At 44.5% G+C, this 230,686-nt stretch carries 225 protein-coding genes, 3 riboswitches and 1 other annotated feature (2 of these 229 only partly in view); of the genes, 38 read left to right on the forward strand and 187 right to left on the reverse strand.

Annotated elements, in window-relative coordinates:
- The 10 genes from MHI15_RS03780 to MHI15_RS03825 form a co-directional block, all read right to left on the reverse strand.
- Positions 1-149: the beginning of a menaquinol-cytochrome c reductase cytochrome b/c subunit gene (locus MHI15_RS03780; RefSeq protein ID WP_076134674.1), read on the reverse strand. It extends 724 nt beyond the left edge of the window; only the first 149 of its 873 coding nucleotides appear in the window; it begins with the start codon at positions 147-149; its stop codon lies off the left edge, out of view.
- A gap of 26 nt (positions 150-175) precedes the next feature.
- The gene (gene qcrB, locus MHI15_RS03785) at positions 176-847 is read right to left on the reverse strand and encodes a menaquinol-cytochrome c reductase cytochrome b subunit (protein ID WP_036676266.1); all 672 of its coding nucleotides are present in this window, start codon (positions 845-847) and stop codon (positions 176-178) included.
- 5 nt (positions 848-852) lie between these two features.
- A complete protein-coding gene (locus MHI15_RS03790) occupies positions 853-1,407 on the reverse strand; it encodes a QcrA and Rieske domain-containing protein (RefSeq protein WP_076127525.1) in 555 nt (184 codons plus the stop codon).
- Between the two features lie 239 nt (positions 1,408-1,646).
- On the reverse strand, positions 1,647-2,066 hold the full coding sequence (locus MHI15_RS03795) for a DUF2487 family protein (RefSeq protein WP_076192197.1): 420 nt from the start codon (positions 2,064-2,066) through the stop codon (positions 1,647-1,649).
- A 184-nt stretch (positions 2,067-2,250) separates the two neighbouring features.
- Positions 2,251-2,430 (reverse strand): IDEAL domain-containing protein, encoded by a 180-nt coding sequence (locus MHI15_RS03800; RefSeq protein ID WP_036676261.1) that lies wholly within the window; start codon positions 2,428-2,430, stop codon positions 2,251-2,253.
- A 245-nt stretch (positions 2,431-2,675) separates the two neighbouring features.
- A complete protein-coding gene (locus tag MHI15_RS03805; RefSeq protein ID WP_076101463.1) occupies positions 2,676-3,761 on the reverse strand; it encodes a hypothetical protein in 1,086 nt (361 codons plus the stop codon).
- Between the two features lie 89 nt (positions 3,762-3,850).
- On the reverse strand, positions 3,851-4,438 hold the full coding sequence (locus MHI15_RS03810; RefSeq protein ID WP_036676257.1) for a histidine phosphatase family protein: 588 nt from the start codon (positions 4,436-4,438) through the stop codon (positions 3,851-3,853).
- 178 nt (positions 4,439-4,616) lie between these two features.
- The gene (locus MHI15_RS03815) at positions 4,617-5,063 is read right to left on the reverse strand and encodes a hypothetical protein (protein WP_081386259.1); all 447 of its coding nucleotides are present in this window, start codon (positions 5,061-5,063) and stop codon (positions 4,617-4,619) included.
- A 152-nt stretch (positions 5,064-5,215) separates the two neighbouring features.
- Complete coding sequence (locus MHI15_RS03820) at positions 5,216-5,803, reverse strand: RNA polymerase sigma factor (RefSeq protein WP_036676255.1); 588 nt, start codon at positions 5,801-5,803, stop codon at positions 5,216-5,218.
- A gap of 553 nt (positions 5,804-6,356) precedes the next feature.
- On the reverse strand, positions 6,357-6,494 hold the full coding sequence (locus MHI15_RS03825; RefSeq protein WP_341164138.1) for a hypothetical protein: 138 nt from the start codon (positions 6,492-6,494) through the stop codon (positions 6,357-6,359).
- Positions 6,495-6,723: 229 nt separating this feature from the next.
- On the opposite strand from MHI15_RS03825, the gene MHI15_RS03830 reads away from it, so the two are divergent.
- Positions 6,724-7,290 carry a helix-turn-helix domain-containing protein gene (locus MHI15_RS03830; protein WP_076134680.1) on the forward strand — a complete coding sequence of 189 codons (567 nt, stop codon included), beginning with the start codon at positions 6,724-6,726 and terminating at the stop codon, positions 7,288-7,290.
- A gap of 217 nt (positions 7,291-7,507) precedes the next feature.
- Positions 7,508-8,812, forward strand: coding sequence for a CynX/NimT family MFS transporter (locus tag MHI15_RS03835; protein WP_341164139.1), 1,305 nt, complete (start codon positions 7,508-7,510; stop codon positions 8,810-8,812).
- 466 nt (positions 8,813-9,278) lie between these two features.
- Here MHI15_RS03835 and MHI15_RS03840 read toward each other — a convergent pair whose 3' ends face one another.
- The 39 genes from MHI15_RS03840 to MHI15_RS04030 all read right to left on the reverse strand — a co-directional run bounded on the left by MHI15_RS03840 (position 9,279) and on the right by MHI15_RS04030 (position 43,844).
- Positions 9,279-10,373, reverse strand: a complete 1,095-nt coding sequence (locus tag MHI15_RS03840; protein ID WP_076302757.1) for a prephenate dehydrogenase — start codon at positions 10,371-10,373, stop codon at positions 9,279-9,281.
- A gap of 46 nt (positions 10,374-10,419) precedes the next feature.
- On the reverse strand, positions 10,420-11,517 hold the full coding sequence (hisC, locus tag MHI15_RS03845) for a histidinol-phosphate transaminase (protein WP_076192316.1): 1,098 nt from the start codon (positions 11,515-11,517) through the stop codon (positions 10,420-10,422).
- A 60-nt stretch (positions 11,518-11,577) separates the two neighbouring features.
- Positions 11,578-12,402 carry a tryptophan synthase subunit alpha gene (gene trpA / locus MHI15_RS03850; protein ID WP_076127517.1) on the reverse strand — a complete coding sequence of 275 codons (825 nt, stop codon included), beginning with the start codon at positions 12,400-12,402 and terminating at the stop codon, positions 11,578-11,580.
- On the reverse strand, positions 12,399-13,598 hold the full coding sequence (gene trpB, locus MHI15_RS03855) for a tryptophan synthase subunit beta (protein ID WP_341164140.1): 1,200 nt from the start codon (positions 13,596-13,598) through the stop codon (positions 12,399-12,401). The genes trpA and trpB overlap by 4 nt, the downstream gene beginning before the upstream one ends.
- Positions 13,595-14,272 carry a phosphoribosylanthranilate isomerase gene (locus tag MHI15_RS03860; protein WP_312148587.1) on the reverse strand — a complete coding sequence of 226 codons (678 nt, stop codon included), beginning with the start codon at positions 14,270-14,272 and terminating at the stop codon, positions 13,595-13,597. Before MHI15_RS03860 ends, trpB begins: the two co-directional genes overlap by 4 nt.
- Positions 14,265-15,095: an indole-3-glycerol phosphate synthase TrpC gene (gene trpC, locus MHI15_RS03865; RefSeq protein ID WP_036676246.1), complete on the reverse strand. Its 831-nt coding sequence runs from the start codon at positions 15,093-15,095 to the stop codon at positions 14,265-14,267. The genes MHI15_RS03860 and trpC overlap by 8 nt, the downstream gene beginning before the upstream one ends.
- A complete protein-coding gene (gene trpD, locus MHI15_RS03870; RefSeq protein WP_312148588.1) occupies positions 15,085-16,125 on the reverse strand; it encodes an anthranilate phosphoribosyltransferase in 1,041 nt (346 codons plus the stop codon). The genes trpC and trpD overlap by 11 nt, the downstream gene beginning before the upstream one ends.
- 40 nt (positions 16,126-16,165) lie before the next feature.
- Positions 16,166-17,731 (reverse strand): anthranilate synthase component I, encoded by a 1,566-nt coding sequence (gene trpE / locus MHI15_RS03875; protein WP_076192203.1) that lies wholly within the window; start codon positions 17,729-17,731, stop codon positions 16,166-16,168.
- Positions 17,732-18,162: 431 nt separating this feature from the next.
- Positions 18,163-18,537, reverse strand: a complete 375-nt coding sequence (gene aroH, locus MHI15_RS03880; RefSeq protein ID WP_076127508.1) for a chorismate mutase — start codon at positions 18,535-18,537, stop codon at positions 18,163-18,165.
- Positions 18,531-19,634 carry a 3-dehydroquinate synthase gene (gene aroB, locus MHI15_RS03885; RefSeq protein ID WP_076302761.1) on the reverse strand — a complete coding sequence of 368 codons (1,104 nt, stop codon included), beginning with the start codon at positions 19,632-19,634 and terminating at the stop codon, positions 18,531-18,533. Before aroB ends, aroH begins: the two co-directional genes overlap by 7 nt.
- A 2-nt stretch (positions 19,635-19,636) precedes the next feature.
- Positions 19,637-20,806: a chorismate synthase gene (gene aroC / locus MHI15_RS03890; protein WP_076302762.1), complete on the reverse strand. Its 1,170-nt coding sequence runs from the start codon at positions 20,804-20,806 to the stop codon at positions 19,637-19,639.
- Positions 20,807-20,998: 192 nt separating this feature from the next.
- Entirely contained in the window at positions 20,999-21,160 is a 162-nt protein-coding gene (locus MHI15_RS03895) for a hypothetical protein (RefSeq protein WP_179088774.1), read from the reverse strand.
- A gap of 105 nt (positions 21,161-21,265) precedes the next feature.
- Complete coding sequence (locus MHI15_RS03900) at positions 21,266-22,069, reverse strand: CheR family methyltransferase (protein ID WP_036676236.1); 804 nt, start codon at positions 22,067-22,069, stop codon at positions 21,266-21,268.
- Between the two features lie 27 nt (positions 22,070-22,096).
- A complete protein-coding gene (gene ndk, locus MHI15_RS03905; RefSeq protein WP_076127503.1) occupies positions 22,097-22,540 on the reverse strand; it encodes a nucleoside-diphosphate kinase in 444 nt (147 codons plus the stop codon).
- A gap of 99 nt (positions 22,541-22,639) precedes the next feature.
- Positions 22,640-23,608 (reverse strand): polyprenyl synthetase family protein, encoded by a 969-nt coding sequence (locus MHI15_RS03910; protein WP_341164141.1) that lies wholly within the window; start codon positions 23,606-23,608, stop codon positions 22,640-22,642.
- Positions 23,605-24,465: a menaquinone biosynthetic enzyme MqnA/MqnD family protein gene (locus MHI15_RS03915; RefSeq protein WP_076127500.1), complete on the reverse strand. Its 861-nt coding sequence runs from the start codon at positions 24,463-24,465 to the stop codon at positions 23,605-23,607. The genes MHI15_RS03910 and MHI15_RS03915 overlap by 4 nt, the downstream gene beginning before the upstream one ends.
- 4 nt (positions 24,466-24,469) lie before the next feature.
- Complete coding sequence (locus tag MHI15_RS03920) at positions 24,470-25,072, reverse strand: UbiX family flavin prenyltransferase (RefSeq protein WP_036676229.1); 603 nt, start codon at positions 25,070-25,072, stop codon at positions 24,470-24,472.
- Positions 25,072-25,944 carry a UbiA-like polyprenyltransferase gene (locus tag MHI15_RS03925; RefSeq protein ID WP_076127498.1) on the reverse strand — a complete coding sequence of 291 codons (873 nt, stop codon included), beginning with the start codon at positions 25,942-25,944 and terminating at the stop codon, positions 25,072-25,074. The genes MHI15_RS03920 and MHI15_RS03925 overlap by 1 nt, the downstream gene beginning before the upstream one ends.
- The gene (locus MHI15_RS03930; protein WP_076304053.1) at positions 25,937-26,683 is read right to left on the reverse strand and encodes a demethylmenaquinone methyltransferase; all 747 of its coding nucleotides are present in this window, start codon (positions 26,681-26,683) and stop codon (positions 25,937-25,939) included. Before MHI15_RS03930 ends, MHI15_RS03925 begins: the two co-directional genes overlap by 8 nt.
- 9 nt (positions 26,684-26,692) lie before the next feature.
- Positions 26,693-27,562 (reverse strand): heptaprenyl diphosphate synthase component 1, encoded by an 870-nt coding sequence (locus tag MHI15_RS03935; RefSeq protein WP_076127631.1) that lies wholly within the window; start codon positions 27,560-27,562, stop codon positions 26,693-26,695.
- A gap of 115 nt (positions 27,563-27,677) precedes the next feature.
- On the reverse strand, positions 27,678-28,220 hold the full coding sequence (locus MHI15_RS03940; protein WP_280753030.1) for a hypothetical protein: 543 nt from the start codon (positions 28,218-28,220) through the stop codon (positions 27,678-27,680).
- 94 nt (positions 28,221-28,314) lie between these two features.
- Positions 28,315-28,563, reverse strand: a complete 249-nt coding sequence (gene mtrB / locus MHI15_RS03945) for a trp RNA-binding attenuation protein MtrB (protein ID WP_051490908.1) — start codon at positions 28,561-28,563, stop codon at positions 28,315-28,317.
- Positions 28,564-28,679: 116 nt separating this feature from the next.
- A complete protein-coding gene (locus tag MHI15_RS03950) occupies positions 28,680-28,952 on the reverse strand; it encodes an HU family DNA-binding protein (RefSeq protein WP_036676223.1) in 273 nt (90 codons plus the stop codon).
- Between the two features lie 377 nt (positions 28,953-29,329).
- The gene (gene spoIVA, locus MHI15_RS03955) at positions 29,330-30,808 is read right to left on the reverse strand and encodes a stage IV sporulation protein A (RefSeq protein ID WP_036676222.1); all 1,479 of its coding nucleotides are present in this window, start codon (positions 30,806-30,808) and stop codon (positions 29,330-29,332) included.
- Positions 30,809-31,245: 437 nt separating this feature from the next.
- Positions 31,246-31,992, reverse strand: a complete 747-nt coding sequence (locus MHI15_RS03960) for a DUF3939 domain-containing protein (protein WP_256717199.1) — start codon at positions 31,990-31,992, stop codon at positions 31,246-31,248.
- Between the two features lie 30 nt (positions 31,993-32,022).
- A complete protein-coding gene (locus tag MHI15_RS03965; protein ID WP_076192211.1) occupies positions 32,023-32,391 on the reverse strand; it encodes a 2Fe-2S iron-sulfur cluster-binding protein in 369 nt (122 codons plus the stop codon).
- A 34-nt stretch (positions 32,392-32,425) separates the two neighbouring features.
- Positions 32,426-32,605, reverse strand: coding sequence for a DUF2768 family protein (locus MHI15_RS03970; RefSeq protein ID WP_036676218.1), 180 nt, complete (start codon positions 32,603-32,605; stop codon positions 32,426-32,428).
- Positions 32,606-32,802: 197 nt separating this feature from the next.
- Positions 32,803-33,078: a stage VI sporulation protein F gene (locus MHI15_RS03975; RefSeq protein ID WP_038572437.1), complete on the reverse strand. Its 276-nt coding sequence runs from the start codon at positions 33,076-33,078 to the stop codon at positions 32,803-32,805.
- Between the two features lie 66 nt (positions 33,079-33,144).
- Entirely contained in the window at positions 33,145-34,185 is a 1,041-nt protein-coding gene (locus MHI15_RS03980; protein ID WP_076127494.1) for an NAD(P)H-dependent glycerol-3-phosphate dehydrogenase, read from the reverse strand.
- Positions 34,178-34,795, reverse strand: coding sequence for a glycerol-3-phosphate 1-O-acyltransferase PlsY (gene plsY, locus MHI15_RS03985; RefSeq protein WP_036676213.1), 618 nt, complete (start codon positions 34,793-34,795; stop codon positions 34,178-34,180). The genes MHI15_RS03980 and plsY overlap by 8 nt, the downstream gene beginning before the upstream one ends.
- 12 nt (positions 34,796-34,807) lie before the next feature.
- Entirely contained in the window at positions 34,808-36,133 is a 1,326-nt protein-coding gene (gene der, locus MHI15_RS03990) for a ribosome biogenesis GTPase Der (RefSeq protein WP_036676212.1), read from the reverse strand.
- 176 nt (positions 36,134-36,309) lie between these two features.
- Positions 36,310-37,632: a 30S ribosomal protein S1 gene (gene rpsA, locus MHI15_RS03995; RefSeq protein WP_170914203.1), complete on the reverse strand. Its 1,323-nt coding sequence runs from the start codon at positions 37,630-37,632 to the stop codon at positions 36,310-36,312.
- A 174-nt stretch (positions 37,633-37,806) separates the two neighbouring features.
- Positions 37,807-38,394, reverse strand: coding sequence for a lysophospholipid acyltransferase family protein (locus tag MHI15_RS04000; RefSeq protein ID WP_036676211.1), 588 nt, complete (start codon positions 38,392-38,394; stop codon positions 37,807-37,809).
- Positions 38,391-39,101, reverse strand: a complete 711-nt coding sequence (gene cmk / locus MHI15_RS04005) for a (d)CMP kinase (RefSeq protein ID WP_254848699.1) — start codon at positions 39,099-39,101, stop codon at positions 38,391-38,393. Before cmk ends, MHI15_RS04000 begins: the two co-directional genes overlap by 4 nt.
- Positions 39,102-39,308: 207 nt before the next feature.
- A complete protein-coding gene (locus MHI15_RS04010) occupies positions 39,309-39,962 on the reverse strand; it encodes a flagellar brake protein (protein ID WP_036676209.1) in 654 nt (217 codons plus the stop codon).
- A gap of 132 nt (positions 39,963-40,094) precedes the next feature.
- On the reverse strand, positions 40,095-41,453 hold the full coding sequence (ypeB, locus tag MHI15_RS04015) for a germination protein YpeB (protein WP_076127490.1): 1,359 nt from the start codon (positions 41,451-41,453) through the stop codon (positions 40,095-40,097).
- Positions 41,454-41,775: 322 nt separating this feature from the next.
- Entirely contained in the window at positions 41,776-42,471 is a 696-nt protein-coding gene (prsW, locus tag MHI15_RS04020) for a glutamic-type intramembrane protease PrsW (RefSeq protein WP_076134692.1), read from the reverse strand.
- A gap of 152 nt (positions 42,472-42,623) precedes the next feature.
- Positions 42,624-43,238 (reverse strand): genetic competence negative regulator, encoded by a 615-nt coding sequence (locus MHI15_RS04025; RefSeq protein ID WP_036676203.1) that lies wholly within the window; start codon positions 43,236-43,238, stop codon positions 42,624-42,626.
- Between the two features lie 234 nt (positions 43,239-43,472).
- A complete protein-coding gene (locus tag MHI15_RS04030) occupies positions 43,473-43,844 on the reverse strand; it encodes a hypothetical protein (protein WP_076141316.1) in 372 nt (123 codons plus the stop codon).
- A 103-nt stretch (positions 43,845-43,947) separates the two neighbouring features.
- On the opposite strand from MHI15_RS04030, the gene MHI15_RS04035 reads away from it, so the two are divergent.
- Positions 43,948-44,835 carry a polysaccharide deacetylase family protein gene (locus MHI15_RS04035; protein ID WP_282579788.1) on the forward strand — a complete coding sequence of 296 codons (888 nt, stop codon included), beginning with the start codon at positions 43,948-43,950 and terminating at the stop codon, positions 44,833-44,835.
- A gap of 149 nt (positions 44,836-44,984) precedes the next feature.
- Here the strand turns inward: MHI15_RS04035 and MHI15_RS04040 are convergent, their stop codons facing one another.
- The 3 genes from MHI15_RS04040 to MHI15_RS04050 are packed head-to-tail and all read right to left on the reverse strand — an operon-like array spanning position 44,985 to position 46,829.
- The gene (locus MHI15_RS04040) at positions 44,985-45,827 is read right to left on the reverse strand and encodes a metallophosphoesterase (RefSeq protein WP_081387079.1); all 843 of its coding nucleotides are present in this window, start codon (positions 45,825-45,827) and stop codon (positions 44,985-44,987) included.
- Positions 45,828-45,834: 7 nt separating this feature from the next.
- Complete coding sequence (locus MHI15_RS04045; protein ID WP_076184021.1) at positions 45,835-46,239, reverse strand: hypothetical protein; 405 nt, start codon at positions 46,237-46,239, stop codon at positions 45,835-45,837.
- Positions 46,236-46,829, reverse strand: a complete 594-nt coding sequence (locus MHI15_RS04050) for a CPBP family intramembrane glutamic endopeptidase (RefSeq protein WP_036676197.1) — start codon at positions 46,827-46,829, stop codon at positions 46,236-46,238. Before MHI15_RS04050 ends, MHI15_RS04045 begins: the two co-directional genes overlap by 4 nt.
- A 115-nt stretch (positions 46,830-46,944) precedes the next feature.
- On the opposite strand from MHI15_RS04050, the gene MHI15_RS04055 reads away from it, so the two are divergent.
- Positions 46,945-47,850 (forward strand): hypothetical protein, encoded by a 906-nt coding sequence (locus tag MHI15_RS04055; RefSeq protein ID WP_076127483.1) that lies wholly within the window; start codon positions 46,945-46,947, stop codon positions 47,848-47,850.
- 110 nt (positions 47,851-47,960) lie between these two features.
- Positions 47,961-48,191, forward strand: a binding site (T-box leader).
- Between the two features lie 243 nt (positions 48,192-48,434).
- Entirely contained in the window at positions 48,435-50,027 is a 1,593-nt protein-coding gene (serA, locus tag MHI15_RS04060; RefSeq protein ID WP_076281428.1) for a phosphoglycerate dehydrogenase, read from the forward strand.
- A 374-nt stretch (positions 50,028-50,401) separates the two neighbouring features.
- On the opposite strand, the gene MHI15_RS04065 is transcribed toward serA, so the two are convergent.
- Positions 50,402-51,235 (reverse strand): SDR family NAD(P)-dependent oxidoreductase, encoded by an 834-nt coding sequence (locus MHI15_RS04065; RefSeq protein WP_076127482.1) that lies wholly within the window; start codon positions 51,233-51,235, stop codon positions 50,402-50,404.
- Between the two features lie 157 nt (positions 51,236-51,392).
- Between MHI15_RS04065 and MHI15_RS04070 the strand changes: the two genes are divergently transcribed.
- From MHI15_RS04070 to MHI15_RS04095, 6 genes are all read left to right on the forward strand, one after another.
- Entirely contained in the window at positions 51,393-52,349 is a 957-nt protein-coding gene (locus MHI15_RS04070) for a helix-turn-helix transcriptional regulator (protein WP_076278349.1), read from the forward strand.
- Between the two features lie 121 nt (positions 52,350-52,470).
- Positions 52,471-53,721: a methyl-accepting chemotaxis protein gene (locus tag MHI15_RS04075; RefSeq protein ID WP_036676188.1), complete on the forward strand. Its 1,251-nt coding sequence runs from the start codon at positions 52,471-52,473 to the stop codon at positions 53,719-53,721.
- A 174-nt stretch (positions 53,722-53,895) separates the two neighbouring features.
- Positions 53,896-53,992, forward strand: a riboswitch (cyclic di-GMP riboswitch).
- Positions 53,993-54,147: 155 nt separating this feature from the next.
- The gene (locus MHI15_RS04080) at positions 54,148-55,788 is read left to right on the forward strand and encodes a thiamine pyrophosphate-binding protein (RefSeq protein ID WP_139329858.1); all 1,641 of its coding nucleotides are present in this window, start codon (positions 54,148-54,150) and stop codon (positions 55,786-55,788) included.
- Positions 55,789-55,798: 10 nt separating this feature from the next.
- Positions 55,799-56,167 (forward strand): carboxymuconolactone decarboxylase family protein, encoded by a 369-nt coding sequence (locus MHI15_RS04085; protein ID WP_036676184.1) that lies wholly within the window; start codon positions 55,799-55,801, stop codon positions 56,165-56,167.
- A gap of 112 nt (positions 56,168-56,279) precedes the next feature.
- The gene (locus MHI15_RS04090) at positions 56,280-56,723 is read left to right on the forward strand and encodes a hypothetical protein (protein ID WP_248548483.1); all 444 of its coding nucleotides are present in this window, start codon (positions 56,280-56,282) and stop codon (positions 56,721-56,723) included.
- A gap of 54 nt (positions 56,724-56,777) precedes the next feature.
- Positions 56,778-57,770, forward strand: a complete 993-nt coding sequence (locus MHI15_RS04095) for a ketoacyl-ACP synthase III (RefSeq protein WP_341164142.1) — start codon at positions 56,778-56,780, stop codon at positions 57,768-57,770.
- A 76-nt stretch (positions 57,771-57,846) separates the two neighbouring features.
- Here the strand turns inward: MHI15_RS04095 and MHI15_RS04100 are convergent, their stop codons facing one another.
- The 21 genes from MHI15_RS04100 to mscL form a co-directional block, all read right to left on the reverse strand.
- On the reverse strand, positions 57,847-58,062 hold the full coding sequence (locus MHI15_RS04100) for a DNA-binding protein (RefSeq protein WP_076184031.1): 216 nt from the start codon (positions 58,060-58,062) through the stop codon (positions 57,847-57,849).
- Positions 58,063-58,076: 14 nt separating this feature from the next.
- On the reverse strand, positions 58,077-59,570 hold the full coding sequence (gene glpK / locus MHI15_RS04105; RefSeq protein ID WP_076213562.1) for a glycerol kinase GlpK: 1,494 nt from the start codon (positions 59,568-59,570) through the stop codon (positions 58,077-58,079).
- A gap of 118 nt (positions 59,571-59,688) precedes the next feature.
- The gene (locus MHI15_RS04110) at positions 59,689-61,125 is read right to left on the reverse strand and encodes an ATP-binding protein (RefSeq protein WP_076127471.1); all 1,437 of its coding nucleotides are present in this window, start codon (positions 61,123-61,125) and stop codon (positions 59,689-59,691) included.
- Positions 61,126-61,842 carry a response regulator transcription factor gene (locus tag MHI15_RS04115; protein WP_036676174.1) on the reverse strand — a complete coding sequence of 239 codons (717 nt, stop codon included), beginning with the start codon at positions 61,840-61,842 and terminating at the stop codon, positions 61,126-61,128. It lies immediately after the preceding gene.
- A gap of 76 nt (positions 61,843-61,918) precedes the next feature.
- Positions 61,919-63,181: a cytochrome c biogenesis protein CcsA gene (gene ccsA / locus MHI15_RS04120; RefSeq protein WP_076127469.1), complete on the reverse strand. Its 1,263-nt coding sequence runs from the start codon at positions 63,179-63,181 to the stop codon at positions 61,919-61,921.
- On the reverse strand, positions 63,178-64,863 hold the full coding sequence (gene resB / locus MHI15_RS04125; RefSeq protein ID WP_076127467.1) for a cytochrome c biogenesis protein ResB: 1,686 nt from the start codon (positions 64,861-64,863) through the stop codon (positions 63,178-63,180). Before resB ends, ccsA begins: the two co-directional genes overlap by 4 nt.
- The gene (locus MHI15_RS04130; RefSeq protein ID WP_038572444.1) at positions 64,863-65,384 is read right to left on the reverse strand and encodes a redoxin domain-containing protein; all 522 of its coding nucleotides are present in this window, start codon (positions 65,382-65,384) and stop codon (positions 64,863-64,865) included. Before MHI15_RS04130 ends, resB begins: the two co-directional genes overlap by 1 nt.
- Before the next feature lie 120 nt (positions 65,385-65,504).
- A complete protein-coding gene (locus MHI15_RS04135) occupies positions 65,505-66,263 on the reverse strand; it encodes a pseudouridine synthase (protein ID WP_036676166.1) in 759 nt (252 codons plus the stop codon).
- 20 nt (positions 66,264-66,283) lie between these two features.
- Entirely contained in the window at positions 66,284-66,628 is a 345-nt protein-coding gene (locus tag MHI15_RS04140) for an N-acetylmuramoyl-L-alanine amidase (RefSeq protein WP_076127466.1), read from the reverse strand.
- A 60-nt stretch (positions 66,629-66,688) separates the two neighbouring features.
- Positions 66,689-67,222: a spore maturation protein gene (locus MHI15_RS04145; protein ID WP_036676158.1), complete on the reverse strand. Its 534-nt coding sequence runs from the start codon at positions 67,220-67,222 to the stop codon at positions 66,689-66,691.
- Positions 67,223-67,229: 7 nt separating this feature from the next.
- On the reverse strand, positions 67,230-67,895 hold the full coding sequence (locus MHI15_RS04150) for a nucleoside recognition domain-containing protein (RefSeq protein ID WP_076127464.1): 666 nt from the start codon (positions 67,893-67,895) through the stop codon (positions 67,230-67,232).
- 36 nt (positions 67,896-67,931) lie between these two features.
- Complete coding sequence (locus tag MHI15_RS04155) at positions 67,932-69,137, reverse strand: D-alanyl-D-alanine carboxypeptidase family protein (protein ID WP_076192224.1); 1,206 nt, start codon at positions 69,135-69,137, stop codon at positions 67,932-67,934.
- A 243-nt stretch (positions 69,138-69,380) separates the two neighbouring features.
- Positions 69,381-69,869 (reverse strand): GerW family sporulation protein, encoded by a 489-nt coding sequence (gene ytfJ / locus MHI15_RS04160; RefSeq protein ID WP_076127461.1) that lies wholly within the window; start codon positions 69,867-69,869, stop codon positions 69,381-69,383.
- Between the two features lie 89 nt (positions 69,870-69,958).
- A complete protein-coding gene (locus MHI15_RS04165) occupies positions 69,959-70,666 on the reverse strand; it encodes a DUF2953 domain-containing protein (RefSeq protein ID WP_076127459.1) in 708 nt (235 codons plus the stop codon).
- Positions 70,667-70,846: 180 nt separating this feature from the next.
- Positions 70,847-71,449, reverse strand: coding sequence for an SMC-Scp complex subunit ScpB (gene scpB / locus MHI15_RS04170; RefSeq protein ID WP_076310293.1), 603 nt, complete (start codon positions 71,447-71,449; stop codon positions 70,847-70,849).
- Positions 71,418-72,209: a segregation and condensation protein A gene (locus tag MHI15_RS04175; protein ID WP_036676147.1), complete on the reverse strand. Its 792-nt coding sequence runs from the start codon at positions 72,207-72,209 to the stop codon at positions 71,418-71,420. Before MHI15_RS04175 ends, scpB begins: the two co-directional genes overlap by 32 nt.
- A 136-nt stretch (positions 72,210-72,345) precedes the next feature.
- Complete coding sequence (ribH, locus tag MHI15_RS04180) at positions 72,346-72,813, reverse strand: 6,7-dimethyl-8-ribityllumazine synthase (protein WP_036676377.1); 468 nt, start codon at positions 72,811-72,813, stop codon at positions 72,346-72,348.
- A gap of 36 nt (positions 72,814-72,849) precedes the next feature.
- Entirely contained in the window at positions 72,850-74,103 is a 1,254-nt protein-coding gene (locus tag MHI15_RS04185; protein ID WP_076127453.1) for a bifunctional 3,4-dihydroxy-2-butanone-4-phosphate synthase/GTP cyclohydrolase II, read from the reverse strand.
- A 62-nt stretch (positions 74,104-74,165) separates the two neighbouring features.
- Positions 74,166-74,834, reverse strand: coding sequence for a riboflavin synthase (gene ribE, locus MHI15_RS04190; RefSeq protein WP_076127451.1), 669 nt, complete (start codon positions 74,832-74,834; stop codon positions 74,166-74,168).
- Between the two features lie 54 nt (positions 74,835-74,888).
- Positions 74,889-75,989: a bifunctional diaminohydroxyphosphoribosylaminopyrimidine deaminase/5-amino-6-(5-phosphoribosylamino)uracil reductase RibD gene (gene ribD / locus MHI15_RS04195; RefSeq protein ID WP_076281426.1), complete on the reverse strand. Its 1,101-nt coding sequence runs from the start codon at positions 75,987-75,989 to the stop codon at positions 74,889-74,891.
- Between the two features lie 219 nt (positions 75,990-76,208).
- Positions 76,209-76,382: riboswitch (FMN riboswitch) on the reverse strand.
- A gap of 188 nt (positions 76,383-76,570) precedes the next feature.
- Complete coding sequence (mscL, locus tag MHI15_RS04200; RefSeq protein ID WP_076127447.1) at positions 76,571-76,966, reverse strand: large-conductance mechanosensitive channel protein MscL; 396 nt, start codon at positions 76,964-76,966, stop codon at positions 76,571-76,573.
- Positions 76,967-77,384: 418 nt separating this feature from the next.
- Here mscL and MHI15_RS04205 point away from each other — a divergent pair, with 418 nt between their 5' ends.
- From MHI15_RS04205 to MHI15_RS04220, 4 genes are all read left to right on the forward strand, one after another.
- The gene (locus tag MHI15_RS04205; RefSeq protein ID WP_076219853.1) at positions 77,385-78,095 is read left to right on the forward strand and encodes a response regulator transcription factor; all 711 of its coding nucleotides are present in this window, start codon (positions 77,385-77,387) and stop codon (positions 78,093-78,095) included.
- Positions 78,092-79,195, forward strand: a complete 1,104-nt coding sequence (locus MHI15_RS04210; protein ID WP_076184051.1) for a sensor histidine kinase — start codon at positions 78,092-78,094, stop codon at positions 79,193-79,195. The genes MHI15_RS04205 and MHI15_RS04210 overlap by 4 nt, the downstream gene beginning before the upstream one ends.
- Before the next feature lie 151 nt (positions 79,196-79,346).
- Positions 79,347-80,702: an MBOAT family O-acyltransferase gene (locus MHI15_RS04215; RefSeq protein ID WP_341164143.1), complete on the forward strand. Its 1,356-nt coding sequence runs from the start codon at positions 79,347-79,349 to the stop codon at positions 80,700-80,702.
- 20 nt (positions 80,703-80,722) lie between these two features.
- Positions 80,723-82,189 carry a stalk domain-containing protein gene (locus MHI15_RS04220; RefSeq protein ID WP_341164144.1) on the forward strand — a complete coding sequence of 489 codons (1,467 nt, stop codon included), beginning with the start codon at positions 80,723-80,725 and terminating at the stop codon, positions 82,187-82,189.
- A gap of 114 nt (positions 82,190-82,303) precedes the next feature.
- Here the strand turns inward: MHI15_RS04220 and MHI15_RS04225 are convergent, their stop codons facing one another.
- A complete protein-coding gene (locus tag MHI15_RS04225) occupies positions 82,304-85,771 on the reverse strand; it encodes a collagen binding domain-containing protein (RefSeq protein ID WP_341164145.1) in 3,468 nt (1,155 codons plus the stop codon).
- Positions 85,772-86,014: 243 nt separating this feature from the next.
- Between MHI15_RS04225 and MHI15_RS04230 the strand changes: the two genes are divergently transcribed.
- A complete protein-coding gene (locus MHI15_RS04230; RefSeq protein WP_076127434.1) occupies positions 86,015-86,770 on the forward strand; it encodes a YwaF family protein in 756 nt (251 codons plus the stop codon).
- 54 nt (positions 86,771-86,824) lie between these two features.
- Here MHI15_RS04230 and MHI15_RS04235 read toward each other — a convergent pair whose 3' ends face one another.
- From MHI15_RS04235 to MHI15_RS04295, 13 genes are all read right to left on the reverse strand, one after another.
- Entirely contained in the window at positions 86,825-87,256 is a 432-nt protein-coding gene (locus MHI15_RS04235; RefSeq protein ID WP_036676135.1) for a peptidylprolyl isomerase, read from the reverse strand.
- Between the two features lie 145 nt (positions 87,257-87,401).
- The gene (gene lysA, locus MHI15_RS04240; protein ID WP_036676133.1) at positions 87,402-88,736 is read right to left on the reverse strand and encodes a diaminopimelate decarboxylase; all 1,335 of its coding nucleotides are present in this window, start codon (positions 88,734-88,736) and stop codon (positions 87,402-87,404) included.
- A 126-nt stretch (positions 88,737-88,862) separates the two neighbouring features.
- Positions 88,863-90,563 (reverse strand): spore germination protein, encoded by a 1,701-nt coding sequence (locus MHI15_RS04245; protein ID WP_076302799.1) that lies wholly within the window; start codon positions 90,561-90,563, stop codon positions 88,863-88,865.
- Positions 90,564-91,091: 528 nt separating this feature from the next.
- Positions 91,092-91,517: a stage V sporulation protein AB gene (locus MHI15_RS04250; protein ID WP_036676132.1), complete on the reverse strand. Its 426-nt coding sequence runs from the start codon at positions 91,515-91,517 to the stop codon at positions 91,092-91,094.
- Positions 91,518-91,519: 2 nt separating this feature from the next.
- Positions 91,520-92,176, reverse strand: coding sequence for a stage V sporulation protein AA (locus MHI15_RS04255; RefSeq protein ID WP_076127430.1), 657 nt, complete (start codon positions 92,174-92,176; stop codon positions 91,520-91,522).
- A 225-nt stretch (positions 92,177-92,401) separates the two neighbouring features.
- The gene (locus MHI15_RS04260; protein WP_076127428.1) at positions 92,402-93,445 is read right to left on the reverse strand and encodes a glycoside hydrolase family 53 protein; all 1,044 of its coding nucleotides are present in this window, start codon (positions 93,443-93,445) and stop codon (positions 92,402-92,404) included.
- A gap of 5 nt (positions 93,446-93,450) precedes the next feature.
- Positions 93,451-94,329: a carbohydrate ABC transporter permease gene (locus MHI15_RS04265; RefSeq protein ID WP_036676128.1), complete on the reverse strand. Its 879-nt coding sequence runs from the start codon at positions 94,327-94,329 to the stop codon at positions 93,451-93,453.
- A 27-nt stretch (positions 94,330-94,356) separates the two neighbouring features.
- Complete coding sequence (locus MHI15_RS04270; protein WP_036676126.1) at positions 94,357-95,247, reverse strand: ABC transporter permease; 891 nt, start codon at positions 95,245-95,247, stop codon at positions 94,357-94,359.
- Between the two features lie 234 nt (positions 95,248-95,481).
- Positions 95,482-97,200, reverse strand: a complete 1,719-nt coding sequence (locus tag MHI15_RS04275) for an extracellular solute-binding protein (RefSeq protein ID WP_038572454.1) — start codon at positions 97,198-97,200, stop codon at positions 95,482-95,484.
- Between the two features lie 107 nt (positions 97,201-97,307).
- On the reverse strand, positions 97,308-98,948 hold the full coding sequence (locus tag MHI15_RS04280; protein ID WP_076127424.1) for a response regulator: 1,641 nt from the start codon (positions 98,946-98,948) through the stop codon (positions 97,308-97,310).
- An 18-nt stretch (positions 98,949-98,966) separates the two neighbouring features.
- A complete protein-coding gene (locus tag MHI15_RS04285) occupies positions 98,967-100,712 on the reverse strand; it encodes a sensor histidine kinase (RefSeq protein ID WP_340010764.1) in 1,746 nt (581 codons plus the stop codon).
- A 139-nt stretch (positions 100,713-100,851) separates the two neighbouring features.
- Entirely contained in the window at positions 100,852-104,373 is a 3,522-nt protein-coding gene (locus MHI15_RS04290) for a glycosyl hydrolase 53 family protein (protein WP_341164146.1), read from the reverse strand.
- A 244-nt stretch (positions 104,374-104,617) separates the two neighbouring features.
- Positions 104,618-105,574, reverse strand: coding sequence for a DMT family transporter (locus tag MHI15_RS04295; RefSeq protein WP_076104422.1), 957 nt, complete (start codon positions 105,572-105,574; stop codon positions 104,618-104,620).
- Between the two features lie 126 nt (positions 105,575-105,700).
- A riboswitch (FMN riboswitch) is annotated at positions 105,701-105,849 on the reverse strand.
- 209 nt (positions 105,850-106,058) lie between these two features.
- Here MHI15_RS04295 and MHI15_RS04300 point away from each other — a divergent pair.
- On the forward strand, positions 106,059-107,231 hold the full coding sequence (locus MHI15_RS04300; RefSeq protein WP_341164147.1) for a PstS family phosphate ABC transporter substrate-binding protein: 1,173 nt from the start codon (positions 106,059-106,061) through the stop codon (positions 107,229-107,231).
- 206 nt (positions 107,232-107,437) lie between these two features.
- A complete protein-coding gene (locus tag MHI15_RS04305; RefSeq protein ID WP_341164509.1) occupies positions 107,438-108,940 on the forward strand; it encodes an N-acetylmuramoyl-L-alanine amidase family protein in 1,503 nt (500 codons plus the stop codon).
- Between the two features lie 48 nt (positions 108,941-108,988).
- Here the strand turns inward: MHI15_RS04305 and MHI15_RS04310 are convergent, their stop codons facing one another.
- From MHI15_RS04310 to MHI15_RS04325, 4 genes are all read right to left on the reverse strand, one after another.
- Positions 108,989-109,393, reverse strand: a complete 405-nt coding sequence (locus MHI15_RS04310) for a VOC family protein (RefSeq protein ID WP_076192264.1) — start codon at positions 109,391-109,393, stop codon at positions 108,989-108,991.
- Positions 109,394-109,416: 23 nt separating this feature from the next.
- A complete protein-coding gene (locus MHI15_RS04315) occupies positions 109,417-110,889 on the reverse strand; it encodes a carboxylesterase/lipase family protein (RefSeq protein ID WP_341164148.1) in 1,473 nt (490 codons plus the stop codon).
- A 19-nt stretch (positions 110,890-110,908) separates the two neighbouring features.
- On the reverse strand, positions 110,909-112,063 hold the full coding sequence (locus MHI15_RS04320; RefSeq protein WP_076127413.1) for an AI-2E family transporter: 1,155 nt from the start codon (positions 112,061-112,063) through the stop codon (positions 110,909-110,911).
- A gap of 243 nt (positions 112,064-112,306) precedes the next feature.
- Entirely contained in the window at positions 112,307-112,666 is a 360-nt protein-coding gene (locus tag MHI15_RS04325; RefSeq protein WP_076127411.1) for a (2Fe-2S) ferredoxin domain-containing protein, read from the reverse strand.
- Between the two features lie 149 nt (positions 112,667-112,815).
- On the opposite strand from MHI15_RS04325, the gene MHI15_RS04330 reads away from it, so the two are divergent.
- The 3 genes from MHI15_RS04330 (at position 112,816) to MHI15_RS04340 (ending at position 115,895) form a co-directional block, all read left to right on the forward strand.
- On the forward strand, positions 112,816-114,402 hold the full coding sequence (locus tag MHI15_RS04330; RefSeq protein ID WP_341164149.1) for an AraC family transcriptional regulator: 1,587 nt from the start codon (positions 112,816-112,818) through the stop codon (positions 114,400-114,402).
- 160 nt (positions 114,403-114,562) lie between these two features.
- Positions 114,563-115,522, forward strand: a complete 960-nt coding sequence (locus MHI15_RS04335) for an ABC transporter substrate-binding protein (protein WP_256717201.1) — start codon at positions 114,563-114,565, stop codon at positions 115,520-115,522.
- A gap of 142 nt (positions 115,523-115,664) precedes the next feature.
- The gene (locus tag MHI15_RS04340; RefSeq protein WP_076127617.1) at positions 115,665-115,895 is read left to right on the forward strand and encodes a hypothetical protein; all 231 of its coding nucleotides are present in this window, start codon (positions 115,665-115,667) and stop codon (positions 115,893-115,895) included.
- Positions 115,896-115,901: 6 nt separating this feature from the next.
- Here MHI15_RS04340 and MHI15_RS04345 read toward each other — a convergent pair whose 3' ends face one another.
- The 9 genes from MHI15_RS04345 to MHI15_RS04385 all read right to left on the reverse strand — a co-directional run bounded on the left by MHI15_RS04345 (position 115,902) and on the right by MHI15_RS04385 (position 127,773).
- Positions 115,902-116,999 (reverse strand): GerAB/ArcD/ProY family transporter, encoded by a 1,098-nt coding sequence (locus MHI15_RS04345; protein WP_076127405.1) that lies wholly within the window; start codon positions 116,997-116,999, stop codon positions 115,902-115,904.
- Positions 117,000-117,035: 36 nt separating this feature from the next.
- On the reverse strand, positions 117,036-118,193 hold the full coding sequence (locus MHI15_RS04350) for a Ger(x)C family spore germination protein (protein ID WP_256716083.1): 1,158 nt from the start codon (positions 118,191-118,193) through the stop codon (positions 117,036-117,038).
- Positions 118,194-118,237: 44 nt separating this feature from the next.
- Complete coding sequence (locus MHI15_RS04355; protein WP_312150556.1) at positions 118,238-119,749, reverse strand: spore germination protein; 1,512 nt, start codon at positions 119,747-119,749, stop codon at positions 118,238-118,240.
- Positions 119,750-119,908: 159 nt separating this feature from the next.
- Positions 119,909-120,934, reverse strand: coding sequence for an iron-hydroxamate ABC transporter substrate-binding protein (locus MHI15_RS04360; protein ID WP_341164150.1), 1,026 nt, complete (start codon positions 120,932-120,934; stop codon positions 119,909-119,911).
- A gap of 132 nt (positions 120,935-121,066) precedes the next feature.
- Positions 121,067-122,692: an AraC family transcriptional regulator gene (locus MHI15_RS04365; RefSeq protein ID WP_341164151.1), complete on the reverse strand. Its 1,626-nt coding sequence runs from the start codon at positions 122,690-122,692 to the stop codon at positions 121,067-121,069.
- Positions 122,693-122,836: 144 nt separating this feature from the next.
- Entirely contained in the window at positions 122,837-123,877 is a 1,041-nt protein-coding gene (locus MHI15_RS04370) for an NAD(P)/FAD-dependent oxidoreductase (protein WP_076129508.1), read from the reverse strand.
- Between the two features lie 42 nt (positions 123,878-123,919).
- Positions 123,920-125,635 (reverse strand): ABC transporter ATP-binding protein, encoded by a 1,716-nt coding sequence (locus MHI15_RS04375; protein ID WP_076278368.1) that lies wholly within the window; start codon positions 125,633-125,635, stop codon positions 123,920-123,922.
- A gap of 42 nt (positions 125,636-125,677) precedes the next feature.
- Positions 125,678-126,652 carry a FecCD family ABC transporter permease gene (locus tag MHI15_RS04380; RefSeq protein WP_370510750.1) on the reverse strand — a complete coding sequence of 325 codons (975 nt, stop codon included), beginning with the start codon at positions 126,650-126,652 and terminating at the stop codon, positions 125,678-125,680.
- A gap of 62 nt (positions 126,653-126,714) precedes the next feature.
- A complete protein-coding gene (locus tag MHI15_RS04385; RefSeq protein ID WP_076129506.1) occupies positions 126,715-127,773 on the reverse strand; it encodes a FecCD family ABC transporter permease in 1,059 nt (352 codons plus the stop codon).
- Between the two features lie 213 nt (positions 127,774-127,986).
- Between MHI15_RS04385 and MHI15_RS04390 the strand changes: the two genes are divergently transcribed.
- Positions 127,987-128,994, forward strand: a complete 1,008-nt coding sequence (locus MHI15_RS04390) for an ABC transporter substrate-binding protein (RefSeq protein ID WP_076129505.1) — start codon at positions 127,987-127,989, stop codon at positions 128,992-128,994.
- Between the two features lie 88 nt (positions 128,995-129,082).
- Here MHI15_RS04390 and MHI15_RS04395 read toward each other — a convergent pair whose 3' ends face one another.
- The 13 genes from MHI15_RS04395 to MHI15_RS04455 all read right to left on the reverse strand — a co-directional run bounded on the left by MHI15_RS04395 (position 129,083) and on the right by MHI15_RS04455 (position 144,566).
- Entirely contained in the window at positions 129,083-129,304 is a 222-nt protein-coding gene (locus MHI15_RS04395) for a hypothetical protein (protein WP_076129504.1), read from the reverse strand.
- A 46-nt stretch (positions 129,305-129,350) separates the two neighbouring features.
- Complete coding sequence (locus MHI15_RS04400) at positions 129,351-131,312, reverse strand: ABC transporter permease (protein ID WP_341164152.1); 1,962 nt, start codon at positions 131,310-131,312, stop codon at positions 129,351-129,353.
- 4 nt (positions 131,313-131,316) lie between these two features.
- Positions 131,317-132,084: an ABC transporter ATP-binding protein gene (locus MHI15_RS04405; RefSeq protein WP_341164153.1), complete on the reverse strand. Its 768-nt coding sequence runs from the start codon at positions 132,082-132,084 to the stop codon at positions 131,317-131,319.
- Positions 132,085-132,217: 133 nt separating this feature from the next.
- On the reverse strand, positions 132,218-133,633 hold the full coding sequence (locus MHI15_RS04410; protein WP_076278371.1) for an MFS transporter: 1,416 nt from the start codon (positions 133,631-133,633) through the stop codon (positions 132,218-132,220).
- A 199-nt stretch (positions 133,634-133,832) separates the two neighbouring features.
- Positions 133,833-134,837 carry an AraC family transcriptional regulator gene (locus tag MHI15_RS04415; RefSeq protein ID WP_076129500.1) on the reverse strand — a complete coding sequence of 335 codons (1,005 nt, stop codon included), beginning with the start codon at positions 134,835-134,837 and terminating at the stop codon, positions 133,833-133,835.
- A 165-nt stretch (positions 134,838-135,002) separates the two neighbouring features.
- Positions 135,003-136,106: a chemotaxis-specific protein-glutamate methyltransferase CheB gene (cheB, locus tag MHI15_RS04420; RefSeq protein WP_340396993.1), complete on the reverse strand. Its 1,104-nt coding sequence runs from the start codon at positions 136,104-136,106 to the stop codon at positions 135,003-135,005.
- 41 nt (positions 136,107-136,147) lie between these two features.
- The gene (locus tag MHI15_RS04425) at positions 136,148-137,746 is read right to left on the reverse strand and encodes a methyl-accepting chemotaxis protein (protein ID WP_076129498.1); all 1,599 of its coding nucleotides are present in this window, start codon (positions 137,744-137,746) and stop codon (positions 136,148-136,150) included.
- 208 nt (positions 137,747-137,954) lie between these two features.
- On the reverse strand, positions 137,955-138,617 hold the full coding sequence (locus tag MHI15_RS04430; protein ID WP_076219667.1) for a response regulator transcription factor: 663 nt from the start codon (positions 138,615-138,617) through the stop codon (positions 137,955-137,957).
- 37 nt (positions 138,618-138,654) lie between these two features.
- Positions 138,655-141,585 (reverse strand): sensor histidine kinase, encoded by a 2,931-nt coding sequence (locus MHI15_RS04435; protein ID WP_341164154.1) that lies wholly within the window; start codon positions 141,583-141,585, stop codon positions 138,655-138,657.
- Positions 141,586-141,681: 96 nt separating this feature from the next.
- Positions 141,682-142,437: an RNA polymerase sporulation sigma factor SigF gene (gene sigF, locus MHI15_RS04440; protein WP_036676059.1), complete on the reverse strand. Its 756-nt coding sequence runs from the start codon at positions 142,435-142,437 to the stop codon at positions 141,682-141,684.
- Between the two features lie 11 nt (positions 142,438-142,448).
- On the reverse strand, positions 142,449-142,904 hold the full coding sequence (gene spoIIAB / locus MHI15_RS04445; RefSeq protein WP_036676058.1) for an anti-sigma F factor: 456 nt from the start codon (positions 142,902-142,904) through the stop codon (positions 142,449-142,451).
- A complete protein-coding gene (gene spoIIAA / locus MHI15_RS04450) occupies positions 142,901-143,254 on the reverse strand; it encodes an anti-sigma F factor antagonist (RefSeq protein WP_036676057.1) in 354 nt (117 codons plus the stop codon). The genes spoIIAB and spoIIAA overlap by 4 nt, the downstream gene beginning before the upstream one ends.
- Positions 143,255-143,429: 175 nt before the next feature.
- Positions 143,430-144,566: a D-alanyl-D-alanine carboxypeptidase family protein gene (locus MHI15_RS04455; RefSeq protein WP_256715834.1), complete on the reverse strand. Its 1,137-nt coding sequence runs from the start codon at positions 144,564-144,566 to the stop codon at positions 143,430-143,432.
- 374 nt (positions 144,567-144,940) lie between these two features.
- On the opposite strand from MHI15_RS04455, the gene MHI15_RS04460 reads away from it, so the two are divergent.
- On the forward strand, positions 144,941-145,954 hold the full coding sequence (locus MHI15_RS04460) for a serine hydrolase domain-containing protein (RefSeq protein WP_341164155.1): 1,014 nt from the start codon (positions 144,941-144,943) through the stop codon (positions 145,952-145,954).
- Between the two features lie 110 nt (positions 145,955-146,064).
- On the opposite strand, the gene MHI15_RS04465 is transcribed toward MHI15_RS04460, so the two are convergent.
- The 9 genes from MHI15_RS04465 to MHI15_RS04505 all read right to left on the reverse strand — a co-directional run bounded on the left by MHI15_RS04465 (position 146,065) and on the right by MHI15_RS04505 (position 154,347).
- Entirely contained in the window at positions 146,065-147,396 is a 1,332-nt protein-coding gene (locus MHI15_RS04465) for a pyrimidine-nucleoside phosphorylase (RefSeq protein ID WP_341164156.1), read from the reverse strand.
- A 161-nt stretch (positions 147,397-147,557) separates the two neighbouring features.
- Complete coding sequence (locus MHI15_RS04470) at positions 147,558-148,376, reverse strand: purine-nucleoside phosphorylase (protein ID WP_036676055.1); 819 nt, start codon at positions 148,374-148,376, stop codon at positions 147,558-147,560.
- A 49-nt stretch (positions 148,377-148,425) separates the two neighbouring features.
- Positions 148,426-149,604 carry a phosphopentomutase gene (gene deoB, locus MHI15_RS04475; RefSeq protein WP_340394271.1) on the reverse strand — a complete coding sequence of 393 codons (1,179 nt, stop codon included), beginning with the start codon at positions 149,602-149,604 and terminating at the stop codon, positions 148,426-148,428.
- Positions 149,605-149,846: 242 nt separating this feature from the next.
- On the reverse strand, positions 149,847-150,740 hold the full coding sequence (xerD, locus tag MHI15_RS04480; RefSeq protein ID WP_076184121.1) for a site-specific tyrosine recombinase XerD: 894 nt from the start codon (positions 150,738-150,740) through the stop codon (positions 149,847-149,849).
- A gap of 159 nt (positions 150,741-150,899) precedes the next feature.
- Positions 150,900-151,133 (reverse strand): DUF4227 family protein, encoded by a 234-nt coding sequence (locus MHI15_RS04485; protein ID WP_036676052.1) that lies wholly within the window; start codon positions 151,131-151,133, stop codon positions 150,900-150,902.
- A 163-nt stretch (positions 151,134-151,296) separates the two neighbouring features.
- Positions 151,297-151,761, reverse strand: coding sequence for a ferric iron uptake transcriptional regulator (fur, locus tag MHI15_RS04490; protein ID WP_036676051.1), 465 nt, complete (start codon positions 151,759-151,761; stop codon positions 151,297-151,299).
- A 90-nt stretch (positions 151,762-151,851) separates the two neighbouring features.
- Positions 151,852-152,502, reverse strand: coding sequence for a stage II sporulation protein M (gene spoIIM, locus MHI15_RS04495; RefSeq protein WP_036676050.1), 651 nt, complete (start codon positions 152,500-152,502; stop codon positions 151,852-151,854).
- 82 nt (positions 152,503-152,584) lie between these two features.
- Complete coding sequence (locus MHI15_RS04500; protein WP_341164157.1) at positions 152,585-153,784, reverse strand: endonuclease Q family protein; 1,200 nt, start codon at positions 153,782-153,784, stop codon at positions 152,585-152,587.
- Positions 153,775-154,347: an NUDIX hydrolase gene (locus MHI15_RS04505; RefSeq protein WP_036676048.1), complete on the reverse strand. Its 573-nt coding sequence runs from the start codon at positions 154,345-154,347 to the stop codon at positions 153,775-153,777. The genes MHI15_RS04500 and MHI15_RS04505 overlap by 10 nt, the downstream gene beginning before the upstream one ends.
- 77 nt (positions 154,348-154,424) lie before the next feature.
- Between MHI15_RS04505 and MHI15_RS04510 the strand changes: the two genes are divergently transcribed.
- Complete coding sequence (locus tag MHI15_RS04510) at positions 154,425-154,598, forward strand: hypothetical protein (RefSeq protein ID WP_162636775.1); 174 nt, start codon at positions 154,425-154,427, stop codon at positions 154,596-154,598.
- Positions 154,599-155,741: 1,143 nt separating this feature from the next.
- On the opposite strand, the gene MHI15_RS04515 is transcribed toward MHI15_RS04510, so the two are convergent.
- Positions 155,742-156,869: a tripeptidase T gene (locus tag MHI15_RS04515; protein WP_076129490.1), complete on the reverse strand. Its 1,128-nt coding sequence runs from the start codon at positions 156,867-156,869 to the stop codon at positions 155,742-155,744.
- A gap of 94 nt (positions 156,870-156,963) precedes the next feature.
- Between MHI15_RS04515 and prli42 the strand changes: the two genes are divergently transcribed.
- The gene (gene prli42 / locus MHI15_RS04520; protein WP_094872112.1) at positions 156,964-157,065 is read left to right on the forward strand and encodes a stressosome-associated protein Prli42; all 102 of its coding nucleotides are present in this window, start codon (positions 156,964-156,966) and stop codon (positions 157,063-157,065) included.
- A gap of 70 nt (positions 157,066-157,135) precedes the next feature.
- Here the strand turns inward: prli42 and lipB are convergent, their stop codons facing one another.
- From lipB to lpdA, 5 genes are all read right to left on the reverse strand, one after another.
- A complete protein-coding gene (gene lipB / locus MHI15_RS04525) occupies positions 157,136-157,855 on the reverse strand; it encodes a lipoyl(octanoyl) transferase LipB (RefSeq protein WP_076308879.1) in 720 nt (239 codons plus the stop codon).
- A gap of 55 nt (positions 157,856-157,910) precedes the next feature.
- A complete protein-coding gene (locus MHI15_RS04530; RefSeq protein ID WP_076281403.1) occupies positions 157,911-159,281 on the reverse strand; it encodes a dihydrolipoamide acetyltransferase family protein in 1,371 nt (456 codons plus the stop codon).
- A 145-nt stretch (positions 159,282-159,426) separates the two neighbouring features.
- Positions 159,427-160,413, reverse strand: a complete 987-nt coding sequence (locus MHI15_RS04535; RefSeq protein WP_036676034.1) for an alpha-ketoacid dehydrogenase subunit beta — start codon at positions 160,411-160,413, stop codon at positions 159,427-159,429.
- Between the two features lie 3 nt (positions 160,414-160,416).
- On the reverse strand, positions 160,417-161,448 hold the full coding sequence (locus MHI15_RS04540) for a thiamine pyrophosphate-dependent dehydrogenase E1 component subunit alpha (RefSeq protein ID WP_076184133.1): 1,032 nt from the start codon (positions 161,446-161,448) through the stop codon (positions 160,417-160,419).
- A gap of 141 nt (positions 161,449-161,589) precedes the next feature.
- Complete coding sequence (gene lpdA, locus MHI15_RS04545) at positions 161,590-163,011, reverse strand: dihydrolipoyl dehydrogenase (protein WP_076184136.1); 1,422 nt, start codon at positions 163,009-163,011, stop codon at positions 161,590-161,592.
- 167 nt (positions 163,012-163,178) lie between these two features.
- Between lpdA and MHI15_RS04550 the strand changes: the two genes are divergently transcribed.
- Positions 163,179-163,484, forward strand: coding sequence for a DUF2627 domain-containing protein (locus MHI15_RS04550; RefSeq protein ID WP_076129486.1), 306 nt, complete (start codon positions 163,179-163,181; stop codon positions 163,482-163,484).
- Positions 163,485-163,726: 242 nt separating this feature from the next.
- On the opposite strand, the gene MHI15_RS04555 is transcribed toward MHI15_RS04550, so the two are convergent.
- The 3 genes from MHI15_RS04555 to MHI15_RS04565 are packed head-to-tail and all read right to left on the reverse strand — an operon-like array spanning position 163,727 to position 167,548.
- Positions 163,727-165,586, reverse strand: a complete 1,860-nt coding sequence (locus tag MHI15_RS04555) for an ABC transporter ATP-binding protein (RefSeq protein WP_341164158.1) — start codon at positions 165,584-165,586, stop codon at positions 163,727-163,729.
- On the reverse strand, positions 165,567-167,300 hold the full coding sequence (locus tag MHI15_RS04560) for an ABC transporter ATP-binding protein (RefSeq protein ID WP_341164159.1): 1,734 nt from the start codon (positions 167,298-167,300) through the stop codon (positions 165,567-165,569). The genes MHI15_RS04555 and MHI15_RS04560 overlap by 20 nt, the downstream gene beginning before the upstream one ends.
- 17 nt (positions 167,301-167,317) lie before the next feature.
- Positions 167,318-167,548, reverse strand: coding sequence for a hypothetical protein (locus tag MHI15_RS04565; RefSeq protein WP_036676022.1), 231 nt, complete (start codon positions 167,546-167,548; stop codon positions 167,318-167,320).
- A 136-nt stretch (positions 167,549-167,684) separates the two neighbouring features.
- On the opposite strand from MHI15_RS04565, the gene MHI15_RS04570 reads away from it, so the two are divergent.
- The gene (locus MHI15_RS04570; protein WP_036676019.1) at positions 167,685-168,254 is read left to right on the forward strand and encodes a thymidine kinase; all 570 of its coding nucleotides are present in this window, start codon (positions 167,685-167,687) and stop codon (positions 168,252-168,254) included.
- Between the two features lie 64 nt (positions 168,255-168,318).
- Here MHI15_RS04570 and MHI15_RS04575 read toward each other — a convergent pair whose 3' ends face one another.
- On the reverse strand, positions 168,319-168,837 hold the full coding sequence (locus tag MHI15_RS04575; protein WP_076129483.1) for a DinB family protein: 519 nt from the start codon (positions 168,835-168,837) through the stop codon (positions 168,319-168,321).
- A gap of 398 nt (positions 168,838-169,235) precedes the next feature.
- On the opposite strand from MHI15_RS04575, the gene MHI15_RS04580 reads away from it, so the two are divergent.
- From MHI15_RS04580 to sda, 5 genes are all read left to right on the forward strand, one after another.
- On the forward strand, positions 169,236-169,640 hold the full coding sequence (locus tag MHI15_RS04580) for a hypothetical protein (RefSeq protein WP_217696525.1): 405 nt from the start codon (positions 169,236-169,238) through the stop codon (positions 169,638-169,640).
- Positions 169,621-170,148, forward strand: a complete 528-nt coding sequence (locus MHI15_RS30750; RefSeq protein WP_076129481.1) for an accessory gene regulator ArgB-like protein — start codon at positions 169,621-169,623, stop codon at positions 170,146-170,148. Before MHI15_RS04580 ends, MHI15_RS30750 begins: the two co-directional genes overlap by 20 nt.
- On the forward strand, positions 170,145-170,264 hold the full coding sequence (locus MHI15_RS04585) for a cyclic lactone autoinducer peptide (RefSeq protein ID WP_139330034.1): 120 nt from the start codon (positions 170,145-170,147) through the stop codon (positions 170,262-170,264). The genes MHI15_RS30750 and MHI15_RS04585 overlap by 4 nt, the downstream gene beginning before the upstream one ends.
- 21 nt (positions 170,265-170,285) lie before the next feature.
- Positions 170,286-170,621 (forward strand): LytTR family DNA-binding domain-containing protein, encoded by a 336-nt coding sequence (locus tag MHI15_RS04590; protein ID WP_036676016.1) that lies wholly within the window; start codon positions 170,286-170,288, stop codon positions 170,619-170,621.
- A gap of 220 nt (positions 170,622-170,841) precedes the next feature.
- Positions 170,842-171,015 carry a sporulation histidine kinase inhibitor Sda gene (gene sda, locus MHI15_RS30755; protein WP_081383395.1) on the forward strand — a complete coding sequence of 58 codons (174 nt, stop codon included), beginning with the start codon at positions 170,842-170,844 and terminating at the stop codon, positions 171,013-171,015.
- Between the two features lie 181 nt (positions 171,016-171,196).
- Here sda and MHI15_RS04595 read toward each other — a convergent pair whose 3' ends face one another.
- The 4 genes from MHI15_RS04595 to MHI15_RS04610 all read right to left on the reverse strand — a co-directional run bounded on the left by MHI15_RS04595 (position 171,197) and on the right by MHI15_RS04610 (position 180,821).
- On the reverse strand, positions 171,197-171,505 hold the full coding sequence (locus MHI15_RS04595; RefSeq protein WP_036676014.1) for a hypothetical protein: 309 nt from the start codon (positions 171,503-171,505) through the stop codon (positions 171,197-171,199).
- Between the two features lie 122 nt (positions 171,506-171,627).
- Entirely contained in the window at positions 171,628-172,287 is a 660-nt protein-coding gene (locus MHI15_RS04600; protein ID WP_036676012.1) for a helix-turn-helix domain-containing protein, read from the reverse strand.
- 989 nt (positions 172,288-173,276) lie between these two features.
- Positions 173,277-179,786, reverse strand: a complete 6,510-nt coding sequence (locus tag MHI15_RS04605; RefSeq protein WP_341164160.1) for a phosphodiester glycosidase family protein — start codon at positions 179,784-179,786, stop codon at positions 173,277-173,279.
- 117 nt (positions 179,787-179,903) lie between these two features.
- Positions 179,904-180,821 (reverse strand): LysR family transcriptional regulator, encoded by a 918-nt coding sequence (locus MHI15_RS04610; protein WP_341122059.1) that lies wholly within the window; start codon positions 180,819-180,821, stop codon positions 179,904-179,906.
- 164 nt (positions 180,822-180,985) lie between these two features.
- Between MHI15_RS04610 and MHI15_RS04615 the strand changes: the two genes are divergently transcribed.
- A complete protein-coding gene (locus MHI15_RS04615) occupies positions 180,986-181,735 on the forward strand; it encodes an SDR family NAD(P)-dependent oxidoreductase (RefSeq protein ID WP_076129478.1) in 750 nt (249 codons plus the stop codon).
- Positions 181,736-181,813: 78 nt separating this feature from the next.
- Here the strand turns inward: MHI15_RS04615 and MHI15_RS04620 are convergent, their stop codons facing one another.
- The 11 genes from MHI15_RS04620 to MHI15_RS04670 form a co-directional block, all read right to left on the reverse strand.
- The gene (locus MHI15_RS04620; RefSeq protein ID WP_036676004.1) at positions 181,814-182,104 is read right to left on the reverse strand and encodes a MazG nucleotide pyrophosphohydrolase domain-containing protein; all 291 of its coding nucleotides are present in this window, start codon (positions 182,102-182,104) and stop codon (positions 181,814-181,816) included.
- 61 nt (positions 182,105-182,165) lie between these two features.
- The gene (locus MHI15_RS04625; protein ID WP_175618934.1) at positions 182,166-182,519 is read right to left on the reverse strand and encodes a cyclic-phosphate processing receiver domain-containing protein; all 354 of its coding nucleotides are present in this window, start codon (positions 182,517-182,519) and stop codon (positions 182,166-182,168) included.
- A 111-nt stretch (positions 182,520-182,630) separates the two neighbouring features.
- Complete coding sequence (locus MHI15_RS04630; RefSeq protein ID WP_076129476.1) at positions 182,631-182,999, reverse strand: type II toxin-antitoxin system PemK/MazF family toxin; 369 nt, start codon at positions 182,997-182,999, stop codon at positions 182,631-182,633.
- Between the two features lie 3 nt (positions 183,000-183,002).
- Positions 183,003-183,161: a hypothetical protein gene (locus MHI15_RS04635; protein WP_175618933.1), complete on the reverse strand. Its 159-nt coding sequence runs from the start codon at positions 183,159-183,161 to the stop codon at positions 183,003-183,005.
- Between the two features lie 308 nt (positions 183,162-183,469).
- Positions 183,470-184,828: an LLM class flavin-dependent oxidoreductase gene (locus tag MHI15_RS04640; protein WP_076098651.1), complete on the reverse strand. Its 1,359-nt coding sequence runs from the start codon at positions 184,826-184,828 to the stop codon at positions 183,470-183,472.
- A 31-nt stretch (positions 184,829-184,859) separates the two neighbouring features.
- Positions 184,860-185,672: an ABC transporter permease gene (locus MHI15_RS04645; protein WP_076129474.1), complete on the reverse strand. Its 813-nt coding sequence runs from the start codon at positions 185,670-185,672 to the stop codon at positions 184,860-184,862.
- Positions 185,669-186,520 carry an ABC transporter permease gene (locus MHI15_RS04650; protein WP_076129473.1) on the reverse strand — a complete coding sequence of 284 codons (852 nt, stop codon included), beginning with the start codon at positions 186,518-186,520 and terminating at the stop codon, positions 185,669-185,671. Before MHI15_RS04650 ends, MHI15_RS04645 begins: the two co-directional genes overlap by 4 nt.
- A gap of 37 nt (positions 186,521-186,557) precedes the next feature.
- Positions 186,558-187,568: an aliphatic sulfonate ABC transporter substrate-binding protein gene (locus MHI15_RS04655; RefSeq protein ID WP_076129472.1), complete on the reverse strand. Its 1,011-nt coding sequence runs from the start codon at positions 187,566-187,568 to the stop codon at positions 186,558-186,560.
- 42 nt (positions 187,569-187,610) lie between these two features.
- Entirely contained in the window at positions 187,611-188,387 is a 777-nt protein-coding gene (locus MHI15_RS04660; RefSeq protein ID WP_076129471.1) for an ABC transporter ATP-binding protein, read from the reverse strand.
- Between the two features lie 405 nt (positions 188,388-188,792).
- Entirely contained in the window at positions 188,793-189,569 is a 777-nt protein-coding gene (locus tag MHI15_RS04665; protein WP_076129470.1) for an RNA ligase family protein, read from the reverse strand.
- A 322-nt stretch (positions 189,570-189,891) separates the two neighbouring features.
- Complete coding sequence (locus tag MHI15_RS04670; protein WP_341164161.1) at positions 189,892-190,140, reverse strand: hypothetical protein; 249 nt, start codon at positions 190,138-190,140, stop codon at positions 189,892-189,894.
- Positions 190,141-190,520: 380 nt separating this feature from the next.
- Here MHI15_RS04670 and MHI15_RS04675 point away from each other — a divergent pair, with 380 nt between their 5' ends.
- Entirely contained in the window at positions 190,521-192,263 is a 1,743-nt protein-coding gene (locus tag MHI15_RS04675; RefSeq protein WP_341164162.1) for an ABC-F family ATP-binding cassette domain-containing protein, read from the forward strand.
- Positions 192,264-192,492: 229 nt separating this feature from the next.
- Here the strand turns inward: MHI15_RS04675 and MHI15_RS04680 are convergent, their stop codons facing one another.
- The 27 genes from MHI15_RS04680 to MHI15_RS04810 form a co-directional block, all read right to left on the reverse strand.
- Positions 192,493-193,212 (reverse strand): hypothetical protein, encoded by a 720-nt coding sequence (locus MHI15_RS04680; RefSeq protein ID WP_076129467.1) that lies wholly within the window; start codon positions 193,210-193,212, stop codon positions 192,493-192,495.
- Between the two features lie 251 nt (positions 193,213-193,463).
- Positions 193,464-194,279, reverse strand: coding sequence for a sporulation transcription factor Spo0A (gene spo0A / locus MHI15_RS04685; RefSeq protein WP_341164163.1), 816 nt, complete (start codon positions 194,277-194,279; stop codon positions 193,464-193,466).
- A gap of 197 nt (positions 194,280-194,476) precedes the next feature.
- Positions 194,477-195,589 carry a SpoIVB peptidase gene (gene spoIVB, locus MHI15_RS04690; protein ID WP_081383394.1) on the reverse strand — a complete coding sequence of 371 codons (1,113 nt, stop codon included), beginning with the start codon at positions 195,587-195,589 and terminating at the stop codon, positions 194,477-194,479.
- A gap of 138 nt (positions 195,590-195,727) precedes the next feature.
- The gene (gene recN / locus MHI15_RS04695; RefSeq protein WP_076129654.1) at positions 195,728-197,455 is read right to left on the reverse strand and encodes a DNA repair protein RecN; all 1,728 of its coding nucleotides are present in this window, start codon (positions 197,453-197,455) and stop codon (positions 195,728-195,730) included.
- A gap of 46 nt (positions 197,456-197,501) precedes the next feature.
- A complete protein-coding gene (gene ahrC, locus MHI15_RS04700) occupies positions 197,502-197,951 on the reverse strand; it encodes a transcriptional regulator AhrC/ArgR (protein WP_036682813.1) in 450 nt (149 codons plus the stop codon).
- A 31-nt stretch (positions 197,952-197,982) separates the two neighbouring features.
- Entirely contained in the window at positions 197,983-198,456 is a 474-nt protein-coding gene (locus MHI15_RS04705) for a hypothetical protein (RefSeq protein WP_232061423.1), read from the reverse strand.
- A 331-nt stretch (positions 198,457-198,787) separates the two neighbouring features.
- On the reverse strand, positions 198,788-199,690 hold the full coding sequence (locus MHI15_RS04710) for a TlyA family RNA methyltransferase (RefSeq protein ID WP_341164164.1): 903 nt from the start codon (positions 199,688-199,690) through the stop codon (positions 198,788-198,790).
- Positions 199,691-199,735: 45 nt separating this feature from the next.
- Positions 199,736-201,640 (reverse strand): 1-deoxy-D-xylulose-5-phosphate synthase, encoded by a 1,905-nt coding sequence (gene dxs, locus MHI15_RS04715; protein ID WP_341164165.1) that lies wholly within the window; start codon positions 201,638-201,640, stop codon positions 199,736-199,738.
- Positions 201,641-201,739: 99 nt separating this feature from the next.
- The gene (locus MHI15_RS04720; protein ID WP_076129651.1) at positions 201,740-202,687 is read right to left on the reverse strand and encodes a polyprenyl synthetase family protein; all 948 of its coding nucleotides are present in this window, start codon (positions 202,685-202,687) and stop codon (positions 201,740-201,742) included.
- A complete protein-coding gene (xseB, locus tag MHI15_RS04725) occupies positions 202,674-202,931 on the reverse strand; it encodes an exodeoxyribonuclease VII small subunit (protein ID WP_036682818.1) in 258 nt (85 codons plus the stop codon). Before xseB ends, MHI15_RS04720 begins: the two co-directional genes overlap by 14 nt.
- Positions 202,909-204,288 (reverse strand): exodeoxyribonuclease VII large subunit, encoded by a 1,380-nt coding sequence (xseA, locus tag MHI15_RS04730; RefSeq protein ID WP_076179045.1) that lies wholly within the window; start codon positions 204,286-204,288, stop codon positions 202,909-202,911. The genes xseB and xseA overlap by 23 nt, the downstream gene beginning before the upstream one ends.
- An 11-nt stretch (positions 204,289-204,299) precedes the next feature.
- Positions 204,300-205,157: a bifunctional methylenetetrahydrofolate dehydrogenase/methenyltetrahydrofolate cyclohydrolase FolD gene (folD, locus tag MHI15_RS04735; RefSeq protein WP_341164166.1), complete on the reverse strand. Its 858-nt coding sequence runs from the start codon at positions 205,155-205,157 to the stop codon at positions 204,300-204,302.
- Positions 205,158-205,199: 42 nt separating this feature from the next.
- Positions 205,200-205,652, reverse strand: a complete 453-nt coding sequence (gene nusB / locus MHI15_RS04740) for a transcription antitermination factor NusB (protein ID WP_036682824.1) — start codon at positions 205,650-205,652, stop codon at positions 205,200-205,202.
- 257 nt (positions 205,653-205,909) lie between these two features.
- Complete coding sequence (locus MHI15_RS04745) at positions 205,910-206,143, reverse strand: DUF2273 domain-containing protein (protein WP_036682825.1); 234 nt, start codon at positions 206,141-206,143, stop codon at positions 205,910-205,912.
- A gap of 15 nt (positions 206,144-206,158) precedes the next feature.
- Positions 206,159-206,698, reverse strand: a complete 540-nt coding sequence (gene amaP, locus MHI15_RS04750) for an alkaline shock response membrane anchor protein AmaP (RefSeq protein ID WP_036682827.1) — start codon at positions 206,696-206,698, stop codon at positions 206,159-206,161.
- A gap of 74 nt (positions 206,699-206,772) precedes the next feature.
- Complete coding sequence (locus MHI15_RS04755; protein ID WP_076129649.1) at positions 206,773-207,189, reverse strand: Asp23/Gls24 family envelope stress response protein; 417 nt, start codon at positions 207,187-207,189, stop codon at positions 206,773-206,775.
- A 115-nt stretch (positions 207,190-207,304) separates the two neighbouring features.
- The gene (gene accC / locus MHI15_RS04760) at positions 207,305-208,648 is read right to left on the reverse strand and encodes an acetyl-CoA carboxylase biotin carboxylase subunit (RefSeq protein WP_076129648.1); all 1,344 of its coding nucleotides are present in this window, start codon (positions 208,646-208,648) and stop codon (positions 207,305-207,307) included.
- A gap of 54 nt (positions 208,649-208,702) precedes the next feature.
- Entirely contained in the window at positions 208,703-209,212 is a 510-nt protein-coding gene (gene accB, locus MHI15_RS04765) for an acetyl-CoA carboxylase biotin carboxyl carrier protein (RefSeq protein WP_076098642.1), read from the reverse strand.
- A gap of 147 nt (positions 209,213-209,359) precedes the next feature.
- On the reverse strand, positions 209,360-210,277 hold the full coding sequence (locus MHI15_RS04770) for a SpoIIIAH-like family protein (protein WP_036682837.1): 918 nt from the start codon (positions 210,275-210,277) through the stop codon (positions 209,360-209,362).
- A 67-nt stretch (positions 210,278-210,344) separates the two neighbouring features.
- Positions 210,345-210,989, reverse strand: a complete 645-nt coding sequence (gene spoIIIAG, locus MHI15_RS04775; protein ID WP_076134498.1) for a stage III sporulation protein AG — start codon at positions 210,987-210,989, stop codon at positions 210,345-210,347.
- A gap of 43 nt (positions 210,990-211,032) precedes the next feature.
- On the reverse strand, positions 211,033-211,809 hold the full coding sequence (gene spoIIIAF / locus MHI15_RS04780) for a stage III sporulation protein AF (RefSeq protein WP_076278400.1): 777 nt from the start codon (positions 211,807-211,809) through the stop codon (positions 211,033-211,035).
- 27 nt (positions 211,810-211,836) lie between these two features.
- The gene (gene spoIIIAE / locus MHI15_RS04785) at positions 211,837-213,069 is read right to left on the reverse strand and encodes a stage III sporulation protein AE (protein ID WP_341164167.1); all 1,233 of its coding nucleotides are present in this window, start codon (positions 213,067-213,069) and stop codon (positions 211,837-211,839) included.
- A gap of 44 nt (positions 213,070-213,113) precedes the next feature.
- Positions 213,114-213,503 (reverse strand): stage III sporulation protein AD, encoded by a 390-nt coding sequence (gene spoIIIAD / locus MHI15_RS04790; RefSeq protein WP_036682847.1) that lies wholly within the window; start codon positions 213,501-213,503, stop codon positions 213,114-213,116.
- A 7-nt stretch (positions 213,504-213,510) separates the two neighbouring features.
- Positions 213,511-213,714 carry a stage III sporulation protein AC gene (gene spoIIIAC / locus MHI15_RS04795; RefSeq protein WP_036682849.1) on the reverse strand — a complete coding sequence of 68 codons (204 nt, stop codon included), beginning with the start codon at positions 213,712-213,714 and terminating at the stop codon, positions 213,511-213,513.
- A gap of 13 nt (positions 213,715-213,727) precedes the next feature.
- On the reverse strand, positions 213,728-214,246 hold the full coding sequence (gene spoIIIAB / locus MHI15_RS04800) for a stage III sporulation protein SpoIIIAB (RefSeq protein WP_076104383.1): 519 nt from the start codon (positions 214,244-214,246) through the stop codon (positions 213,728-213,730).
- Positions 214,239-215,240 (reverse strand): stage III sporulation protein AA, encoded by a 1,002-nt coding sequence (gene spoIIIAA, locus MHI15_RS04805; protein ID WP_076129644.1) that lies wholly within the window; start codon positions 215,238-215,240, stop codon positions 214,239-214,241. The genes spoIIIAB and spoIIIAA overlap by 8 nt, the downstream gene beginning before the upstream one ends.
- A gap of 82 nt (positions 215,241-215,322) precedes the next feature.
- Positions 215,323-215,586: a YqhV family protein gene (locus MHI15_RS04810; protein ID WP_371915730.1), complete on the reverse strand. Its 264-nt coding sequence runs from the start codon at positions 215,584-215,586 to the stop codon at positions 215,323-215,325.
- Positions 215,587-215,888: 302 nt separating this feature from the next.
- Here MHI15_RS04810 and MHI15_RS04815 point away from each other — a divergent pair, with 302 nt between their 5' ends.
- Positions 215,889-216,755 (forward strand): YitT family protein, encoded by an 867-nt coding sequence (locus MHI15_RS04815; RefSeq protein WP_081382367.1) that lies wholly within the window; start codon positions 215,889-215,891, stop codon positions 216,753-216,755.
- 134 nt (positions 216,756-216,889) lie between these two features.
- Here the strand turns inward: MHI15_RS04815 and MHI15_RS04820 are convergent, their stop codons facing one another.
- The 5 genes from MHI15_RS04820 to MHI15_RS04840 form a co-directional block, all read right to left on the reverse strand.
- Positions 216,890-218,143 carry an aspartate kinase gene (locus tag MHI15_RS04820; RefSeq protein ID WP_036682855.1) on the reverse strand — a complete coding sequence of 418 codons (1,254 nt, stop codon included), beginning with the start codon at positions 218,141-218,143 and terminating at the stop codon, positions 216,890-216,892.
- A 193-nt stretch (positions 218,144-218,336) separates the two neighbouring features.
- Positions 218,337-218,885 carry a dihydrofolate reductase family protein gene (locus MHI15_RS04825; protein ID WP_076193103.1) on the reverse strand — a complete coding sequence of 183 codons (549 nt, stop codon included), beginning with the start codon at positions 218,883-218,885 and terminating at the stop codon, positions 218,337-218,339.
- Between the two features lie 145 nt (positions 218,886-219,030).
- Positions 219,031-219,588, reverse strand: a complete 558-nt coding sequence (gene efp, locus MHI15_RS04830; protein ID WP_038572538.1) for an elongation factor P — start codon at positions 219,586-219,588, stop codon at positions 219,031-219,033.
- Positions 219,589-219,634: 46 nt separating this feature from the next.
- A complete protein-coding gene (locus MHI15_RS04835; protein ID WP_036682862.1) occupies positions 219,635-220,705 on the reverse strand; it encodes a M24 family metallopeptidase in 1,071 nt (356 codons plus the stop codon).
- A 74-nt stretch (positions 220,706-220,779) separates the two neighbouring features.
- A complete protein-coding gene (locus MHI15_RS04840; protein WP_341164168.1) occupies positions 220,780-221,271 on the reverse strand; it encodes a YqhR family membrane protein in 492 nt (163 codons plus the stop codon).
- 114 nt (positions 221,272-221,385) lie between these two features.
- Between MHI15_RS04840 and MHI15_RS04845 the strand changes: the two genes are divergently transcribed.
- Both MHI15_RS04845 and MHI15_RS04850 read left to right on the forward strand, forming a co-directional pair.
- Positions 221,386-222,426, forward strand: a complete 1,041-nt coding sequence (locus MHI15_RS04845; protein ID WP_370510857.1) for a DUF1385 domain-containing protein — start codon at positions 221,386-221,388, stop codon at positions 222,424-222,426.
- Between the two features lie 7 nt (positions 222,427-222,433).
- The gene (locus MHI15_RS04850; RefSeq protein WP_076129641.1) at positions 222,434-222,772 is read left to right on the forward strand and encodes a hypothetical protein; all 339 of its coding nucleotides are present in this window, start codon (positions 222,434-222,436) and stop codon (positions 222,770-222,772) included.
- Between the two features lie 87 nt (positions 222,773-222,859).
- Here MHI15_RS04850 and MHI15_RS04855 read toward each other — a convergent pair whose 3' ends face one another.
- From MHI15_RS04855 to mntR, 3 genes are all read right to left on the reverse strand, one after another.
- Complete coding sequence (locus MHI15_RS04855) at positions 222,860-223,789, reverse strand: patatin-like phospholipase family protein (protein ID WP_076129640.1); 930 nt, start codon at positions 223,787-223,789, stop codon at positions 222,860-222,862.
- 88 nt (positions 223,790-223,877) lie between these two features.
- Entirely contained in the window at positions 223,878-225,566 is a 1,689-nt protein-coding gene (locus tag MHI15_RS04860) for a family 10 glycosylhydrolase (protein ID WP_341164169.1), read from the reverse strand.
- Positions 225,567-225,829: 263 nt separating this feature from the next.
- On the reverse strand, positions 225,830-226,255 hold the full coding sequence (gene mntR / locus MHI15_RS04865; RefSeq protein WP_036682880.1) for a transcriptional regulator MntR: 426 nt from the start codon (positions 226,253-226,255) through the stop codon (positions 225,830-225,832).
- A 193-nt stretch (positions 226,256-226,448) separates the two neighbouring features.
- Here mntR and splB point away from each other — a divergent pair, with 193 nt between their 5' ends.
- Positions 226,449-227,525 carry a spore photoproduct lyase gene (gene splB, locus MHI15_RS04870; protein WP_076184169.1) on the forward strand — a complete coding sequence of 359 codons (1,077 nt, stop codon included), beginning with the start codon at positions 226,449-226,451 and terminating at the stop codon, positions 227,523-227,525.
- Here splB and MHI15_RS04875 read toward each other — a convergent pair.
- From MHI15_RS04875 to MHI15_RS04890, 4 genes are all read right to left on the reverse strand, one after another.
- Positions 227,522-228,235: a cytochrome c biogenesis CcdA family protein gene (locus MHI15_RS04875; protein WP_076129637.1), complete on the reverse strand. Its 714-nt coding sequence runs from the start codon at positions 228,233-228,235 to the stop codon at positions 227,522-227,524. The genes splB and MHI15_RS04875 overlap by 4 nt on opposite strands.
- A gap of 136 nt (positions 228,236-228,371) precedes the next feature.
- Positions 228,372-229,175, reverse strand: coding sequence for a metal ABC transporter permease (locus tag MHI15_RS04880; protein WP_036682884.1), 804 nt, complete (start codon positions 229,173-229,175; stop codon positions 228,372-228,374).
- 334 nt (positions 229,176-229,509) lie between these two features.
- On the reverse strand, positions 229,510-230,259 hold the full coding sequence (locus MHI15_RS04885) for a metal ABC transporter ATP-binding protein (RefSeq protein WP_036682888.1): 750 nt from the start codon (positions 230,257-230,259) through the stop codon (positions 229,510-229,512).
- 34 nt (positions 230,260-230,293) lie between these two features.
- Positions 230,294-230,686, reverse strand: the final stretch of a protein-coding gene (locus MHI15_RS04890) for a metal ABC transporter substrate-binding protein (RefSeq protein WP_341164170.1). 606 nt of this gene lie beyond the right edge of the window; only the last 393 of its 999 coding nucleotides appear in the window; its start codon lies off the right edge, out of view — the gene reads right to left on this strand; its stop codon occupies positions 230,294-230,296.

The following is a 230,686-nucleotide window of genomic DNA, read 5'->3' on the forward strand; positions in this document are numbered from 1 at the left end:
CATTCCTTCAGTAGAAAGTTAGGGATAAAGGCTTCCGATTTGCCGGGGTAAGCCGTGTAGTCCGGAGGTGTGATAAATCCGTTCCCTCTGCGAACTCTGGAATCACCGACATATACAACCTTTTCCTTAGAATTGTTTCCATGCGCCATCCGTATTCCTCCTCTCTCAGATTAACTTACAACGGTCCGGAAATCCCTTGTCTGCGGATCATAATAAAGTGTCCTACGAGCAGACTAAGAAGCACCGCTGGGAGGAAGAATACATGTAGTGCGAAAAAACGAGTTAAGGTTTCGGCACCAACAATCGTTCCACCTTGCATCAGTTCCTTCAGCACCGGCCCCATCACTGGAACAGAATTGGCTATTTCAAGAGTTACCTTTGTTGCGAAATAAGCTTTATTATCCCAAGGCAACAAGTAACCTGTTAAACCAAGTCCCAACATTACGAAGAAAATCAGCATTCCAACTACCCAGTTCATCTCGCGCGGCGCTTTGTAAGAGCCTGTAAAGAAGACGCGCATTGTATGAAGGAACATCATAACAATTACTAGACTTGCGCCCCAGTGATGCATCCCGCGGACAATCTGTCCAAATGCAACACTTGTCTGCAAATACTCAACACTAGCATAAGCATTAATAATGTCCGGAACATAATACATCGTTAAGAACATACCTGATAAAATCTGAATGACAGTGATAAAAAAGGTCAGTCCGCCAAAGCAATACACGAACGCAGAGAAATGATGGGCCGGATTAACATGCTCAGGAACCTCGTGATCGGCCACGTCTCTCCAAATCGGCGTAACATCCAGACGTTCGTCAATCCAGTTATAGACATTTTTAAACATCAGAACTACGCCTCCTCACGAGCTACTGTATTTGGCACAATGTCTCCCAAAAGCACCCACCCGTTATCGAATTTCGTTTTATACTGGTCAAGCGGCTTAGGAGCAACTTCGAGATTTTTGCCAAGCTTTGTATAACGTGCACCATGGCATGGGCAGTGATATTCGTCCGGATGAGCTTTATCGTTGTTCCACCCGACCGTACATCCCAAATGTTTACAGATCGGTGAAAGCGCATAAATATCACCCTTCGCGTCTTTCCGGATCCACGCAGTGAGTGTCGCTGTACTGTCGTACCATCCGTCCTTCTGTTTCAATTCAAAAGTAAATTCCTGGGGCTCTTCGGTGATTTTGCTTATCTCAGCAACCTTGATAAAATCTCCAGCACCCTTCTTATGTAATATCGGATCCACGACAAAACGGACCATGGGGAGAATTGTACCCGCCCCCATAAAAGCAGTGGCGCCACCAAGCGTGTAGGTCAAAAATTGCCTGCGCGACATCTCTTTACGGCTGGGTGGTTGTTCAGGCCATGTCTCCTGTTGTTCATTATGGCTGCTCATACTGTTATATAACCCCCTTCTCAAGATATAAGAAAGTATCTGTGGTGTCCGATCAGAGATGTCTCAATATAAATAATCCGTTTTCAAATCTTTTCAATGAAATACATCACATACCATTTGGATTCAACCTAATAATAGCTTAGGCTCCAAAACCCGTCAAGAATATTGTCTAATTTGTGACAGGCTAAAAAGCGATTTCAACCTATAATTGTTGATTTTCTGTCACATTTATAAGGAGTTCATCTCCGCCACATGTCTTGAATTTTCATCCTAATTTCACTGTCATTCTTCCCTTCATGAGAAGCCTCAATGATAGGCAGAGAGAGAACTAAATCGCTTTCATAGATTTGGCCTTCTTGGAGAGGTACATCCGCTGTCAACACCACTACATGCTGGAAACCACTGGATTTGACTTTTTGGCAAATCTCATTAATTAAATTCACATAGCCCTCTCCAGCGTACTGAATGGCTGGGTAAGTCACGATCCGCCCCTTGAACGGTATTTCCACCATATCCATGAAATTACGTAATCTTTCGAGTGCCTGAACGGTCTCAGGAGGACTCTCCAGTCCACTTAATCCTGTAAAAGGTATGAGACATGTATCATAGAATTTTCGATTCTCTTCCCAAGTGTCCACTTCAAAATCGCTGAATTTCATTCCCATTCATCTCCCTATGTATAATTGTTAATTTTTCCGGTCTTTCGCAGATCTTCCTGAAGTTATAGAACCCATTATATTGAAGGAGGAGGAGGAACGTCCAGATTTAGATTTTTTATTTTCGTCCGATTAAGCAAATTGAGTAGATTATAAGCAAAAAAAGAAATGCGCTTAGCGCATTTCTTTATGCCAAACTTTTAAGTTCCTCAGTAAGATTTCGGAAAGCCATCTCATCTCCGGTAGCCAGCGCCGTGTCAATCTCACGGTGCAAGATGTCGGAGCGACGCTTTCGCAGCGCTTCATCCCACACCATTTCTGCCGCAAGTCCTAGCATCACTTCATACGTAGCCTTCATTTTGTCCATTCGATACACCTCCGCTGTTTAAGAGATCCTTTTTTTCTTGTTATTTGATATTTTGATATTCATCAAGATGATTATGTTTTCGGTTTCAAGAGAATCGGCACCTACTAAAGCATATTCATCAATCCTGTCTTCGTTCTACATATTCGCCCATTCCGCTCAACACTTCCTCTATTGTACCCATCAGCAACAATAACGGATTCCTACTTCTGCATATGTAATCCCCATAAGCATTCGCACGCGCACCTCTACCGAAGATATTTAGGCACGGCTGTCTCTATCCCCCATGGTGTCATCATCACAGCGAGTCCACCAGAAGTCTCGCCCAGTTTAAGCATGCCTAGGTGCACCATCATCCGTATTATACGTTGCTCTAGAATAGAAGCAGCACTGTCATAATAAAACGGTTTAATTAGCCACCCCACACCATCCACTAAAGAAGGTACTGTCACCCAATTGCCGGCGCTGATACTTATCCAATACACAAGTGAAGGTAGATTTGGCACAGCCCCTTTATATAGTCTTAACCAAAAAGAGAATATCTGCATCAACGAATCACATTTTCCATCGTTTAACACAGCCTCACCGGTCGCAGTAAGCCTTAGCCGGAAGCCTTCCTCAGAGATCCAGCGGCGGTGACGAATATAGTCATACAAAAGCGCAAATCTTGGAGGATAATGCTCACAAGCTCTCCCATAACCAAACCTCCAACCGCCTTTGCTAAGAAGCTCCTCCGGAATATGAAGCGCGTTCATCACACCTTGCTGATAACGCCTATACATTGCCCCTTCCTGATTCAGTTCTGGCTCATTGTCCTTAATATATCTCAGCAGCATTACCAGATCACTGATCATTAATTCTCCTTCACTGCGATACATAACAGGTTCAGGGCTAGTTGCGATGCTCTCTTTGATATGCGCACTCATCGTCTCCCGAAAACGCTCTTTTAAATCTTTGGGTACCTGGTACAAATATCTGGTCTGCTGTGAGGAACCACTAAAGAGCCAGCCTCCACTCTTGAAGCGAGAGACCATCTCCCGGAAACCTCCAGTTTTTCCTTCAGGTGCATCAAAAGACGCTTGCCTTGCCACAGCCAACAAATCCTCAAGACTAAAGTAGGTGCGTTCATCAAAAAGCAATGTATTCAAAAACCGTAAATCCTCCGGAGCGCATTCCCGGATATGAGACTCCATAAAACTTCTGCTTCCAAGCATAATCAAAATACTTTGGATCAAGTCGTGTTTGGAATTCTGTTTGCATTCACACCGGTAGCGGCCCGCTATGGCGGTCAGCTGTCCAATATCTGCATAAGTAAGCATATCCGCCAGATTCATGTTTTATCGCCTCACCGTTTTACTACCATTATGGGGAATACTGCCTATTTTATTCCCTTTATTGCAAAAAAAATAACCCGAAGCCCGGGTTAATGCTGATTTTGCAGGATATGGCGAGTACAATTATATAAAATAGGGTTCCATTCCCGCTCTTTCTTCTCCAGAATCGTCAAGGATAGATTGCCAATTCGTTCAGAATACTTATCCTTGTAAAGAGCAGTATACAGCTGAGCAAGAAATCCTCCATGCGATATGACGAGTATATTCCGATTGGGATGCAGTGCAGAAATATCTTCCATAAAAGCAAGAGCCCGAGCCTGAAGCTGTTCGTCGGTTTCTTGACCGAGGGAGAGCTGGCTCCATTCCTTCCCCCACTTCTCTTCACGTTCTGCGGCAGTAAGCCCTTCTACCTGCCCATAAGCACGTTCCCGGATACGCTGATCAGGTTCTAATAGCGGAATCCCTAACTTGTCAGCAATAATCTTACCGGTCTCAGCAGCGCGGGAAAGATTACTAGTAACGCAGTAGTCCCAGCTGTACGGTTCCTGTAATAAGCGGTCAGCAAGCATTGCAGCTTGCATCCGTCCTTCATCATTAAGTGGAATATCACTTTGTCCCTGTATTTTCCCTATCGCGTTCCAATCCGTCAATCCATGGCGTATCAAGCCGATTAGCATGTTGCCTCCCCCTTTTCAGCAAAGTATTTGTCTCTTAATGTAACATGGATGAAATAAAAAGTCTTCTTTTTATGAGTTTTACAATGCAAAAAGCCCCTCATTACATTAAGTAAAGGGACTCATTCAATGTTCTGAATATTATAAACAACGGAAGCAAAGACATACGTCTAATACCCCTCTATGATCGGCGATAACGATTCAGCCTAGTTAATGAAAATACTGCAAAGCCTACACCTAACATTGATAACATCATCCAGTATTGAGGATGAGTGGGTCCCATACTTACTACAAGGGGTTCAATGATCCCACCTTCAGAGCCCAAAATTGGATACGTTGATTGCCATTCCATCGAGGATCCAGCGACACCTGTCTCCACAATTCCACTCTGAGCAACAACTGAATCACCTGGAGTTCTGAACATCGTAAAATAAAGAACGCTGGACAGAAATATTGCCAGAAAGCATGCGATCCATAAGCTAAGCCGATGGCGAACAATAGCAGAGGTTCCAGCAGATTTCCCGTCACCGGGCATCAACCATGGACTCTCTAAATAAATCCGCTCCATGACCTTAACATTTATGGCTTCAGCACGCTCTTCACTGATCTCTTCCCTCAAATCTTGCATAAGCAGGCTGCTCTCTTGCCATAGAGCCCATTCTGCAGCGCAGTAAGGACAAGTTTCAATATGTCTTTCAAGTAAAATCCGCCTAGGATGTGTGGGGGGAGCGTCCCACAAGAGCGGAATACATTCTTGCGCTTCCCTGCAATTCATTCGCCTTACACCCTCTCAACCTGCTCTTCAACTTCAGGCTCATTGAAATAGGATTCGAGTTGAAGCTTCACACTACTCCTGGCACGAAACAATAATGATTTCACTGAGCTTACACTCTGATCTAAAATTTCTGCGATTTCTTGATAGTCCATTTGATCATATTCACGTAGGATAAGTGCAGAGCGTTGTTTTTCGGGAAGATTATTTATCGCCTCACGGACCAAATTCATCCGTTCATTGCGCAATGCAGCCTGCTCGGGTGCAACTTCAAACGGTGCTACTGGTGTATATCCACTCTCTTCCAGAGATACATTACCGGCACGGTTCTTGCGAAGCTCACTTAGAACAGTGTTGCGGGCGATAGTGTACAGCCATGTTGAGAATGAAGCATCTACCTCTCGAAAGGAATGCAAGCTACGAAATGCCTTGTAGAAGGTCTCCGAACAAAGGTCCTCTGCGATAAGCTCCATATGTGAATTTCTAAGCATATGATATACAAATGCTAGTATTTTACGTTGATAACGACGCATTAATTCTGAATATAATTCCGTGTTTCCTTGTTTGATTTGCTGGATCAACTGGGAATCCGTCATGGTGAGATTGGCCCTCCTCGCCCTTGCACGTCTTTTCCCATCCGGTCCGTACTTATTATACCGGTTTGGGCTTTAAAAGTTGCGGTGTTACTGCAAATTTTTAGTTTTTTTATGAAATACACCTATGTATATTCAACTACCCGATAATTAAGGCATGATGTATATGAAGAAGACAAAAAGAAATAAGGCATACTTCTAATTTTACATAAATATAGAAACGAATCTAGAAACATACCTGCTCTATTGTACCACATATTCTCATAGGATGACATTAATAGACTTTAGATAGGTCGACTCGCCAGCAAGACCCGACATTGGATTTCTGACTTAGAATCCGGCTTTAAAAATAACACATTTATCAATTTTTAAAAACTGTTGACAAAATGTAAACGTATACATATAATAAAAGTACAGTATGGTTTCTCTCCACTCCTATCCAATACTTAACGGTTCCAATTTATTGTGAACTGTAGCCGCTTACTTTGTAAGCGGTCTTTTTTTGTCCTGAAAGCGCTCTACCTTTTTTTTAGATGATCTATATTAGATTATTTTACTATAGCGAGCGAATTAGCTTCCACAAATCCCCACAATTATCTATTACCCCGTCTACGTCCACTTGAAGAGGGATATGCTCATTACGTTTCCCAATGCCTTGCAGCCCTGCGTTACGGCTCTCTTGTACGTCATTCATTGGATGATCACTACAAATATAGCCTCCTCTGCGCTCACCCCATTGGTATCCTTCCTTTTGCAAAAATAAAGGATTAAACCGGGGACGGTGATAAACCTACGGGTCGTTACATAGACGTCAGATTTTGTTTAGCTGCGTGTGTAATCCACCCTCTAATTCTAATCGTATGGAAAAGAGTCAGGATAAACAATATACTAGCTATAAAGTTATTTGTTGAGGTGAATTTGAAATGGATGAAATCGATGACTCAAAACAACTGGTACTACAAATAGGCGGTGCCTTGAAAAAGTACAGAAAAGAAAAAAACATGAGCTTAGATGACTTAGCGGAATTAACAGGCGTAAGCAAACTTACTCTGGGGAATATCGAACGTGGCGAGACAAATCCAACTTTGGCGATAATATGGAAAATTTCAAAAGGCATATCTTTGCCCCTATTAGCTTTGTTCAAATCTGAAGACCCTGTTAGTTTGTATCGAGCAGGCGAAGGTCTCCGGTTTTCTAATGATCAAAAGAATTGGATCATAGAACCCGTCTTTAAAAACGTAAGCAACGATATTGAAATGTGTCGGGCTTACTTACAGCCAAATAGTTCGTATCACCCTGAAGGTCATCATGTGAATACAACTGAAATTGCGACAGTAATGACTGGTTCCATTGAAATACGAGTCGATGGAGAAATGTACACATTGAATCAATATGATACGATCAGTTTTCGTGCAGATCGCCCTCACTCTTATACCAATCATACGAATAGCGAAACAGTGCTCCATATCTCCTTAAAATATGGTTTCTAAAAGTCGAAAATTTCACCTATTACATGCAACTCAGTATTCCATTCTAAATGGAAACTCTGAGTTGTATTTTTTTATCTAATATAAGCATTTCAATTTATAGAACCATCTCAATAAAGTAAACTTTAAAATACTTATTGTTAAATTTAATATATTATACTATACTTTCATTGTCCGCGCGGATATTAGTACGCATTAATTCTGGGAGGGAAAATGAAGAATGCCGAATAAAAAATTCGTACCATCATCTTTAGGGCTGCTACTACTTGGCATTATTATTATTGCCGCAAATTTACGTGCTCCCTTAACCTCGGTCGGTCCATTAGTGGGTCTCATTAGGGGTGACGTTCATATTTCCAATACTTTAGCAGGCTTGATCACAACGGTACCTTTACTTACCTTTGCTTTATTATCGCCTCTAGTACCAAAACTAGGACGTAGGTATGGAGTAGAACTTTTAATTTTGTTTGCTCTGATCTTTTTGACTGTTGGTATTGTAATACGTTCTTTATCTGGGGCTGCAAATCTGTATATTGGAACTGCAATTCTTGGATTTGCAATTGCCGTTTGTAATGTATTAATGCCAAGTTTAATCAAACGTGATTTCCCTAATAAAATCGGTGCCATGACTGGTGTATTTGCAATTTCAATGAGTTTATCTGGAGCGATCGCCTCGGGAATCAGTGTACCGCTAGCTGCAAACGCAGGTTTAAAATGGCAGGGTGCATTGGGAATTTGGGGGATCCTAAGCTTTGTATCGATCCTCTGCTGGTTGCCTCAATTAAGGAAGCATACGAAGCAAACAGCCTCGACGGGTCAACAGATGGCCGGCAATGATGTGAATGTTTGGCGTTCCCCTCTTGCCTGGCAAGTAACCTTGTTTATGGGGATGCAGTCCATGATTTTCTATGTGCTAATCGCATGGTTGCCTGAAATTTTAAAACAGCAAGGCATTGACTCAAGCCAATCAGGATGGTACCTCTCAATAATGCAGTTAGCGCTGCTTCCATTTACCTTTATTGTCCCCGTTATTGCAGGGCGAATGTCAAATCAACGATCGTTAGTGTTCATCACAACCATTTTACTTTTGACGGGAACGCTCGGACTGCTTTACGGAAGCTCCAATATCATTCTGTTGTGGATCATCATACTCGGAATTGGTGGAGGCTGCGCCTTTAGCTTGTCCATGATGTTTTTCGGTTTACGTACTAAAAATGCGCATCAAGCAGCGGAACTGTCTGGTATGGCGCAATCGATCGGATATCTGCTTGCCGCAATTGGTCCTGCCCTTATAGGATATTTGCATGACACGACAAATAGTTGGAACGTGCCACTTTTCATACTGCTTGGAGCTTCGGTCTTACTCTTTATTGTCGGTCTAGGAGCAGCAAGAAATCGTTTTGTAGGTAGCCAAGCTAGTTACGAAGAAACAAACTCAAGTACCAGAGAATTTCTTGGAAGAAATACTGATCGAAATGAAGAAAGCGAGTTGGGGAACAGTTGCAACAAACCAAACCTAAATTAGAGTCTTCGGGTATTAATCCGGAAGCATTTTGCGGCACTCCTTTCTTTGCTTCGTTGATCAAAAAACATTTAGCTTGTACGAAGACGCTATCGGACACAGTTGACCTTAAATGCAGCATTAATCCGCATTTGGGATGCTAACGGACCGCATAGCAGCTATTGGCACGAAAAACACCCAATATAAGCCTCTTTATGTGAAATAACGTCTGTGGAGTCCGAAAGACAGCTTCAAAGGCAAAAAACGTGCAAATACGTCATTAGGGTCCGTAAGTACTAGGTGGTAGTTATGGTGGTACTTATGGTGGTACTTATGGTGGTACCGATGCCGATGACGATACTAACGAAGGCACGTTGAAGTAAGCAACCAACAAACCAACAAACAAAAAAATAGCGATTCTCTATTCACATGAGAATCGCTATTTTACTGTTTTTTATGATTTGAAAATGAACCCGAGCGAACCTTAATACTACACGTATACCGTATAATCATGATGCTGCAACAGGATCTTCGCCCGCTCCATATCGTTCTCCTGACGGAAAGAGAGACGCATAATCCCCGGAACATCTTCACGGCTTTCGATAATTTGTACGTTGCTAAGGTTAATTCCTTGATCCCCCAGCTCTGTAGCAATACGACCGATAATCCCCGGATGATCCGGTACATCAATATGTAGGTCAAATAAAGGTGCTATCATACCTTTACGCCGTTCAGGCAACTGACTACGGAAGCCATTGGCTTCATGAAATGCCTCTTCAATCCCTACACCATCTTCACTTTCCAGCAAACGAACAAAAGAAGAAACTTCCTCGTTCCAATCCTTCAACAAACGAAGCATCACTGAACGATTGTTTAACAAGATATCACGCCAAATAATTGGATCACTGGACGCAATTCTTGTAATATCCCGAAAGCCCCCTGCAGCTAACGTACTAAACAAGGAGTCAGTATCATCATAAGCTTTAATCTGATTTACCAGCGCAACGGCAATAATATGTGGCAAATGACTAATGGCGCCTACAATCTCATCATGACGTTCTGGATTAAGGCGTACAATCTGCGCTCTAGTAAGGTGGAGTAAGGACTCCAACGCATGATAAGCCTCGTCTGGCACTCCCGGTGGAGGCGTTAATACGTAATAGGCATTCTCAAACAACAGCGATGAAGCTGCCTCAACACCTGAACGCTCTGATCCTGCCATAGGGTGACCGCCGATAAAATGTACTCCAGGAATATCCAAAGAGACCGCGCATGCGGCAATACTAGCTTTCGTACTTCCAACATCTGTAATGATGCAGCCGGGCTTGAGCGGCAATTTGCTTAACTGCTGCAAATAATCCTCTAGCATACCCACCGGCACACATAAAAAAATGAAATCGGCATCGATTGCCGCTTCCTCCACAGACAATGTGGCACTATCGACCACACCTCTGCTAATATACTTACTCGCGGATTCAGGACGGTGGGCATGGCCAACGACGGTCAGGCCCTCCTTGCCTTTAAAGCAAAGGGCCAGTGAGCCTCCGATCAGACCGACACCGAATATTGCTATTTTTGTCGTCATGTTCTTTGAACTACCTGCCTTCTTTAGTCTTGACTTGCTGTTATTACTAAGCGCGTACTCCACTCTCTAAAAGAGTTTGTTCCAGCGCGGTGATAAAAGCTGTATTCTGCTCAGCCGAGCCCACAGTAACCCGAATATAAGTCGGATAAACCTGATGACCCGCTCTTACGATGATTCCTTTACGCATCAAAGCATCAAAGACCTCTGTAGCAGGCTTACGAACATCTACCATGATGAAGTTCCCGTGTGCCGGGAAGGATTCTAGACCCAGACGTTTGAATTCACCTTGCAATTGGACAATACCCGCGCTATTAAGACGACGGCATTCCTGTACGTAATCTTGATCATTCAAAGCAGCAAGAGCTGCAGCTTGAGCAAGTCGTGAGGTATTAAAAGGCTCACGTACCTTGTTGATCAACGAAATGATCTCAGGACTCGCAACACCGTATCCAATACGCAATGCAGCTAAGCCATAAATTTTGGAGAATGTGCGAAGCACAACCAGATTCTTGTAACGAGTCAGTAACTGGATACCATTGGAGTATGAAAGATCTGTTACATATTCACAGTATGCCTCATCAAGGACAACCATTACATTGGAAGGCACAGCATCCAGGAAAGAAACCAAAGCTTCCTCTGGAACAATCGTACCTGTTGGGTTATTCGGATTACAGATCCAGATAACCTTAGTGCGGTCCGTTATACGAGCCAGCATCCCATCCAGATCATGTGTACCTTTTACAAGCGGCACCTCAATAGATACCGCACTTTCAATGTCTGCGTTACTCTTATACACGGAGAAGGTTTGGTCCGCCATGATTGTCTCATCACCCGGTAAGAAAAAGGCACGAGCAATAAGTGCAATAATCTCATCTGAGCCACAGCCAAAAATAATATTGTCGTTATTCACGCCAAGACGGCTGGAAAGTGCTGAAGTCAATTCAACGGCTGAGCCGTCCGGATAAAGATAAAGATTCTCAAGTTCTGCTAGAATTGCTTCTTTTGCACTCGGTGAAGCTCCATACGGGTTCTCATTGGATGCAAGCTTAATAACCTCACTTAAGCCAAGCTCCTTCTTGACTTCGTCTATAGGTTTCCCTGGTTTGTAGACAGGGAGATTAACTATATTCGGTTTTGGATTCATACAATAGTCCTCGCTCTCCATAGTTGATTACTCCACTATACACAGGTCAGAATGACACTGTTATGGTCTTTTTAATTGTGCCACAAATTCTCGAATTTGCAACAGTCCCTCATTCCGCGTAGCAGGATGATCGAGCAACGGAATTACCTCTTCTATTTTGCGGACAATGGCACTCCCTACTACAACACCATCGCAAATCTGAGCAAAACGGGCAACCTGTTCGCCAGTAGAGATCCCAAATCCTACAGCCACTGGCAGATCCGTAGCTTGACGAACGGAATCAATAAAGGCTTCTACATCCGCATGGAAAGAGGATCTTTCTCCAGTCACCCCTAATGAAGATACACAATAGATAAAACCGCTCGCACCGGATACAATCTTTGCAATACGTTCGCTTGAGGTTGGTGCAACTAAAGGAATGAGGTTGACTCCAACTTCATCACTACGGCGCCGCATCTCCGCTGATTCCTCAACGGGAAGATCCGGGATAATAAGTCCGCTAATTTCATGTTTGTTCAGATCAGCAAAAAACGTATCTAGACCCATTTGCAGAATAGGATTGTAATAAGAAAACAAGATAAATGGCAAACTGCTGCCGGCTTCACGAGCCTTTAACGCGGTCTCCATGCAAGTGCGCAGGTGAACTTCACCCCGCAGTGCCCGGGCAGATGCTCGCTGAATTACAGGGCCATCTGCAAGCGGATCAGAGTATGGTACTCCAAGCTCCAGAATATCTGCCCCTGCTGTCTCCAGTTCAGTGATGATGGCAAGAGTAGTCTCCAAATCCGGATCTCCAACAGTCAGAAAAGGAATCAATGCGGTCCGGTTCTCAGCTTTTAGCTTTCGGAATACCAAATCCATCCGGTTTGTAGTTTGGGTTGTCATTCAGTTCCCTTCCCTTCTGTATACGCCATAATGGATTCTACGTCTTTGTCTCCCCGGCCTGACAGGCAGATGACAACAATGTCATCCTTAGTAAGGGTTGGACCCATTTTTACAACATGTGCTATCGCATGCGCCGATTCTAACGCTGGAATAATGCCTTCCGTTACACATAGCAGCTTCAGTGCATCTAGCGCCTCTGCATCTGTAATCGGGACATATTTTGCGCGTTCGATATCTTTTAGATAGGAGTGTTCAGGACCTACACCAGGATAATCCAGGCCTGCGGAGATGGAATGTGCTTCTGTTACTTGTCCATGCTCATCCTGCAGGAGATAACTCATCGATCCCTGGAATACGCCATGAGTTCCTTTACTCATTGTTGCCGCATGAAAAGGGGTATCAATGCCTTTACCAGCCGCCTCTACACCAATCATACCGACATTTTCATCCTCAACAAATGGATAGAACATACCGATGGCATTACTGCCACCGCCTACAGCAGCTACGAGCACATCCGGCAGCCTTCCTTCAGCCTCCAGAATCTGGCGCCGTGTTTCATCCCCAATAACCCGCTGAAAGTTACGAACCATCATCGGATAAGGATGCGGTCCTACAGCTGAACCCAATATATAGAAGGTATCATCTACATTGCTAACCCAGTAGCGAAGCGCTTCGTTGCCGGCATCTTTTAAAGTACGCGATCCGGAAGTAACGGGAATCACTTCTGCACCAAGCAGCTTCATCCGGAATACGTTAAGGGCCTGGCGACGTGTATCCTCTTCCCCCATAAACACCTTACATTCCATACCTAGCAAAGCTGCAACTGTAGCTGTGGCTACACCATGTTGACCCGCACCCGTCTCAGCGATTACCTTCGTTTTTCCCATCATTTTGGCCAAGATCCCTTGACCAATCGCATTGTTAATCTTATGGGCACCTGTATGATTCAAATCTTCACGCTTCAGATATATTTTAGCTTCTCCCAGATGTTTGCTCAGACGCTCCGCATAATACAGCGGGGTCTCCCGTCCGGAATACTGCTTTAATAGATAATCTATTTCTTCCTGAAAAGCTAGATCTGCCGAAAACTTACGGTAAGCCTCCTCCAACTCAATCAATGCATTCATCAAAGTCTCGGGCACGAAGCGGCCTCCGAATGAACCGAAACGTCCATGCTGGTCCGGTACTTGTATCATGATTGCTTCACCCTTTCCACAAAAGCTGTCATTTTTTGAATATCCTTAATGCCGTCAGTCTCTACTCCACTCGACACGTCTACCCCATACGGGGCATAGGTATCAAGCAATTCACCAACATTATCTGAATGAAGCCCTCCAGCCACAAACAAGGGCAAGTCATGTTGTACTGCAATTTCTTGGTAAGCAGGTAATTTATTCCAAGCGAACGTTCGGCCGGAGCCGCCACTCTGCAATGGATCATAAGTATCTAATAAAACCGCATCTACTGCAGCTGCGTAATCTTCCAAGCTATATTCATTTTCAGCTTTATCCCGCTCTTGATCCGCAACGGACAGTGCCTTCCATACCTGAACCTGTGGATAAGCTCGGCGAACCTGCTGGCAAAAAGCTGGATTCTCCTGTCCATGAAGCTGAATTACATCTAAATGCACCACAGACAGCAATTCGTTCAACTCATCCAGCTCCGGATTAACAAAAACCCCGGCAGCCTTAGGAATTTCACCAGTCTTCCAATTTGGAAGCTCTGCAATCAGTTCGGCAGCACGCTCTATGGATACCTTCCGGCGGCTAGGTGCAAAAACAAATCCGATATAATCTAGTGGTAAGTGTAACATAGATTTTAGCACTTCAACGTCCTGAAGTCCACAGATTTTTACTAATGTCTCAGCCATGCCGGACACGGTCCTTTCCATTAGGAAGCTCACCGAGCAGACCGTTAACCGCATCCTCTACGTTAGCTTGACGCATTAGATACTCCCCAACGAGCACTCCGTGAGCACCAGTAGTTCTTAGGTAGCCGATGTCTTTTGACCCGGAAATTCCACTTTCGCTGATCACTGGAACACCTTGCGGCACAAGAGCTGCCAGCTCGGCTGTTGTCTCCAAAGAGGTCTCAAAGGTACGTAGATTACGGTTATTAATTCCTAGCAGGACGTTAGGTTGGGTTATCTTTTCTGTGCTCAGTACAACCGCCAGTTCATTCCGGTCATGCACCTCAATCAAGATATCCAATCCAAGCCCTGAAGCTATATCTATAAAATGAGACAGTTGTGCCGGTGTCAAAATAGCGACGATTAACAACACGGCATCCGCTCCGAGAAGACGTGCTTCGTAGATCTGCTTCTCATCGATAATAAAATCTTTGCGAAGCAGCGGCAGATTTACAGCTTCCTTCACTTGCTGCAGATAAGCTGCGCTGCCCTGGAAATATTCTGTGTCCGTCAGAACAGATAAGCAATCTGCACCTCCAGCTTCATACCCTTTTGCAATGGAAACAGGATCAAAATCCTCACGGATCAACCCTTTGGAAGGAGAAGCCTTCTTCACCTCAGCGATCAAGCCCATATCTCTGTTCTTCCCTTGGGTCAGAGCCTTACGAAAGCCTCTTGTTGCCGGAAGAAGCGCAATATCACGCTCTGCTTGTGCCAGCGAAAAGTTTTTACTGAGCAGTTCAACCTCTTTAATCTTAGTCGCGACAATTTTATCAAGATACATAATTAAGTTCCTCCGTCATAGCTACAAGCTGATTAAGCTTGGATAGTGCCTTGCCTGAATCCACTACTTCTTTTGCTCTCTCTACGCCTCCGGCCATGGTGTCTGCCAGACCAGCAACATATATACAGGCTCCGGCGTTAGCAAGAACGATATCGCGATAAGGATTCATCTGCCCTTGAAGGACCGAGGTAATAATCGCCGCATTTTCAGCTGCATCTCCACCCAGCACAGCTTCCAGTGGATATCTGTTAAGACCTAATGCCTCTGGCGTTACCTCATACGTGGTTACGATGCCCTCTTTTAGCTCTGACACTAATGTAGGGGCCGAGATGCTGATTTCATCCAGACCATCCAAGCTGCTAACAACCATCGCACGCTTGGACCCCAGCTCCTTCAGTACATTAGCCACCGTCTCTGTCTTATTCCGATCATAAATCCCCAGCAGCTGACGGTCAGCACCAGCGGGATTCGTAAGCGGACCAAGCATATTAAAAATCGTCCGCACTCCAAGCTCTTTACGCGGTGCTGCCGCATGCCGCATCGAAGGATGATAGATTTGTGCGAATAAAAAACAAATGCCGATTCGATCCAAGCATTCCCGAGCCTGATCCGCATTCAGATGAATGTTGACGCCCAAAGCTTCAAGTACATCTGCACTTCCTGCTCTACCGGAAGCTGAGCGGTTGCCATGTTTGGCAACTCGTACCGAAGCCGCTGATGAAATAATCGCTGAGGCGGTAGAAATATTAAACTTATGGATGCCGGAACCGCCCGTACCACATGTATCTAGCAGACGCGCTTTTTCAGTAAGGACAGGTGTGCCGAAACCTCTCATGGCTTCCGCAAACCCCGTAATCTCCTCCACGGTCTCTCCCTTAATCCGTAAAGCGGTCAGCAGTGATCCGATTTGCGCCTGTGAAGCCTCTCCCAGCATGATTGCACCCATTATATCCCGTGCTTCTACACGTGTCAGACTTTTGCCTTCGATTAGTCCAGCGATTCCTGATTGTATCAATTTTGTTGCATCCATAATGTTCATCCTCCAGCCTTAATGTAATCTTTTTTATTAATCAAACCACCTGTTCAGGGGTATATGCGTACATGTAATCTTGATTGATGACTTGTTTCTCTTTTATCTCGGGTGGGAACATAGCCTCTGCCATACGAATAGCTTTTAGCATGCCCTTCGCTTTATTCACCGTCTCTTCATACTCTTTCTCCGGAACCGAGTCCCAAACGATACCCGCCCCAGCCTGCACATATGCTCTGCCCTTACGGAAGATGATTGTACGGATGGTGATACATGAATCCATATTTCCCGAGAATCCCAAATATCCAATCGCCCCCGCATAAGCACCACGGGCTTCTCGCTCCAATTCAGCAATAATCTCCATTGCCCGTAGCTTAGGTGCTCCTGAGACAGTACCGGCTGGCAGACAGGAGAGAAAGGCATCAAAGAAATCTTTATCCTCGCTAAGCGTGCCTGACACATTCGATACCATATGCATGACATGAGAGTATCTTTCAATTTCCATAAAGGAATCACATTTTACAGAACCGAATTTGGACACTCTTCCTAAATCATTACGACCTAGATCAACTAGCATCAAATGCTCTGCACGTTCTTTTTCATCCTCCAGCAGCTCCGCGGCGTAAGCACGATCCGAAGCTTCACTTTCACCTCTTGGTCTTGTTCCGGCAATCGGCCGTGTCTCCACACGATTTCCATCTACCTTTACGAGCGCTTCCGGTGAGGTTCCAACAATAATCTCTTCATCCATTTTCAAATAATACATATATGGAGATGGGTTAAGCGTCCTGAGCATCCGGTATACATGCAGTGGAGAAACTTCCGTTTCAATATGCAGGCGCTGCGACAACACCACTTGAAAAATATCGCCAGCCCGAATGTATTCCTTCGCTTGTTCTACGTTGTTGATATATTGATCTTTAGTCAGGTTGGAATGAATCTCACCCAGCTCAATATCCTGCGGAATACTGCGGCGGTTCACATTTTCCTTAGGCCCTTCCTTCTGCAGCTCTTCGGCCATATCCTCAAGCTTACGACTTAAGCTTTCGTAATTGGATTTGATATCTGAGTCCGTATCACCGTCTTTAACATGCAGGTTACCAACTAGGAGAATTTGTTGTTTCACATGATCAAAAACAATGATGCGATCACAGAACATAAACCGGATATCATCCATTTGGAGATCATCTACTGGATGCTCAGGCAGCTTCTCATAATATTGCAGCAGATCATATCCAAAAAATCCGATCGCTCCTCCAGTAAATGGCGGCATCTCATCCAGCTTAGGGCTACGGTATGAACGAAGCAGCGCCTTAAGCTCCTCAATCGGCTTTCCATGCAGCTGTTTTTTCTTACCGTCGATCTCTACGTTAATCGCACCCTTTTTTCCCGATATCATTAAAAAGGGATCGCTGCCGATGAACGAATACCGGGCCCATTGTTTGCCACCCTCTACACTTTCTAGTAAGAACGCGCGGTCACGTTCAGCAAAACGTTGGAATAACCGGATAGGTGTTTCCATATCAGCCAGCAGCCGCTTCACAACAGGAATCAGATTATAATCCTGCGACAGCTTTACCACCTCTTGAACACTCGGATTCGTCATTTTTAGATGCCCCCTTAGTTATATAAATCTTTCCGAAACACAGAAAAACCCTCTACCAAAGTAGAGGGTTTGTGTAAGTAAGTATATGTTTTTGAGCAATGATCAGCATCGTTATGTTGTGCCTACAGACTTATCTCTAAATAAGATACATCACGGATGTGAAATAACACTCCAGTACATATCAAAATAAAGACTCTGCGTACACAAAAACTGCTAATCAGGCATAACGTCTTCAGCGTCCTTATAAGGACGGTAAGCGTATATGCGTGAAATATAAGAATGTATAGAACAAAGCTTATACTTTCTTATATTCGCAAAAATTTCTTGCACTCTGCTCAACTATACTCATCTCAACTCAACTAAACTCTTCTATACTCGGCTAATTACACTATACATGATGACAAGGGTCATTGACAACCCACAACTCAAATTTAAGACTTACTCTGCGACAAATCCGGACGAAGCTTCTGAGCTTCATTCAGATACACATGGCGGATCTCACGCTGTGATTTATCCGTATTAAACTGCACCATTAACCGGATACACATCGGCAGGCTGCCTTTGACCGGGATCTCCGTAGAACACATAAGCGGCACCATTTCCCAGCCCTCAATCTCACGTATGGCTCTTGCCGGAAAAGTAGCATCCAGATCATTGGTCATCGTAATCCATACATTGCTAATATCCTCAGCTATAACATTATTGCGTTCAACGATCTCCCGCAGCAGCACAACGGTTTCACGCAAAATCTCTGTTTCTTCGTTATTAATCACGGTAGTTGCTCCGCGAATCCCTCGATTTACCACGGTTTCCCCTCCTTTTTAAGCTCTGCGAGAACCTCTCGCACAAGCGATTCCTGTACATCGTTTACAATACTAACGGCTCCTATGGCATCAGGCACAATAAAAGTCATTCTGCCTTCTTTGAATTTCTTATCATGCATCATCGCTTCCATTAGCTCCTCTTCATCATATTCAGAAGGAAGCTGTATAGGCAGTGAAAGGGCAGATAACATAGATACTGTATCCTCATAAATGGATCGGTCACGTCCAAGCTTTACAGCCAGCAGCGCCGAACCCGCCATACCAATCGCAATCGCTTCACCGTGCAAAAACACACCATATCCGCCAACCGCTTCAATAGCATGGCCGATCGTATGGCCTAAATTCAGGATCGCCCGAAGTCCATGCTCACGTTCATCGTTCGCCACGACATGAGCTTTGATCGCACAACCGCGCTCAAGGGCATAACCGAGGGCTTCAGCATTCAGAGCAAGCAGCTCATCAGCATGTTCACGGCACCAATATGCAAATTCTTTGTCCATAATCAGACCATGCTTCACTACTTCAGCTAAGCCAGAAGAGACTTGGCGTGGCGGAAGCGTGCGAAGGGTATCCAAATCGTAAAGCACCAGCGAAGGTTGATAGAACGCACCAACCATATTTTTGGCTAGTGGATGATTGACAGCCACTTTGCCGCCTACGCTGCTGTCATGGGCCAGAATCGTCGTTGGAATTTGTAGAAATCCTATTCCGCGCATGTAGGTAGCTGCTACAAAACCAGCTAAATCACCAACAACTCCGCCACCTAAAGCCAACACCGCTGAGTTGCGATCCAGTCCCGCTTGAATCGCGGTCGTCATAACCTCTTCATACACGGTTAATGATTTGGATGCTTCCCCTGCCGGCATAATATGGCTTACTACGGTATAACCTTGCTGACGTAGAGCTTCTTCAAGCGCCGGTAAATACCGTGGAGCTACTTCACTATCACTCACAACCAGTAGCGGGCTACGAGTGGACAGTCCAGCCTCAGCACAGTACTGGCCAATGTTCTGCAGCAGACCACTACCGATGTGGATTGGATAAGAACGATCTCCCAAATCTACATTGATTGTACGCATGATTAATAACTCTCCAATTGTGCAAGATAGTTTTCATAGTTCGCTTTAATTTCTTCGAGAGAATCCCCGCCGAATTTATCAAGAAATGCTTTGGCAACTTCCCATGCCACTACGCTTTCCAAAACCACACATGCCGCTGGAACCGCACATGCATCCGAACGTTCTACTTGAGCTGTAAAAGGTTCTTTCGTATCGATATCTACACTTTGAAGTGGCTTATACAAGGTAGGAATAGGCTTCATAACACCACGAACCACTACCGGCATGCCATTCGTCATCCCGCCTTCAAAACCGCCTAAACGATTGCTTGCGCGATAGTATCCTTTAGAAGCTTCATACATAATTTCATCATGGACTTGCGATCCACGCAATTTTCCTGCTTCAAATCCAATGCCGATTTCAACGCCTTTGAAGGCATTAATCGACATCACTGCCCCAGCGATCGCCCCGTCCAGCTTCCGGTCTGACTGTACATAGCTGCCAAGTCCAATGGGCAGTCCTTCGACGATACATTCAACGATTCCACCGATGGAGTCTCCCTCTTCCTTGATCTGATCTATGTAAGCCTCCATTTTCTGTTCTGTTTCTTTGTCGACAACTCTGACAGAAGACTGTTCTGTCCGTTCAATCAGTTCATCGATAGGCAGATCATTTACAGGTGCCTCAATTTCACCAATGCGAATGACTTGACCTGCTACTTTCACACCAAAAGCTGCCAGCAGCTGTCTGGCTACAGCGCCACATGCGACTCTGGCTGCGGTTTCGCGGGCACTGGAGCGCTCCAGAACGTTGCGAAGATCCGTATGATTGTACTTCAATCCACCATTCAAATCTGCATGTCCAGGACGCGGCCGATTTACCCGGCGTTTTTCTTCATCACTGCCTGGAATAGGTTCAATATTCATAATGTTCTTCCAGTGAGTCCAATCCTTGTTCTCTACTACCAAGGCTACCGGAGCACCCGTAGTATAGCCGTGACGTACTCCACCTACAATTTGTGCCGTATCTTTTTCAATCTGCATGCGGCGTCCACGTCCGTATCCCTTTTGTCGACGATGCAATTGAAAGTTAAGCTCTTCAAAATCCAAAGTTAAATTACTTGGCAATCCCTCAATAATAGCCGTTAGCTGGGGGCCGTGCGTTTCCCCCGCTGTTAAATAGCGTAAACTCATGATGTCTTCCCCCTTTTATACTTTTAAACTGTAAACCGCTAAAATCCTATGATCTTTGCTCATTATAGTATAGGGAATCCGCTTTGACAAGAAAGGGATCTCCCTAGAAACACTGTATGTATACCGAAATAAAAAGCGCCATCCATACCCTTAAGAGTATGAATGGCGCTCCTCGGCTCGGTCCTCAGCTTGTTAGCTGCCGAGCCGCTGGCTTGGTGAAGGGAATGTAGACTTACGCTCTTCCAGCTGCAGAAGGCGCTCCAATTGCATTTCTTCCACACCGAGAATTTGCCCGCACTCACGAACGGTGATAAAGCCTCGTTTGTACGCGGCAATGACCTTGCTTTTGTCCATCGGTTTAACTTTCCTTTCACTTAGCGTACAGATTCTACTATCCAGTATCACTGAACTTTTGCGAAAGTATACCTTTGAAGTTAATGGCGAAGGAGCAAAAAGTATTTATTTTTTACGATAGAAAAAAGTTTCCGTCGATTCAAAGCCATATTGAGCCGGTGTAAAGATTTGCTCTGTGCTGCCCACAAACAAATAACCACCCGGACGTAAGCTAGCCGAAAACTTATGATAGAGCTTGTTCTTCGCTTCTTCAGTAAAATAGATCATAACATTGCGACAAATAATAAGATCGAAACCTTCGTCGAACTTGTCCAAGAGCAAATTTTGTTTGCGGAAATCTATGTTTTTCTTAAGTGAATCGCTGACCTTGAAGACAGGGCCTTCCGGCGTAAAATAACGTGCTGCCACGTCTTTCGGCACATCCTTTAAAGAACGTTCCAAATAAAGACCCTGCTTTGCTTTGGATAAAGCGCCATCATCAATGTCAGTGGCAAGAATACCTGTCTGCGCCAATATATTCTTGTCCGACAAAATCATAGCCAGCGTGTAAGGCTCTTCGCCTGTGGAACATGCCGCGCTCCACAGCTTTAATTTGCGGCCCGACTGCTGGAGGTCAGGGAGGATAATATCCCGCAAAACTTCCCAGCGATTCGGATTCCGCCAGAACTCAGAGACATTGATCGTCATTCGATCTAAAAATTCATAAAATAAGTCCTTATTTTTCATCATCGCCGCAAAAAAATCACTGAAGGTATGATACCCATTCTTCATCCGAAGAGTCGTCAAACGCCGCTTCATCTGTGCTTCTTTATATTGAGCCAGATCAATTCCGGTGCTTTGTTTAACGTTGTGAATAAATCCGCTATAATCTGGATCTGTTGTTAATGCTGCAACATTACGATCAGACATGTTAATCCCCTGCCTCCCACCTGGACCTTACATCCAGACTGCGATGTCTTTGTTATACTGATTCAGTTCATCTGGAGCAAAGAAATTAGCAATTTCCCGTTCTGCACTTTCAGGCGAGTCTGATCCATGAATTAAATTAAGTGGTGTATGGCTGGCAAAGTCGCCACGAATCGTGCCTGGCAGAGCTTCTCCAACTTTTGTTTTGCCTATGAGTGTCCGGGATAAAGTTACGACATCATCGCCTTCCCATACCATTGCAAACACTGGACCTGAAGTGATGAAAGAGACCAGCTCTGAAAAAAAGTCTTTGCCTGCATGCTCAGCATAATGTCTTTTCGCTTGATCCTCACTCACTGTAATCAGTTTAGCAGCGACCAATTTAAACCCCTTATCCTCAAAGCGGGCAACAATACGCCCTATTAATCCACGTTGAACTCCATCAGGCTTGACCATCAGATACGTCTTTTCCATAGAAGCACTCTCCATTTTCCCATTTGAAGGGTTGTTTTGACGCTATCTTAACAGAAACATTGCTTTCTGGAAACGTTTAATTTCAATCTCACCAGAAGATCAATAACTTCTACCTGTTATAAAATACGCAATATCGCGCAGATTGCGCTTAGTCTTATTGTTAGGCAATTGTTCCAGCGCCGCCAGCGCCTTGTCGATATAACGTGAAGCGAGCTCCTCAGAACGGGCGATTCCGTCTCCGGAAAGAATGAGATCAATCGCATGTCCTACCGTGCTATGTCCCTCACGTATAGACTTCAGTTCCTCAAGCAATGACTCGCGCAGTCGCTCATCCTCAAGACTATAAATCACTGGAAGTGTAATGTTTCCTTGCCGCATATCACTGCCCGGAGGTTTACCGATCTGTTTCTCTGTGCCTGAGAGATCCAGTAAATCATCACGAATCTGGAACGCCATACCCACGTTATATCCATAATTATAAAGCAGACGAGCTACTTCTGGATCTGCCTCAGCAGCAAGAGCGCCGAGTTGGCAGCTAACTGCAATCAGCAGGGCTGTTTTGCGGCGGATACGCCGTAGATAATGACGTACACTTTGCTGACTGTTGAAAAAGTCACGAATCTGCTCCATCTCTCCGATCGACATTTCGATCATCGCCTTAGACAGAATTTGATGAATTCGTGGATTCTTCAGCTCCGTAGTCATAACCAGCGCTTTTGCATATATGTAGTCACCAGTGTACATGGCAATTTTATCGCCCCATTTTGCTTTCACGGTGAGTTCACCACGGCGCAATTCTGCATCGTCGATCACATCATCATGGACCAGTGAAGCGCTATGGATCAACTCTAACGGTATCGCCACCCGTTTCAGTTTTTCCAGATCATACTTACCGAATTTCCCGCCCATTAGGACAAATACGGGACGTAATCTTTTGCCGCCTGCCTTTAATAAATGCAGGGAGGTTTCTGTAAGCAGATCGTCATCCCCCTGTACACTGCGGTACAGCTCTTTTTCAATCTGATCCATATCTCTGTTCAGTAATCCGAATATTTGCAGTCGTTTCATTCTTTCACCCGTGTCAACAGTTTATGGCTCCAAATCTCCATCTTCACTTCCTGCGGCAGCAGGCCCATCTCATAGGCATAGCGGAAATAGAGGTTCAAACCTTGCTGCTGCCTTTCTCCAAAATCATAACATAAATTGCGGAAGTACCCTTCCCAATAAGACTTTGTTCCTCCAATGTTAGAACAAGCTGCTTGTACAATAGGATCTAAATCTCTCAATCCCCGCATTTTACTCTCGGCAAAAGCCTCTGCAATCTCAGAAATAGCTTCCGGTTTGTCCTCCGCAGCCTTTCGATTCACTGCCCAGACCGCAAAGGTCATCCCTAAGCCCGTCCATTCCTTCCAAACCTCAGCTAGATCAGTAACGATATAACCTTGATCCTGCCATGAGGCCTTAATAGCATTATCACCAATTAATAAACAGGCATCCGCTTCATGCATCATGTCATCCAAATCAGGATTAGCGCTAATATACTCCGGTTTATTGCCAAAAGCTTTTTCCATTAAAATTTTCAGCAAATTTACTGAGGTTGCAGAAGTATTCGTAACAGCGATCTTACCGCTGCCAATCTGAGCAAATGGCACCCTGGAAAAAAGGAATATTGATCTCACAGGACCGTCCGCGCTAACCGATAAATCAGGTAGAAGTAATAATTTGTCACTGGCCTCAGCATAAGCAAAAGAGGATAAAGCACCTACATGAATAGTTCCACGGCTCATCCCCTGATTAAGAATGGCAGGTACCTCACTCACCATCTCTGCAGGATATTTCAGTGCAGAGGGATGAAAATTGTGAAATACCGGCCATGAGTTGGTATAGCTGATTTTGCCGATGATGGTGTGGCTGTTATTGTCCATCCTTTCAATCCCCCCATCTTCGAAATAAATTGTGTTCAATATTAAAGCTGTCAAGCACTTTGCCCACCATGAAATTAATCAGATCATCCATACTTTGCGGCCCAAAATAAAAAGCCGGCATTGCGGGAATCATCCGAACTCCCAGACGGGACAGCTTCAACATATTCTCTAGATGAATAGCATGCAGTGGAGTCTCACGAGGTACAAGCACCAGTGGGCGGCCTTCCTTGAGCATAACGTCAGCAGCACGTGTCATCAGATTATCAGAGGTCCCATTCGCTACCGCGGATAATGTTCCCATAGAGCAAGGCATAATAATCATCCCTTCCACACGAAACGAACCACTTGCAATGGATGCGCCGATATCTGCAACAGGATGATAAAGCAGAGAACCGGGATAGCCTTTGAACCTTTCGTTCAAAAAGCCCTCCCGGTCTGATGCGATATAGCCAAGTTCTTCTTTAAATACGCGCCAGCCCGCATTACTAACTACCAAATGCACGGAGTAGCCTAGTGACAGCAAGGTTTCAGTTAGACGAACACCATATATCGCACCGCTTGCTCCTGTAATTCCAACCACGATGTTTTTCGGTTTAGTAAGCGTCATTAGTAGAACTGCACCACCAAGTCAATCAAAGTGAAAGAGAACACCACGATGCTCAATACGCCGTTCATAGTGAAAAAAGCAGTCTGCAGACGGCTCAGGTCACTCGGAGATACAATGTAGTGCTCATAAAAGAGAATGATATATGCGATGATCATGCCTGCTACATACCACCAGCTTAAATCCGTCATAAACAGCAACGATACGAATCCAATCGCCGTGAGAATGTGAAATACGCGGGCAATAAAGAGTGCACCTTGAACCCCGAACCGAACCGGAATGGACTTCAAGCCCTCTTTTAGATCAAACTCAACATCCTGACAAGAATAAATTACATCAAAACCTGCAGTCCAAAACACAATAGTGAAATAAAATACCATTGAAGTCCAATTCACACTACCAGTTACAGCTACCCAACCGCCTAAAGGTGCAAGCGCAATGGTCAGACCGAGGATAAGATGGCAGGCCCATGTAAAGCGCTTAGTAAATGAATAAATGACAAGAAGGAAAACTGCGATTGGCAAGAGCTTGGCCGACAAAGGATTCAGCTTAAAGGCTGCCCAAAAGAGTAAGAAAAACGAAATGCCGATAAAAATGACGACTTCACCGATCTTCAATAATCCTGCAGGAATAGCTCTTCCCGCTGTGCGTGGATTCTTAGCATCACTTATCCGGTCAATCAGTCGATTCAGACCCATAGCAGCGCTCCGTGCCCCAAACATAGCCACTACGATCCAACCAATCTGGCTCCAGGTAGGTAGCGTGCCAAACATGACAACGGAACCAAGTAAAGCGCCCATAAAAGCAAAAGGTAAAGCAAATACCGTATGTTCAAACTTGATCATTTGTAAAAAGATACCGATTTTCTTAAACATTCCCGTTCTCCTTGAGCCCAATATGTAATGCCGCGATGCCTCCGGTCAAGGGGAAGGATTCCACTTTTTGCAGTCCGGTTTCACGGAAAATAGCAGCTAATTGCTCCCGGTCAGGGAACAGCGCCAGCGATTCTGGCAGCCATTTGTATTGCTCATACCTTTTAGCGAATAACTTGCCCAGCAATGGAAGAACACGCTGAAAATAAAAGAAATAGATACCTTTAAACGGTTGTTTCATCGGCTTGGAAAGCTCCAGGCAGACCACCATTCCTCCGGGCTTCACCACTCGTTTCATCTCGTTCAGCACTTGAACAAGATCCGGTACGTTGCGGAGTCCAAAACCAATCGTTGCATAATCAAATGCGTTGTCTTCAAAAGGCAACTCCATAGCGTTGCCCTGTACGAGAGAGATCCGGTTCTGAAGCTTGCGCTCCTCCACCTTACGGCGCCCCACTTCAAGCATGCCTGCACTGAAGTCGAGCCCTATCACATTCCCTGTCTGTGAGGCTTCGGCCAAGGCAATGCTCCAATCGCAAGTGCCGCAGCATAAGTCTACAGCTGAATCCCCGCGCTTCATACCCATCTTCTTCATCGTGAACTTACGCCAAGCCTTATGGCGGCGAAAGCTTAAGATGTCATTCATCAAATCATATTTACCTGCAATACTCTCAAACACCGAGTGCACAAACTGTTCCTTCGGCTTGCTGTTATCACCCACAGCAGTTGTAGTTTTGTCCATAGTCATCCACTAACCCTCCACGGCTGCTTGTCCTGAGACTTTCATCTGCAGGAGAATACGATCCAGCGCTATCTCAAGCTCTCTAAGCAGGCTTTCGTCTTTAACGCTTTGTAATAGTCCCTGAATCGACTGAATCGACTGATGGAGCTTGTCCGTCAGCAGAGAATCACATTTATATTTCATCTTCAGCATCTTCCAGTCCTTCTGATCAAGGTTCTGGTCTTGAAGCTGTTTGCGTTCTTCCTCTGTCGCTGACTCCAGCATCTTCCAGTAGCAATAACCATTGCTTGCATTCTCAAGGTTATCACAACGCTGAAGCTCTATGGCAACCGTTTCGCACTGACTGAACTCTGTCAATAACTTCTCCCACAATTCCACTAAGGAATTCTCGATCATGGGCGTAAAAGAAAGGAACAGCCGCATATTGAGCTGTACCATGTGCCGCAAGTATTGTTCAGCCGAAAGACGGATTCCTCTCATCTTCACATAGAGGTTCGCTTTCAAGACATTGAAATCAGCAATCGCCTTACTCAAGATTCCAACCATCTCAATCTGATCACTCTTTGCAAGCAGATGGTAAAACCAGCTACTAAAATAATCACCAGCCAATACCTTTAATTGACGGGAACGCATAGGATCTCCACCGCGTCTATCATTCGAGCGGTCAATTACCTCATGTGTATCTAGTCCAAGTTGAATAAGTGCGGTTACGAGCGTATACAACTCACCAGTACTTCCTTTTACAGAAGATCCATGGTTTAGAAAAATATATAACAAATGACCCCGGCCATCAGAAAACGGCGGCAAATCCGTATGCTTCTGAATCATGTCGTAGTCGGTGTAGGGTTTTGCCAGTTGCGGTATGCAGTACGGTTTCATTTCAGCCTCCGAAGCCATTGACATTTATATTAATTCCTTTGTTCACAATCTTGTCTATTATATCACATGTTTTTTTGTCACGCACTGTGATACAACTGAGTTTCTTTTATTCTTCTCAAGGATAAATGAACTGCTTCTTCCAGAGCTCAGTCTCACTAATACGGAAGCCTGTCTTGAGACGCTCGGATATGGGGAGATTACCCGCAGACTGAAGTTCATTCTGGAGTTCAACGGACCACTCCGCGCGTCTGATATCCCCTGCTAGCAGCAGCCGGCGGCTATCCAGCCATTTATCCATGACCACGATGCGCAGCAGAAGCTGATCCACATTCAAGGTTTCTTGAAAAGCAAAAGAAATAGTCTGTGCCATATTTCGATAAAGCTCCTGGGGTTCATGATCATTTCCGCTCACTTTTAAATCCAGAGACAGAACGTGATCCTCCCAGCCTACGCTATCAATGGATAAGGTCAATGGAAGTGCGCCAAGAACATCAACAAGATTATCGTTGTCTAGCACCGTGTTATGGCCGCCAGTAAAAGTCTCCACTGCACCATTTCTCTGCTGTAAGGTTGAATCCATATCTGCCACTTTGGGCAATATTACAGCAGAGGTTGCAGTCAAGAGTAATACGGCTCCAACCCACCAGGCCTTGTTCATGAACACGCCCCCCTTATCCATAATTCCCACTCTTAGCGGAATACGATCATTTCTCTTTACTATATTTTGAAAAAAAGCAGGCTATGCCTGCTTTTCAGCTTTCACTTTCCAATTGTCCGTGCTTTGTCCATATTTCAGCCTTACCGCGGATCTTCATCGCTGAGGTATGATCAGTAAACTGGGCAATCAATACCTCACCCTTATCCAGCTTCTCTGTATGATGAAAACGTGTATCTGTACCTCTGGTTAACCCAATGACCTGAACGCCATTATCTTTAGCCTTAACCACAATATAGTCGCTGCCCGTTGGAAGCGGAGTAGTACCCGTATTTTTATCCATCATCACTCATCCTCCTCTAAACCTATTATACAGTTCATAGTATTTCAAAAAACAAATGCCGCCTTGGAGGGCGGCATAGTTGTTCTTAAAAAGACTATGGGATAGGTATGTAGAAATCTTTATTTGATTCCGTCTTTCAGCGCCTTACCGGGTTTGAATGCCGGTACCTTGCTTGCAGGAATTTCGATTTCTTCACCAGTTTGCGGGTTACGGCCTTTACGTGCTGAACGCTCACGCACTTCAAAGTTTCCGAATCCAACCAGTTGTACTTTATCACCGCTTTGCAGTGCTTCTGTAATTGCTTCGAAAACCGCATCTACAGCTTTAGTAGCATCCTTCTTGGGAAGTTCAGTTGCTTCTGTAACTACATTGATCAAATCTGATTTATTCATGTTTTCTCACCTCCCTGAGTAAATTCTCCGGTATCATACACTGTTTCCGTTTCAACGTAAAATATACGTGATAATCCCGTTTAAAACTTAACTTTGGCGCCCTTAGACCTTGAAGCGCAACAAACTTATAGTAATACAGCCCATCCATAAATTCAAGCTGTTACTCAAAAAAGGAGCAGAAATTATCATCTATCCTTGCATATTTATCTAAATTCAATCTAATTTGTTAGACCTATAGGAGCATTTAAGGTCTTTATTTCATCAGAATAATTGAGTCAGATTCACCGTTATTATAGGAACTAGGAATCAAGTTTTAGGATAGATACAAATAAAAAGAGCAGGATTTCTCCCACTCTTTGAATTTATTTATATTCAGCTTAGAGAATAATTGCAATAAGTCCGCCGGAACCCTCATTTATAATGCGACCAAGCGTTTCTTGCAGTTTGTAGCGCGCATTATCCGGCATCATAGCTATCTTGCCTTGAATTCCTTCTCTTACAATGGAGTGCAGGGAGCGGCCAAAAATATCGGATTCCCAAATCTTAATAGGATCATTCTCAAAGTCCTGCATCAGATAACGAACCAGCTCTTCGCTTTGCTTTTCCGTTCCGATGATTGGCGAGAATTCAGACTCCACATCCACCCGAATCATATGAATGGATGGTGCCGTAGCCTTTAAGCGAACCCCGAAGCGAGAGCCCTGACGAATCAGTTCTGGCTCGTCGAGTGCCATTTCGGCTAAAGATGGAGCCGCGATACCATAGCCAGTAGTCTTGACCATTTCCAAAGCTTCTGAGAATCGGTCGTATTCTCGTTTCGCATGTGAGAACTCCTGCATAAGCTGGAGCAAATGATCCTTACCGCGGATCTCAACCCCAACCACTTCCATCAGAACTTGATCGTACAGCTCTTCTGGAGCATACAGGTCGATCTCTGCTACACCCTGACCCATGTTCATACCACTTAGGCCAGCTTTATCAATAAAGTCATATTCGGTGAACTGAGATACAAGGCGGTCAACATCCCTCAGGCGGCGAATGTCTTTTACCGTATCGCGAACGGAGTTCTCATAACTACTACGTAGCCAGTGGTTTTCTCCAAGCACCATAACCCAGCTTGGCAGATTTACATTTACTTCATGCACTGGGAATTCATAAAGCACTTCCCGCAGCACACCAGTTACGTCATCTTCGCTCATGTTTGCGGCGCTTAGCGTCATAACTGGGATATCGTATTTGATGGCTAGCTCGTTACGGAGCTGCTGCGCTTCCTCACTGCGTGGCCGGGTGGAGTTAATGACAAGCACAAACGGCTTACCCACTTCCTTCAGCTCTGCAATGACGCGCTCTTCAGAGTCCACGTACGAGTTCCGCGGAATTTCTGCAATCGTACCATCTGTTGTTACCACTACACCTAGCGTTGAATGCTCCTGAATAACCTTACGTGTCCCGATTTCTGCCGCTTCCTGAAAAGGAATAGGCTCTTCAAACCAAGGTGTAGAGATCATTCGTGGTCCATTTTCATCCTCGTAACCTTTTGCACCCTCTACAGCGTAACCCACACAGTCTACCAGACGAACATTAACCTCAAGCCCTTCCGCAACCTTGATTTGGACTGCGTTGTTTGGCACAAACTTCGGTTCTGTCGTCATAATCGTTTTGCCTGCTGCGCTTTGCGGAAGCTCATCCACAGCTCTTACTCGATCAGCCTCATTCGTGATGTTTGGCAGGACAATGGTTTCCATGAAGCGCTTGATAAATGTCGATTTCCCCGTGCGAACCGCGCCGACGACGCCAAGATAAATGTCTCCGCCGGTACGCTCGGCAATGTCCTTGAAAATATCCACTTTTTCCAAAAGAGATCCCCTCCTCATATTACTCCGAAGAAAAAATGCCTGAAGAGCATCGACTTCGCGTTCCGCCGGTAATCTGACCCTTGCAGGACATCAACCGGACTTATCGTATGCCCGCCCGAAGCCTAGCTGCTTTCGACCGGGACGTACTTGCCCCGCGCTAAACTCCGAATGCTCGGACATGCATTTGGACTAGTATCATCATATGTATCCGGAACGAATTTATGACCCATATTCGCGCATTTCACAATGTAATTTCAAAAAAAGTTAAGTCTGCGCGCCGCAAGGCGTCTGACGCCCGGAAGCTTACTCATCCATCTTATGAGGTAGGATTCGTTGATAGAACTATTTTTAGTGGATGCTGAGATTAAAAGGTTATAAACAAAAAACGCCTAATGCCCCGGATAAAACCGAAGCTTAGACGCTTTTAAACTATAACTCTAACTTGGAGGCTGTGGGATCGGCTGATCATTAATCCATAGATACGGCAAAGACTTTACGGGAACGTAATATGAAGCTTCCTCCAGATCCAGTCGCAAGTCCTGATTCTTGTCGTGCTCTCCACCCTTCTTATCGACGGCAGCCATGATATCAAAAACATAATCTACGTAGACAGTTCCATCCTTATCCATGATAAAGTCAAGAACTTGACCGGAATAGACGCTAGTTAAGGTTATAGAGCTTGTACCCGCCTGCTTATGATCAATGGTATACAATCCGGGGTATAGCTCATCAAGCACAGGCAGGTTGCCGCCATGAGCTGATTTATAACGGTTAACCTGTCGTTGCACGTCATTCACCTTTTGAACCGTAACAAGGTCCATCACCTTCACCACAGGATCAATTTCCTCATTCAAAATAAGAAAATAAGCACTTCCACCCTGCTCAAAAGCGGTAGCCGGTATATCATCCAAATATCCCTTATTATTCAACTTCCCCAGGTCAATACGAAACTTCTCATACCTTGGAGTAGTTTCATCCGCATTAAGAATGGGCAGTACCCCTTCCTCCTGTTGATAATCATCAACGGCTGCTTGTATCCGTTTAACACTTTCCCGATAATTAACACTAGCCCGCTTCTCTTCACCTGGGTATAGACAGCCCGAAAGCGTAAGCGCGAGCGATACCATCCCTAGCAAAAGCTTGGCCCCTGCCTTCAGTTTCATTTTATATCCTATAAACTCCAACCGAGTCCCTCCCACGGTGACATTCTTACGCTACCACAGTTCATCTTCTTCCCCACGCCGCGCTGCTTCAAGCTTACGGCGCACCGCAGCCTTCAGTGGATCTTCCGGCACCTGAACGGTTACGTCGCTCCATACGGCAGCCTGACAGGCCAGACGTGTTCCTTCTTCTAAGGCCGATCCAAGCTTACGCCGCTCAATCTCTCCGGGAGGCCTTACTGCAGAAGCCTCTTCCTTCGCGACTGTAACCTTGCACATCAGGCAGCCTGCTTTGCCTCCGCATCTAGTTGTAATTGGCACTCCTGCTTTACGAGCGGCCTCTAATAACGAAATGCCACGGTTCACAACAGCTTTACGACCTTCTGGTTGAAATACAACGGTAACTCCTTTTTGTGATTTCATGATGTTACTTCCTTCCTCAACACTATGTAACTGCTTACATAATTGAAACAACTCCGCCCAATAGGCCCACTAACATGATGACAAAAGCAAGTATAGACAGTACAGCCTTAAGCAATCCCTTGGTTTTGCTCCGAGCAAAAGTTATAAGAAATACTGATAATCCCATAATCAGCATCGCAATCAGGGATAACCACATTTTCGTCATCGGATCCATGGTCAAAGCCCCCATTCGCCTGTAATTTATTAGGGACTATTATATCATGACCTTATCCTTTTCTGTAAAAAAACATCATTTTTTATGTATTATTTTAAATAAATTACGCTTCGTGAAAATTATCAGGAATATAAAAAAAAGCAAAAGACGACGGAATCGTTCATTGATCCGTTTTCTTTTGCTCACCCAACTTAAAGCTATTTTTTAAGCATCATTTTCATTAAAGACTCCATTGTGCTGGAACCTGCGCCGCCTTTTTTAACGGCATTGATAATCTCCTGCACAGTAGCTTCACTGACCGGCACTTTCGCCATTGATGACACCTGCTTAATTAACTGGCGGAGCTGGGCTTCATTCTGCGTAGTTCCTGGCTTTACCGTACTGGCTAGCTTTTTGACGGCACTTTCCGTAATGTTCTTGCCCGCCTTTTTGTTAATGGCGTTCAATGCATCCTTGGAAAAATCTCTGCTCACTTTTCATCCCTCCTCCGTCAATCCCCATTACAACATATGAGAATTTGCGGAAAAAGGTGAACAGGATCAGGAATGCCACTGCTCCCAAGTTTCCTGGGAGATCGACTCAAGCTCAGGCTTACGATCACGACCCATCAAGGCTTCAACCGCACTGCGTGGGCTTCTTCCTTGAAAGAGCACATGATAAATCTGATCCGTAATCGGCATCTGCACACCCAGCTTGAGCGAAATTGCATAAGCTGCTTCGGTAGTACGTATACCTTCGACTACCATCCCCATGGATTCCAGCACCTCAGCCAGCGGCTTGCCTTGACCAAGCATGGACCCAGCGCGCCAGTTACGGCTGTGCTGACTAGTAGCCGTCACAACAAGGTCGCCAATTCCGGCAAGGCCGGCAAAGGTCAAAGGATTGGCTCCAAGCTCAACTCCCACCCGAGATATCTCGGCGAGTCCACGGGTCAAAAGCGCTGCTTTAGCATTGTCCCCATATCCAAGGCCATCGGATAGACCTGCACCAAGGGCAATAATATTCTTAAGAGCTCCGGCAAGCTCTACCCCTACCTGATCACGATTCGTATATACACGGAAATCGTTGTTGATGAACAATTCCTGCGCTTCGGCGCTACGTTTGTCATCAGGTGAAGCAACTACAACGGTTGTAGGACACCGGCGTACAACTTCCTCTGCATGACTTGGACCGGAGAGGACGACGATCTGCCCTTCGTCACAGCCTAGTTCCTCTGCAATTACGATGGACATCCGCTTATTGCTCTCCGACTCAAAGCCCTTCGTAGCATGAACACATAACATGTCATCCTTCCAGAATGGCTTCAGACTGCGAGCAACCTGCCGCATTCCTGAAGACGGAGCTACAATTACAACCGCCTTAGAACCGGACACTGCCGTTTCCATATCCGTAGTTGCAATAATGTTAGCTGGCAATGCGATGCCAGGCAGATACTTATTATTCGTATGAGAGCCATTGATCTCGGCAGCTTGATCAGAGTTGCGTGTCCACAGATAAACTTCCGAGTGGTTTGCAGCCAGCACACTAGCCAGCGCAGTTCCCCAGCTCCCCGCTACAAGTACGGTAACTTTATCAGACAACACGATTCCCTCCTTTAACTTTTGAGCCTATCTTGTTCTCACGGCCTTCTACGATCTTTACAATATTCGTCCGGTGCCGCCAGAAGGCGAAGACCGCAATAATAATACTGGTCCAGAGCACAGGTTGTGTAAATCCTGTCAACAATAAAGCCACTGGTGTCAGTGCTACAAAAATTAATGAGCCAAGGGACACGTAACGTGTGATAAAGATAGACAGGATGGCGATGATACCGGCGAGCAGCGCTGGCCATAAACAAAGCGTAGCCATAACACCGATCGTAGTAGCAATGCCTTTCCCCCCACGAAAACGAAAATAGAGCGGCCAATTATGTCCGATGATGGCAGCGATTCCGCAAAGAGCCGGAACCCAGGTTCCCCAACCGCCGACCCAGGTTCCTAACCATACAGCGGCCACCCCTTTCAGCACATCCAGCAACAGCACTAGTATTGCAGGACCTTTACCCAATACACGCAGTGTATTGGTAGCCCCCGCATTTCCGCTTCCGTATTGACGGATATCAATTCCCTTTAGCAACTTTGCAAGCAGTACACTAAAGCTGACAGAACCAAGCAAATAGCTTACAACGATAACCAGAAGTTCAAGCGCCACACTTCTTCTCCCCTAACCTTCGTTTTCGGATTTGCGCCGTGTAAAGAGACGGATTGGTGTTCCTTCGAAATTAAATGCTGCGCGAATTTTATTCTCCAGATAACGTTCATAGGAGAAATGCATCAGCGACGGATCATTCACGAACACCACAATCGTAGGCGGCTTAACCGCAACCTGCGTTACATAGTTAATACGCAAGCGACGGCCTTTGTCAGTTGGTGGAGGGTTAATCGCGATTGCATCAGATACAACGTCGTTCACCAAATGTGTAGTAATGCGCAGTGCGTGCTGTTGAGATACATGCTGTACAACAGGCAGCAGTTTTTGCAAACGCTGTTTGGTTAAAGCCGACAAAAAGACAACCGGTGCGTAACTCATAAACAAGAAATGGTCACGAATCTTCGTCTCGAAGTTCTGCATAGTCTTATCGTCTTTCACAATGGCATCCCATTTGTTGACAACAAAAATAGATGCTTTACCAGCTTCATGTGCATAACCAGCAATATGCTTGTCCTGATCGATGATGCCCTCTTCGCCGTTAATTACAACGAGGACCACATCAGCCCGTTCGATCGCACGCATAGCACGCATAACACTGTATTTTTCAATGTTCTCGTATACCTTGCCTTTTTTACGCATACCTGCCGTATCGATAAGCACATAACGTTGCCCATCACGTTCAAAAGGAGTATCGATAGCATCTCTTGTTGTCCCTGCAATATCGCTGACGATAACACGTTCTTCGCCCAAAATCGCGTTAACCAGAGAGGATTTACCTACATTCGGACGGCCAATCAAAGCTACACGAATGACATCCTCATCGTATTCATCATCTATTTTCTCAGGTAGGCGCTCAACTACAGCATCTAGCAAGTCGCCGAGTCCGGTTCCGTGACTACCAGAAATTCCGATTGGATCGCCAAAACCAAGGCTATAGAACTCATAAATATCATCCGCACGCTTCATATTATCCACTTTGTTGATGGCAAGAACGACTGGTTTACCTGAACGGAACAGAATCTGAGCTACCTCTTCATCTGAATTCGTCACACCACTCTTCGCCTCACACATAAATACAATAACATCCGCTTCTTCAATCGCCAGCTCCGCTTGAACACGGATTGATTTCAGAATTGTATCTTCTCCATCAATTTCAATACCTCCGGTATCAATCACACTGAACGACTTACCGTTCCAATCTGAAATACCATAAATCCGGTCACGTGTAATCCCCGGCTTATCTTCTACAATGGCTAATCTATCGCCAATCAGCCGATTAAATATCGTCGATTTTCCGACGTTAGGCCTCCCAACAATTGCCACAACGGGTCTTGCCATATTCATTCCTCCTGTCATCCTTACGTTACTCATCATAGCAAAAAACATTTAAATTGGCTAACAATCATGTTAACTCTCAATAATCCGACCAGTTCCGAAAAAAAGACAATCGGCGAACCCCCGTATCGAGGGCTCGCCGATTACTTTACCCGTATATTCAAAAGCTCGTTTAGGGATTAGTTATTACCCTTAAATTTGTCCAGCTTGTCACCAAAACGTTCAGCAAGCGTAAAGCTAAGGCCTTCGTTGCTAAGGGAAACGTTAGGGTTGTTCAGAACTTCTTTAGGAGCTCTGTCTCTGCTATTGCTGCGTTCAGGTCTAGCAGATGGAGCTGGAGCTTCTTCAGTTTCTTTGATGCTCAGGCTAACACGTTTCTCGGATGGATTGAAGTCCAGAACTTTCACTTGAACTTCTTGTCCTTCTTTCAATACTTCGTGTGGAGTAGCGATGTGTTTGTGGGAGATTTGTGAGATATGCACAAGACCTTCCACACCCGGAAGCAATTCTACGAATGCTCCGAAGTTCACAAGACGTTTTACAACGCCTGTTACAACATCACCGATGTTGATTTCGCCAGCAGCAGAGTCCCAAGGACCTGGAGCAGCAGCTTTGATGCTCAGGCTGATTTTTCCTTTTTCAGGATCAACCTTCAATACTTTAACACGTACTTTATCACCTTCAGATACTACATCAGAAGGTTTCTCTACGTGACTCCAAGCGATTTCAGATACGTGTACAAGACCGTCAACTCCGCCCACATCAACAAATGCGCCGAATTGAGTCAGACGTTGTACTGTACCTTCGATGATTTGGCCTTCAGATAGTTCAGCCATAATTTTCAGCTTGTTAGCTTCGAATTCTTCTTCAAGAACTTCTTTAGCAGACAAGATTACTTTGCTGTTCTCACGGTCAAGTTCTTTCACTTTAACGCGCAAGGTACGGCCTTTGTAATCGCTGAAATCTTCAACGAAGTGACGCTCTACCATGGAAGCTGGGATAAATCCGCGAGCTCCAACATCAGCTACGAGGCCGCCTTTAACAACGTCAGCCACAGTAACTTCGAAAGCTTCTTGGGAAGCGAAGTATTTCTCAAGATCTTCCCATGATTTTTCACTATCAACAGCACGTTTGGAAAGAACAAGGCTTTCCTTGTTGTCGTTGATGCTGACAACTTTACATTCTACTTCCTGTCCAACCTCTACTGCTGCAGCAGCGTTGTCCAGTTGTACTGCGGACAATTCGCGAATTGGAATCACACCGTCGTATTTATATCCAATGCTTACATAAGCTTGGTTATCTTCGATTTTGACGATTGTTCCTTTCACGGTATCGCCTTTTTTCAGAGAAATGATTTCCAAGTCAGCTTGGTTAGTCACTTCTTCTTCGTTAACGGCAGCAACTTCTTCTACAGCTCCGTTATTTTCTGTCACAGCGGAATCCACCGCTTCTACGGATTCATTCTTTTCCGCAGCTTCCTGATTTTTAATTTCTTCAGACATGTGATTAGCCTCCTCGATTCAAAACCCCATTTATTTAAACCTGCGTATAGCAGAGTTCAAAACAAGCAATGCATAATATTTCACTTACACTTGATGATAGTATGTTCCAAAAAATAGCGGCTATGCCGTTATTTAATCAAAACATTGAGCAAAATTTGTTGTTCTGCTCATCCCTTAACTAGCACTTGGTTTACCTGTCTCTTTCATCTCACGGATGCGATCCATAATGACATCGGTAACAGCCTCGAGAGATTCGCTCCCCGCACCGGCAAATTGACTAAGGTCTACAGGAGCACCATAGACAACGACCATGCGTCGAAAGGGTTTATACTGGCCGATAATAGCCGCTGGAATAACTGCTGCGCCACTTCGAAGTGCAAAGCTAGCAGCACCCTTCTTGGCCACTCCGGCATCAGAGTTACGCGTACCCTCCGGGAAGATACCCATGACATTACCATTACGAAGTGTGTTAAGGGCCGTTTTTATGGATTCTTTGCTTACGCCGCCACGTTTCACCGGAAAAGCACCCAATTTATTAATGAGCCAGCCAAGCACCGGAACCTCAAACAGTTCAGCCTTAGCCATATACTTTACCTGACGGTCCAGCTTAATTCCAATAGTCATTGGATCAAGCAGACTAATGTGGTTAGCGCAGAGCAGTACCCCGCCCTCCTTTGGCACATTTTCTTTCCCCACAATCTTAAGTGGGAAAAGGATTGCGTAAATCAAGCGAAGCAATCCAACACAAATTGCATAAATCATAAATGATTTCTCTCCCCGTCAACATGAGATCTACAGTGGGATACAATGGCCTCCACAACTTGATCGATATTCATTAAGGTCGTATCCAGAAGAATAGCATCCTCTGCACGGCGCAGCGGTGAAATCTCCCGTCCTTCATCCAGACGGTCCCGCTTTGCAATATCGTGTTCAAGCTGCTGAAGCGTCACCGATTCCGCGTCTCTCAGTTCCTTATAACGACGGAGAGCTCGTTCTTCCACACTTGCCGTCATAAAAATCTTTACCTCGGCATCCGGCAGCACGGTTGTACCGATATCGCGGCCATCCATTACCACGCCTTTGCGAAGCGCCATCTGACGCTGCAATTGACTCAGTCTGGATCTTACATCCTCGATCTTCGCATACTGCGACACAAGGCCGCTAACCTGAAGGCTCCGAATATGTGGGGTCACGTCTTCCCCATTAATCAGCACCTTCTGAATGTCTCGTTCCGGAATAAGTTCAATCACCATGTCGCGAACCTTCTCGTTCACTCGATGCTGATCTTCCGGTTCAATGCCTTCTTGGATCATATACCAGGTGATTGCCCGGTACATTGCACCAGTATCGACATAGATATAAGACAACTTCTGGGCTACCAATCGGGCTACAGTGCTCTTGCCTGCCCCGGCAGGTCCGTCGATGGCGACGTTTATTCTGTCATAAGTATGTGTACCCTGCCTATCCAACGGGGCATTCCTCCTCAAACACTCTTTCATAAAAAAAGCATCTAGCGTTACGAAAACTATTCCTGCAATATCAAGGAGCACACATAAATTGTTATGCTTGATGATATTATCAAGAAAAAAGCAGGCATTGCCTGCGACTTATAAAATTATACCACAGTTTATACTTCAGTGCAAAATCAGACAGCTTAATAGAGCTGTAAAAAATGCTTATCTGTTGCGGAAATCAAACTGACGTTCGAAGCAATAACGGATAATTTTCTGGCGTTCCAAATCTGAAATAGCGACAAATTTCAACATCGCTAAAAGCCGTCCATTCTCTAGCTTTTTAATGCGCACTACTTCACCTTCAAAATTGACATGCTCCGTGCTTCCGTTTCGATAAGGCACCAATACCCAGCAGGACAATTTATTACCAACCTCCAGCTTAACCTGGTTATCCACCAAAAAGGAGATTCCTCCACCACCAATATCATCTGTACGAACCAGGAACCGTTTGCCAAGGCTATCCTTCACAGCAAGCTCTAGATCTGCATTCACTCGGAAAAAGCTTCTTCTCTGGATCTTAAAAATCGAATCTGTCTCCGGCTTTTGAATCCGGACCATACGAATTACATCTTCTTTAAAGCCCAGTACATAAGTATTAAAGTAATTTTTGATGCCACCCTCAGTTAAAAAATAAACCGAAAGCTCGTCCCCCATAAAGAGCCTTTTTAGACGACCATTGCTCTCCTGCATAGGAATTTCAATCAGGAATGCGTCTTCTTCCGTCTCTGCAATTCTTGATCTATATTCAACTTCTGCTTCAGCAGCGTCACTGGAAGCAACCTGTATGTATAGATATTCGTTAATTTTAGGATACAAAGATGTCACCGCCACATCAGTTTAGTAATTATCACTACCCCTGATTATAGCATGGGAATATCAGCCAGTCAGATATATTTTATAGATATTGCAAAAAAAGGGACGCACCCAACTGCTGGATGCGCCCTCCCTTTATTTTGCCTCAGACCCCGAAGAAGGTCTGATTTCTTCCACAGACTCTTCAATTCCATCCTCGGCGTTAATGTAAATACGATACTTTGAGCCATTGACCCCTCCACCGAACTCGTAAGTCAAGACCTCGACGGAATCATCATTTTTAATCCAGGACAGGCGATTGTATTGCTCCTTGAAATCAGAATTCAGAAATTTTCTCGCCTCTGCAAGGGTAAGCTTTGGTTTTGGAAGCTTCCGGTTGTCCTTGTGCTCATTGACGTATTCGCTGGCCTCAAAACCGATGGTATCACCTGTATCCAGCCCCATACGAATGGTCATCTTTTCAGGATAAATCAATACATCATTCTGTTTGGTTACAAAGGTCAAATTCCCGATATTATCGTAACGATCAGCGCTGACTGCAGTCATATGGGGATATCCTTTTTTCTCAAGAAACTGCTCTGCTTTGGTAACGGCTTCTTTAATAGAAACTTTGGCAGGGCCAACCTCACGGTTGTCATAATAAGAGATCAGCAACCCGCCATTTTTGGTGAAATCCATACTAATGGTGTGCTTCTTATTCGAAGCGCTAACAGTTGCTGTATAGGATGGCCATTCGGTGTTCTTCCCATTTTCTTTAACATCCACTTTAGCATTGGAGCCCGCATCCGCGAACTTCAACGCCTTACGTTTGATGTCTTCGGCAGTCACGGGGGTACCTCCGAGCATTTTGACGGAACGTTTATCGTAGATGCTTGCTACTGAAGGTCCCCAGTCTAGCTCAGGGTATGCCCCTACACGTTTATCCACCGTTTTGAAGCCGTCAATAATCGTGTTGTCCTCCGCTTTATTTTCTGTCGCCAACGCCGTTTCAACATCCATCCAGCGCAGCCGATTGCCAATGACTTTATTTTGTACCTCTTGCAAATCCTTAGAGATTTCTCCTGAGTTCTTGTACAATGCTTTTAGATTGCTCAGCTCTCCATCTGTCAGAGGTTTTTTAGTGAAGTCACGAATCCCGGCTTTATAAGAAAAGTTGGAGATTTTGGACAGAAACTCCTCTGTTTTGCTAAATGGCAGCAAGGTCAGCGGCAGCTGGTTAATCTCATTTTGGGCCTCACTAGTCATCCGCCACACATTCACAAGTCCTTTACGGTGCATCCCATTAGAAGCAGAGTTAACCGCAAGCGTATTTCCAAGCTCACCATGAAGACGGTCCACATGATAGGACAAATCATGAAAGGCGCGTTGATATTGGTTCTCCGCCTTAATTAGTATTGAATTCTTCTCCTGATTCTCCTGATAACCCCACACAAGCGCACCAATCAGCAGCAGCGCGGTCAGCGGGAACATTACAGCACTTAATCTTTTGTACATAGGGCTACAAGACTCCTTTCGATAGCTTATTGGCGTTAGTTTGACAATAAACTAGGAGTCTTATGCACTGAAGTTGCTACACAATGTGACTATAACGTCCGCTCATGCTCTCTCTTCAATCTCAAAGCCACTGCTATTACTGCAAAGGCATTGTTTAAAGCCGGTTTGAATGACACCATGCTCTTTAATCCCTCTTAATATGTAGGTCTCACCACACTGTTTGCAAACGATACGTACTTTTATACGCAAAAAAAGACACCTCTCTCCTCTCTGGAATTCCTTACTAGGAACTGCCCTTCGAATATAAGTGTGTCCATCTCGATTATAGGTTAACCTCTTCTTCACGTTTCAGAAAGCGGAAAGGAGAACGGCTGTTGGCCCTAGCAACCTTTCCCATACCTCCATACCATAGGATAGCCATCAGAGGCACAATAAACCATATCCAATAGTTGGCTGTCGTACTCAAAATAAAGTCATATATCCCATGCCACATCCATGGCAACAGGAGAGAAAACACCAGAATTCTGCGGGTATGAACTCCTTTTGAGAACTTCGCCCTTCCCATATGGTAGCCCATGATCACACCAAACATAGCGTGTCCAGAAACCGGAAGAAGTGCTCTTAGAAACATTGATCCGATTGAAGCGTTGCTATACCAAGCGTACATTACATTTTCTATTGTTGCGAAGCCGAGCGAAATCGCCACAGCGTATAGTATCCCATCATATGGCTCGTCAAATTCGGTATGATTGTAAATCATATGGTACAGCACAAACCACTTTAGACATTCTTCCACGCCAGCGGATATGAGAAACGACTCCACGTAGGGACCACCATTTAGTCCCAGCATCAGCCCTCTCTGAATGATCATTACTGGAAACACAATCAGAAGGCCGAGCAAGAATACTTTAATGACTACATGAAGCGGTTCTTGATCATACTTGTCTTTCAGATAAAAAAAGGTCAACAGAGCAAGTCCCGGCGCCACTGCCGACGTAATGACCGATAACACGAGCACCGAATAACCTCCCTACACCCCTAAACCCTATTACTGCCGTTACACAGCAAGGTAGATGATAACTTTGATACAAGAATGACCGACATATCACCAACAACAAGACTAGGGCTGATCGGCCTAAACAATGGTCATCAGCCCCTAGTCTTGCCTAATTACTCCTGACGCTTAAAATGAGTGCACAATAACTGGACCGCATTCTCCGGCATCACTGTTTTCCCGTATTCATCGAGAACAGCTTCTGTGACCGGTGAGGAATCTCCAAACTCAGCAAGTACGCCAACAAGACCTGACAACGCCGTTTCTTCAAATTCCTTTGGATCGAAATACAGATACCATTTATTGTTATAAGAATACAGTTTCCCCTGGGAAGTAATATTACCGATGAGCACATGAGCCGCTTCAACCAGAACCTCGAAATCGCGGAATGCATATACAATGGAGTCGCTTTGTTCAAGAGTAACTTCCATTTCATAAATCTCTTCTGGCAATTCTTCTTCCCCGGACGCACCGTACTGATGGTGATCATATTTTCCTCGGGTCACTATAACGACCATGCCTTGCGCGGGCAATGCGAAAACTTCTACGGCAAGCGGACCCGTGGCATCAAAACCTAGTTCACTATATGCTTGATCCATCATCTCCGTAAACAGGTCATGAACCTTAGGAACTTCCTGCCACATGTCTTCCTTCTGGATGCCCCGCTCGCTCAGGTCGTCAAAAGTGAGGAAAATCCGTATCTTATCTTGACTTAATCGCTCTATTCTCATGACAGGATCCTCCTTTTGCAAGCTCATTTATTATAATGTATGATGAGTCCCGAGTAATGAGCCAAAAATGGTTACTATGTAAGTATGTTATCATTTTGCCGAGATAAATGCACGTAAATAAATATATAAAATCCTCTCTATTGAATAAACCATTTTCAAGGCCCTGAATAATAAAAAAGAATCATTCTGCGGAATATTTCATCCCCAAAATGATTCTGATGGAGTCCTTTACGGTTACAATCCCGGTATGGTTGTATGCGTTTCTTTAAGAATCTGCTCTACTTCGCTCTTTACTTCAGGATTGCTGCGAATGAATTCCTTTAACAATTTAAGATTGGATTCCTTCGACTTCACTGGTGATTCAGTCTTATGCTCAGAGGTTGCGCTGCTTGAACCGTTACTTTGAGCATTACTGCTTGAAACAGCAGTGTTACCAAAACCAGTCGTGGCCATACCGATTATTTTTTCTTTTGCTTTATCTGCAGCCCCACTCATGGAACCACCCGATTGCCCTAGCGAAGACATTAAAGAATTCCGCTTTTTGGACATAATCATACTGGCTGCGGCGCCCATCAGCACCCCGCATAAAAATGACGAAGTATTCATATTTCCAGCCTCCTTGTATGGTAAAATCATGTTTAGTGTTCGCGGAAAGATTCCGGCTCATACAACCTAATAACAAGAAAGCGAGTTGAAAAAAGTGGGTAAAATGACATCAGTGCTCCTATTGGCTACCTTGCTGCTTACAGCCTGTGGCAACAGCGGTGCAAATGGAAATACAGCCAAGGAAACAAACACCACAAACAATCCGCCCACGGCGGCAGCTACACAAAGCGCAGAAACTACGGCGCCAGCACCTGAAGCAACAGCCAGTCCTACCCCTGAAGCAACAGCAGATGGAGGTACTACAGGAAATAGTACAGCCAGTAAGGGTGAAGCATCCGCTGAAATTCCACTGCTGTACCATATGAACAAAAATTACGACATCGTCCCTAACGAGGAAGCTACAAATAAAAAAGTGGTTCTGCTCACTTTTGACGACGGTCCTAAAGATGCTGCAATGATTAACCCTTTGATGGATGTTCTGGACAAACATCAAGCTAAAGCCATCTTTTTCGTAAATGGTTATCGTGTTAAGGAGCATCCTGAGCTTCTGGAGTTAATACATAACCGCGGTGGAATTATCGGCAACCACAGCTGGGATCATATTGTATTGAAAGACAAGTCCTATACTGAGGTTAAAAAGCAAATCGAAGATGTTCAAAATATTGTCAAAGAAACATTGGGAGAAGCTCCTCACTTTTTCCGTCCGCCACATGGTGCCGGCGGGGATGTTGGCAAGAAGGTCGCGGCTGAGAATGGAATGTTATACATGACCTGGTCTGTAGGCTCACTTGACTGGGAAATGAAAGAAAAGGAAACGGGTAAGACAGAAAAATTGATCAGTAATGTTACCGATCAGCTGCATTCCGGCAGTAATATCCTGATGCATGAGCTACCATGGACCGTTGAGGGACTGGATACCTTGCTCACTACACTTGAGGGTAAAGGCTACAGCTTTGTTGATCCGCGCAGCATTGAGCTAAAAATGCGTTGATCTTCTCATCTTTACATGTCCGATAGTTGCTTCTTCAGTGCAATTGTTTTCGAATCAAACAAAAATAGAAGGGGGTTCCAAAAGCCATTTGCATGGCTTTGGAACCCCCTTTTTACGCTACCAATTTTCCTTACTGGAAAGAGTATGCACTATTGGGTTGATTTACGCAGTGTCAGCACATGCATTTCAGCAGGACTGCCCCAGCGAAGTGGCAGATGTGCTGTTCCAAACCCTCTGCTGATCAGCAGCAGGGCATTTTTTGCGGAACCGTCCCCTCTTGGCCAACTAAACTTTCCAGCGTCATATTTATGATAGAAATGCTCTACATGTCTTTGACCCACAAATGGAAGGATCATCTGCCCCCCATGCGTATGACCTGCCAGAATCAGGTCCGCTGGCACACTCTGGCGCTTCGATAACCAAAGCGGATCATGTACAAGAATAATACGACAGGTATCTTCAGCAGAAGTGTTTGTGGTTAATGGCGGAAAAGGACCGTATGGAGTTTTGCCCCCATTTTTCGGAAAATCAATTCCGGTTAACCAAAGTTTAGCTCCCTCACGTTCAAAAGCCACATTTTCATCCATTAACAGTTTTGCACCACTGTCCTGAATAATCTCATCTACCCTTGAAATATTAGCCCGGTAATCATGATTTCCATGCACAACATAGGTAGATGCAATAGAAGTAACTAGAGTCATATTATCGACAAGACGATTTAAAGGACTATCTTTTTCCGTTAGATCTCCTCCCAGAAAAACAACATCTACCCCACCCTTTAATGGTGTCAGAAGCGCGGAAGGAAGGCGGCGGCGATGGATATCTGTTATAAACAAGATACGAAATCCATCAAACTCTTCAGGTAGCGAATCTAGCATTATTTCCTCGGTAATAATTCTGTTTCTAAAAGCATTAATCACCATAATTATGACAACGGCCGCAGCTATCAATAAAATGACCAAAGCCATTCCCCATGCCCATGTGCTCACCATAATGTGCTCACCATAATGTGCTCAGCGGAGGCGCTCCTTCAATTCCCCACCAAAGCAGCCCGATTAGCAAAATAACAAAGGTAAAAATCAAAGAATTTACAAACATCTTGCTTAAACGAACTTTTTCTGAAGAATAAGTATCTGAACGAGAAGGAACAGATTCTTCGTCCTTCTCTTTACTTCCTGTGGAAGAGCGCTTTGCAGAACCTGCTGGGCGGCGAGCTTTTCTTGATAAAGTTGCTGTAGAAACCCGAGCGGTAGCATTTTTCTTTATAGGAGTAGACTTCTTTTCAGGAGTAGCCTTTTTTACAGCCTCCGAAGTCCGCTTCTCTTTTTTACTTTTGCCAGGATGTTTGCTTTCACTTTTGTGTTGTTTTTGTCGAGACTTTACCCGGCTTAATTCCTCACTCATGATTCCCTCCTATAGCGGATCACCAGACCTGAGATCAGGTCGATGAAGAAGTGACATAGTATAGGGGCCCAGAGGCTGCCCGATTGAATGTAAATATATCCAAGACCATAACTGCTTAAGAATACCCAGCCGGTAGGTACAAAGTGACGTAAATAACGGACATGAATAAGAGCAAATACTATACTCGTCCAATAAGGGCCAATGGAATATTGGATGGCTCCGCGGAATAAGAGCTCCTCACATACCGATACAATTGCTGCTATGACGATAATATGCCACACAGGGCGATTTCGAAATAAAAGGTCGTTTATTCCACCATCATCCATGCTTTCCTCAGGGACAATATGTGTCAATAAATAGTCAACAATTAGCATTGCAGCAGCAAGACCAAGGCCCCATGCCACAAAATGTACTTTTTCTGGAATAATTAATAGCTGAAAAGGATTTCTTTTCTGAAATAATATCCATATCAAACCGATAATTAATGTGAGCCCCTGAGTGATATAGAGATTGAGCAGCAGAAGACGGTCTGTCAACTGGCCTGGTTCTACCTTTTTAACCTTAATCTCGCCAAATTTGAATTTTTTCATCGTGACCTGCCTGTTCTTTATTTTTTTCGGGCCGCTCCGAGAGAGAAACCGTCCATAGTGTTGCTATCAATACATAATACATAGGATAATCCCCCCAGAAAAAGGAGCATTTATTATGAGCAAACGTAAGTCCCGCAATCAAATGTTATACACGCTAGTTTTTTTGTTTTTCTTAGTTTGCGCCTTCGCCGCATTTTTTACTGGCGTCAAGGTTGGCGCAGACAAAACTGAAGCCAAATATGACAATCAATCAAGCATGAATGGATTAGTAGAATTCACGGGCTCGTATCAACAGCAGGATCTTGTTACTTTCTATCATAACGTATTTTTGCCCTATCGGGAATTCAAGCGGAATTGGAACATTCAAGTAGATAAGTTAGCGCGCAGCACAGATGCTCGTATGAATGCGGCAGTAATGAAGAATCTAAGTATTCTAGCAGACCAGCAATATGAAAGAGTTAATCAAGATTCAATTTTCACTAACTCTCCTCTATTACATCAGTCACAGGTCAATGTACTCAAAAGCTTAACTTTATTTTCTAAGGCCTCCGGCAAAGTCTCTACCAGTGCCTCTGGTGCAGAGACAGCCAAGTTATTGAAAAATGATGAATTTACAACCGGCGCCGTGAAGTACGGTCTGTTAGCACAAAAGAACTTCTATGATTCTATGCTAAAATGGGGCTCTAAGACAAACCAGAAAATACCTTCTGCACCTGGCGAACTAAAAACGATGTCTTTCATCCAGTGGAAAAAAATGCCGCTTCTTTTGAAGAATGCTTCTATCGCTGACATGATGCTGAATCGCGGAATTTTTGCAGGTTATGATCCTCAGGACATCACTGCTAAAATAGACGATATGATTTACTCAGGCACTGCAAGCTCATTAAATCTTTCGGATATCCAGTCCTCAGTAACCTTGTTGATTTCTACAGGTGCTGTGCAGGAACAGGATTTTGTAAAATGGCGGGAACAGTATTATAACAGGGAGACACTTCCACAGCTTCCGTTCTTTTTTGAATAGAACCAGTTATTGAATCATAACGAAAAATGAAGTTCACTTCAAGAAACGCTGCTTGCAAAGCCTATTGACACAACTTGCATACCGTGTTACATTATGAAAAAATTAATCATTCAAAACCGATGATGGAACAAAGATCCTGGAAGTCTTCAGAGAGCCGGTGGTTGGTGCAAACCGGTGACGAACAGCTATCTTTAGCGCTCCTGAGATATTGTATCGAACCTTAAAGTAGGTACAATCGGATCAACTCCGTTAACAGTGTGGCCTATGCAGGCCAATGAGGCTGCTTCTTCCAAGTTGCAGTGAATTAGGGTGGTACCACGAAGATAACTCTCGTCCCTTACTACGGCAGTAGTATGGGGTTGGGAGTTTTTTTAATTCCCTAATCCCCCATAAATACTACCTTATGCCCAAAGTTACCGATTTCGCGGTACTCTTGCACGCTGTTTCTTTTGTGCGACACCGCGTTGATCTACTGTTATTACATGTTTTTCTCTACTAGTTCGTGAACCTTCTGGTATTGTGGACTGCCCATCAGGGCGTCCTCGACATATAAAGCTTTTCAACTTTAAGGGGGATAAGAAACCATGTTTAAAGTATTAGTATCGGATCCAATCAGTGATTTGGGCATTCAGCAATTGATGGACGCAACAGATGTAGTTGTAGACAAAAAAACAGGTCTCAGTGAAGATGAGCTCGTTGCAATCATCGGTGAATATGATGGTCTACTCGTCCGCAGTCAAACTACAGTAACTGAAAAAATTATCGAAGCTGGAAAAAACTTAAAGGTCATTGGTCGTGCAGGTGTGGGTGTAGATAATATCAAGCTGGAAGCTGCTACTCAACGTGGGGTTGTTGTTATCAACGCTCCTGATGGAAATACCATTACAACTTGTGAGCATGCTTTTGCAATGATGATGGCTTTGGCCCGTCACATTCCACAAGCTTACGCAAAAACAATTGGTGGAACCTGGGATAGAAAAACCTTCGTGGGTGTAGAACTTCGCGGCAAAACTTTAGGTGTACTGGGAATGGGCAGAATCGGTAGCGAAGTGGCAAAACGTGCCAAAGCTTTCGGCATGGAAATCCTTGCTTTTGATCCTTTCTTAACTGCTGAGCGTGCTGAGAAACTGGAAGTAAAATTAGCTTCCGTAGACGATGTAGTCCGCGGAGCAGACTTCATTACTGTGCACACTCCACTTACTCCGGAAACACGCCATATGATTTCCCGCCCGCAATTTGAAGTGATGAAAAAGGGAATGCGCATCATCAACTGTGCCCGTGGTGGTGTAATTGATGAAATGGCGTTAGTAGAAGCTATTGATAGCGGTATTGTTGCTGGCGCTGCATTTGACGTATTCGAAAAAGAACCGCCACAAGCAGATCACCCATTCTTGTCGCATCCAAAAATTATCGTGACTCCTCACTTGGGCGCTTCTACAATTGAAGCTCAGGAGAATGTAGCGATCGATGTATCGGAACAAGTACTGCATATTCTGCGTAATGAACCGTTCATCAATGCTGTAAATATTCCTCCAGTTGCTCCAAGCGTAATGAACAAACTCCAGCCTTACTTCACACTTGGTGAGAAGCTGGGCAGCTTTGTTACCCAGATTACAGATAGTGCTATTCGTGAAATCCATGTTGAGTATGCGGGTGATCTGTCAGATGTCGATACCCAACCACTTACCCGCTATATTGTGAAAGGCGTGCTCTCCCGCCACTTCGCTGAGGATGTTAACATCGTTAACTCCATGCACTTGGCAAAAACACGCGACGTTAATGTAGTAATAACTAAAGCTTCCAAAACTAAAGGCTTCACTAATCTGATTACCGTGACCCTTAAAACAGATCACGACCAAGAACGTCTCGTAGCCGGAACATTGCTGCAAGGTTATGGAGAAAGAATTGTTCAAGTGAACAAGTTCCCGGTTGATATCGCTCCTGAAGGACATCAAATTGTAGTATCCCATAACGACAAACCAGGCATTATCGGACTTGTGGGCACATTGCTGGGCGAAAATGATGTCAATATCGCTTCCATGCAAGTGGGACGTAAAATCGTTGGTGGCGAAGCAATCATGCTGCTGACCGTTGATAAAGCTGTACCTACTCATGTGCTTGTGAAGCTTGCTGGTCTACCAGAAATCAACGCTGCCGAAGAAATCATTCTTCTGTAAGCAATACGATAGAAATCAAACAACAGAGCAGCGATCCTCCTCTTATAGGAGTTTCGCTGCTTTTGTTGTTGATCGTTAACCCGTTTCGGCTTCATTTACAACACCGAATCGAGTTCCCTCGTGCAGGCTTACGGACACCCTTGAGGTTACGGACCCAGATGACCCTATATGCAATAATTTCGCCTTTGAAGCAGGGTTTCGGACTCTAGTGCCACTATTCCTCAAAAAGAGAGCTAAATCAGGTGTTTTGCCTATCAATAACGTCTATGGGGACCGATAGCGTTCTAAATATACGAAAATACTGCATTATAGATCAGCTGTGTCCTATACTGCTTCGTACGCACATATGGGATCAAACAGATCAAGTTTGCTGTTTAGACTAAGAATGCGGGAACAGTCCGACCATCGATGTCTGTAAATCCATACTTTTCAGCCAGCTTAGCAACCTGCTGCGGTTGTCCGGTCATAGACATGACCTTAGGATCGGCTGCTAGAGCAGCGGCTGCTCTACCGATATAGGTTGTGGATTCAGTCATCTGCAATTCTTCAACCTCATGCCAATGCTCCTCATCCGTGTTCATGCTCTCCAACACCGCCTCTGTCCTCATCCAGCCCGGAGTAAGCGGAATAACTGCAATGTTGTCCTCTTTAAGCTCATTCGATAACCCGTAGGCCATGCGGACAAGTGAGTTTTTAGAAAGATCATAATAGAAGTTTCCAAGATATTTGTAATGATCCCAAAAGGTTGTGTGGATGATTAGACCGCCAGCTTTTGCCTCACGCATTAATGGTATTGCATAATAATTTGTTATCAACTGTGCCCTCACACCCGCATTAAACATATTGTCCCAATGCGCTGTAGGAAGCTCCCAGAAAGACTTCTGCTCAATAGGTAAATCGTTGCCGCCCCATACATTATTGACTAAAATATCAAGCTTTCCTTGCTCTGAAGCAATCTGGCGAATGACCGCCTCTGTCTCCTGATCTTTTGTATGATCACATCGTATGGCGCTGCCGGACCCTCCCTCCGCTTTTATTTCCCTAAGTACGTTATCAATGCTCCGCTTGCTATGCTCTATGCCAGAAGCCTCTGTCGTTCTGCCCGTAATATAAACGAATGCACCTTTCCTTGCCAGCTCCAATGCAATTCCTCTACCAGCACCTCTGCTGCCTCCGGTGACCAATGCTACTTTTCCTTTTAAAGTCATGTTCTCAATCCTTTCTACACTTGTTTTTCTCTAAATGTTCTGCATTTAATCCTTACCTTATATAGTATAATTCTTTAATATGACATCAACTGACATATATAATATAATAATTAATTAAGAACTAGCCAACATTTATTAGGAGGAGGAGTGTCCCTTAATGAGAGCCGATCGTTTGTTATCCATCTTACTTTTGCTGCAAAATCGTGGAAAGATGACATCCCGTGAGCTAGCCCAGACCTTAGAAGTGTCTGAACGAACTGTGTTTAGAGATATGGAAGCCTTATGTACAGCGGGAATACCGATTCTTGCCGAACGGGGACGCGAAGGAGGTTGGATGCTCACAGAAGGATACCGGACCTCCTTAACGGGTATGAAGCCCTCAGAAATTGCTACTCTGCTGCTGTCCGCAGACTCCTCGATTTTAAAAGATCTGGGTATACAAAACGACTTCTCTTCTGCCGTGCTTAAGCTGAAGGCTGCTTCCCCATCCAGGCCGAATAATCCAGCCAGTTACCTGAGCCAGCGCATTCATATAGATGGTGCCAGCTGGCACCCTTCCGACGAGACGTACCCGTTTCTTTCTGTCCTTCAGGAAGCTGTTTGGGAAGACCGTAAAGTGAAGATCACTTACCCACGGAATGACGAGATGAAGGAGCGTTTCATTGAACCTCTCGGGTTAGTCGCAAAACGTGGAGTTTGGTATGTAGTGGCACGAACCGAGGGTGAAATGCGGACTTTTCGCGTGTCGAGATTAATACAAGCTGACGCAACTTATGAATCATTTGTCAGACCTGAGGCTTTTGATTTAAAAAGCTACTGGGAACAATCGACTTTAGCTTTCAAAGCAGCACTGCCAAAATATGTAGTGAACTTAAAGGTGAATGAGTCTATTCTTAAAGAATTACAACGTGAAAGATATGTAACTATAACTTTAGTAGAACCCTCTGCTAATACTGGGTGGATGAACGTGGAGGCCGAGTTTAATGCTATAGAATCTGCCTGTCGTATCGTACTCTCTTTCTCTCCTTCAGTTATTGTTTTAGCTCCTATCGAACTAGTAGGGATGGTAAAGTCTGCTATTAAAACAATTTCCACAATATATGAGGAATTTTGACATGAATTCTAAATATCTACTACTTAAAGAAGATTTATGACACTTCTCTATAGACCAATGACCTATAAATCCCCTATAATAACACCATTACATAAAATTTAATAAGGGGGACATTTTACCAATGAGCTGGATGCACAAACTTCCGTTAAAACAAAGAATTGTTGCCGGATGTTACCTCGTTGCCGCACTGTTTGCTATTCCTGTCTTAGTTACGTTAATGATTCTAGGTCAATTTCTCGTAGGAATTATACTAGTAGTTGTTCTTGCAGGTCTGACTTTACCTGTTGCTCGCTTCGTGGAGAGAACGCTTACATCATCTTTTGATGATATTGCTAATGTATCTCACAGTATTTCAAAGGGTGATTTCACTAGCAGAGCGGACGAAAATGGTTCAATGGGTGACGTAAGCCGCTCCTTTAACACAATGATTGATAAGCTCAAGAAGATTCTGACCGATGCATCGCAGATCACCCGTCAAGTTATGGATGCAAGCCGCGGAATCGAAGATAAGAACCAGAACCTGAAAATTGTCATGGCACAAGTAGCCTCTTCTTCTACTGAGCTCGCTCTTGGTGCAAATGAAATATCTACGGATATCGCTGATATGACAGAATCCATTAAAGACATTGAGACCAAAGTATCCAATTATACGAACTCCACCAAAGAAATGAACAGACGTTCAATACATACCTTAGAACTTGTTGAGCAAGGGCGCCAATCCGTAGATACACAGGCTGAAGGCATGCGTAAAAACATAGAGGCTACACAAAAAGTGGCTGATACTATTGAAGCTCTCTCACAAAATGCCCGCGGGATTACGATGATCACCAAGACCATCACAGAGATCGCTGAGCAGACCAACCTGCTGTCACTGAATGCCTCCATCGAAGCTGCTCGTGCCGGAGAGCATGGTCGGGGTTTTGCCGTTGTAGCTCAAGAGGTTCGCAAGCTTGCTGAAGAATCTACGGCATCCACAAAAGAAGTATTCGGCTTGGTCCGCAGCATTGAGTCAGATATTAAACAAGCCATCGATAATATTGCCATCAATGAAGAGGTTGTGCAGGTTCAGAATGAAATGATCACTCAATCTGCCCATATTTTCGCACAAATTGTACAAAGCGTGCAGTACATTACCGAGCAAATCTCTTCATTCTCTGCGGAGAGTGATCTTATGCTAGAAAGTGCCTTGAAAATTTCCAGTGCAATTGAGAATATCTCAGCAATCACCGAAGAAACTGCTGCTGGCACGGAAGAGGTATCGGCGGCTATGAATGAACAGATTAATGCCCTGCAGTCTGTTGCAGAAGAAACGGAAAAAATGACCCAGGCCGTATTTAATCTGCAAAAAACCATTCATATCTTTAAATTCTAGTTCAAAACTATCAACTGCCACCTAAGCTGAGTCTTAGGTGGCAGTTTTTTTCGCGAGGCAAAACTTCATCTCTTGGACAAGACTTTCGTCAAATTTCGAGTTTTTTTAGCGGATTATGTTGACAAAAATTAATGAGGAATATATTGTAAAGGAAAATTATTCTTATCAACTATAAATTAATATTGGCAAAATCCTCGAAAGAGGATGACGCAAAACCATGGATCTACAGCCTCATTTTTTCGTTTGAGGCCATGATTGCCAGGTTGCAGAGGAACCAGGACGGCTGAACTATTGTTCAGTCTTAGCGGCGCCTTATGCCACCAACCTGTGCTTACTATAGAGCACAGGTTTTTACTTTTTGAGTATATTGATCTATCGTATCTATTCGGTAGATTAATAACTAATATATATCAAAAAACTTGTGAGGTGTTTCTTTTGAAGACAGTCGCAGATTACATGGCGGAAGCACTACGTAACCTTGGAGTCACCCATTCTTTTGGGATCATTGGCAAATCCATTTGTCCAATAGTTCTAAAGATGGTGGATTACGGTATTGAATTTATTCCCGGCAGACATGAAGCAAGCTCCGGATTCGAAGCAGCAGGGTATGCGCTGAAAACGGGTAACCTAGGCGTAGCATTTGGTACTTCGGGTCCTGGGGGAACTAACCTGCTTACAGCAGCAGCACATGCGAAAGCTAACAACCTACCTGTCCTATTTATTACCGGCCACCAATCCATTACAGAGCTTGGAATTCCTCAATGTCAGGACTCCACCTCTTTTCTGGCTGATTTAGCTGATATGTTCAGACCTGCCACCTTGTTCAGTAAATTGGTTGAACGTGGGGATCACTTTGGTACTATTTTTAATCATGCGATTTCTGTGGCCCTGACCAAACGGGGTCCTGTTCATCTTTGTATTCCTTTTGATGTACAAACTGAAGTATTGGAAGAATGCAATATAGTAATCCCAGAAAGAGAGTCTCTAATTAGTCAAGCTAATATCGATAGAGTCATCGATGCTATTCAAGCTGCTAAGAATCCTTTGATTATTGCGGGTAAAGGAATTAACCGCTCCGGAGCACATAAAGAGCTTGTTCAACTCGCAGAAACTTTTAATATTCCTGTAGTAACATCTCCTGGTGGAAAAGGGGCTATAGTCTGGGATCACCCACTCTATCATGGTCCTATTGGCGTTGGCGGTTCGACCCACGGGGACGATTTATTGAATAAAAGCGATTTATTTATAGTGCTTGGATCACGTTTAAGTGATATGACCATCTGTAATCTTAAACGGGAGAATCATCCAGCAACTTTAATTCAATTTGATATTGATCCAACCTTTGTCGGAAAAATACTATTATCCAAAACGATACCGGTCACTGGGGACCTGCGCGATAATTTGGTGCACTGCCTAAATCATATTGACCCAAGCACAATCACCAAACGTGAGGCTTTGGCCGATGCGGATTATTCAGAAGAGCTTCCAACCCTTAAGAATCTTTCCCTTGCTTCGGTAATGAGCACTTTAAGTGATTTGATCCCTTATAATAATTCAATTTTCGTTGATGATGGAAGTCATGGATTCCACGCTGCAAAATGGTACAAGGTTAAGAAACCGGGCAGCTTTGTTTTTGATGCGTATTTTGCTTGCATGGGTAATTCGATCGGCATGGCTATTGGTGCAAAAGTCGCAGCTCCTGAAGAAACTGTCCTCTGCATTACAGGTGATGGTTGTTTCATGATGCTCGGCGCTGAGATTAACACCGCTGTCTGCAAAGATATCCCTGTCATCTTTATCGTGGTCAATAATAAGCAACTAGATATGGCTCTTAAGGGTATGGAGAAAACCACAGGTCGTATCGATGGAACTCTATATGAAGTACCAATGGACGCCGTGAAATTCGCTGAATCTCTAGGTGCTAAAGGCTACAAATGTGAGACTGCGGATGAATTCACAGCTGCAATTAAAGATGCGGTAGCTCTAAACCATGTTGCCGTTATTGAACTACTAACAGACCGTGATGAAGTCCCTCCGACTGCACACCGTACTTTGAACCTAAACTAGGAGGCTAACCATGAAGGAAAATATCAACAGTGGTCTCAACCACTTCACGAATCTATCAGGAGACTATGGCGCAAAAGCACTAGCTCCAATTAAAGACCACTTCCCTGACTTGGCTGAATTTATTATGGGGAATGCCTATGGCGATATTTTTCAACGTAATACTATAGCCCCTGACTGGAAGGAAATCGCAGTCATTTCATCTTTAATTTCAATGGGTCAATTCGAACAGTTGGGCGTTCATTATGTCATGGCCCTTCGTGTTGGAGTTACCGTAGAACAGCTTAAAGGTATTCTATTACACTTAGTACCCGTTATAGGGGCACCTAGAATCATCACAGCTTTTAATATCCTGCTTGCAACCATAGAAGAAATCCAATAACCCAACAGTTCGACAACAATATACAAAATTCGACTTTATTATTGCATACACTTGAAAAATATGCCTATAATAGAGTCGGAATATCCCATTACTTGCTGTATAGTGTCGAATTTTGACTTTTATAAAACAGCTAAATGGATATACATGGCTGGATATTGCAGTCGAACTGTTTTGGACAAATTCAATCTATGGGAGAGATTTAGGCATGGGAAGTTTCGTTTTGAAGACAGACACTACAAACAAGGTTATTAACATTGAGTTAGATGGAACATTTTCTGAAGAAGATGGTCTAAAATCTATTCAAGCTTATCAACAAACTATCAATCCAATTACTCCAGCTGACTATGAACTAAAAATCGACTGCAGAAAGCTAAATGTAACTGCACCAGATGTTGTACCTCTTTTAGAAAGCTGCTTTGTAATGTTTAAGAATGATGGATTTGTAAAAGTAAATCTAACGCTTGAAAATAACCCGATCCTCAAAATGCAGCTTTCCCGTCTTGGCCGTAAAGCTGGACTCGATAACATCGAGATCATTTCTGCGGTTACAGTCTAGATCTTTGAATCTTAATATGTAGGCCACATTTTACTGCTTTCCTGGAGGCGTATTATGACCGGAATTCGTATTAAAGGCATTGATATCTATCATCCCAGCAATATAGTTGGTAACGACTTTTTCATTAAGCATTTTGACGAAAAAGGCATTGATATTCGAGGTCTATTATCCGCATTAGGTCGTATTACACGGTATAGTATTAAGGATGCGGATGAGAATTCCCTTACGATGGCTTTTGAGGCTGCCAGGAATGTTCTGGAGAAAAGTGGTCTCACAGGTGCCGATATCGACCTTATTGCCTATGCAATTCAAACTCCTGAGTATATCTTTCCTACCAACTCATTAATGATTCACCGTTTGATCAAAGGCGCATCCCATACGATCTGCATTGACAGTAATGCTAATTGTGCGGGTATGACGGCTTCTGTGGAACAGGTTAGCCGTCAGATGCAAGCGAATCCTAGGATTAAACGAGCGTTGGTCATCGGCTCCGATTATGTAACCCCTCATGCCGATAAGAATGATCCAGTCTATTACGCTAACTTCGGTGATGCAGCGGCGGCAGTCATTCTTGAACAAGCTGAGGATGTGGTCGGTTTCATTGACTCTATCTACCAAACGGATCCTTGTGTTTGCGATAATTCCAAGTTCCCGTGCGCAGGCCTGGCTAAACTGGGTAAACAAGGTGTAGCGGCTGGAGAGTTTAATGTGAAGTTTATTCCTTTTGATAATTCCATTTGTATAGATGCTGCTTCTGAGTCTATTCGTACTCTACTGTCTAACAACAATATCGCGCCTGAAGCCATTAAAGCAGCCTGCTTCTCACAGTTTTCATTGCCTAATATCTTAGAGATGTGTGAGAAAGTCGGCATTGATCGCAATGTAGCGGTATACATAGGGGATGAATTCGGATATACCTCTACCAGCAGCCCATTTATTGCTCTACATAAAGCTGTAACTACTGGAAAGATCGAACGTGGTGATAAAGTCCTGTTCTGGACAGTGGGCGCCGGTTGGCAAAATGTAGCATTTGTTATTGAATATTAGGAGCTGTATAACAAAAAGCGGCAAGCTAGGGATTCACCTAAGCTTGCTGCTTTTTAATATAAATATGAACGCAACATCAGGACTTACTCGCAAAGGTGAGCCCCTTTTCCGCGAGAGCACTCCGTAATAGGACGATCGCCTTTGGCCCCAATCCATGTAGCTGCAGAAGCTCTGCTTCAGTAAGCTTGCTGAATTGTTGAAGCTGAACATATCCAGCCCCATGCAGGGCTCGAAGCGCCGGCTTAGATAGTCCGCCCGGCAGATCAGATTCGGTTCCGTTAACCATAGACATATACAGCCCCTTTATCACTGATATCCTTCATGCTTCTCCCAACCCATGGTACGCGCTACAGCGTCCTTCCAGGCGTTGTAACGACCTTCCCGCTCAGTTATACCCATCTCAGGCGAGAAGACCCTCTCAGCCTTGTTGAAGCTCTCTAGCTGGGCACGTGTCCAGACTCCGGAAGTTAACCCGGCCAGAAGCGCCGCACCCAAAGCTGTTGTCTCCGCATAGGTTGTTCTAGTAACCTCACTGCCCAGGATATCAGACTGGAATTGCATCAGCAAATCGTTACGCACAGCTCCGCCATCCACACGAAGGCCGGTCAATGGCATGCCTGCGTCTTTTTCCATAGCTCCTATTACATCTCTAGATTGAAAGGCTAAGGACTCCAATGTAGCTCGTACCAGATGTCCTGAGGTAGTGCCTCTAGTAAGGCCAAATATGGCTCCACGGGCATACATATCCCAATAGGGTGCCCCGAGTCCGGTAAACGCAGGCACAACGATAACCCCTTCACTGTCCTCTACTTCCCGTGCTTTATCTTCTGAGCCTGCTGGCTCCTCTATAAGACCAAGACCCTCCTGCAGCCACTGAACAGCCGCTCCGGCCACGAACACACTGCCCTCTAGGGCATAATAGAGTTCATCTCCCATACCCCAAGCTACAGTGGTCAACAAGCCATGACTGGAGGCTACAGCTTCTGTGCCTGTGTTCATTAGAATAAAACAGCCTGTACCATAGGTGTTTTTGGCACTGCCGGGTTCTAGACAAGTATGTCCAAACAATGCGGCCTGTTGATCTCCAAGTACAGAGCGAATTGGAATGTCCGCCCCGAACCACTGTTTGTCTGCTACTCCAAATTCGCCGCCAGACATTCTTACTTCTGGCAGGATGGCACGCGGAATACGAAGCTCTTCCATTAGCTCTTCATCCCAGCACCGTTCATGAAGATTAAACAGCATCGTACGTGAGGCATTGGTAACATCCGTGACATGTACGGCTCCGCAAGTAAGTCTCCAAATTAACCAGCTGTCGATCGTCCCCGCTAGAAGTTCCCCTCGATTCGCCCGCTCTCGGGCGCCATCCACATGATCCAGTATCCAGGAGATTTTGGTAGCTGAGAAATAAGCATCTACAACAAGGCCCGTCTTGCTCGCAATAACTTGCTCCAGCCCTTTACTTTTAAGTTCTTCACATTGCTCTGCAGTACGCCTGTCCTGCCACACAATCGCAGGGTATATCGGTTTGCCCGTTATTTTATCCCAGATTAAAGCTGTTTCTCTCTGATTGGTTATTCCGATGGCAGAGATCTCCTCAACTGCTATGCCACCCCGCGCAATCGCATCTCTTGCCGCTGCGAGCTGTGACGCCCAGATTTGCTCAGGGTCATGCTCTACCCAGCCTGGATGGGGGAAGGATTGTTTAACTTCATATTGACCTTGTGAGACCCATTTAGCCTCCGTATCGAACAATATGGCTCGTGAGCTGGTAGTACCTTGGTCTAAAGATAAAATCATTCTATGCCCTCCCAAGCAAAACCTACAAGATATGTTCCACGATGAACAAGATTAATGTGTTTGTTTCAACAAAAAGCACCTCTGCTGTCAGAGGCGCTATCACACATTGTGTTTGGAATTACTGTTTTTCGACAGGAAGTCTTAGCGTAAAGGTTGTACTTTCGCCTAGTTTGCTTGAAGCTGAGATGGTCCCGTGATGCGACTCTACAATATTTTTAACAATCGCAAGCCCAAGTCCCGTTCCACCTGATTCTCCCCGTACACGCGCCTTATCAGCTTTGTAGAAGCGGTCAAATATATACGGCAGATCCTCTGGTGGAATTCCAACCCCTTCATCCTGAATTTTAATCTCAAGATAACGACGGCCTTCTAATACACAAGTTCCTGTATGAACCGTGATTTTTTTGCCACCCTGTGTGTGGCGAAAAGCATTATCGAGTAAATTGGTTAAGACTTGTTCCAGTTTATCCTCATCCGCCGCCTTCAGAACAGCAATATCACTCTCTTGTTGTAAGTGAAGATGGATATCGCGCTCTTTCGCACGTACAGAAAATTTACGGTAGACTCGTTCCAGCAGTTCGTTCATGTCCACCTGAGCTTTCATCATATCCGTATGTCCGGCTTCCATTCGGGCAAGATCAAGCAAATCCTTAACCAGACGCCCCATACGCAGTGATTCGTCATGAATGACCTGGATCAGCTCACTGCTTTCTTCGGGGGATGAAGCCATCCCGTCCAATAAAGCCTCACTGTACCCTTGCATCATCGACAATGGCGTGCGGATTTCATGGGAGACATTAGCTACGAAGTCTCTGCGCATCTTTTCCAGACGCACCTCTTCCGTCACATCCCGCAGTACAGCAACTACTCCCCGGATGCTGCCTTCAGAATATAACGGTGCCATATGAACAGACCAGACGCCCTGCCGTACATGTACATTGGAGCGGTCATCGCCACCTTGCTTCAAGGTGCTTAAAAATAAAGGACGCAGGGGAGGAGGAACACTGCTCTCAGCCGTTTCGGGATGGAGCTCAGCATCACTCGCATGTTCCCACTGCAAATCGCTCCAGCTCTCTAGCAGAGCTTGGCCATGCGGATTGGTCAAAATAATCTGCCCTTCAATGTCAAAGGTGATCACAGCATCGCTCATACTGCGCAGTACGCTAGACAGATGCCCCTTCTCATGATGCAGACTGCGAATGTTCTCTTCAAGCTCCTCAGCCATGTGGTTAAAGGAAGTAGCCAACTGGCCAATTTCATCACTTGTGACAAGCGTAAGCCTTGTTCCGTATTCACCCCGGCGAATGTTATTCGCAGCTTCAATGACACGCTGCATCGGCTGAGTAATTTTGGTAAACAAAAACAATGCAAAAAATGTCGTCAAAGAAAATCCGATCATACAAGTATACATAAATAAACGTTTGATATCTCCGGAATTGGCAAAGTTACTGTCTATGTAGGGAAGCAAAAATAACCCCAAGGTAATAAGCACGACAGCGACCAGGCAGATGATCGTAACCCACAGTTTGCCGACAAGACTTCTCCAGAAGTTCACTTATTTAGGTACCTCTAGTTTGTAGCCTACGCCCCATACGGTCGTAATCATCGCTGCAGATTCCGGTGATACTTTATTCAGTTTTTCACGAAGACGTTTTACGTGAGTATCTACAGTACGCAAATCTCCGAAAAATTCATAATTCCAGACATCCTTAAGCAGTTCTTCACGAGAAAATACTTTATCAGGCGAAATAGCCAAATAATGCAGAAGTTCATATTCTTTAGGTGTCAAACTTACTTCTTCACCACCAGCAGTCACACGGTGAGCATCATGTTCAATAATAAGATGAGTAAATACAATGTTATTGCTGGAATTGCTCTCCTTGGACAAGAAAGCAGTTGCCGAAGAACGGCGCATAATAGCCTTCACCCGGTAAATGACTTCACGTGGACTGAAGGGCTTCACAACATAATCGTCTGCGCCCATCTCAAAGCCTTGGACACGGTTGATCTCTTCGCCTTTAGCTGTAAGCATTAAGACCGGTGTTGACTTCACTCCTCTGAGTCTTGTCAGCACTTCCATCCCATCGATGCCAGGCAGCATAACATCCAGCAAAATTAGACCGTAGTCATTTGCTGTTGCTTTACGAAGAGCGATTTCTCCGTCTTCCGCTTCATCGATTTCATAACCTTCTTTTTCAAGATACATCTTTAGCAGGCGGCGAATGCGTTCCTCATCATCCACTACCAGAATTCTGTTTAAATGATCTGCCATTTCACTACAACCCCTTCATCAATACAGTAGAACGTAACCTTTAAACCATTGTGCAACGTTAACAGGTAAACTATGCTCAGTCCGTCCCCGCGTAAGAATGAAGTCCGGCGATGACTAAATTAACGCCAACCAGAGTAAACATTACGACCAGGAAGCCAAGCACAGCCAGCCAGGCAGATTTTCTTCCTTGCCATCCACGAGCCAAACGTAAATGAAGATAAGCGCTATAGAAGAGCCAAGTGACAAGCGCCCAGACTTCCTTAGGATCCCATCCCCAGAATCTTCCCCAAGCGATTTGCGCCCATATCATTGCAAAGATCAAAGCGCCTAATGTGAAAATAGGAAAGCCAATGGCTATCGCCCTATACGTAATCTCATCTAGATCGCCCTCATCAATTCCGTCCATCACTGGGTGTAAAGCAGTACCCAGCGGTTTACGTACGATCAAGCGAAGAACTCCGTAGAGGATTAATCCCGAAAGGAGTGACCAAATTACAGTATTAAACTTCCGTCCAGCATTTACACCATTCATCCAAGATGGTGCCTCAAAGAGTGGTTCTTTTATGCCAAGAAACGACTGGAAGCTCTCAATTTCGCTATTGTGAGGTGCCACAATCGGCGGCATTCGATAACTCACTTTCTCTATTGTACTATTTTCCTGCCCGGGGCTGTCAATCGTAACGTTCGTACGGACAAAAACAGTTTCATAGCCTGCTCCGCGGAATGCAAAAACAGAACCCAGAAACCCAATTATAACAATGATTGAAAAGAGAGTAAATTCGACCAGCCTCTGTTGCTTGCGATCCGCCTTCTCTTTACTGGAAAAATTGACTGTTCGCAGCAGATACATCAGTCCCGCCGCAAACCCTACTGCGAAGAAGGATTCACCTAGTGCAGCCAGTGTTACGTGAATCTTTAAGTAGTTCGATTGAAGAGATGGAATCAGCGGCTGTACTTCCTGTGGAAATACTGCGGCATAAGCCATCACAATAATACTGATTGGAACTGCAAAAAGACCCAAGATTACCTTACGATAAATAGCGTACATCACAGTAAAGGCAACCATCACCATCATCGATAAAAAAGTCATGAACTCATACATGTTGCTGACCGGAATATGCCCTGAGCCCGCCCAGCGTGTAAAGAAATAAATAAGATGAAAGATAAGACCTATTGAAGAGAAAATAAAAGCAATTTTGCCCCAACGTGCGGTATGTTCCTCCGGCTTGCGGCCTGACCACTTGCGACCCATGATGGCGATAGTGAATAACATAAACGAACCGCTGTATAATAAAAATGCGGCAATAAAGACAGCGCTGCTGATGTCGAGCAAGCTCATGAAAGGCCTCCTCCATTATCTAATGATTTTTCATCGACTACCAGATCTACTTTTTCTAAAATAGAAACGATCTCACGGCGGAACCCGAACCAGTTCTTGTTCGTATGTCCTCCGAGGATAAGCTCCCCGTTAGCAACGGTAAGCCAGATACGTCTATGCTGCCAGTAGAAGCCAAGCACTAAACCCAGCATCACGATTGCTGCACCTAGCCATACAAACGGCATTGCACGATCAATACGTATATTCAAGTAAGTAGTCGATTCCGAAAAATCAACGTCGCTCATGTTGTCCACTTCAAGCTCAAGAAATCTATTGCTCCCGCCAAGCTTATCGTTAATGGCAGCCTGTTGAAACTGCGCCTTATCCACCTGTTTAGGAAAATAGAAATACTGCTGCCCTTCCGCCGGGAGATCCGGACCTTGTATCAGGAACAAAAAAGCAGGTGCATTCGGATAAGGTGATTTGGAAATCGGCTGGCCCTCCTCATTTAGACCAAAATCCATATACTTTTCTTTCAAAGTTAAAGTATAAGGACCCGCCTGAATTGCCCGCTGAGGGTTCTTCATGTCCAGCTTAAATTTGCCGTACGCCTCGCCAGTGGTGGAATTCTTAAGCTCAGGCTGTACCGAACGCAGCACAGGGGTCAGATCATAATCAAACTGATACGCTTTCAATCCTTTATAATCCAAAGGTGAATTTACTTGGATATCATGTTTCGTCACCTCGGATAGCTGCGGTTCCTTCGAAGGGTCTCCACAATCCGCGGTGCATTCATAAAGCACAGCTTGGGTCTGGAATAGCTTTGGAAGTATTTTTTTGCCGCGAAATTCCTCAGGCATCTCTTCCTCCGTATAAAACTCCACGGTAAATTTCTCATTTTTCAAATAATAGGTGGTGTCCGGAATCTGTGTGATCTCCCCTTGCGGGAAAGCAAGATGCTGATCCATGTTCAGTCCCGGCAATCCTCTTGCTAATACAGCAAGTAAAAAAATAATTAAGCCAATATGTATTACATAAGGTCCCCAGCGGCTGAAGCGATGTTTCTCTGCCAGCAGAGCCCCTCCATCCGTCTTCACGCGATAGCCCTTTTTACGCATAGGCTGAATTACCCGGGCTACCCAAGCTTCTGGTTCCTCTTGTACTTCAGTCACTAACACAGCTTTTTGCCGAGTTAAGAACTGACGATGTTTCCGAATCTTTTGTCTGGTTAAGGCCTTATAGAGCGGAAGTACTCGATCCAAGCTACAGATCACAAGTGAAGCGCCGATCATTACGAGTAGAGTTACAAACCACCAGGATTCGTATGTATGTGAAAGTCCAAGTTTGTGATAAATATATCCGGCTGTTCCGTACTCTTGCTTGTAATAAACTGAGGCATCAATATTAAGAAAAGTACTCTCCTGCGGGAAAATCGTCCCCAGCATAGAGCCTATAAGTGTCAACACGATCAGATAGATCGCTATTTTGACGGAAGAGAAAAAGTTCCACACCCGATCAATAATCCCCGGGTTAACGCGCTGAGATCGGCGAGCTACGCCATCGTAACGCATTTCCAAATTCTCGCCCCAGTCTGATTCCTTCCCCAACGGCTTCCCGCATGCTTCGCATAAAACAGTACCTACAGGGTTCTGGTGACCACATTCACATTTGGTATTGGTTATAAATGCCTCGCGTTCACTCATCAATCCACCAGCTTCCCAATTTGATCATCAAGTGAATTCAAATCAAGCTGGCCGATATGAATGTTGTCAATTTTACCCTTGGAATTAATGAATAAGGTAGTTGGCAGCGGAGAAATACCATAACTTCGTACAGCATCACGTCCAGTGTCCATCAAAATCGGAAAATCGATGTTTACCTGCTTCACAAAATTCTCGACAGTCATCCGGTCTTCGCCCACATTAATGCCTAAGACCACTACGTCTTTGTCCTTCCATTTCTCCCATTGCGCTTGGAGAGCCGGCATTTCTTTGACACAAGGTGCACACCAAGAGCCCCAGAAATTAAGCACAATAGTCTTGCCCTTATATTCGTCTAGGGTATGAGCCAGACCGTCAAGCCCAAGCAAATCAAAGGAAGGTGCTTTGCTCCCTTCCTCTGGTTTGCCGCTTCCCCCAAATACAGAGGAACCGATGGCATAACCGCCCACTATAACAATTAGAAACAGAATCACGATTTGAATTGGTTTTCTTGCTTTACCCACACGTAAAGCCCCCTTCTGTGACGCAACTCATACTTATGTTGTAAGGTGTGAACATCCTATGAACATTATAGCGAATTTCGTCACAGCTTTAGGGGGTTTAATTGTGAATATTCTGTGTCTTTATGACTCTTTACGTGGAGTTCTTTCTTTAAGCAATCCTGCTTTGGCAATTTGCTGCAGATGGTTAATTTCATCCTTGGTCAAATGACGGTAAGAGCCACGTTTGAGATTTTGCAGCATAATATCCCCGAATGAAATCCGTTTCAGACGGAGTACGGGGTGTGAAATCGCATCAAACATGCGTCGTACCTGACGGTTACGTCCCTCGTGAATCGTGATGCTGATAACCGCTTCCTTATTTGCCTCATCAATATCCTTGTACTCTACTTCCGCAGGCGCTGTCATGCCATCTTCCAGCTTGATGCCAGCTTTCAGCTTGTCCAATGCAGTGCCATGCGGTATACCCTTGACCGTAGCATGATACGTCTTAGGTACATGATGCTTCGGATGAGTCAGCAAGTTAGCAAAGTCCCCATCATTCGTCAGCAGCAGCAAACCTTCCGTATCGTAATCGAGCCGGCCTACAGGGTAAACCCGTTCAGTAATTCCTTTTAGGTAGTCAGTTACAACCTTACGACCCTTTGGATCGGAAGCGCTTGTGATTACTCCCTTAGGTTTGTTGAACATAATATAGATTTTGTTCTCGCCCCGGATCAGTCTACCGGAAACTTTAATAATATCTGTTGCGGGGTCCACCTTCGTGCCAAGCGTAGTTACGAGTTCCCCGTTGACTTCCACTTTACCGGCCAAAATCATTTCTTCACACTTGCGTCTGGACGCCACACCGGCCTGCGCCAAAATTTTCTGTAATCTTTCCATATTCGACTAGTCACCTCAGATCAATGATAACCATCAGAGGGATAAATCACAAGTTCATTCCAAGGAAAAAATGCTCCTGGGCAGGAATTATTGTGGGGTTCGATGATTAAAGGGGAGATTTGGTAGCGTTCTACTAATTCTAAAACGAGTTTAGCCGTTGCAAAAAGCTGCTCCTGCCTTCCGGATATTGGAGGATCGCCCACTTTCTTACCAAAATCACCTTCCAAACAAATATGAATATACTCCGGATCTGTCAGTAGCGGTGCTGCATAAATTGCGCCATCCACTCCTACCCAGAAGTCAAAACCTTTACCGTTAATGGATGTGCAGCTAGAATGATGCAGAATAAAACCTTTATAGTTCATTGCGGAATGCCCCCCTCCACATTGCTGCAATAGCATATGTTCAGGGGGGCAATGGGGTGACTATCCAAATAATAGCAAACACACAGCGATCGCGGCGACAAAGCCGACAACATCGGAGAACAGGCCAACCTTAAGCGCATAACGGCCATTCCGTACGCCTACAGCTCCAAAGTAAACGGTCAAAACATAAAGCGTAGTATCTGTGCTCCCCTGTATGGTGGAAGCAATCATACCAATTAAAGAATCCGGGCCATGCACACGGATTAGATCCGTAGTGTAAGCAAGCGACCCAGTCCCCGTAAGCGGCCGCAGAAGACCAAGCGGCAATACTTCTGCCGGAACACCAAGCCCCCGCAGGGCTGGGGATATGAAGCCCATAAAAAAATCCAGCGCACCGGAAGCGCGAAAAACGCTGATCGCAACCAGCATCCCCACAAGATGGGGAATAATCGCAATGGCCGTGCCAAACCCATCTTTCGCACCTTCAACAAAGGATTCGTAGACTGGCACTTTGCGCGTAAAAGCATAGAGCGGGATGAACGTGATCATGACCGGAATCGCCCATGCCGATATGAGACTGATAAACTGGTACAAATCACGTTCACCCTTTCAATGAGGAATTAGGGAGTGTTGTCTTCGCCAAAGGAGGAACCCCGGACTTTGCTGAAGGGGGCTTCGGCGGTTTGCGCAATAAAGTCAACCTTCGGAAAAACCGGTCTGCCGCAATCGCTGCAAGTGTAGCCACGGCCGTTGCTGCAAGTGTTGTACCTACTATGCCTGCGGGATCGGCTGAACCATAGTTTAACCGGATGGCAATCAGTGTGGCCGGGATAAGCGTAATGCTTGCTGTGTTAAGCGCTAGAAGAGTACACATGGCTGGTGTCGCGGTCTCTTTATCAGGGTTGAGCTTTTGCAGCTCCTGCATCGCCTTGATGCCCATTGGCGTTGCGGCATTGCCTAGTCCGAGCAGATTAGCACTCATATTGGAGAGAATATATCCTATGGCAGGATGCCCTTTCGGCACATCAGGGAATAAAAAAGCTACGACAGGGCCAAGCACCTTGGCAATCTTTTTAAGCAAACCTGCATCTTCTGCTATCTTCATAATCCCAAGCCAGAACACAAGCACACTGATTAAGCCAAAACTTACCGTTACCCCACTCTTGGCTCCGTCGAATACGGCGGCTGTAAACTCATCCATTCTGCCGTTAACGGCGGCGAACAGAAAACCGATGATGATCATTCCTAGCCAAATCCCGTTAATCATGGATACGCCTCCTTCTTCATTCATCAGCCCATTTTCTTATTTCGAACTCGCTCCCATTTCAAATAGAGCCTTCAGTGCACTGCCCAGCGCCTGGAACCAATTATTTGCCGGATAAGCCTGTGCTAGTGTTGGACTGTACTTTTTCATATAAGCAGATTGCTCAGGAGGCAGGTTCTCAGGAGTATACACCGGCACGCGACCTATTTCTTTTCCGCCCAGCTCCAGCACAAGCGCCCCTTGCAATCCAAAATTCGCTCGTGTAGCTTCGGCTGAAGCACTTTCCTTCTGATTTAAAACAAGTTTCGTGATCACTCTATTTTGTTCACCTTGTCCAAGTGGATAAGCAAAGGTTTTGGAGGTTACAAAGTTATAGCCCGTCACGGCATCACCACGTTCGATCAGTGTTTTGAGCGGATAGTGATTAAACCCGAAGTTTAACAGGGAAGCATGATCATTCCAGTCATCGCCGTCATTTATAGTAACTGCGACAAGCTGCTGGCCGTTTCTGGTGGCAGAGCTGACAAGGCAGCGCAGTGCTTTTTTGGTATAACCTGTCTTTACACCGTCCGCTCCCTCGTATAAATACAGCATCTTATTTTTGTTTCTCCATTTGTAATCCCATTTCTCATTTGGATTGTCTGCAGTTTTCTCCTGCGTCTTCACAATTTCTTTAAATACAGGATTATGAAGAGCATAAGCGGTCAGAACAGCCAAGTCGTTAGCACTTGAATAATGCCCTTCAGCGTCAAGACCATGGGGATTAGCAAAATGAGTATGGGTTAGCCCTAGCTCCTCAGCCTTAGCGTTCATAAGGTATACAAAACCTTCCTCAGAACCACCGATATGCTCAGCGATCGCCGTTGCTGCATCATTCCCTGAGCGCAGCATCAGGCCATACAGCATATTTTCCAGCGTCATCTCTTCTCCCTGCTGCAAGTAAATAGAAGAGCCTTCTTTCGCATAGGCATTTTTTCCTACTTTGACTTTAGAGGCTAAATCACCATTCTCAATGGCGACGAGGGCGGTCATAATTTTGGTCAAGCTGGCAATAAGCATAGGCTCATCCCCACGGCTGCTGTACAAAATACGCCCAGATTCCACATCAATCAGTGCCGCTGCTCTTGCATGTGTAGAGATAGAGCTGTTCTCGGCCTGAATTGAAGATAGCGGCGCCAGAAGCAGCAGCGAAAGGCACAATATTAAGGCGAATGGCCATTTACGGGTTATTGTCTTCATGTTCATCCTCCGGCTTCTTATCGGATCTTAAGTAAAAGTGTTTATGTTGTACAAGTGTATGCGGACCAGCCTTAGGGTATGTCCACTCCTTGGGATGTTCCACACAAAATATCCCCACAACGTGAGGCTTTGCTTCGATACATTCTCAGGTAATTTGCGGGGATCAAAATATACTTTCTGACACGTCAAAAAAGGGACACCGCCTGTGTATGGCGATATCCCCGAGGCTATTTGTAGAATTATGTGTACCTAATGAGTTGAAGATTGAGATGTACTTGGATCGGTTTTAACAGGTGCTGCTGCCGGTGTGGCAGGTGTTGGCGGCGTTTGAGCTGCAGCATTGCCGGTTTGGAACATCGTTTGAATTTTGTCGATGAGCCCTGGTGTTGCATCGATGATTTTTTCGAATAGGTGAGTTTGATTGTCCAGAGGGACAATATTCACTCCATCCTTACCTACCACTAAAAAAGCGATCGGTCGAATGGAGACGCCTCCCCCGCTACCTCCACCAAATGGAAGCATTTTGACTCCACCTTGGGAGCTTGAACCACTTATAGAATCTTCTACTCGATAATCACTACCACCAGCAGCAAATCCAAAGGCAACTTTACTGATAGGCAGGATAATGCTGCCGTCAGGGGTTTGTACTGGATCACCGACAATGGTATTCACATCTACCATACCCTTGATATTTTCCATCGCTGTTTGCATTAGGCCTTGAATAGGATGGTCGCTCATATTGTTTCCTCCTTTAATTGAGTACGATTTCTCTTTCTTCTACAGCGTATATCATCCCCACATCCGCCCATTTGTATGTAACTTTCATTTTAAACTTTCCCGTGTGGCTCCTGACGCATCTGTTTCAGCAGATTTCTCCAATGGCCGATCCCGCCTTTTTCACGCAAGACACGCCGAGATAGCCGCATTAAGGCATACAAAGTATAGCCGACTGACATTTTCCCCTTACAGACAAACTCCATTGCAAAACAAAGCTCATCTTCAAAAACAGGCTTAACAAAAATTCGAGGATGCTGCTGCAATTTCACCCACTGCGAAATAAAACCAACAATACTCCATTTCAGGCCCCAAACCGCTCCCGATGCGGTCGCAGTGTCTGCTGCATCACCAAGAGAGAAATCGGTGGACCAATCGAGCTTTGATATTTTGACATGAGCTACAGTCTCTTTTAACCATTCCTTCAAGCCGCGTGTAGATTTCACAGCTTGGTTAACATTGGCGCGCCAGTGCATTACTCTTTCTTTATCAAATATCTCTTCTTTTACGGTATCTACACCTGTCGTCGCAGTCCCTGTCTCTTTAAACTTTCCCCACACACCCTGCTCCAATCCCTTAAAGACCAATTGGGGAAGTTCATAGTGAAGCTTTATCAAACCAAAAAGAGAGGTAACATCTAATTCGAGCAGGTCATTTTTTCCATGTTTATAACACCGTATGCGGAAATCGATAGATGAAGACAGGACCAAGATCAGTGCCAGTACAAGCAAAACAAGGGGAATTGCAAGCCATAACGTCACGTATTTACCTCCAAGAAACCTTAATAATGGGAACCTTTGGTTTAGTATGGCAATTTAAGCTGGAAAAAATTCGGGGTTTGCATAAAAAATATGAGCTTAAATAAAATAGGGACTGTCCCAAACCACATAAATGGTTTAAGGGCAGTCCCTTCAATACAATTATTAGCGTTCTCGTACGAACTAAGGCTGCTCGACATCCTCAAAAGTCATTTGAGTATCCAGCTTATTGAACAATAGCTGTGTCTCTTCTTCCAAATTATCCGTGGACTCAAAATTTGTTGGTTCCGGCAGATCCTTTAGACTGGCAAGACCAAAGCTCTCCAAGAAGGATTTAGTCGTCCCGTACAAAATTGGCCGGCCTACCGCTTCCGCACGACCAACCTCATGAATCAAATCCTTGTTATTCAGCGTATGAATTGCGCGTTCCGACTTCACACCCCGGATCTCTTCAATCTCCACCCGCGTAATCGGTTGGCGATAAGCCACGATTGCGAGAGTCTCTAAGGCAGCCTGAGACAAGGTTGATCTGGATGGTGAATAGGCCAGACGCTCAAAATAGTGGGCATGATCAGGCAATGTAGCCAGCCGATAATTCCCGGCAATTTGCACTACCTGTAAGCCCCGCTCCTGTGCTACATAATCTTCTTTTAGTTCCTCTAATGCTCCAGCCGCAAGCTCTGGGCGCTGTTCCGTAATTTCAGCCACTTGGCGTACGGAGATTCCTTCATCCCCTGATAGAAACAGCAGGCCTTCAATAATCGATTTCAGCGTTTTGTAATCCATTGAAGTGTTCTCCTCCTCTCCACTCCATTACGATGTCATCAAACAATTTCTCTTGGTAGCAAAAAATCGCCTTCATTTTCATCAGTTCCAGAATCGCAAGAAAAGTAACTACGATTTCGTGCCGTGCCATTTCATCGTGAAGCAGTGCCGAGAAATGCAGCTTACCGCCTGTTCCTCTGCGCTGCAGCGCATCTGATACATCACGTATACGATCTTTTACCGATATTTCATCCCGGGTGATCCGCTGGTAAGAAGACCTTCTGGCAGCCTTACTTAGCGCTTTACGAAAAGCGGCTATTAAGTCTGAAGTATGTAGTCCTTTTAGCGTTTGATCAATCTCTTCTGGCACGAATGGACCCAAATCCTCAGGCTCCTTCGTAAAAATCAAGCTCCGCTCGCTCTCCATATCCATTAAATGTACAGCAATACTCTTGAACTTACGATACTCAATCAGTCGCTGAACAAGTTCAGCTCGTGGATCAAATTCATCCTCTTCGTAATATTCAAAATCATCGATCTCAATGACCGGTGGTTTGGGCAGCAATAGCTTGCTCTTTATAGATAAAAGGGTAGCGGCCATCACGAGAAATTCACTCGTAATATCCAATTCAAGCTCCTGCATGCTACGCAGGTATTCCATATACTGTTCGGTGATCTCGGCGACCGGAATGTCCTGGATGTCGATTTCCGCCTTATCAATTAAATGCAAGAGCAGATCCAGCGGACCTTCAAACGTCTCCAGCTTGTACAATACAGTCACGAAGCATCCTCCCGCCAAAAAAAGTAAAGTGCAGCGCCCGTCTGGACGCTACACAAGTAGAAAGGGCTCTTATAATCCATGCTTTCTTCTTATACTATAAATAAGCACGAATTCGACTGATTCGTCAATAGCTGACTTACTTAAACAGTTTGTTAAGATTCGCCATTTCAATCGCAGCAGTCGCAGCATCCCAGCCTTTATTGCCTGCTTTGGTTCCTGAACGCTCGATGGCCTGTTCAATATTTTCAGTAGTGACTACGCCAAAAATGGTCGGCACGCCGGTCTTAAGATTGATAGCGGCTACTCCTTTGGCAACTTCATTACATACATAATCATAGTGTGTAGTGGAACCACGGATAACCGTTCCTAAGGTGATTACAGCGTCGTATTTGCCGCTTTCAGCCATTTTTTGCGCGATCAACGGAATTTCAAATACCCCTGGAACCCAAGCAACATCCACTTCATCATCACCAACACCATGGCGTTTAAAGGCATCAAGTGCACCTGACAAAAGCTTGCTGGTAATAAATTCATTAAAACGTCCTACAACAACTCCGTATTTTAACCCCTCAGAAACTAAGTGTCCTTCTAAATATTTCGGCATATCCATCATCTACCCTTCGTTTTTTATAATGTATGTTTAAGCTTTCGAATCCTCATTTTGTTCAATATCGTCAAAAGACAGCATATGTCCAAGCTTCGCTTGCTTCGTGTGGAGATAATTGGTGTTGTCCTTGTTCTCCGGCATTTGTATCGGCACGCGCTCAACGACTTCCAACCCATAACCCTCCAGCCCTTTGATCTTACGCGGGTTGTTCGTGAGCAGACGGATTTGGCGCACACCCAGATCCTTCAGAATCTGTGCTCCAATTCCATAGTCACGCAGATCTGCTGGAAAACCAAGCTTTAGATTCGCATCTACAGTGTCAAGACCTTCCTCTTGCAGCTTGTAAGCCCGAAGCTTATTGATAAGGCCAATGCCTCTGCCTTCTTGGCGCATATAGAGTAACACGCCCCTACCGGCAGTTTCGATCTGCCGCAGTGCAGCTTCAAATTGCGGGCCGCAATCACAGCGATGGGAGTGGAATACATCACCAGTCAGGCATTCGGAATGTACACGTACAAGCACTGGCTCATCGCCGGAAATATCGCCTTTTACCAAAGCTACATGCTCTTTATCATCCACTTCATTTGTATAAGCAATGGTCTGGAAATCTCCAAAATCGGTAGGAAGTCGTACAGACACTTCGCGTGTGACGAGTTGTTCTTTTTCGTTGCGATAATGAATAAGATCCTTGATACTGATCAGCTTAAGATCATGCTTGCGGGCTATTTCGATTAGATCAGGTAAGCGGGCCATTGAGCCATCTTCCTTGATAATCTCGCAAATGACACTGGCTGGATAAGCGCCACACATCCGCGCTAGATCAACAGCAGCCTCCGTATGTCCGGAGCGGCGCAGAACGCCACCTTTTTTCGCAATCAGCGGGAACATATGCCCCGGTCTGCGGAAATCAGCAGGTTTCGCTTTTGGATCGATCATGGCTTTAACGGTCAAAGATCTTTCCCCCGCAGAGATCCCAGTGGTTGTATCTTTATGGTCAACAGATACGGTAAAAGCCGTACCGTGATTATCGGTATTGTGGGTTACCATAGCTTGCAGTTCAAGTTCTGCCGCACGCTCTTGGGTAATAGGCATACAAACCAATCCACGTCCCTCAGTAATCATAAAATTGATGACCTCTGGTGTCGCACGTTCAGCAAGGGCTATAAAATCCCCTTCATTCTCACGATCTTCATCATCCACTACAATGATGACTTTACCGCGCATTAAGTCATATATTGCTTCTTCAATCGGATCCAAGACACTTTCCTTTTTCGATTGCTCGCTCATGATCCTATCCTCCTAAAAGCTTTACGAAAGATTATTCCCTTCTTCGTAAGCAAACTCTTTATTTAAACAAACCCGTTCGCCGCCAAAAAATCATGACTAATCCCGGAGCGGCTCTCGCCTTCCTCATCTTGGGCGGCTGAGCCATAATGCAATAAATGATCTACATATTTGCCAAGTACATCACACTCGATATTTACACTATCCCCAGCCCGTTTGTGCGTCAGAACTGTTTCCCCTAACGTATGCGGAATAATGGACACTGCAAGCGATGTGGCTGTAGTCTTCACTACAGTTAAACTAATGCCGTCGATCGTGATCGATCCCTTGGGGATAATATATTTAAATAGTGATTTACGATCCGGTGCAATCTCGAATACAACAGCATTCTGATCACGTTTTACACTTTTAATAATGGCAGTGCCATCAACATGTCCTTGAACAATATGCCCTCCAAAACGCCCGCCGGCTGCCATCGCTCGTTCCAGATTCATCCGGCTGCCGGGCTTCAGCTCCTTCAGATTGCTATTCCGGTAGGTCTGCGGCATTACATCCACTGTAAAGGAATGATCGCCCAAAGTTGTCGCAGTGAGACAAACCCCATTGACGGACACACTGTCACCGATTTTTAGATCATCCATGATGACCGAAGCGGCAATATTCAGCACCATCATTTCCCCACCGGCGGAGACACTGCGCAAAACACCAACCTCTTCAATTAATCCGGTGAACATGATATCCCTCCTAAAAAGCATTACTTCCTAAATTAACTTCTTGCATAGCTTTTGTTAGCGTACCGGAGTACCGCTGATACATACATTATCTCCTAGCACTTTTACTTCCAATCCTTCAAGTGAGATCGCATCCTTCATCAGCTCTACACCCGGAAATACGAAAGTCCCTTTCGCTTCTGCACCACCGCCGACAATTTTTGGAGCGAAGAAAAGAATCACACGATCCACTAGCCCACTCTCCAGCATCGCGCCATTCAGCGTCCCCCCGCCTTCCAGTAAAATAGAGCCTATCTCCATTTCGCCAAGAGATATCATGGCCGCCTTCAGATCCACTCTTGGACCTGCTCCGCACACAACGATTTGAATGCCTGCTTCCAGCAGTGCAGCCTTTTTAGCAGGATCTGCAGCATCGGTTGTTACAATAAGTGTAGGCGCTAGACCATCACATACAACTGCCGAATCCAGAGGAATACGTAGCCCGGAATCAATGATGATCCGCGTCGGGTTAATGCCAGGCACTTCTGTTCTTGTTGTCAGAGAGGGATTATCAGCAATCACTGTATTCACACCGACCATGATACCCTGATGCCGATGCCGCAGCGTATGTACGATCTCCCGCGCTTCCCCATTCGAAATCCATTTACTGTCACCAGATTTGGTAGCTAGATTGCCATCAAGTGTACTTGCACTCTTCAGCGTAACAAAAGGTTGTTTTGTCAAAATATATTTGATAAAACGCTCATTTAATCGAAGCGCGCGATCACGCAACAAACCGACTTCGACCTCAATCCCTTGGTCACGCAGCATTTGGATTCCTCTTCCTGCCACCTGGGGGTTGGGGTCTTCACAAGCAACTACAACCCTAGCTACCCCTTCATCGATCAGCCTTTGGCTGCAAGGTGGAGTTTTTCCATAATGGCTGCACGGTTCTAGTGTGACATATGCCGTACTGCCCTGTGCCTGCCCAGCTGCCATATTCAAGGCGTGCACCTCGGCATGCCCCGTACCTCGCTGTAAATGAGTTCCGAGTCCAATCATTGCTCCATTCTTCACCACAACGCAGCCAACAACAGGGTTAATTCCCGTCTGTCCTTGGGCACGTTCGGCCATGTCCAGTGCTAGCGACATATAAAACTCATCATTCATGTTGTCCATCTCTTCCTCCTATCCACTGCTGTCAATTCTTAAGCTAAAAAAAACAGAAAAACCCATCTCATTCTCCAGGAGGAGTTCAAGATGGGTTATGCGAGAGTTCATCGGCAGTCCAAATAAAAGTGTGCTTAAATAGCCGTCAATTGACGGGTATTGTGAAATATCGCACATGATTATATGAAAACACTGCGGTCCGCCAGTCCATTGCAGACAAGCGGTTAACCTCTCCTTCTTCCATCCAGACTATACTGTCGGTCCCGGAATTTCACCAGGTCCACCGTTCGCGTCAACAACGCGAGCCGGGTAGCGGACTGAGCACTGTAGATAAACTGAATAAGTTATTTCTACAACAGCATCACCGCCGGTAGGGAATTACACCCTGCCCTGAAGGATTGATCCTTTATTTAATTGAGATTCAAGTTTTCCTTACTAACAAAATTATCACTTACACCAGCGAAATGCAAGTGCGTTTATTATATTTACTTAAAATTTGTAACTAGATTATAGATTGTACTGAGTTTATAAAAGGAAACCAAGAAGCGCCAGGACAAGGACTCCTGGCGCTTCTTGGTTATATTTCAGGATTACAAACCACGTTCTTGTTGTTTCAAAAGATCACGAATTTCCGTAAGCAGCACGATATCCTCTGCAGGTGCTGGAGTCTCTACCACTTCAACTTTAACGGCTTCTTTGCGCTGAAATTTATTGGCGAGCTTAATCACCAGAAAGATAGAGAAGGAAATAATAAAGAAATCAACAACCGATTGTAAAAATAGTCCGTAAGGTATTTTCAGGTCCGTAGTGACTTCAAGCACCCGGTCCTTTAAATCTATACCACCCGTAAGCAAACCTGCAATTGGCATAATAATGTCATTTACTAATGAAGTTACAATCTTTCCGAATGCAGCTCCAATAATGACCGCAACCGCTAAATCAAGAACATTTCCTTTTAAGGCAAAAGCTTTAAATTCTTTCCACATATACCAAATAACCCCCAACATATATAATTTGAAATTATTATAGCATAGTAGCTTCCTATTTCTTAAGACTTGTTAAGAAACTATTAAGTTTCCCTTTACTTTTATCTGCCACCGCTGTTAAGAAGTTTCCTGTTAAATAAAGTTTAAGAATTATTTCTTACATGATAGAGCCATGGCTGAAAATGTATTATCTACAAATCAACACATGGATTGAGGTACAGCGATCAGAGCAAACTAAAAGGAAAAACCAAACTGGCATAATGCTGTGGCGGATTTGGTCTTTTATTCCACTAATTTATTAGCTGCTATACAGTATCTTTGCCTTCACTGGTCTTCAAATGAGGCTTCCAAACAAGAAAATGTTGTATACTTCTTATAGCAAGAATTGCGCTTTACAAGCAAGAAAGGACGCTGAGAAATGCACAACGCAACGCTGCTATTGGTGGACGACGAAGCCGAGATTATTAAACTAATGCAGATCTATCTGGAGAACGAGGGTTACCGGCTGTTAACTGCCAAAGACGGGCTGGAAGCACTCGAAATTATCAATAGAGAGATTATAGACCTCATGGTTCTTGATATCATGATGCCTAATATGGACGGCATTGAGGCTTGTATTAAAATTCGTGAAACGCAAAAATTTCCGATCATCATGTTATCTGCTAAAGGGCAGGAACTTGATAAAATCACCGGACTAAGCGTAGGTGCAGATGATTATGTTACGAAACCTTTTAGTCCGCTGGAGTTAGTTGCCCGTGTTAAATCCCAGCTGCGCAGAACTCGAAATTACATGGCAGATCTAAACGCCAAACAGGATGAAATCATCATTGATGGCTTGGTTATTAATTCGGTTACGCATGAAGTAAGTGTGGATGATCACCCAGTTAAGCTTACCCCGCGAGAATTTGCGATTCTAGAGCTGCTCGCCCGTAATAAGGGACAAGTCCTAAGCATGGAGCAGATCTACGCCAAAGTATGGAAAGAACAATTCCTGGAAAGCAACAATACACTTATGGTGCATATTCGTAAAATCAGAGAAAAAATAGAAGAAAATCCGCGTAAACCACAATACTTAAAAACGGTATGGGGCGTTGGCTACAAACTGGAAAAAGGAGGTCCTTCTAGTTGAACTTTAAACGATTCGATACCCTATCCTGGAAAATAGTTGGCTTCAGCTTAACGAGCCTAGCACTCACCGCTTTAATCTTAATGGGCGGCTATTATGGCACTTCACTATTGCTGTGGTTAAATCCTTCACGCTCCTTTTGGGGAGTCAGACTCATTCTCTGGGTGATCAATACCATTGGATCAACGCCAGTTGTGATTCTTATAGGGATTCCTTTATTTATTTTTTTCATCCTAAAGCTGTCCAGAAATACAACTAAGAATCTTCATAACATTACTAGCGGAGTTCAGGCCATTGCGGATGGCAATTTGTCTTTCAAGGTGCCGGTAACAGGTACGGATGAACTCGGAAAGCTCGCTGAAAATATGAACACTATGGCTGGCAAGCTAAAATCTGCTATAGAGGAAGAACGAGCCGCTGCAAAAGCCAAAAACGACCTAATCACAGGTGTGTCCCATGACCTCCGAACCCCACTAACCTCTGTTCTCGGATTCCTTGAATATGTGGAGAAGGATCGTTATAAAAACGAGGTTGAGCTGCGTTATTATGTGAATATTGCCTATGAGAAATCTTTGACTCTTAAAAAGCTAATCGACGATTTATTTGAATACACTCGCGTCAGCAGCAGCGGATTACCGCTAAATATTGAGCCTGTAGATCTCGGCAAGCTGCTCGAACAGCTGATTGAAGAATTTGCACCCGTACTGGAACAAGCAGATATGACCTACCGCATTCATACGGATACAGCTCCTCTGATTATCAACGGAGATGCGGACGAGCTGGTGCGATTGTATGAGAACCTATTTACCAATGCCGTAAGATACGGAAAGGAAGGAAAAATTCTAGACATTTCTGTTGTTAGAAAAGACGATAGAATAGTTGCTCTATGTACGAATTACGGTACTCCTATCCCTGCATCCGACCTCCCCCACTTATTTAAACGCTTTTATCGTGTCGATAAATCCCGCTCCCGAGAGACAGGCGGAAGTGGCTTAGGGCTCGCCATAGCCAAGAGTATTGCAGAGCTTCACGGCGGAACCATTACAGCCAAAAGCACACGCAAACAAACTGAATTTGAAACCTCTTTCCCTGTGAGCGAATGATGCTTGCGGGGATTTTTTGTACAATCTCAACCATTAAGAAAATGATAAGAATTCATAACATAAAGCCTTAAGATCTCTGACTTATAGTGATTTCATACTAAATCTGCTATAAGTGAGGATTGTTGTTATGCTATTTAATTCGTATCCCTTTATGTTTGGTTTTCTGCCTATCGTGCTGGCCGGATATTTTATTCTGAATCGTCTTCGTCTCACACTCTGTGCTAAGGTATGGCTTACCCTCGCCTCTTTAGTTTTTTACGGGTATTGGAACATAAAATATGTCCCTCTAATCTTGATATCCATCTTATTTAACTATGTTATGAGCCATTTCATTCATACCACAACAGCTAAGCGTCGCCGGCCGCTGCTAATCTTTAGCTTAAGCACAAATATTCTATTACTGGGCTATTACAAATACACGGATTTTTTTATAGAAAATTGGAATGAGGTGACCGCAAGCAACCTTTCTTTGCACCATCTTATATTGCCTTTAGGCATAAGTTTCTTTACCTTTACACAAATCGCCTACCTCGTTGATGTTTACCGGAACCAAGCGCGTGAGTACAATCTTTTGAATTACACGCTATTTGTGACTTTTTTCCCGCATCTGATCTCCGGTCCTATCCTTCATCACAAGGATATGATGCCCCAATTCGATAAACTGCGAAATAAGGTTTGGAATTGGAACAACATACGGAAGGGGACCCTCTTCTTCAGCATCGGATTAGGAAAAAAAGTCATCCTAGCGGATACCCTAGCTGGTTATGCTGATAACGGTTTTGCAGCGGCAACATATTTTGTAGATTCATGGGTGGCTATCCTTTCCTATACCTTACAAATCTACTATGATTTCAGCGGCTATACCGATATGGCGATTGGAATAGCACTGCTGTTCAACATCCATCTGCCGCAAAATTTCAATGAACCCTACCGAGCCATAAGCATCCGCGATTTCTGGAGACGCTGGCATATTACGCTCAGCCATTTTCTTAGAGATTATATCTACATTCCACTAGGCGGCAACCGGAAAAGCTTCTGGATTTCGATCCGAAATGTCATTATTACTTTTCTGCTCGGTGGTTTCTGGCACGGTGCAGGTTGGCTATTCATCCTGTGGGGGCTCTTGCATGGAGTAGGACAAGCTGTAGAGAAATGTTGGGGACGCTGGGGTTTCTCCCTTCCCAAATGGTTATCATGGTTGCTGACTTTCATATTTGTGAACATCACTTGGGTATTTTTCCGTGCAGAACATATATCGCAGGCATTTCGTTTGTTGAAAGGGATGAGTGGACTTAACGGGGTATCTATGCAATCTATTGGATCGCTTAAATGGGCAATCATCCTGATTCTCATCTTAATGACGATCATTCTCTGGAATCCCCTTCATCTGTTGAACAAACGTAATTTTCAGTATAGCTGGAAAACAGCATTTGTGATGGCATTTATCATTATGTTCTCGCTGTTATTCTTCAACCGAATTACAACCTTTTTATACTTTAACTTCTAGAACTGTAAGGAGGAATGATGATGCTTGCATCACGGCTTCAGAATAATAACAACCCACGTAAATCCCCCGGGATTCATACTAAATCGAAACGTTTCATAGGTTATTTCCTGCTATGTTTTAGCTTGTTAGCGCTTCTAACGGCGCTGATTACTGCTTTTATCGACCCATTACAATTCTATCACCGTCCATCGTGGTATACCCCACTCTTGTCAGAAGAAGAACGTTATCAGAATCCGGGTTTAGCTAAAAATTACGACTACGACAACATTATCATCGGCACGTCTATGACAGAGAACTTTCTTCCCTCTCAAGTAGATGCCAGCTTAGGTGGGACAACCTTAAAGTTATCTATGGAAGGATCCACAGTCGATGAGCATTATAAAATTGCCAAACTTGCCTTGGAGACAGGCAAAGTAAAACAAGTGCTCTGGGGTTTGGATTATTTCTCTTTGAAACTCGCCACAGCCGAAGATGAGGAAGATTTCCCTGACTATCTGTATGACGGCAAACTATGGACCGACTACAAATACTGGTTCAATTCATCTGTATATAAACAATTTATAAGCAGCATCAAAAACAACCTGAGTGGTGAAGCTAAACAGAATTTGGAATATTTATACAACTGGAATAACAAAGTAGTGTTTGGCAAGCAATACGTTGCAGAATCTTACCTAATGGCTTGTGACAAGGAGCTGGATTACGGTACTAACGAGGAAAGCATTGAGCAAGTAAAGGGCTATTTTAATACGTATATCCGTCCTCTGCTGGAGGAATATCCCGATGTCCAGTTTTATTTCTACTACCCACCCTACAGCGTTATGCGTCAGGTCGCTTGGTCTGCCAGCAATCCCGTTCGCTTTAACAATCAGCTTGTCATGCGGCAATGGATATTCGAGCAATTTGAACAGTTTCCAAATGTGAAGCTATACGATTTCCAAGCCGAAGCGGATTGGACATTCAACCTAGACCTCTATAAGGATTTAAGCCATCATAATGGTGAGGTTAACACGTGGATAGCAGAAGCTATCGGACAGGACAATTCCAAATATCGGGTAACTTCCAGCAACATAAAGGCGCTTAATAGCTCGCTGGAATCACAGGCGGAAAGCGCCGTTATGGATAATAACGGAAAAGTTTATCGCAGCAGTGTAAAAGTAAATGGATTACCACTAGCACTTAACATCCGTTTAGTGCAAGGAAATAAAGAATTATGGCTGCCCGCCAAAGATATCGGGACAGCCCTGGGTGCATCCATAACGTGGGATGCGGCCACTAAAACTGTATCGCTTACTTCCGCCGAGAACACCGTTACTATGACTGTGGGCAGTGTCAAAGCACTCGTGAACGGGAAAGCTCTCACCATTGATGTTGCGCCGCTACTGGCAGGAGGAAAAGTTTTAGTCCCGCTAGCCTTTGTTGCGGAACAGCTCGGCTGGAATGTCTCAAGTGAAAAGGAAGGCGAATGGCTGCGGTATAACCTCAGATAACGCCGGTACACTTAAGAATCAGCCATAAAATTTCCAAAAAAAAAGCACAAAAGCACCCGGCATTTATCATGCTGGGTGCTTTTGCATAAAAATCTCAAATCACACTAATCTCGATCACTCTGTTTTACCTCTACGTCTAAATACTCGGTTCATAACAAATCCTATGGTTATCAACCCTATTCCCGACAGATACAGAGGCAAAGGACTGTTCTCACCTGTCTTCGGCAGCTGAGGAGCACCCGAAGTGCTATTGTTCACTGTACCTTTTGGTACTTCTTCATCGTCGATATCAACTTCTCCTAATGGAATTTCTTCTTCGGTAATCTCTTGCTCAGGAGTTCCCTCATCGGTTGATGTCGCGGATCCTAGATCGGCCGCATTTCCAGGACCAGCAGGAACAGCTGGATCATTAATAATTACTTCGGGTACGGGCGAGCTTGTAGACGTGGGTACCACCGAACCTCCAGATGTGCTGCTTGTAGGGATGGGTGTAGGTGCAGCAGTCGCTTCTGGTGATGGAGAAACCGTCGGTGCTGGCGTTGTTGATGGTACAGGTGTTACGGTTGGTTCTGGTGTTGTTGTTGGAGCATCGGTTGGTTCTGGCGTTACCGTAGGCGTGGGCTCCACTGCTTTTTGATTCGTAATCACCAGTTGAATCGCTGACGAGGAACGAATCTCCACTGGATGCTCGGATGTATCGAGCACGTAACCATTTGGAGCTGCTGTCTCCACCAATACATAGCTACCCAGCCATATTTTATTAAATGTAGCTGTACCCTCTGCATCTGTAGTTAGACTGTTAATCAGTACACGTTCCGTGCCATTTAGTCGATACAATGCAAAAGTCGCATCACCAAGCGCCTTTATGTTATCTTCAGCATCTAGCTTCTTAATATTGAGAGTGCCTCTTCCCCCGCTGCCTGTGCCAGAACCGCTGGAGACCCCGACAATAATTTCTTTAGAGGTTTCTTTACTTATTTCGCTGCCGTTAAAACCACTGAAATGTACAGTATTTATTACTTTGTCTCCAGTGTTAGCCACAATCAGGGATTGATATTCGAGAATGTAAGCCCTGCTGATTTCATAGGCAAAGCTTAACTCAAAGGATTGTTTTCCATCGGCATCCGTTGTGATAACAACGCTATAATCAATACCCTGAATCAGTTCAGGACCGCTTTTCGTGATATCTCCGTTCACAGCTACAGCCGTAGGATACAGATGGAATGAATTCTGCAGCAAAATTTGATTAGCACTAGGAGTATCTTTGATTAATGCATCCTTTATTGTGGACTGCCCCCGGTTAATTTGCAGGCTCCAGTCAATTTTATCCCCGTTTTGTGTACCGTCCTTCAGCACATAATCCTCTCCAAAAGGAATTTTTACGGAGGCGGTCAAATCTTTGGAAACCACTTTTGCTCCATCATAGAGATTAGCTTTATTATCAACAGTAGTGCCTATTATTTGCCCTTCAAGACTTGTATTAAATTCAATGTAGAAAGCGGAGTTAATCTTATCTGTAAAAATAACGTTTAATTCATTATCGCTATTTACGCTATAGCTATATTTATTAGGATTCACTTCTGTACCCTTGGTAGGCTCACCATTCTTTGCAATATTCATAGTGTAAACTTTTAGTGAACCCGGAACCAAGGTCTGGCCTGATTTTAAAATATCAACAAGCGCCGGAGCTTCGAGGGTTTTGCCGTTATAATTGGCGCCTATCGTCCAAATAATTTTTTTAGTTGAAGCATCGTAGGCTCCCCCTTTAAATCCATTGCTTTTCGCCTCAGGTCTAGGAATGAATAACCCTTCTGCTTCTATCGTGCGTAAGGCTTCAGTAGTGTCCATCCAGTCTAACCGAACTTTGTTATTGAAATTTTCAGTTTTAGCCCAAATCCAATCCTTGTTAAATTCTGTAGAATAGCTAATCGTATAAAGACCAGATATCGGTGAATTAAACACTACCTTGAAGCCTTTATTAGGCTCGACAGGTGAGTTGTACACTAGATCATAGTTATTTGGATTTAAAACATTCCCATTCAGATTTCTAATCACCAGTGATTCTGGAATAAACTTTAGGCCGCCAAATGGGAAGGATTCGGTAACTGTAACATGGCTCATCGGGTAATTATCACTATTCAATGTGACCTTCCAACCCAATGTTTTATTCTGATAATCTACGGTTGATAAAGTCTTATAAAGAATGGAAGACCGGATTAATCGGGTAGCCTGATCACTATACGTACTATCAGATACTGTATTAGTTATGGTGGCATCCTCAAACACGCGTTTTATCGCTTTTGTCTTATATTCGATTCGATATGGTGAAGTAACATCGTGTGCAAATTGCAATACAAATCCAGACTTATGAACGTCTGACGTGGAAACAACCGTGTAGTCAACATCCTTTGTCAAAACCTTGCCTAACGTTGCACCACCGGAAGAATCCAGCTGCACAGCATATACTTTTAGCGAATCGGTTACCAGCTCTTGAGAATCATCGAACAAATCTGTTAACACAGCGTTTCCTTGCGGGATATTCTTTTCATTGTAGTTATATTCAATTGCCCAGGAAATGATCTGTTTGCCCCCATCATAGCTCGTAGAATACTTTTTCAAGCTTCCTCCACGTTCTACATTCACTGTGGCAGTCGAGCTGGCGGGCTCTTGCCCATCTCCTGAAAAAGTTGCAGTATTGGTGAAGCTTAGCTGATGGTCATTAGTAATCCCTGTGGAATATACAATACGGTAAGCCTCTTTAATCACAGGTTCCGTAAAACGGACAATCAATGACCCTCCGGAGAGCTCTGCAGAGTATTTGCTTGTGTCGAGCAATGCTCCTTCCGTTACTGAACCATCCAATTGAATGCTCAGTTGATACACGCTCACTGTGACTGGAGTATTTAATGATAAGTCTGAAGGGATGGGGTCCGTCACAATGGCATTCCCCACGGCTTCCAAAGACTTATTGACATCAACAGTCCATAATATTTGGTTCGCATTGAAACCTTCGGCAATACCTCTCTTCTCTATAGTCGATCCAACACTTGGTTTAAAATTTACTGTCACTGTCTGAATACCGCCGCTCACGGGAAATAAAATATTCTGTATAGTACTGCCCGAGATTTGCTGTTTATCGAATTTAGTATTTAACCGCAGCGTTCCCTGCACGTCATCATGCGTTTCTATGTAGTCATTAAAAGTCATTATCACTTCATGTGAAATTTGCCTGACTTCAAAGCTCCCTACATCTCCATCCTCAGAGACCAACGGTCCGTTAAAATCATTAAATAACTGGAACTGTTCTGGAAGCTGAAAAGTAAAAGTGTCACCTTGCTTGTAATTATGATTTTTAGGAAGAGACCAATTATAATCCAAGGTAACATTAGCATCTCGTTCGTATACGCTGTTCGTGACCGTGATTCCATCTGGCCCGTACACAGCCATTGAAACACTGGTGATGATATTTCTTTCGTCATCAATCGCAGCCGCTTTTACTTGCGGAGCAAATCCCATGCCATAGGCATATTGGGCCACAAGCATCAAAATAATGACCATTACACTTATTTTTTTCTTAAACATGTTCCTGTTGCCTCCATTTTCTTGTTCTAATTGTTTTCCACCCCTGCATGTTCAAAAGCTTCATATGTAATTCCGCGCCCTACGCCCCATCTTATGTTAATATAATGAAAAGTCTTCCTTATGTGGTGGAGTTGACAGAACATATACATATATACCCATTTTATGGATATCTAGAATCAAGATTATTAAAATTCTCAAACTTTATTTTTGATGGATGTTTTCACGTTCAAAGGAGGTTCGTCTATGCAGCTTTCATCTTTTTTTGATCGCCAGCACGCGGAGGATTTCATCATGTTCTCATCTTCGCATTGGGTTGCGCTGTCTATCATTACGTTAAGTTGTCTACTGCTCTATGGCTTACGGTTTGAAATTCGTACAGATTCAAGACTTCGGCAAAGCGTGCGTTTGCTGCTAATCATACTACTTGTAGTCTCAGAAGCCGGGCTGCAAATGTGGTACATCTCTCAGAACATCTGGCGCTCCAGCTCCTCATTACCGTTCGAGCTCTGTGGAATCACTCTACTGCTGTCTATTATCATGTTAATTTCACGCAGTCGAACCCTTTATTCCTTTCTCTACTTTGCCGGGATCGGCGGAGCATTTATTGCGTTGCTCACCCCTAACCTAGTTTATCCGTTCCCTCATTTCCGCTTTCTCCTGTTTTTTATAGCTCATGGTTCTATTATTCTCGCGTCTCTTTACATGACCTGGATTGAGGGCTACAAGCCGACTTGGAGATCTTTACTCATCACCATGCTCGGCCTCAATATTGTGGCTGCCTGCATCTGGACTGCTAATTACTTCCTAGGCTCAAACTACATGTTCCTATCCCAGAAACCTAGTACCTATTCCGTATTGGATTATTTTGGACCTTATCCTTATTACCTGCTTGTTGAAGAGCTGTTTGCCTTCACTGTGTTTCTAGCTATGTATTTGATATTCTTCTGGCTGCCAGAGCGGCGCAATTCACGGCGTAGACAGGTTAGGCGGATTCTTTAACAACACAAAAAAGCCAGCCCCGATATTCGGAGACTGGCTTTTAACTATTAAATCTTAAGCTTCGATGATTTCTACCGAAGTCATTTTGTCGCGTCCTTTGAAAGCATCAACAAGATCCATGCCTTCTACTACTTTACCAAACACAGTGTGTACTCCATCCAAGTGTGGTTGTGGAGCGTAGCAGATGTAGAACTGGCTTCCGCCTGTGTTCTTACCTGCATGTGCCATAGCAAGTGTTCCGCGTTCATGTTTGTTTGGGTTAATTTCGCAGTTGATTGTGTAACCTGGGCCGCCAGAGCCAGTTCCGTTAGGACATCCGCCTTGAGCAACGAAACCAGGGATAACACGGTGGAATGTCAATCCGTTGTAGAAACCTTCTTTTGCCAGCTTTTCAAAGTTGGCTACAGTGTTAGGTGCATCTTGATCGAACAAGTCCAGCAGCACTACGCCGCCATTTTCTAGAGTGATTTTCGCTTGCTTTGCCATATGTAAATGACCCCTTTCAAAATTAACAAATTTAGAATACCTCAATTATATTACTATGAAACCACGCACAAAGCAAAGCAAGCAGGAGACTTTCCTGCTTGCTCTATATGCTGCTCAACTTTACCCACCTTACAGCAGCAGGCTGTTACTTAGCAACAACTGTCTGTTTGGCGATACGCTCTGGTACAATATCGTTGGCAATAAGATCCGTATAGCTTTCACGACGCACTACAAGATCGCTTTGTCCGTTCTGTACGAATACTAAAGCCGGACGGCGAAGACGGTTATAGTTGCTGGCCATGGAGTAATTATACGCACCTGTGCAGGCTACAGCCAACAAATCGCCGCTTTCAGCCTTCGGCAGCTCTACATCCCAGATCAACATATCTCCGCTCTCGCAACATTTACCAGCGATGGAGACAGTCTCAGTTGCGTCTTCGTTAGCACGGTTAGCAAGCAATGCCTCGTATTTAGACTGATACAAAGCAGGGCGTGGATTGTCGGTCATTCCACCATCAACAGCAACGTACTTACGCACGCCAGGAATGTCCTTGTTGGATCCTACAGTGTACAATGTAGTACCTGCATCTCCAACAATACTACGGCCCGGCTCCACCCAAATTTCCGGCAAAGCACTATAAATTCCAGCAAAATGAGTCTTCACTGCATCCGTAATCGCTGCAACATATTCAGAAACATGTAATGGGGTATCTCCCTCGACATAACGAATCCCGAAACCTCCGCCAAGATTGACTACACGGAAGTCCACTTCCAAGCCTTCTTTAACACTGCGGGCAAAAGTTGCCACACGCTCAACAGCTAGCTGGAAACCATCGGTTTCAAAGATCTGCGAACCAATATGGGAATGCACACCAAGCAGCGTGATATTCTTTTTGCTGACTGCTGCTTTCACTGCTTCATAGGCCGATCCATTACCGATATCAAAGCCGAATTTGGAATCCGTCTGGCCCGTTGCGGTATATTCATGAGTATGCGCTTCTACACCTGGTGTCACCCGCAATAAGATGTTCACATTAACTTCTTTACGTGCGGCAATGGACTGCAAAAGGTTAAGCTCTACCAGATTATCGACTACAAAGCAGCCGATTTTGGCATCAATCGCCATTTCGATCTCTTCAGATGTCTTATTGTTGCCATGAAAATGAATACGTTCTGCCGGGAAGCCAGCTTGCAAAGCTGTATATAGTTCGCCGTCAGATACAACATCCAGTGACAAACCTTCTTCATCAGCCAAACGAACCATTGCCATTACTGAAAACGCCTTGCTTGCGTAAGCTACTTGGAAACCAAGGCCGGAGGCTTTAAAAGCATCCATATATTCCCGGCAACGTTGTCTAACCAATTGCTCGTCCAATATATATAGCGGGGTTCCATATTCCGCTTTCAATTCAGTTACATCACATCCGCCGATCTCCAGATGCCCAGCATCGTTAATGCGGCTAGTACCGTGTAGAAACATTCTTTAGTCCTCCAATTTCTGTGGAATATCAAGGTTCCACCCTGTCTTAGTGTATTCAGTATAACAGACAGTGGGAACTCCATTGAATGGACTAATTTGCAGTAGTTTTGTATTTTCCTACGATTGTTACTCATTCTCTTGAGATGGCGGCATTCTGGTATTGTCTCTGGTTTTGTTAAAAGACGGCCTTTCCTTCGAACTTAAGACCGGTTTACGCAATAGAATTTCACTCATTGCCTTTGCATTAAAGGGTATAAACGGCCACATATATGAGGAGTTATAGGACCGATGAGTGGTTAAGAAGATAGTCAGTAACGTCGTGCCAATCATAAAGCCTGGTACCTGGAACGCCGCTACGGAAATTAATAACACAAGCCTGACTATACGGTTCGCCAGACCCAGCTCATAACTCGGAGTCGCGAACATACCGATTGAGGCTACCGCCATATACAGTACTACTTCGTTTACAAACAGACCGCTCTGCACCGCTATATCACCAATCAATATGGCTGCAATCAGACCCATCGCTGAGCCTAAAGGTGTTGGAGTATGCACGGCGGCCATCCGCAGTAAATCAACCCCAAGCTCTACAATCAGAAACTGAGCGAGAATAGGAATTCTGGCTGTCTTTTGCGGCCCGATAAAATCCAGCATAGCAGGCTTTAACTCAGGATGGATAACAAGCAGCATCCATAATGGGAGCAGGAACATGGAAGCGAAGATGCCGATGAAACGGACCCACCGCAGATATGTCCCCATAAAAGGAGTCTGGCGATTCTCCTCCGCATGCTGGCAAAGATCAAAAAAGGTAGTCGGAAGAACAATTACAATGGGCGAGGTATCCACGAATAATATGACCCGTCCCTCTAATAAATTGGAGGCTACAACGTCAGGGCGTTCAGAATAACGCACCATAGGATAAGGGTTCCACCCTCCGCCGATAATCGCTTCTTCCAATTGCTTATCCGCCAGTGGAATACCATCGATATCGATGCTGTTGATTTTATCGATGACTGACGTTACTTGCGTTTTATCAACGATATCATCGATGTAAGCCACGCAGACATCTGTCCGTGTCCGCCGTCCCACTTGAAACATTTCAAGCTTCAGCCCCGGATCACGTATCCGTCTTCTTACAAGTGAAATATTACTAAGCAGGGTTTCTGTAAAACCATCGCGCGCACCACGCACCACCCGATCAATCGAGGGTTCATCAGGACTTCGCATGGGGTAAGATCTAGTATCCATTAGGATAACTTTGTTCTCACCCTCAATAAATAGTGCGCTCATTCCTTTTAATACTTTATCGAAACATTCACTTAATACACTACCCTCTTCAACTTGAATATGAGGGATGTATTCGTTCATAAAGCTACCTAATACACCTGCGGACAAATTTTCTGAAGAAAGGTAGGTTAGTCGTTTCAGAATTTCATCCGTCACATCTTCGTTGGTGAATCCGCTTAAGCAGAGTAAAGCTGTCTTATGTCCCCCAAAGGACATTTCTCTAAACGTCACATCAAAACTTGTTCCCAGCCCCATCACTTCGGTCAGCGTGTTTTTTGTTTCTTGTAGAGAACCTGGGATATGATCATTGCCTTGCCAATAAATAACGGATTCCTTTAATGAGTTAGAATGCTCACTATCGCGTTTGTTTTGTAGCTTATCTTTACTTTTGTTCTGAGACTGCTGCTGCGCCTGCTTCTTTGAAGGCTTCGGTTGAGCTTGAGACTCCTCCCCAGTACCAGCATCGTTACCTGTTCCGCCTGCTGCCTGAGCATTCTGATCCTGTGCCTCATCATCTGATTCTGAATCCTCTGAATCCATACCAAATAACCTGGCAAAAAAACCTTTACTCGGCTCACTTGGCTCCTGATTGCCGAGCTCATCCGATGCTTCTGCATACTGCTGCTCTGTTCCCTGCTCCGCAGTCGCTTGTGCATCCTGTTGCTCTGTTCCCTGCTCCGCAGTCGCTTGTGCATCCTGTTGCTCTGTTCCCTGCTCTGCAGTGGCTTGTGCATCCTGCTGCCCTGTTCCCTGCTCCGCAGTGGCATCCGCATTCTGCTCCTCTGTTCCCTGCTCCGCAGTGGCATCCACATCTTGCTGCTCAGTACCTAATTCAGCTGATGCCTCTGCATCCTGCTGGTCCTGGCTAGTTTCAGATGTTGTAGAATTTTCCGCTGAATCTTCACTTTCACCGATAGCTGAAGCGCCCTCAGGTTCTGTGTGATCTGCAACTAGATCCGCTGCAGTTGTCTTCATTGCTGCAGCAGCTGCAGCATTATCTTCCAGATGGTCATCTTCCGGTGCAGAATCACCGCTGTGAATAAACTTGCTCATTTCCTAACCCCCTGTTTACTGTCGGTATACAAACCAGTCGAACAAAGAACCCGCGACCTTCCCACTCACCATCGCCATTAACAGACCGAATAGATAATGTGTCATATTTAAGCGTTTAGCGAGTATCGGCAGCACATTTAATACCTCGGTCAATGCTGCAGCGAGCATCCCGACAAAAATTCCATCAAATAGTCCTACACCAAGTTCAACTAGAGGACCTGAGGTAATTTTCCAATTCCAAAAATCACTAACAGTACCTACTAAAGATCCACCTACCATCGCGCCTTCATACCAATGAACTTTATCGTAAGAAGAGGTTAATTGCGCCAGACGCGGCACCATATCCAGCACAACAAATAGAGCGATCACTCCACCGCCTACAGCAATACCACCCGCAATGCCCAGCAGCAAATTTAGTCCCAGTGCTATGGGTGCCGTCATCTTCAGTCCTCCCTATTCTCAGATTGGTTTTCACTGCGGCGCCTCATCTTGCTGTATTCCTCATTGATGACATATTGGTCGATGTTCTTCTGATACAGATACATTTCCACTTCCAGCGGAGTAGGCTCCTCATTCCACTTCTTTTTAAATAAATGGTTGAAAAAAATGACCATCCCAAACCCGATGCCCAGAGAATAAGCAATCTGAAATATATAGGGATGCTCATCCCGATGACCCGTTAGCATCTCCACAATTCGAATTTGTACCTCCAGCATATTTACATCAGCATGAAAGTTCATAATCGTCAGAGCAGACCCAAAGAAAAGCAGCAGCCACACTAAAACAAACATCGCCACCGAAGGTTTCCGTCTCTCCACCTGACTCTCAATCTGCACAATCGTCCTCCCTTCACCGATCGGTTCAATGTCCGCATTCGGTATAAGTTCATATATCCGGGGGATAACCATCAACAGATCAATCAAAATCAGATTGCCGTCACTTTGCTCCGGCTTCATTAAGAGAATTGTCTCCAACGACTCTTTCAGCTCAGGCTCCGCTATCAAAAAAGCAATATCACCCAACGTGACACCTTTACCCTTGGGAACCATCACCCGATTTTTAAGCTGTATATAGATGGTGGGAGCAGAATGTTGTTTCATCCGCATTCCTCCTAAAGGTTATGGTGAAGCTCAGGTCCAAGATAACGGTAGTATGGGAGTAAAGCCTTATTTTTACTCTTGCTGCTCTGAATCAATTTCTTGAAATACTGAAATGTTGCTTGTTTATAGGTATCAGGAAAGGCTAACCCTTCTTCTGGAAATTAAAAAGAAGACAGCTCAAGGTAATTAACCTTAAGCTGTCTTCTTGTTTCAATCCTAAATACGTCAGAATTCGAGCGAATCCAATTTCCCTCCCGCAAAATCAAACAGGGTCAGATTGGACCAACCATTCTCATGTCCCACGGACCATTCCTTTTGCGAAGGAACCCAGGCTGGCTCCCAATAATAAAACCCGATACCTTTACCGTTAGGTATATTCTCAATTACACTAATAAAATCTTTCATATACTTAGTCTGTCCCTCTACTGTAGCCGGATAACCTTCATGCAGCTGCTTTTCCTCACTTACTATTAAGGGGAAACCTTCAGGTGCATTCAGCGTCCAAGGATAAGCTGTTTCAACAACAATAATATCCTTATTGTACCGCACCGCCAATTCATTCAGGTTAGATCGCAAGTCATCCAGCGTGCCGTGCCACCAAGAATAAAAAGATAATCCGATCACATCAAAATTTACGCCATGCTCGAAAAACCGATCATAAAAGTTACGGCTGGCTGGATGATCAGCACCACGGTCAATATGGATCATGATGGACAAATCAGAAGCAACAGCTTTTGCGCCCGCTATTCCTGCTTGAACCAGTGTAATGAACTGTTCCCACTGCTCCGTAGTATCCCACTCACCATCCACCTTGCCTTCATTCCATAACATGCCTGGAGTAATCTCATTACCGATCTGCACCATGTCGGGCATAGTGCCTTGAGATTGCAAAAGCTCAAGAACCTCACGAGTATACTCATACACGGCTGATGTTAAACCCGTAAAATCAAGGTTCTCCCAAGCTTTTGGCTTCGATTGATTAGCAGGATCTGCCCATTTATCCGAATAATGAAAATCCAGCAGAAAGTTAAGTCCTGCTTCTTTAATTCGCTTAGCCATAATCAGCGTACGTTCTAGATTGCAGAAGCCGCCCGGAGGATCATTCCAAATCCGCAGCCGGATGGCATTCACGCCATTGTCTTTCAGAATGTAGAGCAAATCCTCAGCGTTCTCAACGGACTCTTCAGCACCGCTGTAATACACTCCTCCACCCTGCTCAATTTCATCCAGAAACGAGATATCCATTCCATTGATAAATGTGGTTGTCATCATTGCTACTCCTTTACAGAACCAAGTGTCATCCCTTTAACAAAATATTTTTGCAGGAAAGGATATACGATCAAAATTGGAGCGGCTCCGATAAATATTTGCGCGGCTCTCACCGTCGTCTGCGAGATCAGCTCCATTTCCTTTGGATTGATGCTCATGGAGCTCATATCCCGTTGAATGATAACCGTCTGCAGGAATGTCGCCAGTGGAAATTGCTTGGAATTATTCAAATACAATAGTCCATCGAACCAGGAGTTCCAATGGAATACCATGCTGAACAAGGCAATCGTAGCGATCGACGGCAGAGAAATCGGCAAGTAAATACTGAACAACGTACGGAAATGTCCGGCTCCGTCTATTAGCGAGGCCTCCTCCAGATCTTTTGGAATACCACGGAAGAAGTTCAGCATCAGAATCACCAAGAACGTATTTACCGCACCTGGCAGAACAAGTACCCAGAAGGAATCCATCAAACCAATCTTTTGAATCACAATGTAAAATGGAATCAATCCACCGTTGAACACCATACTGAAAACGAACAACCAAGAGTAAACATTACGGCCCTTGAAGGCTGAGTTTTCTTTGGATAACGGATAGGCTGCCAAAAAAGTAATTAAAAGTGTAAGTCCAGTCCCGAGTATGGTTCTTTGAACAGATACCCAGATGGAGTGTAGAAAGATTGGATTGTTTATTGTCTTTTTATAAGCTTCCAGAGAGAACTGCTTTGGCCATAATCCTACCAAATTGGCATCCGCTGCCGACTTCGCGCTAAAGGATACAGCCAGCACGTGAATCAAAGGTACAATACACATCAGTGCGAGCAGGATTAGAAAGCAAGTATTAAACACGTTGAATATACGATAACCTCTTGTTTTGTAATACATAAGTTGTCTCCCTCTTCCTTTGGTAGATTAGAAAATGCGATATCCTGCCCACTTCTTAGCCAAACTGTACGAGACGAGAATTAGGATCATACTAATGGCCGACTTAAACAGTCCGATTGCCGTACCAAAGCCCATCTCACCATTCAGAATAGCCGTGCGGTACACGAAGGTATCAATAATATCGCCTTTCTGATAGACCAGTGGATTGTAGAGGTTAAAAATCTGGTCAAACCCTGCGTTCAATACATTTCCGAGAGCCAAGGTACCTACCACCACAACCATTGGCAATAGAGATGGCATTGTGATAAAACGTGTCTGCTTCCAGCGGTTAGCGCCATCTATTTCAGCAGCTTCATATAATGATGGATTGATTCCTGCTAGAGCTGCTAAGAAAACGATCGTATTATAACCAAATTCCTTCCACACATCTGTGAGAATAACTGTGAACCGGAACCAGTTGTTATCGCCTAAGAAAAAGATTGGTTTGAAGCCCATGCTGCCTAAGATCTGATTGACAAAACCATCTGTAGCAAGCAAATCCAGCAAGATCCCGCCGAGAATAACCCAAGATAAAAAGTGAGGCAAGTACACCAGTGTCTGAATAGTACGCTGTATGTATACCTTGCGAATCTCATTTAACAAAATGGCGAATACAAACGGTACAGCCAGATTGAAAATCATTTTTAGAACAGCAATAATCAATGTATTCCAAATGACCTGCATACTGTCATTACGTTCAAATAGATAACGGAAATTGTCCAATCCAACCCATGCCGAGCCTGAAATTTTCAGCCATGGCTTATAATCCTGAAATGCCATCACAATTCCGCCCATTGGAATAAAGCTGAAGATGATCAGGAATATCATCGCTGGCAATAACATCAAGTGAAAAGGCCATGTTTTTTTTAGTGTTCTCATCCTTGGTCCCCCATATCGTGTCAAGTTCTTCTGTAACCATACTCAAATTATAGCAACGCCCGAATTCCTCAAATAGCGGGCAAAACCAATATATATGGTACAAAAGCAATCTCTTTATCACATTGAAAAAAGAAGACTTCAAACGCAAACAGGGACCCTCCCTAAAGCCTAATGCTACGGCTGAAGAGACGGTCCCGTTTACTGCTTTTTACCTAGTCAAACTAAATCCAAACCTTATTTTACGCTGTCATACCATTCGTTAACTTCTTTAGTGATTTGATCGCCACCACCTGATTTCCAGGTTGCTACAAAGGAATCAAATGCATCCAGCGGTTTGTTGCCATAGATAATTTCATTAAACGTTTGGTTCTCAATTTTGTTCAGATAGTCCATCTTCGATTTCATAGTTTCGGTCGTAGGACCTGTGAACATATTCTTAAAGGATTTATCCTCTTGCGCCAGCAGAACTTTGGCAGCCGCAGGGGTATCTTTACCATAATTCACAGCTACGTCCTTCTCCAGACGGGTTGTTGGCTCTGCGCCATCTGCCAGGTTAAGGAGTGCTTTCATTTGGGCATCCGGGATCCGGGCACCGTCACGAACCAGCATATAACGAACACTATTCACATAACCGCCAGCAATTTTATCATTTTCGATCATCTTGCCGTTCGCGTCTAGCTCATAGTCATATCCTGCAAAAAGACCGTTATCCAGTTCACTGCCTGGCGTTGGATTAGCAAAGTTATCGAACAGATAGTTTTGATAAGTAAAGAAGGCTTCTGGATTTTTCATTTTCGTGCTGATCAAAGTTACACCGTTAGTGAATTGTGTGCCATGACGCATAACCTTTCCATCTGGACCCGCTGGAATTTCAATTGGAGCCCATACTGCATCTGGAGAGTTCTTCACGGTATCCTGAAGCGGCCAGCCGCTCATCCAGTAAGGACCCGGGAGAATACCTGCTGTACCTGCAACTGCTGGTTCGGCAGTTTTGTTCTCATCCCAAAGAGCTGCTTCCTGAGGAATATAACCTTTCGCCAACCATTCCTTCAGTTTTTCAAGCCCTTGCTTCATGCCAGCATTTACTGAGCCGTATTCTAGTTTACCATCAGCATCTAGATTCCATTGCTGTGGCAAGGTTCCGTAAGCACCAAAGATCCAAGATGGATCGCCCATCCAAGTGTTCATTGTTGTTTTGAAGCCGATACTAAGTGGAGTTACCTTGTCTGGTGCCAAACCATCAGGGTTCTGATTCTTGAACGCATCCATCACTTTTTCCAGCTCATCGATCGTCTTAGGGGCTTGCATATTCAGCTTATCCAGCCAATCTTGGCGGATCCACAGAATGTAATCATGGTTATATGCATAATCGAGAACAGGCAGGCCCATTCTTTTGCCATCACGGCTGTATTGGTTCCAAACGTTAGGATCCTGTGCCATCGCTTCTTTCCAAGTATCTGAAGCATATTTATCAAACAAAGTTCCTACATCTGCATACATGCCGGAATCGATCAAATCCTGTGCAATCGTGTTGTCGGCTGTACCGATGGTTACCACATCAGGCATGTCCTGACCTGAAGACATGGATAAACGCAGCTTCGTACCAAATGCGCCGTTCGTATCTGTGATGGACCAAAGGGACTTAATGTTGATGCCGAATTTTTCTTTAGCCCATTTTGTAGCCACGTTATTCTCAATGCTTTCACCGTTTTTGAATTTAAGCTCAGGGTCCACGCCCCATGCGGTTGTAAATGTCACCTCAGGATCGTATTTATCCTTGTAGGCGTTTTCAGAATTGGAAGCTGTATTTGCAGTCGCTTCACCAGCTGTTTTATCTCCAGCAGTGTCTTTACTATTAGCAGCGTTATTGCCAGAACAGCCCGCAAGGCTACCCGCCAAAAGCATGCTCATGCACAGGAGCGGCAGCCATCTTTTTCTCTTCATCGCGCTCATTTTGTTCCCCCTTGGATTCCATAAGTGTTGGTTACATTTTAATTATAGGGAACGACGCTGAGCCCGAATACGTCATTTAAACAAGTTTTCTGCACCTTTCTCAACCTCTATCCGTCCCGGAATTCATTTGGTGTCATATTGTAGTGTTTTTTGAACATCTTACTGAAATATTGCGGATTCTGATATCCAAGCTCAGAGGTAATTTCATAGATTTTTTTATTCGTATTTTTAAGCAGATAAAGTGCCCGTTCCATCCGCATCCGAATAATATAGTCCCCAAGTCCTTCCCCAGTCTCAGCTTTATAAATCTTGGACAAGTAGACTGGATGCAAATATACATGATCGGCAATGGTTTTGACGGACAGCTCATGCCCCGAATGGTTTCCTACCAGCTCATGCACCTGCTTGATAATATAACTTTTCGTATTCTGATCGCTTTCGGATAGCTCCTTCTGAAGCTTATCGAGCATATCAAACGCCCAATCTTTAAGCTTATCAAAAGAAACAATAATACTCTGCGTCAACAACGGATCTAAAGCGTATTGGTCGATCTTCGAGATGAACTGACCACTCTTATGCGCTATATACATAAATGCATTCGTTATCGATAGAAAGACCTCGTACAGATGTTCACTGGAAAACCGTGCATTCTCCATATCCCGGAACACGTCAGCAATTTTTTGCCTTGCTGTATCCCATTGTTTGGATTCCAGCAGATGAATGAGTGTAGGTGGACGATAAAGACATTCGAGCGATTTGATGCTGATCGTCTCCTGATGCTGGCGGTCATCCAAAAACAGCACGGAGCTGGATTCATCATGTGCTGCCAAATACATCGAGCTAAGACCGCTTCTATAGGCAGCCGTCATCCCCTCCGGAAAGGTGAACCACTCCGTTACAATCAGTGAAATCTCACCCTTGAGGTAATTGCTTACACTAATTCGGAAATTCGCGATCACCGCTTTTAGGATTTGCTGCCTTGCAGCTTCATAGTTAGCCATTTGCTCCAATTCCTGCTGTACAGCCGGCTTTAATTCAACAAGCAGAATCAAGCAATCATGCGGCGCTTTGCAGAACCAGACATGGAACTGTTCCTTAAAAAGCTCCTCGGCAATGTTGCCGATCGCATATTCCATGAGAGAGACCGAATGATGATCCATTGCGGCATAATGTTTACCCAGCTGAATCAGCAGCATCGCCGCTTCAGCATCCGGCTGGAAGGAGATTTCATATTCCTTCAGCTTAATGGCTAGTGTCCGCTCAGACAGCACCCTGCCGAGAAGCAATTCGTGCATCAGATTAGCCCGCAAAACACTGTAATCGGCTTTGCGATTATACAGCAGCAAATGATATCTATCATGAGCTTCCCATTCGTCTTTCAAAGATTCAATCGCACTGGATACGCTTTTGATAAACTCATCATCACTTACCGGCTTCAAAATATAATCAAATGCCTGCAGTTGAATAGCTTTTTTCGCATATTGAAAATCGGAATAACCTGTCAATAAAATGGACCGAATATTTGGCCATTTCTCGCTCACGGCTTCAATTAATTGCAGGCCAGTCATTCCTGGCATTGAAATATCCGTAACCATAATATCTATAGCCTGCTGTTCCATAATTTGCAGAGCTTCAGCACCCGATGCCGCTTGATGCACCTGCTTTACCCCGATTTCAGCCCATGGAATAGTACGGGCTAAACTTTCCGTAACATAGGGCTCATCATCAACTAACAACAGCTCTATCATTCTTTCCCCTCCTAGATGTCATTCCATTTCATTGTCTGTGTAGGGCAGCAACCACTGCAGTGTCACCTGTAATCCTCCAAGCGGAGAAGGCGAGATGCGCAAGCCAGACGTCTCCCCAAAACGCAGCCGCATTCTCTGATGCACATTCCATAAACCGCAGCCCATTTCTTCATCCATCGCCCTGCTTAGTTTATTTTCCAGTTCTATAATTTCCTCTGGCGTCATGCCCTGACCATCATCTTCAACCGTAAGCGTCATTTCTCTGCCTGCACAGGAACCCGTAATCCGCACCAGTCCCTCTTTGGCGACGGGCTCAATTCCATGTATAACCGCATTCTCCACCAAAGGCTGCAGCACGAGCGGCGGAAGCTCTCTTTTGCGCATTTGCGGTGGGATATTGATCTCATAACGAAGTCTGCTCATCCTCATCTTCTGGATCTCCAGATAATGATTCACAAATTCCACCTCTTCAGACAGCGCAACCAAATCACGTTCCTGACGAGTGGTGTATCTGTAATATCGGGACAAATTATGCGACATCCCAACGACTGCCCCCATATTATCGAGCTTCGCCATACTTGTAATAAAGGAGAAGCAATTATAGAAAAAATGTGGATTTATCTGTGATTGAAGCTGCTTTAAGCGGGCTTCGCGAACATGGATTTTCTCCATCAGCACATTCTCGATCAGCATCTGAATCTGTTCTACCATACTGTTAAACCGGCCGGACAGGAAGCTGAATTCATTCTTCCCTTTAATCTCCACTCGCGCAGAATAATCCCCTTGCTTCAACCGTTGAAAGCCTCCAACCAATAACCTTATAGGCACCTGCACTTGAACATATAATAGATAGGCTACGAGACAGCTCATTAACAACAAAGCACTGATCGCAAAATAAAATAAACGATTAGAGGTCAGGATCGGATGTAGGATTTCAGTCAGCGGCATATAGTCGATCAAATACCAGCCCATTTTGTCCGAATAGACGATATTTACACTGTAGGATTCACCTTCTATTTTGACCGTGCGATTCTCACTAGGCTTCAGCTGGGTCTCTTCCAGCCTGTCTACCAATTCTTTAGCTAACACCTTGTCGGCACTGCGGTTAAAAATAAGTCCTGTTCCCTGCTTATAATAAAAAGGATCTCTTCTGCCATCACTTTTGAATTTATCCAGCATATCCTCTATGTTCCGGCTGTCGAACTCTACCTTCATAACCGTTTTGACTTTTTCCGGAGCGAATTCTGACATAAAAGGTGTAAAAGAAAACCATGAGAATACGAAGCGGTCACCCTCCTGCCCTTCAATCTTATCCACATGCCAGCCCGACTTCACTTCCCGCTTCAGATCCTCATCTTCGTATAACTTCGCATCATTTTCAGACACCATACGATGAATGGACGGGGAGTATAAATATAGCTTACTCTTCCAATTGGAGGAGCTTTCTTGAATGCTGATTTTGGTCTGAATCCGTTTGATCAGGTTTATCGTATCCAGATTCAAACGCCCTTTTTCCAGATAAGTATCCTTAAGGCTGAGGATATCAGGATCATGGATCAGCAGAATCGGCCACGAGGACAATAACTCCATATTACTTTCTACCTGATTCTGAAAAAAACTAAGCTGATTATTATTCGAAGTATTTAACTCCGTACGCAGCACATCCGTGGTCGTTTTATTGGAATAGAAGTAAAGGATGGTTATCGGGATCAGCATAATGACCATGATACTCACGATTTTGGTAAATAAATTATATCTATACACGTTCCTTCATTCTCCGGCTCAAATGTCATAGCCCCTATTGTACAAACAATCCCTACTTGCGAAAAGATAAATATCTAAAAAATGTGGTAAAGACAGGCCCTAACTGCCTTTTCGAGCACAGTTATTGCCTGTCTGCCTATTATTGCTGCAAAAGATTGAGTATGATGTAAGCCGCTTCAGCGCGTGTTGTATGGGCTTGCGGGCGGAAATTGCCATCTTCGAATCCATTGATAATCCCAGCCTGCGCAAGCGCTGTTATCCCTTCACTGGCATACAACGAGATCAGGTCTTTATCTTTAAAAGAAATAACGTTCACATCTTTCTGACCGTTCACTTTCTCCGCCAACTTAAGTGCACGGTATGAAATAGCTGCCATTTCTTCACGGGACAATTTATCATTCGGGCCAAAAGTGCCATCCGCATGTCCTTGTACAACACCCAATCTCCCAGCAGTATTCACAGCAGAGCTATACCACGCATCAAGGTTCACATCTTTAAAACTGCCTGTCCCTCTTTCTGCATTTAGCTCCAGCGCGGGCAGCAGCATGCTGACAAATTCAGCACGTGTAACCTCCCCTTGCGGATTAAAGATCCCGTTTCCTATTCCTTGCACGATCCCTTTAGCCGTCAAGGATTCAATCGCTAACGTGGCCCAATCTGCTGCTTTTAAATCTGTGTACCCCACCTCTGCGTACCCCGCAGCATAAATGCTGAAATGACTTGGATTAAACACAATCTGTTCCGCGGTTGGGTTGTACCGCACAGCTTTGATAACTTCGAGTTTTCCATCAGCAAGTATCGAATAAACAGCAATCCGCTGGCTCTGCTCCCCGAGCTTCAGCTTGTAGTGGAAGGCTACCGATATTGCTCCTTTTTTGAAAACATCGATAGAAGTCCCGTCTACTGACACATGGATGTTATAGGCCGGGTAGTCTTTTGCTCCAGTTGCCAATGGTGAAGGCAAAGTTGGCGTATCTACCTGAACCAGTGAGAGCGTTAGTTCCTTAGCTCCCGTCTTTATAATTCCTGCACTAGCTTCCGTAGAAACCGTAACAGAGGCCGTCCCATATACAATTACTATTTGAGGATGTTTGCCCTGCTCTAGTATAGAACTCAACGGAAGATGAACGACTGCTCCCTTAAGCTCTCCCGTCGATGGCAGAACAGAAATAACCAGTTTTCCATCCGCCGGAAGCGTCGACAACGCCTTATTGATATCCTCTATACTTAGCGTGATATCAGCTATGCCGGAAATTCCTGCTTGTGCCTTCACCTGAAGTTGTCCTGCCGTTGTATGTTCGACCACTGCTTTATTTGCTGAATTTACAACGCTTGAATCTCTGACGGTGATGATAGGATCAGGATTAACCCCTGTTCCGGGTTCCTCACCAGTGCCGGGATTCCCTCCCGTTCCGGGTTCCTCACCAGTGCCGGGATTTCCTCCCGTTCCGGGTTCTTCACCAGTGCCAGGATTTCCTCCCGTTCCGGGTTCCTCGCCAGTGCCGGGATTCCCTCCCGTTCCGGGTTCCTCGCCAGTGCCAGGATTCCCTCCCGTTCCGGGTTCCCCACCAGTGCCAGGATTCCCTCCCGTTCCGGGTTCCTCTTCGCCCCCCTCACCGGCCACCGGGGTTTTGAAGACATTTAATGAAGAGAGTGCATTCCCTGCAAAATCGAACATTGCCTGATTCTCCCAAGCATTTCCTTCGCCTACCTTCCAGCCTACACCTTGCACTGGAATCCAAGCTGGTTCCCAATAGAACAAGCCTGTTCCTTTACCATCGGGTACTTTGGACAATACATTCATTACTGTTTTGACCTCAGCCATTTGACCTGCAACCGTAGCTGGGAAGCCACTGCCGTCTAGCTGATCTTGGCGGGCGATGTTATTCTCAAAATTGTCGCCGTCCTCCAGCGTGTAAGGATACGCGGTTTCCGTCACAATCACTTCTTTACCATATCGTTTAGAGATATCGTCCAAGTTAAACTGCAGGCTATCCATCGTTCCGCTCCAATACGGATAAAAGGACGCGCCGATCACATCATAATCAAGATTCCGCTTCGTTAATTCGTCAAAGAACCAACGAAACATATCATTTTTGCCACCTTCAGCAAGATGGATCATAATTTTGATATCCTGACCTGCACCCTCGCTGTCTCTAACTCCCTTCACTCCGCTCTCCAGAAGCGGAACAACCTTCTCAAAAGCATTCTCTTGATCATAGGATTTGCCGTCAGGCCATAACAAGCCCCCATTAATCTCATTTCCGATTTGGACCATATCGGGTGAAGCTCCCTTTTCCTTTAGCTCATCCATAACATCTTTGGTATAGTCATATACCGCTTGCTTCAATTCATCATAGGAGTAATCCGCCCATGCTCCCGGCTTGTTTTGCTTTCCGGGATCAGCCCAGAAATCAGAGTAGTGGAAATCAAGCAACAGCTTAAAGCCTTTGGCTTTGACACGCTGCGCCATTTCCACAACATGCTCACGGTCATTATAGCCGCCAGCTTCCTGAGGATCATTCCATAAACGCAGCCGAATGTAATTTACACCCCGGCTTTTAAGAATATCCAGCAAATCCTTTTCTACTCCATTGTCGTAATACTTTCCACCGGCATCCTCAATCGCTTCCAGTGTGGAAATGTCCGCACCTTTTATGAACCCAGATTGCAGCACAAGCGGAGTAACCTGAATATCAGCTGTGGGTTGTAGGTCTGTCACTGCAACTTTCCCCATTACGCTGTAAGTTCCTTCAACCGCATACTCCGCTTCAGTAAGGTCATCCCAGGTTACAGGCAGCTGTTTGCTTGACCCATCTTCGTATATAGCCGTTACCGCTGATGGCAATAAAGCAGGCACATCCGTAATTGTGCTGACATTTATACTCTCAAATCCAACAATAGGCGTGCTGCTGTCACCTACTACTGTTACCTTCGCCACTGCCTTCTGCACAGTACCTGAGATAGAACCGCTTACTGTAACGGTTCCGGGACGGGAATACTCTGCTGGCAGGATCACATCCCAAGCAACCTGGGCATCCTCCGTGTCAGAGTTGCTATATACCACAGTTACAACATTTGGAAGCTCAGGAGCTTGCCCAATTTCCGTGTCTAACCGTACTGGCAATACAGTTTGTATTTCACCCTGTGCCGGCTCATGCGGCGCGCTGGCTGCGGGAACACCCCAGACCTTCAGATCATTAATGGCTGCCCATTTTCCGCCGTTGATGCCGGTCAGGTTGACCCTTACATAAGAAACATTCCGCAGCTTAAAAGCATTGTACTGAGTTTGCTCTACACTGCTGCTCTGACTTTTGTCCACAACTGTTGTCCATACCTTATGATCACGTGATACTTCAATCGTATATTGATTAATGTAACTCCATGCATTCCAGATGACGGTTGCACCTGACAAATCATATGCACCTTGCAGATCTACTTCCAGCCAATGAGGAAAGCTCCCGTCATTCGCCGTCCAATGTGTGTTCCATTCATCGGAATCTACTGCGTTACCCGCTTCATATCCTGCAAGCTCACTATCGGATATAGCAGGCTTTCCTAGGGCAATATTCTCATCTCCTGCCGCTTGAGCAGACTGCCCAAACGTAAAAGGGGAAATAAGAAAGGTCAGAATCATAAATAATACAAATGATTTCTTCAATGTCTGCTTCCTCCTAAATAATTTAATCATGGATTATGTACTCAGCAGCACAGTCATTTTGTGCACCCCCTAATTGTAAACGCTTTATTAACTCTGCTATATGTTACGTTAGAAACATTTCAGCAGTTTTTGCAGTCGATTTGATCTAAGCAAGGAGTAAAATCACATACAAAAAAAGATGATCCGAAAGCCATACGGCTTCGAATCATCTTTATATAGGTAGAACCATTCCACTTCAATCTGCTCAGAGCGTTTGTGGTTTGGACTGTTGATTAGATAAAAAGAATAAAGCGACCCAGATCAAGGCAAATCCGAGAATCTGCGGGATAGTGACCAGCTGTTGGAACACAATCCAGTTGATGATTACTCCCGTCATAGGAAAGCTGAGTTCAGCCAATGTGGCGAAAGAAGCTTTGGTCGTGCTAAGTCCTTTGTAATACAACAACATACTAAGAAGTCCTGGCAGCAAAGCTTGCAGCAATAGATTAACCGCAATAGCTGCCGATGCACCAAACCCGCCATGAATCTGCCACGGGGCACCTTCTAGCGTAGTGATAACGAAAAGTAAAGGAAGCGCAAGGATAAACCGCAGCGAAGTCACTGTCTCATATTTCATAGAACCGAGCAGATAACGTCCCATGACTGTCGATCCCCCCCACAGTGCAGCTGCTCCCAAGGCCATCAGACTGCTAACCCCAATAAAGTTATTCACATGTCCGAAAGGGATACTCCAGCCAAAGGTCAGCAGATAGGTTCCTACCAGCGCCAACACAATGAGTGGTCCGAAATTTTTTGGCAAACGTTCTTTAAGAATTAAAGCAGCGAGACCGATAGCGAATATTGGCTGAAGCTTTTGCAGTAACAGCACCGCATTCAAATCCCCACTGGAAAGTGCCATCGTAAATAGGATCGTCGCCCCGGCAGAGCCTCCCCATGAAACAATCAATAAAGCACCAATCTGGCGAAATCCAATTCCTTTAAGCTCCGCCCGGTGACGCCAAAGAACAGGTGAAGCAGCCAAGAAAAGCACCACATGCTCCAGAAGAACAATTTGCGAGGAGGTTAAGGATTTTAACAGGATGATACGAAAGAGCGGATCAACGCCCCATAATGCTGCACCAATCACAACGAGCCAAAATCCACTGCGTAGCGCTGATGTACTGCCAACCTTAGTTGATGATGAAGCTGTGACATTACTCATAATTTCCTTCTCCTTGTCGATACAAACCCTCGATAAGAGACCAAAAACCCCCGAATTACCAAAAAGGTAAACTCGGGGGCATTATCAATAAAGACGTACAAGGATAGACTCCTAGCGTCTTTATCTTATGATCCTCTCCCATCCGGACTTTACCGTCGGCTCTGGATTTACACCAGATCAGTCACTTCTCTGCAAGCAGAACAAGTGAGTCGCGGGCTCAGTTCGCTTTGAACATTACCGCCGGTCGGGAATTTCACCCTACCCCGAGAATCTTGTATTCCGTTGTTTTTTTCACAATCTCAGAATAAACCTCTTCTTGCCATTCGTCCAGTACTTTATGAAAATGTACACATTACTTTCATGTTTCGCAGCATTTTATTACATGTTTGTTCGTAATTGTTCTACTGCTTCATCCAAAAAACTTCTGTATAATGAAATTATGTTGATTTTTCCATAGTTTAGTAATCATGTCGAGGAGGTTGTTATGAAAGAAGCATTCTGGACGAAATTATTGTTCTCCATTTTTGCCGTTGGAGGAATAGCTTTTTTAGGATTCATAGGTGCTATAATTACTGCGCTTTACGGAGGACTGCTGTTTTATACCCCACTTGTGGCGATCTTAGCGATCGTATTAGCCATCTATGTTGTACTCATCATATTTAATGTATTGTCCCGAAGAACAAGCAATATTGTATTGTTATCTATCCTCGGACTTAGTCTGCTCGCGACCGCAGGATATGAGATCAAGCAAGCGTACGTCAACAGAATTGCCATGGTCGATGATCGGGAGGTTAATCTGCTACAGTATGAACCCTTTGCTGAGAAGACCAAAGCAGTGAATCTGGACGAGCCTTCTTCCTATCATATCGATAGCGATCTCCCAAGATTGGACGGCGCAACCGCACTTTATCCACTGTATTCAGCTTTCGTTCAATCTACTTATCCTGAGGGTTATTATAATCCGTATGATTTTCAAACAAGTCAAGTAATTTGCAGCAGCACGCCTGAAGCTTACAAGAGATTAATTGAAGGAGAAACCGATATTATATTTGTAGCGGCTCCGTCAATTGCACAACAAAAAGAAGCTAAAAGAAAAGGTGTCGAACTGAAGCTAACGCCGATCGGCCGCGAGGCCTTCGTATTTTTTGTAAACAAACGAAACGACGTAACCGGACTTTCCACCGCTCAACTTAAAGATATTTACGCAGGCAAGATCACAAATTGGAAAGATGTAGGCGGAGCTAATAACCGAATCCGTGCTTTTCAACGACCTGAAGATAGCGGAAGCCAAACGATGTTGCAAAAGTTTATGAAGGACACTCCACTCATGAAGCCGCCTCAAGAAGACGTAGCGGATATTATGAGCGGTATCATTCAACAAACCTCCAGCTATCGCAACTATAAAAATGCACTGGGCTACAGCTTCTTATTTTACGCCTCAGAAATGAATCGAAACGGGGAAATAGCCCTGCTGGCCATCGATGGTATCCAACCAGACAAGGAAAGTATTCGTAGTGGACAGTACCCTTTGGCAACAGAATTTTATGCAGTGACCGCGGGAAGCGACAACCCTAATATTCAGTCCTTTCTGGATTGGATTCAATCTGCTCAAGGTCAGAAATTGGTAGAGAAAACAGGTTATACATCGTTAAAATAAAATCTCTTTAGCAAATGAGAGCTATCCCAAATGTTTGGGAAGGCTCTTTTCTAATTTTATACCGAAAATTTTCCTTTTTATCTGTTGTAGAGCGCAACTTTTGGAAACTATTGTCGTTTATACTTTATACGAGCCTTAAACGGCATCAAAGGAAGAAAAAGTAAGAATTGCTAGAGACCAATAAACGGGGATGGTAGGGATTGCAGATGAAAAAGTTTGGTTTTTTGGCGTTACTGCTGCTTTTGTTGGTGCTGGTTCATCCAGGAACTGGTTATGCCGGCTCTGCGGAAACACACATCAACCTAGATGGCAACGATCTTAAGATTTCAAAAGAAGCACAGGTACAAATTGTAAATGGCAGTGTAATGGTTCCTCTTCGTGTTGTTGCGGAACAGCTTGGTTATACCGTGAAATGGGATAATGTGACCAAGACGGCGATCATTGAGCAAAAGGGAACTACTTTAAAGCTGATCGTGGATAATACGATGGCAGAAGCTTCAGGGAAACAAGTCAAACTGGACAATCCTCCGTTTCTCAGTGGCAGCACAACCCTTGTTCCTTTAAGATTTGTTGGGGAACAGACAGGAACTACTGTCGGTTGGGACAATGTAACCAAAACCGTATATTTAACCTCTCCAGTACCTGAGATTGGGGGAAGCGATCCGGAAATTACGGTTCCACAACCCACTCCAACAGCACCTTCAGACAACGGATCAAACGGGAATACAGCAAATGAAGGGAATAGCTCAGTAGCTACAGTCACCAATCTAAGCTTCATCGATAACCAGCTGGTTATTGCAGTGAACGGCAGTATAAAACCTACCGTGTTCACTATGACAGACAAAGACCGAATTGTCGTGGATTTACCGAATACTGGCTTTGGAACCGAGTTCCATCAGAATCTGTCCGTAGGAAAGAACCAAAGCGGACAGTTAACGGTTACTGACTATCCTAATGTCTCTGCCGTTCGCTATTCATTATTCAGCAGTTCCCCATCTACCATTCGGATCGTAATTGATCTAAACAGCGCTAATAGCTACAGTCTGATAAATGCTAATGATGGACTTATTATTGTGGATCTTAATGGGACTAGCGTTACGCTTCCTGAAACCACCTTACCAGAAGTACCGGTTATAACTCCTCCACTTTCTACCGGCAACACAGACAAGAAGATAATCGTCATCGATGCAGGACATGGTGGGAAAGATCCAGGGAGTTCAAGTGTTAACAAGCTTAAAGAGAAAGATTTCACCTTACCGACAGCACTGAAAATTGCAGAATTACTAAAGAAAGAACCAAATATCGAGGTTATACTCACGCGCAGTGGCGATACATACCCAACTCTACAGGACAGATCTAACCTCGCCAACAATGTAAAAGCCGATCTATTTATCTCTGTTCATGCCAATAGTATTCCGGCGGGCAGTAAAAGTAACCCTAGTGGCACAGAGACCTATTACACACGCAATGATAGCTTATTATTCGCTCAAACCGTTCACAAATACCTCGCAGTTGCTACAGGACTGCAGGACCGAGGGGTTCGTCAAGCTAACTATCATGTAACAAGAGAAACCAAAATGCCAGCAATATTATTAGAATGTGGTTACTTAAGCAATACCAAGGATGAAGCATTGCTGTTTACCCCGGACATCCAAAATAAAATAGCCGAAGCAGTAGTTTTAGGAATCAAAGAATATTTAGGTCGTTAAAAAAATGGGTGTCCCATTAGCCGTTTAGGCTGATAGGACACCCATCTTTTATTCAGTAGCAGTGTTCCAAACACTCATTCGTTCCCGCAGATTCGAGGTATGCAGCTCTAGCTGTATACCATCTGGATCTAGAAAATTGACCGTCCAGCCTATTCCCCGTTTGATTGGTCCTCTAATTATGGGCACATTCTGGGTTTGCAATCCTTGGACGGCTTCCTCAAAATGTTCCTCTGCAATACTAAAAGCGATGTGATCTACCCCAACCCCTTTATCTGCAATCGCCATATAATCAGGCTTTTCAAGAAGACATATCCAGGCACTTCCCCATTCCAGATAAGCATCAGTTTTACCTCTATGAACTAGCTGAAGGCCCAGAATTCCTGTGTAGAAATTCAGGGAATTTGCTAAATTACTGACATTTACGGTCACATGGTTAAAGCCTTCTACCTGCATCTTTATTCAGCCTCTCAATCTTCTTAAGCCAGCATAGTGACAATTCTTTTGCGTTTCTCTGACTCAGGATCATAAGCTACATGCGTATCTTCATCAAAGATCAAGGTAGCCCGTTCCTCCAGATTATATTTCGGCCATAACCTCGCAGCTGTAGCCGGATTTCCTTGATGAGCGAAAGCAATCCAAGCGTCATGCATAACTTCAGCCAACTTCTGCATCGTTGGATTAATTTCTGCCCTAAGATGGGTTAGATGAGATAGATTATTAAAGGCATAAACGATTTCTGCACTATGCACAGCTTTATTTAACAAAGGATGACCTGGGATCGTGCCGTCAAAACGGTACATCCAGACTGGTGCATAATTCAATTGGTTTTCCGCCAGAGACACCGAGGTTGCCCAGAAGTAAAGATCCGTTAGAATTTCAGCTTGTCCCTCCCAGGTGGAAGAATAATGGTTAGCAATTTCCTTCAGACTCCCAGTACCCATCATCTGCTCCAGCGCCTTGAGTGATTCGTCAAAGTCTGCCTCAGGTGATTCTTCTCTGAAGAACAAGTTGCCCTCATCACGATTGGTTCCGATCAATAGCGGAATACCATGTGCCGATCCTTCTGCCACAGCCTGTGCAGGTTCTACAGGAAGTATATCCCCATCAATGACAGGCTGAAATAACATGCCAATTGAGCCACCCGTTAACTTTTTAGTCATTCTTGCGGCTGCATCGATAATTTGTTCAGAAGAAAATGTTTGCAGAAGACTGGCATCTCCATCTGGGGCAATCCCTAATTCAGCTAGCAGTGCAGCTGCAATGTACTTTCCTTGCTCGTTAGGCAGCGTCTGAGCAGCCCCACTTTGCATAATCGCGCCAGCGAACAACCCCTTCGCTGCTGGCATAGCCAAAAGGGCTGCGATACTCATACTCCCTGCTGACTCTCCGAATACAGTTACCCGCTGCGGGTCCCCGCCAAAAGCAGCAATATTCAGTTTTACCCATTCCAGCGCAGCAATTTGATCCAATAATCCTTGATTAGAAGCAAGCCCATGGCCAAATGGAGACAAATTCATGAATCCAAATGGACCCAGCCGATAGTTAATGGTCACTAAAATTACTTTGCCTCGCTCAGCGAAGCTTGTGCCGTCAAACTGCGGCTGACTTCCAGCCCCGGTCACAAACGTCCCCCCGTGAATCCAGAACATAACAGGCAGGGGCTCATCATGAACTGCTGGCGCCCAAATATTTAAATACAGACAATCCTCGGAATGAAGCGGCGTCTTGCCACCGAACCGAGTACCTCTCGTATCCGCTGGCTGATGACTAACTGGACCAAATTCAGAAGCATCTCTAATCCCATCCCAGGCCTCTGGTGGCTGTGGTGCACGAAACCGAAGTTCTCCAACAGGTGGGGCTGCAAAAGGGATCCCGCGCCAAATGTTCACGTCCCCCTCCTGTATTCCTTGAAGCTTACCGTAAGAGGTTACTGCTATTGGTCCTCCCATTACATTTCACCCTTCCACATTATTCCTTATTCTCTTCAATCTGTTTATATAAGCCGGATCGAAACCGGAACCATTCAAAAAGATGTGTAAATACCACCTTAAGTACCGCATAACCCGGAACTGCAAGGATAATCCCCAGAATCCCAAACATTTTACCTGCGAATATAATTACAAAAATAATGGTTATCGGATGAATCTTCAACGTCTTGCCCATGATCTGTGGTGAGATGAATTTTCCTTCAATCAGCTGAACAGCTGTCCACACGATAATCATCTTCAGCAGCATAAATGGAGAAGTGACCATCGCCACAATTAGGGCAGGTGTAATCGCGATTGCCGGGCCCAGATAAGGAACAACTGCTGTACAAGCAGCAGCAATAGCCAGAACGAGAGAGTACTCCAAACCAATGATTAAATAACCAATATAGAGCAGCAGACCAATACAGCAGCTGACTATAATTTGCCCGCGTATGTAAGAGGATACCTGACTGTTCATCTCCGACATGACCATACGAGTCTGCGGCTGCAGAGAAGTAGGTACAAACTTCAGAATATAATCCGGCAATTTTTTCCCATCGCGAAGCAAGTAGAACAAAATAAATGGCGTCGTTACAACCGCCAAGACAATCTCTGTAAGGGCTCCTACAAAGCTGCCAACACCCGTCAAGGCATTATTCAGAAAAGAACTGCCCCACGCTGTTATCTTAGATGTTATCTCACTAAGGTTCGTTCCGATACTGTCTTGAACTTGCCCAAAGAACTCCGTTCCGGTCAGATCCATAAACCGTTCTTGAATTAATTCACTATACCTTGGAAAATTGTCGATCAATCCTGATAGCTGAGTCCGTATAATTGGAATGACCATAAACAAAACCAGCGTGATGATACCAGCAATCAACAAATATAGGATGATTATTGCATATACACGTTTTATTCGGGATCTTTTCTCCATCCGATCTACCAACGGATTCAGCAAATAATAAGCTATACCTGCCAGTAATAATGGTGCGGCCACGGTGTGCAGCAATACTGATATCGGCTTAAAAATAAACGGTATTTTGGAGAATACCAGAATATTAATTCCAACCAGCAGCATAATGAGCAGCACTACTACAAATTTATTATTCAGAAAAAATTTTTTGAACTTCTCTGGCCACACCTGCAGCCTCTCCATCGTACCCTCTCCCCTATAAACCATCATATATACTGTGTTATTTCATTCACTTTTTAATAGCATAGTCAACGTTAGCCCTGCAAGTCAAATTTGATGTCCTTAATTAAGCACACAGTCCTATTACGAGTCTGGTCATGATCCGATTCAATCATAATCCTCCCCTGTTTATAAATAAATAACCCTGCACGAGATATTCCTCTGTACAGGGTTAGAACTGCAGTTAAAAGGTACTCCCAAGCCTTGCTATTTTTTCTTTTTCCCTTTAGCGTCCTTTTCATTTGAAGCAATCAATTGTCCATCATAGGTGTATAACACGTGACCTTCAAGCTTCTCCCCCTGCAAATGTTTCCGCACTAATGATTTCGCCAGCTTAGGTGTAATCTCTTTGTACCACACACCTTCGGGATAAGCGATCACCACACAAGCATCTGAACATCTTCCATTACAACGGGTCACAGTCGTATGTATAAGACTTTGTGCGCCCTGCTTCTCAATCTCATCTTCTATCGCTTCAGCTACCTCTTCACCTTTGTGTTTCTTGCAGCTGCTACCGTTACATATTAATAAGTGACTTACAGTTCCTTGTAAATTCCAGGTCGTCATGGATGACTTCAACCCCTTCCTATCAGCTAACCCTATTCCGTTCGTGGATTATTTTAAACACTATCATAAGCATCATTATAGTCAATAGTAAGAAAGACTGTTATACTATAAATGAGAATGATTATCAATGAAAAGAAGGGAATTACTACATGCAGATCCAATCCGACGGGATGCCTTATTCATCCCATCCTTTTTATATGCCCCTTCGGGTCATCAGCTTATCGGGAAGAACCAACTACACAACCCCAAACATCCCTTCTACTAATTCCAGCCTTATGATGATCTGGGATGGGAAAGGTTTTCTTGAAATAGACGGTAAGCTACACAAGGTCATGGCCGGAAGCTTAATTGCCCTTAGTAGTTCTTCTTTATTGAAGATGGAACCCGAATTACAGTTAAAGGGGATATGGATTGAGTATTCCTGTATACCCCAGAGTAAAGATGAGGACATTTTTATTAATGACAACTACCCAGTCCACCATGCCTCCACACGTTTGACAGCCTTGGCAGGAGAGCTTTACAGTGCCTGGATAGACGCTGATAAGCAAAAGCCGTTTAGAGTCCAGCAGCTATTCACCCAGTTCCTCGTGGAGCTTCATAGTGAACTGTCATCCCGAAAAGAACGATCAAGCAGTTGGGTGGAACAAGTCACTGAATATATAGAAGCTCATTACAATGAAGATATCACACGGGATCAAATGGCTGCTTTAGCTGAAGTGAGCCCTGAGCACTTTTCGCGAGCCTTTCGCAAATCAATAGGTCTATCCTTCAGTGCTTATATTACACTCCTAAGAATCCGTAAAGCCCAGCAACGAATCCTGACCAGTTCCCCCAATCTGACAACACTGGCACATGAGGTTGGTTACGAAGAGGGAACTTATTTGAGCCGAAAATTCAAGCAGCTTGTTGGCGTTTCACCTACAGCCTACCAGAATAAGAATAAACGGGTCGTTGCCCTGAACTATAATCACACCGCTAGCCTGCGAGTACTGGAAATCATGCCTCAACTCGGGGTTTATTCCGAATGGCAACATAGCTTGGAACAAGTTCCCGCTTCCAAACAGCTTCAAATGAGCGAGGGCAAATTTTCATTACTCTATGACTCAGTAGCTGCGGTAAAGCCAGATGTCATTATCGGCTACAGTCTACCCGACAATAAGATTCTGACTCCTGTTGCTCCGGTTATTGAGCTGCCCTTTATGCAAATGAGTTGGCGAGAGCAATTTGCTCTGATTGCCGAGGTTGTGAATCGACGACAGCGTGCTGAACAGTGGCTAAGTCATTATGACAGTCTTTGTCTTACTGCCAACGGGTTATTAAACCATGCAATAGGAATGGAGAGAGGTACAGCTATCGTGTGGGAGGTTAGCTCCCGATCCGCCTACTGTTTCAGTAGCAGCTTCGGCAGAGGTTGCCAAATTTTATACGGTGATCTTGGCTTCAAGCCCCCCTCCGTAATTATTGAAAAAGGGATCACCGATTCCGGATATTTAGAGGCATCCATTGAGGATATCGTATCGTTTCCTGCTGACCATATTATTATCACCAGCATCCCTTCATCATCTGAGGGAAGACAACGTTTTACTCGCCTACTACATTCTAAAGCTTGGAAGCAATTAGATGCAGTACGTAACGGACGGGTATATATTCTGAACCAAGGTGATATGTTCTACGGATTTGACCCACTGTCCTCACAGGCACAGCTTCAAGAATTGCTACGGGTAATGACATCATAAATTTGCATAAGCTGAGATCATATCCGTCCATAGTAAATACCCGGTGAAGCTTGTAAAGTTCTTATTGAGAATGATAATCAATATACATAGGAGGAACAACAAATTGCATAATCCAGGAAAAAATAGCACCAAACAATCCCATTGGCTTCTTTTTCCCCTCATGCTGGCATTAATTCTAGTCATATCAGCTTGCGGGAATTCCAATAACTCTGAGGGGAATACAGGCAGTAACACCAGCAACACATCATCGGCTACTACAGCACCTACCGAAACTAGTCAACCAACAGAAACAACGGAAACGGCTGCTCTTAAAAAGGTCACTACTATAAATGGTGATATTGAAATCCCTGTTCAACCTAAAAGGATTGTCGCTGAGGAATATCTGGGCAGTCTGATTGCGCTAGATACCATCCCTGTTGGTGCTCCCGGATTAACACTGGAGAATATGTATTTTAAGGAGGCACTTACTGGAGTTGCAGACACTGGAACTTACGGCAAAATGTCACCTGAAAAAATCATCGCACTTAATCCTGATTTGATTATTTCTGGACAAGCTGAAAGCTATGAAGCACTAAGCAAAATTGCTCCAACCATCGTTGTGCCATATGGTGATCTGAAAGATGCTCATGCCGAATTAACCTATTTTGGAGAACTCCTTGGTAAAGAAGAGGAAGCCAAAAGCTGGCTTGCAGATTACGACAAACGGATAGCTGAAGCTAAAGCCAAAGTAGACAAAGTACTCCCTGCAGATGCAACGTTTTCCATCATGGAAGACGGCGGCAAATCCATTTGGGCCTATGGCGATAACTTTGGCCGAGGCGGACAGCCTGTCTATCAGGCGCTGGGTCGCAAGCCCCCTACAGCTGTGGCCGCAGAAATTATGGAGAAGCAATGGGCGGAAATCTCTACAGAGGCACTCGCTAAATACGCAGGAGACTATATTATCTTAACTTCCAATAACCGTACAGAAGCTGAATACAAAGCTGATCCAATCTGGAGTAGCCTACCCGCTGTAAAAAATGGCCATCTCTATGTATGGAAAGAAGAACGTTCCTGGTACTATGATCCAATTGCCGTGTTATCCCAGACCGAAGAGCTGGCTGCTTGGCTTACACAATAAAATGCGCTTAAATTAGAATCCCCTACTGCTTCCAACAACGTTGGAGCAGTAGGGGATTTGTTATGTCTTTTGACTACAAAAACACTCAAGAGGTAATAATACATTTAGCCTAAGGTTAATCTAGCAAATGGAGTTGATCATTATGAAATTACTATCACTATATTTCATGCTTGCTTTTATGGGGTTGCTGATGGCAGTAATCATCGACCTTTTATCAGGAGAAACCCTCACCGCTTCAATGCGGACGATCTATGACTCCTTTGCAGCTACAAGCATACAGGAATCAATAACTATGCTCGTTTTTATCTCCTTACCTTTTGTTAATACAATTACATCCTCTATCCGAAATAGAAGCAATAAATCCATCAAATAAAATAAACTAACCTATGCTTCCTAATTTTCTGCGGATGTAATGAACGATAAACAAGAGAATAGGTACAGCGGCACAGAAATACGGCAAAATATATTTCAGAAATATCCTTCCTTCGTCCATATGTATCGGATAATTCGCTGAACTAATAAAAGCCCCGAACAAAACAACAATACCAACGGGAACAGCGAGCTTCCTGCTGTCTTGCACCTTGAATAGATCTGCAGTGACTACCATTGCAGCATAGCAATATACTGACATTTTAAAAAATACTCCAATGATTAAGGTTAAGAGCACAAGCGCGTCCAAACGTTGAATGAAATTGGCCAGGTTTACTAACGTTATCGTAGTGAACATCGGAAAATTGGCTCTACTGTAGATTTCTGTTCCTAGAACGGATATTTCGATGGCATGGGTAAAACTGAGTAATAATCCGCATAAAGTCATTGCGATGATTCCGGTTCTTTTTGCTACCTTGGTTTTTTTGATATGAGGTAAAATCGTAGTGAAACATACCATCTCCCCGAACGGAAATAGCCATATATTCAGATAGGCTGATTTTAATGCATTCTTCCAATCCGAGGCCTGTAACGGAAACAAGTTATCTAGTTTTACAAGTCCGGCGGCAATAACCAAAAAGCAACTGGTCAAGCCCAACAATATTATAATCAGCATATAAATCTCAGCCGCCCGCGCAAACACCTCAATCCCCTTATTTAAGATGTAAATTACCGCAACAACCATCATTGCATAAATGATGAACACGGGTGTTCTGTCGTAAGAAGCAGCTATTAACAACTCACCTGATTCATGCAGATTTCGGGAGCCATTGAAGAGAAGGATTGGAATGTATGTTAAGCTTAACGGCCAGCCTATAACATTGCCCAGTATCTTTCTTGTATACCCGCTAATAATCATGCCCGGATATTGCCGGTATAAATAAACATAAATTAAATACAAAAGAAGTCCACCGGGCAAAGCTAACAGAATAGCAATCCAGACAGCATGGCCACTTTCAAGTCCAATCGGTACCACAAGGGCCGTTCCCAATTCAAACAAAAAAATCAAAGCAAATAATTGACTCGCGCTGATGGTTTCTTTTTTCATAAAGTGGCCTTCTCCCACCTTTCTCACTGAACCCTGTCATTTTTCCTTTAACAATTTTGGCTCTAACCTCATTCCTACACTGCGAATATATGCTTCCACAGAAACGTCTACTTCCGCTTCGGCGAACACTGACTCCCAATTGTCCTTAACGGTCTCCCACGCTTTTGGGTTTATACGCTTCAGTTCATTCCCGAAATTGAAAATATCGCATTTCATAGTTTGAGCAGCCTGTAAGGCTTGGGTTATTTCCTGTTTAGTTTTAAGAGCCACTTGTTGTTCCAATTGAACGATTACCTCTCTATTACTTAGCTCAATATAACTCTGAGCCTCACTAAGTGTCCCCTCTTCCACAACATTTACATGAATGACGGGTACTTTATTGCGGAGTTCAATCTTAATTTTTGTTTTTGAATGATTAATATTCACGGCTATCGAATCCTTAACCTCATCTGAATCTACATTAATACTGGTTTCATTAATCTCGTTCTGTACCCACAGTGCCCCCCGGGCAAGAGGTCCATCCAGCCATCCCTGAAGAACCCCTTTTTTCAATACGCTAAGCCCGCTCATTGTGACAAGTGCTTTTACTTTAGTTTGCTCCATCCCGGATTTTTTAGCTCCTTCTTCAGCGTCTCCAAGAATTCTGGCTCCGGATATCACTACTGACCCTTCTCCACTGAGACCATTAATTAGCTCAAAAACATTGATATCCCGGCTTTCTCCATATATTCTAGCGGTATTTTTACTCTTTTTAATAATCCCTATTGCAGGCAGGCTTTCTACTGGAAGTAATAGTTTCAGAATAGAGGATGCTTCCGTATCTCTGGCTACAATAACATTCGTGTTGAGCCGCAGCTCATGGGACCTTTCAAAGATGTCAAAAATCCCATCAATACCGCTCTTCACTGTAGATTCGCCTAAAACTAATAGCTGCGTGTGTGCAAAAAACATCTGTCTTGCCGCCTTTTTTGAAGTCTTGCGAAAAGCGCCAAAGATCGTACGGTCCGTAGAAGAATAAATAGTGACCGTGGGTTGTCCGGTGCTAGCTCCTGCACTTGTAGCTGTTGAGGATGGATTCACAATCTGAAAAGTAACATGATATTCCTCTTTATTCGGTACTTTATCCACGCCTATACCAGTCACAATGCCTAAATTGTTTAATTCTCTACTGTTCCAGCAGCTTGTCAGCAACATTAAGCAGCATATACAAATAAATGAACGCATCATCCATCCGATCTTCATTTGCCACTACCCGGCTTTCCATCATTCACCTTAAGTCGAGTATTATTCTTTTGGCTAACAAGACGCGGCCGAGTTCTCATATATTTCAAAGGCACGCGCAGGATGGAATCCTTCTGATTCTCAGCGATAAAAGGGCCAAACGGAGACATATAGGGAAAACCCAACGATTTCAAGCTACACATATGAGCAACCATAATAAAAGTAAAGATCGTTATTCCATAAAGCCCCATAAAGGCTGCAATAAACATAATGATGAAACGCAAGATGCGTATGGAAAGAGCCATATTAAAAGCAGGAGTAGCAAAGCTGGATATTCCTGTAAGTGAAACTACAATAACCATTGCAGGTGAGACAATACCCGCTTGCACCGCTGCCTGACCCAACACTAAGCCGCCGATAATCGATACAGTTTGACCTATAGGGGATGGCATACGAATTCCTGCTTCACGTATAATCTCAAAGGTAAATTCCATCAGCATAGCCTCAATAAAGGCCGGAAATGGAACCCCCTCCCTTTGCGAAGCGAAATTAATAAGTAGGGCTGTTGGAATCATTTCTTGATGAAAATTCAGAATCGCAATAAAGAGTGCTGGGCCAAATAACGAAATAATAAGGCAAATAAATCTCAATACTCGAATCAAAGTCGTAATATCATAACGCTGGTAGTAATCTTCAACTGCATGTAAAAACATAAAAAAGGTAGTGGGTGCAATCAGCACAAACGGGGTTCCATCCACAAAAATAGCAACTCGTCCTTCTAAAAGATTTCCAGCCACACTGTCAGGACGTTCAGTATTGTATAGTGTTGGGAATGGGGAAAAGGGAGTGTCTTCTAAAAATTGCTCAATGTATCCAGATTCCAGAATCCCGTCTATATCAATACTTTGCAGCTTAGTTCTAAGCTCATATAAGGTATTATCATTGACGATCCCATGGATATACATAATAGATACATTCGTTTGGGTTACGTCACCTATCTTCATCGACTCCACCCAGAGATTAGGGCTTTTTATTTTCCTGCGTACCAGAGAGATATTCGTCCCAATAGATTCCGTAAAGCCTTCCTTGGAGCCACGAATGGCTACTTGAGTTGTAGCGTCCGATACCGTTCTAACCTCACCGCCGCTTGTATTCCCTCTGATTGCTTCCCTTATCCCGTTTATCCAAAGAACGGTATCTCCAGAGAATAAAGCCTCAAAAAGCACATCCCAATCTCCAACTGTCTGTTCTTCTCCGATCCCTCTCGCCAATTCTTTCATATACAAAAAGATGTCCTCAGCCGATGTGATCACTGGGTTTTCTTCACTTAGCTTATCGAACGACATCGCATGCTCCACGAACTCATTGACCATCAATTTTTCTATTAACCCCTCAATATATACAGCAGCTACCTCAACCTGTGTGGTGGTGGATTTAATTCTACGAATAACAATATCAGGGCTATGGCCAAGTCTTTCTTGAAGCTCTTTAAGATTATCGTCCAAAATAGTAGAGTTCAAGGGTTCCATAATCAACACCTCCTGCCCATACTATTTGTTCTTGATTGCTTTTTTATGCAACTAATGGAATTTGTAATCTGCCTTAGATTGAAAAATGAATACGCAAAAGGGATGTCCCTGAGCTACTATAGCTCCGCGAACATCCCCTTTTACTCTTTTGAAATTAACTTATTGAAGAGACTTCAGCAACGTAACTATCTCATCCAGCTGCTTGTCCAGCGCATAAGCATCGGAGAGATAATAAGTTTTAAGATCGTAGGTGAATACATGACCCGCCTTAACAGCAGGTAGGCTTTGCCAGAAGACACTGTCCAGAATGTCCAGCTTATCCTGCTCCACACCACGGCTGAAGCCTTGGAAGATATAATCAGCTTCACCTAAGTACTCGGGCAACGCTTCGAGTGAGAGGGAAGCCCAGCCTTCTTTAAAGGCTGCCTCTTGGACAAGATCAGGTGCATGCAGCCCCAATCCGTTGTATATAATCTCTCCACCACGCCCATATGACGAACCGTATAAATACAGCTCTTTACCGGCAATTTCAAAGATCGCCACTTTTTTATCAGCTGCGATCAGATCAGCCAATTCCGCTTTCTTCGCTTCCAGCTTCTGATTGAAATCCGCCACCCACTTTACAGCCTGCTGCTCCTTGTTCAAGATTTTCCCGATCTCGATCAATCGTTCTTTATAGTCATATTTGCCCCAAGGAATAAAGACCGTTGGAGCAATCTTGGAGATTTGCTCATAGGTATCTTCCTGATAAGTGATAATCAAGTCCGGTTCGAGGCTCGTTATTTTCTCCAGGGACACCGTCATGTCATCGCCTACTACTTCAACACCGGTCAGTGCCTCTTTGAAATATGGATGGTTCAAGATGTCATTCCCGGCAACGGCAATGGGCGTCACGCCAAGCGTCAGAAGATCACCAATAAAGTCTTGTACCGGGATCACAACTCTTTGTGGATTGCGTGGAATCTGCACCGGGCCTTTATCGCTTTCGTATGTCCAGTACTCTGCATCAGCAGCCGGCTCCGAGCTGGCAACTACAGAATCATTAGTGCTTTTAGCCACTTCGGCCGACGTGCTAGCTGGAGCATTCCCCTGATTAGCTGCTTGTCCGCATGCGCTCAACAGCAGCACCAGCGTAAGCATAACGGCTATCATGCTTGTTTTTCCTAACGATATTATTTTGTACAATGTAAATCCCCCTTGAGACTTTATATTATTATGATATTGATAATCAATATCATTTAGATCTTTGTTTAATATACCGTCTCCGCGGGAAAACATATATACACGCTAATACATCAATTTTGCTATGGACGATTGTCAGCTTAAATTATGTCCGGTTAACAAATCTGTCTGTATCTCCAATTGGCGTTCGAGCGCAAGCCCTTCGCTGCCCCAAAATTCCTCAAGCTTCAGGTAATATATGCGTTCATTCCTGAATGCTGGAAGATTGCGCCAAACCGCACTTTTACTAATCCGTTTACGTGTCCTCGACATCCAGTCCTCTTGTCCTGATACAACCACAAACATATGGTCAGCCGCGTATATTGGCAATTCCGACAGTGAGATGCATAAATGATCATTCCGCTCCAGAACATCTGACCTTACCTTGTCCGGTGGAGTTAACCCCAGCATTGGATACAGATTGTACACCCCGCGGGCTGTATGATTCCAGATATAAATACTGTTATCTTGCCTGATCTCATACACCGCTACCGTTTCACCAGATTCAATTAGTGAGGACAAGCGCTGCTTGGCCAAATCTATTTTCAAATGATAGTGCCTTATCCATGCCTCTGCCCGCTCCTCTTCTCCCAGCAGTCTTCCGAATAAACGAATCTGTTCCAAGCGGTCCATTTTATCACACTCTACCGTAACTAGTGGACCCAACTTCTCCATGCATTTAAGCTGACGGGGGCTCAGATAGGTTGGTGCAATAACTAAATCGGCTTCCAGCCCAGGCCATTCTGCTTCCTCCGGACATCCCTGCAACTCAAATGATCGTACACCCGCCAGTTCCGGCAGCAAAAGCAAGGAGTAATTCATCACATCTTCTTCAACCGCGACAGGCTTCACACCCAGCGCAAGTAAATCCCCTAAAAATTGCAACGCTACTATCCGCTTTGGTTTGGGACGCAAACGGAACTCTGTTGGGGTCATCCCGGTGACTTGCTTGAATTTGCGGCTCAGATATAGTCCATCTGTATAGCCTACTTTTTGCGAAATTTCCTGTATGGTTGCTTTGCTGGACATCAAGTGTTTTTTCGCTTTATTTACTCTTAAATGCGCTACATATTCGGTGAAGCTCCAACCCGTCTGCTTGCGGAACCATACTGAGAAATAACGAGGATTGAAGCCCATCATTCGAGACATCATCTCCCGCGTAATCTCCCTTTGCAAATTCTGGTGGATAAAAGAGAGCATTCTGAAATATGAACTATCCGTAATGTCTGCTTCAGCATCAGCCTCTACGACCAATTGATGTAGCTGATGCAGCAAGGATTGAATTCTATCTGCCTGTGTTTCTAAATTATTGGCAGCAACGTCTTCCAATTCGCTGAATAAGCGGGTTATTTTATTCGTCGTACGTATAGGTAAAATCCCATTGACCGGAAAAATTTCACGGCAAAGTCCATAGACCAATTCTTGCTCCGTGCTATTACTTAGCCCATATACCTCATAGGAGATTACTAGAACAGAGATAACGGTCTCTAATGGAGCATTAATTTGATAAGTCGCACCTGCGCTTAGAAAAAGAATTTCACCATTTTTAAGAGCTACTGTCTCTCCTTCTATGGTTATTTGAACGATAGCTTCTATTGGTGTCAGGAAGAGTGGGGACTGAACAATCTGGGGTTTACTAATGTGACCGCCGCCGCATTGGCGTTTTCCTGCCTCTTTTAACAGATAAATTCTATGAACCGGGTTATTATTAGATAGCTTCATTCCTGCTCCCTTCCAGACTTCTAGACTTAATAACTCATAAAATATAAAGCAAGCGTATAAGGTTTCTCTCCGCTCGAAATGGATAAGATCCCCTATACGCCTTATATAAAACTTCAGATTTTATGGTTTGAGAAGCCTCTATCCTTAGTGGTCGTCAACGACTCCAAGCGCTTTATTCTTCTCTTTGAACCGTTCATTGTGAGAAGATACGTAAGCGACTTTGGCCGCGGTTGGGTCTATGTACAGCTTAGCGCTATTAAGCGCCAGAGCCGCATCTGTGAAAGTACCTGCGATCAAACGAACCTTGCTTGCATAATCCACAAAGTCACCTGCTGCGAATATACCCGGAAGATTAGTCTCTAGCTTATCAGTTACATTCGCACACCATTCGCCCATATCAAGGCCCCATTCTTTTAACGGACCAAAATCGCTTTTCAGACCATGATTCACAATGACAGCATCCACTTCAAACTGCTCTGTTTCACCTGTCTCTATATGACTGATCGTAACCTGATCTATCGTTTCACCATTACTGCTGTGTAATTGGCTTACTGCATATGGCGCACGGACATTGACTGAGGATTCTTTCATCCGTACAATGTTTTTCTCATGCCCGCCAAACTGTTCACGGCGATGTGCAATCGTCACACTTGCAGCGATAGGCTCCAATTCATTCGCCCAATCTACTGCGGAGTTGCCTCCACCGGAGATTAGCACTCTTTTACCGCGGAACGGCTCCAGCTCTTGAACGGTATAATGAAGATTTGTCACCTCATAACGATCTGCACCTTCAATTTCAAGCTTTGCCATCTGCAGAATTCCGTAACCAATGGCCAAAATAACTGTGCGGGTCCAATGTTGTTCCCCAGTAGAAGAGGTCAGGATGTACGTTCCATCCTCTTGTCTCTCTTGATTCATAATTTGCTGACCCAGCACAATAGTCGGATCGAAGGTTTGAGCCTGCTCCTTGAGCTGACCGATTAGTTGATGACAAAGAGTTGGGGTTACGCCTCCTACATCCCAGATCATTTTTTCGGGATAAATAAGCATTCTTCCTCCGAGCTCATCCTTCGCTTCAATTAACTTTGTCTTCAAGTCTCTCATTCCGCTATAAAAAGCTGTATACATCCCAGCAGGTCCGCCACCAATAATGGTTACATCGTATAATTCCAGTTGTTTATTCATTGTGTCCCTCCAAAATTATATTCTAGTGATCCCTTCAGCTACTTAAGCTCCAAACTGCGCTTCATGCAATCGGCTGTAAATTCCGGCAGTATGCAGCAGTTCCTCATGCTTACCTTGTTCTGCGATGCCACCTTCCGCAACAACAACAATCCGGTCCGCATTTCTGATCGTTGCAAGGCGATGAGCAATAACAAGTGTTGTGCGTCCCTCAGACAACTCTGCGAGCGCCTCTTGTATAGCGGACTCCGTTTCAGTATCCAGTGCTGATGTAGCTTCGTCCAGAATGAGAATTGTCGGATTCTTCAAGAACATCCGGGCGATGGACAACCTCTGCTTCTGGCCGCCAGAAAGCTTGACGCCTCTCTCTCCGATCATTGTATCCAGCCCGGCGGGCTGAGATTTAATCAGTTCTTCCAGCTGAGCGCGCCCTGCAGCCTCCCAGATTTCTTCATCGGAAGCTCCCAATCTGCCGTAAGCAATGTTCTCACGGATAGTTCCGTCAAACAGGAATACATCTTGTTGTACAATCCCGATATGGGAACGAAGTGATTCTAACGTCATGGAGCGAATATCTATTCCATCAATAGAGATGTTACCTTCGCTTACATCGTAAAAGCGTGGCAGCAAGCTGCAAAGTGTTGTCTTACCAGCACCGGATGGACCCACAAGCGCAACGGTCTCTCCTGCTGAAATCGATAAGTTCACATTGGTTAGCACCTTTTCCTTATCACTATAAGCAAAAGCTACATCCTGGAAGGTTATATTCCCTGACAGATGAGACACTGGCTTAGCGTCTTTTGCGTCATCAACATCTGGCTCCGTCTCCAGCAGTTCAAGATAACGTTTGAAACCAGCGATCCCTTTAGGATAGGTCTCAATGACCGAATTAATCTGTTGCAAAGGTCCTAAGAAGACATTAGACAACATCACAAAGGCAATAAATTCACCGTAGGTCATCTGCTTCTGGATTACAAAATAGGTTCCGCACACAAGAACGAATAACGAGACCAGCTTCATGAGCACAAAGCTAAAGGATGAATTCCAAGCCATAATTCGGTAGGTCATTAGCTTCGTAATACGGAAGCGTTCGTTATTAACCGCAAAGCGGGAAATTTCATGATTCTCATTAGCAAAAGCTTGCACAACACGGATCCCGCTTACATTGTTCTCTACGCGTGCGTTATAGTCAGCAATGTCCGCGAACATGATGTGGAACGCTTTTGACATTTTGCGACTGAAGTACATGGATAAATAAATCATCAGCGGGACAATTACAAAGGTCAGAATCGCTAATTGCCAATTAATGCTAAGCATGATACCGAATACACCCAGCAGCGTCATCACTGCTATGAATAAATCTTCAGGACCATGGTGGGCAATCTCACCGATGTCCATCAGATCATTTGTCATCCGTGAGACCAAATGGCCTGTTTTATTATTATCGAAGAAGTTGAAAGAGAGCTTCTGTACACGATCAAACAGCTTTTTTCTCATATCCGACTCGATATTAATCCCCAGCTTATGCCCCCAATAAGTGACCACAAAATGCATAAAGGCGCTGACGATATAGATCCCCAGCAAACCGAGGCAAGAATAGAGAATCCATTTCCAATTCCCACTTGGCAGCATATCATCCACTACCCGGTTAACGGCCAACGGGAAGACTAGTTCCAGCAGTGCAGCAGCAATAGCACAGGAGAAGTCAAGAATAAACAATCCCTTATAGGGTCTATAGTAAGCAAAAAAACGACGCAACATTGTAAAAATTCGCTCCTTCCGGTGAGTGACCATCTTCTTTCATCAAGATTTAGTACGGGCTAGCAAATACAAAAAGTATGGCGCTCCAATTACAGCAACAACGATTCCAGTGGGGATCTCGGATGGCTGTAAGATCCAGCGTCCAATGGTATCCGCTATAATGACTAGCAGTGAGCCGAGCAGCGCTGAGGTTGGCAGCATGAGCTGATGTTTGGGTCCAACTAGCCGTCTCGCCAAATGGGGGCCGACAAGTCCGACAAAGCCAATCCCACCACTCACAGCAACACTTGCCGCAGCTAGACCAACCGCAGCCGCAAGAAGCCGGAATTGTTCTTTGGTTACAGCAGCCCCAAGTCCTACGGCTGTCTGTTCACCCAAATTAAGGACGTTCATTACCCTTGCTTTATAGATGACATACGGCACGAGAATTACGATCCATGGTAGTAATGAAAGTACAAACTTCCAGCTTGTGCCCCAAATACTCCCGGCAAGCCAAGTAGCCACAAACTGATACTTCTCCGGATCCAGCCGAAGAGTCAGCACGATCATCGCTGCACTCATTCCAGCTGCAACCGCTACACCGGTCAGCAACAGGCGCATGGGTTTTATTCCTTCATGCCGTTTATAAGCTAAGACATAAATCAAGGCAGCAGTAATTGCCGCACCAACAAACGCTACCATAGGCAGCAGATACACCGGAGCCGCGGTTGCCGTTGGATAAAAAGAAATTAACAGCATAACCATAATTCCTGCGCCAGCGTTAATCCCTAAGATGCCGGGGTCGGCCAAAGCATTACGAAAGACGCCCTGCATCACAGCTCCGGATACAGCCAAACCTGCGCCTATCAGAACGGAGATCACAATACGCGGTAACCGAAATTGAAACAAGATTAACTCTTGCTTATCCGTCCCTTTACCGAATAACGTATTAAGCAGCTCCATAGGTGTCAAACGTATGTATCCTGTATTCATACTAATAATAAAAGCAATAACAATCAGTACAGCTAAAATAATCATTATAACTAAGCCACGTTTATTTTTGGCGGCTTGGAAGGAATCGAATGAAGTTTTCTCTATCATTACAGTTCCCTCCTTTCTTTACGTGCAAGATAAAGGAAGAAAGGTACACCGATCAGTGCAATAATGGCTCCAAGCGGCGTTTCATTAGGGGGATTAATCATCCGTGCTGTTAAATCTGCAAATACTGCAAGCAGACTGCCGAGAATAGCTGAACATGGAATGATCCATCTGTAATCCACACCTACAAAAAAACGGGTCAAATGGGGAATGATTAGTCCAATGAACCCAACGGCTCCTACTACGGCAACTGATGATCCAGCCAGAATCAATACAATTAAAGTCCCTGCCAGCTTAACAAGCCCTGTGCGCTGGCCTAGCCCTTTAGCAACATCGTCACCTAGGCTGAGCATTGTAATCGACCGGGATAATACCATAGCTCCTATTAACGCCGCTCCTATCCAAGGGAACATGACTTTAAGCTGAATCCATTTCGTCCCAGCCACGCCTCCCGCATACCAGAAAGCCAAATCTTGCCCAATGTGAAAATATAAAGCTACCCCTTCACTCAGTGCTGACAGCAGTGCACTAAAAGCAGCACCCGCCAGCACCAGACGAGCAGGAGTCAGCCCTCCCTTGGCCAATGATCCGACCCCATACACAACCCCAGCCCCTACTCCGGCACCAACGAAGGAATATAGGATCAAATACATAAACGATAGGTTCGGGAAAAATGCAAAACAAAGCGCCAGCGCAAATCCTGCGCCTGAGTTAATGCCCATCAAACCTGAATCTGCGAGTGGATTTCGGGTCATCCCCTGCATAATGGCACCCGCAACTGCAAAGCTGGCCCCTATCATGGCCCCGCCAAGTACACGGGGTAATCGTAATTCTCTAATAATCTGATGATCCATGATCTCCGGATTAAAGTGAAACACGGCTGCCCACACCACAGAAAGTTTAATATCAGCCGCTCCGAAGGAGACTGAAACAGCGATACCTAGTGCTAATAGTACCAGACCGCCAACCAAGATTAACGTGGCAGCCCAAGGACGTGAACGGAACTCTTGTATGGCTGACCCTTTATTAGGTCTAATCTTGGAAGATATCTGTTGATTCATGAATGCCACCTTATTTCTATGAAATTGATTCTCATTATCACTATGCTATTGTAAATGAGCCTTCCTAGGTTTGGCAATAGATAGATTTAATAGGAGGCATTTATTTTATTGCATTGACAGGAAATCTAGGATTTGATAAAGTTCAAATTGAAAATAATAATGATAATGATTCTCATTATTATTTATTGGTACATATATATAGGGAGGTTTATCATGCTAAAAAGAAAGACCCTCTTCCCCATCCTGGCACTCATAATGTTATTGTCTGTATTTGTGACAGCTTGCGGGGGAACGAACAATGCTTCATCTAATAAACCAACAGCAACAACAGAAGCAACTACAGCACCAAGCACTGAGCCAACGGCTGCTCCTGAGGCTTCAGCTGCTGAAATGCGTAGCTATGAAACCACTAAAGGTACTGTACAGATACCTGTAAAACCACAACGGATTATTACAGATTATTATGGTGGGGAGTTGCTCTCCGTAGGAGCAAATGTAGTAGGTGTCGAACCTAGTACCTTTGATAATCCCTTCTTGAAAGACCTGCTCACAAATACACAAGATGTCGGTGCTCCAGTTAACGCCGAGAAAGCTCTGGAACTTACACCTGACCTGATCGTCGTTATGTACGATGATAACTACGATGCTTTATCCAAAATTGCTCCAACCATTCATATTCCATACGGAACCGCTACAAATATCTATGAAACTGTTAAACTGTTCGGTGACATTGTAGGTGTGCCTGACAAAGCTGAACAATTTATTGCTGACTTTGAGAAAAAGGCTGCTGAAGGCCGCGAGAAGCTTAAAGGTGTCGTAAATGAAAATGATACTTTTGGAATCTATGAGCTGACTGATAAAGGGGAGCTATGGACCTTCGGAAATAATGCTGGCCGTGGCGGACAAGCCCTTTATAACGCACTTAAGCTAAAAATGCCTACTAAGAACAGCAACGACAACCAAACGTTGCAGCTGTCCATGGAGCTATTGCCCGAATATGCAGCTGACTACATGTTCCTCACCACTTATGATCCTGACAAAAAAGGGGATAAGCTGAAAGAACTGAAGGAATCTCCAGTTTGGAACGGACTTGATGCTGCGAAGAACGATCATCTATTTTACAATGATTTTGATACCTACTACCGCTATGATCCGATTGCGATTACCGCACAGATTGATCTGTTCGTAGATATGATTCTTGAACGCAACGGTAAGAAATAAACATAGGCACATACAAAAACCCCCCACTTTAGGCACTGTCTAAAGTGGGGGGTTTGGCTATACATAAGAAGTTTCTGTTGAATTTATATCATCTAGTATATTCATTATACTCATCGGTGTTATTTAGTTTTTTGTACATATACTCATCATTTTTAAGCTTATAGAGCTGCCCCATCCCCGCAAATACGAAAAACAGCACCAAAATTAATCCATACGCATAGGTGAATTCACCAATATAAAAGCAAGTGACTATCGCAACAAGGGTCAAGATCATTAATGCGACTGCAATTCTGGATAAAATCTTTTTCAAATGTAATCCCCCTACGTTTTGTGCACCAATATTATCATATTTGGGATTAAATTGAAATCCCCTTTTGTTCTATTAAAGGAATATCGAGTAGCTGAATATGTGCCAGCATATTGCGAGTGTATATTTTGGTGTATATACGATAAAAAAGGACTTGAAATAAAAGATATGCTCCGCCTACCAACAAACAAAACCACATCGGCTCCAGAGCTGCAGACATTTCAACCCTGGAAGAACTAACAACATAAAAAGAAGACAATGCAATACCTAATGCATACGGGAGAAAAAACAGCACTTTTAAAGGGCCGCCTATAATGCGGGCCACGTCCTTAGAAGTAATTCCAATCTTGTTCAGCTTCCTGAATTTGATCCGCTCACGCTCTAAATCTGTCTGAATACTGAAATGCAGCACTATCCCAGAAGCGCCGAAAAATATTAAACCAACAAATGAAATTACGAAGATTCCAAATCGGCCAGACTCCTGTAACTGTAGATAGTCACTTATTCTAGACTTCGTAGAGAATACGAGGGCCTCTTGCCGCTCATTGCCATACCAGGACTCTGTATTGTCTTTATTATATTTGGCTAAAGCGGCATTTAACTTAGCATCTATATCCGCAGTTTTTTTCCAATCCTTAAAATTCAGGAGCTGAAGATTACCGATCGCTTGTTTATTTTCCGCTTTTAGCGCCATATAATCCTCTTCGTTTACAATGATATGAAGACCATTCATTAGATTCGGCACAGGGTTAAATACCATGTCAAATAGGATACCTTGTGAATACAGCGTATGCTTCCCGGAAGCAAGCATCAGATCAAAGGTGGGCATTTCCGGTCTTTGATTCTTCCACTCTTCTCCTTGTGCAACTATGGCCAGATTTAGAAAGTGATCTTTCTCCACATGATAATCAGTGCCGATTAATGCGTTTATATTCTGGTCCAGAAATATTTTGAAATTAAACAAGTCGATATACTCCAGCTTTTGGTGTGAAAGCAGCGGCGTGGTGCCATGATCCGTGATCTCGCTTAGTATTTTTGGTGAGATGTTATTTTTTCCGAATACTTCTGAATAGGCAATATCATATGGATTGTTTGCAATCGGAATATCCTCAGCATTCCAGGTCAAATAAAAAATAATCCCGCTTAGAGAAATCGTGATGAAAACGAGGAAGGTGATAAGAGAAAGCACTATTTTGGAACGACCAAGGGTATAGATCAAATTGGAACTAAACAGCAGGTGCTTGTGATATGCTTTGCTTGATCGCGATATAAAAAGTTTCAACCAGTCCCCAAGTCCTGACAGCAGCAAATAAACGCCTAACATACTAATCCCCAGATTTATTAACATCATGCGAGCATCGGAAGGGTTGTAATGAGTGAGCATATTATAAACGGAGATTCCCAAGAGTAAAACTCCGATGACCCCGGTGATTTTCCCATGAATCAGGTTGCGTTCTGCGGTTCTGGACTCTTTTAAAAGACGTAAAATACTGTATCGCAAAGTTAGTAGCAAATTGACTGCAATCACCACTATGTAAATCACCGCGAAGAATTTAATGGTATACAGATAACTATCCGGCGTCAGTATAAAAGCACTGTCCCCAATATTTACAAACAGCGAAACAATAAAGAAAAAAATACCGGAGAAAACTGTCCCTGCACCTAAACCAGTGAGAATCGAGGCTAAAGCGATCATGCTATTCTCGAACAAAATGATTTTGCGGATATTGTGGCTTGTCATTCCAAGTACCATTAATAGCCCAAAGTCGCTTTTTCTGAATTTTAAAAAGGCCATTTGAGCATATACAATAAACAGAACAGCAAACACCCTTATCACCAAAAAAGGAGCATATAAATTACCTGACACCATCCCATTCACTTGATAAGGGTCATTAAAATCAGGATTACTGTACAGCGAATAAAATGTAAAAAAGATCATAACCGTAAAGCTGCTGCATAGGAAAAATAACAAATATCTTCTAAGATTCGCCTTAAATATCTGAAATGCCATTCTCCTAAAGGTCATCTTCTCCCCCTCCAATAAAGGCCAGGTTCTCCAGAATCAGATCCAAAAATGCTCTGCGCTCTTTATTCTCTCTAGCAATCTCTAGTAGAGCCTTCCCATCTTTGATAAAAAGCACCCGATTACAATAGCTGGCCGCAAAAGGATCATGTGTGACCATCACTATCGTTGCTCCTTTTAGAGTGTTGAGCTTGGCGAAGGTCTTCATCACCGTACTCGAGGATTTGGAATCCAAATTCCCCGTCGGCTCGTCCGCAAAAATCACATCTGGATGATTTATAATCGCCCTGCTGATCGCCGCCCGCTGCTGTTGCCCCCCTGAAACCATATAAGGATATTTGTCCTTCACCTCATCCAGATCGAATAGCGATAACGTCTCATCTGTCTTGGCATTGATATCTTCTACCTCTTGATCATCCAGCACCATGGGCACCATGATATTTTCCCGTAGGGTCAGACTATCCAGCAGATTGTAATCCTGAAAAACGAATCCCATACGCTGCCGGCGAAAAATCGCAAGCTCGTTCTTGGACATCTCACTTATACTAATATCTGCAATTCTTACAACCCCACTATACTCCGAGTCTATTCCGCTTAGTATATTTAAAAGTGTTGTTTTCCCGCTCCCCGAGGGTCCCATAATCGCCACAAACTCGCCACTATCCACACTAACACTAATCCCGTTCAGCGCTCGAAACCGATTCGTTTTACCTTTGCCTTTATATTCTTTCGAGAGATTCTCTACTTGCAGTATGGACATCCTGGCACCTTCTAATTGATAAGTTTGGAGTGAGTTACATTAAATGGAATTCAATCACTCGGTATTACTATAAAGCTAAGAAGAGCGTTCGTTTGTTAGATTGCTCACAGCGTAAAAAAGCAGGATACCTCCTCTATAATTTCCGCTCCCGCAAAAAACAAAGGCAAAGAAAACCAGTAAAAGCAAGTCCTCCGATTGCTGCTAATGAGAAGGAAAACGCCCTTACATAATCCGCTAGATCTGCTTCCAAAAGAGAATGCTTTAGCGAAGCGGAGAATAAAATACCGATTAACGCCACTCCTAACGAATTTGCAAAATACATAAAGGTAGTGATCAAGCCTGAACCCGTGCCCGTGATCTTTGTGGGTACTGAACTAAGCGTAACGTTGACTAGAGGTGTAGTAGCCATTCCGAGACCGAAACCATATATCAATAATAGTAGGATATTACGAGGGTCTAGCAGCTGCGTAACGTCCACATTTAGCTCTAACATAAGCAGCAGACTACAGCTCCCCATCATCAGCGCTCCTATCTTAAGTACACTCATCCCCCATCTTTTGACCATTCGAGAAGAGATTAGGGAAGTCAGAAAAAAGCCTATCCCTATAGGCAAGAAAACCATACTGGTATCTTGAACACTATAGTGCAAACCAAATTGCATATAATAGCTCAAAATAAAAAAGAAAGAGAACATACTTAGATAAAGGACAAGAACGGTTGCCAGACCAGCGCTAAATGTTCGATCTCTGAAAATAGACAGATCGACTAACGGTAACGTCCCCTGCTTTCCCTTGCGATTTTCAACCCAGATAAAAGTAAACAACACGAAAAGAGCTAACATTAGACAGCCAAAAATCCACAACGGCCACCCTTGTTTTTGTCCCTCTGACAACGGATAGATCAACAGGAACAAACCGATCAGCAGAAGGAAGCTTCCAGTCCAATCAATACTGTGCGCCTGCTCAGCCCGTGTTTCAGGTACAATCGGCATTAACAGCAGGACGAGAAGTCCAAATGGCACATTGAAAAAAAATACTGTCCGCCAACCGAGATCGAACGGATTCCAATTCACAATAGTACCTCCGAGGATGAATCCGAATGCAAATCCAATGCCAATCATTGCGCCGTAAATGCCGAAAACAAGCCCTTTTTCCTTTGGCAGAAAGCTGACCTGCAGCGTAGATAGAACCTGAGGTTGAATAAGCGCCGCAGCCAATCCCTGCACAATCCGAATAACAATCAGAAGTGCCGGATCTGAGGTCAATCCGCCTAACACTGCCATGACCGTAAACCCGCTCACCCCGATCATCAACATCCGTTTTCTGCCGTATATATCCCCAAGCTTTCCGCTAATAATCAACGCCACAGCTAATCCTAGCGAAAATCCGGTAACGATAAGCTGTGCTTCCGAAAAGCTTGCGTTCAAGCTATATTGCATAGATGGAAGCGCAACTTGAATCATATAAGTATTTAATGAAATAAGTAATGTTGGCAGTAAAATAACCCCCAGCGCATACCACCTGCGTGAATCTACTTGTTGTTGTCCCATTGTATGACCACCTTTTTATCTGCAATCTATGAAATTATTATCATTTAGAGTGGTCTTTTTCTCTACCTGTTAAGGGAGGTTCACTCCTTGATAAGGGAGCAAACACAAAAAAACCTCAAGCATGCAGAAGATAACGTTCGATTCCGAACCCTATGTTCTAACACCTGAAGCTTTAAGCTTTCTGCATTTACAAATCTTCCTACAGCCTGTTTCGTTCCAAACTCTGTTGTTCGATACGTTTTAAGTATTCGCTTGGATTGCAGCCATAATGCTTACGGAAGGTCGTCGTGAAATTGCTGACATTGCTATATCCGACCGAAACAGCTGTTTTCCCTATATTCAAACCTTCAACCTCCATATACCAGAGCGCTTTCTCCATCCTTTTTATACGTACAAGCTCGAAGATCGTCATGCCAAATAATTCGCGGAAGCCTTTTTTCAGCTTGAATTCGTTGATACCTACCCGCTTAGCCAACTCACGTATAGATAACGGTTGTTCGAAATGGATTTGCACCAATTCATGTACCCGCTTCAGATTAGTAATATCATCATGCCGCAGCGTCATACTATCGCTAATAGAACCGTAACCATCAGACTCACCAAACAAAGCAATAAATTCAAGGGCTTTGCTCTCCATATATAAACGTCTCAATGTTCCATGATAGGTACAGTGGATCATTTCGGAGACACATTTTCGGATTGCCGCAGTATCTGGATAACGATCAATATTTCCACGATGATGTCTAAGCCAGGTTTCCATTTGCTGTGTCTCCGATAAATCTCCGGCGTAATTCAGCAGTTCACTAGGAGCAAACCGTATTTCCAGCAATTGATTGGGGACACCTGCTTTTTTCTCTTCATACACCTGAACATCCTCTAGAAAAAGGACATTGCCCATTTGTTTATCCGTGTAACTTTCCTTGCCGTTCCATTCGCAATAGATTTCTCCGCTTAGATTATAGCTTAGTTCAAACAACGGACAAGCTTCTTGAATGTGGAGCTTCATATCCTGTTCGTAAGTTATGTCCGTATACATAATCTCCATACCTGGACGAATCCGTGTACGGGTGACGCTTCCCTTACCAATATGTGAAGGAATAGTAAGCCGCTGTTCCCATTGGTTATGTTCAACATGCCCCTCTATCCGTTCTGTAAATTGATCAAAAAGATCATGAATTTCCATATTCAATATATTTAAAGTCATCGCAAACCTCTCCTTCTTCGCTCCTTGTATACGATGAGTTACATGATCTCTACTCTTGCTTCGTAAATGATAATTGTTATCACTTGAAAGTGTCAACATGAAACACAAAAAAGCATTGGCGGATTTTATCCTGCCAACGCTTTTTTAGTAGTAAAATAAGACCGTTCAAACCGATGGAAATGCATCCCTCCGGTATCTCAGCTCCCCCGTAACCTCCATAATCTTCGAGGCTAACAAATGCGAGGGCAGCTCGTAATCCACACAACCCAGCTTCGCGGCTGCTTCAGGCATTTCACTTTCAATAGAAGTTTCTTGCGATTCTACTAGCGTTGATTGGGCGCCAGCGTGTTTGGCAGCCAGCATCCCTTTGGCGCCATCACTTCCCATTCCGGTCATTAGGATTAAATGCTGCTGTAGACCAGTTAGTGCAGATATAGACTCAAACAAGATATCGACCGAAGGACAGTGTCCATTCACTGCAGGCTTTTTCATAAGTTTTATTCTGAGATCCTGCCCCTCCTGAATAATGGTCATATGAGAATTACCTGGAGCGATATAGACGGTTCCCCCGAGCACAGATTGCTTGTCCTTGGCTTCCACCACCCGTACACTTGAGAACCGATTCAGTCGTTCCGCCAATGCTTTTGTGTACTTAGGTGGCATATGTTGAACAACCAGCAGGGGATACGGGAAGCTCGCCGGGAGCGAGGAAATTAAGATTTCTAATGCCTTCGGCCCCCCTACTCCGCATCCAATTCCCACGATCTGCTCAATAACTTCTGTACATCCACTCTTAACGTTGTTTTGTTTCTCTTGTCGAGCTTTCACTTTGGAGATGTTTATATTGTTAAGAATAAGAGTTCTTAAAGGAATTTCAGCGGCTTTCTTAATTTTGAATAATAACTCATCTTTTATGCTGTATAGACCAGGTCCATAAGATTGAGCCGGCTTGGATATGAAATCCACTGCACCATTTTGTAGAGCAGTAATGGTTGCTGTTATTCCATCCTTTGTAGCGGAGCTCAAGATAAGTATAGGTGTTGGCCGCTGAGACATTATGCTTGTGAGTGCTACCAAACCGTTCAATTCCGGCATTTCTATATCTATAGCCACGACATCGGGCCTGAGTTTTTGAACCATGCTGATCGCTTCGGATGCATTTCGAGCTACTCCAATGATCTCGAGGCTTGAATCCTCCGAAATTAGGTTCGAGATCTGTTTACGCATGGTTACTGAAGCAGCTACAACGAGCACCTTTATTTTTTGCACTACTTCTCCTCTCCTATCAATGATAATACCCCTGACACTGTTTATTTAACTTTAAAAATAGATACCAGACTATTTAACTCTTCTGCTAGCTGAGCCAAAGCATTGGCGGTCGTTGCCGTTTCACTGCTGCTTGCCGCCATTTCTTCAGTTGCGGCGGATATGCTCTCAATTGAGAACATCACCTCAGACGATTGTGCGGCCTGTTCTTCACTGGCAGCTGCAATTTCTGTTACTTTATGAGCGGTATCGTTCACCATCGTAAGGATATGTTCAAAGGCTTCTCCATTTTTTTGTGAAAAAGCTACTCCTTCTACTACAGCATTTACACTGTGCTGCGTATTCTTCTGCATTTCTTTGATAATGCCCGTGATTTGTTTCGTAGCCCCACTGCTCCGCTCAGCTAACTTTCTTACTTCATTCGCAACAACGGCAAAACCTCGACCTTGTTCACCTGCGCGTGCCGCTTCAATCGCTGCGTTTAGGGCAAGCAGATTTGTTTGTTGGGCAATATCTTCAATCACCGCGATAATCTCACCAATCTTATCGGAGTCTTCCGCAAGTCTAGACATTTGTGTATCCAGTACTGCCATTCCTTGTACGGAGTTCTTAACCACGATCCCTCCATCTTGAGCGATACGCATCGTTTGATCTGAAAGCTCAGAAGCCTGTTCAGCACTCTGGGCTACTGAATTAATCGCCGCAGATAATTCTCGGAACAACTCATTCATCGTTTGTGCTGCACTAGCTTGACTCATACTTCCACTGGCTACTTCCTCTGTACTAGCTGAGATTTGCTGTGCAGCAGCTGAGACACTTTCCGCAGAAGACGAAATGCCGCTCACAGTGCGTCTTAGGTTCAGAACCATTTCATTAACAGAATAAGCTAGCATTCCAATCTCGTCCTTAGATTCCAGATTCGACGTTTCGCTTAAATCACCATTAGCCACTTTACCTAGCAGGCGCATTACTTGATTTAGAGGCCGTGCTATGATCTGCGATATTAGAAGACCCAGACCAATACTGATGAGCAGCGCAACAATAGTAACGCTAAACGTAATCAAACGAGAGGACTGATAAAGGTCATTGGCATTAACAATCGAACCTTGAGCCTGCTTCATATTGATGTCTATTAATTTTTGCAGAAAGTTAGTCAGCTCTGTTGTGGCTGTTTGCAAATCACTTTCGCGCAAATAATTTGTATATTTTTCATTACTAATATTTGTTTTATCAATTTCAATAGTATCATCAAGACTTGTGATATAACGTTGCCAGATCTCAGGATAATCTTTCATTATCGCCAATTCTTCTTCCCTCAACGCAGTCTTGCTATATTTACCCATGATCTCTTCAATACTTTGAACGTTTTTATGTATTTTATCTTCGTATTCTTTCTTTTCTGCCGCTGTTTTAGCCATCGTGTTTATATCACGGATATTGATTCTATTTGTTAAAAATAGTTCATTCGCTTCTCCCAGATAAGCTATAGGTGTTAAGCGATTTTCGTACATGTCCACGATAGAGCGGTCCATCTTACTCAAATTCGTAATTCCATAGAATCCTACAAAGCACAATATTGCGGATACTAACAGAAATGCGGAGATTAACTTCACTGCTGTCCTTAAATTATAAAACCACTTCATTTTCCTCAGCCCCTCATTGGCGTTAGTCATTTTTTAGTAATTCTTAGGAACTATTTCATCATATACGGTAAGCAGATTAAGGTAACCGAAAAAAAATAGCGCGACCACGCAAAAATATTGCGTCGTCCCGCAAAAAAAGCGCAGACCAAAAAATCCCGCCTCACAGCACCGTGAACGGGATTTTGATCTATTTGTTTGTTACGAATTTTCATAGTGAATTGTTGAAATCGGACTCCTTCAATATGCCCAGTCGTTTAGCTTTTATTGCCGCTTCAATTCTTGATTTCACATTTAGTTTTTGGAACAGACTCGTTAAACTGTATTCCAGCGATCGTTGACTCATAAGTACAATCTCTGCTATTTCCTTGTTGCTTTTTCCTTTTGCAATCTCTGTCAGCATTTCATGCTCTTTTTTGCTTATCTTCGGGTTTGCTTGGTCAATATTAATCTCCATTCCTTTAGGTGATACTTTTCTTAACTGTTTAACTAGGGTATGAGGCAAAATGACATCTCCCCTTAAAGCACAACGCACTGCTGCAACCAACTGCTCTCTATTGGTCGTTTTTGAAATAAATCCAAACAAACCCGATTCAATCATCAAGTTGAATTTGTTTGTAATTTCGTATCCGGTGTAGATTAAGATAATCGCGTCTGCGTTTATTTTTAAGACTTCCTTCGCCAAATCAATCCCATTCCCATCAGCGATATGAAGATCAAACAGCATCACGTCAAACGTATGGCTACCCACCATGTTAAGCGCCTCATGGGCTGAATTGGCTAGGGTAACCTCCATATCTCCCTCTTGTTCCAGTATCATCTTAGTCCCTTCCATGACAGAGGGATGGTCGTCCACTAACAAAATTCGAATCATGCCTAATACACCCCTATCCCCTTATTATGCCCCATGATTAATCTGCAGGTATGGATATAAAGACAGCTAATCCCTTATTCTCTGGCGAAAGAAATCGTATGGTCCCATCCATACTGCGAACCCTTTCTTTCATCCCATAAATCCCCATGCTCTTAAGAGAATCCTCTCCTAAAAGGCTCGTTCCAATTCCGTTATCTTCATAATCCAAAAGCACCTGTTGCCCTTCGCTAGCTAAGGAGATACGTACTTCTGTGGCACAGGAATGTTTAGCTGCGTTAGCCAAAAGTTCCTGCACAATACGGTACAGACCTATTAGAATCTCGTCTTTTAACTTATGCTTGAAAGCTGTTGACTCAAAATAAATCTGATAGTCGTTCCGCAGCTGAGCAAATTCAAACAACGTCTCAAGTGAGGAAGCAAGCCCCTCATTGATTAATGCTGGTGGCCTAAGCTCATTGCAGATCATCCGCAGTTCATAGATAACATCGAGTAAACCTTCTGTGATCTGTTCTAGCTGTTCCTTTAGTTCCCCCGTAACGGATTTATCACTTAAAAAATTATCAAGCTTACGATACCAGATGATCTGTTCTTGAAGGGCTGAATCATGTAAATCTTGAGCCAGCCGTTTGCGTTCATTCTCGGATAAATTAAACATAAAGCGCAGCAACCATGTCGGAGCTTGCTCGGAAGCCGCTAACTCAAGGTCCTTAGTTAGATCTTCTATGAGCAAAAAATTATCAAATAACACACTAACATAACGGGTAATCGTCTTCAGCCACACTCGAACAGAACTTATTTCTAATAAAATAGACTTCTCATTAATGGATAGAATATAGCTTTTTCTTCGGAACTCTCCGATCTTCAGTGAATAGCCCCGCTCGGTCTCAATAATCTCGCATATTTTATCATGGTTATCTTCAACTTCAACCATACAAATATTGGTAACCCGCAAGACCTCTCTAACTTCTTTCAGTAATCGTTGTTCCATGTGACTGATCTTCATCGCACCAAACAAATCTTGCGAGAATTGATCAAGACTCATCTGTAAGTTGAAATACCTTTCCTCGCTGTTCCGAATGATCTGCTCTGTAAGCTGTCTTTCCACCTCAATTTTTTTCCGATCACTGATATCCCTAAAGATAGAGATACATGCAACCTTACCCTTGTATAGAATTGAGCTAGCTGTTACTTCTACATCGATAATAGATCCATCTGACCGCACGACCTTTTGTTCAACAGGAGCTAATATCCGATTGGGTCCATAATAGATTTCACGCATCCGATCTCTAGCCAGCGTTATATAGTCCGGGTGGGCCCAATTAAAAATAGAGGTGCCAATCAATTGATCCTCACTACAAACTCCAAACAATCCTAAACAGGAAAAATTCACATAAAGGAATTTATATTCACTATGGAGTACTACCGCTTCAGGTGACATATCAATAAGCAGCCGATTGAGTTCCTCGCTTTCTCTAAGTTCACTCTCCATCTGGACCCTTTTTGTAATGTCTCTCGCTACGATCACAATACTAACTACTTCTCCATCCTCACCAAGAACAGGTGTACCCAAGCATTCCAGGTCTATAATGTGACCTTTGATGTGAATAAACCGATTGTAAAACATCTTACATACTTTTGTCCGAAAAATATCCAAGATCTGTTCCCGCAACACTTCTTGTTCATCAGGATGAATATACTCCAAAATAGTTGTGTTCTTTATTGAACCTACAGGAAGACCAATAATTTTCTCACAAGAGGACGAAGCAATAATGAAGTTCCCTTGCTGATCCAGAGCCCCAATCATATCCTCCATATTCTCTGTAATAAGCCTGTACTCCGCCTCCCGCTGAGCCAGCCGCTTTTCTACCTCCACAGATGCAGTGGTATCTCTTGCGATAACAAAGGTACCCACAATTTGATTGTTTTCATGTACAGGGATGTTTTTCATCGACCAATGGTTAACTAATCCATTCTCGCGGACAGAAGTAACCGTATAATGCTGCAGAACTCCGCCAACCGTTTTATCAAAATAATCAGACATCATATGCGAATTCTCTGCGCCAAATAAATTCACAATGGATAAGTTCTCTCCGAATCTATTAAAAGCTTCTCCAGTAATTTGCTCTGCCGCTGGATTGATAGCCACAATGCTGCCCTGCATATCCAATTCACACACGATATCTGGATTATGGTCAAACAGGGATTTGTAGCGCTGCTCGCTTTTTAATAGAACCTCTTGCATCTGCTTTTTTTCCGTATGATCGATTAAGATCCCATTGAGCCGTACCACTGCCCCTGTCTCATCCATACTGGGAATGATCCTGACTTGGACCCATCGGAGTTCACCGCTGGCATGGATGATCCGATATTCACTGAGATTGCTTATTCCTTGCCCCACTGTAGTTATAATCTCTTGAATTAAAGGCCGCTCTTCTTTAGGAGCAATTCTTAGCCAAAAGTCATCTTCCTTCGCCTGTTCTGGTGAATATCCCGTGATATTGAGAATGGCATCCGATATGAATAACATTTTCCGTGATACGTAGTCGTATGACCAAATCGCCACATCGATCGCAGCAAACATCTGCTGATACAGAGAAAAGCTACTCTCTAACTGGGCTTGAGCATTTTTTTGTTCCGTGATATCTATGATGACGCCATCTATTCGACAAACCTTATGCTCTTGATTAAAAACGGGCGTGCCTATACTTTGAACCCACTTCAGCGCTTTTGCAGGTAACTGCATACGATACTCAAGATTACATAGGTGACCAGAGTATAATTTATCTATATACGCATCAAAGCGTTCAAGATCCTCACCGTACACATATTCACGTAAAAAATTGGGGTTATGCGTTAAAGCATGATCTGAACAGTCCACCCATTTCTCCAAAACATTCGACATTGTCAGCAAATTCGCTTCCATGTCAATAGACCATGAGGTCATATCCTTGTCGCCAAGTGAATGCATATTGAGATTCCCTCCACATAAAAAGCCCCCCCTTTTCGGGGCGGCTTTTTCTTCCTATTCGCTATTTCGCAAGCGTCTTTACATTTTAGCCATTATCTACTGAGCAATCTGCTCGCGGATATTCTGCAATATTTTCTTCTCCAGCCGGGATACCTGGACTTGAGAAATCCCAAGGCGACTGGCAACCTCTGACTGCGTTTGGTCACGGTAATACCGAAGATAAACAATCAGCCGTTCACGCTCGCTGAGACCTCCGATAGCCTCATTCAGTGCCAGCTTATCAAACCAGCGTTCCTGTGATTCATCAGCGATTTGATCAATCAGTGTGATCGGGTCGCCATCATTCTCGAACACCGTCTCATGAATCGAGGTCGGTGGCTTGTTAGCTTCCTGAGCAAATACCACTTCTTCAGGGGTAACCCCCAGTGCCTCAGCAACTTCACCGATGGTAGGCAGACGGTCCAGCGTCTTAGACATTTCATCCTTCATCTTGCGGACCTTATTAGCCATCTCCTTAAGAGAACGGCTAACTTTCAAGGTTCCATCGTCGCGAAGGAAACGCTGAATCTCGCCAATGATCATCGGCACGGCATAAGTGGAGAATTTGACCTCATAGCTGAGGTCGAACTTATCAACGGACTTCAAGAGCCCGATGCAACCGATCTGGAACAAATCGTCAGGTTCATACCCGCGGTTCATAAACCGCTGCACTACCGACCAGACCAACCGGATATTGCAGCTAACTAGTGTGTCTCGGGCAAGATTATCTCCGGCCTGACTGAGCGCGATAAGACGTTTGACCTCCGCATCGTCCAAATAGGTCGGCGGAGCTTTTTTTGACTCTGCATCCATGGCTCCAACCCCTAATTGTATAAAGCTTTTTTCGAAACGATGGTTTTCTTCATTGAGATCGAAGTACCGTGTCCCGGTTCACTAGTGACTTCAAATTCATCCATGAAATTCTCCATAATGGTAAAGCCCATGCCCGACCGCTCCAGCTCTGGCTTTGAGGTATATAGCGGCTGTTGTGCCAACTCCAAATCCTCAATGCCCCGTCCCTGATCCTCAATGGTTAAATGTACCGTTTCGTTGTCCAGCGAAGCTGAAATAGTCACAATACCTTCCGGATCACTATCATACCCATGAATAATACAATTGGTGACCGCCTCCGACACGACTGTCTTCAGATCATTCAGCTCGTCCATTGTAGGATCAAGCCTAGAAACGAACGCCGCTACAACTACACGCGCGAATGATTCGTTCTCCGAGAGTGCAGCGAACTGCACGTTCATGAAGTTACCAGCCTTACCATTTGTCATAACGCAACCTCCAAATCCGAGAGTGCAGTGCTCTCGTCGTCATATAGGGGCATGATCTTGAACAGGCCTGACATTTCCAGAAGTCGCTTCACAGGTGCCGTTGCATCACACACCACCATTTTGCCGCCTTTACTATGGATCAGTTTATACCTTCCCAGAATTACGCCGAGACCCGAACTGTCCATAAACTGCAGATGCTTAAGGCTAAGGATCAAATGCGATACCTGACCCCGCATAATCGCTTCATCCATATCCATTCTTACAAAATCGGCGGCATGATGATCGAGTTCCCCAGATAAACGGACAATCAGCACACCCCTGTGATGCTCCATTTCCACATTAGAATTCATGCTTGCCACTCTCCTCTTCGTTGCTTTGAAAACTTGGCCTTAAGAGACAGTACCCATTCTCTTCAAGGACAAGGTTTCTACGTGGCAAATCAGGAATCCTGCCTCACGACAAAACTAGAAGAAAACCCCTATGAATCTACAAAGCACATGGGCGCAATCTACAAAAAAGCTCTTTTTAATCCATGCCGAACATCGAGCCTGTTGTACGTTTAAAGAGCTTCCACCAGCCTGCTTTTGCCACAGCTTCCCCTGCTTTAAGTTCATACTCTTTAATCACTTGGGTTCCTTGGTAGACAACCAGCTTGCCTATGGACTGGCCTTCAGCCACTGGTGCCTTCACGCTTTCTGGAAGTACTAGTTCGTGACGAATGCCTTCTTGCGTCACACCTTTTTTCAAAAGAACACTATACGTCTCTTTCGCCGTAATCGGCAGCTCGGACTTCACACCCTTCTCAATCTTAAGGGTACCGATAGCGTCCCCTTCTTTGTGAATAGTGTGGATCTTATATTGCGAAAAGAGATAGTCAAACATGCCCGACACTTCACTGTTCCGTGTCTTCGTGTTCGGCTCACCCAGCACAACAGCAACAGCACGCAGACCGTCTCTTGCAGCCGTAGCGGATAAGCAGAATTTTGCTTCAGCGGTATATCCTGTTTTCAGTCCATCAGCGCCTGTATAGAAACGTACAAGCTTGTTCGTGTTTACCAACCAGAATGGTTTGGTGGAATCCTTACGCAGATAATCCTGATAGGAACCGGTATATTTGATAATTCTATCATGCTTTAAAAGCTCCCGGCTAATTACCGCAATATCGTAGGCTGAGGAATAGTGATTAGCAGCTGGAAGACCGTTGCAATTGGCAAAGTGGGTATCTTTCAGACCCAGCTCTTCCGCTCTTTTATTCATCAGATCGACAAAAGCGCTCTCCGAACCCGCTATTTTCTCTGCCATTGCCACAGATGCATCATTACCGGAGGCCATAGCGATGCCTTTGAGCATCTCATCCACCGACATTTCTTCACCAGGCTCCAGGAAAATTTGCGATCCGCCCATCGATGCGGCATATTCACTCGTGCGCACCTTATCCGTCAGTTGCAGTCTTCCTTCATCCAGTGCTTCCACCGTAAGCAGCATCGTCATAATCTTCGTAATACTTGCGGGAGGCAGCTTATCATGGCTGTTCTTTTCATAAATAATAGTGCCAGTGCCTGCATCCATCAAAATCGCTGAACGCGCACCAGGCGCAAGATCTACAGCGGCAGCATTACTGCCAGAATTCTTGCTTTTTTCCTCAGCATAAGCACCTGACATCGGTCCTAGAACCGACACAACGATACAGAGCACAAGCACAGCAAAACGCATTTTTCTCACAATGGTTCCCCTCCTGAACGTTAACCTTCATATCACAGGTACTGTGTTCCAGTTTCGTCAGAAAGGGTGGAAATTATTCCATTTCCAAGTAAATAACTATAATAATTTATCGCAAGAAGTAATGATGTTGTCAATAAAAAAAAGCCCAGCAGCAGTTGCAGAGCATTTTTATTATAGGGGAGATCAAAAGTTAATTCAATTTTTAAGTATTTCCAATTTTTCCGTACTCATTTAACCCCCCTTTAAAGGAAAATGTAATATTTTAACGAATGGTATTTAAGAACTTAACTGCTTATAGAGGAGTGAATATACAGATGAACCACCTTGCAGATTGTATTGAAGCAGAAGCTAAACAGAACAATTTCTCTGGTGTAGTGCTGGTACAACAACCTGATAAAAAAGTCATCAGCAGTTGTTACGGTTATGCCAATAAGTCGGATAAGCGCGAAAACAATATTCATACTCGGTTCGGCATTGCTTCCGGGTGTAAAATATTTACCGCGATCGCTGTCTGCCAGCTGGTCGATCAGGGATTGATTTCTTTTGAAAGTAGACTAATAGATTATCTTAAAAAAGTAGATTTTCCTCTCTTTAGTCCCGACATCACCATACATCAGCTGCTAACGCATAGCTCTGGTATTCCGGATTATTTTGATGAAACAATTATGGATGATTTCGAGGATCTGTGGAAGGCACGGCCTATGTACACCTTGCGACAGCTTGAGAATTTTGTGCCGATGTTCCGAACCCTTCCCATGATGTGGACTCCTGGCGAACGTTTTCACTACAACAATGCCGGCTATATCGTGCTAGGCCTTCTGGTGGAGGAATTGAGTGGAATGACTTTTTCCGAGTATGTAGAGCAGCACATCTTTAAGCCTTGCGGAATGGAGCAATCCGGTTACTTTACGTTAGATGCCTTACCTGCCAACTGTGCACTAGGATACATAGAGGAAGAGAACGGAAACTGGAGAACCAACATCTACTCAATCCCGGTAAAAGGAGGCGCTGACGGTGGAGCTTTCGTCACTGCCCCCGACATGCAGCTATTCTGGAGCGGGTTAATCAACCATACATTATTGAGTCCAGTACTCACTTCATTATTGCTTACTCCCCATGTACATGTGGATGGCGAAGGCTATTATGGTTATGGTGTATGGATTACCCTCCGCGAAGAAAAAGTGTTCAAATTTCACATTATGGGCTATGATCCCGGTGTTTCCTTCCGGTCGGCTATCTATCCAGCTAGTGGCGAGACTGTGGTCGTATTATGTAATACAAGCAGCGGGGCTTCGCAGATATTCAATAAGATTAATAATCAGTTATAAATATTGCACCATTGAGCAAAACGCAAAGCAGCGACCTTCCCGTTATGGGAGGATCGCTGCTTTGTTGTTTGTTTAAGGCCATAGCCATGACAATATTTATATTGCCTAGGCTAGTACCGTGTTACCCCATCTTTAGTAACAAGTGCAAATACCAAAGGTTGGGCAGGAACAGGTTCAGAAGTGATACGGTAGGCTTCTAACACCTTACCTTCAGCTTCCTCTACTTTCTTCTCACTGGCATCATTGATATGCAAGACTGCAAGCGTCTCGCCGATCTCTACAGCATCTCCAACCTTTTTAGAAAGTTGAATCCCCACAGCCAGATCGATTACGGATTCCTTAGTTTCACGTCCAGCTCCAAGCAGCATAGCCGCAACGCCAATTTCCTCGGCCTGAATCCCTTCTATGAATCCTTTGGTTTTTGCTTTCACTTCAATGAATCGCTTAGCCGTAGGGAGCTTCTCCGGAAAATCAATTTGCGATACATCTCCACCTTGTGCCTTCACGATTTGTTTGAACTTCTCTAGCGCACTGCCATCTTCAATATGCGTCATAAGAATCGAACGTGCCTCCGCTTCATCCTTGGCTTTGCCGCCAAGAACAAGCATCTGGCTGCCCAGAATAAGACAGACCTCCTGCAGATCCTTCGGACCGTGACCCTTCAAGGTCTCGATTCCTTCCTTAATTTCCAACGCATTTCCGATCCCGTAACCAAGCGGCTGATCCATATCACTGATAATCGCAACGGTATTGCGACCCAGATGCGTTCCAATGTCAACCATCGCCTGAGCGAGTGCTATAGAATCATCCAGCGTCTTCATAAAAGCACCGCTGCCTGTTTTGACATCCAACACGATCGCATCCGCACCTGCTGCAATCTTCTTGCTCATCACAGAGCTTGCAATAAGGGGGATGGATTCAACTGTTGCAGTTACATCCCGAAGGGCGTACAGCTTTTTGTCTGCGGGTGTAATGTTACCCGACTGGCCGATCACGGCAGCCCCGATCTCCCCTACTTGGTCAAAGAAACGCTCACGAGCCATCTCGATAGAGAAACCACTGATGGACTCCAGCTTATCGAGCGTGCCTCCAGTGTGCCCAAGTCCGCGGCCGGACATCTTCGCTACCGGTACTCCAGCAGAAGCTACCAAGGGTGCCAGTACTACAGTTGTTTTATCGCCCACTCCGCCTGTGGAGTGTTTATCAACCTTAATGCCTGCAATTGGGCTAAGATCTACTTGATCGCCGGACATCGCCATTTCCATCGTTAGATCGCCGGTTTCCCGCGCGTTCATGCCTTGGAAATAAACAGCCATTGCCCATGCAGAGAGCTGATAATCAGGCACTTCACCTTTACTGTAGCCCTGTATTAAAAAGGAAATTTCCTCACGACTCAGCTCTCCACCATCTCTTTTTTTCTGAATAATATCGACAGCTCTCATATTACACCTGCACTTCACGGACAATTGCGCGAGCAAGTCCGATAAATTTTGGTCTAGTCAAATTAGTTACCTTCATTATCTGTTCAAACGTCAATGGCTCAAGCTCATTCACTTGTGTCATAGATTGGACCTCCCAAAAATTCATAATGCAGTACCCGAAATTACATTTTCGGAATAAAGCCCAACACCAGCTTCAGGAAACGCTCACGCACACGATCTGCAGTTTCCATAACCTCTTCATGGTTGAGCGGTTGATCCAGAATTCCCGCAGCCATGTTAGTAATACAGGAGATACCCAATACCTCGATACCTGCATGCCGGGCAACAATGGTTTCCGACACAGTAGACATGCCCACAGCGTCAGCCCCTAGATGACGAAGCATTACGATTTCAGCAGGTGTTTCGTAGCAAGGTCCCAGCAGACCTGCATATACGCCTTCTTTGAATTCGAAATTCTGCTGCGCTGCCGTTTCCTTCGCTACCTTGATCAGGCGGCGGCTATAAGCGGTTGACATATCCGGGAAGCGCACGCCCAGTGCAGGATCATTAGGTCCTATTAACGGGTTCCGTCCCGTCATATTCAGATGATCCGTAAGGAGCATAAGATCGCCCGGCGTGAAATCTGTGTTCACTCCACCAGCAGCATTAGTTACTAATAGGCTGGCTATACCAAGTTCTTTCATAACCCGAACAGGGAATGCCGTAACCTCCGGTCCATAACCCTCATACATATGAAAGCGGCCCTTCATCATCACGACACGGCGTCCTTCAATCATACCGATCAGCAGTTCTCCCTCATGCCCTTCTACAGTGGACACAGGGAAGTGAGGAATCTCATCATATGGAATGCTGATTCCATCGGTGATCAGATCTGCAAGCACACCGAGTCCTGAACCAAGGATCAATCCAATTTCCGGAGCCACCGGACATTTGTCTTTTATATAAATGGCTGCTTCTTGAATTTCTTTTTGAGTTAACATGCTATGGATGATCCTCCTTAATGAATGTTGTGGCGCAACCCACATTCTTTTATTGCAGTTTCGCTAAAAAGCTTGTCCCATACTGCGGCGCCTTCGCACCGAAATTATCAGCAATGGTTGCAGCAACATCCGAGAAGGTCTCACGAATACCCAAGCTATCTGGATGCTTAAGGCGTGGGCTGTAAATAAGCAGCGGCACATATTCACGAGTATGATCTGTTCCACTATGGATTGGATCATTCCCATGATCTGCTGAAATAATCAACAGGTCATCTTCACCAAGCGTGGATAGAATTTCAGGCAACGCCTGATCGAATACTTCCAGTGCATGACCGTATCCTTCCGGATCGCGACGGTGTCCATATAAAGAGTCAAAATCCACCAGATTCGTGAACAGCAACCCGTTGAACGGTTGGCGAAGCTGCTCAATGGTAACTTCGATACCATGTTCATTGCTCTTCGTAGGGTAAGAAGCTGTAACCCCTTCACCTGTGAAAATATCGTTGATCTTTCCTACCGCGATAACATCTTTTCCGATATCAGCCAGCGAATTCATTACCGTTGGTTCCGGTGGTTTCACGGCATAATCATGGCGATTCGAGGTCCGTACGAACTTTCCTGGTTCGCCAACATATGGACGAGCAATAACGCGCCCTACGGAGAATTCAGGAGCCATAGTTAGCTCACGGGCGATTTTACACGCGCTGTATAGCTCTTCCAGTGGAATGATATCTTCATGTGCCGCAAGCTGGAATACACTGTCCGCAGAGGTATACACAATCCAAGCTCCGGTCTTTATCTGCTCTTCGCCATATTCAACTAAAATTTCCGTACCGGAAGCCGGTTTATTACCGATCACTTTCCGGCCAGTTGCTGCTTCGAATTTCTCAATCAATTCTGCCGGAAATCCATCCGGATACGTATTGAATGGAACCTCAATTTTCAGCCCCATCAGCTCCCAGTGCCCGGTCATCGTATCCTTACCTACAGATACTTCCTGCATCTTGCCATAATATCCAGTTGGTGAAGCTACAGGTTCAAGTGGCGGCAGCGGAGCAATATTAGCTAATCCTAACTGCTGAAGGTTAGGCAGTTTTAATCCGGGAACACGGTTCAAAATATGGCCAAGCGTATGCGACCCTGCATCACCAAAATTCGCAGCATCTGGAGCTTCTCCGATACCTACACTATCCAAAACAATAAAACCAATTCGTTTAAATGAGGACATATTGTCTTCACTCCTTTTTTAATATAGATCGTTCGTTCATTCGTTTGCACCAACAAGAAGAAACGGCTGTACCTTCTCCCGGAAGTCAGACGCTTCCGTAGCTAGCGATACAATGTATCGCCTGTCAGGTATCCGTTTCTGCCAAAGGATAACCTGTGGAAAATTACCCATTCCCCAGTCTATCCTATAAGTATGATTCCATCATAACTATCTTACTCACAAAAAGCATCTTTGAAGCATGATCAGCGAGCTCTGGGATGATGGCTCTCATATACTTCCTTCATATTCTTACGCGCGATACCGTTATAAATCTGAGTCGTCGAAATATCAGCATGACCCAGCATTTGTTGTACGGAACGCAAATCCGCTCCACCTTCCAGTAAATGGGCGGCAAAGGAATGCCTAAGCGTATGCGGTGTAATATCCTGCTCAATGTTTGCTTCCCGAGCGTATTTTTTTATGATTTTCCAGAACCCCTGGCGGGTTAAACGCCCACCTAGGCTATTCAGGAACATGGCCGGCTCCTCCTGATGATCACGAAGCAGCTTGTCCCGCATAAGAGAAGTGTAAGCTGCTACACTCTCTGCAGCAATGGTTCCGATGGGAACCACTCGTTCCTTGCCCGAAGTCCCTGTACAGCGCGCAAACTTCATGTCTGTATGCACATCGTCTACGTTAAGAGAAATTAATTCAGAAACCTTTATCCCCGTCGCGTAGAGCAATTCCAGCATAGCCTTATCGCGCATCCCTTGTGCTGTACTCACATCTGGAGCAGCTAGCAGCCGCTCAACCTCCGAAACCGCAAGCACCATAGGTGGCTTCTTATCGGGCTTCATAGTTTCCATGTCCAGTGTTGGATCCTGCTCAATTAAACGTTCCTTCAGCAAATAATGAAAAAAGGCCCGCAGGGACACCGCGTTTCTGTTGAGCGTTGCAGTGGCTCTTCCCGCTCCGCGTAAGGAGCCAAGATATAACATCACATGAGATCTTCGGATTTCTTCAGGCTGCTCAACCCCCCGCTCTTCAGCAAACTCTAGAAACTGCGATACATCCCTACCGTAAGATTCCAGTGTATTCGGCGACAAGCCTTTATCTCCGGACAAATAATGTAAAAAAGGCTGCAAGTGTGACTTCATTATTTCACGCTCCTGTCCTGGCGCAGCTACTCTTAGTGTCTTCCTGCAGCACATTCAGCATGAGGCTTTAGCAGATGTGTACACAACGCTTACTCTGCATAAATCCACCCTAGCTTTCTTCGACATTCTTCTCGCTTGTTCCTGCTTTCTGCGTAGCTTTCATTCTCCGAACCAGTAATAGAAACGCAAGCGCTGCCGTGCATCCAGACCATCATCACCAACCTCGGCGTGATCAAATGCCCGAACAGCGGTGCCTTCAGGAATTCCATAATTCTCTATCGGACTGAGCCATTCCCCTAGCCAGCTCATAGCATAGTAGAGTAAATAGCTTAGAGCCACAAACATGATCATAAAATACAGCTTACGCACTGTTTTGGGCACAGAAACAATCATAAGGACGCCTCCTATTACATATAAATGAATTCTGCTCGTCCTTCATTTTATGCTCCAAAAAAGGCTGATATGTATGGCTCTAATAGACTAATCATTTAAAAAGCCCCCTCCGGTATAGGAACCGGGGAGGACTTGTGAAGTTAATTCTTAATATAAGATAACTTTAGGATGGATTTCCGTCTGTATTGTTCTTATCAGTACAGCGGTAGCAAATCCCATGGAAATCAAGTCTATGATCAAGCACTGTGAAATTAAACTCTTTCTCCAGTCGCTCTTCCAGCGGACCGAGCCAATCCTCGCGAATCTCATCCATACTGCCGCATTGCACACAAATTAAGTGATGATGATGATGCTTCGCAGTATCTGTTCGCAAATCATACCGGGCTACACCGTCGCCGAAATTGATCTTTTCTACGACATGAAGCTCACTGAGAAGTTCGAGGGTACGATACACAGTCGCAAGACCGATCTCGGGAGCTTTCTCCTTCACGAGCATAAATACGTCTTCCGCGCTAAGATGATCTTCCTCATTCTCCAGCAGCACTCTTAAGGTCGCTTCCCGTTGGGGTGTAAGCTTGTATCCTTGGGATTGTAACTGTTGCTTAATCTTGTCTATCCGTGCTTCCACCTGTCTCCCTCCCCCTTGGATAATTACCGCACCGGTCTTCAAACCACTTCTTCCATTATAGGGGGTGTCGCTTTCAGAAGTCAAACGCTTTTACTGCACAGTCAAGGTCGTCACCGCTTGTACAAGTGAAGGCGTGACCCAACGCATCATGGTTGGTGTAACCCAGGTCTCAAAACATGAAATACCCAGGATCAAAAGCGCCATCACAAATGACAATATAGTGTACATGGTAAAAGGACGAGTCACTGGCGTCCGGCGCTGTCCCATCACCCGGCTGCGGATCATCTGCAAGGAAAAAGCTATCGCAGCTGCACTGCTAACCAGCAACACAGGGATCAGCACCAGATTATGTGGAGCCACAGAGACTAACGCGAACAACATCCCATGCCAAGAATATTGACTGACCAGACAGCCAACCGTAAAACCGATCAGTACCCCTTTTAAAAAATCAAGAATCAAAATTCCCGGCAGCCCAATGACCGACAGCCCAAGAATCCAGATCAGTCCGATCCATTTCAGATTCAAGGCCGCTATACTCCAGTACGAATCAGGTGCGGCTGGCAGACCTTGCTGATCAACCGTAACAAAGAAATTCCCCAGATAATCCCCCAGCTCCTGCTGCTGATCCATCGTAAGCGCACTAACGATAAGAGCTCCAAATACAACACCTACCAGAAATAATACGCCGACAAAAATATACAGAGGCGTCTGTTCCTTCATCATCAGCCGTAAATTACGCATTTGGGACGTTCCCCTTTCCGGTTACATGTTACACCATATGAGAAAACGTCCCGCGATATGACTTGTCCTTCAGGTAATGACTCTACTTTCTGGGCTGAACCACTTTACCGTACGTCCCGCCACCGCCTGCTGATAGCTCCAAAATTCCAGAGCGGGCCTGGACGATCATCGACGCCAGATCCGCACCTACAACGCCGGCAATCTCCGCTTCACCACAACCATGTAAAATGTTCATCTCAGTTCCAAACGCTTGCAGTAACGCGTTCATCTTCGCCTTCCCTAACCCCGGGATAAATTCAAGCGGAACCTGATAATGATAGGGTGGGCGGTCAGCAGGTACCAGCGGCGTCTTGCGGTCCGCAATATCTAGGATCCGGTCAAATACACCTCTAACCAGCTTAAGACTGCCGCAATACTGGCAACGGTCCGAGTTGACATAAGCCTCATCAATAATACTGCCACAGCCCCCGCAGTAGCTCCGGTGGTATTTGCCAAGCCGCGGATTAAGTCCGAAATTAGCACTTACCTTCCGCCCATCTTTACGTTCCAGTGCAAGCCGCAGTTCAGCGAACGAAGGCTGTGCCAGCTCCATCACATTATACTCGCGCCCTAGCTTTCCTAGTGAATGCGCATCTGAGTTGGTTAGAAACGTGAAATTATCCAGCTCAGAGAGGTATCCAGCCATTTCGGAATCTGCACTCAGCCCAAGTTCAACCGCAGCTATGCGGTCCAGATCAAAGATGTCCGCCATACGCTCGGCAGCACAGCCGTACAAGCCCTTGTGAGGCGTGAAAATATGTGCAGGGATAAGAATGCCTCCCCGGCCGTAAATCTCATCCTGAAGCTCCCTAGCCGGAGCATACAGGCGCTGGGAACTTAGATTCACGTTCCGCATATAGCGGCTCATCCACGCACTAAAGTCAGTCATGCGTTCCACGTCCGGCATGTAAGCGAGCACATGGCACTCTTTTCGCCCAGGCTCGCGGATTTCAATCTCTGTTCCCAGAATGATCGTAGTCCCTCGGTAAGCAATGCCTCCACCTTCAGCTAATGTCATCTCTCCAGATTCCAAAGACCGCTGAATATCCCGCAGGACGCCAGGTGAATGACTATCTATAATACCGATCATTTCTAGTCCCTTGCGCTCTGCAGCTTCTTTGGCAATGCCCGCAAAGGTAAGCTCGCGGCTGCCGCTAATTTTGACAGCCTGACCTTCCGACGTTCGCCCAATATGAACATGCAAATCGCAATAGAAACTCTTCAGTTCAGTTGTTAATTCCATTGGCCTGTCAGCGTGTATAGATGCCAAGCGTACACTGCCATCATCGTTTTTGCATCCGCGATGCGCCCGTCAGCCATATATTGATACGCTTCCTCCAGGGTAAGCTCCGAAACCTCTAGAAATTCATCCTCGTCCAGTGACATGTCCCCTGGTTGAGCGTTAGTAGTCACATACAAATGAATAATCTCATCGGCGAAGCCGGGAGAAGTATAGAAAGATTTAAGCAATTTCAGATCTCCACTGTGAAATCCAGTCTCTTCCTGAAGTTCACGACCAGCCGCAACTAATGGATCTTCACCTTTATCCAGCTTCCCAGCCGGAATTTCTACCTCAGTGCGTTGCATGGGCTGACGGTATTGCTCTACAACAAGCATTTTGTTGTTGTTTAAAGCAAGCACCGCTACGGCGCCGGGATGCTTCACAACTTCACGTGTCGCAGTATTTCCATCAGGCAGTCTCACTGTGTCCACCTGCAAAGATATAATCTTCCCATCAAAAACTGGCTGTGTAGACAATGTCACTTCATCAAGCTCGGGTTTGCTGTGCAAATGTTGTTCTCCCATAAAGTTTCTGGTCTCCTTTTTCTCTATTGTGCATACGGTGTATTATAGCAAACTTAAAGGGAAAGAAGGAATTTCAGATGAACGAAATCTTCAGCCGTACAAGCTCATCCGCAGTGATGATGGTAGGTAAGCCGGAGGAAATAAAGGCCATCTTGGCTGGATGGATCCAGCAGTATGGGCGCGATATGCCCTTGGCATACATTCTTTCCCTGCACGATCAATCCGCAATTCTTCCGTCCAAGGCAGGATGAATTCATCCTCTCCTTTGGGACTTAGCCATACATGTTCACACAACTATAGGGGTGTCTCAAAAGCCATGAAATGGCTGCTGGGGCACCCCAGTCTTTTTGCGTCGCCCCGATTAGAGAGGGATTGTGCTTACGATGCAGGTATTGGGCACAGGTTGATTGATTAAGCGACTAATAGGCTTACGATGCTGGCATGTGACACAACTTGTTGATCGCTCACCATGCTGGCGTCAGACACAACTTGTTGATCGCTCACGATGCTGATATCTAGCACAAGTTGTTTGATTAGGTTGCTATTGCGCCTACCTTTGTACGCTATCGGACTCAGTTGCCCTTAAACACACCTTTTCCCCACTTTTGCTATGCTATCGGACCCCAGTGACGCTATCAGCACGAAAAACACACTATTTGCTACTCTTCTTATGGAATAGCTGCGCTCGTGTCCGAAACTCCTCTCAAATGGCGATAATTTTGCTTTTAGCGTCATCTGGGTCCTTTCGCCTCAACAGAGGGGGCGGACTTGGCGCTGTCGCTCTCTGCCCATTGGAAGTGACTCGCGCTATCGGACTCAGTTGACCTTAAACACACCTTTTCCCCACTTTTGCTATGCTATCGGACCCCAGTGACGCTATCAGCACGAAAAACACACTGTATGCTCCTCTTCTTATGGAATAGCTGCGCTCGTGTCCGAAACTCCTCTCAAATGGCGATAATTTTGCTTTTAGCGTCATCTGGGTCCTTTCGCCTCAAGTGAGGGGGCGGACTTGGTGCTGTCGGACTCAGCTGCACTTAAACACACCTTTTCCGCACTTTTGCTTTGCTATCGGACCCCATTACCGCTATCAGCACGAAAAACACACTATATGCTACTCTTCTTAAGAAATAGCTGCGCTGGTGTCCGATACTCTGCTCAAATGGCGATAATTTTGCTTATAGCGTCATCTGGGTCCTTTAGCCTCAAGAGAGGGGTGGCATCCGGGCATTCCGGAAATTTCTACTTCGAGACTCGCCAAAAGCGGCATTAGAGGTCGCATGACTTTTTTGGGATTACCCTAAATATAGCTGCACTAAACTCCCCATAAAAAAAATACAGAGCAGCAATCCTCCGTTACGGTAGAATCGCTGCTCTGCTGTTTTATAAGGTGGTTAGCCCTTTACGCTCTCTTTTACAATATTCACAACGAGTTCAGCCACTTTAACGATATCTTCGGCTTTAATCCGTTCCTTGGTAGTATGGATATGTTCATAACCCACTGCAAGGTTAACAGTCGGAACATCTAGACCGTTGAACACGTTAGCGTCACTACCTCCGCCAGAGTGGAACAGACGTGGAGTAAGCCCCATAGAAGTAATGGCCCGCTGTGCAAGCTGCACTACCGGATCATGTTCATTAAAGCTAAAAGCAGGGTAGATGATTTCACTGCGGAATTCGCATTCTGCGCCGTATTCCCGCACAGTTGTCTCGAGTGCTTCGCGCATCGAAGCGATTTGATCGCCAACCTTCTCCTGCACAATACTGCGTGCTTCTGCATCCAGCTGGACGTGATCGCACACTACATTCGTTGGGCCGCCGCCAGCGAACTTTCCAATATTCGCTGTGGTTTCGTTATCAATACGACCCAGCTTCATGGCTGCAATCGCTTTGCTAGCGACTTGAATTGCGCTGATGCCGTCCTCTGGGTTCACGCCAGCATGAGCCGATTTTCCAAAGATTTGCATCGTGATTTTAGCCTGTGTCGGTGCTGCCACCGCAATCGCTCCAACTTCACCATTGGAATCAAGCGCAAAGCCGAAGTCTGCATCCAAGTTGCTTGGATCCATCGAACGTGCGCCCAGCAATCCAGATTCTTCACCCGCTGTAATCACGAATTGAATCTGACCATGCGGAAGCTTTTGCTCTTGGATCACGCGAATGGCTTCGAACAATGCCGCAAGCCCTGCTTTGTCATCAGCTCCAAGAATCGTAGTGCCATCACTTGTAATCCATCCATCTGAACCAAGTGTAGGCTTGATATTTTGTCCGGGAACAACCGTATCCATATGGCATGTGAACAGAAGCTTTGGAGCAGCTCCTCCATTCTCAGCTGGCCAGGTAATGAATAGATTACCTGCTCCATGTCCGGTTCTTTCCTGGGAATCGTCTTCGAGCACTTCTAAACCCAGTTCGTTAAACTTACTCTTAAGAACATCAGCAATCTGCCGTTCATTTCTTGTTTCACTATCAACTTGGACAAGTTCCATAAACTCCTGAATCAATCGGTCTTGTGAAATCACTGGACTTCCCTCTCTTTCGTGAATACGGTACAATGGTTGTACGGCATTACCATCTTCATGTTAATAACTTAAACTAAATCTAAAGGAGTTACCCATGCAACGTAATAAATGGTTCAAGATCTTCATCTACGTCATGTTGTTTGCCATGATTGCCTCTACGCTATTTATGGTTATCGAGCCGTTCCTTGCAGGTTAAACATTGCTCAGGAAGCATTAATAATAGCGGCTAGGAACACCTTGCCGCTATTTGGCCTGCACGTTTGTTCTTAATCAGCCTTTGCCATATCACAGAAAGTATCCATCAGCTCTTCATATGGGAAATGTTTCAAGAAGTATGGAACCAGCTCTCTAGCCACCTCTTGAAGCTCAAATCGACGACCTGCACATTCCTCTAGAGAAGTTATCCCAAAATCGGTGATCCCGCATGGAATAATCCCTTGAAACCCGCGCGCCGCAATCCCCTCAGAAATGTTAAAAGCAAAACCATGACTGGTAATAAAACCTCTTCTAAATTTACTCTTATTAAACTTCACACCTATAGCACAGATCTTCTCATCGCCAACCCATACTCCGGTGTACTCCGGTTTACGATCTCCGGCAATACCGTAGGATGCCAAATAATCAATAATAACAGCCTCCAGACTGCGCAAGTACCCATGCAAATCCACTTTGCCATCTTCTCCGAGCTTAAGGATCGGATAACCTACAAGCTGACCGGGTCCGTGATATGTAATATCTCCTCCGCGATCGATTTCAAACAGCGTGATTCCTTTTTCTTCGAGCTGCTCATGATCCAAGAGAAGATGTTCAGGATGATTTTGTGAACCAATAGTATAGGTAGGCGGATGCTGCAAAAGAATAAGTCTCTCCGGCTGCTCGCCAGAATCAATGGCATGCACACTTTCTTTTTGCAGCTCCCAGGCCGTCCCATACTCCATAATAGGGTCATATGAAATCTGCAGCTTACGAATATCCGAATTATTCATACCGTCAGGTCCCCTTTTTCAGTCTCATGCCTGCACAGTTTGGCTCGTTATTATTTTAGTAAAGTTTCGTATCCGGGGTATATCCTTCAATATTATCCTTGACGCGTTGCAAGAAACGACCACAAATGACTCCGTCCAGAATCCGATGATCGAGCGACAGACAAATATTAGCCATTGATCGCACACCTATCATATCGTTAATGACCACAGGTCTTTTTACAATCGATTCAAATGTTAAAATCGCTGCCTGTGGATAGTTAATGATTGGATAAGAAAGAATGGAGCCAAACGAGCCTGTATTATTTACAGTGAAAGTCCCTCCCTGCAAATCTTCCAGGCTCAGTTTGCCTTCGCGTGTTTTTTGTGCCAATTCATCAATCTCACGAGCCAACCCAGCGACATTTTTCTGATCAGCCTTCTTAATCACAGGAGTGATAACCGAATCTTCTGTACCTACCGCTAACGAGATATTGATATCACGTTTGACAATAATTTTGTCTACAGCCCAGACAGAGTTCATAATCGGGTAATCCTTAATCGCACTCACAACAGCCTTCATCATGAAAGCCAGATAGGTTAGATTGATACCTTCTTTACGCTTGAACTCATCCTTATGTTTATTGCGCAGTGCGACCAGATTAGTCACGTCTACCTCAATCATTGTCCAAGCATGCGGAATCTCAGAGACACTTTGACGCATTCTTGTAGCAATTGTATTCCGGATTGGCGTTACATCAATCAGGTATTCAGAACTGCTGCCTCTGCCACCCTCAACTTCAATTGTTGGAATACGAGGAGATTCGCTCAAGTGTAGACCCGAATGGCGAAGTGGCTCTTCTGCCTTCTTCTCTTGGGCTTGAACGAACTGTGGAGCAGGCGGTTGTGACGCCATTGGGGCAGGCTGGCTAGCAGAAATCGAAGCTGCAGATCTAGCTCCGCCGCTTTCGAGGAAAGTCAGCACATCCTTACGGGTAATCCGACCACCCATACCAGTACCAGCAACTAAAGTCAGATCGATGTTATGTTCAGCAGCCAAAGTCTGTACCGCAGGAGAATAGCGTGCACGCATCATATCGCCAGCAGTTGAAGTCGCACTTTGTCCTGCAATATTATTAGAGGAATTAGCTGCAACTGTGTTAGTGTTAGTCACGTTTGCAGCAGCAGATGCAGTCACAGGCACGGCTATACGACAAATGACTTCGCCGACATTGACAACCTGGCCTTCTTCCGCCAATAGTTCACCCATAACTCCATCTATCGTTGAAGGTAATTCCGCATTTACTTTATCTGTAATAAGCTCACATATTGGTTCGTATTGCTCTACCGGATCGCCCGGTTTCTTCAGCCATTTGCCGATCGTCGCCGATACTAGCGATTCCGCCAGCTGCGGCATGATCACGTCAGTCAACTTTTGGTTGTCAGACATCTTTTCACTCCTTAAAAGTTTTACGAAGCATTGACTCTTAGAAAGACTACATAGTAAAACTTGCTTCGTAAGCATATTCTTAAAGTTTTACGAAGCTTCGTCAGCATCACCTGAGTTTTAGGAAGCTTCGCATCTACTCAACAAATTAATATTGTGCCAGCCGGAGCATTTCCGCCTTCACTTTTTCTTTACTTAGCATGAAAAACTTCTCCATTGGCGGGCTGATTGGCATCGCCGGAACATCGGGACCACAAAGACGGAAGATTGGTGCATCCAGCTCGAACAGACAATGCTCAGCGATAATGGCCGCCACTTCGCCGCCAATTCCGCCTGTTTTATTATCTTCATGCACAATCAATACCTTACCGGTCTGACGGGCAGCAGCAATAATCGCATCACGATCCAGCGGTTGCAAGGTACGCAGATCAAGAATATGTGCTGTAATTCCTTCCTCGCGTTCCAATTCTTCCGCAGCCTGCATAGCAAAATGCAGCGGGAGACTGTAGCCAATCACCGTAATATCCGTTCCCTCACGCAGCAGATTAGCTTCGCCAATTGGAACGGTGTAATCCCCTTCCGGCACTTCTTCCTTGATCAGCTTGTAACACTTTTTGTTCTCAAAGAAAAGCACCGGATCAGGATCACGTACGGCTGCCTTCAGCAATCCTTTAGCATCATAAGCGGAGTAAGGCGCTACAATCTTCAATCCAGGTGTACCAAAGAAAATCGATTCTGGACACTGTGAATGATACAAACCGCCGAACACCCCGCCGCCAATAGGAGCACGAATGACAACCGGGCAACTCCAATCGTTATTTGAACGATAGCGGATTTTAGCCGCTTCACTGATAATTTGATTCGTCGCCGGAAGCATAAAGTCGGAGTATTGCATTTCAGCTATTGGTTTCATTCCGTACATAGCTGCTCCGATGGCTACACCAGCAATCGCTGATTCAGCGAGGGGTGTATCCATAACCCGCTCTTCGCCAAACTGTTCCTGTAGACCTTTAGTTGTGGTAAATACGCCGCCTTTGAGACCAACGTCCTCACCAAGCACGAACACGGAATCATCGCGCTCCATTTCTTCCTTCATCGCGAGCCTGATGGCATCGATATATTCCATTATAGCCATGGTTTATGCCCCTCCTTTGAGGTCGGAATCACTGTATACATGCAGCAGTGTGTCTTCCGGTTTCGGGAACGGAGCATTATCGGCATACTCGATAGCCGCTTTAAGCTCAAGATTGCATTCAGCAGCAAGATCTTGTTCTTGCTCGTCACTCCACAATCCCAGACCGATCAAGTAATTACGGAATCCTGCTACGCCGTCCTTCTTCCAGTTCTCATCAACCTCTTCTTTGGTCCGGTAAGCCAGATCATTATCTGAGGTGGAGTGTGGAGACAAACGGTACATCATCGCTTCAATCAGCGTAGGACCTTCACCCGCGAGGGCTCTTTCCCGCGCTTCCTTAACGACACGATAAACCTCAAGCGGATCGTTTCCGTCTACACGCACACCAGGAAATCCATAACCCAGTGCACGGTCGCTAACCTTGCCGCCTAACTGTTTATGAACAGGAACAGAGATTGCGTACTGATTGTTCTGGCACATGATAATAACCGGCAGCTTATTCACTCCGGCAAAGTTACAAGCTTCATGAAAATCCCCCTGATTGCTGGAACCTTCACCGAAGGTTACAAAGGAGACGAATTTCTTCTTCTGCATTTTGGCCGCCAGAGCAAAGCCAACCGCATGAGGGACCTGAGTGGTTACAGGGCTTGACCCTGTCACAATACGCAGACGTTTGCTGCCAAAGTGACCCGGCATTTGCCGCCCACCACTGTTTGGATCTTCTGCCTTAGCGAATACGGACAACATAAGTTCGCGTGTAGTCATACCCACTGAGAGCACGAAAGCATAATCGCGGTAATAAGGTAAAAAATAATCATTTTGCCGGTCCAGCGCGAACGCCGCCGCCACCTGACCCGCCTCCTGGCCTATACCGGAGACATGAAAGTTGATCTTGCCAGCGCGCTGAAGCAGCAGACTGCGCTCATCGTATTTACGAGCGAGCGACATATATCTGTACATATCGATGACCTGGCCGTCACTAAGTCCAAGCTGCTTATGTCTGTTAATCGTTTCTACAGTACCTTGGGGTTCCATAAAGAGATACCTCCTTATTCATAAAGCCTGAAGTCTTACAGGAATTAAGACCAATTGTGCCCTGATCTTAAAACCTGGTACTAAGACTTGACTTGAGTATATTATAATCCCTTTCTACCCAAAAAGAAAAGCTAAGAAAAACTAAAATCCAATAGATCTTCCATCCACAGCTAACATTGCTTCTCCGATAATCTCCGAAAGGGTAGGGTGAGCATGTATAGCTTCACCAATCTCCCAAGGTGTTGCATCCAGTAGCTGTGCCAAGGCCGCTTCTCCAATTAGATCCGTCACATGAGGACCAATCATCTGCACACCAAGAATATCTCCACTGCTACGATCCGCTACAACTTTGACAAATCCATCCTTCTGGCCATATACAATTGCCTTACCAATGGCCGAGAATGGGAACTTGCCAATCACTACATCATGTCCAAGCTCTTTAGCTTCCTTCTCGGTGTAGCCCACACTTGCTACCTCAGGCCGAGTATAGACACAACGTGGTACTAAATGTGTATGATAAGGATGTAGCTTCTCACCAGATAGATGGTTAACCGCCATTATCCCTTCATGACTGGCTGCATGAGCCAATTGAAGCCCACCGATGCAGTCGCCAATGGCATAAATATGCGGCTCTGCCGTCTGCATACTAGCGTTTACAGCAATAATCCCTTTGTCAAAGCGAATGTCTGTGTTTTCCAGACCAATATTCTCGATGTTGGCCACTCTGCCTACGGATACAAGCAATTTTTCTGCCATTAGGCTTTGACTTTGCTCTCCCTTACGGGCTTCGATCGAAATTCCATCCTCCGTTACCTGGCAGGTTGCAGCATCCACTGTAGTTTCAGTCAGTACCTTAACCCCACGCTTTTTCAACAACCGTTGCAGTTCCTTAGCTATCTCTTCATCCTCTTGAGGCAATAACTGACCTGCAGCTTCAACCACAGTTACCTGCACTCCAAAATCAGCCAGCATTGAAGCCCATTCGACCCCAATTACACCGCCGCCCACAATAATGATAGAGGATGGGAGCTCTTCGAGTGTGAGAGCTTCATCACTGCTAAGAATCACTTTCCCGTCTGGTTCGAGACCAGGCAATACTCGGGGGCGTGAGCCCGTAGCGATAATAAGATGGCTGGAAACTACTGTTTCCATCTCCCCATCTTCCAGTTCCACAGCTACAGCACCGCTGCGCGGAGAAAAAATGGAAGGACCCGTTACGCGCCCTTTACCTTTGACAACTTGTATTTTATTTTTGCGCATCAAATATTGTACGCCTTGATGAAGTTGCTCAACTACAGCTTCTTTGCGTTTCTGTACCTTTGGGAATACCAGCTGTACACCGCTTGTCTCAATGCCATAGCTCTCGCTCTCATTGATTTCAGCATATACCTCTGCACTACGGAGCAGCGATTTACTAGGAATGCAGCCCCGATGCAGACAGGTTCCTCCCAGTTTGTCCATTTCGATGACGACAACGGACTTTCCAAGCTGTGCAGCGCGAATAGCCGCCACATACCCTCCAGTACCTCCGCCAAGTATGGCCACGTCACATGAAATTGTCATGATATGTATCCTCCAGTCATTACACGTAAGTTCATTTTACTTAGTATATTGTACTCTCTTTTTGCTCTATTACAAAACTTATAAACGTCATATGCAAATGGACTTTTTCTTGCTAAAGCGTTATCATATGGGTGAATCTAAAGGGCTAAGAGGGGTAGGAGACACTTATGAAACTGTTAATTTCACGCTTCATTGCCATCCTTATTCTTGTGTTTCCGGGCTTAATAGCAATGAAGGGCTTCCTCATGATGAAGGATGATATTTTTGATTACATATCCATGCATGGTGATGATTCTGTTGTGCCCCACTTTGCTTGGCTGCATTTCGGTGGTGGATTGCTGCTCTTCGCAGCTGGCATGACTTTCCTTGGTGGCTGGATTCTGGCTAGGGACCGTAAGAAGAATTACGTAGGTCCAAGGTTCAAGGAGAAGCAAAAGGCGAAACAAGCCGGAACGCAGGAAACGATCTCTTAAGAGGCTATGCTAAACTTAGGATCAGCTTTTTCATCTCATCATTTATTCACCTAATCATCTGAATCTCGAATCGCACACAATCAAGCCTTATTACCCTGCTGATTGTAATTTGTACAATAGATTTCCCCACATTCAAAGCCTCCCAGCTCACCCGATCTGGTGCTCGTTATCTATCATAAATAACATAAAGGCGAGAACTTCATGGACGCAATCTGCGCTCCCTGAAAATTCTCGCCTTTTTCTTAAATTCCCGCCTTATCAAGCGCCTCTTTCCGCCGCCCCTGTACCAACTCGCTGTACAGTCCGCCTTGCTTCAGCAGCTCTTCATGAGAGCCTTGCTGCAATAATCTGCCGCCCTGAAGCACAAGAATTCGATCAGCTGCACGTATCGTGCCAAGTCTATGAGCAATGACGAAGCTCGTTCGCCCTTTCATCAGCGCCTGCAGCCCTTCCTGAATCTTGATCTCGGTCACTGTATCAATACTGCTGGTTGCTTCATCAAGCACAAGCATAGAGGGGTTAGCAAGAATCGCTCTCGCAATGGAGAGCAGTTGCTTCTGCCCTTGGCTTATACCGCTGCCATCCGCCGAGAGCATCCGTTCATAACCTTCGGGCATTCGCATAATAAAAGAATGGGCATTGGCCAGCTTAGCCGCCTCTTCAACCTCTTCATCGGACGCATCCAGCCTCCCGTATCGGATGTTATCGCGGATACTCCCTTTGAACAAAAAGGAATCCTGCAATACAAAGGCCATATGACTTCTCAAGCTTTCCCGCCGAATCGAAGTGATATCTAAGCCATCCAGCGTGATTTTCCCCTGATTAGGATCATAGAAACGGGATAACAGCCCAATTAGCGTTGTTTTGCCTGCACCGGTAGGTCCAACTAAAGCGATCATCTCGCCAGGCTTCGCTTCAAAGCTGATATCCTGCAGCGTGTTAGAACCTCCATCATAAGAAAAAGCTACATTTTCAAACTTCACCGCACCCTGTACAGTTTCAAGTGATTTGGCTGCACCTTCATCTTTAGCCTCGGTCTCTTCGTCCAGCACTTCAAACACCCGCTCGGCCCCTGCCACCGCTGAGAGCAAGGTATTCCACTGATTCGCTAAATCATTAAGCGGACGAGTAAACTGGCGGGTATATTCCACGAATACGATGATCACACCCACTGTAATCGACCCATGGATCGCAAGCAGACCACCAATTCCTGCAACTATGGCGAAGCTGAGATTATTAAGACCATTCATAAGCTTGGGGATGAAACCAGAAATGGACTGCGCCCAGTAGCCTGACAGCATAATTCGCTTGTTGCGTTCATGAAAACCAGAGATGACGCGTTCCTCTTGTGAAAAAGCCTTGATAATCCGTTGTCCGGATAAGGTCTCCTCAATATAACCGTTAAGCTCCCCTACATTGCGCTGACGTTCTTTAAATAGTGGGCCTGTACGGCGTGTAATCCAGCGCATGCCTAACAACATCAAAGGCACTACGAGGAATGTGAGCAGCGTCAACAAGGGACTAAGCCACAGCATAACCCCTACGGTTCCTAGCAAGGTTAAGACACTTGAAAATATCTGAATAGCCGAGCTATTCAACGTAGAGCTGACGTTCTCGATATCATTGGTAAGACGGCTCATAATTTCCCCCTGCTGTCTCCGATTAAAAAAGGAAATAGGCAGACGGTGTAAATGGGAGAATAGCTCCGTACGCATCCGTAATACAGTTTCTTGAGCAATTTCGATCATCCATATGTTTTGCAGCCAAGAAGTCAGAGAATAAAAAATGTACACACAAGCAAGGCTTGTCAGAAAAACAACCCATGATCGCCCGCCGGTACCTTCCAGATAATTATCCACCGCTCTGCCAATCATGTATGGCCCCAGCAGCGCTAGCGCTGAGCTGAAGACAACCATGATCAGTACAAGAATAAGCTTGGCTTTACGCTCAGCTAGATAACTCCAGATCCGGATCAGCGTCCCTGACCAATCCTTCGCCTTTGCTTTGGGTTTGCCGCCAGATGCTGTCCCTAGACTTCGTCCCACGCCAAGTTCAAAATTCGGTTTAGGATGACGAAAAGGTTCAATTAATGCTTTGAACATGCTGCTTCGCCTCCTCTACCTGTGATTCATAAATCTTGCGGTACAGCTCGGAGCTTGCCATAAGCTCCTTATGCGAGCCTTTGCCAATTAATCGTCCCTCATCCAGCAACAGGATCAAATCAGCTGATGCCGTTGAACTGATTTTCTGAGTAATCAAAAAGGTTGTACAGGAGATATCCTTTAGCGCCTCCAGCAAAAGCCCTTCCGTAACCGCATCAAGGGCACTGGTGCTGTCATCAAGGATCAACATAGCCGGTTTTCTAACAAGTGCACGGGCAATCGTTAACCGCTGCTTTTGTCCGCCGGAGAGATTAACCCCTCGTTGACCAAGCATCGTGTCATAACCATCTGGCAACCCTTTTACCGTCTCGTGAATTTGTGCAGCTCCCGCTGCTTGTTGGATTTGTTCCAGTGTGGCGTGTTCATTGCCCCATGCAATATTATCGCGAATTGATCCGCTGAAAAGCTGCAATTCCTGAGGCACATAACCTATCGATTTCCGCAGTCTGGAAATATCGATATCGGCACTTTTTTCACCGTCAATCCAAATGGTGCCGTCTGTCTCTTCATACAAGCGCGGAATCAAACTCACGAGTGAGGATTTTCCTGATCCGGTCGCCCCCATAATCGCTACTCGCTCACCAGCAGCTACTTCAAAATGAATGTCCTCCAGGACAGAGATATCACTATTAGGATACTTAAAGCAAACGCCTTCAAATTTAACGTGGCCCTGAATCGGCTCGCCTTGCAAAGTCCCGCCTTCACGAACTCCAGCTCCCGCTTCCATAACTTCTGAAACACGCTGAGAGGAGGCACGAGCGCGGGAAAACGTTACAACAAGACCAGAGATAGCTGATAACGCCCCAATTGTTCGCAAGGAGTAATTAATAACAGCAACAGTCTGACCCAAAGTAGCATCCCCGTTGGAAATGGCTATCCGTCCAAACCATAAAATCGCCAAAATCGCCGCATTCACAATAAGCATAACAAAAGGCATCGTCGTCTCAGTCAAACGCAAGGCAGACACTGTTGATCTCATCAAATTCCCGCTAGATACCGTGAAACGTTCAATCTCATACCCCATACGCACAAATACGCGGATCAAGCGAATACCCGTAAGGTTCTCCTGAATCACGCCATTAACTCCGTCTAAACGCTGCTGGACCGTACGAAATAATAAGGAAGCTTTTCTCATAATCCAGTAGAGGAAAAAAATCAACAAAGGTAACGCCACCGTCAGCAGTAATCCCAGCTTCACATGAACAACTAACGCCATAATCACACTGCCTACCACAACAAGTGGCACCCGTGTCATAAAGCGCAAGCTCATAAAAATAGTATCCTGCAGCTGTGATACATCGCCAGTCAGACGGGTAATCAGTGACGAAGTAGCAAAACGATTAAATACTTCATACGTAAAAGACTGTACCTTTTCGTACAATTTGTCCCTAAGATCGAACGCAAAGCTCTGACTTGCATGGGCAGCAAAAAAAGAACTGAGTACCCCGGCTGTAAACGCAACTACCGCGCTGCCGATCAATACACTGCCCCACAGCCATACTACAGAGGTATCTTTTTCTCGGATCCCCAAGTCAATGATTTTGGAAATGATCAAAGGCTGTGATAATTCTACCGTCAATTCAATGAGCATCATTACAAGGGCAGCTATTGCAGCTACCTTATATTTTTTGAGAAAAGAGAAAATCAAAGCCATTCGCATACCCTCTTTTTCTATTCGTACAGTGCATCCCTTAACCGAGTTGACATCGTGGAAGCCTGTCCAGTTTTCAGTATTGCTCGACGCAGTGCTTTATTACTCCGATTCAATTCCACCAAATCCGCCATCATTTCTTCCAGCAAGCTTTCAGTGTCACTGGATAAATCTCCATTCTGCTGCAAAAGAGCTAACCGTTCCTTATATTCGTCTAATCTTTCAGTCACACTTATTACTTCCTTTCCCATCTCTTATTACCTCTTATCATACCACATCCAATCAATCGCAATGTTTTCACTGGATACATCTGATCCGAATATGATACTCTAATATGGTCGCATTTTTAAGATATAATCAATGTTTTTTACGAAAGGATAGATGGAAGTGGCACAATTGTTTTTCAAATACGGAGCAATGAACAGTGGTAAATCTATTGAGATACTCAAGGTTGCACATAATTATGAAGAGCAGGGGAAATCGGTGCTCATTTTCACTCCATCCATAGACGACCGGGACGAGGTTGGTTTTATTTCTTCTCGTATTGGGCTTCGGAAACAAGCAATCCCCATCGATGAGAACACAGATATTTATAATATCGTCAGCAGTAACCAACCTAAACCACACTGTGTACTTATTGATGAATGTCAATTTCTAAGCAAGGAATGTATTCTCCAGCTAGTGCGTATCGTTGATGAGCTGGGCATTCCGGTAATGGCCTTCGGACTTAAAAATGATTTTCAGAATCAGTTATTTGAAGGCAGCAAATATATGCTGATCTACGCTGATAAAATTGAGGAAATGAAGACGATCTGCTGGTTCTGCGAGCGCAAAGCTACTATGGCTCTACGAGTAGAAAACGGCAAGCCCGTATATAGCGGCAAGCAAATCCAGATTGGTGGCAATGAAGCTTACTATCCGGTATGCCGCAAATGTCACAAGAATCCACCGCTATAGCCGTGTATAAAAAGCATCCCAAAGCCATAAAGGCTATTGGAATGCTTTTTTGATTAAGAAGATATTACACTAAATATCTTTCTTTAAGAATATTCAAATGATGATGGTCATGTCCAATCATAATGCAGGCCTGAGCTCTCGCAGAAAGAGTAGCCTCGTTAACTATTCCCTTCCGGATCCATGCTTCCTCCGGCAGAGTTTCCATTAGGAGTAATGTCGATTCTCGAACAAGCTTGTAGTGGGCCAGCAATGCTTTTAAAGTGTGCGCTTCGAAATTGGCGGTAAGTACATAGTCTTTCTCTTCAAAACCCGGCAGTGGAGTCGTATCCCCTCTGGCGATGCACAATAAACGGTAGGACATGATTCTTCCGGTATCAGCCAGATGTCCGACCATTTCCTTGATACTCCATTTCTCCGGAGCGTAACGATAGTCCCCTTGTTCTTCCGTAAGATTCGAAATAAAAGTGCAAATCTCATCCGTCTGCTCTCTAAAAATAGTAATGATGTCTCCTTCAGCTGGCACTAAATCGACATATTTTGATAATTCTTTGAGATACTCACTGCTTTCTGGACGTCGATCCATGTCTAAACCCCTCTCATTTTGAATTTTTTTGAAAAAATAGGAGGAAAATTATACTGTAGTTGTTGTATTTTAGCTCATTTTATACGATACTTGCAATAATAGGGTTAGTTAAACTAGAAGTCATCGGGAGTGTCGGCATGCTAGATTTTATTCTTTTTATGATATTTTCAATACTAGAGACTTATGCAATGTTTTTTCTGGCTTTCAAAATCTTCAAAATTGATCTATATCATAAAGAGATGGTGTTTGCTAGTTTTATTATGGGCTTTTGTTCTTATACAATTAGGATCAACTATGGGATTTTTCCATTAGATATTTTCTCACAATTTGCACTAATGTTTTGTTTTATGTGGCTGTTATTCCGGATTCATCCCTTCTACGCTTCAATATTAACCGGGATGGCCTATCAAGCTTACTCGGTGATTCAAGCCAGTATTGTGTATCTATTAAACTCTGTAATGTCCATGCCTCTAAATACTTCGGACCCGATTACAAAAAACATAATGACAATGCAGATTTTATCAGCATTAGCCGCGATTCTCATTGGTATGTATGTGGGCTATAAACGTATTGGATTTGACTTTGTACCTGATAAACCCGATGTAAAAGTCAAACCAACAACTAGTGAAAAAATATTATTCGCTCTTAATCTTCCTACAGTAATTGTCGTTACTTTATTCACCTACTTTATTGAATCTAATTTCTTTTTCTTGATCCCAATTTTCTATGGGGTAATATTATGGGGATATCTATATTTCTCATACAAAAAGGACAGAAATAACTATGAGTCATTTAGCACTTAAAATTGTTGAGGTCATTAAGAAAAGTAATCCAGAGCAATCGCATTCAATTGAAATCATGCATTATGCCCTTAGCATTATTCTGAATACTTTATTCATTATTATGACTTCTTTATGCATTGGCGGGCTCACTGGACAGCTAAAGGAAACATTCTTAGCCTTATTCAGCTTCATGCTCCTAAGAATGTCATCTGGTGGTGTGCATTTAAAATCCGCAAGAGCCTGCAATATTGTATCTATCTTTATCTGTTCACTGATCCCTCATATAACTTATCTAATACATAACCATTTGATTTGGATTAATCTTTTTTCTTTACTTGTAATGATCTTATGTGCTCCGAATCCTGATGCTAATGCCCAAATCCCCAAAGAATGGTATTTGGGTTTAAAGCTACTTTCCATAATTCTGGTTTTTTTAAATTTTCGGCTCCATTCGCCTGTCATTGGATTGGCATTTTTAGTTCAATCCTTTACAGTCATAATCCCATTACAAAGGAGGACAATCAGATGAAAAAAAACTTAGCTCGTTATGCTTCTAACATTTTAGGTACTTCTGCTACTGTTTTTGCAACAATTCTGAAACCATTTGCTCACAGCCCTGAGATTCCAAAAGAACTGCGCAAGTAATTAAACAAGGATGGGGAAACGATGCGTGTCTTACAGAAAGACGGTTCCTCTAGTGATATTCTAGAGGAAGATATATTGTATTTCTCGAATTATAAGAATACAATATTCGTCCATACGAAAGAAGGCGAATTTATTCTCCCCACCACGCTTTCCGATCTTTCCGTAGCGTATGAGGGTAAGGGATTCGAACGCCTTGACCGCAGCAATGTCGTCAATATCAACAACATAGAAGGCTATGATCCCGGGCGGAAGATTGTATGCTTTAATCAAGGTACGCAGTTCACTACTGTTTCGGAATCCAATGAACCTCGCCTTAAGAAGTATCTTGCTTCACAAAAGAAAAAACCGTCAGAATAAAATTCAGTTTTTTAATAATCCCGGCATGTTCACGCATGCCGGGATTATTTTATTAAAAATTGAAACTTTTTAGCAATTTCCTCAAAATCGCACATTATGCCATAATAATCCTCAAATGTAAAGATAAATTCGTAGGATGAATGACAGGAGACGGATCCTATTCCAAATGATACCATATAGATAAACCTATAATAAAAACAATTAATGATGGAGGATCATAATGAATTACTATTTTCATCCCTCTCCACGGCCCTCATCTCTGGAATCTATATCTGACGAGGATTTACTAAGAATCTATGAGCTAGCGATTGATGCCCATGCGTTACCGGATTTCATTGAAATTATTAAAGAGATCATGAGAAGTAGAAATCTCATAGATTCTGAAAATATATAACATCCCCTTCCCCATTAAATTCACACTGACGCATGGTACACATTTTTCTTCAGCTTCAACCAACAATAAGCTCCTTAGGTCGCCTTAAGTCAACTACATTAACATAAAAAAGGTAGAGCCTCCGCGGCCCTACCTTTTTTATATGCACATATGATGGTTAATCTGAGATAAAAATAATGCTTTATTCTGTAATTTCTGTTTTGAAAACATTTTCCAATTTGCCGCCGAGTCTTTTCTTCAAGGGAACTTTAATATCTCTGCCCAATTCTTTAAAGAAAGTTTCAACATCACATTTCACATTTTTTGCAGTTGCGATTACCGCACCATCACCAACAATGTTTTGATTCGCTTCAAGAGGAACATCAACTTCGATGTCATACTTTTTGGATAATGTCTTGATGTAACGTGCGAAGATCTCCAGCAATTCCTCGTTATTAAAATTCTCTATAGCGACTTTGCCCTTGCTGGTAAACTTCATGTTAATTTTCATTATTAATATCCCCTTTTCTGTCAAACCATTTTTAGTTGTTAGTTTATGGATCAAGATGAATAGATGGCTGCAAGAAAGGGCAACATTCATTCATTTTTGAGATCATTAGCAAAAGGCATACATTATTTATAAGCACCCTTTATTTGTTGTACTTTAAACTGAGTAAATTCTTTAAGTGCTTGTATGACCTGATCCTGTTCCTCTTCCTTCAGTTCATAAACGCACTCCCGTAGCCACTCGCCAAATAGAAAGGCTTGACGCCCTTTACGGGGGCTCTTTCTTAAGGAGTCGAGGTTACCCTCAAACTTATCGTTCAGGACATCGGTCAGATTGTATTTCTCAATCTTCTCTATTACCATTCCTGCCCCATATTCCGTTTCGTAAACTATAACTTCATTCGAATCAAAGGAAACGTACGATGTTTCTTTCCCTTCCTTCGCTCTGAATTCCTTAAGCTTGTTAAAGGCTGTCTCGTAGATGTAATCTTGAGACTGTTTGAGCTGTGGCAGCTCATATCCTTGCTTCAAGGTCTTGATATATTCAATATCTGGCATATAATCTGCCAAATGGTACATCCGATTCTTCAGATCCGTTCCAAGCGCTTCAATGATCTTGTCCAGATTGTCTTTAAGCGGAATGCTCTCTCCACGTTCGATTTTGCTAAGCTGTGAGTAACTTATACCGCTCTTTTCTTCCAGTCCTCTTAAGGTTAACCCTCTCGTCTTTCTGATGTGCCGAATGAAATTACCCAGCTCATCGGGATAGTTCTCAAAATCATTCATGGGAGTCACCTCCCTACTATCATAACACAACATAACAATTTGTGTTGGCTAATAACAATTATTCCTTGTTTTTACTTGCCTCTGAAGAGTAATTCCCAGTATTCCACGCCCAATATAACCCTATCTTTACAAAATACCGGAAAAAGACTCGGCGCCCGTCTGTAAGGATTTGGAATATGCTCGTTACTCGCCTCAGTTTTACTTTCTGCTTAAGCCCCATCCATCTTCTTGGTCTTACCTTCCGCTTTCTGCTCGCTTTACTCACCTGGCTCACTTGGCTCACTTGGCTCAACTAGCTCACCTTACTCACCTTACTCACCTTACTCACCTTACTCACCTTACTCACCTTACTCACCTTACTCACCTTACTCACCTTACTCAACTAGCTCAACTAGCTCACCTTGCTTACCTAGCTCAACTAGCTCACCTAGCTCACCTGACTCAACTAACTCACCTTGCTCACTCAATTCTACCTCATCGGACCGAGGAGACCTTATTAAGCTGATTTCAGCCATTCTGCTCATCTATCGGACTCAGATGCAGCTATTCATTAAAATATATTACGATTCCGGGCAAAAGTATGACAATAAGAGCTATGGAGTCCGAAAATTTGGAAAAATGGACCAAAAAAGTTAAAATAGCGGCAATACAGTCCGTTACGATCCCAAACCATCGAGGCTATCTGTTAAAACAAACTTTCTTGATAAAAGTAGCTCGTCCGAGCCGAACTTACCAAGTGTGCATCGCTGTTGGCGTACTTTAGCTTTAGCGTTCCTCAGCGAGCGTGTCTTAGCCTGCCTCAGCAAGCCTGCCTTAACTTTCCGTTCTACATTTCCCCTTCTCCAATCCTTTGTGTCTCACCACCTGTTTTTACTTTTCCTTCGCTTTCCCCCTCTGTGTGTTCATGCGTGCGAATCCTGCACATATCCAACTAATCCAATTATCAAAAAAACAGCCAGTCCCCATCAACCTGAGACTGGCCACAATCATTACTCCATAACACTCAGCAGGTTGAGGATCATCTGTGCACTTTCAGCACGTGTTCCGTTTTGGTTCGGTGCAAATTGTCCCTCAGCCCGTCCTTGCATCAAACCAAGTCTGTACACTTCGCTGATTGCCTCTTGAGCCCACTGTGGAGCATAACCAATATCGTTGAATGCCGAAATGTTACGGCTAGCTACAGATACATTACTCTTCGCGTAAGCATATGCACGAGCCAGCATTGCAGCCATCTCCTGGCGGGAGATCTTCGCCTCCGGTTCAAACTGTGAAGCAGTCTGGCCGTTAATCACTCCAGCTTGTTTGGCTAACCCTACTGCTTCTGCATACCATTTATCTGTAGGTACATTAGCGAAACCAGCTTCCGCTTGACCTTTCAAGCCAAGCGCACGAACTAACATCGCTGTGAACTCCGCCCGTGTAACCGCACGGTTCGGATCAAATTGGTCCGCAGTAACACCTTGTACAAGTTGTTTTGCCGCAAGCTGCTTCACAGCAAGGTAAGCCCAGTGATCGGACTTCAAATCTTTAAATGTTTTATCAACTTCTAAAACAATGTATTTACTAAAATGACTGACGGCAGCAGATAGATAACCATTCGTCCATGTACTGCTCATATACTCTAATTTACCCACGTCTTCGATAAAATAAATACCTAATAAGCTTCGATCTACATCTGCACCGACCTTATATGAAATCATAATCGGCTCTGCAAACTGTCTTAACGAGAAGGACTGATCATTTTGTGTGAATATGCTAAGCGACCATTCCCGCAGATCACTTTTTGCCCGCAATTGTGCACCCGCAAGTGTACTTGCACGAGTCAACAGGTCCACTGCTGTATTATCAGCTACAGGTTTCAGCCATAGCGAAATCGTACTCTTGGCAAGAGCCTCAGCTGAGATTAGCTTACTTAGTTCTGCCAGTACTGTAGCAGGAATCGTAACGGATAAATCCTGCATAACCACTCTAAGCGGTGCGCGTCCAAGCAGCTCTGCTGCATTGCCTGGCAGAAGTAATTCCGTAATCGCCCCATTAACAGAAACCACTACTTCACCTTGAGCATTCTTGCTCTCTGACAGTTGAGAAGCCGTTATGGTGGCTACGCCCGTTTGTGCTGATGCCGACGGAGTTGGTGTAGCGGTTGGCGTTGGTGTCACCGCAGGTCCCGGCACCCAAGCACCCGGCGTTGATGTTGGCTCTGGACTTGGTGTTGGTGTTGGTGTTGGTGTTGGTGTTGGTGTTGGTGTCGGTGTCGGCGTTGGTGTCGGTGTTGGTGTCGGCTCTGCGCTTGGTGTTGGCTCTGGGCTTGGTGTCGTACCCGGCGAGCCCTCAGTCACTATCAGAATATATTCAGTGCTCAAACCGTTATAAACAGCGCTGACTTTTGTTGTACCAGCACTCAATGCATGAAGTTCTCCAGCTTCACTAATCATTGCAATGGAATGATCGGATGTATCAAAGATTACTCCCTCGAACAATTCTTGCTTGCTGCCGTCACTGTATACCGCCTGAACAACAACGGAGCCTTTACTTCCTTGTTCCAGCGAATCCGGCCCATCCATCGTTATTTCTGTAAGAATAGGTGCTTCATCATTTATTACTATAAGGTTATACTCCGAGGCGAACTCCCTATAGGTTACTGAAATCACAGTGGAGCCTTTCTGATGAGCCTGAACTAAACCCTGTTCATTGATCGTAGCAATATGCTCATTCGAGCTGGAATAATGAAGTCCATCTAATATTGCGGTACGTTTCCCAGATGCGTAGACAGCTTCTGTTACAGATTGGTCGACTTCTTCCGGTTTAAGCTGTCTCTTTCCCTGAAGCTTAATTGCTTGCAGCGCATCTACAGTTATCGTACTTTCAGCAAAAATATTCGGGTAACCTGCCACTGTGACTCTTATCTTAGCTGTCCCTGGCTTCAATGCAGTAACCAAGCCATTTTCATTTACAGTAACAACTGATTCTGCCGGATCAGGAACGATGGTCCAAAGCTTTGTCAGATGATTAGCCTCATCCGGCCCCACCTTAGCTTGCAATTGCAGGCTAGCCCCAGGCTCAAGCTCTACAGCAGTTTGATCCAGCGTAATGGATTCCGGAACCAATTTGCCGATTACTAAACGGTCAATCTCAACCCCGTCTACTGTTCTTGCGGTAACCGTAATCTCGTTCTTCTCAATCTCAACAGCCGTATAGATTTGCTCATCTTTGTCATATATTTTTTCCTGCCAAAAACGTGGTGTCAGCGCATAGAACTTAGGACCCGAGGAACCGCCGATAACATACCGAGTGCCTTCGCCTTCTGCAACCTGTTTACCCTCCTTCATCGGAAAAGTTCGCAAATAGATATGATCATGACCGTTCATCACCAAATCTACGTTGTGCCTATCAAAGACCGGAACCCACTTCGCTTGTACCTGCTCATTCGAATAGATGCTGCCGTACGGTCCTTGATGGAAAAAAATCACCTTCCACTTTTTATCTGTATCGGAAAGATCCTGATCCAACCACTCGGCCTGTTCAGTGAACGGACTACCTGAATGCTCTGTATTCATAACCACAAAGTGCGTATCCTTAATATCAAAAGAATAATTCGTACCTTTTACGCTCGCCGCACCGTTTTGCGGGTTATTGAATTGCGCCAGATAATCCCCATCTCCATTGGTTCCCATCACTTCATGGTTCCCGATAATCGGAACAAGTGTGGTATTCATCAGCTGCTTTTGAGCTGCATCAAACCACCAGTTCCACTGCTCTTGTTCAAAGCCCTTATCCACCATATCTCCAGCATGAACCAGCATTTCCGCATCCGGCATATACGCGTAAGCCGCTTCAATCGTATCTCCCCAAAGACCAAAACCAGCCTTAGAATCTGCTTGGGAATCTCCGATAAACAGGAATTTTGTAGAAGTGTCCTCACCACCACTTGTAACAAAAGCTCCTTGCTCACTTACATTTGACTCGCCATCACCCACACGATATACATATTCCGTTCCGGGGGTAAGCGCAGTGGCCTCCGCTTTATGAACTCGCATCGTTCCGTCATTGTTGGTGTTGTAAATTGAACTGCTGCCGGTAATTTTTATTACATTCGCAGCTTGAAAGCTTGTAAACTCCGCTTTTTTCACAAGTTCTACTACAGTATCCATGGTCAACGGTTCTGTCTGCCAAGTAAACTGGCGAGAAGTTGCTGCATCTTGGCCCATCGTAACATTAACATTACGCGGAGCTGCAGTAGCGTCATATGGAGCAACCTTGAACGTCATTACAGGACTATAGGTATTTCCTTTTACCGCCTGCAATTTAAAAGTTCCTTCTGCTGAAGTGACAAAGTCAGTAGTTAGTGTTCCACTTGCCCCTGAAGCAACACCTTGTACCTCCACTCCATCGAACAGCAGCTTTGCTCCTTCAACGACACTTCCATTCAGCTCTTTTACCGCAAAAGATGCATCAAAGCCCTTCGCAAGATCATAATGGTTCCAAGTGAGCATCAACTGTGTCTTCACAACAGATTCAACAGCTGCTCCAATAAAAGAAATAGGAACCCCAGTACCCTCTGTAGAAGTTACCGATCCGGATGTATTTTCAATTACAAAAGCTTTGCTAATATCTCCAGCCAACTGCTCCTGAGTGTAGGGACCCACAAAATCATTTCGAACTGTATATTGAATTTGCCCGATGAGATCCGTATCTCCCAGATTGGAAGAATTGATATTCGTTAAGTTAAGACGCACAGTGCCCAATACCGGATCAATGATGGACTCCACTTGTGTTTCTGATAACATATTCCCCCGAATTACCTGCAAATCTTTAACTGCAGCCGGATTAAAAGCAAACGTAAGATTTCCTTCCTGCAGCTTGCTCGCTTTCTCTGCCGTTACGTCCAAAGTGTAAGTGTTGCCGGCATATACTACTTCTGGTGTTTGGTACACATAGAACGGAGAGCCCAAATTTACTGTAAAATACCATTCTTTTATCGTCTGGTTACCGCTTAAATCGCGAATGGCAACTTTTACTTTATGACGGCCTTCTGTCAGTGGAACCTTTGGTTTATAAGTAATCTGACCCTTTGGAGGATAAAAGCCATGCTCCACTAATTGATCGTCCACATATACTCGTGTTTTGTCAGGATCGATTAAGGTCGTTCCCGGATGCACTACTGGATCATAACCATCATCCTCACCATTGACGGAAAGGGTCGGTGTAGCTGTTTTGACAATTTCGTTCACGCCGGGATATGCATCTTTAAGAATAGGAGGTGTTCTGTCCTCCTCTAGCGAGCCATAAATGGCACGAATATCATCAACGTAAATAGCTCCCGCACTCTTATTAAGATTGCTTGTCTCCATATAGCGGACAGGCATATCCATCGTTAACGGGGTGGTTTTCCCCTTAGGAACGGATACTTCGACGTATTTCCACCCCGTCCAGTTCACACCATTTACCTGATCAGTAAAATCCACAGGCACTGCCGCATTATTGCCATCCCGAATCTGTCCCCGCAGCCAGTGCTTTTTGCCATCTCCGTAGATCCACATACTGATCTTTTCAGGATACCCCGGAATCTGAATCCGATTGGCGGTTGAGCTTGCGGCTAAATAAGCACCGGATGTGCCTGTTTTATTAACAAAATCATATTCCAGCTTCAAGGCTTTGTCCCCGTTGCGGACAAAATCCAGATCCGACACTTCCTGAATCGCCACGCTGTTAGCTGCTGCACTAGAGGCTATATATTTATCAATGCCATTCTCAAAATCCTCCAGCATTACAGGCGGTAACCCCACATTTACTTCAAAAGAGGTCTCAACGTCCCTGTATTTAGCATAAATCTTTCCGTTTTTCCCGTTCTCACTCGTCGCCTGAAACAGACCCTTCTCGTCCACGGTTCCGATCTCGCCCTCAACCCGCCATTCGAAGCTAGGGTTGTCAGTTTGAATCACTTGTCCATTACGTAGCGCCTTCACAGTTAATTGTGCAGCAGCACCTGAAGAATAAGTTTTGATCTCATCAGGAAACCTAAGCTCTGTAAGCTTATCTACAACCTCAATTTCAGCACTGCCTTTGACTGCCCCAGCCTCTACAATTACAGTTCCTGTGCCGGCAGTGATTCCTCCGGTGAAGACTCCGTTCGCATCGACAGTACCAAGGTTAGCGTCCACCTGCCAATTCAGCGTACCCGAATAAGGCGCCGGATGGCCGTTCTCGTCCACTCCTGCCGCTTTGAATATAAAGCTGGAGCCTTGCAAAATACGTTCCGTATTCGGCTGCACAACCAGCTTAGAAGCCGAAGGTTGCTCAGGGGCTGTATTGACAAGCAATAAACCGTTACCGGTTTTACGCTCGTAACCATCTGAGCCCTGATTCATCATTCGGACACCAGATGTACCCGGCATTCTGGCCACAAAAGTAGAAGAACCGCCACCATCCAGATTCATGGCGTTCACTACGCCCATATCCTTCAGAATGTTGCCAAGCTCATCGGTATCTACGCCCTCACTAAAACCTGGCGATCTTCCATCCACTTCGAATAAAACGAGACTTCCATCCGCTTTTGTCCCAATGGCTGTCCGCGGATGAATGCCTAAAGGCCCTACACCTTGTTGAACTACTCCGTCTTTTACCAGCGGCCCCTCGCCGCCAATAGCTACCTTCACATCATTCCATTCTCCGCTGAGCGCAAAGCTGGCAGTAACGTTATTGCCAACAGATAACCCTTGCAGAACAGCACGGGACGTACCCTGGGCAGATAAAACCACTTTTCCTTGGGAAAGCGGCGTATTGCCTTGATTGTTGCGGATTTCAGATACCTTCAGCTTCAAGGTCTGACCGCTTTTCACTTCTCCCTCGACAATATCTAGAACAACCTCGTCACCCTCATTGGTTGACTTTGTAGTTGTATTATAATCTTCCGTATAAAGAACCAGCTCATTCGTATTTCGATAACGGTTGATGCTGGTCAGATTGGTTGTTTTTCCATTAATCGTTACGTTTTTGGTCAGCTTCGGCACCCCATAAATCGAGCTGCCATCTTCTTTTAAACCGAAAGTAAAAGCTGAAATCGAACTGTTCAGGATTACACCCTCATCCATAAATAACCCATTAGGAACACCCGTAGCAAAACCGGAGATTTCATAAAAATCACCGTTAATCCCTGCGATCACTCGGTTTCCAGGTGAATCCGCATACGTGGCCATTTCTGTAATGCCCTTCATACCGTATACCTTTCCATCCTTCTTACCTGCCCGCAGCTCCAAATTTCCTTGTTGCGGGTTGAACTCCACTGCATGTATCTTTTGTAAACCACGTTCATTCTGGAGATCCATCCAGGTATACATCGCCCCAGGTGCAAGCTCTGTTTGGCGAACATCAATAACGGTTCCGTAGTCTGTTGCTGGTAAATCAGAGATGGAAGCGCGAACAATTGCCCCCGGTTGTAACAACGAAATCAACAAAACAAAGATAACAACAACATTAATTTGCCTTAGATACCTTCTCACTGTGTTGACATCCTCCCCACTTGGCTGTCCTAATATCGATCTGAGCTTGGACAACATCATAGGGTTAATATTAACTAGGAAGCGTAAAGGTTAGATAAAATTTACCAAGGCATACTGTTAACTTCGTCTAATCATTTCATCAAATTCATGCTTTAGCCTGTTGATAAATCTTCGGGCGGTCTGGGAGGTCTGTTTTGAAGCAGAGACAATAGCTCCTGAATATTTCGCACGGGTATCTGGTGATCGTAACTCGATGGTTTTCATGAAGGCAGAAGTAATCTCTGATATTTTAAGAAACGAATAATCCAGACCAATTGTGATGGCCAGTCCTTCTGCAACTGCATTCTCAATCGCCCGTGTGTTGTTACTTACAAAAAGCAAATTGATCGGCCCATAGCCAGATAAATATCGCTCTACATAGTCCTTAATGTAAGGATCATCGTATAAAACCAACGTCTGCCCCACTAACTGATCCGGTGTAAGGATTGAATTCAGGGCTAGCGGTGAGTGTGGATGTACACCCACTACAATCTTTCCTTCCATTAACCTTTCAAACTTAACCCCCTTATATGTGTCAGGCATTCCCTCCGGTGAGACCATAAGTCCAATATCCATTTCATCCTGAAGTACATTATCCAGAATTTCTTTGGGTCCTTTTTCAAAAATCTCTATTTTCACATTTGGAAAATCTGCCTTAAAACTAGAGATTACCTTCACCATCAGATGCATGGGTCCAGGTATCGTAGCAATTTTCAAATGACCACTTAACGTATCGCTGTAAATCTGTGCTTCTTCTTTTAATTCATTTACTTTCATCAGGACTTCATTTGCTTTGCTAATAATGGCATTTCCTTCTGCTGTGGGAACCGCCTTTTGCCCGCGCGAACGGATGAACAAAGTAACTCCCAGCTCAGCCTCCAGCATGGTAATGGACTGACTCATTGCGGATAGAGTGATATGACGATTCTGAGCTGCTTTGGTTAAAGAACCAATCTTTGCGACTTCTACAATATTCTCGCATTGCTCCAAATTCATTTGAATCACCCCTTAAGTTAATCTTTACTTAATAACTATTAAATTTACTTAAATTTTAATTAATTTAGACAAGTGTTACAATGTAAATAAGTTAGTAAGTAACCATTTTTACTATATCAACTTTCATTTCTAGTATAACTATATTTCTTGAGGAGGAAACTCAAATGACAGACAAAAGAGTAGCCGTAATAACAGGTGGAGCCAGTGGAATCGGGAAACAAACCGCCATTAAATTTGCAAGTAAAGGTGATCAAGTTGTCGTTGCCGATTTCAATCAACAATTAGGTGAAGAAACGGTAGCACAAATTATTAAAGAGGGTGGCGAAGCAATTTTCGTCAAAACAGATGTTTCCAAATATGAAGATGTCGAAGCGCTGGTTCAAAAAACTGTAGATACTTATGGAAGAATTGACGTTATGTTCAACAATGCCGGAATCGGCCGCGTCACTCCTGTACTAGACCAAGACCTTAAGGATTATCACAGTGTCATTAATGTCAATCAGCATGGTGTAGCCCATGGGATTATCGCTGCTGGTAAAAAAATGCGTGAGCTCGGCATCAAAGGTGTGATCATCAATACAGCTTCTGTATTTGGATTCCTAGCTTCCCCAGGTACATTCGCATATCACGCTTCCAAAGGTGCGGTCATTATGATGACTAAATCCGCAGCACTTGAACTTTCGGTTCATGGCATCCGCGTGCTTGCCGTTGCTCCAGGCGCTGTAGATACGCCAATTATCCAAGGATATAAAGATCAAGGAATGGTTGACCAAATGAAGAGCAAAGTAATGGGTAACAAACTAACATTACCTGAACAAGTTGCAGACACTGTATACTTGCTCTCCTTACCAGAAGCTAGTGCAATTAACGGTAGTGTTGTAATGGCTGATGAAGGTTATGCTTCATTTAAATAAAGTTTAGGGTGAAAAAAATCCAAGGCTTCCCTCGAGGGAGGTCCTTGGATTTTTTTAAAAGTATTCAATAGATACACCCTACTCCCAAGTCCTCTGTTCATTAATCTCCAGCTTACGTTTAAACGCCTGCTCCAGATCAATACCAAGTTTATTGGCCAGATCAAAAATATTCCACACCACATCGTACATCTCGTATCCCAAGTTTTCTTTCCGCTCCGCATCTGGATGAAAAGATACCGACAAAACCTCTTTGGACAACTCCCCAACCTCAGTCATTAAGTACAGCATTCTCTGCTCAATGGTGCTGGTATCAAACCCTTTGATTTCACTGAACTCCTTAACATACTGTTGAAACTCTGCTGCATTCATTTCCTTACGCCTCGCTTTTTGGTATAAAGTTATGTAAAGATTAACACATCTCTTAGTCCCATCAATCTCCACTATACTTATTGACTGTTATGGGATAATAGTAAATTTCTATATCCTTCTTTATAAAACCTCTGCGTTGAGCTGCCAATAAGGTCTCGTACATATTCCTTCTGCCTACAGGATTATCCGTATGATGATAAATCTTATTCGCCCTTAAACCATGCTCACAAAAGTATTTCACAAAATCATACCCGTTCTTTAGTTCAATTCCCTCGGCGTCTTCACCTAAATCATGATCAAGCGTAAGGATGTTCACTTCATTATTTTCGAAAAGTTTAACAGCGTCTTCAAATGTTCTTGCCAAGGTAAACCCTTCTGGACAGTCTCGTAAGTCATCAAGATAAACATTTATCATATCGAACCTCATTTCTTCATGACGTCCTTATCTAGTGAACAGTATCCTCCAGCTTTATGGTACAAAAAAACACTTCGTTGAAGAAGTGTTCTTCAAAAAATTATGTATAATTTACCAAAATCCATCCCCTGAATCGAGGAATTCCATTAATTTTTTCTTAACGTTCTTTAAATCGATTGGGTTTAGTTGACCGATGTAATCAGATGAATTAAAGGAGGAGGCCTCCGCTTGGGCTACGCAATTCACTTTTGCAAATGAACTTTCCCCTAATCCGCAGTCTCTTCCTTTAAATAATGGAATTTTCCACTTATCATACTTTCCTTCAAAATCTTTTATTTTAGAGTGGGTCAATGCAACGAAAACAACAAAAATTGGTAATCCATCAATAATTTCCACTATTGCGACTGGTCTTATTTCGGTTTCTCCTGTTTTTGGATAATCTACTTCATACCAAAAAACTTGCCCGGCTTTTAGATTCATCTATTACTTCTTAAATTCCTCAAACCATTTTTGTTGGAGACGGTTATCAGAGTCAATTTTAGCCTTTCCATCAACTACATTCAAACGCGGTACTTTCGATTTGAAGTTAGGATGTTCAGACAATGAGTTAGGGATATTTTTTTTCTTTTGTACAAGACTCATACCATTTTCCTCCTCCTTCTCACACATTTTAGAATGACACCTCCCAAGCATTTTATTGCTTGGTTTAAGCATATCCGTCTTTGGTATGGTTTAGACCAGTATACCAATGCAGCTGCAAACACTGTAGTTGTGCTCTAATACTATTTAAGTCTATCACAATATTTACCATATATAAACCTTATTGTAGGGCGGTAGACATTTAAAATGTGGCATTTATAGAATGATTTTTTACTATTCAGATTATTCTATTATAACAAAAACACTCCTCTATTGGTTCTTCAAAAACCGATAAAGGAGTGAATCCAACCTTATTTACCAGCCCCTATTTCAGCCACTCTACGATTCTGAAAATGACGAATATCCGGACGCTCCAATCCTAGATGTTCACGAAGGGTACTCCCCGTATACTCAGTGCGGAACAAGCCGCGTGCTTGCAAGATGGGCACAACATGATCCACAAATTCATCCAAGTTGCCCGGCAGTACTGGTGGCATAATATTAAATCCATCGCAGCCGTACTCTTCGAACCACAATTGCATTAAATCTGCCAATTGTTCATAGGTTCCAACAAACTGCATATGTCCGCGTGCACCAAGCAAACGGCGGCCTAATTCTAATATCGATAATTTGTCCTTACGAGCCATATCCATAATCAGCTGAACCCGGCTTTTCATTCCATTTGATGCTTCTACTGGATCAGGAATCTCAGGCAGCTGTCCATCTACTGGGTATTCGGACAGGTCAAACCTCAACATGCCAGACAACATACCAACAACAGCGGCAGGAGGAATCAACTCCTGCAGTTCTTTATATTTACTTTGGGCTTCCTCTTCGGTCGCTCCAATGATCGGAGACAAGCCCGGCATAATTTTTAAGCTACCACGTTCACGGCCATAATCTGCTAATTTGGAATTGACGCTTTCATAGAAGGCCTTAGCCGCTTCAAGCGACTGCTGTGCCGTAAAGATCACCTCTCCAAAACTAGCTGCAAAATCTTGTCCTGGACCAGAAGATCCGGCTTGAATAAGTACAGGATACCCTTGAGGTGAGCGAGGAACATTGAGGGTTCCTTTTGTAGAATACCACTCCCCTTTGTATTCCACTTCTTTGATCTTCTTCGCGTCAGCAAATTGTCCCTCTTCGCGGTTGACGATTAAAGAGTCATCCTCCCAGCTGTCCCAGAGAAGCGTTGCCACCTCAACAAATTCACGTGCCATTTTATACCGAAGTCCGTGCTCTGGATGCTCCGGCTTCCCATAGTTATAAGCTTCCACATCAAGCTGGGAGGTGACAATATTCCAACCCGCTCGGCCTTCACTAATATGATCTAAAGAAGCAAATTTGCGAGCCACATTATAAGGTTCGTTATACGTGGTCGATACGGTAGCCGTTAATCCGAGTTTTTCTGTTTCTGTCGAAAGGGCTGACAACAGCGTCAATGGGTCCAGCATACCCGAAGCTGCTTGATCCGCACCCATCACATACAACAAATCCGCCAAAAACATCATATCGAACTTCCCACGCTCGGCGGTTTTTGCCAATTCGCGATAAAATTTATAATTGAAGATCTTATCCGCTCCCGATTCCGGATGACGCCAGCCATAATGATGATGTCCTGAATAATAAATAAATGCACCTAAATGTAGCTGATCTTTTCTGGTTCCCATAATGACCCTGCCTTTCGAATTCTAGAGTTCGTTAACCTTTGAATGTATCACGCCAATGCAGCCATCTTCTCTCCAGCAATCGAATTGCGGAATCCGAAAGTTTTCCTATCACTGCAAAGATTGAAATTCCAACGAATACTATATCTGTTTGCGAATAAGCTCTGGCATCCTGAATCATATAGCCTATCCCCGCACTTGTTCCCATCATCTCCGCTACGACGAGTACAAGCCACGATGCACCAAGTGATAAGCGAATACCAAGTAGAATATTAGGCATTGCAGCCGGAATAATCATTTTGCTAAGCAACTGCCATCTTGTATATTGGAAAATACGGGATACTTCAACAAGCTTGATATCAACATTACGAATTCCTAGGAAAGTGTTCAGATAAACTGGAAAAAAAGCACCTAATGAAATCATTAGTATTTTAGAAAATTCACCTACACCAAACCACAAAATGAATAACGGAATAAGGGCAAGTAATGGAATCGTCCGAAGCATCTGTAAAGATGGATCCAGTGTACGCTCTACCAACTTCCCAAGTCCTGTAGATAAGCCAAGTAGCAGTCCAGTAGCAGATCCCAATAAAAAGCCAAGCCCTGCCCGATAGGCGCTAATCCCCAGATGTCGAAACAGCTCACCGCTAGCTATTAAAGAAAAGAACTGCGCAATAATGGTAGATGGAGCAGGCAATGTCGTCGCAGAGACTAGATGGAGCGCAGCTGCCACTTCCCAAATCACCACTAGAGCTAGAGGTACAATCCAACCATGCAGTTTTTTTGGAATCCAGCTTAAACCATCGTCGTGACGCTCTATTTTATTACTGGATAGGTGATTGCTCATGATCCTTTATCTCCCCTATAACTGTCCTGCCATCTTAGCAATCTCGATTCCAACAGCTTCACTAATGAATCTGACAGTTTACCTACTACAGCAAACACGATGATCCCAACAAATACCACTGTGGTCAAAGAAAACGATCGCGCGTCATTGATTAGATAGCCAACACCTGAGCTAGAGCCCATCATCTCCGCTACGACAAGTCCAAGCCAAGCTATGCCCACAGACAAACGGATACCTAAAAAGATGTTGGGCAGTGAGGCTGGAATAATTAACTTACTCACCATCTGCCATTTACTGAATTGCAGTACTCTCCCAACATCAAACAACTTGTTGTCCACCGAACGGATTCCTAGAAATGTGTTCACGTATAATGGGAAAAATGAACCTTTGGCAATCAACAATATTTTTGAGGTTTCACCGAATCCGAACCACAAAATAAAAAGTGGAGCGATTGCTAAATGGGGCAGCGTGCGCAGCATTTGCAGCGACGGATCCAGCAAACGTTCTGTTTTGTATGAAAAGCCTACCCACAAACCCGCCGCTAAGCCAAGCCCTCCCCCTATTAAGAAACCAAGCAGTGCCCGCCAAGCAGATATGCCTAAATGTTTCGCCAGCTCACCGGACGCGGTCAAGCTAACCAGTTCCCGCCATATTTCACTTGGCCTTGGCAGCAATATAGGATTTAACTTTCCCATCGCTCCGGCTATCTCCCAAATCAGGAGTAAAGCAATTGGTAAGATAAGTCCAAGCAATACATTCGTCGTTTGGATGGAAAGTCCGCGCTTCTTTACTGGATTCTTCTTATGAATTAGTGGCGAGATCACAGCTTTTTCAGCACTGAATTGCATGTAAACAACCTCTTTTCTACATCTGTGGTTTCATCCGTTACTTCAAAGGTTCCTTCAGTGCTGCTTCAATATATTGATTGTCTGTTATTTTAGAAACTTCAATCTCTTTACGGATGTTCTTAATATTAAATTGAAAATCGGCTGTCTTCTGCAATTCTTCAACAACAGCATCGCTAATTGGAATGTTGATCATCTGGGAACGTTCAAACGTACCTTCGATTACCGCTGCCGGAATGTTCCGCTCAGCTGCATATCTTTCAGTCGCTTCAGCGCGATTATCTGTCTCCCAAGCTATAGCTTTGTTGGTTACTTTTAAATAAAGCGTAACTAGTTCTGGATATTTCTCTGCGAACGCTGAACGGGAGATCACAAAAGAAGGAGATAAGACACCCAATTGCTCACCATCCGTCAAAACCTTCCCTTTACCGGTCAATGCGTTAAGAGTAATATACGGATCCCATGTAGCCCATGCATCAACGCCACCGGTTTCAAATGCAGGTTGTGCTTCATCAGGCTGTAGCTGGATAATCTCAAAATCTGCTTCTTTAAGACCTGATTCCTCAATACCGCGATAAAGGAAGTTGTAAGCATTGCTGCCTTTTGTAACAGCTATCTTCTTGCCTTTCAGATCCTCCAGTTTCTGAGCAGTACTACTACCAGGTACAAGAAGAGCAACGTTATTCGTACCTTCTAATACTTGTGAGATAATCTTAATAGGAATACCCGCAGCTTGGGCTGCGATCACCGGCATGTTACCAAGAGTCGCTATGTCCAACTTATTAGAAGCGATCGCCTCTGTCATTGGGGGTCCACTTTGAAATTCCGTCCATTCTACTTTTACGCCCAGCTTATCAAATTCTTGCTCATACCATTTTTCCTCACGGGCTTTACCAAACATCCCCCCGCTGCCCTGCACGCCAATCTTAATGGTCACACCTTCATATTTGTTGGCGTCGTTCTTTCCCGCACTCTTTTCATTCGAAGCGCAGCCTGTTGCAAATACAGTCAAAACAAACATAAGAAGTAGTGAATTACGAAATAATTTCATGGATCATTTCTCCCCTTTTTATAAAAAATGGACTCTCTTTATCTAGATACCAGCACCAACATCGATTGCCGGTTCTTCAACCTTCTCAAACTCACTCAGCACCAGTCGACGTAGCTCTTGGAATGAAGTACTGGATCTTTTTCGCGGAAACGGTAAATCGATGGGAAGAATATTGCGAATATGCCCAGGTCGGGGATTCATAATGACTACCCGCTCACCCAGGAATACAGCTTCATCCAGATCATGAGTCACAAATAACATAGTCGTCTTATTGCTCTGCCAAATATCAAGAAGTACCTCTTGCAGATGTGATCTAGTAAAAGCGTCTAGTGCGCCAAAAGGTTCATCGAGTAATAATACATCCGGATTACGGAGCAACGCCCTAGCAATAGATACTCGTTGGGCCATCCCGCCTGACAGCTCACGTGGATAGGATTTCTCAAAACCCTTTAATCGTACAAGTTCAATCAATTCATCTACTTTTTTGCGAACCTCTGGATTTTTAAGCGATAAATTTGCTGCAATATTATGCTCCACCGTCAACCACGGAAAAAGTCTTGGTTCTTGAAAAATAAATCCCTTCTCAATACTCGGACCGTCGATCTGTTTGCCATTCAGTAGAACCGTGCCGCTATAGCTCGTATCCAATCCTGCCACAATTTTTAGCAAGGTACTTTTTCCGCAGCCGCTGGGACCTATAATCGTAATCAACTCGCCTTTTTTCACCTTCAGCTGAATATTGCTTAATGCGATAACATCACCTGCAGGCGCGGCGAATACTTTATTCAAATGTTCGATAACCAGTGTTTCCTCCGACACTCCATTCACCCTTTCCGATAAATTTAAACTAAACTATACTTATGTATTTAATAGGTATTCAGATTAAAAAAATAATGAAATCCTCTGAAGAACCTTATCCGATTATTCAACTAGGTTTAATTTACATCATCTTATCAGTGACATTCCTCACATGTCAAACATTATTTGCCAAATGGGTGTATGTTTTGTGAAGTGGGGAGGTTTTGCGAATGGCAAGGACATGGTATTAGTTATAGTCGATAGGGATTTATCTAATTGGATCAAAACTGCACAAAAAAATACCGCATATTTATTGGTTTTGGACCAATGAATAAGCAGTATTTTGAGGGCTGTTCACAACTGCCATCTCTTAAGGAACCTTATGCTAAATTCTGAAAATATCAGCATTGATAATAATTCCAGCTATTACTTTCTAAGCGTTCTTTCATAATCTTCAAACCGTATTTTTCTAATTTGTTTACGATCCGTTGTTCTAACAATGATTCCTTCTGATTTGCCTGATGCGTCGATGCCTACTTGCGTGTTTTCGAATCTTTTTAAATAAGAATATGTACTCTCAAGAGAAGTTGGAAACTCGGAACCCTTTATGGTTTCAAGAAGTGGTGCAGACTGCAAATCAATACTTTCAATAAATCTCTTCTTCTCAATTTCATCATAAAATGGTTGATTTCCGTGATCACGCCACATCGCAATTTTCTCCTGCGATAACTCAAGAAGTCTATATAATTCATCCTTATTCAAGGAGAACACATCAAATACACGATACCCTTGAGTTTTTCTGTCAGAATAGTTCTTGGATGCTTTAGTTTTCCCTCCATAAGATTCCTGATAAATTACGGTTAATGCCCAGTCACCCTCAAGAAGGATATCTGCAATTACTTTTTCTGCTAACGGCTTAAGAAATTCCGCAATGTTCCCATAAGGATTACCGATTCTATCTCCTTTTGCATATAACAATTCTTCTCTGGAACCAATTAGATAATCAACTTCGTTATCATCATTTTTTAATAAAATGATCCTTGAATTTTCACCATCTACTTTTTCGTAAACAAAAACATCGTCTAATTCTGCGAAGCCTCTTGACTCCGTTAAAACATCATTTAACCGACCTCGTTCACCTAATTGATGATATGTAAGAATGCTTGGGTACTTTGTTAAAGAATTAATTTTCTTTAAATCCATAAACTATTCTCCCACTTTCAAATTCACTTTATATGACTCTTGTTCTTATAAACATAAACAAAGATAGCCAAGGAATATTTTACCACTGATTACGTGTTCACGTGTTATTCCTGATGGGATTGTCATAAAGAGTTCTCCTTATTTGTTTACCAATTTAACTTTGAAGATAAGTATCATCATAATCTACGTAATTACTTTGTTGATTACGCATGAAGGTTATACGCAAAGAAGGTTCTTATATGTATTTTCAAGTGATACTCATGTAATAGAAAATCAGCAAAATAAGAATATGTAAATAGTAGTAAACACCAATAAATCTTCTTTAATAATCTGATTCAAATATTGTTTCGTTTTTATCATTTGAGAAAATAATTTTTAATTGAGCAGTCGGATTCCAAATCCTACTATCTTTTATAATTAGATATTTTCCACCTGTATATTCATACTCACGAGTCTTACTGTCAATCACCACTGAAAATGTTTTAGCATCTTTTAAAACTTGCGTATTATTAATTACAAGGCCAATTGAACCTTTCTCTAAACCACCCATAGCTATCTCATCTCGTATCATAGCCGTAGATTTAGTATAGTCAGAAGCACTACGATAAATATAAATATAGGGCAAGCCTTAATAAATTCAAGCATGTACGTATCTAAAATAACAAAGGATTTACCCTACTAACTCCACTATAACATTAAATGGAATATTTTCTGCAGCTTATCTTCTACCAAGGCAATCAATTCCGAGTTGTAGCCATTAGGTATTTATAGGTTTTATGACCATAATTTATTAGTCTGTAAGATTGTATTATCAGATGATTTTGATACCTTTAATGCGAAATGATTGAAGTTGCTTGTAAACAGTGTTACTCTATCAACGGTAAACTCAAAATCTGTACTCTTCAATACATCTTATAATAGTCACTATTTTTAGTTAAGAAAGGTAACACTATGATAAAAGTTGATAACTTATCCTTCGCATTCCCGCAAAAAGAACTATATAAAAACATTTCATTTACGCTTGAAGAAGCACAACATTGCGCTTTTATAGGAACAAGCGGCAGTGGTAAAAGTACATTGATCGATATCCTTATGGATCCAGAAAAATATTTGTTCGAAGGCACGCTAGAGATGGACCCCACCTGCAAAATCGGGTATGTAAGTCAGTTTTCGCAACTAGACAAATCTAAAGAAACAACCGTTTTTGAATATATAGGAGAAGAATTTATTAAGATACAAAATGAAATAACAGCGATTCTCACTGAAATGGAAACATCATCAGATATTGATTCATTACTCGAAAAGTATCAATTAGCTCTAGATGCCTTTGATTTAATGGATGGAAATGATTTTGAAAGCAATATTAATAAGAAACTAAATTTAGCCAACCTCTTGAAGCTAAAAGATGTTAGGGTATCCGACCTAAGTGGTGGAGAATTCAAGCTTATTCAAGTGATGAAGGAAATGCTGACTAGCCCAGACTTAATGATTATGGATGAGCCCGATGTATTTTTAGATTTTGAAAACCTAAATGCACTTAAAAATCTGATTAATGCTCACAAAGGAATATTGCTAGTTGTTACGCATAACCGTTATCTATTGAATCATTGTTTTAACAAAATTATACACCTTGAAAACATGGAGATCCAAGAGTTCGATGGGCGATATATTGAGTATAACTTCTCATTACTTCAGACGAAAATTGAGTTACAAGAAATCGCAGTCGCTGAACAAGAAGAAATAGAGAGATACGATAACATTATTGATAATCTTAGAGCGATCGCAACCTATAATTCAGAAGCATCTAGAGGGAGAGCGTTAAAAGCTAGGGTTAAGTTTCAAGAAAGATTGGAAGCGCGAAAAATTAAAGCGCCATTCGTTGATATTAAGCAACCAAAAATCAGTTTTGGTGTGGACAATGAATTTGAAGAAGACATCACTGTTTTAAATGTGAATAATTATAGTGTTTCCTTTGATGAGTTGATTTTAGAAAATGTTAACTTTGAGATGAAACCTACAGATAAAGTAGCCCTTATCGGTCCAAACGGTACCGGGAAAACGACTTTACTCCGAGATATCTTTAAAAATAATCATGATTCAATTGAAATAAATGCTGATATTAAAGTGGCTTATCTTTCTCAGCTTCAAGACGAAGTGCTAAAGGATTCTAATACCATACTAGAAGACTTCATCGATGCTGGGTTTGCAACTTATGACGAGATTAGAGCACATCTTTCAAACTATGGCTTTGAAGGAGAAATTCTTACTCAAAAGATAGAATCTTTATCTGGTGGCGAAAAAAATATACTGCAATTGGCGAAAGTTTCTGCTAGCAAAGCAAACTTATTGCTTCTTGATGAACCGACAAGCCATTTAGACACCTATACACAAATCGCACTGGAGAAAGCCATTGAAGATTATAAAGGTGCAATTCTCATGATTTCTCATGATTTCTATTCTGTAGTAAATGGTATGGATTATGTACTAATCATTGACGAGAAGACGATTAGAAAAATGAGTATGCGAAAATTCAGAAAGATGATTTATGCCAGTCATTTTGATAAAGATTATTTAGAAAATGAACAAAATAAAAAAGCAGTTGAAATGAAAATAGAATTAGCTTTAAAAGACAATAATTTTGAACTTGCAAAAGGTATGGTTGACGAGCTAGAAGAGCTGATTAAGTTACTTTAAATTCCAACCTTCTGAATGAAATGATTACAAGAACGATGAAATAAAATGTTGGTGGAAAAGTATCCACATTAAAGACACTGATGAATAGATCTCAGTGTCTTTTTACTGCATTGATTTTATTGATAGCTCATGCCGGGACAGTGGTTCACTTATCATTAAAAATCTTTCCCAACACATTTTTTGCCAAACTTCTCTTCACCTCTCTGGTTGATATAACTATAATGAAGTATCATGAGAAATTTTTATCAAAACAGTCTTTGGTCTCGCATTTAATTTTATACCATTGATAACCATAATCCGATAAGTTTGGTAGGATCAATAATTTGTTACCACAGCGGATACAATTATTTTCTGATAAATTTCCGTTCTTATAGTCCGCTAAGTAACCTTCTGCTAGTTCTACTTCCTTAATTATATTTTCTAGAGCAACATCGCTTATATCAAAAGGGGTCATATCTCCTCTATTTGCATAAATAGAGCGTGAAAAAGCTCCAAATCCACCAACCAGTTCGTGGTGATGGGTATTAATCCGTCCCCCACCTCTCTCAAATAATTTGATCATCGGTTCATATATATCTGGAAACTGTAATGCGATATTGTCGCGCGCATCAAGCAAAGAGCACCAGCGTAAATAATGTATACTTATTAATTTCATAAGCATAATATCAATTTTATTAAAATTCGGACACGTTTCTAAGAAAATGTCCCACTCATTTTCCTCCATTTTAAAACCTAATAACATATCCATACCTATGTATATACTTGCTGCTTCCTTAGAGATAAACTGCAAAAACACGCCGACTCTACGGTAATACTCTGCAATCAAATTAGCATCTGCTTCATATTCACCTCTAGATCTTACTTCTTCGTATCTTTTTTTTGAAATTCCAATGTATAAATTCGCATTAATATTCTTAATTCTTTCAACACCTGATTCGTAATAATTCATGAAGATTCCTCCGACTTAACTCACAAATGTAGTTCCCTATATCTGATAGAAGATTGGTTTATTTAACCAGCTCGCCCGATTGTTCTAAGCCCCTGCTTGAGTTTCACCATTTATAAGATGGCTAATCTTTAAATAAAAACAAAACCCAATAAACCATTTAGGTTTATCGGGCGAGATTTAAAAAAGTTTATCGGTTCAAAACAAGTTTATCGATTTTATACTGACTGTACCCCGCACTGCCCCTAACCCTTTCAACTAACCTTATGCTCAATCCCCAGCTTGTCGGCTACCATGGCAATAAATTCCGAGTTAGTAGGCTTAGATTTGGAGATATTAATCGTGTAGCCGAATAAATGGCTGATGGAGTCAATGTTGCCACGGGTCCAAGCGACTTCAATCGCATGGCGGATCGCGCGTTCTACGCGTGAAGGCGTGGTTTTGAACTTCTCAGCGATTGCTGGGTAGAGCGTCTTCGTAATCGCACCAAGGATCTCGATATTGTTATATACCATGGTGATCGCTTCACGCAGGTACTGATAGCCCTTGATATGCGCTGGGACACCGATTTCATGGATGATCGAGGTAATGTTAGCGTCGAGGTTCTTGCCCTTAGAGAGCGGCACTACATTCGATCTGGACGTCGACGAATAATTGTACATGTTGGAGGAGGAGCTCATGCTGCCTTGAGAGCCGACAAGCTGACGTACACGATTTGCCAGGACCTCCATATCGAACGGTTTCAAAATATAATAGGATGCACCAAGCTGTACAGCTCTTTGAGTGATGTTCTCCTGACCAAAAGCAGTCAGCATGATGATCTTCGGTTGAGGATTCAGATCCATATCACGTAGACGTTCCAATACACCTAGGCCGTCTAAATGCGGCATAATGATATCAAGAATAAGAACATCGGGAATTTTACGCGCTTCGCTAAGCATTTGAAGCACTTCTTCACCATTGTAGGCGATACCCGTTACGGTCATATCTTCTTGCTCAGAAATGTACTCGGAAAGCAAATTCGTAAATTCCCTGTTATCATCGGCCAACAACACTTCAATATTCTGCACTGGCTGCTTCCTCCTTAATTATATCTGCTATTCGAAAATAACATTTTTTTCTTGTCTCTTACGTTTTCGACATGGAGATCGAATTCCCTTCTGTCGAAAATTATTTTTCTTTATTTTTTTTCTGTGTTGGATTATAATTAAATATTTTATCTCAATGTTCGAGGTTCTTCGTAATCGTTCGACAAAAAATCTTAAGGCTAAACCGCCTTAAGATTTAATGAATACCTATTCTCCTGTTTGGTCACACCTGAATCTTGAAGCATCCATTCGATGAAGCACCCATAACCGGACTTAGGATCATTTACAAATACATGAGTTACGGCTCCGATGAGGCGGCCATCCTGTACGATAGGACTTCCGCTCATGCCTTGGACGATACCGCCTGTCTTATCGATAAGGCGTGGATCAGTGATCCGCAGCACCATTCCTTTAGTGGCTGGCGTTTGCTGATGTGCTACATGAATGATCTCAACCTTAAACCGCTCCACCTGCTGACCATCAACTACAGTTAGGATCTCAGCAGGACCTTCCTTGACTTGATCGCTCATCGCCACGGGGATCGGTTCTTTGTAAAGACTGTGCTCGGGATTGGAGCTCATTTTACCGAAGATGCCGAAGTCAGTATTGCTCTCCACATTTCCAAGCACTTGGCTTTCTTTCAAAAAATGCGCTCGTTTCTCGCCCGGATCGCCATCCTGGCTTTTGGATATGGAGGTGACACTGGACTGAACGATATGACCACTGCCTACAACAATTGGAGTACCGGTATTCATGTCTGTAATCACATGTCCCAAAGCTCCATATACACCTTGCTCGGGAGCATAAAAAGTTAATGTGCCGACACCCGCTGCTGAATCACGAATGTACAGGCCTAACCGCCACACTTTGTCATGAATGTCATACGCGGGCTTTAACTTAGCTGTATGCTCTTTACCTCCGCGTTTGAAGACAATAGTCAAGGGGTTATTCGCTTTACCAGCACGATCCACCAGCTTGGCCACCTTGGACAACTCGTCCAATTTCTCACCATTCATGGAGATCATCAGATCACCCGGCACTAAACCGCTGACCTCTCCTGGGGAAAGCTTAGTTTTCTCGGATACTTCAATCAGATGATGACCAACAACCAAAACACCTGCTGATTTCACTTTCACACCGATCGTTTGACCTCCCGGGATCACCTTAAGCTCGGAATGAATTCCTTGTGCAGTCACCTTGGCTGGTTCACCTTGCAGTGGTGCAGCAGAACTTAGATTTGTTCCCGTTATGCCCGATAAACTAAGAAAGAAGGCAAATAAAAGGCCTGGCATTAACTTCCTGAGGTTAGGCTTCAATGGCTGTCACGCTCCCTTTTGCTTCTTTCGCTTGACGAAAAAGGTGGTCGCCAATTGCGTACCTATAAGATAACCTTGCCCCCAGGCTTTTATTACTGTCAATCATTGCTCCGCTTAGCTTGTTGCAGCCTTACTTGCCTCGGCCAGATTAAGCATTTCCTGCGAGTGATGCAATGTTTTTTCGGTAATTTCTACGCCACCCAGCATCCGGGCCAGCTCCATTACACGTCCATCGTTCGTTAGGGATTCCACTTCAGTCATGGTTCTTCCATCCTCAACCTTTTTGCGGATTAAGTACTGATGGTCAGCCATACAAGCCACCTGCGGCAAGTGAGTAATGGAGAACACCTGACAGGTAGAGGACAGCTTAAACAGCTTATCTGCGATGGACTGAGCAGCTCTGCCGCTGACACCAGTATCCACTTCGTCAAAAATCAGAACTGGAATTGCATCATGGCGCGCAAAAATACTTTTCATTGCCAGCATAATACGCGACAGCTCACCACCAGAGGCGATTTTGCCAAGCGGTCTCAGGGGTTCGCCCGGGTTAGGGGATATCATAAATTCTGCGCTGTCTATCCCTTGTCTTGTGAGGCGAATACGCCGACCATTGTATTCGACTCCACGCGGGTCCTCCAGCCTGTCCAATTTGACCTGCAACGAGGTTCTTTCCATTTGAAGGTCTTTGAGCTCACCCTCCACTTGGGTGGCCAGATCAGCAGCACAAAGCTTTCGTGCTTCACTTAATTCCGTAGCTGCTTCCATTAATACAGACAGCAACGAATCGCGCTTCGCCGTCAGTTTCTCCAGATATTCATCTTTATTCTCAAGCAAATCAGTTTCCCGGTGAATTTGTTCATAATAAGCCAAAATCTGTTCTACACTTTCTCCATATTTACGTCGGAGTCCAGTGATCAAATCCAAACGATTCTCGATTTCTTCAAGTCGCATCGGATTGAACTCGATATTTTCCCGGTAATCACGAAGCTGAAAAGCAGCATCCTCTAGCTGGTAATATGAGGACTGCAGCTGTTCGAGCACTGTTCGCAGACCCTTCTCATCGTAACGAACTGCATCCTCAAGTCTGGAAATAACATTACCGATCGATTCCAAGCCTTGTCTGTCGTAAAGCAGCTCATATGCACCCGATACGGAATCCATCATTTTCTCACTGTGGGATAGTTTGACCCGTTCTTCGGTAAGTAATTCATCTTCTCCCGGTTTTAATCCGGCGGATGAAATTTCTTCAAGCTGAAAACGATATAAGTCAAGCATTTGGTATGCCTTCTGGCTGGATTCCTGCAGCTCTCGCAGCTCTTTCTCCACCTTCGCGAAGGCAGAATACCTTTCCTGAAAAACTGCCTTTAGCGGACCAATAATCGGTTCTCCGTATGTATCCAGCAGTCCCAGATGCCGTTCCGCCTTCAGCAAGTTCTGGTGCTCATGCTGGCCGTGTATATTAACCAGCTGCTCGCCGATCTCGCGAAGCATGGTAAGATTGACCATCTGCCCATTTACACGTGATGTACTTTTACCTTGAGAGGTAAGCTCGCGTCGTATAATAAGATGCTCCTCGCGCTGGGCCTCAATGCCAAGACGCTCCAAAGTCTCCCAAACGGGATGACCGCTGGGAAGACTGAAGAGCGCCTCCATCTCCGCTTTTTCACAACCATAACGAATGGAATCCGCAGAACCGCGGCCTCCAACAATCAATCCAAGCGCATCAATAATAATGGATTTACCTGCCCCGGTCTCCCCCGTAAGCACGTGGAAGCCAGGATAAAAATGCACATCTACCGCCTCAACGACGGCAAGATTGCGTATAGACAAGGTTTCTAACACTAATAGAGCACCTCCGAGAAGATGACAGGCATCTGATTAATTATAATTAAGAAATATAACCCATGATTTGTGAAATTACGGTCTTGCTGTCCTCAGGTAAACGGCAAATGATAAGGATTGTATCATCACCAGAAAGGGTTCCCATAATTTGCGGCCAGTCAATATTATCAATTAAAGCAGCGACAGAGTTAGCCGTACCTGGTAAACATTTCATCACCACAAGATTAGCCGAGGAATCGATCTGCACAAAATTATCCACAAGAACGCGCTTAAGCTTCTGAATGGGATTGTACCGTTGATCCGTTGGAAGTGAATATTTATATCTTCCATCATCCATGGGTACCTTGATGAGCAACAGCTCTTTTATATCTCGAGATACTGTGGCTTGAGTAACTTGAAAACCTGATTCCCGCAAGGCTTCCACAAGCTCGTCCTGTGTCTCGATATCCTTTTGTGTAATAATTTCACGAATCTTAATATGTCGTTGTCCCTTCATTGTTGCCTCCTGGTATATAAAAAATATGGACTCAGTTTGATTCTCCGTCGTCTTTGCCAAGCTTAATGACATGGATCGATGCTGTTGCTACATTAACATATAGAACGCCGCTGCATTCCGGATAGATCAGCAGGTAGGGAAGCAAGGTATCACGTAAGCCACTGCCAGTGAAATCCAAAGGCTTGCGTGGTCTGGAAAGGATAACTAAATATAAAGATCCTTCCTCTTTTGTCGCCACATAATCTATAAATAACCGGCTATACATCTGCGCCCCATTTACGTTGAAAGACAAGGGGATTTTTAATTTCCCTCCAACGACCTCATATCCTTCATCCTCAAGTATATCAATAGAGGGATGTGGAATAATCACTTTATTGAACGGAATTTGATCCTTCATAAAAGAACGCGGAGAACTCTGCAGCCATACATATATCCGATATATTATAAAAATCGATAATGCTACCCCAATAAACGCCATAACGACCTTGTCAGAGCTACCCGCCACTATCAATCACCTCGGTGATTTATTCGCGTGAAGCCCTGGTAAATCCTGCTTCTAAGCTATCTTTTTATAAGCTTTCCGCATAATTGATATTATTCGCTAATTCAGCAATTTACAATTAAAACGAGCACAGTAAATCCAAAAAAAGATTCAAAATATAAAGACCCGGATTTTATACCGGGTCTTTATTTTAATAAATTCAATCCCTTTGAGCAAATCTGCTCCCTCAATCTTAACAGATGAAGAGGAATTTTCAAGGTTGAACTCTTCAGACTTCCCGCTCAAAAAAAACACCCCGCTGACCATTTGAGGTTGACGGGGTGTTCATAAAGCTCTAACGGCGCGCGGAGTTTCCATGAGTAAAACTCACATTAAAAGTACCCGTAGCCTGCTTAATCACTTCATCAGCAAGGGATGGAAAGTCCTCCACTGGAATGACTGCTGCAACAGCAGCTGCCGGCTGTACGGATGATTCTTCGCCTTCTGCCACTTCTGGCGTCAGTCTCCAATGAGCAAGAAACTCAATATTGCCTTCCCCGCCTGTAATTGGCGAAAAAGTCAATCCATGGAGACCGAATCCTAACTCTGCAGCCATAGTCAGTACATTAATCAAAACCTCTTTATGGACAGCGGAATCACGAATCACACCTGATTTTCCAACCTTCTCACGTCCAGCCTCAAATTGCGGCTTGATGAGTGCAGCGATATCTGCTGGACGTTGCAGCAAGGCTTTGAGGGGTGGGAGAATTATTTTTAAGGATATAAAAGATACATCAATGCTGGCAAAGTCCGGAACAGGACCCTGCAAATCTGTAGGTGTCATATACCGGAAGTTCGTACGCTCCATAACGCTCACTCGCTCATCATTCCGCAGTGACCAATCCAGCTGGTTATAGCCAACATCAATGGCGTACACATGGCTTACACCATTCTGAAGCGCACAATCTGTGAAGCCGCCAGTGGAAGCACCAATGTCCAGCATGTTCCGACCGGTAAGATCAATATTAAATTGGCGAAGAGCCTTCTCCAGCTTTAGGCCTCCACGACTGACATACGGATGCACAGAGCCTTTAACCTTAAGGGTAGACTCCCGCGAGACCTTCATGCCAGCTTTTTCAATACGTTCCTCATCCGCGAGCACCAACCCTGCCATAATAGCAGCTTTAGCTTTCTCCCGGCTTTCATAAAAACCTTGCTCCACAAGCAGTACATCAATCCGTTCTTTACGGTGTTCCATGGTCATCTCCCGATCGTTCAAGGGTTACTAATTTCCGGCTTCCACTTAGGAAGACGAAGTCGTTTTGTAATTATAAGCACTTAGAGCCATCATGGACTTGATACGTGCACATAACGCTTCTACGGTAAGACCTGTTTTCTGACGTTGTTCTTTAATGGAGCCATGCTCCACGAAGATGTCGGGCACACCCATCAGATGTACACGAGCGTCATAAATTTCATGCTCCGCGTAGAACTCCAATACCGCACTGCCGAGACTTCCCGCTTGGCAAGCCTCTTCAATAACAACCATATTGGTTCCAGCATGAGCCAAATCCAGAAGCATGGAATTATCAAGCGGCTTCAGGAAACGCGCATTCACAACGCCCACCTGAATCCCTTCCCGCTTCAGCAAATCAGCGGCTTCTTCAGCCACTTGAACCATAGGACCACATGCCACTACAGCATATCCTTCTCCTATACGCAGTCGTTCCCATGATCCTATAGGAAGGGTATGCAGTTCAGCGTCCATTGCCACACCTGTTCCATTAATACGCGGATAGCGGTAAGCAATTGGACCGTCATTATATTCAAGTGCCGTCTTCATCATATGACGCAGCTCATTTTCGTCTTTTGGCATCATCATAACCATATTAGGGATATGGCGCATAAAAGCAACATCGTACACACCCTGATGAGTCTCACCATCCGCACCCACAAATCCAGCACGGTCAATGGCGAACATAACATTGGCATTATGGCGGCAAATATCATGGACGATCTGATCATAGGCACGCTGCATGAAGGTAGAATACACGGCGTATACCGGCTTCATCCCTTCCATAGCCAAAGCTGCACACAAGGTTGCTGCATGCTGCTCTGCAATCCCCACGTCAATCATACGATCCGGGAATTCCTTCGCAAAAGGAAACAAACCTGAACCGCCTGGCATCGCAGGGGTAACTGCAATCAGACGCGAATCTTCACGTCCTAGCTCAATCAGTGTACTACCAAATACTTCGGTGTACATTGGAGGACCTACAGCTTTAAGTGCCTGACCTGACTCAATTTTGTAAGGGGAAATAGCATGCGATTTATAAAAATCAGTCTCAGCCGGTTTATAGCCCTTGCCTTTGGTCGTCAGCACATGCACAAGCACAGGACCCGCCACGTTATCTGCTTGATGGAAGGTGTCGATCATTTTCTCCAGATCATGTCCATCCACTGGCCCAAGATACGTAAAGCCAAGTTCTTCAAACAATACTCCAGGAACCATCATATATTTAAGACTGTTTTTTAATTGTTCAGCGGTTTTCGCTAATCGTCCACCGATGGCCGGAATCTTCTTAAGCAGCCCTTCAACCTCGTCTTTGGCACGCAAATAATGACGGTCCGAACGAATTTTGCTTAAATAATTGTGCATCGCCCCTACATTCGGAGCAATCGACATTTCATTATCGTTCAAAATAACCATCAGCTTACGCTTCTCATGGCCAATGTGGTTAAGCGCTTCAAAAGCCATCCCGCCGGTAAGCGCACCGTCACCAATCACGGCAATCACCTTGTTGTCTTCGCCTTTTAGATCACGAGCCATAGCCATCCCCATCGCTGCCGACAAAGAGGTGCTGCTATGTCCAGCCTCCCACACATCATGTTCGCTTTCAGAGCGCTTAACAAAGCCGCACAATCCCTGATATTTGCGCAGGGTATCAAAGCGATCTTGACGGCCGGTCAGTATTTTGTGGACATAGGCTTGGTGGCCAACGTCGTAGATCATTTTGTCACGAGGACTGTTGTAGCAATAATGTAAGGCCAGCGTGAGCTCCACCACCCCCAGATTAGAACCGAGGTGCCCGCCGGTTGCTGTAAGCTTCTCAATCAGAAATCGTCGAATCTCCTCTGCTAGAGTAGTTAATTCTTCGACTGACAGTGATTTCAGTTGTTGTGGATCATTTATTTGTGGAAGCAGCACGAATAGTTCCCCGCTTTCCTAGATGTTGTAAAATATATAAAAACCATTATAACACAAACGAAACGGCTGTCGAAATACAGCCGCTTCGAAAGTTCATACTTAGTGATCACGTGCCATTAAATAATCTGCAATTTCCAGCAGGCGCTGGTTGTCGTAAAAACCGCCATTCAGCACAGCATTTCGGGCTGCTTCTGTAAGCTGCTTCACCTCAGCACGAGATTCCTCCAACCCAATAAAATAAGGGTAGGTTACCTTCTGCTGCTTGATATCGCTGCCTGTTTTTTTGCCAAGCTTTCCTTCATCACCAACCAAATCAAGAATATCATCCTGGATTTGAAAAGCTAGTCCGATGCTTGTACCAAAATCACGCAGAGCTTCAAGCTGCTTCTCTGTTGCCCCTGCGATACGTCCGCCGGCTAACAACGAAAAGATAATTAAATCTCCGGTTTTATGCAGATGAATATACTTCAACTGCGCAAGATCTGTTAGTCCTTGCTCGCCTTCCATATCTGCAATCTGACCGCCGACCATGCCGCGTGGACCTGCCATTTCCGCCAGATCCTCCACTATGGATAAAACATTATCAGCAGGAATGCCAAATTTACGGGAGGCTTGTACCACACTATAAAAAGCATGGGTCAAAAGCGCATCACCCGCAAGAATAGCTGATGCTTCACCAAAGACTTTATGATTCGTCAGCTTGCCGCGCCGATAATCATCATTATCCATGGCAGGCAGATCATCATGAATCAACGAGTAGGTATGTACCATCTCAATCGCGGCTGCAACAGGCAAGGCTGCTTCACGGCTGCCTCCCAGTGATTCACAAGCAGCGATCACAAGCAGCGGCCGGAGGCGTTTGCCCCCTGCCATTAGCGAATACTTCATCGCTTGCTGTAAATTTTCTGGAACCGTCCACGCTGCGGGAAGAATAGTCTCAAGCTCATGTGAGAGCAAATCACTTATCGATGCGATGTAATCCTCCAGCGGCTGCCGCATGCTTTCACTTGCGGAGCTTCCCTCCAGATCATTCTCAAAGCGATTCATCGGCGTCCCCTTCCAGACGTGCACCAAACGGCTTTTTGCGCAGTTCTCCGTCCTCTTGGGTAATCATTTCGATCTTACGCTCTACTTGTTCCAGCTTGCTGCCGCAAAGCTGCGATAGCTTCATGCCCTGCTGAAATAAATCGATGGCCTTCTCCAGAGGAACGTCGCCGTGTTCAAGCTCACGAACGATTTCCTCCAGTCGGTCCATAGCGCCTTCAAAATCAAGTTCCGCTTCCTTCGTCATCGTCTTTGCCATCCTCCTTCATCCCCCATACTTGGCAGTTCAGCTGTCCGTCATTCATCTTTATCACCACAAGATCGCCAAGCTGCACCTCGGTCAGCGATTTGATTAAATGTTCTTCCGCCTCGTCATACACTAAGCTGTAGCCTCGCGACATAACTTTTAGCGGGCTCAGCGCATCCAGGTGACGAATCTCTGCCACATAGCGAGATCGCTTCTCCTGCAAACGAGCCTGCATAGCGCCCATTAACTCACGGCGCAGACTGTCCGTGCGCTGACGTGCTGCGGCAACACTGTCGCGCGGATGGAACCGCTGCAGACTGTGATGCAGCACCGCCTTGCGCTCGCGGGAACGGCTGAGCCGTGCATCCGCCGAGCGCTGGAGCCGCTCACGCAGCATGTCCAGCCGCTGCGTGTGCTGAATCAGCGTGCGGCGCGGCCCTGCCAGCGCCAGCGAGCGCTGCAGCACCGAGTGGCGCTCACGTCCGCGCTGGGCGCGTTGTTGCAGCGCCTGGCGCAGCCGCTGCTGCAGCTGGCGAAGCTGCGCAGCTAGCTCGCCGGCATGAGGCACGGCCAGCTCAGCGGCCGCTGTGGGCGTAGCCGCGCGGAGGTCGGCGGCGAAATCGGCAATCGTGAAATCGGTCTCGTGGCCGACGGCCGAGATGACCGGAATCCTTGATGCCGATATCGCTCGCGCGACTTCCTCCTCGTTGAACGCCCACAGCTCCTCCAGCGAACCGCCGCCGCGGCCGACGATAAGCACGTCGGCTTCACCCATGGCGTTCAGCGCACCAATCGCCTTCACTATCGAAGGCGCAGCGCCTTTGCCTTGCACCAGTACGGGATAGATTACAATAGCTACCTGCGGAAACCGCCGCTGAAGCGTAATCACAATATCTCGTACAGCTGCTCCTGTTGGGGAAGTAATCACACCAATACACTTCGGAAACCGCGGCAACGAACGCTTGCGAGCTTCTGCAAAAAGGCCTTCTTTTTCAAGCTTGCTCTTCAGCTGCTCATAGGCCAGATATAAACTGCCAATCCCATCAGGCTGCATATGTGTGGCGTAGAACTGATATTGCCCATCCCGTTCATAAACGGTCACATTACCTCTGGCAATTACCCGAGCGCCTTCTTTCGGAATAAAGGGTAGCCGCTGGTTATGAGAAGCGAACATAATCGCTTTAATGCGGCTGCTCTCGTCCTTAAGTGTAAAATACATATGCCCGCTGCCATGATGTGTAAAGTTGGATATCTCTCCGCGAATCCACACATCCGAAAGTAAATTATCCGAGTCTAGCTTCATGCGGATATAACGGTTGAGTTCTTTGATCGAATAAACCTGCCGCTCTGCCGCCATGAATCTTACCCCTATTCCAGGCCGTGACGGCGTTTAGCCGCAATCAGCGTGTTGCTCATCAGCATTGTAATAGTCATCGGACCAACCCCGCCTGGAACAGGCGTGATGTATCCGGCAACTTCTTTTGCACTTTCATAATCAACATCACCTGCGAGTTTACCGTTATCCAGACGGTTCATGCCCACATCGATGACAACAGCACCCGGCTTCACATAGGAAGCATCAATGAAATTAGCTCGTCCGATCGCTACAACCAAAATATCCGCTTGACGGCTAATCTCTTGCATATTAGCTGTACGGGAATGGCACATAGTTACGGTAGCATTTTCGCGTTGCAACAAGAGGGAAACTGGCTTTCCTACAATATTGCTACGACCAATTACAACGGCATGTTTACCTGCCATACCTGTTCCTGTACGTTTGATCAGTTCGATTACTCCTGCAGGAGTACATGGAAGAAGACTGTCGGCACCGATGACCAGGTTGCCTACATTGACAGGGTGAAATCCGTCTACATCCTTTTCCACAGAGATTGCATCAATAACAGCCTTCTCCTCGATATGCTTAGGCAATGGGAGTTGAACCAGAATTCCGTCGATATCATCGCGTCCGTTTAGCTCTGCTACCAGTGCCAGAAGTTCTTCTTGAGAAGTGGATTCATGCAATTTATGCACTTCCGAATGGAATCCTAAGCTGATACAAGATTTCTCCTTATTGCGAACATAAACCTGAGATCCCGGGTCTTCACCTACTAGAATAACAGCCAAACCGGGCTTTACGCCGCGTTTCGCCAGTTCAGCAACCTCTTGGGCAATGCTAATACGAATTTCCTCGGATACTTGTTTACCACTGATGATTGCTGCTGTCATGTTAGTCTCTCCCCTTTTATATACTTTACTATGGTTTATAAATTAAGAATGGTCAGCTTTAATAGTATCTATCTCTTGGATCATCTTGCCGAGTACTCCGTTAACAAACTTCCCGGAATCATCCGTTCCAAAATGCTTGGCCAAATCGATCGCTTCATTCACCGCAACCTTCGCAGGCACATCATTGGCGAACACCATTTCATACGCTGCTAAACGTAGAATCTGACGATCCACACGTGACAGACGGCTCATTTGCCAGCCCTTCAGGTAATGTTCAAGTATATCGTCGATCGCTACCTTGTGCTCCCATACCCCATTCACATGCTCTACCACATAGTGTTTAAGCTGAATCTCGTCCGTGATTACACGTTCGGTTTCATTCTCTTCTGAAGCTTCCTCGAGCAGCATTTCTACGGCTTCCGCGCTTTCCACATCGTTCATTTCCATCTGATACAGGCTTTGGACAATAATCTCTCTAGCTATACGTCTTTTCATGTGTTCCTCCTAAAATCTTATATCGCATTAAAATATTCACTTGTACTGCAACAACGTCTACAACCCAAATATTGCTTCACACTTATTCATTCTTTCCCTAATCCTGTGAGGATTATTGCACAAAGCGAAGATACCTTCAGAGGAAGCTCGCAAATATACCGATCCCTTGTCGCAAAAAAACCGCAAAGCCTTTCTTCCGGGGGCAACGGACAACACAAACTTACGGTTTCCTGCTCCGGGAAAAAGACTATCGCGGTTCACTTAAAGGGACGCCAGCGTCCGGATAATCGCGAAACCAACTCCTGCCATTGAAACAGGGGCGCTTGCGCGGTATCCTTTCTTTTGCCGAGCGTATATCCGATGAACACTACCAGTGCAAAGAACAGCATATCCCAAAAACCGCAAATTAAATAAATCAAACCCAGACCAATGCCGAAAGTCACTCCGGCGATTCTACCCCCGTGACTTTCCCATACTTCTTTCCAAGACATAAGGGAAACTCACCTCTATTCCACTCGACTTTTGAAGCTTGGAGACTGCGTGAGGTTAGCAATATATACAGACACATCAGCAACCGGAATGCCGGTTGTCTCCTGCACGAAATCATGCACCTGACGTTGTACTTCTGTGGTAAGCAGCGGTAATGAATGCTCACCGTCGACTACTGCACGAATTGTAATTTCAAGGCCAGCCTGCGAGACACGAATACGTGACTTGAGATCTCTGATTCCCTTCACTTTACCGGCAGCCTTAAGACTCAGATTCTCAATAGTTTCCATTGAAATCTGGATATCCCCATACTCTGTACGCTGATCGACCGAAGGCAATGAAGCGCGATCACGGCGCAGAGAGATGTAGAAAAATCGGATGCTCAGAAGGAACAAGACAACTGCTACTATTATTGCTGTAATATAAGCTGCTGGTCCATTCTCAATCTCCAAAGTTCTAGGAATCGCACCGCTTAAGAGGAGGATGGCAATAACAGATAGTATTCCGATACTTAAGCTGTAGACAAACAGCAAAAGTCTGTCCAAAATTTTTGCCACGAGTCTCATAACCTCCTTAAATTAGAGTAAACCCTCGACTTTGCTGTCGGGGGTTTATGGAAGAACGATGACTGCTATTTCACACGAAGAATCGTTTCAGTTTCTTCGTTCTTGTCTACAGTGTTGTTGTTCTTGAATTGCACATCATGAATATGCACATTCACTTCCACAACAGTCAGACCAGTCATAGTCTCGATGGAGCGCTTAACATTACGTTGAATTTCAGCAGCCACTTCAGGAAGGCGATTGCCATATTCAATAATTACAGAAACATCCACCGCAGCTTCACGTTGTCCAACCTCTACTTTAACTCCTTTGGACAGATTCTTACGTCCAAGAAGTTCAACAATACCACCGGCGAATCCGCCGCTCATACCTGCTACACCTTTAACCTCAACGGTCGCCAGACCTGCAATAACCTCGATTACTTCAGGAGCAATCTGGATTTCACCGATTTCCGTCCGTTCGTATTCTGTCGGCAATGTACTCATTTTAGACTTCACACCTTTCAAGAAAGATTGTTCATGATTTCAAGCGTAAAGCACGTCTCTTATTAAACATACTATATCATTTGACGAACTTTATGACAAACAAACCGAAGTCGTCCTAAATTTCATACTCTTCAAGAAACTTAATGTCAAAGTTACCATCCAAAAATACAGGATGCTCCAACAGTTTCTGATGGAAAGGGATGGTGGTATGAATGCCTTCCACGGCGAATTCAGCCAAGGCGCGCTTCATCTTCGCAACCGCTTCCTGACGTGTAGGAGCCCAGACAATCAGTTTTGCAATCATAGAATCATAGAAAGGGGAAATCGTATATCCTGGGTACGCCGCACTATCTACACGAACGCCAAGGCCTCCTGGTGGCAAATAAAAGCCGATTTTTCCTGGTGAAGGCATGAAATTACGCTCAGGATCTTCAGCATTTATACGGCATTCAATGGACCAGCCATTAATCACGATATCTTCCTGAGTGAATGACAGCGGATTGCCTTCTGCTACAGAGATCATTTCCTTAATCAAATCCACACCTGTAACCATTTCTGTTACTGGATGTTCAACCTGAATACGGGTATTCATCTCCATGAAGTAGAACTGTCCATCCGGTCCAAGCAGGAATTCAAGTGTTCCGGCTCCCGAATAATTCACGGCAAGTGCTGCTCGAACTGCTGCATTACCCATTGCTTCCCGAATTTCCGGTGTGAGCACTGAACAAGGTGCCTCTTCAATCAGCTTTTGGCGACGACGCTGCACGGAGCAGTCCCGTTCACCTAAATGCACTACATTGCCATGTTTATCTGCAATAATCTGAATCTCCACATGCTTCATGCCTGTTAGGAATTTCTCCAGATATACACCAGCGTTACCAAACGCCTTTTGTGCTTCCTGTTGTGCAGCAGTAATCTGCTTCACCAAAGATTCCTCGTCCTCAGCAATCCGTATTCCCTTACCTCCGCCACCTGCAGTAGCCTTAACGATGATCGGGTAACCAATATCGCGGCCCAGCATGACAGCTTCCTCTACATCGCCTACAAGACCATCTGAGCCCGGGATAATCGGAACTCCAGCCAGTTTCATGGTTTCCTTCGCCACAGCCTTGTCACCCATACGGTTTATGGCATCTGGAGAAGGTCCTATGAAGATAATATTGCAAGATTCACAAATCTCTGCAAAATCCGCATTTTCAGCTAAAAATCCATAGCCAGGATGGATGGCATCACATTCCGTTAAGGTGGCTACACTCATAATATTTGTAAAGTTCAGATAGCTGTCCTTGGCCGGCATCGGACCGATGCAGTAAGCTTCATCAGCCAACCGGACATGCAGTGAATCCCGGTCGGGTTCCGAATAGACCGCGACGGTGGAAATGCCCAGTTCACGGCAGGCCCTAATAATGCGGACCGCGATTTCGCCGCGGTTGGCAATCAACACTTTTTGAATGTTCATGCGTTTCCTCCCAAAGTTTTGCGAAGCTTCCGCTCCTTAAGTAGTCTGCGGTATTTATTCCGGTTTAACCAAGAATAGTGGTTGACCGTATTCTACAAGCTGACCGTTCTCAGCAAGCACAGACACGATTTCACCTTTGATCTCCGCTTCCAGCTCATTCATCAGTTTCATCGCCTCAATAATGCAAACCGTTGATTTTTCACTTACACGGTCTCCAACATTAACAAACGAAGGCGTTTCCGGAGAAGCGGCACTATAAAAGGTCCCCACCATTGGAGACACAATTTTATGTAGTTTGCCTTCTGCAGCTGCTTGTGGCTGCTGCGCTGGAGGAACTTCACCTACTACCGGATAGGATACTTGCGGTACGCTCTGCGGCTGCGGGGCAGGCGTAAAGGGATAGGCAGCATAAGGAGTCGCCTGTACTGCTGTTCCATCAGCTTCAGGGCGATCCGGTTTGCGAATTGCAAGCTTCATTCCTTCGCTTTCGATCTCCAACTCATGTACAGAGGAGGTCTGGTCCAGCAATTTAATCAATTCCTTAATTTCGCTCAACTTGAACATATATCAGTTCACTCCTTCAGCTTTCTCTCGAAGCCACTTCTTAAGCGGACAAGATAACTTTATGTATTATATCACAATCGGTAAAAATGGAAAGAGCCCGGGGCAACCCGAGCTCTTTCGTCATTTTTCTTTTAATTATACAGCTTATTATTGCTCAGAAACGTATTGTACACTAATTTTATCTTGAGATACACTCAGTTCCTTCATTACGAGATCCACGATGCTGACCGCTTGCTTTACATCCAGTTTGTCGCTGAGAACGACTACTTTATAGCTGTCTCCAGCTTCTTCCTTTACAATCGCTTCGCCATATTTTTGTTGAAGCTGTTCTTCGATACCGGTAATTTTGGATTCTTTTTCTTCAAGATTTAGAAGTTGTTCTTGAGCGACTGCGTTATCAGCAGGTGTTTTGTCCATGTCATTAATCAAAGCAAGCAAGTCTTGTTGGTTCTTAAGATTCTTTTGCTCACGTTCATAAAGGTAGTTAGTGAACATGCTGCTCGCCGATACACTTTGAGAAGCTACTTCATCGAGAATTTCTTTGTCATTTTTGGCTGGAGTCTTGGTTGTTGTATTTGCGGCTGTATCTTTAGCAGATGTATCTGTTTTGGCGGCATCTTTAGCAGCAGTGTCGGTTGTTGCCTTCTCTGAGTCACTGCTATTTGCGGCAGCTTTACTGCTATCGTCCTTAGCAGCTGTAGTTGTACTGTCGTCCGTTTTAGCAGTAGTAGTGCTATCATCCGTTTTAGCGGTAGCAGCACTGTCATCCGTTTTGGCGGCAGTAGCGCTGTCGTCCGTAGTAGCGGCGCCAGTAGTGCTATCTACAACGCCTTCATCGGCAACAACATCGCCTTGACTAACAACTTCGTTCACAACAACACCTTTGTCGCCAACCGTTGGCAACGCTGCACCTGCTGTGTCTTTCAGGGAATCAACCTGCATTGTGCCAGCCGTGTCTTTTGGAATCGAAGCACCTGAGTCTTCAGTGAATAAATAATATGCAGAGAGGACCACCATCAAGCTGAGCATAGAAACCAACCATATCGTTTGTCTTTTGCCGTTCATTCCTAATTCCTCCTAAAATTTAATCTAGTGGCTGCTTCGGAAGCACTCACTTATTGACTTTCTCCTGCTACTCTTGTTTGCGTGGTACTACTGAAATGCGCTGGATTGGGACGTTCAAGCCTTTTTCTATAGCCTGCTCGACGAGTCCACGAACCACCTTGTTCTCTGCCCCTTTGGCAACTACCAGTACGCCGCGTACCTGAGGTTTGATCCGCTTCGTCACAATGGGTGTCTCGTCCCCTGATTGCGAGTAGGTTACGATTTCGCCATCCCTCGTATATTGTGTCGTATGACGTTTCCCCCCACTGGCATCCGTCTCTTCACTAAGCTGTTGGGAGTCATTCATATTACGCACCACGACAATTTCTTCTGTAGACTCCACTGTAACCATGATGTCGACTGTACCGACGCCAACGATTTTCTCCAAAATTTCCTTCATCCGGTTCTCCATCGCTAGTTCGATGCTGTCGAACGAATTGGTCGTTGTGGTTGGATCACTCTGCACCAGCGCCGTTTGAGAGGACTGATTCACCGGCGGCTCGCGCCCTGTATTCTCGTTATCAATCCTCTTCACATTGACGAAGGAATTGAATAGCATGATCGCTGCGCCCAGCAGACCCAGAATGATCAGCCAGCGAAAGGTATGGCTTCTTTTCGGACTGCCGGCCCCACCCCCAGCCCACTGCTCAAGCTTTTTCAGCCAATTGCCCACTCCCATCCCTCCTAAAAATTATAGTTTCTTAGAAATATCAAGCTCATGATTTGACGTTACTAGCCACGCTGCCATCCACCTGAATGACTTTGGGATCCAAATCCCACTTCAGTTCCAGCAGCTTTACAATGGACTCCATTTCACTCGCGGACGCGCTGTCTTCAGCTACAGTTCCGTTCACTGCTTTATTAGGTTCAGCTGATGATGTTGCTTCACTCTCTACGTTATCTGCCGGATTAGCGCCAATTTTAACTTCTACAGGTGCTACAGGAGAGATTGTAATGGGTGCTGTAGTCGCTGTGCTGGAAGCTCCGGAAGTACCCGGGGAGTTAGCCGTTGTCTGAGGCATAGAGACCCTTACATTGGAAATGACAGGAACGTCTTCGTTACCAGTGCCGCCAGACTTCCCCATGCCCAGCGTTACGGTGACATTAACCCCGCGTTTGCCGGTCTCACTGATAATCTGCTCTTTCATCTGACCCGCCACCTCTTCGGCAGCGAGCTGCAGACTCTGTTCCTGACGGCCTTGTGCAAGCTTTTGCCCATCTGCCAAAATCTGTTCCAAGGATGGGTCTCCCTTCCCTCCGCCAGTGAACAAACCGCCCTCTTTCTCTTGCTGTCCCATAGCGACACTCAGTTCGGAGATTGCATCACCTTTCAGGAGAGAGACGATAGGGCTGAGCATCGTGAGCAGGATTAGGAGACTTAGCACCAATCTTGCATAACGCTCCATGGATTTGCTTGGGAGCAGCAATTCAACAAATGACGCCAACAGCACAACCAGGATGATCTCCCGCAGCCAACCGCCCAACCAGCTCATGGTTTCCCTCCTAAAAGTTTGGTTGCTTCACCTCATCATTACAGTCAAATTGCCCGCAGTCAGCATGATCGTAACCGCCATAAAAAACATTAAGGAAACAGCAGCCAAAGCAGCGAACACGTATACCATGCTTTTTCCAATCGTCTGGAGACAGACCACAATCGGCGTCTCTCCCAGCGGCTGCATCACAGCGGCGGCTATATTGTAGATAAGGGCAAGCACCAGGATTTTGATTGCCGGAAAAGCACACAGGAACAATATGATAATGACACCCGATAACCCGATCGCATTTTTCACCAGCAGTGAAGCTGAGATTACTGTGTCTGTGGCATCCGCGAACATTTTGCCGATGACCGGAACAAAATTCCCTGTAATATATTTAGCGGCCCGAATGGTGACCCCATCCGTTACTGAGCTTGTTATCCCTCGAACGGAAATTACACCTAGGAACACAGTTAGCAGTACACCTAACAGTCCAGCACCGATGTTTCGCAGCAGATTAGCCAGCTGGGTTAGTTTATATTTCTCCGACAATGCGCTGACCAGATGCAGCACAGCCGAGAAGAACAGAAGCGGAAAAACAAGGGTGTGGATCATGGTGCCAACCGTATGAATCATAAAAACAATTAACGGATGGGTGACGGAGACCGTAACGATATTCCCCATCGAAGCCAGCAGCGCGAACAGCAGTGGAATCATCGCCATCATGAAATCGATCATCCGATCGATAGCATCCTTTGCATAACCAATAGCGATATTGAAGCTGTTCACGGCAATTACCAGCACCACCATATAACAGAGCGTATAAGCGACCTTACTGACCGTTTTTCGCTCAAAAGCGGTTTGCAGCGTCTCCAGAATCATGCTGAGCACACTGATCATCACAATCGTCACGAGCAGCTTTCCGTTGTACAGTACCTCATGCCACATAAAGCCTAGAAGCCCAGATAACACACCCTTTAAGCTGAGCCCCTTATCTCCCGGAAGCAGCATGTCCATTAGCGTTGGTGTGGCCCCGTCCGGGAAAAAACCACCATAATCCTTCATCAGCTGATCCCAGTACGACTCGACTTTATCTTTGGGTAAATTATTCACCTGGCTCTTGACCCACTGGTCTACCGGGGAGGAACTGCCGGATTCTGATGTTGAGGAAGCTTGCACACTCTGAGCTGTACCTGCAAACCATAGAATGAAAAAGAATGGAAGCAGCAGCAGTATTATTTTTAGTTTTGGAGGACGGAAAACACTGTGCTCTTGCATAATTTCTCCTCCCGATCCGTTGCTCAGCTCTCTTTACGATTGCTTTAAGCAGGCAGTAGTTTCATGACGGTTTCGATAATGATGCTGATGATGGGTACGGCTAGTACCATAATTAGTACTTTGCCGGCGAGTTCTATTTTGGAAGCAATCGATTCCTGACCGGCATCTCGTACAATCTGTGCACCGAACTCCGCGATATAGGAAATGCCGATGATTTTGAAAACAGTCTTCAAATAAATCATTTCCATCCCCGATGACTCAGCCACCCGCTCCAGTGTAGAGAGGATCATTCCGATCTTGCCGATGAGAAACATAAAAATTAGAATTCCTGTTGTAGTAGCAAGAAGGAAGGCGAACATCGGTTTTTGTTCCTTCAGTACGAGAATCAATATGGTCGATATCAGCCCAATCCCAACAACTTGAATAATCTCCATAGCACGCCTATTGAAAAAGAAAGATCGTTTTTATTTCCTGCAGCAACCCGTCCAGCATCCGAATCACCATGAACAGCACGACTACGAACCCGATCACGGTGACCCAATGTGCGAAATCCTCTTTTCCCATCTGTTTGAGCACCGTGTGGATCATGGCGATAATTATGCCAATGCCGGCAATTTGAAAAATCGCATTGACTTCAATATTCATTCCTGGCACCTCGCTAAAAGATCAAAATGACGATCAGTACTCCAAGCAGCAGACCCAGGCTTTTACTTAACTTTTCATATTTGCCTTGATCCTCTCTGGCCACCGACTCCTCCTGCTTCAATTGCTGCAATGCTAATGCGATATGAGTGCTCTGATTCGACCTATCGCTTGTGCCGAGAGTACAGCTGAGCTGGCGAAGAATCTCTCTTTCTGTCCCCTTCATAGCGGTAGACTTCCAATATGCTTCCATCGCCCGCTGGATGGCATCCTGGGCGCTTCTGTCATAGGGAGGACTCATCTCCTCCGCTGTTTTGACAAACAACGATTTCAGCGGGTCCTTCGACTGATTCCCAATCCGCCGCATGGCTTCCGGCAGTGGGGTGAAGCCGTACATGATCTCTGTTTCCAACCGCTGTAGTGCTGCTATTAAACCTCTGATATGTCTGGGCCTGTCTGCATATTGACGAGCAAACTGGAGACCTGCAAGCGTACCAGCCACCACAATGAGCACAGCACCGAACAGCTTAAGCATGCAAATCACCGCCTAGTCGATCCCCGGGAGAGATAAGCAGCATTCCTCTTTTCTGGCCATCCAGAATACGAAACGTGAGGCCTGCTTCTGAACGATGGAGTATGACATATCTCTCGAACATCTTTTGTTCCAGCAGTCCTCCAAGACCCGGCCTACGAGCCAACTCTGTTACATCTTTTCCGTGAGCGGAAGCAATGACAGATATGCCGGCATGCAGTGCCTCGGTAACTGCTTCGGCATCTTCCGGACGCCCAATCTCATCCGCGATTAATACATCTGGCGATAGCGACCGGATCATCATCATCATGCCTTCTGCCTTGGGACACCCATCAAGAACGTCTGTCCGAGGACCCACGTCAAAGGCGGGAACACCACGCCGGCTGCCAGCAATTTCAGACCGTTCGTCAACAATTCCCACCTTCAGCCCCGGTCTAATCCCTTCGCGCTTGCCCAATTCCCCTAAGGAGATTTGTCTTGCAAGATCGCGGAGTAGGGTAGTCTTGCCATGTTGTGGAGGGGAGAGAATCAAGGTGTGCATCATTCGCTGCCGCCCCTTGTCCAGTAAATAAGGCAGCACTCCATCTGCGATTCCAGGTACCTCACGAGCAATACGGACATTAAAGCCAGTGATATCACGAAGATGCTCTACACCTCCGCCACTCAGTACTGTCCGGCCAGCAAGTCCTATCCGATGACCGCCGGGAATCGTAATAAATCCTTTTCTCAGCTCTTCTTCCATCGTATATAGCGAATGGTTGCTGATCAGGTCTAGCAGTCGATGAGTGTCTTCCCGATCCGGCTTGTAAGCTTCTTCAGGCCTCTGCGTCAAACTGCCATTCACTCTTAGAAAGTGATATTTACCAGAGTAGTTAATTTCCAGCGGACGACCTTCACGGACACGAATCTCCTCCACCATTCCTAGCAGCGGAAGGGGAAGGCACTTTAACAGCGCTCTTACTTTTTCAGGAAACAATTGCAGCCAATCATCTGCCATACAAAGTACCCCCAAGCTGTCCTCTACTTAATTGCTTTATTCCATATTTATGCTTGTACGCGCCCAATATGCCTATCATCTATCATTTTTTCAAAATCCCGATTAAGAGAAAGGCTACACCGCAGCCCACCCAGCCTAATTTGCTCCACGACAGCTGCTGTGCCATCCCAGTCAGGCCAATAGCTGTCGTCAATATCAATATGGTCGGGCCTACCAAAGCCAGTCCAGAATTGACAGCCAGCGCCTTATCGACCTGATTTAATCTGAGCATTATCAGCGCAGCTATAATCTCTGCACTGCCCGAGAACAACCGCAGAGTTGCCATCCAGCTTACATACTTGTCCAATCTACTCCACTCCTTTTACTAATTCATTCATACCAAAAGAGATCTGAGGCTTGTTTAGCTTTCTATTACTCATGGATATGCGTGGCTTTTTCACTTTAGACAATGAGAAATGACAGATTTGCTGATCAGACTGTGAAAGAATTCATAGTGAGTGGGTTCATAAATAAATATAATCAGTACGATAAAATAATTTTTACGAACGCCTTCATCTGTGGTATCCTTTTTAATTGGAAATATAGTGAGTTTATATTTTCAAAAAAAGGCAAACTAAAAAGACATAAGAAAAAGAGGGGATTTGTGTCATGCACGTACGAAATTACGGGCTACCGCTCAGCATGCGGTCCGTAGTCAGACCAGTAAGAGAAGCGGCAATCATTATTTTTTCAGCTTTTTTAGTCGCCGCAGGGATGAGATTATTTCTAATTCCTCATCAACTGCTAAGCGGCGGGGTAGCAGGGGTGGCTTCAGTCATCGGGTATGTAACTAATCCGAAGTACATCTCAATCATTTATTTTGCGATAAACCTTCCTGTTCTGATCTGGGGATTTATTGCAGTGGGGAAAAAGTACATCTTACTAAGCATGCTTTCCGTTTTAGCTACCACCTGGTTCATGACAATTATTCCTGCGGTAAAAGTGACCAAAGACCCGATTTTGGCTAGTATTTTTGGCGGCGTAATTATTGCTGGCGGGGTTGGATTTTCTCTCCGTGCCGGGGGTTCATCTGGAGGATTTGATATATTAGGCTCGATTATTACACGTAAGCGGGATATTCCTATTGGGAATGTACTCTTCGTAATGGATGGGATCGTTATTCTGAGTTTAGGCTTCTTTAAAAGCTGGGACTCAGCCTTATACGCTATGCTCTGTATTTTTGTGAAAAGCAGAGTGGTTGATATGATTCATATTCGTCATGTTAAGCTAACCTGCTTCATTGTTACCAAGGAACGGGATAAAATGCTGAATCGTCTTAGAGAGCTGCCTCATGGCATCACAGTAGTCAACGCAGAGGGCGGTTACAGTCACGAGGGCAATACAATGCTGATGACCGTAACGACCCGCTATGAGCTGTCAGAGCTGCGTAAGACTATCCTTGAGACGGATCCAAGCTCTTTCGTCAATGTACTTGAGACTGTTGAAATTCTAGGCCGGTTTAGACGTTTAGGATAAATACCCATATAGATGTAAAAAGGAACGCTGCATTCAAACCTGCAGCGTTCCTTTTCATTTATTGCTGATGCCCAAAAAGGAGACCCCGTAGCTAAATAGCTGTAGGATCTCCCTTTTTATTGATTGAACGGCTCTTAACGACGATCCTTAGGACCACCAACAAAGGCCTGCTCAGTTGTATCCAGATTATAAGCGGTGTGAAGCGCCTGAATGATCGATGGCAAATTGCCGGATTCGATTACACAAGAAACCTTAATCTCAGACGTGCTGACCATCTTAATGCTTACGCCCTCTTGGGAGAGCACATCAAACATTTGAGCCGCAACACCAGGATGGCTAACCATACCCGCGCCAACAATAGAAACCTTAACGAGGTTATCCTCGGACGTTACTTCACGGTAAGGTAAAGTTTTATGGATTTCTTTAATGACTTCCTTCGCACGGTCCAGTTCATCAAGTGAAACTGTAAATGAGAAGTCAGCCTGCTCATTCTGCACACCACTTTGTACAATGATATCTACGTTTACGCCTTCTTCAGCCAGCTTGCCGAAGACTTGAGCGAGTACACCCGGTACATCAGGTACTCCTAGAATACTGACACGTGCTACATTCTTATCATAAGCAATCCCACTAACTACGACTCCTTGCTCCATGCTTGCTTCCTCCTTCACAACAGTACCTTCATTATGATTAAAGCTCGATCTAACGACCAGCTTAACTTGATGACGCTTAGCATACTCCACTGCACGCGGATGTAGTACCGCCGCTCCCAGATTGGCAAGCTCTAGCATCTCATCGTATGAGATTTCGTTCAGCTTGCGGGCTGTTTTCACAATGCGTGGATCTGTAGAATAGATACCATCAACGTCGGTATAAATCTCACATACATCTGCTTGAATAGCAGCCGCAAGGGCTACAGCTGTCGTGTCCGATCCTCCGCGGCCCAGGGTAGTGATCTCACCATCCAAAGTCATCCCTTGGAAACCTGCAACGATAACGATCTGTTCGCGTTCCAAAGACGCTACTACACGGTGTGGATCAATATCATTGATACGAGCTCTACCGTGGGTTTCGTCTGTACGGAACCCGGCCTGCCATCCTGTATAAGATACTGCATTCCGCCCGATCCCATGAAGAGCTATGGACAAAAGAGCAACGGAAATCTGCTCTCCTGTTGTCATCAGCATATCCATTTCACGTGCAGGCGGCTGCCCGTTTAATTGCTTCGCCGTATCGATCAAATCATCTGTTGTATCCCCCATAGCAGATACAACTACAACGCAGCGATGTCCCTCATCCTGCTTGTCTGCGATGCGCTTGGCAACACGTTGCATGCGTTCTGTGTCGCCGACGGAGCTGCCTCCGAATTTCATAACATAAAGTGACAAAGTCCCACTCACTCCCCATATCGGTCTATGTAGTTGCTTCTAATCGGTTTCCCGCTTTAAACCAGTATAATACGAAAATAGCGTAATGCGTTAATGATTTCATTAAAAAATTATTGATTTTCCAGAAGCTAACAAAAAGATAAGGTCAGCTTCAAGACACTAGCTGACCTCATTTCACTCGTCTTCCAGTTTTTTATTGAGAAGCTGGTCGATAAGTCAGGGCCATCACTCCAGAACTGAATCTTTTGGAGTCCACTAGCTCCAACGTCTTCTCTTCACCAACGTTATCGAACAGGCGCTGACCGCTACCCAGCAGAATCGGGAAGACCAGAAGCTGATATTCATCGACAAGGCCAAGCTGCATCAGGCTCTGCGCAAGCGTACGACTGCCAAAAACGAGAATATCTCTCCCCGGCTGCTCCTTCAGCTTGGACACCTCCTGAGCAAGATCGCCCTTGATCAAGCTTGAATTGCTCCATGTTGTTTCTTCGAGAGTTGTGGAGACTACGTACTTAGCGTATCCATTCATCATTTCACCGTACTCACCTGTCTGCTCAACCATATTTGGCCAAGCCTCTGCAAAACCTTCGTAGGTTGTCCGTCCTAACATTAGAGCGTCAGCAGCTTTCAGTTCAGCAAACTTGAAATGCTCCTGTTCTTCACTTCCGAATGAGAAGGTCCATTGTGGATTTTCCATAACACCATCAAGGGATATGAACTCAGATATAATTAATTTTCTCATATGCGCCTCCTTCTGATCTTTAATTCGTAAGTATAACATTCTCACCCATACTGTTCCTCATGCATCCTCGTTTATATACCAAAAACCCCCCACCGTAATAACGGGGGAGGCTGATTGGTTATAAGTTCGGCAAGTATGATGCTTCCTACGCGCGGGAGATATATTTACCTTCGCGAGTATCAATAAGCAGCACATCTCCTTCATTGATGAACAGAGGAACTTGTACAGAATGACCTGTTTCAAGCTTGGCCGATTTAGTAGCGCCTTGAGCAGTATTACCCTTCACACCTGGCTCAGTTTCAACAACCTTCAGCTCTACGCTGGTAGGCAGGTTAATCCCAAGGATTTCACCTTGGTAACTGATGATGTTTACAGTCATGTTCTCTTTAAGGAAGTTCAATTCCCATTCAAGCTGCTTGCTGGACAATTCGAATTGGTCATAAGTTTCGTTGTCCATGAAAGCATGCTCCGATCCGCTTGCATACAAATATTGCACGCCACGGTTCTCAATAATAGCACGGCCAATAGTTTCACCAGCACGGAAAGTACGCTCAACAGTGTTACCATTGCGCAGGTTTTTCAGCTTAGAGCGAACGAACGCTGCACCTTTACCTGGTTTAACGTGCTGGAAATCAAGAACGGTAAAAATATCACCGTCCACCTCTACGGTCAAGCCTGTCTTAAAATCGTTTACTGAAATCACTAAAAATCCCTCCTGAATTCGATAATTAAACTACTACTTTTCTTACTTACAGTACTGTATATTCTTTGGACGAATGGGTCAGCAGCGATATTCCGCTCTCGGTGATCACAATATCGTCTTCAATACGTACTCCGCCAATCCCCGGCAAATAGATACCTGGTTCTACAGTAACGACCATTCCCGGCTGCATGATATCGTCACTCAGCTTGGACAAACGCGGCCATTCATGAACTTCCATTCCAAGTCCATGACCCGTGCTATGTCCAAATTGATCACCATATCCGTAGCTAGCGATGATATCACGTGCCAGTGCATCACATTCCCGTCCAGTCATACCCGGTTTGATATGTGCCAACGTATGTAGCTGAGCTTCCAGCACAATATCATAGATTTCTTTCAGCTTCGGATCTGGAGCTCCGAGTGCAATGGTACGAGTCACATCTGAGCAGTATCCATCGAGTAATGCACCGAAATCAAGCGTAATAAATTCATTACCTTGAATTACACGGCTGCTTGCTACGCCATGCGGCATGGACGAACGTTCACCTGAAGCAACAATCGTATCAAACGATGACGCAGTTGCCCCGTGGGTACGCATATAGAATTCCATTTCCAAATCGACGTCTCTTTCAGTCATGCCTGGTTTGATCACATTCAGAATATGATTGAATGTAGCATCAGCCAGATCAGCTGCACGTTGCATAACAGCAAGCTCTTCAGCATCCTTGAACATACGGAGGTCTTCCACGGCTTTGGAAACTGGAACTAACACTGCCGGCTTAAGGGCTTCCGCATATGAGGTATAAGCGCTGAATGAGACATCATCCTGTTCGAAACCAACACGTACCTCACTGCCTGTTGGCAGCAACTCGCGTACTGTATCAATAAATTTAGGACCATGCTCTACAACCTTAACTCCTACCGCTTGATCCGCAGCCTGTGTCATGTACCTGAAGTCAGTTAGCAGATAACAATCATCGCTTGTCACCAATACATAACCGGACGATCCGGTAAATCCACTTAAATAGCGGCGGTTATAACCGCTGGTTATCAACATTGCTTCCAATCCTTTATCCTGCAAAACCTTACGCAGCTTGGAGACGCGCTCGTTACCCATTTTCATTCTCCTCTCGAAATAGCCACATTGTATTTTAACATAGGGATATCCCCTTGAGAAGTTTTTTCGAGCCGTTAGGCAAGTGCAGTCGCTTGCTCACGCTTTCGTTCGTCGGTATACTCAATCGCCGCTGTGTATCCAATGAACATCCCCCAAAGTAAAAAAAGGCAGAACTCACTAATCACAGTGTTCCACGGCAGCTTAAAAGGCGGCTGCATAAGAAACATTTGCGAGCCGGGAATAAATATAACTACCCACCACAAAACACCATAAACCAATCCTGGCCAAGGTCCCTTCAGCTTGCGCAGAATAAGCACATATAGCAGTGAGGCTATCACTGAAAATAAGATGAAAAACAAATAACCCACGAGATGTCCATACATTGTCGTCAGAAAAGTATGTTTAAAAAACGGCTCTGCTAAATAACCAGGACTAACCTTGGTAAAGCTGAACCAGTAGATTAACCAGTGCAGCCCTCCCCAAATCAAACCTGCGAAAAAACCTAATTCGAGCGCAAAAAACCAAATATTAGTATGACCTGATTGTTGTTGATGTGATTTGCTCATAGAATTGCCTCTCTTTCCGTATTTTTAATACCGATTTGTCTCTCCTTGTCCATATAAGGTAGTATGTGCAGCAAAAGGCGATCCAACTAGTAATGTCTTCAAAAATTAGTTACAATGTATTATATAAATCATATTAATTACGGGAAGGTGAATTGGTTGTCCCAGGAAACTCCCAGCTATGGCGGCCAAGCCGTCATTGAAGGCGTCATGTTCGGCGGCAAGCATATTAATGTAACAGCCGTGCGACGAAAGAATCAGGAGATTACATTTTTGGAGGTGCCAAGAAGCGATAAGAGCTGGGTCACTAAACTGCGCAAGATTCCGCTGCTTCGCGGCCTTGTCAGTATTATAGATGCCAGCGCCAAAGGCTCTAAGCACTTGAACTATTCGGCTGAATCCTATGCCGAAGATGAATTGGAACCCGAAGAACTGGCGAAAGAGAAAGCTAAGCCGAAGAAAAAGGACGAAGGCTGGAGCCTCGGAATGATTTTTGGCGTTGCTGTAATGGGTATTCTCTCCTTCTTATTCGGAAAGCTCATTTTTACGCTTGTACCAGTATTTGTCGAAGATTTTTTATTCAAGAATGCATTTGATAACTATGTACTGCACAACCTCATAGAAGGCGGCATTAAAATGGTTCTCTTGCTGGTCTATTTATGGGCGATTTCGCAAACACCTGTGATCAAGCGGCTATTCCAGTATCACGGTGCGGAACACAAAGTCATCAGCGCCTTTGAAGCAGGCGAAGAGCTGACTGTCCAGAACGTTCAGAAATATAGCCGTCTGCATTACCGCTGCGGAAGCAGTTTTATGATGCTGACGATTATCCTCGGCGTTATTATTTACTCCGTAGTACCCTGGGATAATCTTTGGGAACGTGTGATCCAACGGATTATTCTGCTGCCTGTCGTAATCGGTGTTTCGTTTGAGGTTCTGAAGGGTACCAACGCAGTAAGAGAAATTCCAGGTCTCAAATACTTGGGATACCCTGGACTATGGCTGCAGCTGCTCACTACCAAAGAACCAAAGGATGATCAGGTAGAAGTATCCATCGCCTCTTTCAATCGTATGCGTGAGCTTGATGCAGAGATTGAAGCCAGAGGATATACGGAGGCAAGTGTGTCAGGCGGCATATTGGATCCTGCGAAAGGATGAGTGTCCTATGATCAGGCATGCTTTAATTTTTTGGATTTCAGTAATTCTTGCAATATTCGGTTTTGTGATTGGAGTCTTGACTGAGCCTTTCTATACGCTGTCGAAGCTGATTCTCCCCTTAGTACTGTTAGCGATTATCTATTATGCTTACAAAATGGGACCAGGGAAATACGCTCGCAGCAGTAATGGATCTAGAATCAAAGTCAAACCTTCGCAGAAAACCATGACCAAGGTTGCTGGGATTCGCAAGACTCAAGCAGTACCAGGCAAACGTAAAAGTTATCCCTTCCAAGTCATCGAAGGAAATAAAGGGAAAAACGATGATCAGCTTCCGAAGTACCATTAACTAAATAAAAACAAACACCAAAAAGCATCTCCACGTTTCAAAATAACGTGCGGGATGCTTTTTTTCTGATATTATAAAGCTTGCTTGTTATCTGGGGCGCCACTCCTTAAAGAAGTCTTCCCCTGCCTTCAGTCCGGCGGCATACAATTCGTCGCTTTGCATCTTCGTAATATTAAATTGGGTCGTGCCGATACCAAGCGTTGGGATGGTTACCGTGCGGACATATTTATCATCTTCAATATATTTCTCATCATGAGCAGACAGCATGGTGCTTACCATAGCTTGCAGCATACTGAACGGCCCCCTAATCCTGTGGGGCTGCGGGTCGGTTTTACCTACTGTTTGATACCCTACCGTAGGGATTCTTTTCCCCGTCACTTTACTATTCTCATTCATCCCGTCAAATAGCCATAAAGGAAAATTGCTTAATAACCCTCCGTCCACAACGTATACAAATTGCTCAATAAAAGACTTCCCTCTCGCGGACTGTCCATTTAACCTGAGCATCACTGGATCAAAAAAATAAGGAATACTGCAGCTCATTCGCACAGCCTTAGCCACCTCAAAATGTTCAGGAGAGATTCCATACTGTTCCAACCCATCTGGTAAGACCAATATCCGGCCATTGGTAATGTCAGAAGCAATTATAGATAGTTTGCCTGGAGGCAGATCACGAAAAGTGATAATTCCCTTTTTTAGCAAAAGCGATCTCATCCACGATTCCAAGGCTTCACCCGAATACAATCCCTTCTTCAATAACACTCGCAGTGCAGGACCTACCCAAGCCGTATTATAGATGGGAGCTCGCTTCATAAACGATGAAAAAGAAGTTCCTTGGATCATCCGACTCATTTCCTCGCCTTCATAACCCGCAGCCAGTAAAGTCGCTACAATTGCGCCTGAGGAGGTTCCAGCGACCTTTTTAAAGGTTCGCCCCGCCCTTTCCGTGGCTTCAACTGCTCCAGCGAGAGAAATCCCTTTTACTCCCCCTCCTTCAAACACAGCGTTAATCTCCATACACAAAAATCCCCCGTTTCCCATAGATTCTATTGCTTATCTATGAGCACGGGGGAGCATTCATGACTCCTTATCTAGAACAGTTATCTTATTTGGACTGAAAATAAAAGGTCAGCAAATTTGATAATCCAAACGGATTGCGGACTACAATGTCATTTGCTCTGAACATAATACTGCCTGCAACCTCTTTATATTTCTCATTATATTTAAGCTGGTTGATGATTTGGTCGCCACTTTGCCATTCTGCTTTCTGGTCACTTGCTCCAACCTTATAAGCAGCTTGCCCAATATAGAGCTTAACATTTGTATTCTCTACCTCTTTAACCCACCAATCTACTAGCTTATCATAACGGGCAGTGCTAAAGGACAGACTCCAATAAATTTGCGGTGCTACATAGTCAATCCAGCCTTGCTTGATCCATGTCCGAACATCGGCGTACATATCGTCATAAGCGGTAACTCCAGCTGTGGTATCCGAACCTGTGCTGTCTTTTTTGATATTACGCCATACACCAAACGGACTAATTCCATAAGAAACCTTCGGTTTCACCTTATGAATCTGTTCTCCCAATTGACGGACGAATTCATTAATATTATCGCGGCGCCAATCCGCCTTAGAGGACAGGTTCTTCGTGTTATAAGTCTTATAAGCAGTATCATCGGCAAAAGATACACCTGAAGGATAGAAATAATCATCCAAATGGACACCATCTACATCATAGCCTTTGACGACCTCCAACACTGTATCGATAATGTGCTGGCGGGCTGCTGGGATCCCTGGATTGATGTATTTTTTACCTCCGGCGTCTACAATCCATTCCGGATTTGACTTAGCCACATGATTACTTGCTAATGCGGATGTAGAAGCATCTGTTGTCGCGCGGAATGGGTTGAACCATGCATGGAACTGCATACCGCGTGAATGTGCAGCGCTGACCATATAGCTCAACGGGTCATAACCCGGATTTTTTCCTTGGGTGCCGGTCAGCACCTTAGACCAAGGAACTAGAACAGAAGGGTACAGACTGTCTGCTGAGGTTCTAACCTGTACAAAAACAGCATTAAAACCAACAGCTTTTAGCTTGTCCAGCAGATTATCAAATTCTTGTTTTTGTTTCGCTTCGTTACCTGCAGAAGCTACTGAAGGCCAGTCCAGATTAAATACTGTAGAGATCCAGGCTCCCTTCATCTCCTTGTTAGCCGACGCACCAGGAATACTTGGAACTGTTGGCGAGGTCGGTTGTGGAGTCGCTGTAGGGGCTGGGGCCGGCGTTGGCGTAACGACTGGAGTCGCTGTAGGTACTGCTGGAGTTTCCGGATCAGCAGCCTGCGGCGGCTCTGTATTAGAGTACAAAGAAATATGTTTGGTTGCCTGATCCCAGATAACCTGTAACCCCAATTGCTCACTTACAAAACGAAGCGGCACCATAACCCGTCCCTGCTTAATCTGTACTGAGGTGTCGAGGGCTACAGAAGCATTATTAACTAATGCACTTTTCTGGCCACTGGTCAGCTTGATCTCTGTATCTCCTTGCGTGATTGTAACTGTCTTACTGCTTTGATTCCAAACTACTCCAGCACTCAACCCTTTACTAATGACGCTAATTGGCACCATCGTTACATTCGAAGCTGTGATATACGGCGGCACATCGCTTGCCAGCGCCTCGCCATCCAGTTCAATGGTAATCTGCACAGCTGCCGCACGTGCCCCAGGAGACCATAAAGGCAGAAACAATACTAATACTAGCAATCCCAACATCCATTTACGATAATTCATAATTCCTCCCCAAATCTAAAATAATATGTATCCTATAAAAAAAGAAAAAACGGATCAATCCTCCAAGTTGATGTACCGATTCCACCCTTCAAAAGAGCGGTATCAGTCTCAGCCAGAAAAAGGACTTATCCGTTTTGACGCTAAAAACTGGGAAAGGTTGCACTAAACAAAATAGAAACGGCTATACCATCAAGTAGTTTATGCTCACCAAAGCCTTGCTGGGCATAACTTTAAGGACGGTATCCGTTTCGGGAAAAAACATTTCAAGAATCGCTTGCCAGTTCATTGTGAATAGCATATAAAGTCTGCAGACGTTCTTCATCGCGGCGGAAATATTCCACCAACGTTTCGATACGTGTAATCGAATCCCAACTCAGGTGGTGCTCGATCCCTTCAACATCATTATAGATAAATTCCTGCTGTACTCCGATCAAACCGAGGAATTCTTCCAATAGTTGATGACGATCAACAAGACGTTTCCCTACTTTTTTCCCTTTGTTGGTTAGGACAAGCCCACGATATTTCTCATAGATGAGATATTCGTCCTTATCCAGTTTTTGGATCATCTTGGTCACAGAGGAGGGGTGTACTTCCAGTCCCTCGGCAATATCCGAGACCCGCGCATAACCTTTCTCATCAATGAGCTTATATATGCGCTCCAAATAATCCTCCATGCTGGGTGTTGGCATTAAAATTTACCTCTTTTCTATAATGAACCTGGCGCCGAGCCAAACCTTGCTCTAACAATGATACATGTTTCTAACGCCCCTTGGCAAGTCCTTCAAGAGAACATGGGGAGGAGTTACCCATGATTGCCATGCTTCTAATGAGACTCAGTTAGGCATAATAAACGTACTCATCTTTCAGAAGGAGCGTGAATTCATGACTATAGTGACACCTGAGACCCCTCCCGTAAAGAGAACCAGAAAAGCTACAGCCCTTTTTGTCCCCGAGCTTGTTTTCTTCGAGCCGGATGCTTTAAATTACCCGAAAGGTGAACGAATCATGGAATGGGTGAAGGCTAACAATATTCCCTATCGCATGACTACATCGCATAACCGTATAATGAATTTCCCGGGTGACACAGAGGTCGAGCAATATAAAATTGCCAAAAGAACACTTGTAGTCGGCCTGCGCAAAACCTTAAAGTTTGACCAATCCAAACCCTCCGCAGATTATGCAATTCCGATCGCAACTGGCTGCATGGGCCACTGCCATTATTGTTATTTGCAGACTACTTTAGGGGCAAAGCCTTACATTCGTGTATATGTAAACACCGATGACATCATTGACGCCGCAAAAAAATATATCGAGGAGCGCAGCCCTGAAATCACGACATTTGAAGCAGCCTGTACCTCAGATCCGTTAGGACTGGAGCATATTACCGGGTCTCTGTCAGAACTCATCACATTCATGGCAGCGGAGCCCCTTGGCCGCCTGCGCTTTGTGACCAAATACCAACATGTTGAACCCCTACTCGATTTGCAGCATAACGGACATACCAGAATTCGTTTTAGCGTAAATGCTGACTATGTGATCAAAAATTTCGAGCCTGCTACCTCGCGGTTTGAAGAGCGAATTGAAGCGGCTGGAAAGGTTGCCCGCGCCGGCTATCCACTGGGCTTCATCATTGCCCCAATTATTTGGTATGACGGCTGGCAGGAAGGCTATGCGGAGCTACTGGCCAAATTAGCCAAGACCCTTCCGCCAGAAATCGGAAAAGGTCTAACCTTTGAAATGATTCAGCACCGATTCACCAAAACAGCCAAGACTGTAATTGAGAAACGTTACCCGAAATCCAAACTAGAAATGGACATGGAGAAACGCAAAAAGAAATGGGGCCGCTGGGGACAGAACAAATATGTCTATCCGGATGAACAGCAAACCGCCCTGCGAGAATTTATCACAGAGCGGATTTTCGAGCATTTTCCGGAAGCAGGTATTGATTACTTCACCTAAAAAATCAGCCAATCCGGCGTTATTCCTTGTAGCCACACTGTGATCCGGAACATTTGATCCGTGAACAGCAAAATACCCATAAATACCATAAGGACGCCGCCAATCTTCATCAGCAGATTCGAGTACTTGAGGATACGCTTCACTCCGCCTAGGAAAAAGGCTAAAAGAAAAAATGGCAAAGCAAATCCGATGCTATACGCGGTAATCAATGTAAACCAAGTGCCCGGGTCGCTTGCCGAAAGAGCAATAATTGCCGTCAAAATCGGCCCGATACAGGGTGACCAACCCGCAGAAAAACCAATTCCGAAAATAAAGGAGCCCACATAACCCGCCGGTTTCCATTTTAAATCAAGCTTACGTTCACGAAGTAAAAACTGCGGCTGAAAAATCCCAAGCAAAAACAAACCCATTACAATAATTAGAATCGCCGACAATTGCCGGATCAGATCACGCTGGCCATTAAAGAATTGCCCGAATAACCCAGCCCCAAAACCAAGTGTGTAAAAAACTGCAGAAAAACCTAATATAAATGCCAATGTATGAGTCAGGGTGCGTACACGAACCTCTTTAGAGTTGCTGCCTGATTTTAATTGTTGAACGGATAACCCGGTAATGTACGATAAATAAGAGGGGTACAGCGGTAAACAGCATGGCGATATAAACGATGCCACCCCTGCGGCTAAAGCAATTCCTGCATTGATATTAGACAAAATAGCGGCTCTCCTTCCGGCATTCGAGTCACTTCATGGAGCTGCTTATGGCTCCTTTTTTTCGCTTATCGTCCTTACAAGGACACCGAAGGCGTTTATGCTTGCCTAATGCGATACCGATTACTTAATTCGCTGTTTATGCTGGCAATCCCTTTTTACCGATCAAGGTTAATACCAATAATGATATGAGCAAAAGCACAATAGTTGCACCGGGAGCCAAATTCCAGACTCCAGCTACCACTAGTCCGCCTACAACGGCTATCTCCGAAATAATAACCGCCAGGATGACCGAGGATTTAAAGCTACGGGATAGCAATAAGCTGATTGCGACCGGAATAGTCAACAAAGCAGATACCAACAGCGAGCCTACGATCTTGATGGCTGTGCTAATCACAAGTGCTGTCAGAATGGTGATCAGCATGTTAAGCAGTTTCACCGGAAGCCCGCTTACACTTGCTGCATCCTCTTCAAAGCTAAGCAAAAAGAACTCTTTAAAGAACATCGAAACTACCACTACAACAGCTATAGTCACTATGCCTACAACGATCAAATCGGTATTATCGAGCGTATAAATGCTGCCGAACAAATAACTCATTACGTCCGCATTATACCCTTTTCCTAAGGTGAAAAAGAGTGAAGCCAACGCCACTCCGCCTGACATTATAATGGCAATCGACAGCTCCGCATAACTCTTATAAGCCTTACGAAGCTTTTCAATCGCGAAGGACGCTACCACTGCAAAGATAAGGCCTGCGCCCAGCGGATAAAATCCTGTTAGAAAACCGAGTGCCACCCCCGCTATAGTAACATGAGCCAGCGTATCACCAATCATAGATAATCGTCTAAGCACAAGAAAAACGCCTATAAGCGGCGCTGTTATACCAATCAGCAGTCCGCCCGCAAGCGCCCGCTGAAAAAAATCGCTAAATAGTATTTCCAACTTAAACTCTCCTTCATACAAAACTCAAACCATTTTAAAGCCTTTTTCAAACCTTTTTCGATCCCTCCCAAACCCTCCCTTCCAAGGGAGGGCCCCAAGGGCTCTGCCCTCTGGACACCCGTTAAGTGCAACTAGCGTAGGAGTTAGTGTCACTGAACATAGATAGGTTGGGAAAAGATCGCTTTCGTCCCTAGAGGGACACGCTTGCAGACTGGCGGTGCTTAGATACGAGAAAGATTAAGATCAACTAGAATTGAGTCCCCGACTTCCACACTCACACACTATGTATAGCTCTAATCGCAGAGAAAGCTGCGATTCAGAGTTTAATTATGACTTAAGAGAGCGTGTGCTGCAGGTTCTCTTCTGTGCAATTCTGGAGATCATGTGAGTGGCGGGAGTAAAAGTTGATTTTACCATTCGTCTGCACGGGCTCATGACCTAAATAATTTTTGATCATGTCGATATCATGTGACACCATCAGGAAGGTCATATGATGATGAGCATGCATATGCGTAATTAATTCAAAGAATCCCGCTTGTGATTCGGCATCAATACCCACCGTAGGTTCGTCCAAAATCAGCAGGTCAGGATGGTTAATTAGCGCCCGAGCCAGAAAAACACGCTGCTGCTGACCGCCTGACAGCTGGCCTACTCTTTTCTCCGCGATATCTTGTATCCGCATGACTTCAAGTGCATCCTCACATTGACGATGCTGAGCCTTAGATACTCTGCGGATCAGATTCTTGTTATTATATAGACCTGACAGAACTACCTCACGCACCGTTGCTGGAAACAATGGGTTGAAGGCATTCTTTTGCGGAACATACCCGATCCGTTCCCAGTCTTTAAACTTGCGGACAGGCGTTCCGAATAATTTAATTTCACCAGAGCTCGCTGGAAGCAAGCCGACGATCATTTTCATCAATGTTGTTTTACCAGCACCATTAGAACCAATGATACCAAGGAAATCTCGTTCTCTTACACTATAGTTAAGATTCGATATCACCTTCTGTTCCCCATATGAAAAAGAAAGATCCTGTATATCGATGATATGCTGATGGCAGTCCAAGGATACCGATTGCATGCTTAAGTACCGCCTTTCCCTTATACTTTCCTTATTATTGTAAGGCCATAATCAGATTTTGCAAATTTTTCTCCATCAGAGTGAAGTAATTATCGCCGTTCTTCTCTTGCTCCGCAGTAAGTCCCTCTACCGGATTAAGCACCATAGTGGAAACGCCCGCTTCGGCGGCCAGAGTCTTAGCCAGTTTATCGGAGACAAGCTCTTCAAAAAAGATATACTTAATCCCTTCATCTTTTACTATTTTCGCAAGCTTCACTAAATCCTGTCCGCGCGGCTCAGCGTCTGGCGAAAGTCCCATAATCGCATGCTGATCCAATCCATAATCACGGGCAAGGTAAGAAAAAGCCTGATGTGATACTACGATCTTATGGTTGGGCAGCTTAGCAAGCTCCTCTTTGAATTTACTGTCTAACGCCTGCAAACGTTC

Origin of the sequence: Paenibacillus sp. FSL H7-0918, from assembly GCF_038007025.1 — a bacterium.
Taxonomy (GTDB): domain Bacteria; phylum Bacillota; class Bacilli; order Paenibacillales; family Paenibacillaceae; genus Paenibacillus_AQ; species Paenibacillus_AQ odorifer.

Excerpts from the sequence above, each read along its gene's own strand:
- MHI15_RS04575 (WP_076129483.1), bottom strand. The coding sequence starts at position 168,837 with ATGGATCGACGTCCAGAAAGCAGTGAGTATCTCAAAGAATTATCAAAA.
- MHI15_RS04630 (WP_076129476.1), bottom strand. The coding sequence starts at position 182,999 with ATGAATCTAAAAGCCGGGCAAGTTTTTTGGTATGAAGTAGATTATCCA.
- MHI15_RS04675 (WP_341164162.1), top strand. The coding sequence starts at position 190,521 with ATGATAAAAGTTGATAACTTATCCTTCGCATTCCCGCAAAAAGAACTA.
- hisC (WP_076192316.1), bottom strand. The coding sequence starts at position 11,517 with ATGAATCCAAAACCGAATATAGTTAATCTCCCTGTCTACAAACCAGGG.
- scpB (WP_076310293.1), bottom strand. The coding sequence starts at position 71,449 with ATGGATTACAAAACGCTGAAATCGATTATTGAAGGCCTGCTGTTTCTA.
- spoIIM (WP_036676050.1), bottom strand. The coding sequence starts at position 152,502 with ATGCGTAATTTACGGCTGATGATGAAGGAACAGACGCCTCTGTATATT.
- MHI15_RS03820 (WP_036676255.1), bottom strand. The coding sequence starts at position 5,803 with ATGACGGATTCCCAGTTGATCCAGCAAATCAAACAAGGAAACACGGAA.
- MHI15_RS03900 (WP_036676236.1), bottom strand. The coding sequence starts at position 22,069 with ATGTCTGATCGTAATGTTGCAGCATTAACAACAGATCCAGATTATAGC.
- spoIIAB (WP_036676058.1), bottom strand. The coding sequence starts at position 142,904 with ATGACAAATGGTAAGGCTGGTAACTTCATGAACGTGCAGTTCGCTGCA.
- MHI15_RS03860 (WP_312148587.1), bottom strand. The coding sequence starts at position 14,272 with ATGGCTGAGACATTAGTAAAAATCTGTGGACTTCAGGACGTTGAAGTG.
- spoIIIAD (WP_036682847.1), bottom strand. The coding sequence starts at position 213,503 with ATGGAGATTATTCAAGTTGTTGGGATTGGGCTGATATCGACCATATTG.
- MHI15_RS03810 (WP_036676257.1), bottom strand. The coding sequence starts at position 4,438 with ATGCTAATCGGCTTGATACGCCATGGATTGACGGATTGGAACGCGATA.
- MHI15_RS04860 (WP_341164169.1), bottom strand. The coding sequence starts at position 225,566 with ATGAATTATCGTAAATGGATGTTGGGATTGCTAGTATTAGTATTGTTT.
- MHI15_RS03800 (WP_036676261.1), bottom strand. The coding sequence starts at position 2,430 with ATGGACAAAATGAAGGCTACGTATGAAGTGATGCTAGGACTTGCGGCA.
- MHI15_RS04620 (WP_036676004.1), bottom strand. The coding sequence starts at position 182,104 with ATGAATGCAGCAGAGTTTCAACAGTATGTTAAGGAGTTCAGTGAAATC.
- MHI15_RS04885 (WP_036682888.1), bottom strand. The coding sequence starts at position 230,259 with ATGCAATCGGTATCCTTGGACTGCCATCAGCATATCATCGATATACAG.
- MHI15_RS03830 (WP_076134680.1), top strand. The coding sequence starts at position 6,724 with ATGGATGAAATCGATGACTCAAAACAACTGGTACTACAAATAGGCGGT.
- MHI15_RS04650 (WP_076129473.1), bottom strand. The coding sequence starts at position 186,520 with ATGCAATTCAGTGCTGAAAAAGCTGTGATCTCGCCACTAATTCATAAG.
- prli42 (WP_094872112.1), top strand. The coding sequence starts at position 156,964 with ATGCAACGTAATAAATGGTTCAAGATCTTCATCTACGTCATGTTGTTT.
- MHI15_RS04845 (WP_370510857.1), top strand. The coding sequence starts at position 221,386 with ATGTATTATATAAATCATATTAATTACGGGAAGGTGAATTGGTTGTCC.
- MHI15_RS04000 (WP_036676211.1), bottom strand. The coding sequence starts at position 38,394 with ATGATTTATGCAATTTGTGTTGGATTGCTTCGCTTGATTTACGCAATC.
- MHI15_RS04390 (WP_076129505.1), top strand. The coding sequence starts at position 127,987 with ATGCTAAAAAGAAAGACCCTCTTCCCCATCCTGGCACTCATAATGTTA.
- sigF (WP_036676059.1), bottom strand. The coding sequence starts at position 142,437 with ATGGATGCAGAGTCAAAAAAAGCTCCGCCGACCTATTTGGACGATGCG.
- MHI15_RS04030 (WP_076141316.1), bottom strand. The coding sequence starts at position 43,844 with ATGAATACTTCGTCATTTTTATGCGGGGTGCTGATGGGCGCCGCAGCC.
- MHI15_RS04580 (WP_217696525.1), top strand. The coding sequence starts at position 169,236 with ATGGCCTATCAAGCTTACTCGGTGATTCAAGCCAGTATTGTGTATCTA.
- MHI15_RS03920 (WP_036676229.1), bottom strand. The coding sequence starts at position 25,072 with ATGACGCTTACTAAACCGAAAAACATCGTGGTTGGAATTACAGGAGCA.
- lipB (WP_076308879.1), bottom strand. The coding sequence starts at position 157,855 with ATGAATAATTCGGATATTCGTAAGCTGCAGATTTCATATGACCCTATT.
- xseB (WP_036682818.1), bottom strand. The coding sequence starts at position 202,931 with ATGACGAAGGAAGCGGAACTTGATTTTGAAGGCGCTATGGACCGACTG.
- spoIIIAC (WP_036682849.1), bottom strand. The coding sequence starts at position 213,714 with ATGAATATTGAAGTCAATGCGATTTTTCAAATTGCCGGCATTGGCATA.
- MHI15_RS04215 (WP_341164143.1), top strand. The coding sequence starts at position 79,347 with ATGTTTGGTTTTCTGCCTATCGTGCTGGCCGGATATTTTATTCTGAAT.
- der (WP_036676212.1), bottom strand. The coding sequence starts at position 36,133 with ATGGCAAGACCCGTTGTGGCAATTGTTGGGAGGCCTAACGTCGGAAAA.
- xseA (WP_076179045.1), bottom strand. The coding sequence starts at position 204,288 with ATGGCGGCAGAGCGGCAGGTTTATTCGATCAAAGAACTCAACCGTTAT.
- MHI15_RS04425 (WP_076129498.1), bottom strand. The coding sequence starts at position 137,746 with ATGAAGTGGTTTTATAATTTAAGGACAGCAGTGAAGTTAATCTCCGCA.
- accB (WP_076098642.1), bottom strand. The coding sequence starts at position 209,212 with ATGTTCAAGTTGAGCGAAATTAAGGAATTGATTAAATTGCTGGACCAG.
- MHI15_RS04350 (WP_256716083.1), bottom strand. The coding sequence starts at position 118,193 with ATGTTGCTGACAAGCTGCTGGAACAGTAGAGAATTAAACAATTTAGGC.
- MHI15_RS04500 (WP_341164157.1), bottom strand. The coding sequence starts at position 153,784 with ATGGAATTAACAACTGAACTGAAGAGTTTCTATTGCGATTTGCATGTT.
- MHI15_RS04850 (WP_076129641.1), top strand. The coding sequence starts at position 222,434 with ATGATCAGGCATGCTTTAATTTTTTGGATTTCAGTAATTCTTGCAATA.
- spoIIIAA (WP_076129644.1), bottom strand. The coding sequence starts at position 215,240 with ATGGCAGATGATTGGCTGCAATTGTTTCCTGAAAAAGTAAGAGCGCTG.
- lpdA (WP_076184136.1), bottom strand. The coding sequence starts at position 163,011 with ATGACAATTTCATGTGACGTGGCCATACTTGGCGGAGGTACTGGAGGG.
- MHI15_RS03935 (WP_076127631.1), bottom strand. The coding sequence starts at position 27,562 with ATGAAACCGTACTGCATACCGCAACTGGCAAAACCCTACACCGACTAC.
- MHI15_RS04770 (WP_036682837.1), bottom strand. The coding sequence starts at position 210,277 with ATGAACGGCAAAAGACAAACGATATGGTTGGTTTCTATGCTCAGCTTG.
- MHI15_RS04755 (WP_076129649.1), bottom strand. The coding sequence starts at position 207,189 with ATGAGTACATTGCCGACAGAATACGAACGGACGGAAATCGGTGAAATC.
- MHI15_RS04855 (WP_076129640.1), bottom strand. The coding sequence starts at position 223,789 with ATGGAGATTAACGCTGTGTTTGAAGGAGGGGGAGTAAAAGGGATTTCT.
- MHI15_RS04355 (WP_312150556.1), bottom strand. The coding sequence starts at position 119,749 with ATGGAACCCTTGAACTCTACTATTTTGGACGATAATCTTAAAGAGCTT.
- MHI15_RS04840 (WP_341164168.1), bottom strand. The coding sequence starts at position 221,271 with ATGAGCAAATCACATCAACAACAATCAGGTCATACTAATATTTGGTTT.
- MHI15_RS04510 (WP_162636775.1), top strand. The coding sequence starts at position 154,425 with ATGAACGAAATCTTCAGCCGTACAAGCTCATCCGCAGTGATGATGGTA.
- MHI15_RS03835 (WP_341164139.1), top strand. The coding sequence starts at position 7,508 with ATGCCGAATAAAAAATTCGTACCATCATCTTTAGGGCTGCTACTACTT.
- MHI15_RS04595 (WP_036676014.1), bottom strand. The coding sequence starts at position 171,505 with ATGAAAATTAACATGAAGTTTACCAGCAAGGGCAAAGTCGCTATAGAG.
- MHI15_RS03930 (WP_076304053.1), bottom strand. The coding sequence starts at position 26,683 with ATGGACAAAACTACAACTGCTGTGGGTGATAACAGCAAGCCGAAGGAA.
- mntR (WP_036682880.1), bottom strand. The coding sequence starts at position 226,255 with ATGCCAACACCCAGCATGGAGGATTATTTGGAGCGCATATATAAGCTC.
- MHI15_RS04410 (WP_076278371.1), bottom strand. The coding sequence starts at position 133,633 with ATGGGACAACAACAAGTAGATTCACGCAGGTGGTATGCGCTGGGGGTT.
- serA (WP_076281428.1), top strand. The coding sequence starts at position 48,435 with ATGTTTAAAGTATTAGTATCGGATCCAATCAGTGATTTGGGCATTCAG.
- MHI15_RS04235 (WP_036676135.1), bottom strand. The coding sequence starts at position 87,256 with ATGGCAAAGCAAGCGAAAATCACTCTAGAAAATGGCGGCGTAGTGCTG.
- glpK (WP_076213562.1), bottom strand. The coding sequence starts at position 59,570 with ATGATTTTATCTTTAGACCAAGGTACTACCAGCTCACGAGCCATATTG.
- MHI15_RS04825 (WP_076193103.1), bottom strand. The coding sequence starts at position 218,885 with ATGAGAAAATTAATTATATCTGAGTTCATATCCCTTGATGGTGTTATG.
- ndk (WP_076127503.1), bottom strand. The coding sequence starts at position 22,540 with ATGGAAAAGACGTATCTGATGGTCAAGCCTGATGGAGTTCAACGTGGA.
- MHI15_RS03950 (WP_036676223.1), bottom strand. The coding sequence starts at position 28,952 with ATGAATAAATCAGATTTGATCAATGTAGTTACAGAAGCAACTGAACTT.
- ahrC (WP_036682813.1), bottom strand. The coding sequence starts at position 197,951 with ATGAAGGGACAACGACATATTAAGATTCGTGAAATTATTACACAAAAG.
- trpE (WP_076192203.1), bottom strand. The coding sequence starts at position 17,731 with ATGACGAATCCGAGTGTTCAAGAGGTGGTAAAGCTGTCGCAGGATTAT.
- aroC (WP_076302762.1), bottom strand. The coding sequence starts at position 20,806 with ATGAGTTTACGCTATTTAACAGCGGGGGAAACGCACGGCCCCCAGCTA.
- splB (WP_076184169.1), top strand. The coding sequence starts at position 226,449 with ATGACTATAGTGACACCTGAGACCCCTCCCGTAAAGAGAACCAGAAAA.
- MHI15_RS04310 (WP_076192264.1), bottom strand. The coding sequence starts at position 109,393 with ATGCAGGTAGAAGGCTTTAACCATGTGACCGTAAATGTCAGTAATTTA.
- MHI15_RS04185 (WP_076127453.1), bottom strand. The coding sequence starts at position 74,103 with ATGAGCGAGCAATCGAAAAAGGAAAGTGTCTTGGATCCGATTGAAGAA.
- spoIVB (WP_081383394.1), bottom strand. The coding sequence starts at position 195,589 with ATGCCAGGCCTTTTATTTGCCTTCTTTCTTAGTTTATCGGGCATAACG.
- MHI15_RS04485 (WP_036676052.1), bottom strand. The coding sequence starts at position 151,133 with ATGATTGTTTCTGTGCCCAAAACAGTGCGTAAGCTGTATTTTATGATC.
- MHI15_RS04205 (WP_076219853.1), top strand. The coding sequence starts at position 77,385 with ATGCACAACGCAACGCTGCTATTGGTGGACGACGAAGCCGAGATTATT.
- ribE (WP_076127451.1), bottom strand. The coding sequence starts at position 74,834 with ATGTTCACCGGATTAATTGAAGAGGTTGGTGTTTTGCGCAGTGTCTCC.
- MHI15_RS04155 (WP_076192224.1), bottom strand. The coding sequence starts at position 69,137 with ATGAACATGAAGACAATAACCCGTAAATGGCCATTCGCCTTAATATTG.
- MHI15_RS04315 (WP_341164148.1), bottom strand. The coding sequence starts at position 110,889 with ATGGGAGGACCAATAGCAGTAACCTCTTACGGTAAGCTTCAAGGAATA.
- mtrB (WP_051490908.1), bottom strand. The coding sequence starts at position 28,563 with ATGATGGATAAAAATACGGGTACTACTCCGCTTCCAACGGGCAGCGAC.
- MHI15_RS04565 (WP_036676022.1), bottom strand. The coding sequence starts at position 167,548 with ATGGGAAAGGAAGTAATAAGTGTGACTGAAAGATTAGACGAATATAAG.
- xerD (WP_076184121.1), bottom strand. The coding sequence starts at position 150,740 with ATGAAGTCACACTTGCAGCCTTTTTTACATTATTTGTCCGGAGATAAA.
- accC (WP_076129648.1), bottom strand. The coding sequence starts at position 208,648 with ATGAACATTCAAAAAGTGTTGATTGCCAACCGCGGCGAAATCGCGGTC.
- MHI15_RS04435 (WP_341164154.1), bottom strand. The coding sequence starts at position 141,585 with ATGCATTCACTTGGCGACAAGGATATGACCTCATGGTCTATTGACATG.
- MHI15_RS04465 (WP_341164156.1), bottom strand. The coding sequence starts at position 147,396 with ATGAGAGCTGTCGATATTATTCAGAAAAAAAGAGATGGTGGAGAGCTG.
- MHI15_RS03915 (WP_076127500.1), bottom strand. The coding sequence starts at position 24,465 with ATGGACAATAACAGCCACACCATCATCGGCAAAATCAGCTATACCAAC.
- MHI15_RS04550 (WP_076129486.1), top strand. The coding sequence starts at position 163,179 with ATGAAACTGTTAATTTCACGCTTCATTGCCATCCTTATTCTTGTGTTT.
- ytfJ (WP_076127461.1), bottom strand. The coding sequence starts at position 69,869 with ATGAGCGACCATCCTATTCAAGGCCTAATGCAAACAGCGATGGAAAAT.
- lysA (WP_036676133.1), bottom strand. The coding sequence starts at position 88,736 with ATGTTTCTACACGGTACTAGCCGCATTAACGATGCTGGGCATCTGGAG.
- MHI15_RS04140 (WP_076127466.1), bottom strand. The coding sequence starts at position 66,628 with ATGAACTATAAAGGTTTTATTCTGCATCATTCTAGCTGCACATCCATT.
- MHI15_RS04720 (WP_076129651.1), bottom strand. The coding sequence starts at position 202,687 with ATGAATCGCTTTGAGAATGATCTGGAGGGAAGCTCCGCAAGTGAAAGC.
- MHI15_RS04470 (WP_036676055.1), bottom strand. The coding sequence starts at position 148,376 with ATGTTAACTCAAAAAGAAATTCAAGAAGCAGCCATTTATATAAAAGAC.
- MHI15_RS04370 (WP_076129508.1), bottom strand. The coding sequence starts at position 123,877 with ATGAATAAACAACTGGAATTATACGATGTAACCATTATTGGTGGCGGA.
- MHI15_RS30750 (WP_076129481.1), top strand. The coding sequence starts at position 169,621 with ATGAGTCATTTAGCACTTAAAATTGTTGAGGTCATTAAGAAAAGTAAT.
- MHI15_RS04380 (WP_370510750.1), bottom strand. The coding sequence starts at position 126,652 with ATGATTATTTTAGCTGTACTGATTGTTATTGCTTTTATTATTAGTATG.
- MHI15_RS03840 (WP_076302757.1), bottom strand. The coding sequence starts at position 10,373 with ATGACGACAAAAATAGCAATATTCGGTGTCGGTCTGATCGGAGGCTCA.
- MHI15_RS04295 (WP_076104422.1), bottom strand. The coding sequence starts at position 105,574 with ATGAGTAATGTCACAGCTTCATCATCAACTAAGGTTGGCAGTACATCA.
- MHI15_RS04065 (WP_076127482.1), bottom strand. The coding sequence starts at position 51,235 with ATGACTTTAAAAGGAAAAGTAGCATTGGTCACCGGAGGCAGCAGAGGT.
- MHI15_RS03790 (WP_076127525.1), bottom strand. The coding sequence starts at position 1,407 with ATGAGCAGCCATAATGAACAACAGGAGACATGGCCTGAACAACCACCC.
- trpD (WP_312148588.1), bottom strand. The coding sequence starts at position 16,125 with ATGGATGCAACAAAATTGATACAATCAGGAATCGCTGGACTAATCGAA.
- MHI15_RS04225 (WP_341164145.1), bottom strand. The coding sequence starts at position 85,771 with ATGTTTAAGAAAAAAATAAGTGTAATGGTCATTATTTTGATGCTTGTG.
- MHI15_RS04300 (WP_341164147.1), top strand. The coding sequence starts at position 106,059 with ATGAAAGAAGCATTCTGGACGAAATTATTGTTCTCCATTTTTGCCGTT.
- MHI15_RS03910 (WP_341164141.1), bottom strand. The coding sequence starts at position 23,608 with ATGAAACGACTGCAAATATTCGGATTACTGAACAGAGATATGGATCAG.
- MHI15_RS04260 (WP_076127428.1), bottom strand. The coding sequence starts at position 93,445 with ATGACAACCACATTTATCAATGGAATGGATATCTCGTTTCTGGATGAA.
- nusB (WP_036682824.1), bottom strand. The coding sequence starts at position 205,652 with ATGAAAAGACGTATAGCTAGAGAGATTATTGTCCAAAGCCTGTATCAG.
- MHI15_RS04270 (WP_036676126.1), bottom strand. The coding sequence starts at position 95,247 with ATGAGAACACTAAAAAAAACATGGCCTTTTCACTTGATGTTATTGCCA.
- MHI15_RS04325 (WP_076127411.1), bottom strand. The coding sequence starts at position 112,666 with ATGACGACCTGGAATTTACAAGGAACTGTAAGTCACTTATTAATATGT.
- MHI15_RS04590 (WP_036676016.1), top strand. The coding sequence starts at position 170,286 with ATGCGTGTCTTACAGAAAGACGGTTCCTCTAGTGATATTCTAGAGGAA.
- MHI15_RS04340 (WP_076127617.1), top strand. The coding sequence starts at position 115,665 with ATGAAATTACTATCACTATATTTCATGCTTGCTTTTATGGGGTTGCTG.
- MHI15_RS04150 (WP_076127464.1), bottom strand. The coding sequence starts at position 67,895 with ATGATTAACGGGATTTGGCTAGGAATGATCATCATCGGTTTTCTGTTC.
- MHI15_RS04405 (WP_341164153.1), bottom strand. The coding sequence starts at position 132,084 with ATGTCCATACTGCAAGTAGAGAATCTCTCGAAAGAATATAAAGGCAAA.
- MHI15_RS04645 (WP_076129474.1), bottom strand. The coding sequence starts at position 185,672 with ATGAGCAATCACCTATCCAGTAATAAAATAGAGCGTCACGACGATGGT.
- MHI15_RS04610 (WP_341122059.1), bottom strand. The coding sequence starts at position 180,821 with ATGAATTTGGAGCAATGCGAGAATATTGTAGAAGTCGCAAAGATTGGT.
- MHI15_RS04375 (WP_076278368.1), bottom strand. The coding sequence starts at position 125,635 with ATGTTGCGTCGTTTTTTTGCTTACTATAGACCCTATAAGGGATTGTTT.
- sda (WP_081383395.1), top strand. The coding sequence starts at position 170,842 with ATGAATTACTATTTTCATCCCTCTCCACGGCCCTCATCTCTGGAATCT.
- MHI15_RS04455 (WP_256715834.1), bottom strand. The coding sequence starts at position 144,566 with ATGTCAGGTGCTTATGCTGAGGAAAAAAGCAAGAATTCTGGCAGTAAT.
- MHI15_RS04320 (WP_076127413.1), bottom strand. The coding sequence starts at position 112,063 with ATGGAGAGGCTGCAGGTGTGGCCAGAGAAGTTCAAAAAATTTTTTCTG.
- MHI15_RS04505 (WP_036676048.1), bottom strand. The coding sequence starts at position 154,347 with ATGGGAGAACAACATTTGCACAGCAAACCCGAGCTTGATGAAGTGACA.
- trpA (WP_076127517.1), bottom strand. The coding sequence starts at position 12,402 with ATGACAACCCAAACTACAAACCGGATGGATTTGGTATTCCGAAAGCTA.
- MHI15_RS04585 (WP_139330034.1), top strand. The coding sequence starts at position 170,145 with ATGAAAAAAAACTTAGCTCGTTATGCTTCTAACATTTTAGGTACTTCT.
- MHI15_RS04305 (WP_341164509.1), top strand. The coding sequence starts at position 107,438 with ATGAAAAAGTTTGGTTTTTTGGCGTTACTGCTGCTTTTGTTGGTGCTG.
- resB (WP_076127467.1), bottom strand. The coding sequence starts at position 64,863 with ATGAGTGAACGCGAGGCATTTATAACCAATACCAAATGTGAATGTGGT.
- MHI15_RS04540 (WP_076184133.1), bottom strand. The coding sequence starts at position 161,448 with ATGGAACCCCAAGGTACTGTAGAAACGATTAACAGACATAAGCAGCTT.
- MHI15_RS04400 (WP_341164152.1), bottom strand. The coding sequence starts at position 131,312 with ATGGCATTTCAGATATTTAAGGCGAATCTTAGAAGATATTTGTTATTT.
- MHI15_RS04745 (WP_036682825.1), bottom strand. The coding sequence starts at position 206,143 with ATGTCTTGGAAAGAAGTATGGGAAAGTCACGGGGGTAGAATCGCCGGA.
- MHI15_RS04250 (WP_036676132.1), bottom strand. The coding sequence starts at position 91,517 with ATGACGGCACCCATAGCACTGGGACTAAATTTGCTGCTGGGCATTGCG.
- MHI15_RS04040 (WP_081387079.1), bottom strand. The coding sequence starts at position 45,827 with ATGGTGAGCACATGGGCATGGGGAATGGCTTTGGTCATTTTATTGATA.
- MHI15_RS04560 (WP_341164159.1), bottom strand. The coding sequence starts at position 167,300 with ATGGCTTTGATTTTCTCTTTTCTCAAAAAATATAAGGTAGCTGCAATA.
- spoIIIAF (WP_076278400.1), bottom strand. The coding sequence starts at position 211,809 with ATGAGCTGGTTGGGCGGTTGGCTGCGGGAGATCATCCTGGTTGTGCTG.
- MHI15_RS03895 (WP_179088774.1), bottom strand. The coding sequence starts at position 21,160 with ATGGACAAAAGCAAGGTCATTGCCGCGTACAAACGAGGCTTTATCACC.
- ribH (WP_036676377.1), bottom strand. The coding sequence starts at position 72,813 with ATGCCGAAATATTTAGAAGGACACTTAGTTTCTGAGGGGTTAAAATAC.
- MHI15_RS04135 (WP_036676166.1), bottom strand. The coding sequence starts at position 66,263 with ATGGAAAGATTACAGAAAATTTTGGCGCAGGCCGGTGTGGCGTCCAGA.
- MHI15_RS04615 (WP_076129478.1), top strand. The coding sequence starts at position 180,986 with ATGACAGACAAAAGAGTAGCCGTAATAACAGGTGGAGCCAGTGGAATC.
- MHI15_RS04385 (WP_076129506.1), bottom strand. The coding sequence starts at position 127,773 with ATGAATCAACAGATATCTTCCAAGATTAGACCTAATAAAGGGTCAGCC.
- MHI15_RS04625 (WP_175618934.1), bottom strand. The coding sequence starts at position 182,519 with ATGATAAATGTTTATCTTGATGACTTACGAGACTGTCCAGAAGGGTTT.
- MHI15_RS03970 (WP_036676218.1), bottom strand. The coding sequence starts at position 32,605 with ATGGATCCGATGACGAAAATGTGGTTATCCCTGATTGCGATGCTGATT.
- MHI15_RS04085 (WP_036676184.1), top strand. The coding sequence starts at position 55,799 with ATGAAGGAAAATATCAACAGTGGTCTCAACCACTTCACGAATCTATCA.
- spoIIIAE (WP_341164167.1), bottom strand. The coding sequence starts at position 213,069 with ATGCAAGAGCACAGTGTTTTCCGTCCTCCAAAACTAAAAATAATACTG.
- MHI15_RS04075 (WP_036676188.1), top strand. The coding sequence starts at position 52,471 with ATGAGCTGGATGCACAAACTTCCGTTAAAACAAAGAATTGTTGCCGGA.
- MHI15_RS04815 (WP_081382367.1), top strand. The coding sequence starts at position 215,889 with ATGCACGTACGAAATTACGGGCTACCGCTCAGCATGCGGTCCGTAGTC.
- MHI15_RS04095 (WP_341164142.1), top strand. The coding sequence starts at position 56,778 with ATGACCGGAATTCGTATTAAAGGCATTGATATCTATCATCCCAGCAAT.
- MHI15_RS04115 (WP_036676174.1), bottom strand. The coding sequence starts at position 61,842 with ATGGCAGATCATTTAAACAGAATTCTGGTAGTGGATGATGAGGAACGC.
- MHI15_RS03825 (WP_341164138.1), bottom strand. The coding sequence starts at position 6,494 with ATGAATGACGTACAAGAGAGCCGTAACGCAGGGCTGCAAGGCATTGGG.
- MHI15_RS04220 (WP_341164144.1), top strand. The coding sequence starts at position 80,723 with ATGCTTGCATCACGGCTTCAGAATAATAACAACCCACGTAAATCCCCC.
- MHI15_RS04365 (WP_341164151.1), bottom strand. The coding sequence starts at position 122,692 with ATGAAGCTATCTAATAATAACCCGGTTCATAGAATTTATCTGTTAAAA.
- trpB (WP_341164140.1), bottom strand. The coding sequence starts at position 13,598 with ATGATACAAGTACCGGACCAGCATGGACGTTTCGGTTCATTCGGAGGC.
- MHI15_RS04335 (WP_256717201.1), top strand. The coding sequence starts at position 114,563 with ATGCTGGCATTAATTCTAGTCATATCAGCTTGCGGGAATTCCAATAAC.
- MHI15_RS04535 (WP_036676034.1), bottom strand. The coding sequence starts at position 160,413 with ATGGCTATAATGGAATATATCGATGCCATCAGGCTCGCGATGAAGGAA.
- MHI15_RS03940 (WP_280753030.1), bottom strand. The coding sequence starts at position 28,220 with ATGAACAAGGCCTGGTGGGTTGGAGCCGTATTACTCTTGACTGCAACC.
- MHI15_RS04835 (WP_036682862.1), bottom strand. The coding sequence starts at position 220,705 with ATGGGTAACGAGCGCGTCTCCAAGCTGCGTAAGGTTTTGCAGGATAAA.
- MHI15_RS04280 (WP_076127424.1), bottom strand. The coding sequence starts at position 98,948 with ATGATAGAGCTGTTGTTAGTTGATGATGAGCCCTATGTTACGGAAAGT.
- ccsA (WP_076127469.1), bottom strand. The coding sequence starts at position 63,181 with ATGAGCTTGCTCGACATCAGCAGCGCTGTCTTTATTGCCGCATTTTTA.
- MHI15_RS03805 (WP_076101463.1), bottom strand. The coding sequence starts at position 3,761 with ATGAATCTGGCGGATATGCTTACTTATGCAGATATTGGACAGCTGACC.
- MHI15_RS04275 (WP_038572454.1), bottom strand. The coding sequence starts at position 97,200 with ATGAGCGCGATGAAGAGAAAAAGATGGCTGCCGCTCCTGTGCATGAGC.
- MHI15_RS04640 (WP_076098651.1), bottom strand. The coding sequence starts at position 184,828 with ATGGGAACCAGAAAAGATCAGCTACATTTAGGTGCATTTATTTATTAT.
- MHI15_RS04330 (WP_341164149.1), top strand. The coding sequence starts at position 112,816 with ATGCAGATCCAATCCGACGGGATGCCTTATTCATCCCATCCTTTTTAT.
- ypeB (WP_076127490.1), bottom strand. The coding sequence starts at position 41,453 with ATGTACAAAAGATTAAGTGCTGTAATGTTCCCGCTGACCGCGCTGCTG.
- MHI15_RS04655 (WP_076129472.1), bottom strand. The coding sequence starts at position 187,568 with ATGAAATTATTTCGTAATTCACTACTTCTTATGTTTGTTTTGACTGTA.
- MHI15_RS03925 (WP_076127498.1), bottom strand. The coding sequence starts at position 25,944 with ATGTTTAAGAAAATCGGTATCTTTTTACAAATGATCAAGTTTGAACAT.
- MHI15_RS04635 (WP_175618933.1), bottom strand. The coding sequence starts at position 183,161 with ATGAGTCTTGTACAAAAGAAAAAAAATATCCCTAACTCATTGTCTGAA.
- aroB (WP_076302761.1), bottom strand. The coding sequence starts at position 19,634 with ATGCGTACAATCAATGTAGATTTGGGAGATCGTTCTTATCCAATCCAC.
- MHI15_RS04345 (WP_076127405.1), bottom strand. The coding sequence starts at position 116,999 with ATGAAAAAAGAAACCATCAGCGCGAGTCAATTATTTGCTTTGATTTTT.
- MHI15_RS04710 (WP_341164164.1), bottom strand. The coding sequence starts at position 199,690 with ATGGAACACCGTAAAGAACGGATTGATGTACTGCTTGTGGAGCAAGGT.
- spoIIIAB (WP_076104383.1), bottom strand. The coding sequence starts at position 214,246 with ATGCTTAAGCTGTTCGGTGCTGTGCTCATTGTGGTGGCTGGTACGCTT.
- MHI15_RS04600 (WP_036676012.1), bottom strand. The coding sequence starts at position 172,287 with ATGAATGATTTTGAGAACTATCCCGATGAGCTGGGTAATTTCATTCGG.
- MHI15_RS04070 (WP_076278349.1), top strand. The coding sequence starts at position 51,393 with ATGAGAGCCGATCGTTTGTTATCCATCTTACTTTTGCTGCAAAATCGT.
- MHI15_RS04255 (WP_076127430.1), bottom strand. The coding sequence starts at position 92,176 with ATGAAACAACATTCTGCTCCCACCATCTATATACAGCTTAAAAATCGG.
- MHI15_RS04670 (WP_341164161.1), bottom strand. The coding sequence starts at position 190,140 with ATGATACGAGATGAGATAGCTATGGGTGGTTTAGAGAAAGGTTCAATT.
- MHI15_RS04665 (WP_076129470.1), bottom strand. The coding sequence starts at position 189,569 with ATGGATTTAAAGAAAATTAATTCTTTAACAAAGTACCCAAGCATTCTT.
- MHI15_RS03815 (WP_081386259.1), bottom strand. The coding sequence starts at position 5,063 with ATGCAAGATTTGAGGGAAGAGATCAGTGAAGAGCGTGCTGAAGCCATA.
- MHI15_RS04230 (WP_076127434.1), top strand. The coding sequence starts at position 86,015 with ATGCAGCTTTCATCTTTTTTTGATCGCCAGCACGCGGAGGATTTCATC.
- trpC (WP_036676246.1), bottom strand. The coding sequence starts at position 15,095 with ATGTATCTTGATAAAATTGTCGCGACTAAGATTAAAGAGGTTGAACTG.
- MHI15_RS04045 (WP_076184021.1), bottom strand. The coding sequence starts at position 46,239 with ATGAGTGAGGAATTAAGCCGGGTAAAGTCTCGACAAAAACAACACAAA.
- rpsA (WP_170914203.1), bottom strand. The coding sequence starts at position 37,632 with ATGTCTGAAGAAATTAAAAATCAGGAAGCTGCGGAAAAGAATGAATCC.
- ribD (WP_076281426.1), bottom strand. The coding sequence starts at position 75,989 with ATGGACAACATGAATGATGAGTTTTATATGTCGCTAGCACTGGACATG.
- MHI15_RS04430 (WP_076219667.1), bottom strand. The coding sequence starts at position 138,617 with ATGATTCGAATTTTGTTAGTGGACGACCATCCCTCTGTCATGGAAGGG.
- qcrB (WP_036676266.1), bottom strand. The coding sequence starts at position 847 with ATGTTTAAAAATGTCTATAACTGGATTGACGAACGTCTGGATGTTACG.
- MHI15_RS03965 (WP_076192211.1), bottom strand. The coding sequence starts at position 32,391 with ATGAAATCACAAAAAGGAGTTACCGTTGTATTTCAACCAGAAGGTCGT.
- MHI15_RS04025 (WP_036676203.1), bottom strand. The coding sequence starts at position 43,238 with ATGAGAATAGAGCGATTAAGTCAAGATAAGATACGGATTTTCCTCACT.
- MHI15_RS04415 (WP_076129500.1), bottom strand. The coding sequence starts at position 134,837 with ATGACTTTAAATATATTGAATATGGAAATTCATGATCTTTTTGATCAA.
- MHI15_RS04555 (WP_341164158.1), bottom strand. The coding sequence starts at position 165,586 with ATGTTCAAAGCATTAATTGAACCTTTTCGTCATCCTAAACCGAATTTT.
- MHI15_RS04530 (WP_076281403.1), bottom strand. The coding sequence starts at position 159,281 with ATGTCTGACAACCAAAAGTTGACTGACGTGATCATGCCGCAGCTGGCG.
- MHI15_RS03795 (WP_076192197.1), bottom strand. The coding sequence starts at position 2,066 with ATGAAATTCAGCGATTTTGAAGTGGACACTTGGGAAGAGAATCGAAAA.
- MHI15_RS04680 (WP_076129467.1), bottom strand. The coding sequence starts at position 193,212 with ATGAATTATTACGAATCAGGTGTTGAAAGAATTAAGAATATTAATGCG.
- MHI15_RS04055 (WP_076127483.1), top strand. The coding sequence starts at position 46,945 with ATGAGCAAACGTAAGTCCCGCAATCAAATGTTATACACGCTAGTTTTT.
- MHI15_RS04035 (WP_282579788.1), top strand. The coding sequence starts at position 43,948 with ATGACATCAGTGCTCCTATTGGCTACCTTGCTGCTTACAGCCTGTGGC.
- MHI15_RS04460 (WP_341164155.1), top strand. The coding sequence starts at position 144,941 with ATGAACCACCTTGCAGATTGTATTGAAGCAGAAGCTAAACAGAACAAT.
- folD (WP_341164166.1), bottom strand. The coding sequence starts at position 205,157 with ATGACAGCAGCAATCATCAGTGGTAAACAAGTATCCGAGGAAATTCGT.
- deoB (WP_340394271.1), bottom strand. The coding sequence starts at position 149,604 with ATGTCCTCATTTAAACGAATTGGTTTTATTGTTTTGGATAGTGTAGGT.
- spoIIAA (WP_036676057.1), bottom strand. The coding sequence starts at position 143,254 with ATGAATTCTAATGTGGAAATGGAGCATCACAGGGGTGTGCTGATTGTC.
- MHI15_RS04100 (WP_076184031.1), bottom strand. The coding sequence starts at position 58,062 with ATGTCTATGGTTAACGGAACCGAATCTGATCTGCCGGGCGGACTATCT.
- MHI15_RS04245 (WP_076302799.1), bottom strand. The coding sequence starts at position 90,563 with ATGGATTCAGAGGATTCAGAATCAGATGATGAGGCACAGGATCAGAAT.
- MHI15_RS04265 (WP_036676128.1), bottom strand. The coding sequence starts at position 94,329 with ATGTATTACAAAACAAGAGGTTATCGTATATTCAACGTGTTTAATACT.
- mscL (WP_076127447.1), bottom strand. The coding sequence starts at position 76,966 with ATGTGGAAAGAATTTAAAGCTTTTGCCTTAAAAGGAAATGTTCTTGAT.
- MHI15_RS04050 (WP_036676197.1), bottom strand. The coding sequence starts at position 46,829 with ATGAAAAAATTCAAATTTGGCGAGATTAAGGTTAAAAAGGTAGAACCA.